General features: G+C 47.4%; 228 protein-coding genes, 2 pseudogenes and 2 riboswitches (2 of these 232 running past the window's edge). Of the genes and pseudogenes, 151 read left to right on the forward strand and 79 right to left on the reverse strand.

Features of this window, described 5'->3' with window-relative positions; genetic code table 11:
* Nucleotides 1-1,045, reverse strand: partial view of a M3 family metallopeptidase gene (locus D5E69_RS04480; RefSeq protein ID WP_159129278.1) — the 5' portion only. The gene continues 671 nt to the left of window position 1, outside the view; 1,045 of the gene's 1,716 nt are visible here — the first part of the coding sequence; its start codon is at nt 1,043-1,045; its stop codon lies off the left edge, out of view.
* Nucleotides 1,046-1,238: 193 nt separating this feature from the next.
* Between D5E69_RS04480 and D5E69_RS04485 the strand changes: the two genes are divergently transcribed.
* Nucleotides 1,239-2,216 carry a DNA/RNA non-specific endonuclease gene (locus tag D5E69_RS04485; RefSeq protein WP_063190957.1) on the forward strand — a complete coding sequence of 326 codons (978 nt, stop codon included), beginning with the start codon at nt 1,239-1,241 and terminating at the stop codon, nt 2,214-2,216.
* Nucleotides 2,217-2,296: 80 nt separating this feature from the next.
* Here D5E69_RS04485 and D5E69_RS04490 read toward each other — a convergent pair whose 3' ends face one another.
* A complete protein-coding gene (locus tag D5E69_RS04490) occupies nt 2,297-3,028 on the reverse strand; it encodes a carotenoid biosynthesis protein (protein WP_159129279.1) in 732 nt (243 codons plus the stop codon).
* Between the two features lie 260 nt (nt 3,029-3,288).
* On the opposite strand from D5E69_RS04490, the gene D5E69_RS04495 reads away from it, so the two are divergent.
* The 16 genes from D5E69_RS04495 to D5E69_RS04570 all read left to right on the forward strand — a co-directional run bounded on the left by D5E69_RS04495 (nt 3,289) and on the right by D5E69_RS04570 (nt 17,552).
* Nucleotides 3,289-3,870: a TetR/AcrR family transcriptional regulator gene (locus D5E69_RS04495; RefSeq protein ID WP_159129280.1), complete on the forward strand. Its 582-nt coding sequence runs from the start codon at nt 3,289-3,291 to the stop codon at nt 3,868-3,870.
* Nucleotides 3,867-4,211, forward strand: coding sequence for a DMT family transporter (locus tag D5E69_RS04500; protein WP_159129281.1), 345 nt, complete (start codon nt 3,867-3,869; stop codon nt 4,209-4,211). The genes D5E69_RS04495 and D5E69_RS04500 overlap by 4 nt, the downstream gene beginning before the upstream one ends.
* Nucleotides 4,211-4,525 (forward strand): DMT family transporter, encoded by a 315-nt coding sequence (locus tag D5E69_RS04505; RefSeq protein ID WP_048015360.1) that lies wholly within the window; start codon nt 4,211-4,213, stop codon nt 4,523-4,525. Before D5E69_RS04500 ends, D5E69_RS04505 begins: the two co-directional genes overlap by 1 nt.
* 16 nt (nt 4,526-4,541) lie before the next feature.
* Entirely contained in the window at nt 4,542-5,375 is an 834-nt protein-coding gene (speE, locus tag D5E69_RS04510) for a polyamine aminopropyltransferase (RefSeq protein ID WP_159129282.1), read from the forward strand.
* A gap of 705 nt (nt 5,376-6,080) precedes the next feature.
* On the forward strand, nt 6,081-7,838 hold the full coding sequence (locus tag D5E69_RS04515) for a sensor histidine kinase (protein ID WP_159129283.1): 1,758 nt from the start codon (nt 6,081-6,083) through the stop codon (nt 7,836-7,838).
* 73 nt (nt 7,839-7,911) lie between these two features.
* Nucleotides 7,912-8,598 (forward strand): response regulator transcription factor, encoded by a 687-nt coding sequence (locus D5E69_RS04520; protein ID WP_053428511.1) that lies wholly within the window; start codon nt 7,912-7,914, stop codon nt 8,596-8,598.
* The gene (locus D5E69_RS04525) at nt 8,591-8,737 is read left to right on the forward strand and encodes a teichoic acid D-Ala incorporation-associated protein DltX (protein ID WP_159129284.1); all 147 of its coding nucleotides are present in this window, start codon (nt 8,591-8,593) and stop codon (nt 8,735-8,737) included. Before D5E69_RS04520 ends, D5E69_RS04525 begins: the two co-directional genes overlap by 8 nt.
* Nucleotides 8,738-8,758: 21 nt before the next feature.
* Nucleotides 8,759-10,264, forward strand: a complete 1,506-nt coding sequence (gene dltA / locus D5E69_RS04530; protein WP_159129285.1) for a D-alanine--poly(phosphoribitol) ligase subunit DltA — start codon at nt 8,759-8,761, stop codon at nt 10,262-10,264.
* Nucleotides 10,261-11,418, forward strand: coding sequence for a D-alanyl-lipoteichoic acid biosynthesis protein DltB (gene dltB, locus D5E69_RS04535; protein ID WP_159129286.1), 1,158 nt, complete (start codon nt 10,261-10,263; stop codon nt 11,416-11,418). Before dltA ends, dltB begins: the two co-directional genes overlap by 4 nt.
* Nucleotides 11,419-11,432: 14 nt before the next feature.
* Nucleotides 11,433-11,669, forward strand: coding sequence for a D-alanine--poly(phosphoribitol) ligase subunit 2 (gene dltC, locus D5E69_RS04540; RefSeq protein ID WP_053428508.1), 237 nt, complete (start codon nt 11,433-11,435; stop codon nt 11,667-11,669).
* Nucleotides 11,666-12,853 carry a D-alanyl-lipoteichoic acid biosynthesis protein DltD gene (dltD, locus tag D5E69_RS04545; RefSeq protein ID WP_159129287.1) on the forward strand — a complete coding sequence of 396 codons (1,188 nt, stop codon included), beginning with the start codon at nt 11,666-11,668 and terminating at the stop codon, nt 12,851-12,853. The genes dltC and dltD overlap by 4 nt, the downstream gene beginning before the upstream one ends.
* 154 nt (nt 12,854-13,007) lie before the next feature.
* A complete protein-coding gene (locus D5E69_RS04550; protein WP_048005481.1) occupies nt 13,008-13,859 on the forward strand; it encodes a metallophosphoesterase family protein in 852 nt (283 codons plus the stop codon).
* 90 nt (nt 13,860-13,949) lie between these two features.
* Nucleotides 13,950-14,192 carry a DUF2798 domain-containing protein gene (locus tag D5E69_RS04555; RefSeq protein ID WP_048005480.1) on the forward strand — a complete coding sequence of 81 codons (243 nt, stop codon included), beginning with the start codon at nt 13,950-13,952 and terminating at the stop codon, nt 14,190-14,192.
* Between the two features lie 69 nt (nt 14,193-14,261).
* The gene (locus tag D5E69_RS04560) at nt 14,262-14,813 is read left to right on the forward strand and encodes an SF0329 family protein (RefSeq protein WP_159129288.1); all 552 of its coding nucleotides are present in this window, start codon (nt 14,262-14,264) and stop codon (nt 14,811-14,813) included.
* Between the two features lie 303 nt (nt 14,814-15,116).
* Nucleotides 15,117-16,490 (forward strand): hemolysin family protein, encoded by a 1,374-nt coding sequence (locus D5E69_RS04565; RefSeq protein ID WP_159129289.1) that lies wholly within the window; start codon nt 15,117-15,119, stop codon nt 16,488-16,490.
* Nucleotides 16,491-17,552 (forward strand): hemolysin family protein, encoded by a 1,062-nt coding sequence (locus tag D5E69_RS04570; RefSeq protein WP_159129290.1) that lies wholly within the window; start codon nt 16,491-16,493, stop codon nt 17,550-17,552.
* Nucleotides 17,553-17,610: 58 nt separating this feature from the next.
* On the opposite strand, the gene D5E69_RS04575 is transcribed toward D5E69_RS04570, so the two are convergent.
* Nucleotides 17,611-17,979 carry a hypothetical protein gene (locus D5E69_RS04575; protein WP_159129291.1) on the reverse strand — a complete coding sequence of 123 codons (369 nt, stop codon included), beginning with the start codon at nt 17,977-17,979 and terminating at the stop codon, nt 17,611-17,613.
* A gap of 96 nt (nt 17,980-18,075) precedes the next feature.
* Here D5E69_RS04575 and D5E69_RS04580 point away from each other — a divergent pair, with 96 nt between their 5' ends.
* Together D5E69_RS04580 and D5E69_RS04585 are read left to right on the forward strand one after the other, a co-directional pair.
* Complete coding sequence (locus D5E69_RS04580; protein WP_159129292.1) at nt 18,076-18,225, forward strand: hypothetical protein; 150 nt, start codon at nt 18,076-18,078, stop codon at nt 18,223-18,225.
* Between the two features lie 37 nt (nt 18,226-18,262).
* Entirely contained in the window at nt 18,263-18,415 is a 153-nt protein-coding gene (locus tag D5E69_RS04585) for a hypothetical protein (protein ID WP_159129293.1), read from the forward strand.
* A gap of 48 nt (nt 18,416-18,463) precedes the next feature.
* Here D5E69_RS04585 and D5E69_RS04590 read toward each other — a convergent pair whose 3' ends face one another.
* The 6 genes from D5E69_RS04590 to D5E69_RS04615 form a co-directional block, all read right to left on the reverse strand.
* Nucleotides 18,464-19,270 (reverse strand): hypothetical protein, encoded by an 807-nt coding sequence (locus tag D5E69_RS04590; RefSeq protein WP_159129294.1) that lies wholly within the window; start codon nt 19,268-19,270, stop codon nt 18,464-18,466.
* 12 nt (nt 19,271-19,282) lie between these two features.
* Nucleotides 19,283-19,702, reverse strand: coding sequence for a PH domain-containing protein (locus tag D5E69_RS04595; RefSeq protein WP_159129295.1), 420 nt, complete (start codon nt 19,700-19,702; stop codon nt 19,283-19,285).
* A gap of 69 nt (nt 19,703-19,771) precedes the next feature.
* Nucleotides 19,772-20,152, reverse strand: coding sequence for a hypothetical protein (locus D5E69_RS04600; RefSeq protein WP_048015372.1), 381 nt, complete (start codon nt 20,150-20,152; stop codon nt 19,772-19,774).
* 82 nt (nt 20,153-20,234) lie between these two features.
* Nucleotides 20,235-20,552, reverse strand: coding sequence for a DUF3784 domain-containing protein (locus D5E69_RS04605; protein ID WP_063190944.1), 318 nt, complete (start codon nt 20,550-20,552; stop codon nt 20,235-20,237).
* 157 nt (nt 20,553-20,709) lie between these two features.
* Nucleotides 20,710-21,732 carry a DUF4179 domain-containing protein gene (locus tag D5E69_RS04610; protein WP_159129296.1) on the reverse strand — a complete coding sequence of 341 codons (1,023 nt, stop codon included), beginning with the start codon at nt 21,730-21,732 and terminating at the stop codon, nt 20,710-20,712.
* Nucleotides 21,725-22,258 (reverse strand): sigma-70 family RNA polymerase sigma factor, encoded by a 534-nt coding sequence (locus tag D5E69_RS04615; RefSeq protein ID WP_159129297.1) that lies wholly within the window; start codon nt 22,256-22,258, stop codon nt 21,725-21,727. Before D5E69_RS04615 ends, D5E69_RS04610 begins: the two co-directional genes overlap by 8 nt.
* A 247-nt stretch (nt 22,259-22,505) precedes the next feature.
* Here D5E69_RS04615 and D5E69_RS04620 point away from each other — a divergent pair, with 247 nt between their 5' ends.
* Nucleotides 22,506-22,874: a hypothetical protein gene (locus tag D5E69_RS04620; protein ID WP_159129298.1), complete on the forward strand. Its 369-nt coding sequence runs from the start codon at nt 22,506-22,508 to the stop codon at nt 22,872-22,874.
* Between the two features lie 217 nt (nt 22,875-23,091).
* Nucleotides 23,092-23,226 carry a hypothetical protein gene (locus tag D5E69_RS23790; RefSeq protein ID WP_269430706.1) on the forward strand — a complete coding sequence of 45 codons (135 nt, stop codon included), beginning with the start codon at nt 23,092-23,094 and terminating at the stop codon, nt 23,224-23,226.
* Nucleotides 23,227-23,302: 76 nt separating this feature from the next.
* On the opposite strand, the gene D5E69_RS04625 is transcribed toward D5E69_RS23790, so the two are convergent.
* Entirely contained in the window at nt 23,303-23,749 is a 447-nt protein-coding gene (locus tag D5E69_RS04625; RefSeq protein ID WP_159129299.1) for a hypothetical protein, read from the reverse strand.
* Nucleotides 23,750-23,891: 142 nt separating this feature from the next.
* On the opposite strand from D5E69_RS04625, the gene D5E69_RS04630 reads away from it, so the two are divergent.
* The 16 genes from D5E69_RS04630 (at nt 23,892) to D5E69_RS04705 (ending at nt 39,806) form a co-directional block, all read left to right on the forward strand.
* The gene (locus D5E69_RS04630; protein WP_187427161.1) at nt 23,892-24,137 is read left to right on the forward strand and encodes a hypothetical protein; all 246 of its coding nucleotides are present in this window, start codon (nt 23,892-23,894) and stop codon (nt 24,135-24,137) included.
* Nucleotides 24,138-24,329: 192 nt separating this feature from the next.
* The gene (locus D5E69_RS04635; RefSeq protein ID WP_159129300.1) at nt 24,330-25,319 is read left to right on the forward strand and encodes an ABC transporter substrate-binding protein; all 990 of its coding nucleotides are present in this window, start codon (nt 24,330-24,332) and stop codon (nt 25,317-25,319) included.
* Between the two features lie 63 nt (nt 25,320-25,382).
* On the forward strand, nt 25,383-26,489 hold the full coding sequence (locus D5E69_RS04640) for an ABC transporter ATP-binding protein (RefSeq protein WP_159129301.1): 1,107 nt from the start codon (nt 25,383-25,385) through the stop codon (nt 26,487-26,489).
* Nucleotides 26,482-28,143 (forward strand): ABC transporter permease, encoded by a 1,662-nt coding sequence (locus tag D5E69_RS04645; RefSeq protein WP_159129302.1) that lies wholly within the window; start codon nt 26,482-26,484, stop codon nt 28,141-28,143. The genes D5E69_RS04640 and D5E69_RS04645 overlap by 8 nt, the downstream gene beginning before the upstream one ends.
* Nucleotides 28,144-28,157: 14 nt before the next feature.
* A complete protein-coding gene (locus D5E69_RS04650; RefSeq protein WP_159129303.1) occupies nt 28,158-28,985 on the forward strand; it encodes a hypothetical protein in 828 nt (275 codons plus the stop codon).
* 64 nt (nt 28,986-29,049) lie between these two features.
* Nucleotides 29,050-30,720 (forward strand): sensor histidine kinase, encoded by a 1,671-nt coding sequence (locus tag D5E69_RS04655; protein ID WP_159129304.1) that lies wholly within the window; start codon nt 29,050-29,052, stop codon nt 30,718-30,720.
* Between the two features lie 2 nt (nt 30,721-30,722).
* Entirely contained in the window at nt 30,723-31,496 is a 774-nt protein-coding gene (locus tag D5E69_RS04660; RefSeq protein ID WP_048013803.1) for a response regulator transcription factor, read from the forward strand.
* A gap of 133 nt (nt 31,497-31,629) precedes the next feature.
* A complete protein-coding gene (dhaK, locus tag D5E69_RS04665; protein WP_159129305.1) occupies nt 31,630-33,384 on the forward strand; it encodes a dihydroxyacetone kinase subunit DhaK in 1,755 nt (584 codons plus the stop codon).
* Between the two features lie 134 nt (nt 33,385-33,518).
* Nucleotides 33,519-34,004, forward strand: a complete 486-nt coding sequence (locus tag D5E69_RS04670) for an LURP-one-related/scramblase family protein (protein WP_048005466.1) — start codon at nt 33,519-33,521, stop codon at nt 34,002-34,004.
* A gap of 225 nt (nt 34,005-34,229) precedes the next feature.
* Nucleotides 34,230-34,511: a YwqI/YxiC family protein gene (locus D5E69_RS04675; RefSeq protein ID WP_159129306.1), complete on the forward strand. Its 282-nt coding sequence runs from the start codon at nt 34,230-34,232 to the stop codon at nt 34,509-34,511.
* 11 nt (nt 34,512-34,522) lie between these two features.
* Complete coding sequence (locus D5E69_RS04680; protein WP_159129307.1) at nt 34,523-36,460, forward strand: T7SS effector LXG polymorphic toxin; 1,938 nt, start codon at nt 34,523-34,525, stop codon at nt 36,458-36,460.
* 4 nt (nt 36,461-36,464) lie between these two features.
* Nucleotides 36,465-36,944 carry an immunity protein YezG family protein gene (locus D5E69_RS04685; protein ID WP_048016394.1) on the forward strand — a complete coding sequence of 160 codons (480 nt, stop codon included), beginning with the start codon at nt 36,465-36,467 and terminating at the stop codon, nt 36,942-36,944.
* A gap of 96 nt (nt 36,945-37,040) precedes the next feature.
* A complete protein-coding gene (locus D5E69_RS04690; RefSeq protein ID WP_159129308.1) occupies nt 37,041-37,211 on the forward strand; it encodes a hypothetical protein in 171 nt (56 codons plus the stop codon).
* Between the two features lie 20 nt (nt 37,212-37,231).
* Nucleotides 37,232-37,519 (forward strand): hypothetical protein, encoded by a 288-nt coding sequence (locus tag D5E69_RS04695; protein WP_159129309.1) that lies wholly within the window; start codon nt 37,232-37,234, stop codon nt 37,517-37,519.
* A gap of 233 nt (nt 37,520-37,752) precedes the next feature.
* Nucleotides 37,753-39,080, forward strand: a protein-coding gene (locus D5E69_RS04700) for an IS3 family transposase (RefSeq protein ID WP_430757492.1) whose coding sequence is annotated in 2 segments (ribosomal slippage) — nt 37,753-38,131 and nt 38,131-39,080 — 1,329 coding nt in all. Because the reading frame shifts where the segments join, the coding sequence is not laid out codon by codon here.
* Between the two features lie 366 nt (nt 39,081-39,446).
* Nucleotides 39,447-39,806, forward strand: coding sequence for a hypothetical protein (locus D5E69_RS04705; protein WP_048015948.1), 360 nt, complete (start codon nt 39,447-39,449; stop codon nt 39,804-39,806).
* Between the two features lie 417 nt (nt 39,807-40,223).
* Here the strand turns inward: D5E69_RS04705 and D5E69_RS04710 are convergent, their stop codons facing one another.
* Both D5E69_RS04710 and D5E69_RS04715 read right to left on the reverse strand, forming a co-directional pair.
* Entirely contained in the window at nt 40,224-41,105 is an 882-nt protein-coding gene (locus tag D5E69_RS04710) for an IS3 family transposase (RefSeq protein ID WP_159129310.1), read from the reverse strand.
* Nucleotides 41,102-41,395 (reverse strand): transposase, encoded by a 294-nt coding sequence (locus D5E69_RS04715; RefSeq protein WP_048014404.1) that lies wholly within the window; start codon nt 41,393-41,395, stop codon nt 41,102-41,104. The genes D5E69_RS04710 and D5E69_RS04715 overlap by 4 nt, the downstream gene beginning before the upstream one ends.
* Before the next feature lie 244 nt (nt 41,396-41,639).
* Between D5E69_RS04715 and D5E69_RS04720 the strand changes: the two genes are divergently transcribed.
* The 5 genes from D5E69_RS04720 to D5E69_RS04740 all read left to right on the forward strand — a co-directional run bounded on the left by D5E69_RS04720 (nt 41,640) and on the right by D5E69_RS04740 (nt 45,428).
* The gene (locus D5E69_RS04720; protein WP_159129311.1) at nt 41,640-42,026 is read left to right on the forward strand and encodes a hypothetical protein; all 387 of its coding nucleotides are present in this window, start codon (nt 41,640-41,642) and stop codon (nt 42,024-42,026) included.
* A 157-nt stretch (nt 42,027-42,183) separates the two neighbouring features.
* Nucleotides 42,184-42,966: an SDR family NAD(P)-dependent oxidoreductase gene (locus D5E69_RS04725; RefSeq protein WP_159129312.1), complete on the forward strand. Its 783-nt coding sequence runs from the start codon at nt 42,184-42,186 to the stop codon at nt 42,964-42,966.
* A gap of 75 nt (nt 42,967-43,041) precedes the next feature.
* Nucleotides 43,042-43,347 (forward strand): ArsR/SmtB family transcription factor, encoded by a 306-nt coding sequence (locus tag D5E69_RS04730; RefSeq protein WP_048005433.1) that lies wholly within the window; start codon nt 43,042-43,044, stop codon nt 43,345-43,347.
* 80 nt (nt 43,348-43,427) lie between these two features.
* Entirely contained in the window at nt 43,428-44,189 is a 762-nt protein-coding gene (locus D5E69_RS04735; protein WP_159129313.1) for an SDR family NAD(P)-dependent oxidoreductase, read from the forward strand.
* A gap of 138 nt (nt 44,190-44,327) precedes the next feature.
* Complete coding sequence (locus tag D5E69_RS04740; protein WP_159129314.1) at nt 44,328-45,428, forward strand: L-dopachrome tautomerase-related protein; 1,101 nt, start codon at nt 44,328-44,330, stop codon at nt 45,426-45,428.
* Here D5E69_RS04740 and D5E69_RS24040 read toward each other — a convergent pair.
* The 8 genes from D5E69_RS24040 to dndB all read right to left on the reverse strand — a co-directional run bounded on the left by D5E69_RS24040 (nt 45,423) and on the right by dndB (nt 53,031).
* A complete protein-coding gene (locus D5E69_RS24040) occupies nt 45,423-45,923 on the reverse strand; it encodes a CBO0543 family protein (RefSeq protein WP_430757493.1) in 501 nt (166 codons plus the stop codon). The genes D5E69_RS04740 and D5E69_RS24040 overlap by 6 nt on opposite strands.
* A gap of 136 nt (nt 45,924-46,059) precedes the next feature.
* Entirely contained in the window at nt 46,060-46,233 is a 174-nt protein-coding gene (locus D5E69_RS04745) for a hypothetical protein (RefSeq protein ID WP_159129315.1), read from the reverse strand.
* Nucleotides 46,234-46,296: 63 nt separating this feature from the next.
* A complete protein-coding gene (locus D5E69_RS04750) occupies nt 46,297-46,554 on the reverse strand; it encodes a helix-turn-helix domain-containing protein (RefSeq protein ID WP_159129316.1) in 258 nt (85 codons plus the stop codon).
* Nucleotides 46,555-46,835: 281 nt separating this feature from the next.
* On the reverse strand, nt 46,836-47,954 hold the full coding sequence (locus D5E69_RS04755) for a cysteine desulfurase family protein (RefSeq protein ID WP_159129317.1): 1,119 nt from the start codon (nt 47,952-47,954) through the stop codon (nt 46,836-46,838).
* 14 nt (nt 47,955-47,968) lie between these two features.
* The gene (gene dndE, locus D5E69_RS04760; protein WP_148796769.1) at nt 47,969-48,340 is read right to left on the reverse strand and encodes a DNA sulfur modification protein DndE; all 372 of its coding nucleotides are present in this window, start codon (nt 48,338-48,340) and stop codon (nt 47,969-47,971) included.
* The gene (dndD, locus tag D5E69_RS04765; RefSeq protein ID WP_159129318.1) at nt 48,337-50,325 is read right to left on the reverse strand and encodes a DNA sulfur modification protein DndD; all 1,989 of its coding nucleotides are present in this window, start codon (nt 50,323-50,325) and stop codon (nt 48,337-48,339) included. Before dndD (D5E69_RS04765) ends, dndE begins: the two co-directional genes overlap by 4 nt.
* 17 nt (nt 50,326-50,342) lie before the next feature.
* Nucleotides 50,343-51,932, reverse strand: coding sequence for a DNA phosphorothioation system sulfurtransferase DndC (gene dndC, locus D5E69_RS04770; RefSeq protein ID WP_159129319.1), 1,590 nt, complete (start codon nt 51,930-51,932; stop codon nt 50,343-50,345).
* 1 nt (nt 51,933) lies between these two features.
* Nucleotides 51,934-53,031: a DNA sulfur modification protein DndB gene (gene dndB, locus D5E69_RS04775; protein WP_159129320.1), complete on the reverse strand. Its 1,098-nt coding sequence runs from the start codon at nt 53,029-53,031 to the stop codon at nt 51,934-51,936.
* A gap of 192 nt (nt 53,032-53,223) precedes the next feature.
* Here dndB and dptF point away from each other — a divergent pair, with 192 nt between their 5' ends.
* The 3 genes from dptF to dptH are packed head-to-tail and all read left to right on the forward strand — an operon-like array spanning nt 53,224 to nt 62,133.
* Complete coding sequence (gene dptF, locus D5E69_RS04780; protein WP_249931556.1) at nt 53,224-55,509, forward strand: DNA phosphorothioation-dependent restriction protein DptF; 2,286 nt, start codon at nt 53,224-53,226, stop codon at nt 55,507-55,509.
* 17 nt (nt 55,510-55,526) lie between these two features.
* The gene (gene dptG / locus D5E69_RS04785; protein WP_249931557.1) at nt 55,527-56,918 is read left to right on the forward strand and encodes a DNA phosphorothioation-dependent restriction protein DptG; all 1,392 of its coding nucleotides are present in this window, start codon (nt 55,527-55,529) and stop codon (nt 56,916-56,918) included.
* The gene (gene dptH, locus D5E69_RS04790) at nt 56,899-62,133 is read left to right on the forward strand and encodes a DNA phosphorothioation-dependent restriction protein DptH (RefSeq protein ID WP_159129323.1); all 5,235 of its coding nucleotides are present in this window, start codon (nt 56,899-56,901) and stop codon (nt 62,131-62,133) included. Before dptG ends, dptH begins: the two co-directional genes overlap by 20 nt.
* Before the next feature lie 39 nt (nt 62,134-62,172).
* On the opposite strand, the gene D5E69_RS04795 is transcribed toward dptH, so the two are convergent.
* From D5E69_RS04795 to D5E69_RS04805, 3 genes are read right to left on the reverse strand one after another with little or no spacing between them, the layout of a single operon-like run.
* A complete protein-coding gene (locus tag D5E69_RS04795; protein ID WP_159129324.1) occupies nt 62,173-62,541 on the reverse strand; it encodes a hypothetical protein in 369 nt (122 codons plus the stop codon).
* Nucleotides 62,542-62,546: 5 nt separating this feature from the next.
* Entirely contained in the window at nt 62,547-64,562 is a 2,016-nt protein-coding gene (gene dndD, locus D5E69_RS04800; RefSeq protein ID WP_159129325.1) for a DNA sulfur modification protein DndD, read from the reverse strand.
* A 27-nt stretch (nt 64,563-64,589) separates the two neighbouring features.
* Nucleotides 64,590-64,778, reverse strand: a complete 189-nt coding sequence (locus tag D5E69_RS04805; RefSeq protein WP_159129326.1) for a DNA modification system-associated small protein — start codon at nt 64,776-64,778, stop codon at nt 64,590-64,592.
* Nucleotides 64,779-64,985: 207 nt separating this feature from the next.
* Between D5E69_RS04805 and D5E69_RS04810 the strand changes: the two genes are divergently transcribed.
* On the forward strand, nt 64,986-66,212 hold the full coding sequence (locus D5E69_RS04810; RefSeq protein WP_159129327.1) for a DUF819 family protein: 1,227 nt from the start codon (nt 64,986-64,988) through the stop codon (nt 66,210-66,212).
* A 77-nt stretch (nt 66,213-66,289) separates the two neighbouring features.
* Here the strand turns inward: D5E69_RS04810 and D5E69_RS04815 are convergent, their stop codons facing one another.
* From D5E69_RS04815 to D5E69_RS04835, 5 genes are all read right to left on the reverse strand, one after another.
* A complete protein-coding gene (locus D5E69_RS04815; RefSeq protein ID WP_159129328.1) occupies nt 66,290-66,475 on the reverse strand; it encodes a hypothetical protein in 186 nt (61 codons plus the stop codon).
* 256 nt (nt 66,476-66,731) lie between these two features.
* Complete coding sequence (locus tag D5E69_RS04820; RefSeq protein WP_159129329.1) at nt 66,732-66,929, reverse strand: hypothetical protein; 198 nt, start codon at nt 66,927-66,929, stop codon at nt 66,732-66,734.
* An 89-nt stretch (nt 66,930-67,018) separates the two neighbouring features.
* Nucleotides 67,019-67,561: a GNAT family N-acetyltransferase gene (locus D5E69_RS04825; protein ID WP_159129330.1), complete on the reverse strand. Its 543-nt coding sequence runs from the start codon at nt 67,559-67,561 to the stop codon at nt 67,019-67,021.
* Between the two features lie 21 nt (nt 67,562-67,582).
* A complete protein-coding gene (locus tag D5E69_RS04830; protein ID WP_048005414.1) occupies nt 67,583-68,140 on the reverse strand; it encodes a DUF2239 family protein in 558 nt (185 codons plus the stop codon).
* A gap of 121 nt (nt 68,141-68,261) precedes the next feature.
* On the reverse strand, nt 68,262-68,705 hold the full coding sequence (locus tag D5E69_RS04835) for a VOC family protein (protein ID WP_159129331.1): 444 nt from the start codon (nt 68,703-68,705) through the stop codon (nt 68,262-68,264).
* Nucleotides 68,706-68,786: 81 nt separating this feature from the next.
* Between D5E69_RS04835 and D5E69_RS04840 the strand changes: the two genes are divergently transcribed.
* Together D5E69_RS04840 and D5E69_RS04845 are read left to right on the forward strand one after the other, a co-directional pair.
* Nucleotides 68,787-69,692 (forward strand): helix-turn-helix transcriptional regulator, encoded by a 906-nt coding sequence (locus tag D5E69_RS04840; RefSeq protein WP_159129332.1) that lies wholly within the window; start codon nt 68,787-68,789, stop codon nt 69,690-69,692.
* 144 nt (nt 69,693-69,836) lie between these two features.
* Nucleotides 69,837-70,271: a DUF4275 family protein gene (locus tag D5E69_RS04845; RefSeq protein ID WP_159129333.1), complete on the forward strand. Its 435-nt coding sequence runs from the start codon at nt 69,837-69,839 to the stop codon at nt 70,269-70,271.
* A gap of 61 nt (nt 70,272-70,332) precedes the next feature.
* Here the strand turns inward: D5E69_RS04845 and D5E69_RS04850 are convergent, their stop codons facing one another.
* The 3 genes from D5E69_RS04850 to D5E69_RS04860 all read right to left on the reverse strand — a co-directional run bounded on the left by D5E69_RS04850 (nt 70,333) and on the right by D5E69_RS04860 (nt 71,841).
* On the reverse strand, nt 70,333-70,575 hold the full coding sequence (locus tag D5E69_RS04850) for a hypothetical protein (protein WP_159129334.1): 243 nt from the start codon (nt 70,573-70,575) through the stop codon (nt 70,333-70,335).
* A gap of 63 nt (nt 70,576-70,638) precedes the next feature.
* Complete coding sequence (locus tag D5E69_RS04855) at nt 70,639-71,262, reverse strand: HNH endonuclease family protein (RefSeq protein WP_159129335.1); 624 nt, start codon at nt 71,260-71,262, stop codon at nt 70,639-70,641.
* A gap of 228 nt (nt 71,263-71,490) precedes the next feature.
* Nucleotides 71,491-71,841: a hypothetical protein gene (locus tag D5E69_RS04860; protein ID WP_159129336.1), complete on the reverse strand. Its 351-nt coding sequence runs from the start codon at nt 71,839-71,841 to the stop codon at nt 71,491-71,493.
* Nucleotides 71,842-71,980: 139 nt separating this feature from the next.
* Here D5E69_RS04860 and D5E69_RS04865 point away from each other — a divergent pair, with 139 nt between their 5' ends.
* The 5 genes from D5E69_RS04865 (at nt 71,981) to D5E69_RS23580 (ending at nt 75,045) form a co-directional block, all read left to right on the forward strand.
* Nucleotides 71,981-72,754: a DUF7683 domain-containing protein gene (locus D5E69_RS04865; RefSeq protein ID WP_159129337.1), complete on the forward strand. Its 774-nt coding sequence runs from the start codon at nt 71,981-71,983 to the stop codon at nt 72,752-72,754.
* Nucleotides 72,755-72,783: 29 nt separating this feature from the next.
* Entirely contained in the window at nt 72,784-73,779 is a 996-nt protein-coding gene (locus tag D5E69_RS04870; protein ID WP_159129338.1) for a hypothetical protein, read from the forward strand.
* 154 nt (nt 73,780-73,933) lie between these two features.
* Nucleotides 73,934-74,443, forward strand: a complete 510-nt coding sequence (locus D5E69_RS04875) for a GNAT family N-acetyltransferase (RefSeq protein WP_213085580.1) — start codon at nt 73,934-73,936, stop codon at nt 74,441-74,443.
* A 61-nt stretch (nt 74,444-74,504) separates the two neighbouring features.
* Nucleotides 74,505-74,825, forward strand: a complete 321-nt coding sequence (locus D5E69_RS23575) for a GNAT family N-acetyltransferase (protein WP_249931558.1) — start codon at nt 74,505-74,507, stop codon at nt 74,823-74,825.
* A complete protein-coding gene (locus D5E69_RS23580; protein WP_249931559.1) occupies nt 74,815-75,045 on the forward strand; it encodes a hypothetical protein in 231 nt (76 codons plus the stop codon). Before D5E69_RS23575 ends, D5E69_RS23580 begins: the two co-directional genes overlap by 11 nt.
* Before the next feature lie 91 nt (nt 75,046-75,136).
* On the opposite strand, the gene D5E69_RS04885 is transcribed toward D5E69_RS23580, so the two are convergent.
* From D5E69_RS04885 to D5E69_RS04905, 5 genes are all read right to left on the reverse strand, one after another.
* Nucleotides 75,137-76,072, reverse strand: coding sequence for an LCP family protein (locus D5E69_RS04885; RefSeq protein WP_249931560.1), 936 nt, complete (start codon nt 76,070-76,072; stop codon nt 75,137-75,139).
* Between the two features lie 308 nt (nt 76,073-76,380).
* Entirely contained in the window at nt 76,381-76,896 is a 516-nt protein-coding gene (locus D5E69_RS04890; RefSeq protein WP_159129341.1) for a hypothetical protein, read from the reverse strand.
* Between the two features lie 131 nt (nt 76,897-77,027).
* Nucleotides 77,028-78,872, reverse strand: a complete 1,845-nt coding sequence (locus D5E69_RS04895; RefSeq protein WP_159129342.1) for a sensor histidine kinase — start codon at nt 78,870-78,872, stop codon at nt 77,028-77,030.
* On the reverse strand, nt 78,869-79,549 hold the full coding sequence (locus D5E69_RS04900; protein WP_159129343.1) for a response regulator transcription factor: 681 nt from the start codon (nt 79,547-79,549) through the stop codon (nt 78,869-78,871). Before D5E69_RS04900 ends, D5E69_RS04895 begins: the two co-directional genes overlap by 4 nt.
* A 184-nt stretch (nt 79,550-79,733) precedes the next feature.
* Nucleotides 79,734-80,165 (reverse strand): hypothetical protein, encoded by a 432-nt coding sequence (locus D5E69_RS04905; protein WP_159129344.1) that lies wholly within the window; start codon nt 80,163-80,165, stop codon nt 79,734-79,736.
* A 148-nt stretch (nt 80,166-80,313) separates the two neighbouring features.
* Here D5E69_RS04905 and D5E69_RS04910 point away from each other — a divergent pair, with 148 nt between their 5' ends.
* The 4 genes from D5E69_RS04910 to D5E69_RS04925 all read left to right on the forward strand — a co-directional run bounded on the left by D5E69_RS04910 (nt 80,314) and on the right by D5E69_RS04925 (nt 81,703).
* Entirely contained in the window at nt 80,314-80,490 is a 177-nt protein-coding gene (locus D5E69_RS04910; RefSeq protein ID WP_159129345.1) for a hypothetical protein, read from the forward strand.
* Nucleotides 80,491-80,550: 60 nt separating this feature from the next.
* Nucleotides 80,551-80,886: a hypothetical protein gene (locus D5E69_RS04915; protein WP_159129346.1), complete on the forward strand. Its 336-nt coding sequence runs from the start codon at nt 80,551-80,553 to the stop codon at nt 80,884-80,886.
* Nucleotides 80,887-81,007: 121 nt separating this feature from the next.
* Entirely contained in the window at nt 81,008-81,343 is a 336-nt protein-coding gene (locus D5E69_RS04920; protein WP_159129347.1) for a hypothetical protein, read from the forward strand.
* Between the two features lie 123 nt (nt 81,344-81,466).
* Nucleotides 81,467-81,703 carry a hypothetical protein gene (locus D5E69_RS04925; RefSeq protein WP_159129348.1) on the forward strand — a complete coding sequence of 79 codons (237 nt, stop codon included), beginning with the start codon at nt 81,467-81,469 and terminating at the stop codon, nt 81,701-81,703.
* A 126-nt stretch (nt 81,704-81,829) separates the two neighbouring features.
* Here the strand turns inward: D5E69_RS04925 and D5E69_RS04930 are convergent, their stop codons facing one another.
* Nucleotides 81,830-82,498 (reverse strand): haloacid dehalogenase type II, encoded by a 669-nt coding sequence (locus tag D5E69_RS04930; protein WP_159129349.1) that lies wholly within the window; start codon nt 82,496-82,498, stop codon nt 81,830-81,832.
* 139 nt (nt 82,499-82,637) lie between these two features.
* On the opposite strand from D5E69_RS04930, the gene D5E69_RS04935 reads away from it, so the two are divergent.
* The 4 genes from D5E69_RS04935 (at nt 82,638) to D5E69_RS04950 (ending at nt 85,504) form a co-directional block, all read left to right on the forward strand.
* Nucleotides 82,638-83,075 (forward strand): hypothetical protein, encoded by a 438-nt coding sequence (locus D5E69_RS04935; protein WP_159129350.1) that lies wholly within the window; start codon nt 82,638-82,640, stop codon nt 83,073-83,075.
* 135 nt (nt 83,076-83,210) lie between these two features.
* Complete coding sequence (locus D5E69_RS04940; protein WP_159129351.1) at nt 83,211-83,930, forward strand: hypothetical protein; 720 nt, start codon at nt 83,211-83,213, stop codon at nt 83,928-83,930.
* Nucleotides 83,902-84,222 (forward strand): replicative helicase loader/inhibitor, encoded by a 321-nt coding sequence (locus D5E69_RS04945; protein WP_159129352.1) that lies wholly within the window; start codon nt 83,902-83,904, stop codon nt 84,220-84,222. The genes D5E69_RS04940 and D5E69_RS04945 overlap by 29 nt, the downstream gene beginning before the upstream one ends.
* On the forward strand, nt 84,179-85,504 hold the full coding sequence (locus D5E69_RS04950; RefSeq protein WP_159129353.1) for a replicative DNA helicase: 1,326 nt from the start codon (nt 84,179-84,181) through the stop codon (nt 85,502-85,504). The genes D5E69_RS04945 and D5E69_RS04950 overlap by 44 nt, the downstream gene beginning before the upstream one ends.
* A gap of 37 nt (nt 85,505-85,541) precedes the next feature.
* Here D5E69_RS04950 and D5E69_RS04955 read toward each other — a convergent pair whose 3' ends face one another.
* Nucleotides 85,542-86,021, reverse strand: a complete 480-nt coding sequence (locus D5E69_RS04955) for a hypothetical protein (protein WP_159129354.1) — start codon at nt 86,019-86,021, stop codon at nt 85,542-85,544.
* A gap of 82 nt (nt 86,022-86,103) precedes the next feature.
* On the reverse strand, nt 86,104-86,526 hold the full coding sequence (locus D5E69_RS04960; protein ID WP_159129355.1) for a helix-turn-helix domain-containing protein: 423 nt from the start codon (nt 86,524-86,526) through the stop codon (nt 86,104-86,106).
* Between the two features lie 160 nt (nt 86,527-86,686).
* On the opposite strand from D5E69_RS04960, the gene D5E69_RS04965 reads away from it, so the two are divergent.
* Complete coding sequence (locus tag D5E69_RS04965; protein ID WP_048005394.1) at nt 86,687-86,929, forward strand: hypothetical protein; 243 nt, start codon at nt 86,687-86,689, stop codon at nt 86,927-86,929.
* Between the two features lie 376 nt (nt 86,930-87,305).
* Here the strand turns inward: D5E69_RS04965 and D5E69_RS04970 are convergent, their stop codons facing one another.
* The 5 genes from D5E69_RS04970 to D5E69_RS04990 form a co-directional block, all read right to left on the reverse strand.
* Entirely contained in the window at nt 87,306-87,653 is a 348-nt protein-coding gene (locus tag D5E69_RS04970; protein WP_159129356.1) for an SH3 domain-containing protein, read from the reverse strand.
* A 19-nt stretch (nt 87,654-87,672) separates the two neighbouring features.
* A complete protein-coding gene (locus D5E69_RS04975; protein ID WP_159129357.1) occupies nt 87,673-87,966 on the reverse strand; it encodes a hypothetical protein in 294 nt (97 codons plus the stop codon).
* A gap of 110 nt (nt 87,967-88,076) precedes the next feature.
* On the reverse strand, nt 88,077-88,295 hold the full coding sequence (locus D5E69_RS04980; RefSeq protein WP_048005391.1) for a helix-turn-helix domain-containing protein: 219 nt from the start codon (nt 88,293-88,295) through the stop codon (nt 88,077-88,079).
* A 10-nt stretch (nt 88,296-88,305) separates the two neighbouring features.
* Entirely contained in the window at nt 88,306-88,782 is a 477-nt protein-coding gene (locus D5E69_RS04985; RefSeq protein ID WP_048005390.1) for a DUF2975 domain-containing protein, read from the reverse strand.
* Between the two features lie 140 nt (nt 88,783-88,922).
* Nucleotides 88,923-89,333, reverse strand: a complete 411-nt coding sequence (locus tag D5E69_RS04990) for a hypothetical protein (protein WP_159129358.1) — start codon at nt 89,331-89,333, stop codon at nt 88,923-88,925.
* Between the two features lie 237 nt (nt 89,334-89,570).
* Here D5E69_RS04990 and D5E69_RS04995 point away from each other — a divergent pair, with 237 nt between their 5' ends.
* Nucleotides 89,571-90,269 carry a 4'-phosphopantetheinyl transferase family protein gene (locus D5E69_RS04995; RefSeq protein WP_159129359.1) on the forward strand — a complete coding sequence of 233 codons (699 nt, stop codon included), beginning with the start codon at nt 89,571-89,573 and terminating at the stop codon, nt 90,267-90,269.
* Between the two features lie 31 nt (nt 90,270-90,300).
* Here the strand turns inward: D5E69_RS04995 and D5E69_RS05000 are convergent, their stop codons facing one another.
* From D5E69_RS05000 to D5E69_RS23345, 3 genes are read right to left on the reverse strand one after another with little or no spacing between them, the layout of a single operon-like run.
* Nucleotides 90,301-90,957: a GAP family protein gene (locus D5E69_RS05000; protein ID WP_048005387.1), complete on the reverse strand. Its 657-nt coding sequence runs from the start codon at nt 90,955-90,957 to the stop codon at nt 90,301-90,303.
* Between the two features lie 21 nt (nt 90,958-90,978).
* Nucleotides 90,979-91,716, reverse strand: coding sequence for a MerR family transcriptional regulator (locus D5E69_RS05005; protein ID WP_048005386.1), 738 nt, complete (start codon nt 91,714-91,716; stop codon nt 90,979-90,981).
* 16 nt (nt 91,717-91,732) lie between these two features.
* Nucleotides 91,733-91,885: a hypothetical protein gene (locus tag D5E69_RS23345; protein ID WP_048005385.1), complete on the reverse strand. Its 153-nt coding sequence runs from the start codon at nt 91,883-91,885 to the stop codon at nt 91,733-91,735.
* A gap of 159 nt (nt 91,886-92,044) precedes the next feature.
* On the opposite strand from D5E69_RS23345, the gene D5E69_RS05010 reads away from it, so the two are divergent.
* From D5E69_RS05010 to D5E69_RS05070, 13 genes are all read left to right on the forward strand, one after another.
* Entirely contained in the window at nt 92,045-92,704 is a 660-nt protein-coding gene (locus D5E69_RS05010) for a DUF4097 family beta strand repeat-containing protein (RefSeq protein WP_048005384.1), read from the forward strand.
* A 31-nt stretch (nt 92,705-92,735) separates the two neighbouring features.
* Nucleotides 92,736-93,224, forward strand: a complete 489-nt coding sequence (locus D5E69_RS05015) for a PadR family transcriptional regulator (protein ID WP_048005383.1) — start codon at nt 92,736-92,738, stop codon at nt 93,222-93,224.
* A gap of 94 nt (nt 93,225-93,318) precedes the next feature.
* Nucleotides 93,319-94,038 (forward strand): ABC transporter ATP-binding protein, encoded by a 720-nt coding sequence (locus D5E69_RS05020; RefSeq protein ID WP_048015980.1) that lies wholly within the window; start codon nt 93,319-93,321, stop codon nt 94,036-94,038.
* Nucleotides 94,007-96,448: an ABC transporter permease gene (locus D5E69_RS05025; RefSeq protein ID WP_159129360.1), complete on the forward strand. Its 2,442-nt coding sequence runs from the start codon at nt 94,007-94,009 to the stop codon at nt 96,446-96,448. The genes D5E69_RS05020 and D5E69_RS05025 overlap by 32 nt, the downstream gene beginning before the upstream one ends.
* A gap of 137 nt (nt 96,449-96,585) precedes the next feature.
* Nucleotides 96,586-97,545 carry an ABC transporter ATP-binding protein gene (locus D5E69_RS05030; RefSeq protein ID WP_048005380.1) on the forward strand — a complete coding sequence of 320 codons (960 nt, stop codon included), beginning with the start codon at nt 96,586-96,588 and terminating at the stop codon, nt 97,543-97,545.
* On the forward strand, nt 97,529-98,299 hold the full coding sequence (locus D5E69_RS05035) for an ABC transporter permease (RefSeq protein ID WP_197082286.1): 771 nt from the start codon (nt 97,529-97,531) through the stop codon (nt 98,297-98,299). Before D5E69_RS05030 ends, D5E69_RS05035 begins: the two co-directional genes overlap by 17 nt.
* A gap of 1 nt (nt 98,300) precedes the next feature.
* The gene (locus D5E69_RS05040; RefSeq protein ID WP_048013754.1) at nt 98,301-99,077 is read left to right on the forward strand and encodes an SDR family NAD(P)-dependent oxidoreductase; all 777 of its coding nucleotides are present in this window, start codon (nt 98,301-98,303) and stop codon (nt 99,075-99,077) included.
* A 176-nt stretch (nt 99,078-99,253) separates the two neighbouring features.
* Nucleotides 99,254-103,231, forward strand: a complete 3,978-nt coding sequence (locus D5E69_RS05045; RefSeq protein WP_159129361.1) for a non-ribosomal peptide synthetase — start codon at nt 99,254-99,256, stop codon at nt 103,229-103,231.
* Nucleotides 103,224-104,282 (forward strand): GntG family PLP-dependent aldolase, encoded by a 1,059-nt coding sequence (locus D5E69_RS05050; protein ID WP_159129362.1) that lies wholly within the window; start codon nt 103,224-103,226, stop codon nt 104,280-104,282. Before D5E69_RS05045 ends, D5E69_RS05050 begins: the two co-directional genes overlap by 8 nt.
* The gene (locus D5E69_RS05055) at nt 104,279-105,718 is read left to right on the forward strand and encodes a lyase family protein (RefSeq protein ID WP_063190880.1); all 1,440 of its coding nucleotides are present in this window, start codon (nt 104,279-104,281) and stop codon (nt 105,716-105,718) included. The genes D5E69_RS05050 and D5E69_RS05055 overlap by 4 nt, the downstream gene beginning before the upstream one ends.
* A gap of 13 nt (nt 105,719-105,731) precedes the next feature.
* Nucleotides 105,732-106,649 carry a GHMP family kinase ATP-binding protein gene (locus D5E69_RS05060; protein WP_231578963.1) on the forward strand — a complete coding sequence of 306 codons (918 nt, stop codon included), beginning with the start codon at nt 105,732-105,734 and terminating at the stop codon, nt 106,647-106,649.
* Entirely contained in the window at nt 106,639-107,691 is a 1,053-nt protein-coding gene (locus tag D5E69_RS05065; RefSeq protein WP_159129364.1) for a cysteine synthase family protein, read from the forward strand. The genes D5E69_RS05060 and D5E69_RS05065 overlap by 11 nt, the downstream gene beginning before the upstream one ends.
* Entirely contained in the window at nt 107,657-108,880 is a 1,224-nt protein-coding gene (locus D5E69_RS05070; RefSeq protein WP_048005373.1) for an ATP-grasp domain-containing protein, read from the forward strand. The genes D5E69_RS05065 and D5E69_RS05070 overlap by 35 nt, the downstream gene beginning before the upstream one ends.
* A 54-nt stretch (nt 108,881-108,934) precedes the next feature.
* Here the strand turns inward: D5E69_RS05070 and D5E69_RS05075 are convergent, their stop codons facing one another.
* Nucleotides 108,935-110,380 carry a class I adenylate-forming enzyme family protein gene (locus D5E69_RS05075; RefSeq protein ID WP_159129365.1) on the reverse strand — a complete coding sequence of 482 codons (1,446 nt, stop codon included), beginning with the start codon at nt 110,378-110,380 and terminating at the stop codon, nt 108,935-108,937.
* A gap of 198 nt (nt 110,381-110,578) precedes the next feature.
* Between D5E69_RS05075 and D5E69_RS05080 the strand changes: the two genes are divergently transcribed.
* The 13 genes from D5E69_RS05080 to carB all read left to right on the forward strand — a co-directional run bounded on the left by D5E69_RS05080 (nt 110,579) and on the right by carB (nt 131,481).
* Complete coding sequence (locus D5E69_RS05080; protein ID WP_048005371.1) at nt 110,579-111,559, forward strand: ornithine carbamoyltransferase; 981 nt, start codon at nt 110,579-110,581, stop codon at nt 111,557-111,559.
* 166 nt (nt 111,560-111,725) lie between these two features.
* Entirely contained in the window at nt 111,726-112,415 is a 690-nt protein-coding gene (locus D5E69_RS05085) for a response regulator transcription factor (protein WP_053072190.1), read from the forward strand.
* Between the two features lie 16 nt (nt 112,416-112,431).
* The gene (locus D5E69_RS05090; protein ID WP_048005370.1) at nt 112,432-113,061 is read left to right on the forward strand and encodes a GNAT family N-acetyltransferase; all 630 of its coding nucleotides are present in this window, start codon (nt 112,432-112,434) and stop codon (nt 113,059-113,061) included.
* A complete protein-coding gene (locus tag D5E69_RS05095) occupies nt 113,058-113,813 on the forward strand; it encodes an SDR family NAD(P)-dependent oxidoreductase (RefSeq protein WP_231578962.1) in 756 nt (251 codons plus the stop codon). Before D5E69_RS05090 ends, D5E69_RS05095 begins: the two co-directional genes overlap by 4 nt.
* Nucleotides 113,814-113,828: 15 nt before the next feature.
* Nucleotides 113,829-114,755 (forward strand): ACP S-malonyltransferase, encoded by a 927-nt coding sequence (locus tag D5E69_RS05100; protein WP_156183398.1) that lies wholly within the window; start codon nt 113,829-113,831, stop codon nt 114,753-114,755.
* A gap of 12 nt (nt 114,756-114,767) precedes the next feature.
* Nucleotides 114,768-115,673: a hypothetical protein gene (locus tag D5E69_RS05105; protein WP_159129366.1), complete on the forward strand. Its 906-nt coding sequence runs from the start codon at nt 114,768-114,770 to the stop codon at nt 115,671-115,673.
* Nucleotides 115,674-115,687: 14 nt separating this feature from the next.
* A complete protein-coding gene (locus D5E69_RS05110; RefSeq protein ID WP_159129367.1) occupies nt 115,688-116,716 on the forward strand; it encodes a 3-oxoacyl-ACP synthase III family protein in 1,029 nt (342 codons plus the stop codon).
* Between the two features lie 60 nt (nt 116,717-116,776).
* Nucleotides 116,777-117,040 (forward strand): acyl carrier protein, encoded by a 264-nt coding sequence (locus tag D5E69_RS05115; RefSeq protein ID WP_048005366.1) that lies wholly within the window; start codon nt 116,777-116,779, stop codon nt 117,038-117,040.
* Nucleotides 117,041-117,113: 73 nt separating this feature from the next.
* Nucleotides 117,114-117,593, forward strand: a complete 480-nt coding sequence (glmS, locus tag D5E69_RS05120; protein WP_082139273.1) for a methylaspartate mutase subunit S — start codon at nt 117,114-117,116, stop codon at nt 117,591-117,593.
* The gene (locus tag D5E69_RS05125; RefSeq protein WP_048005365.1) at nt 117,565-119,016 is read left to right on the forward strand and encodes a methylaspartate mutase subunit E; all 1,452 of its coding nucleotides are present in this window, start codon (nt 117,565-117,567) and stop codon (nt 119,014-119,016) included. Before glmS ends, D5E69_RS05125 begins: the two co-directional genes overlap by 29 nt.
* Before the next feature lie 9 nt (nt 119,017-119,025).
* Nucleotides 119,026-127,107: a non-ribosomal peptide synthetase gene (locus tag D5E69_RS05130; RefSeq protein ID WP_159129368.1), complete on the forward strand. Its 8,082-nt coding sequence runs from the start codon at nt 119,026-119,028 to the stop codon at nt 127,105-127,107.
* Between the two features lie 11 nt (nt 127,108-127,118).
* Nucleotides 127,119-128,294 (forward strand): carbamoyl phosphate synthase small subunit, encoded by a 1,176-nt coding sequence (locus tag D5E69_RS05135; protein WP_249931562.1) that lies wholly within the window; start codon nt 127,119-127,121, stop codon nt 128,292-128,294.
* Nucleotides 128,284-131,481, forward strand: coding sequence for a carbamoyl-phosphate synthase (glutamine-hydrolyzing) large subunit (carB, locus tag D5E69_RS05140; protein WP_159129369.1), 3,198 nt, complete (start codon nt 128,284-128,286; stop codon nt 131,479-131,481). Before D5E69_RS05135 ends, carB begins: the two co-directional genes overlap by 11 nt.
* 78 nt (nt 131,482-131,559) lie before the next feature.
* Here the strand turns inward: carB and D5E69_RS05145 are convergent, their stop codons facing one another.
* The 3 genes from D5E69_RS05145 to D5E69_RS05155 all read right to left on the reverse strand — a co-directional run bounded on the left by D5E69_RS05145 (nt 131,560) and on the right by D5E69_RS05155 (nt 132,623).
* The gene (locus tag D5E69_RS05145; RefSeq protein ID WP_048005361.1) at nt 131,560-132,012 is read right to left on the reverse strand and encodes a VOC family protein; all 453 of its coding nucleotides are present in this window, start codon (nt 132,010-132,012) and stop codon (nt 131,560-131,562) included.
* 178 nt (nt 132,013-132,190) lie between these two features.
* Nucleotides 132,191-132,355 (reverse strand): nuclear transport factor 2 family protein, encoded by a 165-nt coding sequence (locus D5E69_RS24045; protein WP_488473444.1) that lies wholly within the window; start codon nt 132,353-132,355, stop codon nt 132,191-132,193.
* Nucleotides 132,356-132,407: 52 nt separating this feature from the next.
* Nucleotides 132,408-132,623 carry a Cif family virulence factor gene (locus tag D5E69_RS05155; protein WP_048005360.1) on the reverse strand — a complete coding sequence of 72 codons (216 nt, stop codon included), beginning with the start codon at nt 132,621-132,623 and terminating at the stop codon, nt 132,408-132,410.
* 204 nt (nt 132,624-132,827) lie between these two features.
* On the opposite strand from D5E69_RS05155, the gene D5E69_RS05160 reads away from it, so the two are divergent.
* The 12 genes from D5E69_RS05160 to D5E69_RS05215 all read left to right on the forward strand — a co-directional run bounded on the left by D5E69_RS05160 (nt 132,828) and on the right by D5E69_RS05215 (nt 141,717).
* A complete protein-coding gene (locus tag D5E69_RS05160; RefSeq protein WP_048005359.1) occupies nt 132,828-133,166 on the forward strand; it encodes a YolD-like family protein in 339 nt (112 codons plus the stop codon).
* 91 nt (nt 133,167-133,257) lie between these two features.
* Entirely contained in the window at nt 133,258-133,500 is a 243-nt protein-coding gene (locus D5E69_RS05165) for a hypothetical protein (RefSeq protein ID WP_159129370.1), read from the forward strand.
* Between the two features lies 1 nt (nt 133,501).
* Entirely contained in the window at nt 133,502-133,918 is a 417-nt protein-coding gene (locus tag D5E69_RS05170) for a GNAT family N-acetyltransferase (RefSeq protein ID WP_048005357.1), read from the forward strand.
* Between the two features lie 3 nt (nt 133,919-133,921).
* Nucleotides 133,922-134,503, forward strand: coding sequence for a histidine phosphatase family protein (locus D5E69_RS05175; RefSeq protein ID WP_048005356.1), 582 nt, complete (start codon nt 133,922-133,924; stop codon nt 134,501-134,503).
* Nucleotides 134,504-134,677: 174 nt separating this feature from the next.
* Nucleotides 134,678-135,358, forward strand: a complete 681-nt coding sequence (locus D5E69_RS05180) for a metal-dependent hydrolase (RefSeq protein WP_048005355.1) — start codon at nt 134,678-134,680, stop codon at nt 135,356-135,358.
* 155 nt (nt 135,359-135,513) lie between these two features.
* Nucleotides 135,514-136,380 (forward strand): GNAT family N-acetyltransferase, encoded by an 867-nt coding sequence (locus D5E69_RS05185; RefSeq protein WP_053072444.1) that lies wholly within the window; start codon nt 135,514-135,516, stop codon nt 136,378-136,380.
* Nucleotides 136,381-136,467: 87 nt separating this feature from the next.
* Nucleotides 136,468-136,674, forward strand: a complete 207-nt coding sequence (locus D5E69_RS05190) for a hypothetical protein (RefSeq protein ID WP_048005353.1) — start codon at nt 136,468-136,470, stop codon at nt 136,672-136,674.
* An 89-nt stretch (nt 136,675-136,763) separates the two neighbouring features.
* Nucleotides 136,764-137,012: a hypothetical protein gene (locus D5E69_RS05195; RefSeq protein ID WP_048005352.1), complete on the forward strand. Its 249-nt coding sequence runs from the start codon at nt 136,764-136,766 to the stop codon at nt 137,010-137,012.
* A gap of 313 nt (nt 137,013-137,325) precedes the next feature.
* On the forward strand, nt 137,326-138,735 hold the full coding sequence (locus tag D5E69_RS05200) for an MFS transporter (protein ID WP_048005351.1): 1,410 nt from the start codon (nt 137,326-137,328) through the stop codon (nt 138,733-138,735).
* A gap of 300 nt (nt 138,736-139,035) precedes the next feature.
* Nucleotides 139,036-139,602, forward strand: coding sequence for a class I SAM-dependent methyltransferase (locus D5E69_RS05205; protein ID WP_249931563.1), 567 nt, complete (start codon nt 139,036-139,038; stop codon nt 139,600-139,602).
* 25 nt (nt 139,603-139,627) lie between these two features.
* Complete coding sequence (locus tag D5E69_RS05210; RefSeq protein WP_048005665.1) at nt 139,628-140,311, forward strand: response regulator transcription factor; 684 nt, start codon at nt 139,628-139,630, stop codon at nt 140,309-140,311.
* The gene (locus tag D5E69_RS05215) at nt 140,308-141,717 is read left to right on the forward strand and encodes a HAMP domain-containing sensor histidine kinase (RefSeq protein WP_159129371.1); all 1,410 of its coding nucleotides are present in this window, start codon (nt 140,308-140,310) and stop codon (nt 141,715-141,717) included. The genes D5E69_RS05210 and D5E69_RS05215 overlap by 4 nt, the downstream gene beginning before the upstream one ends.
* 70 nt (nt 141,718-141,787) lie before the next feature.
* On the opposite strand, the gene D5E69_RS05220 is transcribed toward D5E69_RS05215, so the two are convergent.
* Together D5E69_RS05220 and D5E69_RS05225 are read right to left on the reverse strand one after the other, a co-directional pair.
* Nucleotides 141,788-142,294, reverse strand: coding sequence for a GNAT family N-acetyltransferase (locus D5E69_RS05220; protein ID WP_048015621.1), 507 nt, complete (start codon nt 142,292-142,294; stop codon nt 141,788-141,790).
* Nucleotides 142,295-142,325: 31 nt separating this feature from the next.
* Nucleotides 142,326-143,153: a TrmB family transcriptional regulator gene (locus D5E69_RS05225; protein ID WP_048005348.1), complete on the reverse strand. Its 828-nt coding sequence runs from the start codon at nt 143,151-143,153 to the stop codon at nt 142,326-142,328.
* A gap of 127 nt (nt 143,154-143,280) precedes the next feature.
* On the opposite strand from D5E69_RS05225, the gene D5E69_RS05230 reads away from it, so the two are divergent.
* Nucleotides 143,281-143,904 (forward strand): homoserine/threonine efflux transporter, encoded by a 624-nt coding sequence (locus D5E69_RS05230; RefSeq protein ID WP_159129372.1) that lies wholly within the window; start codon nt 143,281-143,283, stop codon nt 143,902-143,904.
* Between the two features lie 45 nt (nt 143,905-143,949).
* Here D5E69_RS05230 and D5E69_RS05235 read toward each other — a convergent pair whose 3' ends face one another.
* Complete coding sequence (locus D5E69_RS05235) at nt 143,950-144,363, reverse strand: VOC family protein (protein WP_148796656.1); 414 nt, start codon at nt 144,361-144,363, stop codon at nt 143,950-143,952.
* 128 nt (nt 144,364-144,491) lie between these two features.
* Here D5E69_RS05235 and D5E69_RS05240 point away from each other — a divergent pair, with 128 nt between their 5' ends.
* From D5E69_RS05240 to D5E69_RS05265, 6 genes are all read left to right on the forward strand, one after another.
* Complete coding sequence (locus tag D5E69_RS05240) at nt 144,492-145,298, forward strand: hypothetical protein (RefSeq protein ID WP_148796654.1); 807 nt, start codon at nt 144,492-144,494, stop codon at nt 145,296-145,298.
* A 41-nt stretch (nt 145,299-145,339) separates the two neighbouring features.
* Nucleotides 145,340-145,618 (forward strand): hypothetical protein, encoded by a 279-nt coding sequence (locus D5E69_RS05245; RefSeq protein ID WP_148796652.1) that lies wholly within the window; start codon nt 145,340-145,342, stop codon nt 145,616-145,618.
* Nucleotides 145,619-145,795: 177 nt separating this feature from the next.
* Nucleotides 145,796-146,530 carry an ABC transporter permease subunit gene (locus D5E69_RS05250; RefSeq protein ID WP_148796650.1) on the forward strand — a complete coding sequence of 245 codons (735 nt, stop codon included), beginning with the start codon at nt 145,796-145,798 and terminating at the stop codon, nt 146,528-146,530.
* The gene (locus D5E69_RS05255) at nt 146,527-147,489 is read left to right on the forward strand and encodes an ABC transporter permease subunit (protein WP_159129373.1); all 963 of its coding nucleotides are present in this window, start codon (nt 146,527-146,529) and stop codon (nt 147,487-147,489) included. Before D5E69_RS05250 ends, D5E69_RS05255 begins: the two co-directional genes overlap by 4 nt.
* A 58-nt stretch (nt 147,490-147,547) precedes the next feature.
* The gene (locus tag D5E69_RS05260; protein ID WP_148796646.1) at nt 147,548-147,892 is read left to right on the forward strand and encodes a hypothetical protein; all 345 of its coding nucleotides are present in this window, start codon (nt 147,548-147,550) and stop codon (nt 147,890-147,892) included.
* 59 nt (nt 147,893-147,951) lie between these two features.
* A complete protein-coding gene (locus tag D5E69_RS05265; protein ID WP_159130325.1) occupies nt 147,952-148,263 on the forward strand; it encodes a 2-acyl-glycerophospho-ethanolamine acyltransferase in 312 nt (103 codons plus the stop codon).
* Between the two features lie 121 nt (nt 148,264-148,384).
* On the opposite strand, the gene D5E69_RS05270 is transcribed toward D5E69_RS05265, so the two are convergent.
* The 6 genes from D5E69_RS05270 to D5E69_RS05295 all read right to left on the reverse strand — a co-directional run bounded on the left by D5E69_RS05270 (nt 148,385) and on the right by D5E69_RS05295 (nt 153,947).
* Nucleotides 148,385-149,251, reverse strand: coding sequence for a GNAT family N-acetyltransferase (locus D5E69_RS05270; RefSeq protein ID WP_048005664.1), 867 nt, complete (start codon nt 149,249-149,251; stop codon nt 148,385-148,387).
* A gap of 75 nt (nt 149,252-149,326) precedes the next feature.
* Complete coding sequence (locus D5E69_RS05275; RefSeq protein WP_159129374.1) at nt 149,327-149,776, reverse strand: hypothetical protein; 450 nt, start codon at nt 149,774-149,776, stop codon at nt 149,327-149,329.
* A gap of 435 nt (nt 149,777-150,211) precedes the next feature.
* Nucleotides 150,212-151,414 (reverse strand): M20 family metallopeptidase, encoded by a 1,203-nt coding sequence (locus tag D5E69_RS05280; protein ID WP_048005339.1) that lies wholly within the window; start codon nt 151,412-151,414, stop codon nt 150,212-150,214.
* 22 nt (nt 151,415-151,436) lie between these two features.
* The gene (locus tag D5E69_RS05285; RefSeq protein ID WP_048005338.1) at nt 151,437-152,261 is read right to left on the reverse strand and encodes a MetQ/NlpA family ABC transporter substrate-binding protein; all 825 of its coding nucleotides are present in this window, start codon (nt 152,259-152,261) and stop codon (nt 151,437-151,439) included.
* A 14-nt stretch (nt 152,262-152,275) separates the two neighbouring features.
* A complete protein-coding gene (locus D5E69_RS05290; RefSeq protein WP_048005662.1) occupies nt 152,276-152,926 on the reverse strand; it encodes a methionine ABC transporter permease in 651 nt (216 codons plus the stop codon).
* On the reverse strand, nt 152,916-153,947 hold the full coding sequence (locus D5E69_RS05295; RefSeq protein ID WP_159129375.1) for a methionine ABC transporter ATP-binding protein: 1,032 nt from the start codon (nt 153,945-153,947) through the stop codon (nt 152,916-152,918). Before D5E69_RS05295 ends, D5E69_RS05290 begins: the two co-directional genes overlap by 11 nt.
* 90 nt (nt 153,948-154,037) lie before the next feature.
* Nucleotides 154,038-154,143: riboswitch (SAM riboswitch) on the reverse strand.
* 83 nt (nt 154,144-154,226) lie between these two features.
* Nucleotides 154,227-154,330: riboswitch (SAM riboswitch) on the reverse strand.
* A gap of 483 nt (nt 154,331-154,813) precedes the next feature.
* Here D5E69_RS05295 and D5E69_RS05300 point away from each other — a divergent pair.
* Complete coding sequence (locus tag D5E69_RS05300) at nt 154,814-155,722, forward strand: ABC transporter substrate-binding protein (RefSeq protein WP_159129376.1); 909 nt, start codon at nt 154,814-154,816, stop codon at nt 155,720-155,722.
* Nucleotides 155,723-155,735: 13 nt separating this feature from the next.
* On the opposite strand, the gene D5E69_RS05305 is transcribed toward D5E69_RS05300, so the two are convergent.
* The 3 genes from D5E69_RS05305 to D5E69_RS05315 are packed head-to-tail and all read right to left on the reverse strand — an operon-like array spanning nt 155,736 to nt 156,854.
* Complete coding sequence (locus D5E69_RS05305) at nt 155,736-156,155, reverse strand: hypothetical protein (RefSeq protein ID WP_048005335.1); 420 nt, start codon at nt 156,153-156,155, stop codon at nt 155,736-155,738.
* A gap of 56 nt (nt 156,156-156,211) precedes the next feature.
* The gene (locus D5E69_RS05310; RefSeq protein WP_148796634.1) at nt 156,212-156,451 is read right to left on the reverse strand and encodes a hypothetical protein; all 240 of its coding nucleotides are present in this window, start codon (nt 156,449-156,451) and stop codon (nt 156,212-156,214) included.
* A 16-nt stretch (nt 156,452-156,467) separates the two neighbouring features.
* A complete protein-coding gene (locus D5E69_RS05315; protein WP_159129377.1) occupies nt 156,468-156,854 on the reverse strand; it encodes a hypothetical protein in 387 nt (128 codons plus the stop codon).
* Nucleotides 156,855-157,198: 344 nt separating this feature from the next.
* Here D5E69_RS05315 and D5E69_RS05320 point away from each other — a divergent pair, with 344 nt between their 5' ends.
* Together D5E69_RS05320 and D5E69_RS05325 are read left to right on the forward strand one after the other, a co-directional pair.
* On the forward strand, nt 157,199-157,741 hold the full coding sequence (locus tag D5E69_RS05320; RefSeq protein WP_148796631.1) for a nitroreductase family protein: 543 nt from the start codon (nt 157,199-157,201) through the stop codon (nt 157,739-157,741).
* Nucleotides 157,742-158,424: 683 nt separating this feature from the next.
* Complete coding sequence (locus tag D5E69_RS05325) at nt 158,425-158,766, forward strand: hypothetical protein (protein ID WP_048005330.1); 342 nt, start codon at nt 158,425-158,427, stop codon at nt 158,764-158,766.
* A gap of 367 nt (nt 158,767-159,133) precedes the next feature.
* Here D5E69_RS05325 and D5E69_RS05330 read toward each other — a convergent pair whose 3' ends face one another.
* Nucleotides 159,134-159,310 carry a hypothetical protein gene (locus D5E69_RS05330; protein WP_159129378.1) on the reverse strand — a complete coding sequence of 59 codons (177 nt, stop codon included), beginning with the start codon at nt 159,308-159,310 and terminating at the stop codon, nt 159,134-159,136.
* 183 nt (nt 159,311-159,493) lie between these two features.
* Nucleotides 159,494-159,802: a hypothetical protein gene (locus tag D5E69_RS05335; protein ID WP_048015637.1), complete on the reverse strand. Its 309-nt coding sequence runs from the start codon at nt 159,800-159,802 to the stop codon at nt 159,494-159,496.
* A gap of 148 nt (nt 159,803-159,950) precedes the next feature.
* Here D5E69_RS05335 and D5E69_RS05340 point away from each other — a divergent pair, with 148 nt between their 5' ends.
* Nucleotides 159,951-160,271, forward strand: a complete 321-nt coding sequence (locus tag D5E69_RS05340) for a hypothetical protein (protein WP_159129379.1) — start codon at nt 159,951-159,953, stop codon at nt 160,269-160,271.
* A gap of 289 nt (nt 160,272-160,560) precedes the next feature.
* Here D5E69_RS05340 and D5E69_RS05345 read toward each other — a convergent pair whose 3' ends face one another.
* Nucleotides 160,561-161,457, reverse strand: coding sequence for a LysR family transcriptional regulator (locus tag D5E69_RS05345; RefSeq protein ID WP_159129380.1), 897 nt, complete (start codon nt 161,455-161,457; stop codon nt 160,561-160,563).
* Between the two features lie 117 nt (nt 161,458-161,574).
* On the opposite strand from D5E69_RS05345, the gene D5E69_RS05350 reads away from it, so the two are divergent.
* Nucleotides 161,575-162,621 carry a 2,3-butanediol dehydrogenase gene (locus tag D5E69_RS05350; protein WP_048005661.1) on the forward strand — a complete coding sequence of 349 codons (1,047 nt, stop codon included), beginning with the start codon at nt 161,575-161,577 and terminating at the stop codon, nt 162,619-162,621.
* Between the two features lie 160 nt (nt 162,622-162,781).
* Here the strand turns inward: D5E69_RS05350 and D5E69_RS05355 are convergent, their stop codons facing one another.
* Both D5E69_RS05355 and D5E69_RS05360 read right to left on the reverse strand, forming a co-directional pair.
* Complete coding sequence (locus D5E69_RS05355; protein ID WP_063190843.1) at nt 162,782-163,546, reverse strand: VanZ family protein; 765 nt, start codon at nt 163,544-163,546, stop codon at nt 162,782-162,784.
* On the reverse strand, nt 163,507-163,869 hold the full coding sequence (locus D5E69_RS05360; protein ID WP_063190842.1) for a PadR family transcriptional regulator: 363 nt from the start codon (nt 163,867-163,869) through the stop codon (nt 163,507-163,509). The genes D5E69_RS05355 and D5E69_RS05360 overlap by 40 nt, the downstream gene beginning before the upstream one ends.
* Nucleotides 163,870-164,041: 172 nt before the next feature.
* Here D5E69_RS05360 and D5E69_RS05365 point away from each other — a divergent pair, with 172 nt between their 5' ends.
* The 4 genes from D5E69_RS05365 (at nt 164,042) to D5E69_RS05380 (ending at nt 169,425) form a co-directional block, all read left to right on the forward strand.
* A complete protein-coding gene (locus D5E69_RS05365) occupies nt 164,042-165,364 on the forward strand; it encodes a methyltransferase domain-containing protein (protein WP_148796613.1) in 1,323 nt (440 codons plus the stop codon).
* Nucleotides 165,361-167,955, forward strand: a complete 2,595-nt coding sequence (locus D5E69_RS05370; protein ID WP_347566733.1) for a polynucleotide kinase-phosphatase — start codon at nt 165,361-165,363, stop codon at nt 167,953-167,955. Before D5E69_RS05365 ends, D5E69_RS05370 begins: the two co-directional genes overlap by 4 nt.
* A 192-nt stretch (nt 167,956-168,147) precedes the next feature.
* Complete coding sequence (locus tag D5E69_RS05375; RefSeq protein ID WP_159129381.1) at nt 168,148-168,723, forward strand: dienelactone hydrolase family protein; 576 nt, start codon at nt 168,148-168,150, stop codon at nt 168,721-168,723.
* A gap of 330 nt (nt 168,724-169,053) precedes the next feature.
* Nucleotides 169,054-169,425 carry a DUF1304 domain-containing protein gene (locus D5E69_RS05380; RefSeq protein ID WP_063190838.1) on the forward strand — a complete coding sequence of 124 codons (372 nt, stop codon included), beginning with the start codon at nt 169,054-169,056 and terminating at the stop codon, nt 169,423-169,425.
* A 240-nt stretch (nt 169,426-169,665) separates the two neighbouring features.
* Here the strand turns inward: D5E69_RS05380 and D5E69_RS05385 are convergent, their stop codons facing one another.
* Entirely contained in the window at nt 169,666-169,848 is a 183-nt protein-coding gene (locus D5E69_RS05385) for a hypothetical protein (protein WP_048005320.1), read from the reverse strand.
* Nucleotides 169,849-170,056: 208 nt separating this feature from the next.
* Nucleotides 170,057-170,281, reverse strand: coding sequence for a helix-turn-helix domain-containing protein (locus tag D5E69_RS24050; protein ID WP_367037818.1), 225 nt, complete (start codon nt 170,279-170,281; stop codon nt 170,057-170,059).
* 463 nt (nt 170,282-170,744) lie between these two features.
* Here D5E69_RS24050 and D5E69_RS05395 point away from each other — a divergent pair, with 463 nt between their 5' ends.
* From D5E69_RS05395 to D5E69_RS05460, 14 genes and pseudogenes are all read left to right on the forward strand, one after another.
* Nucleotides 170,745-178,319 (forward strand): carboxypeptidase regulatory-like domain-containing protein, encoded by a 7,575-nt coding sequence (locus D5E69_RS05395; protein WP_159129383.1) that lies wholly within the window; start codon nt 170,745-170,747, stop codon nt 178,317-178,319.
* Between the two features lie 198 nt (nt 178,320-178,517).
* Nucleotides 178,518-186,110, forward strand: coding sequence for a carboxypeptidase regulatory-like domain-containing protein (locus D5E69_RS05400; protein WP_148796609.1), 7,593 nt, complete (start codon nt 178,518-178,520; stop codon nt 186,108-186,110).
* Nucleotides 186,111-186,287: 177 nt separating this feature from the next.
* Nucleotides 186,288-187,742, forward strand: a complete 1,455-nt coding sequence (yfmT, locus tag D5E69_RS05405; RefSeq protein WP_048005317.1) for a benzaldehyde dehydrogenase — start codon at nt 186,288-186,290, stop codon at nt 187,740-187,742.
* A gap of 20 nt (nt 187,743-187,762) precedes the next feature.
* On the forward strand, nt 187,763-188,602 hold the full coding sequence (locus D5E69_RS23795) for a methyl-accepting chemotaxis protein (protein ID WP_269430705.1): 840 nt from the start codon (nt 187,763-187,765) through the stop codon (nt 188,600-188,602).
* 142 nt (nt 188,603-188,744) lie between these two features.
* Nucleotides 188,745-189,704 carry an arsenic resistance protein gene (locus D5E69_RS05415; protein ID WP_048005315.1) on the forward strand — a complete coding sequence of 320 codons (960 nt, stop codon included), beginning with the start codon at nt 188,745-188,747 and terminating at the stop codon, nt 189,702-189,704.
* An 859-nt stretch (nt 189,705-190,563) separates the two neighbouring features.
* The gene (locus D5E69_RS05420; protein WP_286188170.1) at nt 190,564-191,634 is read left to right on the forward strand and encodes a sugar ABC transporter substrate-binding protein; all 1,071 of its coding nucleotides are present in this window, start codon (nt 190,564-190,566) and stop codon (nt 191,632-191,634) included.
* Nucleotides 191,635-191,706: 72 nt separating this feature from the next.
* A pseudogene (locus D5E69_RS05425) lies at nt 191,707-193,229 on the forward strand (ATP-binding cassette domain-containing protein).
* Nucleotides 193,230-193,243: 14 nt separating this feature from the next.
* The gene (locus tag D5E69_RS05430; RefSeq protein ID WP_048005313.1) at nt 193,244-194,416 is read left to right on the forward strand and encodes a sugar ABC transporter permease; all 1,173 of its coding nucleotides are present in this window, start codon (nt 193,244-193,246) and stop codon (nt 194,414-194,416) included.
* Between the two features lie 311 nt (nt 194,417-194,727).
* Complete coding sequence (locus D5E69_RS05435; protein WP_148796599.1) at nt 194,728-195,705, forward strand: sugar ABC transporter substrate-binding protein; 978 nt, start codon at nt 194,728-194,730, stop codon at nt 195,703-195,705.
* Entirely contained in the window at nt 195,702-197,162 is a 1,461-nt protein-coding gene (locus D5E69_RS05440) for a sensor histidine kinase (protein WP_148796597.1), read from the forward strand. Before D5E69_RS05435 ends, D5E69_RS05440 begins: the two co-directional genes overlap by 4 nt.
* Nucleotides 197,137-198,657 carry a response regulator gene (locus D5E69_RS05445; RefSeq protein ID WP_148796595.1) on the forward strand — a complete coding sequence of 507 codons (1,521 nt, stop codon included), beginning with the start codon at nt 197,137-197,139 and terminating at the stop codon, nt 198,655-198,657. The genes D5E69_RS05440 and D5E69_RS05445 overlap by 26 nt, the downstream gene beginning before the upstream one ends.
* Before the next feature lie 13 nt (nt 198,658-198,670).
* A complete protein-coding gene (locus D5E69_RS05450) occupies nt 198,671-199,714 on the forward strand; it encodes a sugar ABC transporter substrate-binding protein (RefSeq protein ID WP_048005309.1) in 1,044 nt (347 codons plus the stop codon).
* Between the two features lie 283 nt (nt 199,715-199,997).
* Entirely contained in the window at nt 199,998-200,495 is a 498-nt protein-coding gene (locus D5E69_RS05455; protein ID WP_148796593.1) for a hypothetical protein, read from the forward strand.
* Nucleotides 200,496-200,744: 249 nt separating this feature from the next.
* The gene (locus D5E69_RS05460; protein WP_249931565.1) at nt 200,745-201,341 is read left to right on the forward strand and encodes a class I SAM-dependent methyltransferase; all 597 of its coding nucleotides are present in this window, start codon (nt 200,745-200,747) and stop codon (nt 201,339-201,341) included.
* Nucleotides 201,342-201,400: 59 nt separating this feature from the next.
* Here D5E69_RS05460 and D5E69_RS05465 read toward each other — a convergent pair whose 3' ends face one another.
* The 5 genes from D5E69_RS05465 to D5E69_RS05485 all read right to left on the reverse strand — a co-directional run bounded on the left by D5E69_RS05465 (nt 201,401) and on the right by D5E69_RS05485 (nt 205,678).
* A complete protein-coding gene (locus tag D5E69_RS05465) occupies nt 201,401-202,231 on the reverse strand; it encodes an LLM class flavin-dependent oxidoreductase (protein ID WP_159129384.1) in 831 nt (276 codons plus the stop codon).
* A gap of 24 nt (nt 202,232-202,255) precedes the next feature.
* Nucleotides 202,256-202,495, reverse strand: coding sequence for a DUF896 domain-containing protein (locus D5E69_RS05470; RefSeq protein ID WP_048005306.1), 240 nt, complete (start codon nt 202,493-202,495; stop codon nt 202,256-202,258).
* Nucleotides 202,496-202,708: 213 nt separating this feature from the next.
* Complete coding sequence (locus D5E69_RS05475) at nt 202,709-204,652, reverse strand: ABC transporter permease (RefSeq protein WP_048005305.1); 1,944 nt, start codon at nt 204,650-204,652, stop codon at nt 202,709-202,711.
* A 149-nt stretch (nt 204,653-204,801) separates the two neighbouring features.
* Entirely contained in the window at nt 204,802-205,374 is a 573-nt protein-coding gene (locus tag D5E69_RS05480) for a DUF2812 domain-containing protein (RefSeq protein ID WP_048005304.1), read from the reverse strand.
* Nucleotides 205,361-205,678 (reverse strand): PadR family transcriptional regulator, encoded by a 318-nt coding sequence (locus D5E69_RS05485; RefSeq protein WP_048005303.1) that lies wholly within the window; start codon nt 205,676-205,678, stop codon nt 205,361-205,363. Before D5E69_RS05485 ends, D5E69_RS05480 begins: the two co-directional genes overlap by 14 nt.
* Nucleotides 205,679-206,216: 538 nt before the next feature.
* Between D5E69_RS05485 and D5E69_RS05490 the strand changes: the two genes are divergently transcribed.
* Both D5E69_RS05490 and D5E69_RS05495 read left to right on the forward strand, forming a co-directional pair.
* Nucleotides 206,217-207,923 (forward strand): methyl-accepting chemotaxis protein, encoded by a 1,707-nt coding sequence (locus D5E69_RS05490; protein ID WP_048005302.1) that lies wholly within the window; start codon nt 206,217-206,219, stop codon nt 207,921-207,923.
* A gap of 65 nt (nt 207,924-207,988) precedes the next feature.
* Nucleotides 207,989-208,726, forward strand: coding sequence for a class I SAM-dependent methyltransferase (locus D5E69_RS05495; RefSeq protein ID WP_048005301.1), 738 nt, complete (start codon nt 207,989-207,991; stop codon nt 208,724-208,726).
* Nucleotides 208,727-208,776: 50 nt separating this feature from the next.
* On the opposite strand, the gene D5E69_RS05500 is transcribed toward D5E69_RS05495, so the two are convergent.
* Nucleotides 208,777-209,187, reverse strand: coding sequence for an OsmC family protein (locus D5E69_RS05500; RefSeq protein ID WP_048005300.1), 411 nt, complete (start codon nt 209,185-209,187; stop codon nt 208,777-208,779).
* 242 nt (nt 209,188-209,429) lie between these two features.
* On the opposite strand from D5E69_RS05500, the gene D5E69_RS05505 reads away from it, so the two are divergent.
* The 5 genes from D5E69_RS05505 to D5E69_RS05525 all read left to right on the forward strand — a co-directional run bounded on the left by D5E69_RS05505 (nt 209,430) and on the right by D5E69_RS05525 (nt 212,982).
* Nucleotides 209,430-210,080: a hypothetical protein gene (locus D5E69_RS05505; RefSeq protein WP_148796581.1), complete on the forward strand. Its 651-nt coding sequence runs from the start codon at nt 209,430-209,432 to the stop codon at nt 210,078-210,080.
* An 85-nt stretch (nt 210,081-210,165) separates the two neighbouring features.
* Nucleotides 210,166-210,792, forward strand: coding sequence for a hypothetical protein (locus tag D5E69_RS05510; protein ID WP_156183327.1), 627 nt, complete (start codon nt 210,166-210,168; stop codon nt 210,790-210,792).
* A 186-nt stretch (nt 210,793-210,978) separates the two neighbouring features.
* Complete coding sequence (locus tag D5E69_RS05515) at nt 210,979-211,665, forward strand: hypothetical protein (protein ID WP_159129385.1); 687 nt, start codon at nt 210,979-210,981, stop codon at nt 211,663-211,665.
* 168 nt (nt 211,666-211,833) lie between these two features.
* Nucleotides 211,834-212,463, forward strand: coding sequence for a hypothetical protein (locus D5E69_RS05520; RefSeq protein WP_156184488.1), 630 nt, complete (start codon nt 211,834-211,836; stop codon nt 212,461-212,463).
* Between the two features lie 27 nt (nt 212,464-212,490).
* Nucleotides 212,491-212,982 (forward strand): hypothetical protein, encoded by a 492-nt coding sequence (locus tag D5E69_RS05525; RefSeq protein WP_048005295.1) that lies wholly within the window; start codon nt 212,491-212,493, stop codon nt 212,980-212,982.
* Between the two features lie 173 nt (nt 212,983-213,155).
* Here the strand turns inward: D5E69_RS05525 and D5E69_RS05530 are convergent, their stop codons facing one another.
* Together D5E69_RS05530 and D5E69_RS05535 are read right to left on the reverse strand one after the other, a co-directional pair.
* The gene (locus tag D5E69_RS05530) at nt 213,156-213,923 is read right to left on the reverse strand and encodes an SDR family NAD(P)-dependent oxidoreductase (protein WP_082139267.1); all 768 of its coding nucleotides are present in this window, start codon (nt 213,921-213,923) and stop codon (nt 213,156-213,158) included.
* Nucleotides 213,924-214,048: 125 nt separating this feature from the next.
* On the reverse strand, nt 214,049-215,212 hold the full coding sequence (locus tag D5E69_RS05535; protein WP_048005294.1) for an ROK family transcriptional regulator: 1,164 nt from the start codon (nt 215,210-215,212) through the stop codon (nt 214,049-214,051).
* A gap of 145 nt (nt 215,213-215,357) precedes the next feature.
* Between D5E69_RS05535 and xylA the strand changes: the two genes are divergently transcribed.
* From xylA to D5E69_RS05555, 4 genes are all read left to right on the forward strand, one after another.
* The gene (xylA, locus tag D5E69_RS05540; protein ID WP_048005293.1) at nt 215,358-216,674 is read left to right on the forward strand and encodes a xylose isomerase; all 1,317 of its coding nucleotides are present in this window, start codon (nt 215,358-215,360) and stop codon (nt 216,672-216,674) included.
* A gap of 4 nt (nt 216,675-216,678) precedes the next feature.
* The gene (gene xylB / locus D5E69_RS05545) at nt 216,679-218,181 is read left to right on the forward strand and encodes a xylulokinase (RefSeq protein ID WP_159129386.1); all 1,503 of its coding nucleotides are present in this window, start codon (nt 216,679-216,681) and stop codon (nt 218,179-218,181) included.
* Nucleotides 218,178-218,942 (forward strand): NAD-dependent epimerase/dehydratase family protein, encoded by a 765-nt coding sequence (locus D5E69_RS05550; protein WP_048005291.1) that lies wholly within the window; start codon nt 218,178-218,180, stop codon nt 218,940-218,942. The genes xylB and D5E69_RS05550 overlap by 4 nt, the downstream gene beginning before the upstream one ends.
* Nucleotides 218,943-219,102: 160 nt before the next feature.
* Nucleotides 219,103-221,319: a helix-turn-helix transcriptional regulator gene (locus D5E69_RS05555; protein ID WP_048005290.1), complete on the forward strand. Its 2,217-nt coding sequence runs from the start codon at nt 219,103-219,105 to the stop codon at nt 221,317-221,319.
* A gap of 61 nt (nt 221,320-221,380) precedes the next feature.
* Here the strand turns inward: D5E69_RS05555 and D5E69_RS05560 are convergent, their stop codons facing one another.
* Nucleotides 221,381-222,265, reverse strand: a complete 885-nt coding sequence (locus D5E69_RS05560; RefSeq protein ID WP_048005289.1) for a carbohydrate ABC transporter permease — start codon at nt 222,263-222,265, stop codon at nt 221,381-221,383.
* A 372-nt stretch (nt 222,266-222,637) separates the two neighbouring features.
* Here D5E69_RS05560 and D5E69_RS05565 point away from each other — a divergent pair, with 372 nt between their 5' ends.
* From D5E69_RS05565 to D5E69_RS05605, 9 genes and pseudogenes are all read left to right on the forward strand, one after another.
* On the forward strand, nt 222,638-223,495 hold the full coding sequence (locus D5E69_RS05565) for an ABC transporter permease (RefSeq protein ID WP_231578974.1): 858 nt from the start codon (nt 222,638-222,640) through the stop codon (nt 223,493-223,495).
* Nucleotides 223,496-223,513: 18 nt separating this feature from the next.
* Nucleotides 223,514-224,173, forward strand: coding sequence for a YesL family protein (locus tag D5E69_RS05570; protein ID WP_048005287.1), 660 nt, complete (start codon nt 223,514-223,516; stop codon nt 224,171-224,173).
* Entirely contained in the window at nt 224,142-225,638 is a 1,497-nt protein-coding gene (locus D5E69_RS05575) for an extracellular solute-binding protein (RefSeq protein ID WP_048005286.1), read from the forward strand. The genes D5E69_RS05570 and D5E69_RS05575 overlap by 32 nt, the downstream gene beginning before the upstream one ends.
* Before the next feature lie 66 nt (nt 225,639-225,704).
* Entirely contained in the window at nt 225,705-226,868 is a 1,164-nt protein-coding gene (locus tag D5E69_RS05580; RefSeq protein ID WP_048005285.1) for a glycoside hydrolase family 88/105 protein, read from the forward strand.
* On the forward strand, nt 226,832-228,160 hold the full coding sequence (locus D5E69_RS05585; protein WP_063190817.1) for a glycoside hydrolase family 28 protein: 1,329 nt from the start codon (nt 226,832-226,834) through the stop codon (nt 228,158-228,160). The genes D5E69_RS05580 and D5E69_RS05585 overlap by 37 nt, the downstream gene beginning before the upstream one ends.
* Nucleotides 228,157-229,056: a dienelactone hydrolase family protein gene (locus D5E69_RS05590; RefSeq protein ID WP_048005283.1), complete on the forward strand. Its 900-nt coding sequence runs from the start codon at nt 228,157-228,159 to the stop codon at nt 229,054-229,056. Before D5E69_RS05585 ends, D5E69_RS05590 begins: the two co-directional genes overlap by 4 nt.
* Nucleotides 229,026-229,970, forward strand: coding sequence for a pectinesterase family protein (locus D5E69_RS05595; protein WP_053072441.1), 945 nt, complete (start codon nt 229,026-229,028; stop codon nt 229,968-229,970). The genes D5E69_RS05590 and D5E69_RS05595 overlap by 31 nt, the downstream gene beginning before the upstream one ends.
* On the forward strand, nt 229,967-230,392 hold the full coding sequence (locus tag D5E69_RS05600; RefSeq protein WP_053072440.1) for a DUF4064 domain-containing protein: 426 nt from the start codon (nt 229,967-229,969) through the stop codon (nt 230,390-230,392). The genes D5E69_RS05595 and D5E69_RS05600 overlap by 4 nt, the downstream gene beginning before the upstream one ends.
* Nucleotides 230,385-230,686, forward strand: a pseudogene (locus tag D5E69_RS05605) (glycoside hydrolase family 43 protein); it runs 1,305 nt beyond the window's last position. Before D5E69_RS05600 ends, D5E69_RS05605 begins: the two are co-directional and overlap by 8 nt.

Genomic DNA, 230,686 nt, shown 5'->3' on the forward strand with positions numbered 1-230,686 from the left:
AGCTGAGGGAAATCCTGGATTCACCTTGAGTAAGAAATGGGGCACAAAATCCGCCGAATGGTTTTCCAGGACGTGTTTCTGCGTCCACCCAGTTGTTTGTGAGTGTCTCTTTTACAAATTCGGACATCTTGGGATCGATTGTTGCGAGGGAGTTCAAAGTCCTCTCGATTGCCTGTGGGTAAGGGACTTTCGGTAAAGCATTTTCAGATGCCGTCATGAGCTCGAGCCAGGACAGTTTTTCCTTCCCGGCCTCATTCGCTTTGAGGGTGAGGTAGTCCGAGAATTCATCCAGATGGGAATCGACTGCGTCCCACATGGCGTGAAGGGTCGCGCTGGAGATTCCATTCGCGCCGAGGGAGTCATCAAGATAGTTCACATGGTCCCGCTTTTGATCCTCGAGCCTCAACCCAACCATTTCATTATAAATGGATGCTGCTTCAGGAGCCTTTTCCTGCAGTGCACGGTTCAGTCCTTGGAATGCCAGCTCCCTCATGGCAGGGTCGGCATGGGTCATGGCGATTTTATTGGCTTCTGCAAAAGGAAGGTCCTTCTCGCCTTCTCCAAGATCGGCATGCACGGTCAGGTTCCTGACCAGCGCGAGATACTTTTCTTCAAGGGACTTTAGTGTTGCGAGGGAATCGTTCGACTTGGTTCCACCGGTAAGTTCAGCTATGAAACGACGGTGGGGAATGGTGTTGGACCAGTCCTCCCATTGAGCAGGGCTCATGGTTTCAAGCAATGCCTGCCACTTGGAGCGGATGGTACGGGCCTCTGACGTTAAGGATGTGATCGTGGAGTGGAATGAAGATAAGGTAGTGGGGGCGATCTCTTCTACGGTCAGGCAGTAATAAAAGGATTCGGCTGAATCAAGGTGTTGGATGATGTCGGAAAGGCGAAAGAGATCCTGTTCGCAGGGGATTTCTGTCGTGTGGAACGCTTTTAAGGATTCCCCGAGGACATTCAACTGTTGGTCCCAGCGGTCCATATCAAGTCCGTGTAAAAGGTTGTTCAGATTCCAGCGTGTTGGCGAATGAAACGTTTTCATTTTTTCGTCCTCCTTCAAAGGTCGTCCTGTTTCCACCATAGCATAACCATCATTTTAGTTGATTGAAGGAGAGGGAGAACAAGACTATAATTTGGAAAACGTCATGGTTTAGACACAAACAACGGGGCAGGAGAAGGCAAAAGAGTAGTATTCTAATAGGGTTTGAAATGATTATTCTTAAAGGGGAATGGATATGAAGAAAGCAACCTATTTACTGATATCACTTGTCATGATGACGCTTGCGGCGTGTGCTCCACAGCAAAATCAGGCGTCAGACAAAGACGATACCAAACAAGTAAGCGAACAGAAAGCAGATGAGAGCAAAAAAGACGGCGCTAAAAGTGAAGCGGCGGAAGCAGAGGAATCCAAGGATGAACCAGAAAAGCGTGAAAGCGAACCTGCGACCACGGCTTCTGCTACAAGCATCAATGGGGACATTGACTACAGCGACTATAAACTGATCGAAGTCGACGGCGGGGACAGGTCCGGTGATCGTGAGCCCAACGTCCGTGTGGATATCGGATTCGGTGACAGGGAGTACTGGGCGTTCACCAATGAATATGGACAGTTGATCCGCGTGGAGGCGAAGGAAATCATTCTTCAGGATGATCAAACGGAGCCGGTTAAGTCGTCAGGCAGGTATTATTACGATGAAGCCAATGTTCCGGGGACGGAGCGTTCCTACCTCGACCAGGGGCATGTGATCGCCGACTCACTGGGCGGAGTGTCCAATGCCTATAACATCACGCCTCAGGACAGCACCCTCAACCGTCACGGGGATCAAGCTTACATGGAAAAAGTGATCCGCGATGCCGGAGGAGTGACAAACTTCGTGGCAAAGATCAGCTATCCAGATACAGAAACACAGATTCCCGATCATTACACGTATACATACATCATGAAGGGAAGAACCGTGACGGATGACTTCGATAACGTGAACCCGGATGATGTGAATGCACGAGCAGAAGCAGAAGCCGAACCTGCAGCGGCTCCAGAGGCTGCCTCAACACAGGAAAGCACTCATGATATCAGTAAGGTTGATACGGATCATAACGGCAGGGTGACGATCGCTGAAGCGAAAGCGGCCGGATTCAAGATGCCGATCACGAGGGATTCATGGCTCTATGAATATATGGATGACCGCGATGGTGATGGGATGGTCGGAGAATGAGGTCTACATGGGAATGAGTGTCATCCCATTACGACAGATAAAAGCCTGGCTGCAGCCAGGCTTTTCCTCTTCCGGTCGAATCATGGTTCGGTGCGGATCTTTTTCAAGAACAAGTAACAGATGCTCGATGAGACGCCGACCGCCAAGACCCCATAAAGTCCAGAAATAAATGCAGTAAAACCGAACAGGATATGCAGCATTAAGAACAAGTACTGGTTATTCCTCTCTAACTCCATCATCGTCGTTTTTTGTTCAAATCTGGAGATCAGGATGGCAAATAAAAGGGCTGTGAGATACCATCCGAGAAAGTTTTGGGAAGGAATGTCGTAATACAATCCTCCATCGGCCCAGATCCAGTAGGATTTTACATTGGCCGCCACGGGATCGATGGCCAGGTCCAACCACACGGCAAAGAGGGGAACCAGTATCACGGTCCTGTGACGGAAGGAGAATAATTTAGAAAAGGCCAAACTGGCTCCCATGACCGATAGCCACGCAGGTCCCATTGTGATCGGTACACCGAGGAACATCAGTCCGAAATCTGCTTCATATGTATACTCACCGAATATCAGGCCGGTGTGGGTACCGATGGACTCAATTGCGATGGACCCGAAAAAGATGAATGGAATGATGAATCGTCCCTTTGGCAAGACATTCCACAGATAACACGATGCATATAACCCTGAAGCAAACAAAAACACCGTGTTTGCCCACTCAAGCCAAGGCGGCAAGAGCGAGAAACCGACTAGAATCAATCCAATCACAAACCATACACAGAAGAACTTCCACAAATATTTCTGAAATACAAACATCCTCTTGATCCCCACTTTTTGACTGGATTGAAGCTCATACAGGAAATCAATCCATCATGTATTTTCATTTACCGGACTTTCCCTTTTCAGCATGTCAAACCACCCGGCGTACTGTCAATTTTCTTACTGGCTGAATGCTCCATGATGGTTCACTCCCGTGTCTTTTTTGTGACAATCGAAAGGAGAGCCAATCGAACATTTGACATTCAGGCCCTACCTGGATAAAATAACTTACGAACGTTCGTAAGGGAGTGGAGAAAATGAAATCAAACGAATTAAAAGCGATTGCCCTTGAGCAATTCGCCCTTCATGGCTATCAAGGAGCTTCTCTATCTGCGATCGCAGATAAAGCGGGTATTAAAAAGCAATCCATTTATTCGCATTTTAAAAGTAAAGAAGATCTTTTTATCCGTGCTTTTGAAGATTCCGTTCAATATGAATTGGATTTCATTGAAATGGATCTGGTCGATAGTGATACATCCATACGCAATATGTTGAACCAATTTCCTGCTAATTATCTTGCTCGATACCGGGAAGACTCAAATATGAAATTCTTCTTAAGGACATCCTTTTTTCCGCCTGTTGAATTGGAAGAGCCCATAAAGGAAGGGACTGAGAAATATATATCAGGCTTAGAATCCTTATTTGTTCAACTGTTTGAAAAGTATGGACAATTACACGATGAAATGACACCTGAAAAAGCTTCTGTTGCGTATCTGACAATCCTTGATGGACTGTTGGTGGAATTAATGTATGGACGAACTGACCGACTGGAAAAACGTTTGGACCACTCATTGGAAGTGTTTTGGAAAGGCGTAAGTGAAAGGGAGTGTCATGAATGAATAAAGCGTGGACGTTCGTTGTACTCGGCTCCCTATTCGAAGTGGGCTGGGTCATCGGATTGAAACATTCTTCAGATTTCATCACGTGGGCAGCGACAATCGCAGCCATTGCCTTATCGTTTGGGTTCCTGATTAAGGCTACACAAATGTCCCTGCCGGTCGGGACCGCCTATGCCGTTTTTGCCGGTCTTGGAACGACGGGTACGGTCATTGCGGAAATGGTCTTTTTCAATGTCCCGTTCCAGGTGGCTAAAGTCGTATTGATCCTTGTGTTATTGGCAGGGGTCATCGGGCTTAAGCTGGTGACAGGGAAGAGTCAGGAACAGGGGGGCGAATCGTAATGGGATGGACATTCCTTATTCTTGCAGGGGTATTTGAAGTGGTCGGTGTAACGGGATTGAACCTGATCACCCGGAAAAAAAGCGTATCATCCTATCTCATCTTTGTGGTCGGGCTTGCATGCAGCTTCACATTTTTGAGTTTGTCGATGCAGTCTCTACCAATGGGTACGGCCTATGCGATCTGGACGGGAATCGGTACCGTGGGATCAGGACTGGTCGGGATTTTATTTTATGGGGAATCTAAGAGCATCTTACGAATTATCTTCATGGCCATGGTGTTGAGCGCGGCTATTGGATTAAAGTTAATTAGTTAATTGGGAGTTGGATAACATGTCAGTATGGTTTACGGAGAAACAAACGAAGTCTTTCGGAATCACCGGGAAAGTTCGTCGCACGCTTGAGAGCGAGCAGACGGATTTTCAACAGCTAGAAATGCTGGAGACAGAAGAGTTCGGCAATATGCTGCTACTCGACGGGATGGTCATGACATCGGAGAAAGACGAATTCGTCTATCATGAGATGATCGCGCATATCCCATTATTCACTCACCCTTCACCCAAAAAGGTGTTGGTCGTCGGTGGAGGAGATGGCGGGACGATCAGGGAAGTGCTGAAGCATCCAGGAGTCGAGAGTGTGATGCAGGTTGAGATTGATGGCAAAGTGGTGGAATACTCGAAGAAACATCTGCCGACGATTTCATCCAGCTACGGGGATGCCCGTGCTGAACTGCTGATCGGAGATGGGTTTGAGCACATCATCAAGAGCGAAGGCGTCTATGACGTCATCCTGGTCGATTCAACAGAACCCGTTGGTCCCGCTGCGGGCTTGTTCACGAAGGGATTTTATGCGGGCATTGCCAAAGCACTGAAAGAAGATGGGATATTTGTGGCCCAGACAGACAACCCGTGGTTCAAATCGGAGCTAATCAAACATGTCATGAGGGACGCAAGCGAGGTATTTCCGATCACTCGCCTATATACGTGTAATATCCCAACCTATCCAAGCGGGATGTGGACCTTTACGATGGGTTCGAAAGTGTATGATCCATTGGATGTGTCAATGGAGAATATTTCGGAACTTGATACAAAGTATTACACCCCTGAGCTTCATCATGCAAGTTTTGTACTGCCAAGATTCGTGAACCGGCTTTTAGATAAGGAATGAGGGTTTCAGTAGAGTGTTAGAAGATCATTTAAGGAAACTTATAAAGAAGGATGAAAGGTTAACCGGTAGGACGGTTGGCCTTTTTTCTTTTGGGAGAATCGCTCTCTTAAACGATCGCAATACGAGTTGGATGGAGAGGGCAATCATGATGGTGCGGTAAGGAATTCCGCCTCATTGAAATGGCGTTGTTTATCTATTTTAATAGTCTGACATACCATTTAATCGATTGGCAGTGAGAGTGTACATTTTTTTATATACATCATTCATACGTAGCCATCCTCTCACCACCGGGAACGATGGTGCACAATCAGCCGTCAACCGTGCTCATCTTCTGGAATGGTGGAAAGCTCTGACACTCTTCATGGGATCTTGATGTCTGGCTCCAAATCCAGCCCTTTTCCACAAGGAATAACAAAAAACCCCCTTTGTACAAACAAAGGGGTAAAAGGGGGTCAATGACAAATTGTCTCCTTCATCATACAATGGATGAAAATATTTTACAACTTTAAAGTGGAAAAGTTTTGAATATTTATTATAAATGATTTATATCTTTGCATATTGGGAGTATATGTCACCATCTGGATTCCTGCTCCCATTTGTAGTACCATTAAATGCATTTCTGTTTGCGGGCCATCCTGCCTACACACAAAGAACATATCAGACTCGTATACTTGTAAAAACATCATCAAGGACCCAGGAGGCTTTATGAAGCGTAAAGGAATTACATTGAAACTATTTCTACTGACGGTTGTCGTGTTCATGTGCTTTTACGGCATGATCATTTTGGCGCATATGCTCTTTTTTCAGGATTTTTATCAGAAGTACAAGATCAAGGGCGTGGAGTCCGCACTGGAGAGGTTCTCTGAGCATTATGTGAATGAGGATTGGAGCTCGCATAGGGCGTCACGGGAAGCCGTGAAGTTCATGTCGGAGAATAAGAGTCAGCTGACCATCGTGGACACGGATGGGGATCTGACGTTGAATGACCCGTATCATATCACGCTTAAACAAAAAGACGGGACTCTTGTGGTCGTGTCGCTGTCGTTCTTCATGAATACATATGGGCAGGAACTGAAGGCGGCCGCGATCGATAAAGGAAGTACGTTGACGGTGTGGGGAGCACTGGATCAGGAACAAAAGGATGCCCCTACGGTGATGTATCCCTTCCAGATTACCCAAAAGGGCTTCCCGTCGATCGGGGAGGACGTGGATGCGTCCTATGCGGATAAGGTGACGGGGGAAGTGGTCGAACGGGTCCTGCCCCGGTCGAAGGCATGGAACACCCAGCAGGGACTGCTATTCGATGCGTTGAATGAATTATTCCCTTTGAAGCCGTCGCAGGAAAAGAAGGTCAAGGACATGAAGCTGCAGAAGATCGATTGGACGGAGCCGTGGAGCGGGACGCATAACATGGTCATCATCGATCCGGTGAAAACGAAAGCCGGGAAGACCGAACTCCTCGTGTCCGTGACGTCCCTGCAGGAAGTCCAGGACACGAACAATGCCCTCCAGCTCTTCTACTTGTATCTGGGGATCGGCGGGCTCTTCCTCATTATCATTCTATCGTTCTTCTTCTCGCGGTTGGTCAGCAAACCCCTGATCAAGTTGGACAAGATGGCGAAGCGGATGGTCAAGCTGGATTTCACCGTCGATTCCCCCGTCCGTCAGAAAGATGAGATCGGGAATCTGTCCAACAGCATGCTGCTCATGGCGAGGAATCTCGATCAGGCGTTGAAGGAGCTCGAGGAGAAGAACGTCCAGCTCCTTGCCGATATGGAGCAGAAGAATGAGATGGAGAAGATCCAACAGGACTTCTTCGCCAATGCCTCCCATGAGTTGAAGACACCGCTCAGCATCATCAAGAGTTTTGCGGAGGGACTGAAGGATGGCATCGGGGCGAACAAGCAGGATCATTATTTCGAGGTCATCGTCGAAGAGGCGGAGAAGATGGAAGGGCTGCTGACGGACATGCTCGACCTGGCCAAATTGGAGGCAAGGACCATCAAGCTGCGGAAGACTTCCTTCCTATTGAGTGACCTGATGGATAAAGCTTCGAATAAATTGGTCTATTCCCTGAAGGAAAAAGATCTCGACGTCGTCATCGGCTCCACCAAGGAACTGCCGATCGTGGCCGATTACGGCTGGATGGATAAGGTGATGCTGAACTTCCTGGTGAATTCCATCCGCCATGCGGAGAAGGGAAGCACCATCTCCATCGATATCGAGAGCGATGACCACGACACGACCTTCATCCTCCGGAACAGGGGCGACAACATCCCTGAAGACAAACTCGATCATATCTGGAAACGATTCTACCGTGGGGAGCTGTCGCGCAGCCGCCAGACCGGCGGGACGGGACTCGGACTGTCGATCGCCCAACAGATCCTCGATATGCATCACTGTGAGTACAAGGTCGAGAACCTCGAAGATGGAGTCCAATTTACTATACTATTTACAAATTAAAGGCAAAAGGACACACAAAAGACATACGACCCTTTTACACTAATCGAAGAATCAGGCTGGAGGAACGAAGAAAATGGGTAAAACAGTTTTGCTTGTGGAAGATGAAGCGAGAATCAGGGAGATCATTTCGGACTATTTCATCCAGGATGGATGGGAGGTACACGAAGCAGAGGATGGCGATGTGGCGCTGGAGATGCTGGATTCCATCTCTCCGGACCTCCTCATCCTGGACGTGATGATGCCGAAGGTGAATGGATTCGAGGTGTGCCGCCGGGTGCGCCTCAAGTCGGGTGTCCCCATCATCCTGCTGACCGCGAAGGGGGCTGACAGCGATAAAATCCACGGATTTGAGCTCGGGGCCGATGAATATGTGACGAAGCCCTTCAGTCCGCGGGTGCTGGTGGCACGGGCGAATTCCCTCATGAAGCGGGTGAAGGAAAGCTATCTGCCGAACGGTCATATGATCGGGTTCGGTTCTGCACTCCTGAATACGCTGGCACGCCGTCTGGAAGTGGACGGGGCCGAAGTGGAACTCACGCCGAAAGAATATGATCTCCTGCTCTTGCTCATCGAGAACAAGAACATTGTGCTATCCAGGGATACGATCCTCGACCGGGTGTGGGGCATGGACTTCGACGGAGACAGCCGTGTCGTCGACACCCACATCCGGAAGCTGAGAAGCAAGCTCGGGACGGAATCCCACTATATCCGCACCGTCATCCGGACGGGGTACAAATTTGAAGGAGACAACCATGGATAAATTAAGCCGTTTCTATCAACGGATCGCCGTGAGATGGATCGTGCACACGACGTTCTACTTGGCGATCCTGCTGATTTTATTCTTTTTATACAGCTTTCACAGTGCCAATACCGGAAGCTATATTTACAACGATTTTTAACGTGGAGAAGGGAATCGAACTATGGACTTTTTGTTAGACATTCAAGAGCATGCAACACAATCACCGGAACAGACGGCTTTCAAAGCGACTGGGCAGGCACTATCGTACGGGGAGCTTTGGGGACGATCCGATCAACTCGCCTCTTATCTGCTGGACGCCTACATCCTTCCGCGCCAGACCCCAATTGTCGTCTACGGACATATGGAAGCGGGTATGCCCATCGCCTTCCTGGGGAGCGTCAAGGCAGGCTTCCCGTACATCCCCATCGACACCTCCATCCCGGATGAGCGGGTCCGGTCCATCATCGAGAACTCGGGCGCCGGACTGATCATCAACGTGTCGGGGCAACCCATCCCGTTTGCCTCCGTTCCCGTTCTGGCATTGGACGCGTTCGATTGGAACGAACCGATGAGCGTGACGCCCGGGACGTGGGTCAAAGACGATGAAGTGTATTACATCATCTACACGTCAGGGAGCACAGGGAATCCAAAAGGGGTCCAGATCACGGGCGGCAACCTGCAGAGCTTCGTGGACTGGATGAAAGAGGACTTCCCGATCGGGGAGCACAAAGTCTTCCTCAATCAGGCACCGTTCTCCTTCGACCTATCCGTCATGGACCTGTATCCGGCGCTCGTGACCGGGGGAACCCTATTTGCCCTCCCAAAATCTTGCGTCGACAAGCCGAAAGTAATGTTTGAAACCCTAGAAGCATCCGGCGTCCAGGTGTGGACATCGACCCCTTCGTTCATGCAGATGTGCCTCATGGACCCAGGATTTAATGAAGCGAAGATGCCAAACGTCGAGCTGTTCCAGTTCTGCGGGGAAACACTGCCGGTCTCGGTGGCGAAGGAGCTCCGCAAACGATTCCCGAAAGCCGTCATCTTCAATACATATGGGCCGACGGAAGCAACGGTCGCCGTCACCTCGGTCGAGATCACGGACCGTATCCTGGCCGATCACGGATCGCTGCCGGTCGGGTACAGTAAATCCGATACCCGGGTCCTCATCCTGAATGAACAAGGAGAGCCTGCAGCGGACGGGGAAGCAGGGGAGATCATCATCGCCGGTCCGAGCGTGAGTAAAGGCTACCTCGGTGCGCCCCATCTGACGGAGAAGTCGTTCTTTTCGTATAAAGGAACGTGGGCTTACCGCACAGGGGATGCCGGTTATGCCCGTGAAGGCTGCATCTTCTACCAGGGACGTCTCGATTTCCAGATCAAGCTTCACGGGTACCGCATGGAGCTTGAGGAAATCGAATTCCAAATCAATCAGTGCCCGTACGTACAATCGACGGTCGTCCTCCCTCACCAGAATGGAGAAAAGATCGATTATCTTGTGGCCACGATCATCCCAGGGGACCATCCATTCGAGAAGGAGCATCATCTCACGTCGTTCATCCGGAAAGAGCTGCAGAAGACGCTGCCTTCTTATATGGTCCCGCGCAAGTTCATCTACAAAGGAAGCCTGCCGATCACGACGAATGGGAAACTCGACCGCAAGCGCATCAAGGCTGAGGTTCTTGCATGACGGTATATGGCTCGTTTCTATTCTTTATCATCATCGGAATCCTGCTGTTGCCGACGATCATCCTCGGCCTCATGGGGAAGAGCTTCCGTGTCTATAACCTGATCATCTCGGTGGTCATCCTGTCCCTGATCTTCTCGGGGGAGGCGAGAGGGTTCGCGACTTTGATCGCCTTCACCGTGTTCCAGGTGCTGCTGATTAAATGGTATATGGCGTACCGCTCGAAGCGGAATGCAGGAGTCGTCTTCTATCTCATGGTGGCGCTATCCCTCCTGCCCCTGATTCTATCCAAGGTGCTTCCGTTTCTAGCCTTCGATAACTGGGCCACATTCCTCGGGATCTCCTATCTGACGTTCAAAGCCGTCCAGATGGTCATCGAAATACGGGACGGCCTGATCAAGGAGCAGCCGCCGGTCTACCGGATCGCCTATTTCATCCTGTTCTACCCATCGCTCTCCTCGGGACCGATCGACCGGTACCGGAGATTCGAGAAAGATGAGGGGACCGTATGGGATGCGAGGGACTACCAATCCCTCCTGTACTCGGGATTACATAAGATTTTCATCGGGTTCCTCTATAAGTTCATCATCGGATATGCGGTCAATACCTATTTCATCATGAATCTGCCGTATATGACGTCGAACAAGATCCTGTATAACCTGCTCTATATGTACGGCTACAGCATGTACCTGTTCTTCGATTTCGCCGGGTATACGGCGTTTGCCGTCGGGATCAGCTACATGATGGGCATCCGGACCCCGGAGAACTTCAACAAGCCGTTCCTGAGCCGTAACATCAAGGATTTCTGGAACCGGTGGCATATGACCCTGTCCTTCTGGTTCAGGGATTATGTGTTCATGCGCTTCATGTTCCTCATGAAGAAGAAGCGCTGGATCAAGAACAAGATGCTGCTGTCGAATCTCGGCTACATCCTGCTGTTCACCCTCATGGGGGTGTGGCATGGCCTTGCGATCCAGTACATCGTCTACGGACTCTATCATGCGGCCGTCATGGTCAGCTATAACTTTTTCGAGAAATGGAACAAGAAGCATAAGAAGTGGCCGGCGAACCGGTTCACGACCGTCGTATCCATTGTGATCACCTTCCATGTGATCTGCTTCGGATTCTATCTATTCTCAGGACAACCATTCCACTAGGAGGAAACACGAATATGAATTTTGAACAAGAAGTGTTAGACATACTTGCAGAGGTTTGCCAGGAGGAGTCGGTGAAAGAAACCCCGGATATGGACCTGTTTGAAGAGGGTCTCCTCGATTCATTCGGCACTGTGGAAATGCTCGTCGAATTCGAGGACAGGCTCGGGATCCTCGTCCCGATCACGGAGTTTGACCGTGACGTATGGAACACGCCAAATGCGATCATCAAGCAGCTGAAGAATCTGAAATGAAGAAAAAGCGACACGTATTCGGCCCGATGATCCTCGCATTCGTGCTGTTCATCGGCATGATATCGGTACCGAACAAGTGGCTCGTGAAATTGATGCCCGACGGCCGGCTCGATGAGGCAGCTAGTTCCCTGAACTCGAACATGTTTGCCGGGACCTTCATGCAGGATGAGATGCTTGAGGACAATACGTATCTACCGATCTATGGATCTTCCGAATTCTCGCGATGGGACCGGTACCACCCCTCGAACTATTTCAAGGTGAATGATGCCGGCTTCAAGCCGTTCCTCGTCGGAAAAGGGGGCACCACCTCCATCATCCACGCCATCAACCTGGCGAGTCACGCCGATCAGCTCCAACAGAAGCAGATGGTGATCATCGTCTCGCCTCAATGGTTCGTGAAGAATGGGACCGATGAAAATCACTTCGCCCCGAACTATTCAGCCCTGCAGGCCATGGACCTCCCGTCCAATTCCATCATCGATGAAGACACGAAAACGAAGCTGATGAAGCGGATGATGTCCTATAATACGGTGAAAAACGATACGCTCGTGTATGAACTGTACGATGCGTATCTTCATGATAAAACCGCTACCTATCAAGGGCTGTCAGCCGTGTCGAACCTGTACGGCAAGGTGCTGGAGAAAAAGGATCTGTACTATTCATTGTTCACGATCTCATCGGCCCAGCGCAATGCCTCGAACAAGGTCGAAGGTCAATCCTGGGACGCCCTCATGAAGATGGCCGACCGCACGGGGGAGCGCCACACGCAGCACAGCCGGTTCAACATCGACGACAAGGTATACAAGAATCAGGCCCGCGAGATCGCGGCCAAAAAAGGCAAGAACACGGATCACTCCTACGGGGTATCCAAAGAGTATGACGACTTCCAATTGCTCATGGACGTATTGAAGCAATCAAAAGCCGAGCCGCTCTTCGTCATCCTGCCCGTGAACGGCGAGTACTACGATTACACCGGCTTCCCGAAGAAGGGGAGAGACGACTACTACAAGCGGATCACCGCGCAGATCGCGGATAATGGCTTCGCGTATACAGACTACTCCGATCACGAATATGATCCGTATTTCCTGAAGGATACGATCCACATTGCGTGGAAGGGATGGGTGTACCTGGACCGGGATATCGATTCATTTGTGAAGACGGGGAAGAAGTTTAGGGAAGAGTAAGGAATGAGGGAAAGGCAGCCGGTTGATTGGCTGCCTTTTTCGTTGGATTCGTGGTACTTCTTTTTCTTTTTTCTCCAGTCCCTGCATGCAACGAAACATGCTAAACTGGTAGAATATGCAATCCATTATCGTTCCATTCCAAGGAGAGACATACATGAAGCATAAAATTGCCCTGCTGGCTGATGTCCATGGAAATGCAACAGCGTTAAAAGCAGTGATAGACGACTCGATTGTAGAAGGTGTCACGGATTATTGGTTTCTCGGGGACCTGATCATGCCGGGACCGGGAACGAATGACCTGTTTGTGATGTTGGAGGGCGCAGGTGCCTCTGTCTATGTGAGGGGGAACTGGGAAGATAGTTTCCTTGATGTCATGAAGAAGGAAGTGGACCTTCATCATCCTACCGATCTCTATGTTTCAAAGCTTGCGCACTATCAGTGTGAGAACCTAAAACCAGTGTATATAGAACGGATCAGGAACCTGCCGCTGCACCTGACGAAGCAAGTGAATCACTTGTCGATCAGCATCAGCCATCACCTTCCCACGAAAAGTCACGGAGGCGATCTGTGGCCGACGAATGATCAGAAGAACTTTGATGAATTGGTCAAAGGAGGGGGTGATGTTGCGGTGTATGCCCACACTCATCACCAGCTCCTCCGCTATAGCAGCGAAGATCAGCTGATTATCAACCCAGGAAGCATCGGTCAGCCATTCTATAAGTGGGAAGCGTTCGGGAAGGATCGGCGCGCTCAATATGCCATTCTTGAAATCGACGACACAGGTGTTGCCGATGTAAGGTTCAGAAAAGTGAGCTATGACGCAAGACAGGAACTGGAGAACGCCCGGCAGTCGAACCTGCCTTTCGTGGAACTATACGAAGAAATGCTCGAGACCGGCAAAACGTCTACCCACGACAGGGAACGATTGCAAGCATTAATCACAAAATACGGCTATGATGAGGACGTCTCGGCCTTCTTTGAAAGGTTGGGAACCCGTGGGGAATGACCCCACTTGGGCATCCCCTGCATCTTTGACGCCTGTTTTCATTTGTGATACCATCAGACAGTTATCACAATGTTAAAAAGGAAGAAGCCTATGAAAATCCATTCCAAATATAGAAGGGTCATTACGGCATTCGTAACGGCTCTGTGCATGTCGATCTTTATTTCATTCATGTTGGTGTCCATCAACTTCGGATATGACAGCCATTTTCTTCTGACGTGGCTGAGAATGTGGTCTGAAGCATTTGCGTGCGCGTTCTTCGGGGCGTATTTCTTTCCGAAATTCATTCAGTTCCTGATCAGTAAGATCCACTTTTTTGAGAATACCATCGATTGATAGCCGGTCCCGGTTTCTTTTTGGGATCGGTTTTTAAAAATTATCTACCTTTAGGGAAAGGAGGCTCCTATGCCTTCCTTGATTTGGAGCAAAACAAAGAAGCGCCTCATGAATCTGATCTGTGAACAGCTGCAATCCAGGATCGACTTCCACGTGATTTCATACCGGAAAGCGCATGACCAGATGGGGCGTGCGGTCATGACGGTGGATAAAGAGGAAGTGTTCAGCATGTGTTCGATTACGTCTATGCGAGAAGAGTACTACCGGGAAGAAGAAATCCGAGGGAAGTGGAACGAGGATAAAAGGGATGTGGGGACCAACCTGGAAATCCAGGCACTTGCCCATGAGCAGTTGCTTCATGAAGGGATCTACGCCCGATATGACTTTTTCTCGGTGGTGGATGACTATATCCAATCCCCGATCAGCGAGCTTTTGAAGTCGGATGATGTATTGGTTAAAGCACTTACTATGCTGGACCGCCGGGTGGGGAAAAGGACGCTCTGCAGATGGAAGGACTTCATCCAAGAAGAGCACCCACTGGTTCAACGGATATATATGTTACGCTGTGAAGTGGAAAACATCCAGATCAAACATTCCGGTGAGACAGAACTTCCTTACTAAAGGATGTTCTTTTTTTATGGGGAAAAAAGGTCGTAAGATTATCCTTGTGCCCCCATTCAAACCATCGTATAATAATTCTAACTATAACCGTCACGTGACAGTTTGGAGGGAGTTCCCTTGGGGTCGAGAAGCTGAAGTATACGTTGTGGGCCGTTGTTGCTCATGGATTAACTAGGATAGGCGTTCATCATGATCGGCTCCGGGGAAAAGCGGTACGTCCTGCTTCACACTCCATGGACCGGACATGATGATGCGCTAACAGACATCATTTTGTGGAGGTGAATCCCTCATCAGGGGGATGAATTGGACATATATATCATATCAAATATCGTGTTGTTACTTGTATTGCTTGGATTGACGGCGTTCTTCGTGGGAGCGGAGTTCGCGGTGGTGAAGATCCGTTCGTCGAGGATCGACCAGCTGATCGCCGAGGGGAATAAGAAGGCGGTCATCGCGAAGAAGGTCGTGCAGGATCTCGATTATTATCTCTCAGCGTGTCAGCTCGGGATCACGGTGACGGCACTCGGCCTCGGGGCATTCTCGAAGCCGTTCGTCAAAGAACTGATGGGGCCGGTATTCAACTGGCTCAGCGTATCGGACGGAGTCGCATCCGTCATCTCATACGGGATTTCCCTCGCCGTCGTCACGTATCTGCACGTGGTGATCGGGGAGATGGCACCGAAGACCCTTGCCATCGAGTTCTCGGAGAAGGCGACCATGCTTCTCGCTTCGCCGCTCTACTGGTTCGGAAAGGTGATGTATCCGTTCATCCAGGTGCTGAACGGCACGTCCCGGTTGTTCCTGAAGATGTTCGGGGTGCCGGCAGCGAATCATGAGCAGGTGTACTCGGAGGAAGAGCTGAAGATCATCATGGCCCAGAGCTTCCAGGGCGGTGAGATCGACCAGACCGAATTGAAGTATATGGAGAACGTGTTCTCCTTCGATGAACGGGTGGCCAAGGATATCATGGTGCCGAGGACCGATCTCATCACGATCGACCAGAACATGGAGCCGGCGGACATCATCGCCCTCATGGATGAGCATAACTACACGCGTTATCCCGTCGTGGAAAACGGCGATAAAGATAAGATCCTCGGAATCGTGAATGCGAAAAAACTGCTCAACCACATCGTGGCCGGGCGGGAGATCGTCCTTGAAGACTTCATCCGCGACGTGCCCCATGTGGTGGAAGTCACACGTATCCAGGAAATCTTCAAGCGGATGCAGAAGGATCGCATCCATATGACCGTCGTCATGGACGAATACGGCGGAACCGCCGGGATCCTCACGATGGAAGACGTCCTGGAAGAGCTTGTCGGGGAAATCCGCGATGAGTTCGATGCAGACGAGGTGGCGGACATCCGCAAGAGCGGGGAAGACGATTACCTCATCAACGGTCGCGTGCTCCTTGATGATCTCGAAGACCGCTTTGGACTCGAGTTCGAAGGCAGGGAGGACATCGACACCATCGCCGGCTGGATCCAGTCCCAGAGCTTTGACGGACTGGAGGAAGGGCAGCGCATCACCCAGGGCACTCACGCCTGGACGGTGGCAGAGCTCGATAATTACCAAATCAAGCAAATCCTGTTTCAACCGGATAAAGGGGAAAGAGAACATGATGATTCCCATCCCCTCATGAATTCACTGGAGGTGAACCCCTCAGGAAGGGGGAGCTAATTGGACGGTATGATCACACTTAACTTAATTTTGATCGTTGTATTCATCGGATTGACGGCCTTCTTCGTCGGCGCGGAATTCGCCATCCTGAAAGTGAGGATGTCGAGGATCGACCAGCTCATCGCCGAAGGCAACAAGAAAGCGAAGATCGCGAAGAAAGTCGTGGAAGGGCTGGATTATTATCTGTCCGCCTGTCAGCTCGGGATCACCATCACGGCCCTCGTACTCGGGGCCCTCGGTGAGCCGACGGTCCAGAAGATCCTCGAGCCGGTGTTCGTCGAACTGAACGTCCCGGCCGCCATGATCACCGTGCTCTCGTACGCCATCGCACTATCGGTCGTTTCGCTACTTCACGTCGTGATCGGCGAGCTCGCACCGAAGACCCTCGCCATCCAGTACGCGGAGAAGATGACACTTCTCCTGGCACCGCCCCTGTATTGGTTCGGCAAGGTCACGAGCCCGTTCATCAAGGTGTTGAACGGCTCGGCACGCGTTCTCCTGAGAACATTCGGCGTCCGGCCGTCGGGGCATGACACGGCCCACTCCGAGGAAGAGCTCAAGCTCATCGTCGCCCAGAGCTTTGAAGGCGGCGCGATCAACCGGACGGAGCTCGACTACCTGAAGAACATCTTCGCTTTTGACGAGCGCGAGCTGAAGGACATCATGATCCCGGCGAGCCGCATGATCACCCTCGAGAGGCATCAATCCCTCGACAGCATGATCACCGTCATCGACCGTCACGAATACACGCGCTACCCGGTCCACGACCGCACCAAAGGCGACGCCGGCCAGTTCATCGGCTTCATCAACACGAAGGAAATGATGACTGCCATCGCCGCCGGACGAAAAGGGGATATCAAGGACTACATCCACGACATCCCGCGCTTCAAACAGACCGCATCGATCAAGGAAGTATTCCTCAAGATGCAGCAATCCCGCACCCACATGGCCGTCGTCACTGACAGCACCGGCAAGCCGGTCGGCCTTGTGACCATGGAGGATATCCTGACAGAGATTGTTGGGGAGATCCGTGATGAAGTGGATGGGGTTGTGGGGACGTAATATGAATGTTTTAGAATAGAGGAAACCCCCATCTTCGCTTAGAGGATGGGGGTTCATGCTATTTGATGCCCAGATTTTCTATATAATCATCTTTTTCAAAGACCTTTTCATCTCGGTCGAAGATGTCATATCGCTCTTCTTCGGGAATATAGTCATAGCTCCCTTGTTCATTCCGTTGATATAACGCTTCTGCACTCACGTCCGGCTCCGGTTCAAAAAAGAGACTGATGTACTGCCCCTTCCCATATACAACGATTCCCGTGTCCTCCCTTTTCAAACGGAATTCTCCGGCAATCCGGTCCTTTTCGAGGGCCAGTACTTGCTTGATGGCTGGATCATACTGCGCTTTTTTCCTTTCTGCTGAACGTTGGCATCCAGATAGGAGGAGCACCATGATCACAATGAGAAACATCCATCTCCTTTTCATTCCCTCATCCCCTTTTACCCATTTTATAAGGTTCTTCCAATAAACACCATCACTATGTTACCCTGATGATACGTGTTGCTGGATAGGAGGGTATGGATGAAGAAGAATCAGATTGGTAAACTGGTCGCTTTCAGCGTTCTTTTCGGTTATTTTATCAGCGGAATCATCGGGTCGTATGCATGGCTCATCTCGATTGCGCCCCTGATGTTCTTTGTGTCTTATGGAGCCAATCGAGCGATGGACTGACGGAATGTTTCCCATACTGCCAGGGTCGTTTCGGTAAATGCCATCCTCCATCCTGATCATGGCAACCGTGGGATGTGTCGTGTGGGTGGATGATGTATTCGCAGGTATCGGGATGGCCCTTGGGACGGCTGTGGTATTGACAGCCAGTGTCATCGGCCTTGTTACGAGGGAAGCGGGGAACGTATCTTGAATTTCGTAATAAACGCATGTAGGGAGTGCCGCTACATGCGTTTTTGACTTATTCTTCTTTATACTGGCGGACCAATTCTTCAAACTTGTCGGCATATTTCTGAATCTTTGCTGCATCTTTCCCGGATGACAAGAAGGGCTTCCGTTTCCCGCAGATCAGCACGTCTTTCTCATCGCGGTTCTCTAATTGAATGTAGGGCTTCAACGCGTAGCCTTCGACGTGTGGGAGCTTGGCCACCAGCCACGCAAGCTGCTCCGTTGTGTAGTGGTTGGTCGGTGAGTTCATGACTTCCAGATTTGGCATCGTGGTAAACACTGATATGTCCTCATCTTTGATCTTCTTGCCTGAGAAGGTGAATTCCTTCAAGCGTGAGCCCTCCAGCGGCTTCAGGTCATCCAGCACACTCGCTGGCCAGACGGCATCACCGAAGTGGAGCCGTTCCAGGGCAGGGGCTTTCTGGATCCCATCAAGTGAATGAAGTCTGGTGAAGTCGCTGATGGAAAGACCTTTTAATGCGTGATTCCCCGTCATATCCCACATCTTCGTGATCCGCTGATTATGGAAATACCCGATGAATTCCACATCCTTCAGGGTGGAAAGACTGGACCAGTCCTCCACGAGCTTATTTTTCCAGAATAGAATGGCCTTGAATTTGTGGGCATGGTGTTGGACGAAGTAGTCGAATGTATCCTGCTTCAGGCCAGAGATCATCACCCGCTCCACTCCTTCCCATTCTTCTATGAGATTGATCTCGTCACGTGTGATGTAGCCTCCGGTGATGTCGCTATTTTTCTGCTCCACCCTTTTGTAGAGATCAGTGGAATGACAAAGCATATAAAACTCTTCCGTATTCATCTGTATCCCTCCTTAGCTAGTAAGCTGTTCACACCGTTCGGACAAGACCTGGATGAACCCATCCCGATCCTTGGGTGAAATCAGCACCATATCGTAGGTATTGTACGAAATCTCAAGCCTTTTGAGGGAAAGGGCAGGACTTGATAAAGGATTGCTCGTTTTCTTGACGGAGGTGATCCTGTCTAATGGAATTCTCTTTTTGAAAGGACCATATCGGATGATCAAATGGTTATCGCTGAACAGATAATACGTGGTAAGGCACCCCCATAATATAAACAGGGGAAGCAGCACGCAGGAGAGTAGTAGAAAAATCACTTCCCAAAAGGAAGAAGATTCATAGAACATAGCATAAAGGCCGATTCCGATGGTGCCGAGCATGCTTCCCCAGATGAGGATGGCGAGCCACAGGTCTACTTTTGATGGGTATTTCAATGGCAGTTCCTCCTTGTGATGGTCAGGGTAAGTAACGTTCAATTTGTGGTGAAGGGGGAGGTAGTCAATCTACTTTTTGAGTGGCAGTCTCGGCTCTTCGTCTTGGTAGATGGAATAACTTGTTCCTATCAATTCCATTTTTGTACATTTATCATCACTGCATGAGAATAGATGGGTTTCCTTATCTGTGCGCACACTAGTCATCATATTGTAGGGGAATCTGCCTCCTTTATTTTTGTCAATCCCCCTCTCGATAGCGATGACCTTTTCTGCTTTAGCTATATCCTTGTACTCTTCACTTTCGACTGTCTTTTGAACCATCTCCCCAAGAATGATTGCTTCTTCGGAGGTCGGCTCGTATGGGCGATCAAACAAAAGCCATTTTCCCCCTATGTACAGGTTTACTCCTACACTTACAATCAGTAAGGTTAGAACAATCTTAGTTTTCATCTGTATCCTCCAATTGACTTCTGTTTTTATGTCTCTATAAGTATTAAATGGATTACTTCGGAATGCAATATTTGCTAGTAAACTAGGAGCCACTACTTTTTTTATTCAATGACTGTGAACAAAACGTTAACACAACGACCCCCATTGTGAGCCTTATGCCGAATAGGGCTCCTGCATAAGAGCCGATGAATTCCAATGCAAAAGGGAGGATGACAGTCAGGATCCCGCTTGCCAAGCAGAAGATGCCGTAGGCCCTGGCGAGTCGGTCCTTGTCTCCCTTGAACTTCTTTTCATCGTATCCGGCGATGAAGGTGAGGTCTTTTTTGTACCAGATCAGATAGGCGGATCCGAATAGGAATAAGCTTGCAAACAAACAGCCAACAAGTGTGCCCCACAACATATCATCGCCTCCTTGCTTTATTTACGTCGGGAATGAATGAGAAGTTTCATTTATGGGTGATAAAGAGGGAGAAGATTCCAATCTGGGTCAGAGGTATTCAGCAAGAACGACAGAAAGCCGGGTTCCGTTGAAATTGGAATCCGGCTTTGTTCTTTTATTAGTTTTGGGGCTTAAGATTCTTTAAAGGAATAAGCAGTTCAAGTTCATCCAACTCCTTACCATACACACCCTGATTTTGTTCACTAGGCTTCAGTGTAAGAGACCTTGGCACTTCATCCATCGGAGGCAGCGTCAGCACCATATGATGGCCTTTCGTCCCTTCGGCCATGCCGGTTTGCAGCTTCATGCCATCGTAGACGCGGCCTTGGTCGTCGACGACGGTGTATTCGAACCATGGCCAGCGGTCGTTTTCGTCCAGTTCCTTCGGATAGTCGACGGAGAGGTCGATCCGGGTTGAGAGTGGAGAGAAGGTCACGTTGTCGGCAGTGATTGCATACATTCCGTTGTCGGTTTTCGCAGTGGCATCAGGGGAGAAGGCAGTGACGTCACGCTTTATTTTCTCAAGGGGGAAAGCCACATTCCACTGGCCCTCATAGCCAAATAGGTTGTCTCCTTGGACTTCGATATCAATCGCATCACCATACTCATCCAAGTTGGAGAGGGTATACTGGTGGTGCTCGATGATGGTGTTCGGCTTTATATCATCTTGCCCTGTTGAGCCGATTGCCGGTTTGATGGGCTGGCCGTTGATGGTGATTTCCTGTCGCCCGGCTTTTTCTTCTTTCAGCGTCACGCCTTTTGCGCCGGTGTACACGACCGTGACGATGAGGCGGTTGCCGTCATAAGCGGCTTCTTTTACTGTCATGGTGAGCCCGTTGTGGCTGTCCTGTTTGTCGATGGGGGTGGCAAGGTGATCCTGTTCGATTTTATCCGATGCAATGTCCCTGAAATCCTTATAGATCGGACTGAGGAGAGGGATGCTCGACAATGCTTCCGCCATGCCCGTCGATACAAACCCCGAGCCGAGTAGAGAGAGGCATACGCCGCACGCCACCATGAGGGAGCGCATCGTCGTCTTTTTCACGTTCCTTTTTCGCTTCGCTTGCAGCATTGCTTCCTTTTCCCTTGCCACAAGCTTCTCAACGGGTACAGATATGTTTTCGAATAGATCCTTATTCATACAGATAGCCCTCCTTTAATATCGGTCTCAGCTGTTTTTTCGCACGATTCAAATGTGACTTTACCGTTCCTTCCGGGGACTTCATGAGCGCCGCAATCTCCTTCGTGGTCAGGTCATGGTAGTACCTCAGTAGAACAATCGTTTTTGCCGTCGGATTCAGCGAGGTAAAGGCCTCCGTGAGATCCATGGAATGCAGGCTCGAATCGGCATTCTCGGATGAGAGGAGCCCGGCAAAGACATTTTCATCATCGGTCGTGAAATGGCGTGACTCCTTCCGGATGAAATCGATCGCCTTGAAAACGAGGATCTTCGTAATCCAGCTCGAAAACTGTTCGGGCTTCTTCAACGTGTGGATGGAGGTGAAAGCGGTATAGATCGCCTCCTGATAGATGTCCAGGGCGTCCTGTTCATTCCGGACGTATACATATGCCGTCCGGTACAGCTTTTCCCTGACAGAACCAATGAGCAGTTCAAACGATTCATCATCGCCTTTTTTGGCCTTTTTCACTAATGATGCGATATCCATGTGCGTTCTCCTTTCTGTTACGTTATATAGTCGTGTGTGGTGGTCTATTTGGTTGCAAGGGTGTGTGAGGTGCGATCATTTTTTACTAGATTCGGATGGTTCCTTCATTGTTTTATCGGAGCGTTTCCTGTGTTTTATAACTAACTAGCTATAAGGGGCTTGAGTTTATGAAATCAAACGCGTCCGTGCCCTCGTCACATTTTTGACGATCCCTATGTATGGTAAAGACAGAAGGGAGAGGTGTGACATGACGAATTGTATCGTATGTAAAAATGAGATCGGGCTGTACCTCCGCGTGAACAATGAGGGGATATCGTTTTGTTCGGATGAGTGCTCTGAGGGTGCTGCTAATTCTCCGGATGATAGGGATCACCCGTACATTGATGACTATGATGCGATAAGGTGGGAGTACATTGCCTGTACGAATCTATACGATTCCGAAGCCGGGGAGGAAGAAATCGAAGCACTGCAGGAGCGGATCGAATCGGCGCTGGATGAGTTCTGGGAATATACGGCTCTTGAAGGGGGAGACGGGATGTTTGCACGGGAGATATATCGTTATTGGCAAGAGCTTGAGGAACTGGGGGAGAAGATTCGGTTGGGTAGAGATTGCTAAAGCATCCTCCATTTTCTACTCTTTGGTAAAAATAGGAGCACAATCGATTGTGAATGTGTTACCATATAATTACATAATATGGAATGCACAGAGACTACTAGAATGGAGAAGGCGAATGGAATTTACGGAGTATCTCAGGAACAAGCACCAACTCAAAAAGGGATAACGCAAACTGCGGGAAATATCAGTCGGTCAGTATGAAAGCCGGCTGATCAATATGGAGAGGGAGGGCATCTACAGGGGAGAGCAAGTGATCGATGACGAACTGGAAACCCGGCTTTCAAAGCGATACAAGGACTGGAAGACGTATCGGCGTACGATCCGGTTCTTTATTGATTCCAAGGGGTATTGACGTTGGTTTGGGTAGATCACCACACAAAAAGTCTTGGAGGTACCAAGCTTCTTCGTGTGGTAAGGTTCTGCCCCCGTTACCCTTTCCGGACCCTGACCTCCACATACCCCGGCTCCGTCGTCACCGTCATATACTCATTCTGATACTCGTCTTCCTCACTCCACGGAACGATTACGGATGAAATCTCATTCTCGTTTTCGTCTATGTAATAGATGTGAGTGAGATCAGGATAAAGCAGAAGGCGGCCGAGTATGTTCGGGCGGTCTGCCACATGATTGCTGTCAGGATTTTGCGTGTAGCCGCCAAGGGGATGATCGGATTTGGCCGGAGAGTAGGACAGTTCCGATGCGTCCTCATAGGAGATGTGCATCAGCACTTCATCCGTAAAGAACTGATCGTATTGGGTATGGCGGTCATCGTTTTTTACCAGAGGACCGAACTCCAGCTTTAAAAATCGGTCAGGTTTCAGGATGATGGATTCGACGTTTTCGAATACGAGTTCTATGTATGCGGGGGTTGTCATGTAGAGACCTCCTTGAGTCGTTCATCTTTGTCGAGACAGAAAATATAAAAAGGAATTTTTTTCTTTTATTAGAATGATTGTATCATAACGCTGAAGAGAATGAGGGGAAGAATTGATAATCGAGATCTTTGCCAATCTCTGCATGTCGATGGTCAGCTTCATGAAGGGCGACCCGACGGAAGAGAAAATTGAGAGGAATATCATAGAGCTTCAGGCAAGGGAATGGTTCAGGGAACTGTACACACAAAACGAACGCTTTATCCAAACCGATGAAAACATCCGCCATATCATCGGGACTGTGAAAGTGGAGAAGGTCTTCCAAAGCGAGTGGAAAGAAGAGAGATTGAAAGGTGACATCATCGAAGCATTGGCTGGTCAGCCGGTTTAGTGGTGCATGGGGACGATTCCCATGCACCATTTTTTTGACGCAACGAAACCGTCCCTATGTGTTCATTTTTCCGGATATTCTGGGTTGGATTTCGGATTGTGGGTGGGTAGGGATAGGTTTAAAGTAGAGATAAGATCAGTTAAGGGAGTGAAGGAATTGAAAAAACGCACTAGTTTATTTTTATGCCTTATTATGTTAACGCTTACACTTGCCGCATGTTCGTCAGGGGACAAGAAGACCGGAGGCGACTCCAAGGAATTGACGGTGTATTCACCTCATCCGCTCGAATTCACAGAGCCTCTTGTTAAAGACTTTGAAAATGAAACCGGTATCAAAGTAGAGTTGATCTCGGCTGGATCTGGTGAACTATTGAAGCGTGTTGAGTCAGAAAGTAAGAACCCATTATCGGATGTCCTCTGGGGAGGTTCAATCTCTACGTTGAGCTCCAAGAAAGACTTGTTTGAGAAATATGAGTCTTCTAATGAAGAGGATGTCATTGATTCCTATAAGAATACGGATGGATATATTACACGTTTCTCTGTTGTTCCAAGTGTCATCATGGTGAATACGAACCTGATCGGTGATGTGAAGGTGGAAGGCTATCAAGACCTCTTGAACAAAGAACTAAAAGGGACGATTGCGAATGCGGATCCTTCCAAATCTTCATCTTCATTCGAGCACCTGATCAACCAGCTATATGCAATGGGTGAAGGTGTACCGGATGACGGCTGGGACTATGTGTCTGACTTTGTGAAAAATCTCGATGGGAAGCTATTAAGTGGTTCGTCCGCAGTGTACAAAGGGGTAGCAGATGGTGAGTATACGGTTGGACTGACGTTTGAAGAAGCAGCACTGAACTATGTGAAAAATGGGGCACCTGTGGAAGTCGTCTATCCTGAAGAAGGAACGATTGCGAAAGCTGATGGAATGGCCATCATCAAGGATGCCAACAACTTGGAGAATGCCAAGAAATTTGTGGACTATGTAACGGGAAAAGAAGTGCAACAGAAAATCACGTCTGAATTGAACCGTCGTTCGGTCTTGAAGGGGATCGAAATCGATCCCAACTCAGGAATGAAAGACTTAAACGATGTGAAAGTCATCAAGGACGATGAAGAATGGTCCAATGATAATAAAGAGGAATTGCTGAGCAAATACAAGGACATCTTTACAAGCAATTAAGATGCATAGGCCGCCTCCCTCACGAAGAGGAGGCGGTCCTTTTTAAACCAGGGGGAATGAGACATGCCGACTCAAATCACGTTTAATGATGTAACCAAGAAGTACGGAGATACAACGGTCATTGATGGGCTTTCATTGGATATCAAGGAAGGAGAACTGTTTACACTGCTGGGTCCTTCAGGTTGTGGGAAAACCACGCTACTCAGGATGATTGCAGGGTTCCACAGTGTAGATGGGGGAGAGATCTCGTTTAACGAACAGGTGATCAATGAGATCCCGGTCAATAAGCGGGACATTGGAATGGTGTTCCAAAGCTACGCCATCTTCCCGCATATGACGGTGAAGGATAATATAAAGTATGGGCTGAACGCACGGAAGCTTCCGAAAGATGAAAAATCCAGACGGCTGGAGGAAATCCTGGAGACGGTTCAGATCACCCAATATCAGGACCGGCTTCCGGCACGACTTTCCGGAGGGCAGCAGCAAAGGGTGGCACTCGCCCGTGCAATCGTCATTCATCCGAAGGTTCTGCTCATGGATGAGCCCCTGTCCAACTTGGATGCCAAATTGAGAATTGATATGCGCCGTGCTATCAACGAGATTCAGAAGAAGATTGGCATCACGACGGTATACGTTACCCATGACCAAGAGGAGGCACTCGCCATTTCCGATCGGATTGCCGTCATGAATCACGGTGAGATCCAGCAGGTCGGTTCTCCCACAGATATCTATCTTCGTCCGGCCAATCAGTTCGTGGCTACGTTCATCGGACACTCGAACTTATTCAGCGGGAAGGTGTCACACCAAGGTGGGAAAACCCTAATTACCTTGGCTGATGGATTCACGTTCGAGATGACGAATCTCAAGAGTGAGGCGAAGGACGGAGCGGCGGTGACGGTTGCCGTCCGTCCTGAGGAATTCATCATTTCAGAATCAGAGGAAGGGATTGATGGGATGGTTACATTCCGGAACTTCCTCGGAAAATATATTCACTATGAGATTCAGCTTCCAGATGGAAGCAAGGTGGAACTCAGTCAGGATACCAACACATCTAAGCACTTCTTTGAAGTGAACCAGACGGTCAAGCTCCAGCTGTTGGTGAACAAGATCAATGTCTTCACAGAGGACGGGGAGCACAGTCTGATTGAAGGGGTTGTGAAATATGAATAAGCGATTCCCTAGATTCAAACTCGACTTCTGGAACATTATGATCATTCTCTGTTTGGCGATCTTCGTCCTGTTCCTCGTCTATCCATTATCATCTTTGATCATCAATAGTTTCAAAAGTCCGGGCTCAGACAGCTTCACGTGGGCCAACTATCAAACATTCTTTGAAAAGAAGTACTACTATGAATCGCTCTTCAACAGTTTCTCCATTACCATTCTGGTCACGATCTTCGCCGTCCTGCTTGGAGTACCCCTTGCCTATCTGATGACGACGATGAAAATCAAGGGGAAAGGGATTCTTGAAATCCTCATCATCATCTCCGTCCTGTCCCCACCGTTTATCGGGGCGTATTCATGGATCCTCCTGTTGGGGAGAAGCGGGGTCGTGTCGACGTTCTTCAAGGAACATTTTAATATTCAAACCCCGAGTATTTATGGGTTTGCGGGCATTCTGATCGTCTTCACCTTCAAGCTGTTTCCATTCATCTATCTGTATGTATCAGGGGCATTGAAGAAAATGGATTCGTCCCTGATCGAGGCAGCTGAAAGTCTAGGGACGACCGGGATGAAAAAAGTCTATACGCTCATCCTACCGCTGATTTTGCCAACGATTCTTGCAGGGTCTCTCCTTGTATTCATGAATGCACTCGCTGATTTCGGTACACCGATGCTGATCGGCGAAGGCTTCTCCACGATGCCGGTCCTGATCTACTCTGAGTTTATCAGCGAAGTCGGAGGCAATGCGTCATTTGCCGCGGCGCTCAGTACCATCATGATCATCATTACCGCCATCATCTTCATCGGTCAAAAATACATTGTGAACAAGAAGTCGTTTGAAATGAGCTCGTTGCGCCCTATCAAACCTGTGAAAGTAAAAGGGTTCAGGAATGTAGTGGCACATCTCTTCATCTATGTAACGATTGCCATCGCCATCATTCCTCAAATCACGGTCATCTACACGTCATTCTTGAAGACGCAGGGATCGATCTTTGTCCCTGGATTTTCACTGGACAGCTATATCACCGTGATGGATCGTATGGGAGATTCCATCATGAATACGTTCGTGTACGGACTGATTGCCATCATCATCATCATTATCCTTGGGATGTTGATTGCCTATGTTTCCGTGCGACGGAAGAATTTCTTCACATCCCTTCTCGATACAATTGCGATGTTCCCATACATCATTCCGGGGTCGGTTCTTGGGATCACCTTATTGGTTGCGTTCAATGACGAACCATTGTTGCTGAGTGGTGGAGCAGCCATCATGATCATCTCGTATGTAATCAGGCGGTTGCCGTATACGATGCGTTCGAGTGCGGCCATCATCTATCAGCTGAGTCCAAGTCTCGAGGAAGCATCAATCAGTCTCGGCTATTCGCAACTTCGTACCTTCCTGAATGTAACGGCGAAATTGATGATGCCGGGGGTGCTTGCCGGTGCACTTCTCAGTTGGATCACCGTCATCAACGAACTGAGTTCCTCGATTATCCTCTTCACGGGAAGTACAAGGACGATGTCTGTGGCCATCTACTCCGAGGTCATCCGGGCAAGTTACGGGACGGCCGCCGCATTATCCACGATCTTGACGGTCACGACGATCATCACGTTGATCATCTTCTTTACATTCAATAAGACCAAGGAAATCAGTATTTAGAGAGGCGGAAGAGAATGACATACACTGTAGTGGAATCCTACACCCACGCCAAGACAGGGCGGGAAGAAGATAACGAAGACCGTATTGTGACTGTGCCCGGTTTTGCGGCGGTGATCGATGGCATGACACCCCAGGATAAGAGTCTTTATTCCGGAGTATCCCCTGCCCTGATCTGTACTGAGCGGCTATCCGAGTGCATCGGGCGCTTCGATCGGGATATATCTTGCCATGATGCCGTTACGGCTCTGACGGACTGTATCGCGGATTACTACCGGGAACATCACATTCTCGAAGATGTCAGCAGCCATCCCCATAAGCGCATGGGGGCCAATATCATCCTGTACAGCGACCATCGCAAGGAAGTGTGGTTCGTCGGGGACTGTCAGTGTTCCATCGACGGGGTGGTGACCACGAATGAAAAGCTCGTAGATCAATTGATGACAGATATGAGGATCACCATTCTCAGGAGCTATCTGGAAACGAGAAACGTCGGGGACTTGTATGAAAAAGATCTCAGCACCCTGCACATCCAGCCGTTTCTACGACAGCAGTACCATCACCAGAACAACCAAACGGATTCACCACTGGCCTACACCGTCATCGATGGCTTCCCGGTCATTCGGGATCAGGTGAAAGTGATCAATGTGAAAGAGGCAAAAGACGTGATCTTGGCAAGTGACGGGTATCCCGTCCTGAAGGAAGACCTTGCCCAAACCGAAGCGGCCCTCTCTCACTTACTCAAGAACGATCCCCTATGCTATTTTCTGAAGCCAAACACAAAAGGGCTAGAGAAAGGGAAAGATTCGTTTGACGATCGGGCTTTTTTAAGAATGAAAGTGTAGTCAGGTTGTAGAGGGACTCTTATAATAAGAGATACAATGCTTCCAATAAGTTGGTGTGATCATCATGATAGGAAACACAACGATTAACAAACTGTATCGTGAGAAACTAAGCCGGTCCCTGCTCCTGTTTGCGATTATCCCTACGATTCTCGTAACGGGAGTTTTCTTTCAACTATTCTTCATGATTATCAATGAAATCAGCGATCGGGAACTTACCAGTCAAAACAAGGAATTATCTTCGTTTTTGTCGAGTGAAATCACGTCGTACAAAAAAGAGATTCAAGCCCTTCAAGAAGATCCCAGGCTGTCCCGGGTGTTCCAGACGAATGACGTGCATAACGACATTTACAAGGAACTCTATCAAGTGGTCACCGATCACCAACTGAAGAGTAACTTTTATATTGTCGATGTAGAAGGGAATATTCTTTTAACGAATGCCTATAAGGATAACACGGCACAGATTTATTATGATAAGTATCTGACAAAGGTCAATAAGAATCAGAATAGAGACATTACCTTTTATAATGAAAAGGATAATCATGCGGCAGATTTCACCTTCTTAAAGATGACGGCACCAATCTACGATGGCAATAAGGTAAGCGGATTCATCATCTTTGATCTGCAGTCCAATCAGTTGAGGCGATTCTATGAGAATATGAATTATACAGATATCGTCATTACCGATCCCTTCGGCAACCAGCTATTCTCATCGAAACGATCCCTGATCCTGGATAATGGCAAGATCGGTGTGCTATCCAAGAAGGGGTATCATACCGTTTCCTCATCCATTGTGAAGGATGAATTCATTGTTCACTCTATCCGCTATGAAGGACTGTTACAAAAGGGGTTCTTTTTCGGATTCCTTGGCCTATTCGTCATTTGTGGTCTGATGGTGATCATCACGAGGCTCTTTGCCATTAGCATCGCCCGGAAGAAAACGAAGTCCATCGATACTCTCCTTTCGACGATTCAGGACGTCAATGAAGGAAGGTATAAAGGCTATCACCAACTGGAGGAAGAAGATGAATTTGAAACGATCAATTATTATCTTCATGACATGATCCTTTCCAAGAACCTTCTTCTTTCAGAGAATAAAGAAATCCACATTCGGAAGACGGAGGCCGAGATCAAGCAGCTTCAGATGCAATTCAATCCGCATTTCCTCTTCAACACGCTGGAAAACATCAAATTTATGATCCGCATGAATCCTTCATCTGCCGAGGAGCTTCTATTAAAGTTATCCTCGATCCTTCGCTACTCAATCGATAATACGGATCAGGACAGCCCGTTGAAGGATGATATCAAGTATATTTACGATTACCTCAATATCCAGAAGGCAAGATTTGAAGAACGATTGAATTTCTCCGTGGAGATACCGGAAGAACTGGGAACCACTCCGATACCGAAGTTGATTATGCAGCCCTTGGTGGAGAATGCAGTGAAATATGGCATTGATCATGTCGATCATCTGCTGATCAAGATCAAGGCATCCAGAATAGGGGATAAGCTCGTGATCATGATATCAGATACAGGAAGTGGATTCTCGCAGTCCCGGTTACAGGAAATCAGAGACTTGTTACACACTACTCAAAATCCCTCCAACCATATCGGGATCTACAATGTGCACAGACGAATCCAATTGAAATATGGACGATCGTATGGAGTGAGAGTATTTAGTGAAGAGAACAAAGGAAGCCTTCTATTGATCACCATTCCTTTTAGAGAGGAAGAGTAACGATGCTGACATTAGTCATTGTGGAAGATGAACGTATTATACGGCAGGGTTTGATCTACACCATTGACTGGACCAGTCTCGGTATCACCATCGTAGGGGAGGCGAGTAATGGGGCAGAAGGGCTAAAGAAAATCAAGGAAGTCAAGCCGGACATCGTGTTGACCGATATCAAGATGCCAGTCATGGATGGTATCCAGATGCTTGAAGAAGCGGCAGGTTTCCATGAATGTGAGAAATTGATCCTCACGAGCTACAGTGACTTCTCATACGCACAGAAGGGGATCCGTCTGGGGGTCTATGACTATATCTTGAAGCCTGTAGATGATCGAATCCTGCATGAGACTTTTCAAAAATTAACAAAGAAAATGATAGACCAGCAGAAGGATAAACAGAAAACCCAAACGATCTCCTATTACCAAGAATTGCTCGATAAGGATCTGAGCCATCATTCGAACCAATATGTAACCCAGTGTGTGTCATTCATCAAGGAACATTACCAAGAGAAACTGTCCAACGAAGATATCTCGGAATCATTGAGTGTCAGCACGAGTTACCTCAGCCGAGTCTTTAAGAAGGAAACGAACCTGACCATCATGGATTACCTAAACCGCTACCGGATCATGAAGGCCATCTCTCTCCTGCAAACCGAGAACTACCGCATCTATGAGATCGCAAATGATGTAGGATTCTCAGACTACAAACACTTCAGTACCGTATTCAAAAAGTATTTCTCCACCTCTCCAGGCGATTTCATGGCGAGAGGGAAAACCAGATGACGCATGGGGACGGTTCCCATGCGTCACTTTTTTGGTGAGCAGGAACCGCCCCTATCCGCCATGCGTTACGCTTTCATTTTAATCCACCCAGTGAGATAATTTACCCAACGACAATCTCAAGGAGGCGTTGGATGTGAAGAAGGTGTTGAATAAGCCTGAGGACTTGGTGGTGGAGATGTGCAAGGGGATGGCGCTTGCTCATCCGGAGCTTGAGTTCATGAAGAAGTACAAGGTGATGAAGAAGAAGGAACTGAATGAAGAGAAGGTCACGTTGATCAGCGGCGGTGGTAGCGGACATGAGCCGGCCCATGCGGGTCTTGTGGGGAAAGGGATGTTGGATGCGGCCGTGTGCGGTGACGTGTTTGCCTCGCCTTCGCAGATCCAGGTGTATCAGGCGATCAAGGCGACGGCCGGGAAGAAGGGTGCCCTGCTCATCATCAAGAACTACAGCGGGGATATCATGAACTTCAAGAACGCTGCCCACCTGGCCTCAGAGGACGGCATCGAGGTGGAATACGTCAAGGTCGACGATGATATCGCGGTGGAAGACAGCCTGTATACGGTGGGACGCCGGGGTGTTGCCGGAACCGTGTTCGTACATAAAATCGCCGGTGCGGCGGCTGAGGAAGGCAGGAGTCTCCAGGAAGTGAAGGCCGTGTCGGAGAAGGCGGCGAAGAGCGTCCGCAGCATCGGATTCGCCCTGACCTCCTGCACGGTGCCGGCGAGCGGATCGCCTACGTTCAAGCTCGCCGATGATGAAATCGAGTACGGCGTCGGCATCCATGGTGAACCCGGTACGCGTCGTGAAAAGGTCGCATCCGCCGATGAGCTGGCAGAGCGCATGGTGGATGATCTACTGAAAGACATGAAGCTTGATGGCGACTCAACCGAGCTTGCCGTCATGGTGAATGGCTTTGGAGCCACTCCCCTGCAGGAACTCTATCTATTCAATAACTCTGTCACCCGCATCCTTTCGGAGAAAAAGATCGCAATCAACCGTGCCTTCGTCGGCAACTATATGACGAGCATCGATATGGCGGGCGTGTCCCTGACCTTCATGAAACTCGATGATGAACTGCGCACGCTGCTGTCGAGTGAAAGCTTGGCTCCAGCGTTCAGGGTGGACGGACCGGTGCCAGGGGTCGAGTACATCGATTTCGGGGAAGAGGAAGAATCGACTCCTATATCCTTCGAGGTGGAAACAGCGGTTGAGCATGCGGAGATCAAGGATAAAAAGGTATCCCTCCAGAACATGATCTACCTCGTGGACAAGATGAGCGACGTCATCATTCGGAATGAAGTACCATTCTGTGAGCTCGATTCCCACGCTGGGGACGGGGATTTCGGCATGAGCGTCTCGAAGGGCTTCAAGCAGCTGAAACGGGAGTGGAAATCGATCTTGGACCAAGACCCACTCACCATCGGAAGCTTCCTCGACGCAAGCTCCATGGTCATCATGGAATACTGCGGCGGGGCGTCCGGTCCAATCTGGGGATCCGCCTTCCGCGCAGCAGGGAAATCAGCCGGTGACCGAACCGAACTGACCGTGTCAGAATTCGCCGATATGCTGCAGGCGGCGGTGAAGGGCATCCAGGATACAGGCGAGCGATCCTTCGGAAGGGGAGCGGATGTGGGCGACAAAACCCTCATCGACGCCCTCGTCCCCTGTGCGGACGCCTGGTCGGACAGCGCATCAAACGGAGACGACGTCAAAGCGGCGTTTGAAAAAGGAGCAGCGGCCGCAGTAGAGGGAGCCGAGAAAACCAAGGACATCGTCGCCCGGATGGGACGCGCCGGAACCGTCGGCGAACGCAGCCTGGGTCACCCTGATGCCGGTGCCTATGCCCTCGGAGTCATCTTCACGGAACTATCTGAGAGTCTGACGTAATAAGTAGTGGCGTATGGGGGCGGTCCCCATGCGCCACTCTTTTGACGCACCGGAACTGTCCCCATGCCACAAATGAAACCAACCTGGGCAATCATTCGTATAAACTAGTAGCACATAGGATGGAGGAAGATAGCATGAGTCAGCTGTATATGAAGCAGAAGGTTTTTAGTATAGGCGAGAAGTTCACGGTGAAGGACCAAGACGAGCGGGATCGGTATTATGTGGAGGGCAGCTTCATGCGGTTTCCGAAGACGTTCTCCATTATGGATGTTGGTAGGGAAGAAGTAGCCTTGATTACGAAGAAGATGCTGAGCTTTCTGCCAACGTTTTTTGTCGAGGTAGATGGTAAAGAGGTCTTAACGATCAAGAAAGAGCTTTCCTTCTTTAAACATCGCTACACAATTGATGCTGCAGGGATCGAAGTGAGGGGAAACTGGTGGGATATGAATTTCCAGGTCCTCGAACACGGCGAAGTCGTAGGAGATGTAGCCAAGGAGTGGTTTTCCTGGGGAGACAGCTACAGGGTGAACGTACACAAGGAAAACATGGAGAAAGTCATGATTGCCCTGGTGGTAGCGATTGATTGCGTGAAGGCTGATGAAAAATCATCAAATAACTAGAAGCGTGGAGACGGTCTCCATGCTTCTTTTTTTTTGCCTTCTGTGCCAGATTCCTAAGTAAATACCAAACACAAGACCAATGAACCGTAATAAAATACCCATTTTTGTTAAAAGTCTGGTTATTAGTGGTATATAACTGGTATTGATGGTACGATATTGAACAAATTGGAATTTAATTGGATGAATAGAGTGGGTAACTAGATTCAGATAGAAAGGACCGATCACATGGGTACGGAGATTAAGATTCACTATGAAGAGGCGGAAGCAGCACTGTCAAAGTTACGTCAGTCAGTCGATTCCTGGGACACATCATTTCCGAAAGAGATTGGCGGAGAGAATAAGCTTGAAGTCATCAACAAGCTGAACGAGCTCAATGCGCAATGCCAGAAAATGCTCGAGACCTACCAAGAACTCCTACTGGACAACCAGCAAACATCGAAACAATCAGTTGAAGACATGGAAGATACCGATCAAAGCCTCCATTCCATGATCTCCATGGGCCGATAAGGGGGGACTCTATGAAAATACTAGACGTAGACGGCTTTCAAAAGGGAATAACAGAAATAGAGGAAACCTTATCTTCTCAGAAAAAACAGGTGAAGCAGATCGAGAAGACCATACAGGGCGTGACAGATCTAGAGGAGGCAATCAAGGGAAAAGGTGGAAACGCCATCCGGGATTTTTACCGCAGTAAGCACCTTCCCCTAATTGAACAGTATCAGACATTTCTATCCGACTACCAATCCGTCATTAAGCAAATGAATGACGCACTTCAGAACCTGGAGCCAGCACCTGATGGGTTTATGAATGAAGGATTCTTGGAAAATGAATTGGAAGCAGGTCTTCGCCTCGCGAAGCAAACAACCGAACAACTCACAAGTGATGCCAACAATACGATACGAAGTGTATCCGACATCGTCACGCTTCCAAAGATTGAGGACGAAAACTGCGTGCAATATGTGGTCAAAGCTGAGAAGGAAATCGACCAAAGCATTGAAAAGCTGTATGAGTTCGACCATGCTCAAACCGCTTCACTCTCATCACTTCAAGGGCAGGTCGATGCCTTGGAGAAACATATCATGCAGCTAAGTCCGGTTTTCAAAAAAATGGATTTCAACCCAGTTTTATTACCTACAAAGGAGTTTAAGAGTAAAAAAGTAGAAGATATTGCATCAGAGCTCAGTGAATTTAAGATCAACCCTCATAATCCAGCGGATAGTGCTGCCATTCTGGAGGGTGGTCTATTGGCACTCACTGATATCGTTATTGACCTCGTTGATACTCTTTATTACATGGTCTCTGATCCGTTTGGGTTTGCCCAGGGTATGTTTAACGCAGTCATCCATCTGGACGAGACAATTAAATATCTGTGGAATGATGTGAAGCAATCCTTTGAGGAAGAATTCATCCATGGAGACCAGAGAAGCAGAGTGAGGTTTATTTCCTATTCTGGAGTCTATATTGCTGCCTCTATTTATGGAGTGAAAGGTACAGAGAAAGTCGGTACAGTAAGCAAGGCAGGAAGGATCAGTAATGCTAGTAAAAAAGGGACCAAGCAAAACATTCCCTACAATGTCATGAACACGACTGCAATAAAGGCTGCTGCCCACGACGGAATTAAAAACTTCTTTGATTTATCGAAGGACGCCAATCGTCAACTGCATTCTTCGGAAATCGGTAAAAAGGCAAAGGAAGTAAACACGTACTCAGGAAAAATTAATGATACGATTGGAAAGTCAAAAAATGTCTTGAATTCGGAAAAGTTTAGCACCAAAATGGAGAAAACGTATCAAAAAGTGGTATCAGGACCAGTTTCAAAAGCTGTTAATTTAGAGGCTTATTCTACGTTTGAGAAGCTAGTGATGAATGAGAATGGGAGCGTAAGGTTTACTGGGATTTCTGGGGATAGTAAGATAGGCACTAAGGGTACAGTTAAAGATAGTATTATAAAAGAAATTAAAGAAATTGATTTCGGAAAACATATAATAAAAGGTAAAAACGGAAAAAAACAGTTACTTCCAAATGCAAAGTATGTAACAAAAGATGATTATAAATATACTACCGATGAACTTGGGCGTATAGTCAATGTTGAGGCTCCTGAACTTATATTAAAAAAGGCTGATAGAAATAAATATGCACAAGCGAATGTAGGAGATAAAGATAGATTATCAGATGATGATGGTGGTCATTTAATAGGAGCTCAATTTAATGGCCCTGCTGATATAGATAATCTAGTACCACAAAATAGTCAGATTAATAGGAGAGGTGGAGTTTGGTATAATATGGAGACAGAATGGGCAAATGCATTAAAAGAGGTGCCTCCTAAGAAAGTCTCCGTTAATATTAAACCAATTTATTCAAGTAACTCAATGCGACCAGATTCATTTACTATAAAATATCAAATTGAAGGACAACGAAAAGTAAGGTTAGTGATACAAAATAAATCAGGAGGTTGAGAATATGAGTTTTGAAAATGAACTAAATGAATTATATAAACAGATAGCTCAGCAAGTTAACGATTTAATTCCAATTGAATGGAGCGACTTTTATTTCAATGGAGAAGTGAAGGATAAAGAAGGGGGGGTATTCTTCTTTTTTACCCCTATTGACAGTAATGAACCAGTTTATTCTCATGATATCCCAGATATATATCCTATAGATGAGAGTGTCCATGATGAAGAGATGCATAAATTGTTTGAACTAACAGTTAAACTGCAACAGGTTTTTATTGATAATGACCAAGAACCTTGGTTTTCAGTGACATTATTACTTAATGCATTGGGAAAACTAAATGTACATTTTGATTATACAAATTGGCATGAAAGTGAATTTGGTCCGGCAGCTAGAATTGAATATTTTGAATATAAATATGTAAGTCAAAATAAAGAACAGCTAAATTTAAAGTTAATAGAGAGAATGAAAAAATTTGAAGAAAAGTAAACAATTAAGCACTTGGTTACCTTTTAGGCAACAGGTGCTTTTGTTTTTGGTGAAGTAGGAACAACATGAATGAGACCAGTTTGAAATTTAGAAATCATGAAGGTAGTACCATCATGGAGTATTGATTTAATATTTGGATTAACTAAAATGGGAAAACAGAGTTATTCAGTAATAATTGACGCTGGAAAAACTATAGGAACATGGGGAGAAAACTTATTAAAGTTTTATTATCTGAAGATGAAGTTATGTTATCAGCTTATCCAATAAAATAGAAAGGTGAGATTATTATGGATGTTTTAGAAGGATTTTTGCAGGCAGAAATCAATACACAGGAGTTATATGAAGATATAATGTCGTTTATAACTTCATATCATATCAGATGTGGAGAATTTGAAGGAAATGAATATATTATAAAAAAAATGGATCAAACAAATTTTATTTTATTTCCGGAATATATAGATGCAGATGGTGAAAGAGAAATAAACGGAGCAATATCAGTTTATAGAAACAACTTAATCAAAGAGATTAATAACTGTGCTCAGGTTAAAGGAATACAAGTAATTGATGTAAATTAGTAGTATCTGAAAAATCCTACTTAACTAATTAAAAGTAAGAAAGTGGTTAAATAATTTAGTGGAGAATATGAAAGAAGGCGTGAAAACAAAGTAGAAGTAAAAAAGTTTAAAGATGACCTTGATTGAACTGAACCCTGAATGGTGGACACTTGATAAAAGACCCCATTTGGGGTTTTTTGTGTTTAGAGATAACGCTATACTATATCTATTCAATTCAGACGGGAGAACTATTTATGAACAGACGTACTTTCAATCCAGATCAAATCAGACAGCTGGAAACAAATCCTCACGTAACCTCGGTATCGGATTGTACCATCCAATACAACGGAGAGTTCAAGGTTCATGCGGTACGCGAGAACTTAGCCGGAAAACGACCAATTGAAATCTTTGAGGAGAGTGGCTTTGACTTATTGGTGATTGGTAAGCAAACGGCGAACGAAGCGTTGAAACGATGGCGCAGGACATATCGAATGTACGGGGAGGAAGGACTCCTGAATGATAGACGTGGAAAATCAAATCTTGGTGGTCGACCAAAACAAGACGAATCCGTTGAACGACGTCTTGCGAAAGCAGAAGCACGGATCAAGTATCTCACGGCGGAGAACGAACTACTAAAAAAGCTCGAAGCTCTCGAAAGAGAGGCGAAACACCGTCACTGACAGCAACTGAGCGATATCAGGCCATCAATATGGTCGTACAGAAATTATCATCCGGTCGGTTCGTCACAGAACTTTGTACGCTTGCCGAGGTGAGTCGCAGCGGCTATTACGCCTGGCTTGCGCGTAGAGACATTGATTCCCTTCGGGAAGAACGTGACTATGCGGATTATCTACTTCTAAAACGTGTTCACGATCGTCACAACGGGAGGCTCGGCTATCGCGGTCTTTACATGGAGATACTTGATCTTAGTGGTGTACCGATGAACCATAAACGTATCCTTCGCCTTATGCGGAAGTTCGGGATCGTGACGAAAATCCGTAGGCAGAACGCCTACCGTAAACTCGCCAAGGCGACGTATGAACATAGGACTGTGCCTAATCACCTGAACCGTCGGTTCAACCAAGAAGAGCCGGGCAAGGTTCTCGTCACAGACATCACCTATCTTCGAATCGGGTCTGGTCAAAATGTCTATCTCTCTTGTGTGAAAGACGTCGCTACACGTGAAATTCTGGCACATCATGTATCGACTAGCCTCCGTATGGAGCTCGTTCTTCATACGACGAAAAAGCTTGAAGAACGACTTCAAGGAAATATCCACCCAGAAGCCATGATACATTCCGACCAAGGATTCCATTATATACATCCTGCTTATCAGGCACGCATCCGTGAGATGGGAATGGTTCAATCTATGTCCCGTCGTGGAAACTGCCTCGACAATGCGCCGATGGAATCATTCTTTGGGCACTTGAAAGATTACGTTGATTATTCATTAGCATCTGACCTCGATGAGGTCTGCGCCATGGTCGACGCATATATTGATTATTACAATTGCGAACGCAGACAATGGAAACTCCAAAAAATGACTCCGGCACAATACCGGAGTCATCTCATAGCAGCTTAAACAATAAAGGTGCTTTTATTAAATTGTCCAAACTATAGGGCTCAGTTCAGATTGGCTAATGCCTTTCAAGGTTTCTTTTTTGTTGGGGGGGCTACCTAGTGCCGAATGAACCGCTAATTATTTATAAAATACAGATAAGCATTGTATGCTTAGAAGGGAGTACTTGAATACTCCAGTTTCAAGAGTTTTATACTCAGATATAAAGTTAGCAGATGGGACAATCGAGAAGCAGGCTAGATATGTAAGGGAAGTTACATTAGACTCAAACATAGGTATTGATAAGTTTAGTGGTTCTCCTACAAATTTTATGACGGTACTAACCGATAAGTATGGGAATCTAGTTACCACTATACCAGGGGTGATAAAATGAAACTAATCGGAAGCAAACAGGAACAGGATTTCAGAAAGGTGTTAGAAGGTTCGAACATTGTTTCGGCTCAAGATGGTAAAGCAGAAGCAATAATGAATGTGTTAAGAACTACTTTTGGAGAAGTAAAAAGTGCATATATTTTAAATTGGACACCTGACCAAAGCGAAGACATATTCACTATTTTAGTTAACCTTGATAGAATTGCTAAAATTGAAATTAGTAGAGTCAATCATTCGGAAGTTCCTATAATTGAAACTTTTAATCTGAAGGATTTTCAAAGAGGGTTAAGTAAAATTTTTCAAATTAAATTAGCCGTAGCGATTGATTTAGCGAAAAAGGAACATCAAAACGGTTAAATCAGTATTGTGAAACCTTGATTGGCTATATGCCTTTCAAGGTTTTTTACTTTAAGATCTTTATAGTTAAAAGTAAAATGACTTTTGAATCAAAAACTCATGATGGTTAGCAAACATACTAGTTTGGCACCTGAGCAACTAAAGAATACTTATTTAAATGTGAAATTAACTCAATAATCAAAGGAGGTATTTTAATTGGAAACTATATTTAGCGATTTTATTAAACTTGAAACAGTTGATGAAGAGGTTATTTTAAAATATAAGGATAAATGGACTTCTGTCAATAAAATAGACAGTGAAAAATGCAAATAACTTTATCTAAAAGCCCTACCGCACTACGTTTGGTGGGGCATGAAAAACCATCAATCCAACTGGAGGATTGATTCTTTTTCACGCCAAACGAGTATAAGTTGGAATTTAAAGCAGAAGTTCATGGTTATGGTTTCGCTCAAATTGGTTAGGGGATTGGTAGCCTAATGCAGAATGTTTTCGTCTCTCATTGTACTGGTTTGAAATATAGTATTGAACTGATTTTTCCGCCTCCGTGAGGGTCTTGAACTTGGTACGGTAGATCCATTCCTTTTTAAGTGTCGCATGAAAAGATTCAATACAGGCATTGTCATACGGATCTCCTTTTCGGCTCATACTGAGCTGAAAACCATGTTGCTTCAGTACCTGCACATAGTCATTTGAACAATATTGAGTGCCACGATCTGAGTGGTGAATAAGATTTCCATCCGGATTTCTGGTTGTGATTGCCATTTCGAGTGCACGTAAAATAAGGATTGTCTTCATGGACGTCCCGAAACTCCAGCCGACAATCTTTCGTGAAAATAGGTCCATAATGGAGGCAAGATAAAGCCACCCTTCGATCGTCCGAATATAGGTGATATCCGCCACCCATATCGTATCTGGTGTAGGGGCCGTGAAATTCCTCTTAAGTAAGTTAGGATAGACCTTCAGGTCATGGTCCGAATCAGTGGTCACGACATACTTTCTTAATGGGATGGCTCGAAGATCTATATCTTGCATATATCGGGCCACAGTCTTTTGTGAAATAGAGTATCCCCACTCAATCAAATCCTGATGAACCCTGGGACTCCCGTATGTCCCAAAACTTTCATGGAAGGATTGCGCTATCTTTTGTTTCACTTCGTTTTTTAGGCGTTGCCTTTCGGTGTTCGTTTCGTTTTGACGGTTTAGCCACTTATAATAACCACTGGTTGAGACATTGAGAACCTGGCACATCTTCACCACCTTGTGTTCATCCGAATGAGATTGAATGAACTGATATTTCACATGTGCCTTTTGGAGAAGATGTGCATGGCCTTTTTTAGGATTTCGTTCTCCTCTTGAAGCTCCTTCATTTGTTTTTCGTGCTGTTTTTTTAGAGCTTCCAATTCAGAGGACGTAATGTACTCCTTAGGTGCGTTGGCAGCATCGATTTTTTGCCTATATTGGTTAACCCATCGGTTAACAGAGGAATAATGAAGATCAAGTTCAAAAGCAAGATCTGTAGCTTTTCGGCCATCCTCCACAACCATCTTCGCTACATATTCTTTGTACTCACTTGAATAATGTTTAACCATGTGAACACGTCCTTTTTAGAAGGTAAGTAAATTGTATGGATTTTCAATTCCTTGTGTCCACTTTTAAGACTAACTTTATAAACTTCCTGAAGAGTTAATAGAAATATGGAAAAAATATGGTTTTGGTACTCTCGTAAATGACTTTTTAAAAGTTATTAACCCAGACGATTATTTATGACCCAATCGAAGATACTATGACTTACGGTAACACTATTATAAGAGTTCCAATTCAGAGGTGATGTCCATGAAAATCAAAATAATAAAAAATGTAGAGAAATATAATGACCAGATTGTAGTAAGCTTTACTTCTGAGTTTGGTGGTGGAAAAGCTAGGTGGAATGGAGAAAATCCAATAGAAGGTCGAGAATATTTTGTCGAGCTAGAAATACCAGATACAGTAGAGTGGAGAAAAGATGTTACTAAGTCGGTCAAAGAGCAATACTGTATTAAAAGTGATGGAAACTCCACAATTATAGTTTGTAAAGTTGAAACATTATTTGAGTATGGGTGTTGTGATTTTAGAATTGGATCAAGTATAGTTACTCTTGATATCGAGGGAGAACCTTATCCGAAAGGAACATTTGTTGAGATAAGTTCTCAGAATCTCATTTTGTATGATATAGACTTGTAATTTTTTAACCTTGACTGGCTTTGTCTATTTACATCTGGATTTGCAGATAACGTTTATTGACAACCTCAAAACAATTCACTACAATATGTTTAAATGTTTAAACGTTTAAGTTATTAAACATAAAAAACTAATCATAAGAAAAGGAAGGGATCCAACCATGACCAACCAAACCGCACTCATAACAGGCGCTTCATCGGGCATAGGACTGGAGCTCGCCAAGCTCTTTGCGAAGGACGGCTATGATCTTGTGCTTGTGGCAAGAAGTGAAGGGAAGCTCAATCAGCTGAAGGGGGAGCTGGAGGCGCAGTACGGGATCCGGGGTACTGTGATCGCCATGGATCTAGGGAAGCCGGAGGAAGCGTACCGCCTGAAGGAAGAACTGAAGGGTAAGCATATCGAGATCGATGTGCTGGTGAATAATGCCGGCTTCGGCTTGTATGGGGCTTTTGATGAGACCGATCTTGAGGATGAGCTGTCCATGATCGATATCAATATCAAGGCACTGACCGCGTTGACCAAGCTGTTCCTGCCGGGGATGAAGGAGAGAGGGCGCGGGAGGATCATGAACGTCGCGTCTTCTGCTGCCTTTCAGCCGGGACCGCTCATGGCGGTGTATTATGCGACGAAATCGTATGTGCTTTCACTGACGGAGGCGCTTGAGAACGAACTGAAGGGGAGCGGCGTCACGGTGACGGCTTTATGTCCGGGGCCGACGGAGACCGGGTTCAAGTCCCGTGCGAATCTGGGTGAGTCGAAGCTGTTCAAGAGCGGCGTGATGGATGTCCAGACGGTTGCGCGCATCGGGTATGATGGGTTGATGAGAGGGAAGACCATCGTCATCCCGGGATTCAAGAATAAGCTGCTTGCCAACAGCATCCGCTTCATCCCGAGGAAATGGGTGACGGCGACGGTGCGAAATGTCCAGGAGAGGGCCCGTTAGTCTTGAAGTTTGGCGCTCGTTTGACTATCATTGAGTTGATTAGCTTAAACAAATAGACATTAGAGGGGGATGGATATGGGGCAACAGGCCATCGACGTGTTTCGTTCCTGTATTCCGCTCTTGCAGGCATTGAGTGATCCGGCACGGCAGGACATCATTTTGCTGCTGGCAGAGCATGACCATTTGACCGTAAACGAAATCACCGAGCATTCCACGCTATCACGACCAGCCATTTCGCATCATCTGAAGATCCTCAGGGACAATCAGCTGGTCACCATCGAACAAAAAGGCACACAGCGTCTCTACTCATTGGCCCTCGAGCCATCGGTCGGACTGCTGAAGCAACTGATCCATACAGTGGAAAGTACATGCGATCTTTAGTCATCCGGCTTCAGATCCTTTCTTTCAACCTGAATGTTCAAATGATTAAACATATAAACTCAGAAAGGGAGTAGAAACAAATGAACCAAACCGCATTGATCACAGGAGCCTCATCCGGCATCGGGAAAGAGTTTGCCACGCAGCTCGCAGCGAAAGGAATGGACGTCATCCTCGTCGCCCGCTCGACGGGGAAATTGCAGGAGCTCGCAACGGAACTGCAAACACAATGGAACGTGAACGCTACGGTCATCACGGCCGACCTCAGCAAGGAGTACGGGGCGAAGGACGTCTATAAGCAAACGCAGGAGCTCGGGCTCACCGTCGATTACCTGGTGAACAATGCCGGCTTCGCCACAAGCGGTGAATTCCTCTCCAACCCCCATGAGACCGATCACAACCAGGTCATGGTGAACGTGGCTGCGGTGGTGGATATGACGCATCTGTACCTGAAGGACATGGTGGCAAAAGGCTCGGGCACCATCATTAACCTCGCCTCCGTCGTCTCATTCCAGCCCGTCCCCTACATGGCCGTGTACGGCGCAACCAAAGCCTTCGTCCTCTCCTTTACTGAATCCCTCTGGGAAGAATACCGGAAGAAGGGCATCAAGGTACTTGCTCTCTGCCCGGGGGCAACAGCAACCTCATTCTTTGAAACGGCCGGAGATGTCTCCTTCGGGAAAATGCGGACTGCAGAACAAGTCGTCCAATCCGCCTTCCACGCCCTGGCGAAAGGAAACAGCTTCGTCGTTGATGGGAAGTCGAACTATGCGACCACACAAATGGGGCGATTCTTGCCGCGGAAAGTGTTGACGCGTTTGGTGGCGGGGATTATGAAGAAATAGAGAGTTTTCCATTCAAGTGCCTTACTTTACTCGGGAGCATCATTCGAGTATGACCTCATAACTAAGTAAATTGAAACATGCACTAGAAGAAACTTATCACATATATAGGTGATATCCGTGTTGCTTAAGGAGGATATCATGAAGCCTTTCTTACCTAGTGAAAAATATTTCGGTGAATTAGAATTAGTTCATTCATTTTATGGAGCTATGCCCACAGGAGTTACTGTTTCTGAAACGGGTCGTATTTTCGTTTGTTTTCCGAAGTGGGGAGACGATGTCAAGTTTACTGTGGGGGAAATTGTTGAGAATACCTTACAGCCTTATCCTGATGTACAAACGAATGTGGAGAACTACGAGGATATCACCATGACGTTCATCAGTGTCCAAAGTGTAGTTGCCGATGGAAGGGGAACGCTATGGGTATTGGATACAGCGGCACCCAATTTTTCCGAACCGATTAAAGGTGGAGCGAAATTAGTCGCTGTTGATTTAGAAACCAATACAATCAGAAAGGTTTATACCTTTTCGAAAGATGTTGTCCTGGCCACAACGTATCTGAATGATGTGCGATTTGATTTCCGTGTAGGGAAAGCGGGTTATGCATATATCACGGATTCATCATCGAAAGGACCAGGAGCTATTATCGTTGTGGATTTATCAACTGGACACGCATTCAGGCGGTTAAATGGGGCAAACTCAACATCACCCGATCCCTATTTTTTACCGAAGGTTGAAGGTCGGATTTTAATGAATCGAAACAAAGATGGATCCACTTCCCAATTTACATTAGCTTCTGATAGTCTCGCGATTTCTCACGATGGGAAGACAGTATATTTTGCTCCACTAACCAGCCGTCACTTGTTCTCGATCTCAACAGAGGCCCTTAGAGACAAAACGATCCCGGACACGGATCTACCTTATCATGTGGAGTATTGGGGAGAAAAAGGTGCATCGGATGGCATGATTACAGATGCAAAAGGGGCGGTTTATGCTGGAGATTATGAAAACAATAGTATACGAAAGATATGGCCGAATGGCACAATGGAAACCATTGCACATGATCCGAGAATCTTATGGCCGGATACTTTTTCGATTGGTCCGGATCGATACCTATATGTCATTGTAAATCAATTACATCGGCAGGCAAGGTTTCATTATGGAAATGACCTGCGAGAGAAACCGTATAGTTTACTTCGTATGAAAATTGATGAGCTTCCTGCTTCCACATACACGCTATAAGGTGGGATGATTCGGTCTTTTTTGATTATCAAATAAACGTCTTATAACATACATTGAAAACCTGACTACTAAAAAGGAAAAAGAAAGTGAATAAAAAGTAGTGCTCCCATTCCATCCTTTTTTATATTTTACAAGCTGAGTGTTTTTTTCTAGCCATAGCTCAATAAGGGTCAAGGGTACACTTAAATACAGGACCTTTATCAGGCACTTAAGGATAGGAGAATCCTTAGTGATTTGATTATAAAAGACACATGTAATCGGAAAAAGGATGTAATCGAACAATACGCTCGTTTTAACACGTTTCGGAAACCGTGTGGGATATTCGACATACCCTTTATATACAACCAACTTATCGACCAACGATGCATAATAACTCTTTATAAAGAAAACAAGGAGCCAGTCCTTTGCAAGAGGTTTATTAACTAACAAAATAAAGGAACCAATACCAAAGAAATAAAGCCATTTAATCAGGTTTATTTCGAATTTCTTTCTCACTTATAGCACCTCCACCGAATAGGTTATCCCTGATTCAAATGGTTATACTAGTGAGCGTTAGATAGTACCCTTTTAAACATCAGCGTGCAACGTATGTAGTACTCCACCACATTACGCAAAGAAAGAAAGCTGCAGCTTAACGCATGCAGCTTCCTTTCTTCGCATCCCGCATGACTCTCTTCAATCCGGTTCCCCGGAAGATGGAGGTCTTCGAATCGTCATTGGTGACATAAATCTCTCCATACGCCTGTTCGTCTTTGAAGCCGATGAATTCATAGGTGAGGGTCTTCTTGTTCTGGATTACCATCATCTTGGTCCATTGTGATTTTCTGACGATGATCGATCACCTCCGTGGAAAATGGATTGCTTGAGATTATGTAGGTTCATTGGTCTCTTCATGAATGGATCGGGCAATGTCTTGATTCAACTGGTCAATGCTGATTCCCATTGCGCTGGTTATCAAATAGAGGGTGTAGGAACTGGGGAGTCGTTCGTTGTTCTCGATTTTGCTGATCATGGTTTCGCTCAAACCTGCTTTTTCCTCAAGTTCATCCTGAGTCAAGTCGAGCTCTATCCTCTTATTCCTAAGGTGAACACCTAGATATTTCTTATATACATCACGTTCTAGCAAAGGTTACGCCCCTTTTTACAACCATTATCAAGTTGCACAAAGAAGGTCGGAACAGACAGAACGTCAAGTTTTTACAATTATAGGTAATTGATTGAAGTTTTTTAATTATTGGAAGGGATTCTAGGGTCTGAAGGAATAAAACGCTATGAAAAACTGCTGGGCAATTGAATACGATTAAAATGAAGATTGAAGGAGAAAATAGGAGTTTAAGCTAAACATGAGCAATACGTATATAAAAAAAGAAGTAATAGCCTAAATATATTTTGGCTATTACTTCTTTTTTATAGAGACTTGATTATGTCTAAATCCTTAACACTAATTAAGTGTGACAAAGAAAACCTAATTGTATTTCTCACCTCATCTAAAGACAACCCAATTGCCGCTAATACATGACTTGGTTTACTAGAGCTACATGCAGATCCAGTTGATACCGCCATAACTGGTGATAATTTCTTCACTAGAATCTCATTGTTTAATCCTTTAAATTGAACACTCAAAATTCCAGGGATTTTATTATGGTCATCATTATTAAAAGTTATAACGGAACCAAACTTACTAAGTAATAAATCCTTTAACACGCTTTCGAGGTGTTCTAATTTAGCTATATGATCATTAAGCGAGGAAGAAGCAATTTCTGCAGCTTTTCCCATTCCGACAATGTTGTGTACAGCTAGAGTACCACTTCTCAGATCCTGTTCTTGTCCACCTCCATGAAAAAGAGGTGTTAAAGGAGTGGAGATGCCATACTCATCTTTACGAATGAATGCAACACCTGTCCCTTTTGGCCCGTGAAATTTGTGTGCAGAGCATGATAGGAATGTGATACCGGGATAATCATCCAAAGAAAATGATATTTTTCCAATTACTTGGGTAGCGTCTGTATGAAAGAAGATGCCTTTTTCAAGGCAGAGAGTTGATATTTCTTTAATTGGATTAAGTGAACCCAGCTCATTATTTCCCCACATAATGGTTACGAGAATTGTATCATCGCGCAGGGCGTTCTGTACGTCATCGTATGATACTCTTCCATATGAATCTACATCTAAATAAGTGATCTCAAAACCTTTTTCCTCTAAGTACTTACAAACATCTAGAATGGCGGGATGTTCGGTTTTAGAGGTGACAATATGTTTACCCTTCGACTGGTGCCGGTCGGCTACACCCTTAAGTACCATATTGTTTGTTTCAGTTGATCCACTTGTGAAGATGATCTCTTCGGGCTTGCTGCCTAACAACTCTGCCACGTTTTCTCGAGCTATTTCTACTGCTTGTTTTGCATTGATAGCGTAGGAGTAGTACTTACTCGAAGGGTTTCCGAATTCTTCGAGTAAGTATGGAAGCATTGCTTCTTTTACTTCAGGCAGGAGGGGAGTAGTTGCACTGTTATCCAGGTATAACATAAGTATTGGCCCCTTTATGCATCGATTTTAAGTAAATTATTTAACAACTTATCGTAATTACCAGCATGACGGTATTCATTTTCAAGTAGCTTTATTCCTCGTTCTAAATGAGCGTTAAAGTAATCAGGGAAATATTCCTCATCTGATAAATTACGTTTAGCATGCTGCCGAATTAGTGCTTTGAACACATAATCGTGTTCACCAGTCATGGCATTACGATGAATGTCTACTCCGCTTTTATCTTGAATCAAATCAGGTAGGTCAGGAATTCGGAGGGATAAACCAACTGCTATTCTTGATAATATGTTCCAGGTTAGACCAGTTGAAGACTGGAGAGCCTTCAGGGACTCACCTGTGCTTTTTGATGTTTTGATCCTAAAGTTCAATGGTTAACCTCCTGTCCCTTAAAAGAAAAGTAATTATCTAAGATGCTTGTTTCTTTCTTATTAACATCGAAACTAAGGGTGTATTCCTTAGCGGTGTACTCATGTAGAAGACTATAGGTACCTTCGTCAATCTCAGAATCTGTCGAAAGCACAATCGCTTGGCGACCACAGTTAGGAATATAGTGCGTTAAGATACTCTGTTTGTGGGTACGATCTAAACGTCCAAGTAGCGTATCAAATATAAATGGAACATTTCGTCCAGAGCATTTGAAGATCGCCCAGATAATTGAAAGTAGAAGGATTTCCTTTTCACCTGCAGATAGCGTGGATTTTTCCATTGCTTCGTTTTGTTGATCAAATAAATAGACCTCAAATGAAGATGGATCAATTTTAATAGAGGCAATATAGTTTCTTTTCCTCATAAGCTTATTAAGCATTCTTAGTGCTTCCATTTGGACTTCTTGTAATTTCTTTTGAAGTTGGATTCTACGAAATTTTTGACTCAATGAAATGATTTTCTGAGATTCTACAAACGAATTTCTGCTCTTTTCTTGATCTTTAAACTTATGTTCGATCGACTCAATTTGATTGTTAATTTTACTTAATTGAACTTGTTCTTCATGAAGTTTTACTTCGATAGCGTCTATTTGCTGAGATAACTGATTTAATTGACGATTATATTTTTCCATATCAGAGACCATTATGCTAAATTCAGAAGAGGAATCGTTCAACTTCAGCTTGCTTTTAAGATTTTGAATTTCTTTTAACTTTGTTTTATTTTCCTCAATGGTGGTAATGTGCAAATCTAGTCTTTGCGTACTAACTTCCTGATAAATATTTTCTACCTGATTTCCTTCGGAAAAGGATGCTCCGTGAATAAGTCCAGTTTCATCAGAAGGTTTAACGGTAGAAAGAATTTCATTTTTAAGGATTTCTTCCGCATCTTGATTATTTGATGAGATTGATAACTGTTGCAAAATGTTTCTAATCTTGTCTTGAGTTAATTTTTCATCCAAAGAAGAGTAGAGTTGAAACTTTTCTTCGTTAATCAGTTGCTCTCTGGTATCCGTTACAAGATCCCTTACTAGGAAGAAAGGAAGCATACTAGAGACAAAATGTTTAATGCGTTCTTGATTTTGTTTACGCTCATTTTCTAGCTCATTAATAGAAGAATGAATTTCTTCACGCTCGTCTCTGATTAGTCCACCGTGTATTTCAAAGTCATTTTTAATTCGAGAATATTCTTCCTCCACCTCATTTTTAGATTGTGACAGTCTTTCTATCTGTTCATTTAAGGATGAGATGGTTGAGACGTGATTGTTTTTCACTTCTCTTAATGATATAAGTTCTTTTTCTTGTGTGTTTAATGAGGATATATTTTCTTTTTGTTGGCTATAGATATCTAGATCTTTTTCCATTACTTCAAATAGATCGAGATTAAAAAGAACATTGGTTAGTTTCTCAATATAACTCGAAAGAAGGTTATTGTTGATAATTCTTGAAATCTCTTCTCCATCAAATAAGCATAGGTCTAATAGATGAGGAGGCATTATTTCTTTTAATTTTGATTGGAATACTTCTTTTTCGTAATCATTTAAGTATTTACCATCTTGTAGGACATCGAGTGTTTCTTTAACGGATTTATTTTGGTATTTCCATGCTCGATAAAGAGAGTATTCTTTCTTCGTCAAATCATCAATAAGATCAAAATCAAGGCGTAGGCGGAAGTTATTTTCTCCATTTACTTTTGCAGAGTAGTTAAGTATAGAATCAACCTTTTTAAGGTATTCTTTGTTTTCAGTTTTGTAACCAAAACCAAAGGAGCCAAAAAGCCCCATCTTTATGGAGTTGAGAAGTGTAGTCTTCCCAACTCCATTTTCTCCACCAATTAAAACCGTATTTTTTTCTGGAGATGTAGAGAGGTCAATAGTATGCATTCCGCGGTAGGGACCTATGTTTGTTAGGTGAATCTTCTTGAGGTACATAATTCGTCTCCTAAATCTTATAAGTGTAAATAATCTTGTTTAAGTACTTTGGACATTTCTTCCATAAGTCCTCTTCGTACTTTTAAACCTGAAAAGTCTTTTTCAACAAAAAGAAGTTTTTTGATGACTTTAATGTCCACTTTGTATTCTTCGCATAGCAATTCAAGATCAGAAATTTGGTCATTATTGAAAAGTGGGCGATCATCTAGCTCCCATTCCAGGTCGTGTCCAATCGCTTCCTTAAAGATGGAAGGAACGTGATCTTCCCATTCCCCAGCTTTATACCAAATTTTCCTAATTGCTTTTAGTTCTTCTTCTTTAATTAATTCATAGTTTGGATCATCTGGATGTTGAAGTTGTTTCTGGGTTTTAAGAAGTCGTTCGAGAATTTCTCTGCGAGCTTTCATTGTGAAAGGCCCTAGTCCAAGCTGCGCGTATTTTTCTTTATTTGTTTCTTCATCTACGTAAGTAACCAAAATATTGTGGCCTTGTTCAGTACTAAGGTCAATATTGTGTTCATCAAGATATGATCTTAGGTGTGCTTTAGGGACGATGAAGTAGTTTTCATCATTAATTTCAACTAATTCCTTTGGACGGCTACCTTTCTTAGGAATATGGTGGTATTCCTTCTCGTCGATCATTTCAACGAGAATATCTCTAAAGTAGATTTGACCGTGCTTACGATATTTCATTCTCATTGTTCGGTCATCCCTAATAGCAGAGAGCCAGTTTCTAAAGTTTAACAATGGCTTCATCCAATCGTGTCCAGTTTGAATGAATCCTGAAAGTGCCTTGTCTTCATTTACAACGGTACAAACCCAGCAACCAAATCGACTATTTCCACATGAACCTGCTGTATCTTTTACCGTTTTATCTACGACTAACGGACATTCCCCGCTGCTTGAATCTTGGTAAAGTCTATGTAGTTCGTAGTTGTCGTCTCCCCAAGGAGATGGATTGTTTAGTAAGTAATCCCATACGTCATCTAGATCAAATGATTTGATAGGGGCATATACATAGGCATTAGATAGCGTTGAGTGCCGCATTAAAACTTTACCTTCTACTGTATGAGATTTTATAACATTTGCTCTAGTGGCACTCTCATCTTCACGTACGCCCAATACCATAATGACTTCACCAAAAGAACTCACTTTATCAGTAATAAATTGATTAGCAGGATCAATTTTTAAACGATCAGTACACCAACGGAACTGTTGGTTAGGGGAGGGGTACCCTTTTCCAATAATGTTGTACCAAAAAGACTGCTCTACAACTGGTTTGACTTTGTGTGTTTCTATTGGCAACCCTAATTCTAATGCTTTCTCCTGAACCTTACGAAGTGTCTGGTTAATGGATTGAATAATGAGTGGAGTTTCCACGAGTGTATCAGATGAGATTACATATATTTTTTTATGCAATTTTTCAGGTGGTAGCTGTTTTAGTGCTTCGAATACAAGTTGTACAACGACGGTAGAGTCTTTACCCCCGCTATAACCTACAACCCATGGACGGTCATCTGAAAGATAGACATCTATAATTTGTTCTTTTGCTTTATCAAGAACTGATTTTTCATCAGTAAAGAGGCTAGATATAATTCCTTCGTTCATGTTAATTATCCCCTTGCTTAAATTTATTCTCTAATTGAACCTCATGTTCTAGAAGCGGAAGTTGTAGAAGAGATTTAATTTTATTTGTTGTTAACTGGATTGTTTGATTGTTTTTTTGGATCCTTCCATTCTGGTTAAATGCTCTTCCTAGCCAGTGGTCGGTGTTTGAACGGTTCCAATCGACTGTTGATAGGGCTTCAATATAAGTCTTCCAGTCTTCAGAGTGATATTCTCGTAGATATCTTCCCAGTAATCCTATTGCCTCGATAAAAACCCCATGTCCTACAATAAAGTTAGCTCTTAAATCTCTGGGAGATAATTTTTTGTTCAAGATATCCTGCCACTCTACGATACTATTGGTAAGAACTTTCCAAAATTCTAGCAAGAACTCTTTGTCTTCATCGGAAATTTGATCCCCCTTGGCCTTCCCAAGAAGTCTCAGATTTGTATTAAATACATGATTTAGCGCTAAAATCTTGGGTGAGTTCTTAGATAGTGAGACTCGTTCACGGTCTGTATATCGTTTCAGTAAAGGGATCTCACTGACTAACTCTTTCGTAACGAGAGCTAATTTATCACGATGATCGTAAAGAATACCAATGGAAGAGGTTGTATTTACTGCATGGCGATTGAGGTCGGAGAAAATCTGCTGAGATTTGGTCAATCCCTCATCATGATAAAAGACTACCGAAATGGTTTCGGAACCAATCTCCGGTGCAGTTTTAAGAGCTTCTTCGATGGCTGCCCGACGATGTTGACCATCATTTATGAGAAATCTAGCATCCAATGAAATTCGCAACTGTCCTAAGTCTTTGGAGGAGGGTTCTTGTCCAAACGGAATGAACTCCAAATCTCCGTCAATGGAAGCTGTTAAAGATGAAAAGACATAATCTCGATGATTTTCTACAATATAATTCGTTATTTCAGGTATGCGGCTCTTATTGAGAATACGTTGAGCACGGTGCTCAGGTGGTATCTCATCTTCATCAAATAGAAAAATCTTTGGAATGATTCTTAAAGGGCACATTGCCACATAGTACTCTTTGTCTGCTTGAATTCCTTTTATGGCAGGGAAAGTATAACTAAATGCTGCATCCATATATATAACCTCCACTTTACGTACGTATTCCAATGAGAATATTATATACTCTATTAGCTAGATCTTCAATAATAGACGAACCTTTATTCGCCTTTTCTAAAAAAACGATAGATATTTAGAGGGTTATCCAAATTTTTGGGTGACATATATGTTAAAATTATTACAAAAGAAATAGGCCGGAGATGATTAATTTTGACTACAAATGACCAGTATTTTCTGAGTTTCATAGAACCAGTTAATCAGGTAGCTGCACAAAACGCGAAGAAAATGGAAGAACTAATATATGAGGACGCAGGGAGTTCTATTGTTAAAGCGAGATTATTCCTAGAGGCCATATTAGATGAGGTTTATAAAATTGAAAAGCTTGAATCTTCATATGGACAATCTCTATACGATAGAATTTCGTATCTTACACGCAATGAGTACATAGACCGTAAGATTCAACAGTCTTTTGACACAATTCGTTTATCAGGGAATAAAGCCGCACATGACGGAAACTTCAATGACATAACGGCTGCTTTTAAACTGCATAAAGAAATGTACCATATTGCTGTTTGGTTTGTTGAGGTTTATACCATAGACCAAGTAAAGATTCCGATTTACGAAGTGCCAAAACCTCCTAAGCCCGATGTGGATATTGAAGATCTTGTTCACCAAAAAATCCTACAACTTTTTGGGACGAATTCTATTGGCAAGGAGAATAAAGATGTAGGACCAGCTCCTATGGAAGTCCCATCAGATAATTCCAATGAGATATTCGAAAATAACTTGCCAGACGGAGAGAGTTTTCTCATAAGGGAATTAAGGCGTCTACAAGATTCTTCTCAAGAAGCGATTGAAAATGCGAATCAATTTAGTCGATTCAAAAACTATATGCACGTCGACCGTCAAATTCAATTAGATTTTGAGAAGATTTTAAGAGGTCGAGCAAATACAAATAAAGGCAATTTAATTTTGCTGTGTGGTAGCGTTGGGGATGGGAAATCACATCTTCTTGCGTATTTGAAGGAAAACAAGAGCGAGTTACTAGAAGAGTACACAATTTATAATGATGCTACTGAAAGTTTTTCTCCAGGAAAAAATGCGATGGAAACTCTCGAGGAAGTGTTAAAAGGTTTTTCAGATGAACAAATCGACCAAAATCAGGATAAGATCATTCTTGCCATTAACATGGGGGTTCTTCACAATTTCATTAACGAAAAACATCAGACATATTCTTATACGAGGCTGAAGCAGTTTGTGGAAACTAGTGGTTTATTTTCTCCTGAAATTACAACGCACTTTTCAGAAGGGAATACAGATTTACTTAGTTTTGGTGACTATCATTCCTATGAATTGACTGAAAGTGGTCCAACCTCAAGTTTTTATCTTACTCTTTTTCAAAGGATTTTTTCTAAACATGAACTCAACCCATTTACCCTGGCTTTAGCTGAAGATGAGAAGAGAGACAGCAATACAATGGCTCACGAAAACTTTAGGATGCTTCAATCTGAGTTTGTCCAAAAGCAAATTGTGAATCTTCTAGTTGAAGCAATAGTCAAACATAAACTCGTTATATCAGCGCGGGCCTTTTTAAACTTTATTGCGGATATTATTCTTCCCGACGATGACGATCAAAGGCCAATTGAATTCATGTCTGAATTTGAAATCCTAAAAAACTCAGTGCCTACCTTGTTGTTTAATCGAAAGGAACGTTCGGGAATCTTACATGCCATGAGTAAATTAGACCCGATTCATAAGCGTTCTGTTCATATTGATCACATTGTCATTGAACTGAACACGCTTAACGACTGGGATGGTCTTATCTCGGAACATATACACTCAGCAGCGGGAAAAGCTTGGCTAAAACCATTGGCCAATGATGCACAACTGATTGGTGAATCATTTAACTTATTCTTTAGGACGTTTATCCGCCTGGCGTATTTGTCAAATCAATCATTCGCTACCAATTTGATAGACTCGAATTTTGCTTCATACCTTAGGTATCTCTATAATTTCAATGTGAAAAATAAGGATTCAATCATTACTTTCTATGGGGAAATCAAATCCGCCATTTTTAATTGGAAAGGAACGCCTAAGAAAGATTACATCTACGTTAACAAGGCAGATGAGAAATTCAGGCTTGCTCAACAATTGAATTTAAAGCCATATGCAAGTCATTTAAAGCATAGTTCAGAAGAGATCCTATCTTCATTCAAGTCAACGATTCTGATTGGCTATCATGATGGAGATTCATCAAATAGAGAATTTTTAGATATAGATTTTCCTCTATATGAATTACTGATGAAAGTACAAGAAGGCTATAGGCCAAACAAAAAAGATAAAGAGGATGCAATAAAGTTCGTTGAATATATTGAAAAGCTTATGACTTTTGGTGAACAAAGAAACGAAATGCTCATTCACTATCCAGATGATAAGAAATATTACAAGATCAAAAAAGACGACTTTGATCGCTTTGTATTTGAAAGGGAGAACTAAACATGGGGCATCTAAATGTGGATGATCTGAAAGATCATCTATTTACAAAAAATAAGCATGATGTGGGGAATGTATTTGACATTGTCCCTTTCCTAACTAAGAGAACAGCCGCAATAAAAGGGAACTTTAACAAAGTATTAGGTGAATTTGTTAGATATAATTCATCAGTTGAGTTAGATCCAAGTGCTTATTCAGAGATCGATACTTTTACCACTGAGCATAAGAATAAATATAGTGAACATATTGCAAGTCAAGTAGAGTTTCAAGGTGATGGGGATGCTGAATATGATTTCATTAGGTTTTTAGATCGTTATTTGGCCAGTGATGACAAGATTAAACCGATCCATCCGCATCTGTTCAACTACATTCCAGTTGAGAAGAAGTATGAAAACGAGTTTGGGAAATATGCACAATTCCTATCTGAAACCCTTGCATCAAATAATGAGTCCATTAAAGACATATTTAAGAGCAAGAAGTCTGATAATATTTTGACCGATTTAATCTTAAATCAGTTAAATGGATTGCGACCTACAAAAGAAAAAAAGCAACAGTATCAATCTCTTCTTCCACCGTTGGTGCAGCGTTATCAGGAAGATGTTCTATTCTTAAGCAAACACACAGATTATTTTCTAGCCTCATTTCCGCTTCTCACACATTTCTACACGCTTATGTATGCAATGCAGCTAGTGTTTAAGTTTGAACAGTTCACAAATGCGGATTTCAATCAAGTGACCCCACTCTATTTTGCATTGGATTGGGAGCCGATTAATAAAAGAAGACGCGCAGCGGATGAGGTGGATGGATACAAGTTCATTAAGGGGAACGCAAGAAAACTATTTCCCCATATTCATACTATCTCTCACTTAAGTCATAACGATATGCGAGTTGCTGAAGAGGGACCATATGCTTTTACGCCATATAGCTCGTTGTATCAGTCTATCCAAGAAAAAGGGGACGAATATGAACAAGAATTTTTAGCTGACGTGAAACTGTGGATCAAAGAATATAAAAATCTACCATTTACACAGGTGAATATTGAAGATCAGTCCACTACTCTTCCTGAAGCATTTAACATTCTATTCAAATGCTTAGAGGCCGGTACAAGTAGCAGCGTTGCTGACAAATTTGGTAAGAACATTGATGATTTGGCATCTGATCATTTTATTAAGAGCAGGGGAAGCATTGGGAATGTACTGAATATCAAACATGACCTCCTACATTTGATGACGGCAGTAGCAGTAAAGGACAAGCGTATCCCTCTTAACGATCTTTTCGACGAATTTGAGAAGCGCGGAATTGGTCTTGACCTGCATTCTAAAAAAGAAGTCATGAACGTTTTAGACAATCTAAATATTATAGACAAAAAAAGTGATAGTGGTGATGCTCAATATGTCAAACCAATTTTATAATTACATTGTATCTACTGTACTAGACTATTTTAAGAACACAAAAATAAAAGCAGGAAACAGATACTACCTCCAATTAGATAGTCAAGTTGAACTAGAACTGTTAATTGATGCCCTAAAAGAAATAAAAAACATTCAATCCTTTCACTATAAACATGAAGAAGGTGAAGAATATCAAACCTTCTCCATTCCATTTAACAATGTCAATCTGGTAGTAGCATATACTTCAAGCCATGTGACTCCAGATTTCCTAGTGACGCTAAGGAACTTAGTAGGTGAACAAAAAGATGCTTGGAAGAATACAGCGTTGTTAAGTATAGTTTCTGAGCAATTGGATTCAATCCAAGGAGGAAGCAGTGATCTCCAAAAAGAAGGGATGCCCCTCCACCTAAACTCCATCTTTTCAAATCTGAAGATCAAGATTGAGAATAGCGTTTTAGATAAGGTAGATCAAATTATCCTGCAAGATAATCTGGAAAATTTATTAAAAGAGCAAGCCTATCAACAGATTACACTGTTTGACTTTGAAGATCTCTTTAACACTTTGGAAAAAGGATCGATCGAAAATCAAGAGTATCATAAATTTGGACTGTTTAAAGATCCTGATTTGGGATCATTCAAAGGAAAAGATCAACAAAGCCGCTTGGATGATAACCGAGAACTTTTCGATTTTGTAAAAAGAGTTCACGATCTAGGATTGGGCGATGACGAATTAGAAAAGAAGTTCTTGCCTAATGGTGTAAAAGAGCTTAAATCTGAAGACTGGATGGAAGTGTCTTTCCCTGAAGTGCACAAGTTGCACAAAGAATTCACTGAGACTACAGGTAACAAGAAAGTGGATCTCCAAGACATGAAAGCTATACATAAGCTTCCATTGTGGAATAAACCTCATAAAGAAACCAAGGCAGGTCATCGAAAAAGGCATATTATTGTCTTTAATCCTGAGCAGTTAGATGAAGTAAATCTTCATGCTCACTTTGAGATGCAAGGTGTAAAGAGTCTTTCGAAAAACTTCCTTACAGTTCAAAACCAATTCAAATCGGTATGCGAAGTGGATGTGAAAAAATCAAATATAGAAATTTCAATCAAAGCTAAGAAAAACCAAGTAACCTTTGCTAGATTCACATACAAGCATGATAAGAAGGTCAGTCTTGGTGTTGATTGTTTGATAGCAGTCGTACCATTGGAACCAATCGACTTAGAGAACTTTAAGTCCAGCTATTCTGTGGATCCTGTTAAGCAAGTAGTCGGCCTGCAGTATGAAGGTGACCAGATTATCATGGGAAGAGGCTTGAAGAAAGAGGTTCAAGAAGTAGAAGCGAATGGACAAAATGTCCAGGTCTCTACTGAAAGTGTTGTGACAGTGAAGCCACTAGCAGAGGCATTTGATGATGATGATGAGCTTAAAATCAACTTAGTCTTTGATGAAGTGACCATACCGGTATTGCTGAGGAATGAGATCAAAGACTCCTTCCCAATCACAGGTCAGAGACTTTGGAAACTTATCCGAGAAAAAGGACAGGATGTCCAGTGGTTGAAAGAAACCAATCGATTAGTACTAGAAAACAGTGAATTTTACCTTAATCCAGACTATAAACAATATTTTCAATGGGAAGATCAATGGGTAGAAGATGGTATAAAGCATGCCAAATTCGAGTCTGATCAATTAATGGCTGAAGATCTTAAGCTTAGCGACGATTTGAGAGAAGCCTACAGTCGTTTTATTACTCACTTTAAAGTGAATAATACGATTCCAAGTTTGACTTATGTATCTGAGACTTACGCTCAACGAGCAAAAGAATATATTTCCGCCTATTTAAACGATATAGGATCGTTTAAAGATGGTAGTCCAGCTGGAAGAAAAGGAATGGACTTATTTAAGTTAGGAACCATTCAATCCAATGAAATGATGTATTTAACCCCATTTCACCCACTCATGATTGCGTTTAAACTCAAGATTTATGAGTTATTAGGGAATGAAGAGGTGGACAATAGTGTGCTCAATCGATTACATCCGGATGCTCTTCTTCCGTTTGTTTATGATGAGAGGCAACAATTATTCAAATCTGAACATCAGCAATCAGCGTTAGAATGGCTGACTTTTAAGGAAGTACAGCAAGTGTCAGTATCAGATGCGAATCAGTTCCTCGCAAAAGTAGTAAGTGACAAGCTAGTCCAATTTAAAGAACACTTTTCGTACCTATTTATTGATGAATCTTTGGCCCCCATACAAGTGAATATTATTCATATCATTAACGATCATGAAGCACTAAAAGGGATTCTTCAATGGATGCTTACTGTTATTAAAAACGATGGGATTGAAAAGCTAAAGCCAGTAGAAGTCACGCTATACCGCGATAGCGACACAGAGTCGGCATTTGATTTATTCGCTCGAACTGAATCGATAGCAATATTAAAAGAACACTTTGATCTTAAGTTAAAATTTAATGAGTACGATGAAGAAGATGTCATGAAGAAGATAAGGGAAAAGCTATTTTTCTACAAGAAGAGTGAGAGTGAAGAGTATAAGTATGCTCACATATCCTTCTATAAGATGAAGGCTCAAGAGAGTTTTGCTGTTCAACCTATGAGTGAAATGGAAAGCGGTATCTCCATTGAGGGCCTTTATTCTAGTGTGCCATCTATGAAAGATGAAGAGAACTATAAAAGTGGTTTTGGCGTCAAATCATACACTGTAGAAGAAGACAACGACGTATCCACAGTGTCTTTTTATGTGAACGAGCTAGCTGCCAATCTCCGAAACAGTGGGAATGACAGTTATCGTAAGGGGGAAGCAATCTTCTCTAGGACAACGACTACAGATGAAGAAGATTTAAAGAAAATCTTCTCTGCTTCTCATTGGGTTACCTTTGTAGATCCAACCATTGACCTTGAATACTTCAATAAGTACGATGATAACTTGGTTGTCATTCATTATAGTGATCAGTATTCTTCATCAAGCCGATATGATGCAATTACAGTAACAGATAAATCTGATCAATATTATTCAGTCATTAAAGAGTTTCTCAATAATAAGGAAGTAGAGGGTACAAATCAGAATGTATTAAGTACTATTAAAGCATTCAATACCTTCAACGGAGAGTGGCTGTTGCGAATCATCGGTAGTAAAGGGCATTTTGATCGAGAAAAGTTAAGTATCATTTCGGCGATCAAATACTCTGTTTCTTACTTGGATCACCCGAATATCCTGTGGGTACCCATCTCGCTTGAGGAAGTACTTAGAGTAGCCGGAGCAGTAAGTCTAAATAGATCAGATGGTGTCTTTACGGCTAAGAATTTAGGGGTGAAAGGTAGCCATAGCGATGACTTACTACTAATTGGTCTTGAGCAACTGGGTGAGAAACTCAGCTTGCATTTCTATCCTGTTGAAGTGAAGATTGGAATCAACAGTAGTGCAGTCATTGACAAGGCGAAAACACAAGTCAAAAAAACGAGAAAACTGTTATTTGAAACGCTCACAGGTGAAGTAGGGAATACATTCACTGGGAAGTTTTATCGTAACTTCTTCGCTCAATTACTAATTTCGAATGCGTTAAAGCTCGAGCAAAGTGAATTTTGGTCAGGTAAAGGATATTCATTACTTGGTGAGGTGAGGGAGAAGCTAGTTAAGGACCAATACAGTATATCTAGCAGCTTAGAACCATTTATTGGAGAAGGAGCTATACTTTCATTCAAAAAAGACCTTCATTACCGAAGCGCAGTGAATGATTCCAACATCCTTCAACTTAACTTTACTGAAAAAGACGGATATAGTGGACTTGTTCAACCAATTGTAGAAATGCGTAATTGGGTACAAGAAAAAGAGACAGACTTTGTCAAAGAAGACTTACTCTCAGTAACATATGTTCCCTCAAAAAGTTCGGATCATAATGAACACCTGACATCTATAGTGGACCCTCCAGAACCGTATGGAGTATATCCTTCTCCAAACGGTGAAGATAATTCAGGAATGAAAGACCCGAGTGATGATGATCAAGAACAACCAGAGATAGTAAAACCCACAGTGCATCCAGATCCAAACCCAGAACCAAAACCAGAACCAAACCCAGAACCAGAATTAGCTGGCGGTCATGACTTAGAGCAGTCGAGAATCTTAATTGGGAAACCAGAGAAAACAAACCATAAGATCTACTGGGAATATGGAAATAAAGGATTGGCCAACCGCCATTTACTAATCTCCGGTAAGTCTGGGCAAGGGAAAACGTATTTTATGCAATGCTTACTTCTAGAAAAGTCAAAGTTAGGTATTCCAAGCATCGTTATCGACTATACGGAAGGATTCCTTCCAAACCAATTAGAAGAGGAGTTCGTCACCTTCATGGGTGATAAACTCAAGCATAAGATTGTCTATAGCGAGAAGCTACCAATCAATCCGTTTGAGAAGAACATTCGAGACATCGGTGGGATTCAGCTACCCGAATCCAATACAGATGTAGCTGAACGGGTAAAAAGCGTATTCTCATCTGTCTATAAAAGTTTGGGGATTCAGCAACAGAATGCAATCTATGAAGCCATTCTCAATGGTCTTGACCGATATGACGAAGAGATGAGTTTAGTGAAATTGAAGGAGATGTTGGAGGAAGACGGAAGTAGCTATGCTAAAACGGCACTTTCTCAAATTCGTCCTCTGATCGACCGCAATCCTTTTAACAATGATCAGTCCCTCAAATGGAGCGATATTGTGAGAAGTGATGGGGAAGTTCACATCATCCAACTGACTGGATTCCCACGTGATGTTCAGTTAATGATAACTGAATTTATCCTATGGGATTTGTGGAATTACTCGGTAAGATACGGTAATAAAAATCAGCCAATGCCTGTCATTATGGATGAAGCGCAAAATTTGGATCACACCGAAAAGTCTCCTTCTGCTAGGATTCTGACAGAAGGTCGAAAGTTTGGATGGTCTGCATGGTATGCGACCCAATTCCTGAAGTCACAACTTGATGCGGGTGAGTTAGCTAGATTGCAAAATGCATCGCAAAAAGTATATTTCTCTCCGCCAGAACAAGAAGTATCAAACATTGCTGGCAGTCTGTCTAAAGACCCTGGTGAGAAGAAACAGTGGGAAGCCATTCTTTCAACGTTGAAGAAAGGTCAGTGTATTGTTCATGGACCTATTCAAAACGATAAAGGAGAGCTATCCAATCCAGCGCCACATATTGTAAACATATTACCTCTAAGTGACCGGATTTAAGAATAAACGACCCCCCAGTGAGTCCACTGGGGGGGTCGTTTATATAATCATCAATCGGATATCTTCCATGGAAGTCTTACTTTCATTGATTCTTTTGATCTCACGTAATCCTTGCTCTATATAGGCCAACATGTATTGGTGAAGTTCATCGTCATTCAACGAACGTTGAGCTTCATTGATGATCAGATGTTTAAACAAGGTGAACTCTTGATGCTTAATAACATTATCGGGAATTGTCCATTTATTCCCTCCATTAATAGGATCTAGATTGGGCTCAGATTGACTGATGGAAATACCTTTGGCTAGAGCTATTTTTACTGATTGAGGACGATCTATTTCGAGAAGTTCGGCGACTTCATCTAACATTTGTTTTCCTTCTTGAGATAAATTCATTCTTTTATTAGACAATCGAGTTACCTCCTTACAAAATCGAAGTAGCCATCTCGAATGACGGTATACTTCTTCTTCTCATCATAATCCAGCATGTATTGCTTATACGATGATTTTTCCATAAGGCGAATGTACTCACCTGTAATTTCTGTATCTGTCGATAGAATGATGACCTGCTCACTCAAATGTTTGTAATAATGGTTAATGAGGTGACTTCTGTGGTAGCTGTCAAGACGACCAAGAGGTGTATCAATCACCATTGGTAGGGAGAGGTCAGATACTTTGGTCAGTGCCCAGATAAGAGCAGATGAGATCATTTGCATTTCACCGGCTGAACGTTCCTGAATACTGATCTCTTGCTTTTGATCACTATACAATCGTACTGAGTAAGTATTGATATCAAATTCGATCTTCCCAAACTCATCCTGTTTTCTAAAGAGGGTTTTGAGCATGCTTGAAAACTCTTCTTTAATAATCTCTGCTTTCAGCTTGGTAACCTCAGTTACATATTCACTCATAGCCCCTATTGTACTTGTCACATTGTTTAGTTGCTCAATCAAGTCTTCAGAATTGGTATCTTGGATGTTTAATCTTGTAAACTTATTTTTGAGAGTCGTTCGCTCGTCTAGCAGTATTCTAAGCTTTTTTTTGACGGCTTTATTTTTGGAATCAATTTCCCCTAAACTTTTGGTGAGTATGTCGATCTTGTCGTTTTCAGAATCAAGATTGACGGATTCTGGGGCATTTCTTATTTCGATTTCCAAGTCATTATATTCTTGAGACAGTCGTTCGATGGTGTTAATAAAACTGGTGATCGCATCCCGGCTTTTCACCTGTAATGAGGTGAGATACGAATAATCCTTGTTTGAAATGTCATGGATTTCATCGACTTCATTGGAAGGGTCAGTTTTAATATTATTCTCTTGCATCCATATCTCTTTTCCTAATGCTTTTATCTGATTTAGCTGTTCAGATGAAAGAGGTGGATTTATAGGCTGATTAAGTAGTTGGTCCATAAAGCTTCTGTAAGGAGTGAGAGAAGCATTCTGTAGGATTTTCTTTTGGTTTTGCTCTTTTTCTATTTTCAGCGTTCTTTTAAGATTTGTGATTTTTTCATTTAAGATAATGTGAATAAGGTTCTCTGAGAAGAATTTCTTTAATTCAACTCTAGCCATATCTAACTGGGTTGCCACCTTAGTTTGATTCTTCACAATTACCTCTCTAGATTTAGAGTTTTTGGATAACTTTTCATTTCTATCTCTTTTAGCTGCATCAATTAATGATTGTTGATTTCTCATTTTAGATAGGATCTTATCCTGTTTTGCTTCATATGCTGAAATGGATTGATCAAGTGCTGCTAAATCTTGCTCTGCATTCTTTAAAGAGGAGTGACTAGCTGAACGCGCTAGCTGTTTCTCAATCGAATGCTTAAGAGTGGTGAGATCTGTAATTAGCTGTTTATAGGATTCCATACCAGTAATCTTGTGAATAGCTTCCTTCATTTCTTGACTGTTCTGACGGAGGATAATATCTTTTACTTCTTCACCATCGAAGATAAAGAATGGTGCTGCGTAATAGGGAATGATTTTATCAATAAATTTATTATAGGTATCAATGTTTTCAATTTGCGCAGAGCGTTTAAATTTCGAGCCAGCACTTCGAATGTCTAAGGAACGTTGTTCATGAGAAAGAGTTTTGTCCCGATTAAAAAACCATTTAACTTTTAACGTCCACTCTTCGCCTTTGTCAGTTTCTAAAGATAGTGAAACTTGACACTCTCGGCCACCCTCTGCAAAAAAGGTATTATTAATTACGTTAGAAAATAAGCGCTTATATTCTGGCGCTGACATACCACGTTTACCAAACAGTATGTAGAGAATTGCTTTAAGGATAGTGGTTTTTCCAGCTCCATTTAAACCGCCTAGTAGAATAATGTTTTTACCATTAGTTTGTCTTTCTTCTTCTGGAATATACAAGTCTACTTCTTGATGCCCGTAATATGTCTTATAGTTAACGAATTCCAGCTTTTTTAGTAACATCTTTTATCTCACCTTCAGTAATCATAATTATTCATTGTTTTTAAAATGTAAATTTATAAGTGATTGATATTCTTTGATTCTAAATGTTTGGCTATTGTTTTCATAAGCTTCCTTCTCAGCCAATTTTACAAGCATCCTTCCTAATTTAGGAGGTACGCCATTACGCGCACATACTCTAGACATCAACTCAATTTCTCTTCTTTTCAAATCTTTCATTAATAACCACCCAATACTATAATAGGATTAAATAGGAATTATTCTATACTCTTAAGTTTACTACAACTTTCTTCCTAGATATATAGTAGCTAAATTACAATTTGTACCTTTATACTACAGTTTGACCTTTTTGAATTTTAATAAGGGTGCCATAAAATTTATTTAGTATATATCTTTGAAGAAAATATTTCAAAAGGAGGCAACCCCATGAACCAAGCTCTCATTCAACCGGACGATTACATAACCCTGTGGGGGATCATCGTCGTATGGGCTTCCGTCAGCATCTTCCTCGAACAGCGCTATAGCTGGGCAGCGAAGATATCGGGAGCGATCATTGCCCTGGTGGGTGCTATTATTCTATCGAATACGGGGGTGATCCCGACGGAGTCACCGGTATATGATGCCGTGTGGACGTTCATCATTCCCCTTGCGATTCCCCTGCTCCTCTTCCATGTCAACTTTAAGAAGGTGTGGAAGGAGAGCGGGCGGCTGCTCATTCTGTTCTTGATCAGTTCCGTCGGGACAGTGGCGGGGACGATCATCAGTTTCTTCTTATTAAGGGATCACATTCTCTACCTTGATAAGCTCGGCGCGATGCTCAGTGCTTCGTATGTCGGGGGAGGGGTGAACTTTGCCGCCATGGCCGCGAAGTTCGCACCGCCGGGAGAAATGGTGTCGTCTGCGGTGGTGGCGGATAATCTGATGATGGCCATCTACTTCATCGTGCTGATGACGATCCCGACGATGGGCTTCTTCAGGAAACGATTCCGTGCGCCCCATGCGGAAAAGGTGGAAAACGGGAGCATGAAGGAAGACGGCAAGACGCTTGCCGAAGGATTCTGGTCGCGGAAGGAAATGTCTCTCAAGGATATAGCCCTGTCGGTCGGGACCGCCTTCCTGCTTGTGGTGGTGTCATTCAAGATCGCCGAACTATTTGCCGGAATCATCCCGTCTGGTGACGATGCGTCCTTCTTCCTGAATCTCATGAACGGGCTGTTCGGGGATAAGTACCTCATGCTCACGACGCTGACCTTCCTGGCACTGGCCCTGTTTCCGAAGTACTTCGACTCGATCAACGGCAGCCAGGAAATCGGGACATTCCTCATTTACCTATTCTTTGTCGTGATCGGCATACCGGCATCCATTCCGTTGATCATTCAGAATGCACCGCTGCTGCTAGTGTTTGTCCTGATCATCGTCATCCTCAACCTGGGCATTTCGCTCGGTGCAGGGAAGCTATTGAAATATGACCTTGAAGAAATCCTCCTCGCCAGCAACGCCAACGTCGGAGGCCCGACAACGGCTGCCGCCATGGCCATTGCGAAGGGATGGAAGGATTTGATTGGGCCGATCCTCGTAGTAGGTACGCTCGGGTATATCATCGGGAATTATGTTGGGACGACGCTTGGGTTGTGGTTTGCTGGGTTGATGTGATGAATGTTGCTTGATCTGCGGACGATCGACTTTAATAGAAAAATAAGAAGCAAGCTGCCCTGTAGGTAGCTTGCTTCTTAGTGTGCATAGGAATCCGCTTCTTTGGTTCTGAAGTTATCAGCGGTGCCATCAATAGAAAAGTGGATGGGAACGGTCAGGTCGTCGAAGGTTGAAGAGATGATCAGGACGGCGCCCAGCTGAAAGAGAAGGGTCATGATGAAGAGGACATGCAGGACGATTGAGGCTGTTTTGATTCGGATCACCTTCCTAATTAGAGAATGTAAGGCGTTGTTACCTAACTGCTACTCTTTCGATTTTTCCTACCCACTAGATACATAAGGAAGAATCCCAATGTAATACCGCCGCTCCACAGGAGTATGTATGTCATGTCATGCTTACCGATGATGGATAGGACCAGGAATACTAGGTGTTTGATGAATCTATACCCGACTGGTGGGGGAGTATTCCTGATTATAAGCAAAACAAGCCCAGAGGCGATACATCTGGGCTTGTTTTGGGTTACACGGTGCGCTGTTCCTTCTTGAATTGATTCCGGGTCAGCATGAGTCCGGTCAGCCCTGCAACCAGTGATGGCGCGATGCTCCAGGCGAGAAACATCCATTGCCCTGTGATCAGTGAGAGGACGAGAAAGAGTGCCGGAAAGCCGATCAATGCGATGAGGGAAGCAGCGAGTGCGAGTGATGTGTTGTTTTTCATAGGACCTCCAGTAAATGAATGAATACGTCCTTTTAATCATAACAAATATTCCCTTATTATGGTAGGTGCTTCTATGTGCCATACCCATATCACGTAGACAATACATAATGACCATGCGTCTCGCCATCAATTTCCACGATTCCGCAAAACTGAAAACCACTTTTCTCAATGACCCTTCTCGAAGCATGATTCCGGGGCAGGACCACTGCATTCAACTGCTTCACATCGGTCTGTTCAACCAGGAAGGCGATGAGTCCTTTTACGGCCGTGGTCGTGTAGCCTTTATTCCGGTAGTGCTTGGAGATGGCAAAGGCAATTTCCCTGTTGGGTTCGGGGAGTTCCTCCTTGATCCCTGTATTGCAGAAGCCGATGAAGGCACCCGTCTCTTTTTCAATGATTCCAAGCTTGAGCCACCCGTTACCGATGGTGGGGAGGGAGGAGAGGAATGCCTCGTTATCGGGGACTTCGTAATTCGTCAGCCAGTCCAGGCGCTGCTCTCTTGTGGAACGCCAGTCGGGCAGGAATTCATAGACCTCCGGCTGGGACGTCAAGTGGTAGATGGATTCTGCGTCCGATGGTTGAAATTCTCTTAACAGGATATCGCCGCAGTCCAGGGTGAAGGGTCTGTTCATATGAGTACCTCCTAGTGTGAATCACTCTTCAGTGAATGCTCTACTGGAGAGCTCCTTCATATACTTCTTCACATCAACGGTCCAGTCCTCTATATGCTGGTGAAACGCAGACTGATTTCCTGCATAGAGCTCGCGCAGCGCTTCTTCGTAATGAGGGAAGTTCCCGGCCATGGAGGTCATGAAATGGTAGGTGGCTTCCTGGGATGCTTTGGCCTGCTGGGCTCCTCCGCGTCGGGCGTCTTCGACGAGCTTCCGAAGGGTGACGGATGCGCCGCCGGGCTGACTCTTGAGCCATTCCCAGTGACGGGGGAGGAGGGTTACTTCGCCGGAAACGACGCCGAGCTTAGGACGGCCGACCCGTCGTGGTTGCGCTGCTTCCGCTTGTTCTCCTGTATCTGCCTTTGAATGGATCGGACCGTGATAATCAACATCGATTTGTCTGCCAGTGGCATCGTCAAAGATGAGGACCTGGGGCCAATCGTTGCTGTCCAGTTGGTCTTTGATTGTGGAGACGACTCGATCCAGTGGTCCACTAGCAACGTTTTTGACGCCTGAAAATGCGGTGTAGGTTTTTGTCATGATTTCCAACTCCTTTACTACAGTGTATTATACCCGGGTAAAATAGTGTCGTCAATATTACCCGGGTTAAAATAAAAAACCACCCCACTTGTGATACTAAAAGTGGAGTGGGGGATGATGATCAAACCAGCTGGTTTAAAAACGCACTTGCGTCACTGTTGAATTTCCATATCACGCCGAAGCGGTCTTTCACCATGCCGAAGCTTGATGACCACGGAACGGACGAGAGGGGCATGATGATGGTCCCTCCTTGAGAAAGATGGTCAAAATATATTTGGTTCAGATCGGGATCGCCGTCGATCAGGCTGATGATCACATTGGTTCCGGGAGAGATGGACCCCGTGACTGCTTGCATGGACGGAAGAACGTCGGAGATCATGAGGGTGTTTCCAGAGAAGTCGAGTCGCGACTCCATGATCATGGTTTGTTCTTCAGCCGGTAACGGGGGATCTTGAGGGATTGCGCCAAAGGTCACTTGTTCCACCGTTCCTTGTAGGGCCTTTTCGTAAAATGTGAGTGCTTCCTGTGCCTGGCCGTTGAATTGAAGATAAACGATTGATTTCATTGTGTGTTGCCTCCTTTATGGGTCTATCGGTAGTATAATGAGGGAAAGGTGACAACTGTATGTCGCCATTGGGAGGGCGTTATGCAAAAAATTGAGCGATTGATTTCGATTGTGATGTTGCTTCTGCAGAGGGAGCGGGTATCTGCCACTGAGCTGAGTCGGCTTTTCGGGGTCACGAAGCGAACGATCCAGCGCGATATGGACACCCTGACCTATGCGAATATACCGGTCTATGCCACGCACGGTCGGGAGGGCGGATACGGATTGATGGGGGAATATAAATTTGATAAGCGGTTGTTGACCCACAGGGACATTGAGCATATCGTCGTAGCCCTGGATGGATTCGGTCAGCTGTCATCGAATGAAGGGGTTCAACAAACGATCGGGAAGATCAAAGGGATGAGTCATCTCGATCTTACTCCCACCCTCTTCATGACCTTTTCTGATAGGGTGGGTCAGAGCGGATTGAACGAGGAATTATCCACTCTGATGGACGCCATTAAAAACCACTGGCTGATTGAATTTGATTACGTGGATCAGAAAGGGGCCATCAGCCGCCGAACCGTGGAGCCTTATCATCTGAAGCTCCATGAGATGAAATGGTATGTGGCCGGGTACAGTATGGAGCGTGAGGATCACCGGACGTTCAAGGTGACAAGGATGACGGATCTCAAGATAAAGGGCTCGTTTACACCACGGCCCCAATCTTCTGCAGGAAATGGCATGGAACAGCCACCGATGATGTCTATGATGGTGAAAGCCGAAATCGATATTAGTGTCAGAGATCAATTCATTGAGCGGTTTGGAAAACAGTCCGTCGTACACGCTGGTGGAAGAACGTACGAAGCCACGATGGAACTGCCTGAGAATCACTTTGCTTATCAGTTTTTGGCGGGGTTTGGGAATAAGGTGAGGATCGTGGAACCCCAAAGGTATGTAGAACAGTTTAAAGAATTCTTAGAAGAAGCGTTGAGGATGTATCAATGAGCATTTTCCCGGTGGAGAGCAATCTCTTAGTAGTTGGGATGAGGGTCATTTCGTTGATGCGACATTCTCATTCATTGAGAGAACGGAAGTGCAGAAGAGAAGCGTGATAGGTTCTAACGTGCTCGGGAGGTTTGGGAGGTACCAATGAATATGATCGATCGATTAATAGAAAAAAACATTAAGGTACGGGACATCCCGGGATGGGGAGCATACTTGAAGAAAGAATGGGAAACCCATTTTGCCGGTCACCTCAGCGAAAAGGAGAAACAGTCTATCTATTTGTCTGACCTAGATGGATTTGGTGGATATCTCTGGCATCTGTTCAGTTACAAGAAGAAAAAATGTCTTGAAGGAGAAAAGGCGGAAGGTGCTTTCAGGGATCAACAGAAACATTCGTGTTTCATCTTCTTCCAGGACACGGAGGATGCCCTGCTCCTTGAGAATGCATCGGGTTTTGATGTGAGGGACTTATCAAGTGAAGTGGGCCGCGACGTCTATGTCGTAGACAAACAGTTCCGTTGGACCTTCGCCCTCACGCATGAGACCGGTTGGCTTGGGCCTTATTTCAGTAGGAGATAGAAAAGCCAAAGACGCTTGGGATTCCAAGCGTCTTTGGCATTGATTATATTTTAGTAGAAACTCAGCTTCTTTCCAGGACTTTCACCAGCATCCCATGAACCACCTCATGATCCCGGGCATCAAACAGTCGATACTCCTCACCGGGCAGGGTGTACCACTCCTCGGCACCCACATAGGTGATCTTAAGGGAGAGGATGCCATCTTCATCGCAGGTGGTGACGAGCTCAAGCTCCCCGCTGATGACGCCGACTTCTTCGGTCATGACGCCGTGGCTTGCGTTGAACGTGGTTGATTTGATTTCCATGGTTTGGCCTCCTGTTTGAAACGGACGATCCCGATGAGGATCGTCCGTTTTTCTTTTATTCTATCAGTATACGCAGCTGTTCAGCATCCCTTGAAGGGCGGTCTTCTCGGACGATTGCAGGCTCAGGTTCCATTTGGACTTGGTGCTGATCCACCATTTGGCGTACCCGCATTTCGCACCGGCACGGGGCGGCTGCCAGGTGGATGGGTCCTGGTCACCCTTGGAGCGGTTGCTGCTCGCGGAGACGGCGATGAGCTGGGAGCCACTCAGGTCATTGGCGAATGCCTCGCGTTGGGCGGTGGTCCAGCTGCTGGCCCCGGAGCGCCATGCTTCGGCTAGTGGGACGATGTGGTCGATATCGAGGTCGGAAGGATCGGTGAACGTGACGCCGTCATAATAGCTGTACCAGCTTCCCGACGTCACCGGGCAGTTGCCGCTGTACGAATCGGCATCGCGCTTCAGGACGACCTGGCGGGTATCACATCCGCCGCCCTGGCTGATCCAGTGGGGGAACATGTCCCGAGAGTAGCCGGTCATCGCCCCCTCGGTCTTCACCGTGAGTCCGTTCAACTGGGACTGGGACGTCGCTTTCGACGGCGTGACAGGCGGAGTGGCAAACGCGGACGGCAGGAACAGCGAGAAGGAAAGGACAAGGGCAACGACAAACAACATGGTTTTCTTGAACATGGAGAGCCTCCTGTATGTAGTTTTTTATATGAACATCTGATGGATGCGCATACTGGGGTAAGGTGCCACTACTGCCATGATAGGGGAGGGAGTGATAGGTTTACAAGAGGTTTTTTGTAAAGATTCAGACTTCTTTAGGATTTTTAAAATTGGTAGTGAAAGAATGTCTTGAATGAAAAAGAACCAACCGCCTTATTATTAAGGGATTGGTTCATGCAGAATACACGACTACTCTTTACTGACGCCTATGGAAAGATAGCCTGTTTGCGCGATCACATCAATTTTATGTTCACCTTTTTCATACGTCGTCAGAGTCCCTTCTGTAAACGTTTTTTTCCATCCTCCCGCTTTGATTTGCGAACGGTAAAGGAAGGGAAGTCCATCCTCCTTCGCTTCAGAAGTACCAGCCCATGTGTACGATTCAAAGTCATCCCGACTCACTGTTTTTTTCGCCAATTGAGGGACTGGAAATCCACCGAATTTATCAGATTCTTTGTAAGAAAAAACAGCCCATAACGTTAGTAGAACGGTCCCTAGAGAGAGAACCGACACAATCCGAACCACCTTTTTCTTATTCATACATCCCCCCTGTTGATCTGCCTTACCGCAAATGGATCTTGTTTCCATTATACTACAATTGATTTGATAATATTGGAAAAATATATGGTATAGTGAAGGAAAGATACGCACATGACAGAAATAATGGAGGAGTCGGATCGTGAAACACATACAGTACCAGTGGCGTGTCACGAAGTACGATCCAAGGTTCAGGGATGAGCATGGCCACTACACCTTGATAGAGGAGTGGACTTCACCTTCTGATATAGGGGAGACCTTTGATGGGAACGAATTGACGCTCGATGACTATCTACGGGTAGAGGAGGCTTATATTGATTCTGCCATTGCATTTATGGAGGAGAACGGCATCCAATCCGTGCGTGTTCTGGGGTTGGAAGGGAGCATAACGGAAGAGGATCGGGCATCTTTCTTATATGAGAGTGAATTTGAAAGAGTTGTGCTGAAGGAAGATTCCTTGGTCGACCTGGGTGCCCTGCGCTTGATCATGAAGATGGTGTTACGGGATTTCATCTGGTGCCAGCTGTATGACGGGGATCGTTTCTTCATCCATTTGGGGACGGATTACTATATGTATATTGGCTCCCATGTGAACTGTCCATCGGCCATCGAATGGTCTGCCACCCATGGCCTGTTTGTGGAATCGGAGCCATCTCCGTATGGGATTTCCGAAGAAGACGCCATCTGGGAGATTGGATGGAATGATCTTGACAGTGAGTCCAAGATCCTCGTGGGGAAAGAGGACGTGACCGGAATCCCCCTGGATGAGTGTCGAAGGATCTTCCGTCTGTCAGCAGGGCATCCGGTGACGGGGGCCTTTGACATTCCAGTTGCAGAGAAGGATTTTTTTCAACGTTTTCTGGAGCATAAAATGGACTTTGATCTTTATGAGTATCGTTTTTGGGGTGGGCATTAATATATATGCAATAAAAGGGAGTGGTGTTAATGGCAATAACTGATTTATGTGAAGCTTGTAAAAGAAACGAGATTAATGTTGTAGAAGCATCTGATGACCCTAATCAACCTTATAAATTATGCAATCCATGTCACGAAAGGTTAGTGAAATATTCATTACGACCTATTGAATGGTACAACTTAGCGGTTGTTCATTCCCCCAATAAATTTTCATTGCATGATGATTTTTATGAAGAAAACGGAGAAGCTTGTCAACCAGAAGAAGATATACTTGTAACTAAAAAGGATAAAGCCCCCACATTACGAGATGTTCGAGATAATTTGGAGTCTTTATTAGACTTTTCGATCACCAGATGGTTTCTTGAGGATGATGTAATAAATGCCTTTAAAAAACACGATAACCAGAAGACTTTGAGTTCAGTGAAATCTAGATTTTATGTAACCGGAAATTACGAAGTGAAATCGAGAATGTTGGAAATTGTAGCTGATGTTTTAGCTGCTTCTGCTTCAGGGTGGGTAAGAGAACTTTGGGAGAATTATGACGAAGATTTACTTTACCCGATTTCTTGGGCGACAGCCAGTAGTTTGCCATCCGAAGAGGGATTGAGTAATATCTTTGGGAAATTGAAACTGGTAGGTGAAAAAGAATTGCCAATAGCGGCTTTTACCTGCTTACACCGCTTCCGTTCAAGTAATGTACTTGATTGGATTGAGTCAACTTCCGCGAGTTTTAACGATAATTGGGGAAGGCTGGCAGCCGTATGCTTCCCAACCTGGGAGAGAATGAAAACGTGGCTAATCAAAGGAAGACCTTTAAGTTTAATTGCACTGGATACAATGGCGAACTGTGTTAAAGGTTATGGCGACATGTATGTTGAGCAATTTTCTCCTAAGATCCTTTGTACAGACAAATATGAAGTAGAGCCTATATTAAATGATTATTATCAAAAAGATGGAGTTCCACGTGTCAAAATGAAAGTAGGCAGAATAGTGGAAAATAAACAAGAGATATTTGATAAAGGCTAATGGTTGCCTCTACCTGTATATGTATAAAAGCGTGTCCACGCTACAGACCCAGAAGAGATAAGTAGCACCAGAAAAACCGGGATCTCAACATTGAATCAGCATATAGACAATGTGACCTTTTATTTACACAATGCACGAAAGGCTGGAATCCATCATGACAAAAAAAGAAGCACCAATCATCCAAACAGAACGATTGGTTTTACGTCCTAGAGCGGAAAGAGACATTCCGAACATGCTTCAAATGTTTAACCACGAAGAGGTAAGAAAATACCTTGGAATCAATCCCCCTCGTGATGAACACGCCATGATAGAAATGATCAGGAATCGTACTGAAACGAAATGGACGGTGGCACTAAAAGATACGGATGAATTCATCGGGGATGTCATGATTCCAACTATAGCAGAAGGGTATCTTGGCGAAATAGGCTATCGCTTCATGAGGGAGCATTGGGGATGCGGATTTGCGTATGAAGCGGTGTCCGCGGTCATCGAGCATTGTAGAAGCACATTACATCTTAAACGCCTATCGGCTACGATCGATAATGAAAATGTGCAGTCAAAGAAGTTAATTGAAAAGCTTGGGTTTACGTTGGTAGCGGTGTTGCCCGAATCGAATTTGCTGGGCAGGGTTGCCGATGTCGCGTACTATTCCCGTATCGTATAGGTCTCATTGCGCTCAATGAAAAATAGGATTAAACGGATTAATGTAGGACAGGTGAAAAAAGTTGAAAATCAAAAGAGTACACGAGTATGAGCTAGATGATGTGGCAAGAAGAAGTATTCAAGAGCTACTGTCGGAGAGTTTTGGAGAGGATTATCCGAAGGAAAGAATATATTTTAAGCAATTGCCTCATTTTAGATACTTGGTTTTGAATGATGACCATATACTTGTTGCTCAAGTAGGGCTGGATTATCGAGTCATGAATCTAAATGGCCTTCCAGTAAACGTTCTTGGAGTCATTGATCTATGTGTCAAAAAGGAATACCGCTCAAATGGATTAGGCTCTTTGTTGCTTTCAGAAATTGAAAAATTTAGTGGAAAATAAATCAATTGATTTCTTACTTTTATTTGCAGATGATAAGGGTTTGTATTTGAAGAATGAATACCGATCCGTAATGAACGAATGTACATGGCTCAAAATAGATAATGAAAATCATAAATCTTTAGGTTTGGGAATGGAAGTCATGAATGAACTGATGATGAAGGAAATCGGAAATGTGAAGTGGGAAAATGGATGTTTAGATTTATTGGGCTACCTTTATTAATGGAAGCATATATAACCCAGAGTTATCAACTCTGGGTTTTGTGAGGTTGAATATTTTCAAATTGCCTATTCATTTTCTGAGGTTTTCCCCATCAAGATTCCTCCAAAAACGCCTGCACCTCAGCCGCATTCTCTTCTAACCCGCCTTCATCAAATTCCAAAACGGCGCCGACATCATAACGGGTGTTATGGTAGGTGTCATCCATCGGGAGGCGCATCGTTTCCACGTCCTTGGTCTTGCCGCGCACCACATCGGTTCCGACCGAGAGGAGGGTGCGGTAAGGGACGTTGGTGTCGACGGAGTTGTAGGCGATGCGAACGATCTTCGGCAGCTTGGTGATGGTGGAGAAGCTGCTTACTTCTTCCTTCAGCTTGCCGAAGACTTCCTGCTGGCGTTCCACGCGTCCGTAGTCTCCGTTCCCGTCGTGGCGGAAGCGGCTGTAGGCGAGGAGCTCCTTGCCGTGGAGCTTTTGCGTGCCTTCGGTCAGCTGAACGCCGAGGGATTTTTTGTCCTGGGTCATTTCATACGTCGGCGTTACTTCGATCCCGTCCGGTGCAACGGCGTCGACGATTTCTTCAAATGAGTTGAAGTTGACCTCGGCATACGAGTGGATGGGGATGCCGAAGTTTTCCTCGATCGTCTGCCTCATGAGTTCCGCCCCTCCGAAGGCATACGCGGCGTTGATCTTATTGTAGCCGTGCTCCGGGATATGGACGTAGGTGTCCCGCATGATCGAGACGATCTTCGGCTCCTTCGTGTTCGAGGAGTAGTTGGCGATCATGATCGTATCGGCCCGTGCCCGTTCGTCCCCGCGTGCATCGCTTCCGAGGATGAGGACATTGGTGTTGTCGACCTGCTCGTCCGACCCGTTGAATTCCGTTTCCTCTTCGGCGCTGGTTTTATGAAGGGACGGCTTCCCATTGGCGAAGATGTACCCTTTGATACCGAAGGCGAGGAGGAGGGCGACGATGAAGAGGAGTCCGATCCTTCTTTTTCTGATACGTTTTCGTCTGACTGTACGCTTCACTGTGTATCCACCTTTCATGTGCAAAGTCTAATTCTATATTTGGTCGTTCACGACTCTTGAAAAGCTCATATGCGCGTATCCGCATCACTCCATACTTTATCGCTGTGAGATAAAGATGAGGTGAAGATTGGTATAAAACCTTGGAGTGAAGAGTGGATACATATAAACATTGAATGGATAGAGAGCGAAAACTCGGAGATAGGAGGGAAAGGGGATGAATTGGATAAAACGAACGAGCGTAGTTATGGAACACCTGATTTACTGCAATAAAAAAGGAGGAGACTTTTTTAAGTCGTCCTCCTTCTATGTTAGAAGTCTATTTTTACATCGTGCTCTTCTTCAAAGTCCATGTTATCCCATGAAAAAGCATAAAGGATCATTTCGAGATTTTCTTTTAGCTCAGGGATCTCTTTTCCTTCGTCATAGCTTTGGATGGTAAGGATAGCATCGGCTTTCTTGCCACCTGAAATTTCTTGGCTCATGCTGAGCATTCCCTCATCGACCATCTTGCCGTCAGCGGAAACTTCCCTTGCTTGAATTTCGATGGTATCATCACGTTTATTTTCAACCTCGAACATGACCTCAATGGTATCACCAAACACATCGTCTTTTTTCTTTTCCACAGAAATCAAGGTTGCCTTGATGTTTTCTGTGTCAGCGATTTCCTGGTTGAGCTTCTTAGGCTCTTCCTTTTTGGCTTCTTCCTTATTGGTTTCGTTCTTGGATTTTTCACTGGAATCGACAGACTTTGGTTCCTTCGTTTCCGTTGCGCCACAAGCTCCCAAGAGCAGGGCAACAAGTACGACTACTAAGAATTTTTTCATACTTACGCACCTCCCAAAAGATTGTAACACATGATTCGACCTTTTGTATCAGTTTATTTACAAATAAATCATTTAGATTACAACCCCTTGGAGGAGAGCTATTTGTAGGCGACAGAGCAAAGGTTTGGCCGCTACATCTGTTTTAACGTAAACGAAAAACAAACGCCGCGGTCTGTGTTCTGAGCGTAATACTCTGCGTCATGGAGCTTCAGGATGTTCTTTGCAATGGCGAGTCCGAGGCCGGTGCCGTCTTTGGCACGTCCGGCTTTCTTCTCTTGATAGAACTGGTCCCAGATCCTCTTCAGTTGGGTTTCTTCGATGGGCTCACCTTCGTTGATGATGCTGATCCGCACGTGGCCGCCTTCGGGATGGGCTTCGATGGTCACTTGTCCTGCTGGCGGTGTGTGCTTGATGGCGTTTGACAGGATGTTGCTGAGCACCTGCTCGATGCGGTGCTGATCGGCGAGCACGGTGAGGTCTGCCACGTCCATGTGGATCTGGAGATCTTTCTCCTGGATCTTCATCATGAGCTGGTTGAACACGTTTTGGATCGCCTCTTTGACGGGGAACGCTTCCGGCTGGAGCTGGAAGGTGCCGGACTCGTACTTGGCGAGCTCGAGCATGTCGACGATGAGCCGGTCCATGCGGCTCACTTCCCGGTTGATGGCTTCAAAATAGTGATCGGTGCGGTCCCTGGCAAGGCCGTCCTGTAGGATCGCCGTGCAGCTCTGGATGATGCTGAGGGGTGTCTTCAGTTCATGGGACACGCCGGCGATGAAGTTCTTGCGCGTATGTTCGAGCTGCTTTTCCTTTTGGATCTCATGCTGCAGCTGGTTGATATGGCGATGGAGGTTGTCGGATAGATTGTTGATGCTCTCCGACAGCTCGCCGATCTCATCGGTGGTCTTGATCGGGATGCGCTGTTCGAACTGAAGATTGGCCATGTCCTTTGCCGTCTTGTTGATGTTCACCAAGGGCTGTGTGATTCTTTTTGAATAATAGAAGGAACCGAGTAGGGCCAGTATGACCGCTCCGATGATCACGTAGATGTAATAATCCTTCAGCATTTCCATCGCCTCATCAATCGGCTGGAGGGACGTCATCGAGATGAAATAAAGGGGTTTCCCGTCTTCATCCAGCTTCTTGTCCACGAGGATCTTATAGGAGACGCCATTCCGCTCATAGCTCTTCGGGGAGGACTCGACGGGATCATGACCCGGGCGGAGGAGCAGATCGGCTTGAAATGCTTTGACCTGCTCCAGGAACACGCGATTCGATAAAACCGGGTTCATCTGGAACGGGTATTGTTCAGGTGTCTGGGTGGCATCGACCTTCCCGTACAGGATCTTCTTCTTGAGGGATTGGTCCCGTGTGTGATCGATCCTGTCGTCGAGGACCCGGTTCCGCATATAGTCCATGTAGCTGTCGATCCCGCCGTCGAAGATCTCGAAGGGGCTCTCCCGGTTGTTCAGGTGATGTTCTTTATCCACGACCATTTCGTAAGGATACAGCTCGTCGCCTTTTGCTATCGCCTTGACCTCAAGGACGTGATCCCGATAGTTTTCCAGGGCTTCCAGGATCGATGTGTCAGATAGCGAGTTTTCGAGATAGGCCAAGGGGATCGTATACTCCTGGTCCATATTGGCCACGATGCCGCCTTCCTCGACAAAACCGCCCGTGATGGTGAGGGTGTAGTCCTCTAGGGTCTTCACATAGCCCTTCTCATCGAGGACGGTGATCCAGGCATTCGTCTCCTGATGGAAGCTGCGTTCCAGCTCATGGTTCGCCCGCTCCCCGTCGTCGAGCTTCAGATATTCCTTCTGGAACTCATCCATGGAGTCGGAGAGCTCGCCGATCTTGCTCGACTCATAATACTCATCGAAGAAAAGCGTCTGACCGACATAGATTCCTCCGACCATCAGCATGCACAGGGCAAGGGTCAGGAAAAAGAGCTTGAGGAAGAGGCGGCTCTTCATGGTTGTCCCTCGAACTTGTATCCGGCCCGTACGATCGTCTTGATCAACCCGGCGCATGTCCCGAGCTTCGAGCGCAGGTTCCGGATATGGGTGTTGAGGGAACGCTCATCCCCCTGGTATTCATAGCCCCAGATCTTGATGATCAGCTGCTCCCGCGATATGACCATGTTCTCATTGAGCATGAGGTACGACAGGATCTCGAACTCCGTATGGGTGAGGGAGACGTCTTTTCCTGCCACCTTCACCGTCCGGGCCCCGAGATTCAGCTGCAGACCGCCCGTTGTCAAGGCGCCATCGTCCTTGGGAGCGGGCTGGGTGCGCTGCTGGAGGAGACGCTTGGCACGCGCGAGCAGGATCTTCGGGCTATAGGGCTTCGTCACATAATCATCCGCCCCGAGCTCGAATCCCTGGATCGTATCCTCCTCATCGGACCGCGCCGTCAGCATGATGATCGGCACCGCCGACTGCTCACGGATCCTCCGGCACACGTCCCAACCGTCACGGCGGGGCATCATGATATCCAATATGATCAGATCGACGGGGTGGCGCCCGAAGAGCTCGAGCGCTTCCTCACCGTCGCCTGCCTCCAATACCTCATAGCCTTCATTCACAAAATAATTCTTACTGATTTCCCGGAGGATCTCTTCATCCTCTGCGATTAACACTGTCTGTTTCATCCTATCTAAACCTTTCCGGATCTTGTTCATTGTTCCAAATTCCACCTCATTATAAGCTTCTTGGTGAGTGGATTCAAATCTTCTTGCAATATGGTTTAGGGGCTGTGATTCGGCATGCATTAAAAAGTAATTGAAACAAAAAATCGCATGTCCTGATGAAGGATATGCGGTGTAATGATTATATTTATTTTTCTAATCTTAATGAATAAGCTTTGTCAATAAACGGTATGATTTGTGACAATTCATCAACCCATTCAAGCCTAATATAAGCTTCTCCTGGGGTTGGTTTAATGTTATCTGAATTTTGATAACGATGTTTTAATAAATTGTCAAGTTCATGTTGCATGTTAATAGAGGTAGCTGTATGAAGTTTCTTACCCAAATGCAACACAACACAATGTTTTCGACTTGTAGTAATGGAGAGAAACTTATAACTCCCTTTTTTACTTATATACCCAATGCAATCAGTTCTCGCGCCGTCTTTCCGACTATCGTGATAATCTTCCACATAGTTGGCATAGGGACTTTCATGGTATAAGTAGTTGTCAATTTCTCTTGCTAGTGATCTTGCTCTTTGTGTTTGGAACACATCAAAAATCATTTCTTTTGTATTCATATTTTATCCCCCTTCCTCTCTAATTTTAGTATACCCTTTGCCAAATTAAATGACGATGTCCTTATTACTGAAGTATTATCTCCCTTCAGAACCTTCCAAATATATGGTAATATTTATATATAAAGCGACGGAGGGGAGCGTGCATGATATGGTCTCATGGTTAGTTGCCATCATGATTCCACTTGGACTCATCACCCTGGTTATCATCCGTAAGAGAAAGGAACAGCCGTCGACCCGGTTTATGATCTGGTGGATTGCTGCCGTCACGGTGTGGGGCGTGATTAGCATCAATCTTGTGCCATGGTTGATTGGTAGAGTGCTATAGGTGGTGTGGGGCGTAGATGGATCTAACACTCTAGCAAGTGAAAGAGGGGAAGGTGATAGGGTGAGTAACGAACCATCAACTGAAAATATGAATATTCGTAACAAATTTCTGGCCTTCGTACTCGTGCCGACGATCATGTCAGCAGGGGCGGGCGTCCTTTATCTGGTCTACTCATTTGGAGATATCCACGGCCAGAGCGTTTTGGCCCTGATTGCGACACCTTTTCTTTACTGTGTATTGTATCAACCCATCTTTGAGAAGGATGAATGTATGAATGTATATGGGACCGATGGAGACTTACATTTAAAAGAGAAGCTCAAGAAACATAAAGGAACTTTGATGAAATATTGTATGGTCACGGCCATTACAGCTTTTTTTGCAATAAACATGCATTGAGGGAAGAACGTAAGGGTAGATGGTATGTAACCTGTCATACTTTTACAAAGTATCCTGTTAGTTAACGATTCCGAGACGATCATAAAGTCCAACATAGCTTTAGAGAATAGAAGGTGCTGACTTGAATTCGGAGGCAAAATTAGATGTACTGTCCAGGTGGAATAAAGTAACGGCATATGAAATCATCCCGATAATCATTTCGATTATGTCAGTCACGGTCTATAGTGGAATCGTCCTTTTTGAACCCAAGCTTGAAGTCGCCATTCTTATGGTGATGATTGTCTTTGGCATGTGTGATATCTACATGCCTGTAAAAGAAAAACATGTTATGTTGAAGGTCTTTTATGAAGATGGACATTTAAACATGTATAAAAAACTAGTTACAAATAAAAGGATATTGATATCGTACATCCACGCATTATTATTTCCCGTCTTGGTTGCGCTCCTCACACACTAATTGCATGAAAATAACCCTTAGGAAAAGCTGCGATCTTCATTATTTTTCTGCTGAATCCGGTAAATAGGCGGACTGTACGCATAAGTATAGGTTAAAAGAAAAATCCGAAAGAGGGGTCAACGCATGAACGAACCAGGTGGAAAGACATTCACGACGATTGTAGGCTGGGTGGCTGCGGTTGCGGCCATGTTGATGGCGTCCATGGTGCTTGCGCTGGTTGCACTGGTGGCTGGATTTATCCTCTGGCATCACTTCAGGGACCGCAAGATGGGGGGAGCCCTGATGATTGCTTCTGTTCTTAGTGTGGTGCTGGCATATGCGATCGGGTTTTTGTTGGTTTATGTGATGAGTGTGAGTTGATGCAGGGAGTAAGGGATGATTATGGAACTGGATCATAGCGAGGTTGTGAAGTAAGAAGGTAATGAATTGTATCTGTTTTCCTGTAACGCGTAAAAAGGATCCGATAGCAGCATCGGATCCTTTTGTTTATTTCCACTCAAGAATACCTGTTAAATCGTCATACTCCGCATCCGGCTCCAGTCCGAGCTGCTCGGTGGGGACGTGGCCGCGGTTGATCCAGGCGGTGTGGAAGCCGAAGTTCTTGGCGCCGGAGATGTCCCAGCCGTTGGAGGACATGAAGAGTACTTCCTCGCGCGTGACATTGAGCTCCTTGAGGGCATGGGTGTAGGCGGCGGGAGCGGGCTTGAACTGCTTGACGTCATCTACGCTCAGGACCGAGTCGAAATGGTGAGCGAGACCGGCGTTTTCGATCAGGCTGTCGAGCATATGCTGCGTGCCGTTCGACAGGATCACGAGCTCCTTGTCCTTCAGCTCTTGGAGGACGCCCTCGACTTCAGAGTAGTGGGTGAGGTGGGTGTAGTCGTCGATCAATTCGTCTTCTGCTTCCGTCGTCCATTCGGCTCCGTTTTCCATGAGGGCATAGCGGAGGGACTCACGGGTGACCGTGACAAAGTCTTCGTATGTGCCCATCACTTGTCTCAGGAAGAAATAATTGAGCTGTTTTTTCCTCCACGATTGGCTGATGGCTTCGCCTTTGTCAGGGAAGTGTTTGTTGCACGTGTCCTGCACGGAATGGACGTCAAAGAGTGTGCCATAGACGTCGAATATGAATGCTTTGATGGTTGGCTTGGTCATGGGGATCGGCTCCTTTGGTGTAATACTTCTATTTTTCCCTGTTTGGGTGGTGGTAAACAGGACGGAAAGCTGAAAAGGGTGTAGTGGAAGGACATGGTTATGCTTTATACTTTTATTACCAGTGTGTAAAGGGGAGGGTATGATGGTTTTTTCGTCAAAGAGATGGTTTCCGATTTTCCTGGTGGCGTTTGTTCTCACGATGGTGTCGATCTGGATGAATGCACCCGGGGTCATGGCGGGTTATCCGGCAACGGCGTTCGATCTGTTGGTGACGGTGTGCTTTTTCCTCGTATGGTTTTTGTTCGGCATCCCATCAGGAATCAAAGGGGAGGGGGCATTTCTTGTATTCATCGGGGTGTATTGGGGACTGGGGCTGGTGGCGGGTTTGTTTGCCCTTTTTGCTCCATACGAGGAACTGTTGCTGTTCGGCATCTGGTACAGTGTGCCGGCCCATGGACTGGGGCTGCTGCTTGGGAATATGACGCTCCTCAAACTTGTAGCGCCGTTCGTGGGGCTTGGTGTCTCGTTGATGGGCTATGGTACAGGACGCATGCTCAGGCAGAAAAAGCCTGCGTAAGAATGATAAATCAAATGAGGATTCTCACCCTTTTCTTCCGTGGAAAAGGGTTTTTTTTCGTCGACCGTACCCATTTCGGCAAGTTGACCCTATATACAGAGTAGATACATACGTTGAAATGGGAGTGGTGTGGATATGGAAGGCTGGAGTAAGTTTGAGAATGAGATTGTGGAGATGAATGTGTTCCATCATCAGGAGGATATGCGGATCTTTATCTGGATGCTGACTCATGCGACGTTCAAGACCGGGTTGCGCGTGGGGGAAGTGGAGCTGTCTTCGAGGCAGTATGTGACGTCGCTGAAGCAGCTCCAAAAGGATCTGTGGTTTTATGACGGCCGGAAGAAAGAGGTGTATTCCCTGTCCAGGATCCATCGATCTATCAAGCGGCTGGAGAAGGTGGGGGTTCTGACGACTGAAGCGTTTGCCTATGGATTGATCGTCACGCTCCGTGCCCCTGAGCATTGGAAGGCTTCTTTGCGAAATAAACGTGAAATGGATGTGAAAGGGCTGCGAAATGAAGGTGAAAACATAAAGAAGATCGTAAAGAAAGAGAAGATTGAGAAGAGATTGATGAGTACGCGCAAGCTGCAGGCGGTGACGGACTTTTTCATCCTGAAGCGGGGGAAGGGGCTCAGCGTTTCTCCTGCCGACTCCATGGCGCTGGAACGAATGTGTGAAAAGGAATCCGAAGAGGAACTGATGGCGTTCATGGAGGCGTTATTTGCCGAGAAGGGGACGATCAACAGCGCCATCTACATCGAGAAGGTGTGGGAGTCACGGAAGGAACAGGGGGATACCGTGATGGCGAAGTTCCACGAATTGTTCGATGATGTGGTTCCGCACCATGACGCGTGATGAACTGGGGAAGGTGTTGGAGAGGATGCAGGCGGCCTATCCGAATCAGCCCTTATCGCGGTCGATGCTGGAGGTATGGGCAGAAGAGCTGAAGAGATGCACGTATGAACGGGTGCAACAAAGGCTGACGGTGCACATTCGTGAAAGCCGATTTTTACCGAGCGTCAGTGAATTGTACGAAGAGCCTGTCGAGGAGACGCGCCTGAAGGACATGATCTTGAAATGGGAAAAGGAAGGGGCGGAACGCATTGAACAGTGTAAGGGATATCGGGCAGTACCACCCTGGGAATGAGGAAAAGCTGCTGCGTCAGATCCTTGAGGCGGAAAGCATGATCCTTGGGGCCGTGCTTCTGGAGCCGGGTGTAATCGGGGACATCACCTTGGAGGAGAAGCATTTCAGCCAATGGCATAACCGGAGGATCTTCGCCGCCATGCGGGCGGTGGAGGAAAAGGGGCTGGATGTCAACCCGGTCACCCTCGTGGACGAGCTGCGGGAAGACGTTGAGCAGGTCGGCGGGGTGCAGTTCCTCTTGGAGCTTGCGGCCCATTGCCCGACGGCGGCGAATGTCGCCCACTTCGAATCCCTCGTCCTGAAGCAGTATGAGCTTTCACTCATTCGAGACTCGGCTCATGAGTTCCTCCGGGACTACACGCCGGAATCGGCCCATGATCTGTACAAGGCGCTTGCGAGCATGAAGACCCATATGACGCATCAGGAAGAGTCGAAGAAGGAATTGATGGTGGAGCTCTATGAATCTCTCTATCATGAGCGGGAAGGATTGCCGGGTGTCGCGACGGGGTTCAATTCCCTCGATGCTCTTACCGGGGGCTGGAAGGAGGGTGAGCTCATCATCCTGGCGGCGCGCCCGTCCATGGGGAAGACCGCGTTCGCGATCCAGCTGGCGTGGGAGTGCATCAAACAAGACGGCGTCGCCCTCACCTTTTCCCTGGAAATGTCTTCGCGTCAAGTGATGCAGCGCCTGCTCTCAAGCCTTACGGGCATCAATATGATGAAGTGGAATAACCCTTATAAGTACTTGACCGTCGACGAAATGCCCAAGATGCATGCAGCCCTTAACGACGTGTACAAATCGGACTTCGAGCTGTCGCAAAATGGGATGATCACCCTCCAGGAGATGAGGCAGCAGATCCTCACCCTGAAACAGGAGCATCCCGACAAGCCGTTCCTCGTCCTCATCGACTACCTCCAGCTCATCACGGTGAAAGGCCGCTTCGACCGCCACGACCTCGCCATCGGCTACATCACGAAGGAGCTGAAGGGAATGGCCCGGGAATTCGGCATCCCGATCATTCTCCTCTCCCAGCTGTCACGGGGCGTCGAATCCAGGGAAGACAAGCGCCCGCGTCTCACCGACCTCCGCGACTCCGGCAACATCGAGCAGGATGCCGACGTCGTCCTGTTCCTCTACCGTGATGACTACTATCACACCGACACGAAGAGCGGGAGGGAAGTGGAGATCAAGATCGCCAAGAATCGTAACGGTCCGGTGGGGACGGTGAAGGTGGAGTTTATGAAGGAGTTTGGGCGGTTTGTGGGGAAGAAGGGAAGGTGATGGAACACAAAAAAAGACCCTGAAAACAGGGCCGTAGCTAGTTGAAGCTATTGGCGAATTCCACCATCTCGCGTTGATTCGTGACAACCGGTTCACTGGTGTAGATGTCGTACGTGAGCCCGCCACTGATAAATGACAGGGTGTGATGAGGCGGATCCTCCCTGTAAAAGGCTTTGACACCGTTCTTCAGAGTGACAGCAACCGCATGGCTCTTGTTGAGGGATAGCCGGCTGCCGATGGTGACCCGGATATGGGCATGGTTGACCGTGTTGAACCACTGGAGGGTCAGTGTGTCAGGGGAGGCTTTCCCCAGTGCGATCGTGGCGTGAAATGGGGGACGGGGGAGCTTGACCTCCATCTGTTGCTGATCTTCGAACGCAGCAACGGCATCCTCTATCCCTATATATCCGTCTTCCCGCATGTCTTCGAGCAGATCCTGTTCAGGTTTGGATTCTCCTGCAACAGTATGAGGATGGATGAAACCTAATAAAATGGAGAGAACATACCACATTTTCATTCGTCATACCTCGTCCCTTTTTTCGTATAGGATGTCTTTTCTCCATAAAAAAATACGCCCTGCTAATGGGGCGTATGGTTGATCAATCAAGTGAAAGGCCGGAAGCCTTCAACACGTTCTTCTTATACATCTCTTTGACGGCCAGGGGCATCTTGCGTTCGTTCACCCATTCGTCTTTGAGCATCAGATATTCTTTGCGCATCTCTTCGGGAAGGACCACCTCATAGAGATCGCTCAGGCGAGTGACCTTCAAGACTGCCATGATGGAAAAGAGCTGTGTTTTATTGATGGAGGTTCCCTTTCCGTTAACCATTTCGGAAATCGTTCCGACCCTCATCCCCGTCATCTCGGCCAGCTGCTTCTGGGTGACGCCCCGCTCTTTTAACAGCTCATCAAGCTTCACCACAAAGTGAGCCCCGCTCAGTTCCATCGCCGTATCCACCACGACACTGTTCATCATGCTGTGGCCGCCTTCGATCAATGTATCCACTTCAATCTTCTTCATTTCTTCTGTCTCTCCAATCGATGTTCAATTCCCTTTGCCGGAGTTTATCATACCAATAGGCTCCTGAATATGCCACTGATGGGATTGAAGAGAGGAGGGATACAATTTTTGTCAAAAGGTGTATAGTGGAGGGAAACGAAAAAGGAGAGGGGAACGAAACATGTTCTTCAGAAAAATGACGGAGGAAGAAAAGAGGAATTCAACAAAAGCGAGTGGGAAGGCCTTTTCCGTTTTATTGATCGTCTTGTTGGGGCATTCCGTTTATACGTATGTAAAGACGTCGGAGACAGGGGCTTCATTTACGATCATGCTGGTGGGGGTGGCGGTGTTTTTTGGGAGTGATTTTCTTTATAATATGCGATCTAAGTGGCGAAATAGAGACGGAATGAGCGCTAGAAAGTAATGATATAATCGAGAATTTGGATGGCCGTGGAAATGCGAGCAATCAGAGAATGGGTCGGAATGTTCTCATCTATACAAAAGAGCCTTCATGTAAAAACTGAGGGGGCTCTATTTCATTCAGCTTATTTCGTTCACTCGAAACCGGATATACTCCGCCAACACGAAAGCACCAATTAGGGCTCCTGAAATAGAAAACGTAAGAACCCTGCGGTGCCAGTTCAGGTTATGCCTCATAACGAGACCTGAAGCGAGTAAGGAAATAAAGAATGTTTTCACAGTCAATCTCCTTTCAGTTTATACATGAATGTCCTCTTAGTGTCAGTCAGTTTCTTGTTTCTATTCAGGCAACAGCAAAAGCCACCCGACAATAGGTGGCTTTACGTTATCTTCTTAAGGCAAATATCTGGGATCCAGCCTTCTTCACCGGTATCCCTGCGGCAGAAGGTCCATTCATTCAGTTGATGCATACAGGTCAACGTTTCTCCTGCCTCCACCGTGAGTTCATGGGCTGAATAGTCCTCGGATACCGTAGCGAAGTGGGGTCGTTTATCCTGCGAAAGGATTTGTTTCGGTACCCACCCCTTCTTTCCTGATGGGGAGGTACAGAAGATCCAGTTGGGGTACTCGGTGTCTTCCTTTCCATAGATGACCTTGTCCCCAGTTTTTAACGTAATGGGATCCGGATAGGTGGAGTGGTGAGGCTTGATGACGACGTATTGGTTCATGCTTAGACTCCTTTCATGGTTAGCCAAAAAGGCTCCCCGTCACCAAGATGCATCCAGTGATCAGCATAAGAATTGCTGATAACAGGATCGTTGTCATGCTTTTTGCGTAGGTCCTGCCATTGTCCACCCTGGATAGTTCAGCAAATCCGGCAAGGAAGGAGAGGAGGGTAAGAACAAGGACGATGGATAATGGGTGGATATGGAGCTTGTATTCTGTAAAGGTGACGATCATGGATGATGAAGTGGCAAGGAAGAACAGGGAGATGCAGATAAGGGTTGCGATAAAGGACGCGTTGTTAAGAGTTTGGTTCATTGAGCCTCCTAGTTTTGTTTTAGAATATATTACCACATTTGAGGATTCCGGTGGACAAAAAACGCCATCTCCCTGTCTCAGGAAGATGGCGTTTTTTATAGATGAAGGTGTCAAGGCGCTTCATCTTCTTTCACATACTCCAGTATATCCCCGGGCTGACAGTCCAGCGCTTTGCAGATCGCTTCAAGGGTGGAAAGACGGATGGCTTTGGCTTTCCCATTCTTCAGGATGGAGAGGTTGGCCATGGTGATGCCGACTTTCTCGGACAGCTCCGTGACACTCATCTTCCGTTTGGCCAGCATGACGTCGATATGAATGATGATTCCCATTGTATCCCCCTCACACCGTCAAATCATTTTCAGTTTTAATGAAAATGGCTTCACGTAATAGTTTTTGGAGGACGGCAGCGAATACCGCGATGACGAGGGAGGCGAAGATCGGGACGAGTCCAACGAGGATCAGCCCCGGTGCATCATCCTTATCAGCGATCATGAAGACGAACGGCAATGCGGCAACGTAGAGAACGCTGACCGAGAGCGCATACCGTTTGATCTTTTTCAGGATCGTCACGGAGCGATCAGAGAACGCCTCTTGGCGATCGATGAGACCAAGGAGCGAAAAGGACTGGACCAGTGCCATGATGAAAGGGATCACGGTGATATAAATCAGCACAACGGCTGGATAGAGTAATGGTGCGTACTCCGGATCGGCCGGATTCCTGACCAATTGGACGGCCCCTGCGACGCATATAGCGAGGACGGGGATGCCCATGCAGAACAGAACGACCTTGAGGAATAATGTTGAGCCTTGTTTCATGCAGGTCACCTCTTATGGTTTCTTATAGATGAATGTATCATTTTATTTATTGATTTACAATAAATAATTGTTAATACATGATAAAAAAGAGCAACCTCTGCTTTATCAGGCAACGGTTACTCCTGTTTCGTTGATGTGTTTTACTTTTCATGGGTGTAGATCAATTCTTTTGAACCTGGTTTGTAGCTGAAATCAATTTCTTCTGTCTCAAACGGCTCTTTATTTTCAGATACCAGAATGACCGAGTATCGTTCGTCCTTTTTTAGTTCGACTGGGAGTGATGAGATTTTCCTGGTGGTATATTCTTCAACGGTATTGAGGTCCCGATCATCTAGTACATACGCATCTTTGAGTTCTACGCTTCCCACTTGGATGGCTTCGAGTATCGTGTTTTTTTCAATATTTTCAGGAGTGAACTGTATCTTCATATAGTAAGTGGATGGGGGATTCTTGTATTCGGTTATCTCATGTGTATGGAATTCATCTTCCTTGCCGCAGCCTGCTATCAGAACCAGTCCAATGATCCAAAAGTGGATAAATGACTTTTTCAATGGAAAACCCCCTTAATAGTTATCATACATCCCTTATTTAATAAAAGTACGTTTAGTACAAATTAGCCGCTTAGGAACAATGGAACTAGAATGGTTTCAAATAGCTTATTAGTTTACTAAACAGAAAGTCATTAAGTGATTATCCTAAAACCCAGTAATTCACGCAATAGATTTATCTATATGTGGGCTTTATCATAGTAAGAAGATCATTAGACTGTGCGCGGGAGGGAAGATAGATTGAATTTGAAAGAAAATGAAGTGCATATTTGGTGGACAACGTTTGATACGTATCATAAAAATCTGAATCATTTAGATAAAGTAGAACAGGAAAAAGTAACCCGTTTAAAGTTTCCAAAGGATCAAGAGCACCAAGCCATAACCTATACTTTTTTAAGAGATGTCTTGGCAGAGTATACTGGGCAACGTCCCGAAGATATTGAGATAAGTAGGGACTGCTTGGGATGTGGGGCTCAACATGGGAAACCGGCGTTATTGAATGAAAGTCAAATCAAGTTCAACCTTTCTCATACTGCTCATTTTGTAGTGGTGGGAGTGAGTAACTGTGAGTTGGGGATAGATATTGAAGAAGCTGATGAAGCCAAAGATGTGGAGTTTCTTTACTCAGCCCTTTCACAATATGAGAAAGAACAAGTAGACCCCAAGGAAAAAACAAAAGGATTGCTCACATATTGGACGCGCAAGGAATCGATTGTTAAAGCACTGGGAGTCGGATTGACGATTGATTTGCAGGCACTGGTGCTGTCTGGGTGTAGTGAAGCTCCTCGTATTGTGGCTTTTCCAGATGGGAAACTACCTAATGCCACAATGGTGGATTTCGAGTTGGAGGATGTAATGGGTTGCGTGACGCTTCTTGAAGCCAAAGAACAACCCGTAAATTTGATTTTCCGTCGACACGCTGCTTTTTGTCAATCATGAAGAAACCCACCATATTGGTGGGTTTTCAAGTTTATAGATAATCAAGCGTGTTAAAAATCAAGATTAATCCAACGATGCACATGATCCAGGATAATGCAGAATCTGAACCGGTTGTTAAACGGGTGCGAAGCTTATTCAGGCTGCTGGTCACCCATGTTCCGAATACTTTGTAGCTGAAAAAGATCAAGATCGCAGGGAGAATCATGATGATGTTATAGATGATGAGAATTGGGAGCCATTGATAATAGGGAAGTTGATTGGTAGTCAACAATCCGACAGCGGCAAAGTATGGAAGAGCTGTTCCAGCCTCGATAAGAAAAGTGGTCACGCCGATTAGGACAACAGAGATAATGCTTTGAGTTTTAGGGATGGGGACACGATTCTTTTGATTCTTAGGCAGGAAAAAGCTTGCCACGAACAGAATGACGCCGATGCTGAAAATCCCCCAGCTGACGACCCTATTCTGGAACAGGTTCGAAAAGGCATCAATCACATACCCTAGGCCAAGCATCAAAATGACACCGAGGGAAAAATACAGGATGACAACGGTAGAGAGGTAGGCAAACAATCGTGAGGCCATATTCTTATTATCCTTCAAAATTAGTAGAAGGGTGACGCCAATAATGGTTGGACTTAACGTGTCCAACAGGGCTAAACCGCCTAGATAGAGTAATAGCTCAGTTCCCATGTGTTCCTCCAATGGTTGAGATTAAGAATTCTTCGCCATGTAATGGATATAGGCATTCTTCATGAAATCAAGGACTTCTTGATCAATGGGGTATAAGTTGTGCTTCCTGGATTCTTCTGGAGACATACGAATATCCCAAAGTTTGTCTAAGAAGGCATCCTCGTCTCCAAAGTTCTCAGCTCTTTTTTCGTCCATACGTTTGATGATATTTTGAATTCGGGGGTCACTATATTTAAGGTGGATGTACTTCTTCAATTGTCCTAATAAGGCAATCCATTCGAGGGAGTCTGGATCGCTACTGGTCATATTCGGCAAACGATCGAGAACTTCGTAATTCTTTATATCTAATTCATTCTGTTTATACGTGAGGACTTCTTTTGAATCCCTTGTATATAGGCTCATGATTTTTTGAATTCGGAACTCTTCTCCCTCGATGGCGATTCCGTTAATCAGCTCCCTGAGGTTATATTCGATCTTGGAAAGTCGATCTTTCTCTGCCATTACGTAGGATAGCTGCTTCATTAAGCTAATCGACCAGTCCCATTCTTCAGATTCCAACATGATTTTAATTTCACTAAGTTGGAAGCCGATTGTTTTCAGGAATTGAATCTGCTGAAGCTTCTGCAATTCCGTATTCGAATATAACCTATGACCCCCTTGGGTCTTCGATGCAGGTTTTAATAATTCAATCTTGTCATAATACCTTAAGGTCCTAACGGATACGCCACTCATTTTTTTAACTTCATTGATATGTAGCAAGGCAATTCCTACTTCCCTATTCCTTTTTTGCTGAGCCCGACATGGAGTATTTTAGAACATAGCCTATTCCCAACCCGATTAGTACACCAGGGATCGCATTATCAAATAGTAAGCCGATCCCAGCCCCTGCAATCACACAGCCGTAGATAATAACATCTTCTTTTTTCAAGTTAAATCTCCTCCTTTTATTTTTTAACACGATAATGAATATAGTGTAAGTATAAAAGATGACGTTACGTCACTTTCAACTATTTTGAATCTTCCTTTGCGTAAAGTTTGAAAGTGACCTTACGTCATCTTATATAATGGGTTCGAAGGAGGTTGGGTTATGATGAAAAAATTCATTTTTGGTGTACTGGTGGCTTTATTCAGCCTTGCTGGATGTTCTACCGGTGAAAAGGATGTACTGGTAAATAAGGAATCCGTCGACGATGTAAATGAGATTGTAGTGAACTTTGCAAGCACAGATGTTGATGTTCAGGTAAGTGATACGTCTGAATTAGAGGCGCATCTTACAGTTTATGATGATGGTCCAGGCGTGACCCTGGATAAGTCGTCAAACCGGTTGACCGTGGATCTGGATAGCAGTATTGCACGATTGGTTAAGAAGAAGCCAACTCTTGAATTGATGATTCCACAAGACTTTAATGGCAAGCTCATCCTTGATGGTTCTTCAGGGAATATATCTGGTAAAGATTTAAATCAAACCGACATTGAAGTTAAAGCGAGTAGTGGGAATGTGAAGTTACATTTTGCCGAGTTGAATGGGGATGTAGAGGTATCCACTTCAAGCGGTAAGGCTACGATTGAATTCGATGAAGAGACACCCGATCTGAATCTGGATGTCAGTACGAACAGTGGTAGTCAATCCATCAATATGTCATTGGATGAATCAACAAAAGACAAAAGAAAAGTGAAGGGAACATCAGGAAATGGCGGAAATGAAATGAAAATTAAAACCAAATCAGGGAGCATAAAGGTGAATTGATTAAATAGGGACTAGAAAAGTAGGGAAGAACATGACTGTTAAATTCACAATATTGGGATTTTTATATAGGAAGAATTTACACGGCTATGATATCATCGCGGAATTCAATGAACTCTCTCATCATCAATGGCCCCTAAATCCGGGTCAGGTTTATTCCACATTAGAGAGACTGGAAAGAGATGGGTTGGTTACGTCACTAGGGGAAAATGAGAAGGGAAGGATTCATTATCAAATTACCCAAGAGGGGAGAGAAGCTCTTTTTGACTGGATATCGTCTCCTGTTAAAAGGCCCCTATTAAGGGATGAACTGTACATGAAATATTTACTGGCCGAAAGTAAGGGGTTGGAGGGAATAGAGGAATTGCTACAGTCTCAGAAAGAATTGATTCTCCAACAGATCCTTTTACTTACGGACTTTAAGAAGACGATCGATCATAAGCATTTTAAGAAGATCATCTATGGGGGACTACTACATCTGGAGGCAGATTTAAAGTGGTTGGAGTACATCAAGGATGAATGATCATAAAGATGGTGAAGTTTTTTTTGTAGGGTAATAGATACTGAGTATCTATACCCAGTATCTATCAAGGAAAATGTGAAGGAGTGAGGAACATATGATCACTGTAGATAACGTGTTCAAGCATTTTGAACAGGGAGATATGAAAATCGAGGTTCTAAAGGGAGTAAACCTCTCGATTAAAGAAGGAGAGTTTGTTGCCATCATGGGTCCGAGTGGATCGGGTAAAAGTACCCTTCTTCAACTTCTTGGAGGGTTGGATACTCCATCATCTGGTCATGTGAGAATACAAGAGAAACCCTTTTCTGATTTGAATGAAAAAAAAAGGACCATTGTGCGTCGCAAGGATATCGGTTTCATCTTTCAGAATTATCAGCTGTTGCCTACTTTGACTGTGGAGGAAAACATCGCCTTCCCGCTACATGCAGACGGGAGAAAAGATAAGGATGGAGAGGAGAAAATCCGATCGATCATCAAAGAGGTGGGATTGGAAGGGCTTGAAAAGAAATCCCCCAATCTATTGAGTGGAGGGCAACAACAGCGTGTTTCCATCGCTAGAGGGTTGATCCATGAACCCAAAATCCTTTTGGCAGATGAACCTACAGGAAACTTGGATCGAAAGCGTGCTGAAGAAATACTGGAGCTACTCGCGAAGTTCAATAAAGAACGAAAGCAGTCCATTATCATGGTAACACATGATATCTTCGCAGCCGGATATGCGGATAAGATTATTTTATTCAAAGATGGAGTGATTGATAAGGAAGTTACTAGGGAGGATCAAGACTATGCTGAATATCTGGCTAGTTTCCTGGCGTAATCTAACGAAGAACAAGAGGAGGTTCTTCTTTACTCTGATTGCCGTCATACTCGGAATTCTGTTGACCACCAGCATGTTGGTGGCGAATAACACAGTGAAAGATACGTTTAGATACTATGAAGAAATCTACGCAGGTAATGCAGACTCATGGATCTTGAGTAAGGACTATTCCTTTTCTGAGGGTGAAGTGGAATCGATTAAGCAGCAGGATGCCGTGAAAGACAGCCTGAGTGTCTTGGATAAGCAGACACTGATTGATGTAGATGGTGACAAAGGTCCACCTGAAACCCCGGTAAGGGTGACGGGAGTAAGTGATATCCATAGTAATCTTCTCAAGCTTCCCTTGATCAAGGGAGACCTGGAAGGTGGAGGCTTGATCATCCCCGAAAATGCATCCAAGCTATGGGGGAAGGATATTGGGGATACAGTCACCTTTAAAGGGCTGGGGGAAATTAAAGTAACGGGGATTGTAGGCTTCACTTCTTGGTTAGCAAGCCCTAACAGTTGGGAAGAAGCAGAAGGGAGATCATTCAGGGTCATGATGGACCTTGACACCCTACAGGAGTGGACTGGACTGACCGATCAGATTAGTTATATAAGGCTGCAACATGAAGGAGGTAAAGATCATTTATCACAGTATCAAGATGAATTGAACGGGACACCTTTATACGTTCAACCCGTGGTAATCGATGATTTGAGGAATAACGATGTGGATGGGTTGTACTCTGTATTTTATCTCGTGTCTATCCTTGCACTCTTTATCAGTGGTTTTATCATCTTCAATATGATTTACTCGAGTGTCATCGAGCGTAAAAAGGAATTTTCCATCATGAAGAGTCTTGGATATACGAACTTTAATGTGTTTAAACTTGTATTCATGGAAGTATTTTTACTATCCCTTATCGGAACAGTGATTGCTCTTCCACTCGGAGTATGGTTCGCCGATCTATTTGTTGATATGCTTCTAGGTATCTTCCAAGACACAATGGTTTATACATTGAATTGGCAGAGTGCCACGATCTTATCAGGAATGATCGGACTCCTCTTCCCACTCATAATAGCAGGTATTCCGATGTATATCGCTTTTAAGACCCCTATAATATATGCCTTGAGGAATACGAATAAAGAGTCGAAAACCAGAGTGAAGGTCATCAGATATATACTCGGCTTGGCCTTCATCGGCTTGAGTTTTCTCGATAGTTATTGGGGTTACGTATTCCTGCTTTTCGGAGTCGTTCTCCTTTATCCGGTGGTAATAAGAATGCTTGCGAAGTTGTTAGGACCGTTGATTGAGCGTTTGTTGGGTTATCCCGGACGCTTATCGGTCAGTAATATCAAAGTAAATACCAATCGAAATGCAAATACCTCGGCCATGTTGGCAATCAGTATTGGAGTGGTCATCTTTCTTGGATCGGCATTGGAATCCATTCCTTCGGGATTTGAGAAGGAAATCCGCCAAACCTTCGGTGGAGATATCCAAATCCAATTTGAAGAACCAATTAATGAATCCCAGTTAAACACTGTGAAAAACCATCAGGCTGTGAAAGATATGGCCTGGTATAAGGAGACAATGGTTACTTGGAAAACAGTGGATGGCGAGGCAAAAGAATTTTATTTGATGAGCAACCCTTCCTCTCCGGATTTTCCATTGTTTAAGGGATATGGTCAGGATATTCCTGACGGTGCAGTTCTACTGGGAGAGAGAGCGTTTGATGAGTGGGGTGGGAAAGTTGGCGACTCTGTCAAGATGAACACCCCTGCCGGTGAACGAGAGTATAAGGTGGCCGGAAAAGTTAATACGTCTCAGGATGGGGGCTATGTCGGATTCGTCTCTCAGGAAGAATTTTCACAAGTGTTTAATTGGCAGGGAATTCAGACACTCATGATGGATGTCGATGATTCAAGCAACCCAAAAGACCTGCGCAGGGATTTGCGTCAAGACTTCCCTACAGGCATCTCGACACTTACGCTAGTGGAAGACCAGATTGAGTCATCACAAAGTTCTTTTGATGGTATGAATGAAGTGATGCAATTCCTTATGATTATCGTCATTGCACTTTCAAGCATAGGAATTAGCAATACTTTATTAATGAATACAATGGAGAGGATAGGAGAGATTGGAACCACGCGTGCCATCGGTTTTACAACGAGACAAGTGAGAACGATGGTGATTGGAGAAGGGTTAGTCGTAGGAGTGGCCGGAATCATCGTCGGAGTCGTGTTGGGGATATTTGTTATCTATTTGAACTCCATCTCTAATTCCTCTGCTACTTACATGCCATTCATTATTCCTTGGGGGAATATCGGGCTTGCCATCATGGCGGGTCTTCTACTCTCGGTCATTGCATCCCTATTTCCATCTTTTATTGCAGCGCGTGTAAACTTGATCAATGCACTAAAAGAAAACTAAACTTGTTTTTCTTAGGAGCCTACCAGATGTTTGTGGTAGGTTTTTTTCTTTGTGCTTCATATTGCGTAATATACAGATGTTTTGATGAAGTCTCCTCTATATCATTAAATGTATCACGATTACAGTAGGGAGCTCTTATGGGAATCATTTATGAGATAAACGATATAACAAAAGAATATCCTTCACGGAATATCACGGCCAATAAAGGGATTAACCTTCAAATTCATGAAGGAGAGATCATCGCATTATTAGGTCCGAATGGGGCTGGGAAGTCGACGTTGATTAAACAGATGATGGGGCTTATCAAGCCTACAAGCGGAAGTATTAGACTTTTCGGTGAAGACATACAGGAGAACAGTGCATTTATTACTGAGAATGTGGCTTACTATGCTCAGGATCCACATGCCATCACTTCTTTACGGGTGTGGGAATCCGTTTATTTCTCTTGTCGTTTGAAAGGATTGACAAAGTCCACTTCATTGGAAGAGACGGATCGACTGTTGAAATTAATTGGTTTAGAAGCATTTAGAAAAGACTATATCAAGAATTTATCGGGTGGACAAAAGCGATTGATCAGTGTTGCCCTGACCCTGACGGGGGACCCAAGCGTCATGATCTTTGATGAACCGACAAATGAGCTAGATCCTGTTAAGCGGAAGAAAGTATGGGATATTATCACAGAAAAGAATAGAGAGGGCGCAACCATCATCTTGGTTACCCATAATGTACTAGAAGCAGAGCAAGTAGTGGATCGGGTGGCCATTATTAATGAAGGAAGGCTGGTCGCATTGGATGGGATTAAACAATTGAAGCACAGGATTGATCAGCGAATGAGACTGGACTTATCAGCGAGTGATCAGGCAGTGGCAAATCAATTGTATACATTGATGCTTGAAAGGGACCCCGAACGAGTCACTGATCATAAAATAAGGTTTCTAATACAAAAAGAAGATGTGGTAAATGTGGTGAAAAAGCTAATGGGCTTAGGCGAACGGTTTGATTTTGATTTTTCTTTAGTGCCGCCTACCCTGGAAGATGTTTACCTTCGCTTGGAAGGAGGCGAACCACAGCGTGACTCAATTGGACTTAAAGCATAAACGCATGGGGATTTCGCAGTGGTTAATAGATTTATGGATACTCGTAAGAATTCAGTATGCCAATGTTAGAGAACAATGGCTATTAATCATCATCCTCGCCTCGCTCTTTCCATTGACTACGTTAATGTTACTTCATTTCTTCGTGGAGAACCCCACGAATGACATGGTGCTTCGGATTGTAACGGGCAATATGGTATTCGCGCTGATCATCACAGGAATTAATCTACTGGCTCAGGATCTGTCTTGGCAGAAACATCGAGGGCATTTTGTTTTTTATGCAACACTTCCGATTAGTAAAGTTTCGTTTATATGTGCCAACCTTATTAAAGGCATGATTACGAGCTTCCCATCTTTTATGATTTTAGCTGTTATAGGGGAGACGATCTATGATCTTGAATGGAACTTTCATTGGTTTGTCATACCCCTTATCTTTCTGAGCATTCTGAGTATCGTCGGATTTGGGGTGTTTATTGGCTTCTGGTCCCCTAGTCCCCAAGTAACGAACATCGTACTGCCTAGTTTAATGATGTTCTTGGGGTTTTTGACACCAGTATTAATTGATGGCGAACAGTTACCAAAGATTCTATATTGGATTTCCCTTGTATTCCCAACCACCTATGTGGCGGAGGGGCTAAGGGAAGTGTTGACAAATGGTTTGACCAAAGGGGTCCTAATAGACTCTTCCATTCTAGTCGGCTTTACAGTCGTTTCGTATTTCCTGATATTAAAAAACATAAAATGGAGAATTGAATAATATGAGAAACCATGAAGGCACACGTCAAGTCGTTTTGGTCATTGGGGGGAATTCAGGTATAGGGAAAGGAGTGGCCAAGAAGTTTCTGGAGAACACTGGAAATCAAGTCATCATCACCGGTACCAACCTTCAAAAGGGGATGGATGCACAGGGGGAATTAAGACAGATATCCGAACATGTGGAATTTCATCAAATGGACGTACGTCGTGCCAGTGATGTGAAAAAGGTGATAAAAGAGATTGTGAATCAATATGGAAGTATAGATGTTGCCTGTAACTGTGCAGGGGTAGAGCATCGCTTCGCATCCATGATTGAACTGGAAGAAGAAGAATTTGATCAGGTCATGAACGTGAATTTAAAGGGAGCATGGCTATGTATGAAATACGAAATTAAGCAGATGATGCGCCAGCGTTATGGAGGATCCATCATCAATATCTCATCAGTGAGCGGTCTGAAAACGACGCCCAATGGATCTATTTATTCTGCCAGTAAGCATGCGCTGGAAGGACTGACTAAAACGGCTGCTCATGAATATGCCAGGTTTGGGATTAGAATCAATAATGTGACACCGGGATTGGTTCAGACCCCCATGGCAAATCGTGTACTGGGGGTAAGTGAAGATAGCTCGGATGAGCTCTCTAATAAGTACATTCCTGCAGGTCGAATGGCCAACACAGATGAAATGGCTGAAGCCGTATTTTGGATGGCCTCGAAGCATGCAAGTTATATTATAGGGCATTCTCTTGTGGTGGATGGCGGTCTGGCTCTAGGAAGATAAAGAGGACTTGTAGGGAATGCCCATTCTCTACAGGTCTATTTTTATGGGAGGCAAATGGTCTTTAATGAATATTACCCAAACTTCCTATTTTGCGTTATTTACTAATGTTTCTTGAGAAGAAAAAACTTATACTTTGCTCAAGTTACACAACCATCTTTTGTAAGGAGTGGCAAAGTATGACGATTGATACAACGAAATATCACCCCCTCACATACTACAAGCTGAAGCCATCATTTTCCCAAGAACGGTTTTGGGTGCTACATAATCTTGATCCTGACAAGCCGACCTATACCATTTCTAAGGTTTTTCGATTCACTGGAGCATTTAATCTTAAAGCCTGGAAGAAAAGTCTGAGGGAATTAGTAGAACGCCACGAAATTCTTCGTACGACATTCACGTTCGAAGAAAGGCTTTATCAACTTATTGCAAGTGACCAGCAATGTGACTTCGACTACGTGGAACTCTCAGAAGACCTAGTAGAAGAAGCCATAAAGAGCTATATTCAACAGCCATTCGATCTTGAAAGCAGTAACCCGCTCTTTCATGTAAAGTTTATTAAGACCGGAATGGATACCCATTACTTCTTGATGAATATCCATCATATTCTCTGTGATGGTCCGTCTTTGGGAATCTTATTAGAAGATTTATTTCGCCTGTACTCATCCAATAGCCAGCAATTAAAAGCTGAATTGCCACCGTTGGAGATTCAATTCGCCGACTTTGCTGAATGGGAGAGGAATACTGTCGAGAGTGATCGATCGACTTCATTGGAGTTTTGGAAAGAGAACCTTAAGGGAGCCCCTTCCAAGGTCGACTTCAATAAACATGGGGAAAGCCAGAAGGTGGGCACGGGTGGGAAAACGACCAGGTTTAGGGTTCCAAGTGAACTGCAACAAGCCGTGAAATCTGTATCTAAAGCCAACCGAACCACCCTTTTCACCACCTTCATCACTGCATTTACCATCCTGATATACAAGTACACCTCACAGGAAGAGATCAGTATTGGAACACCCGTGAGTCTAAAAGAGAGCAAGGAGCTAGAGAACGTTACGGGATTATTCATCAATTCACTGGTTATTCGCTCTCATATATCGCCCCTCGATACGTTCAATGAACATCTAAAAAAAATGCAGGAACAAGTCTACGACTGTTTTAAACACAAGTATATTCCTTATGACACGATCGTGAAGGAAATCAGTCCTGACAGAGATGATATTCATAACGCTCTATTCAATATAATGTTCGCTCTCCATTACAAAGCTGGCAAACCAAATCTTACAGGTCTGGAGTACGAAGAAATCCTATATGACAACCGAACGACAAAGCTAGATTTGTCTTTGTCTGCAATCGTCAGCGAAGAGGAAATCGAACTTGAAGTCGAGTATGACACCAGCATCTTTAATCAAAGATATATCAACCAGTTGTTTGGACAGGACTTCATGGCTCTCTTAACAGAGCTCACAAAGGATCAAGACAAGCCTATAGGGACCCTTCCATTGGCAGAAGGAAGGTCGGTTATCACGAAAGTGAACCGCCCAGCCATTTCTCCAGTCAAATCGGAGAAATGTATCCACGAGCTGATTGAAGATCGGGTGGTCAATCATCCCCATGCCAATGCGCTTACATTTAGGAATCGAACGTTGACTTATCAAGAGTTAAATGAGAAGTCCAACGACTTAGCAGCTCGAATAGTTAATCAGATTGATCGAGGAGCTACGGTAGGGATATACATGGACCGCTCGATAGAGTTGATCCTCTCCGTTCTTGCCATAATAAAAGCAGGTGGCGTTTATGTACCTCTAAATACAGAGGATCCTCTTAAAAGAACGGAGAAAATGGTGGAAAAGGCAAACGTATCATTCCTCTTAACGAAACATGAAAGTGCTGAGCGGATAGCTACCATCAATCAGAAAACCTATAATGTTGAAGAATCTGAACTGGGGATTGGTTCTGATTTCCCTAATCTCAAGACATTGACTACTACTGAAGGAATGCTCTCTATTTACTTCACATCCGGATCAACGGGAGAACCAAAGGGGGTAATCAATCATCACAAAGGTTGGATTAACAGAATGAACGGGATGCAGCAAAGCCATCAGATGAAAATCGGCGATGCGGTCTTGCAGAAGACGTTGCACACATTTGATGCCTTTGGTCTGGAAGTGTTTTGGCCGTTGATGTATGGCGGACACATCCATTTACTTGAACCTGGAGAACATCGTAATCCACGAGCAATTATTGATGCTATGAAGGAGTATAGAGCAATCTTCCTTCAAGTGGTACCGAGCATGCTGAATGAAGTGGTCTTGGAGTTGACTGAAGAGGATGCCGAAGCGTTAAGTGAGCATCTTAGATTCATTGGGAGTGCTGGTGAACCTCTGACATCCACTTTGTACAATGAGTGGAGAAAAAAAATGAACTGTCCAGTCTATAACACATGGGGTCCCACTGAAGCATCCATAGATGTCACCCAATATGTTTGCACAGAACATGATCGGTATAACGGTGACATCCTTTCAATCGGTAAACCGTTAATGAATAACGAGGTATACATCTTAGATGAATACCTCCATCCGGTCTCACCTTATGTCACAGGAGACATTTTTGTATCGGGAATAGGTTTGAGCAGGGGCTATGTGAATGATCCTGAAAAAACTAAGCAAACATTCCTTGACAACCCTTTTCATGAAGGAACGATCATGTACCGGACAGGGGATAAAGGATACTTTTTAGAAAGCGGTGACATTCAGTTTGTAGGTCGTGAAGATAACCAGGTCAAATTGAGGGGCATAAGGGTCGAGCTGGATGAAATTGAACGGGTCATAATGGAGAGCGAAAGCGTCAATCAATGTGTGGTGAAGGTGTCTGAGAATGGTGGAGGGCAGAAGCTTATTGCCTATATCACCATGCTTGATGAGAGCGAGGTAGCTATACATAAGGTGAAGGATGAGCTGATGACGAAACTCCCTATGTATATGCTACCCACACATTTTGAACTGATGAAAGAATTGCCTCGCCTATCAAATGGGAAAATCGACAGAAAATCACTCTCTATTCCGGAAGGGAAGATCTTTCAAAGTGAGGAACTGATTCTCCCTAGGACCAGCAAGGAGCTCATTCTTTGCCAATTAATGAGTGATTTGCTAGAACATGAACAGATCGGAATCAATAGTAATTTCTTCGATGTAGGTGGGCATTCCCTTAACGCTTTCAAACTATTGAATCGAATTAATCAAGAATTCCATACCAAGCTACCTCTGAGCTTCATCTTTAAACATCCTACCATCGAAATGATGGGGAAGGTGCTGGACACTATTAATAATCAGGAATGGAAGACTTCCAATGTGATCTCTTTACAAAAGGGTGACCAAGAAAAACGACCGCTCTACTTAATCCATCCAGGTGGTGGGGGAATCATCTGTTATTACGAGTTTGTGAGGAAAATGAGTATACCGAATCCGATTTATGGTATTCAATCCATTGGCTATGAAGATCATGTATCCCCATTGTCGTCAATTAAGGAAATGGCGTGTGAGTATATAAAGGGGATAAAGAAGGTGCAACCAGCAGGACCCTATGCCCTGGCAGGATGGTCATTAGGCGGGACGATTGCATTTGAAATCGCTCATCAACTGGAAGAGATGGGTGACGAGGTCGATTTTATCGGGCTGATTGACACCTATCCCATTGATTGTCATCGAGATGACCAACAAGTGGCTCAGTCGCGTAAATCTCCTCTAGAGGCATGGGCGGCACGATTAAATCTAACGTATACGGAGAACCTTACCGATGAGAAAAAAATCCAACTCATTCACACAGAGGTTAAAAAGAGAAAGATGATTCCATTCGATGCGACGCTGAATGAGACGGCTAAAGTGTTAGAAATTATGTATTGCAACAATTTAGCGGCAGAGGAATTTTTCTGTGATTATCGTATTCATCAAACACTACACTTGTTCAATGTAAGTGAACGATCGGAAATCAATCCGATTCCCCTGGTGGATACAAATGTGTGGGCAGCCCGGACAACAAAGGAAGTATTCATCCATGAAATAGATGGCCATCATCATAATCTCATGGACAAAACGAACGTAGAAAGAGTTGCGGGAGCATTTAAAAATATATTGGAAGAACAGGTGGTTACACATGATTGAATTAAGAAGTGATACGTTCTCATTACCAAGTAAAGAAATGCTGGATTCGATTAGCAAGGCAATTTTAGGAGACGATGTCTATAGTCAGGACATGACCGTGAAGGAATTAGAGAGCAGAGCAGCTGAATTACTGGGTAAGGAAGACGCGATTCTTATGCCGTCTGGAACAATGGCGAATCTTGCCTCTATCCTTGCCCATTGCCCGAGGGGATCAAAAGTGATTGTTGGAGACAAATCAGATATATACATCTATGAGGCGGGAGGTGCTTCCGTTTGTGGGGGAGTCATGTATGAGCCCGTTCCAACAGAGTCAGATGGAATCTTGAAATTACACAATGTAGAGAAGGCATTTCCTCAGGATCAAGACGATCCACAGTTTGCACTTCCCTCGCTTATATGCATTGAGAACCCAAGTAATCGGACTGGGGGGAATATCCTGCCTCTCTCGTATTTGGAGGAACTATCTTTATTCGCAAAGGAGAAGAAGGTACCCCTTCATATGGATGGAGCGAGAATTTTCAATGCTTCGTTTGCAATGGACGTGCCCGCAGCTCATATCGCAAAGTATGCAGACTCAGTCCAATTCTGTTTGTCCAAAGGTCTCTCAGCTCCTGTGGGGTCGATGGTTGCAGGAACTCGCGCGTTCATTCAAAAGGTTAGAAGGATCAGAAAAATGTTGGGCGGCGGGATGAGACAAGCTGGAGTTATTGCGGCGCCTGGAATCGTCGCTCTAGAAAACATGGAAGCTACATTGGAGCAAGATCATCTGAAAGCTAAAATGCTTGCAGATCAATTAAGTATGGTGGAGGAAATAATCCTTCAACCAAATGTGGAAATTAATATGGTTTTTTTCAGATTGAGAGGAGAATATACAACCAATAAATTCATCAGCACCTGTTCCATGTTCGGCCTCAACATTGATGAGTTGGAACCAGGTGTGATCAGGGCTGTCATTCATCGAAATATTAGTGATGAAGATATTTTGGATACGGTTGAAATTATTAAGAGGGCTATTCCATTATCAATGGCAGAGAGGAGCGTATACGGTTGATTCATCTAACTGGGAGGATTACGAAGGAACCGAATGACTTTATAAATCAGCATATACTCGAGCCTCACTTTGCCTTCGAATTAGAGCACTTGACTAACCATTACATTGAAATTGAACTCGTCATGAACAGGGAGTACGAAAGGCTGGGATTGATCAATCATAAAGAACGTCTCGCCTTGGATGAGGCATTAAAAAAAGTCGACATCTCTGTCATCCAGGCAGATCCCTCTCAAAATATGTCTGATATGTCGTTTGCGATTGAAAAGTTTGTTGAAAGCCAGTTGGATTCTTGTGTGCCGGTGAGATGGCATAGTGATCGAAGCAGAAATGATGTTCAGAGTTGTGCCCAAGCCATGTTTCTTAAAGAACAGGTGGTTGAACTGGAACAGAAGGTAGCAGATTTGATTGGCATCTTGATTAATCGATCCCAAGAGTCTACCAAGTTGCCTCTACCGGGTAAGACGCATTATCAACCAGCCCAAGTCATTACGCCAGCTTTTTATTTCCTCTCGATCGTTGAAGAATTGACGCATATAAGAAAGGTCCTGCTAAATGTATTCGACTATATTGACCAGTGCCCATTGGGGTCCGGAGCCATGGCTGGATTAGAATATGCATGGGATCGTCAAAGAATGGCCGAGGAGCTGGGTTTTCGTAAGCCTAAAGATACAGCTTTGGCTTCCATTGCTTCGAAACAGGGGATTCTGGAAGTAGCAGCCGCCCAAGGGAACCTGGGCGTACTTATCAGTCGTTTAGCAACAGATCTAATGGACTGGCTTATCGATGGGTACATTGATCTTCCAGATGAGCTTTCCGGTATCTCCTCAGCGATGCCTCAAAAGAAAAATTACCCCATTATGGAGAGGATAAGAGGACAGAATGCCCATATGATCTCGTTCTATACGGGCATAGCACTCTCTCAGAAGAATACCCCTTTCACGAATCTCGTAGAGACGGCTAAAGAGGGAGGGAAATATGTAGGTGAACTTTTCCATACTTCCAAGGTTAATCTCAGCTTAATGAGAATCGTCCTGGAAAATATCTCATTTATAGAAGAAAAAATGCTGGACGACTGTGCTAAAGGATTCTTTGGCGGATTTGCATTTGCTAATCATCTTACGAGAGAATATGACGTTCCGAATCGAAAAGCCCAATCGATCGTAGGTGAAATCATTCGAACAGCTATCGAAAAGGGTGTCTCTCCATCCGGAGTAGAAAACGTATTGGTCCAGGAAGTTTGTCATAAGCATGGATATAGTATCCGAATGGATCAGGAGTCCATTCTAGCATTATTCTCTATTCCTCATAATGTAAACAAGCAGACATCTGGCTCGACTAACCCGGCCAGTGTGGAGGCACTGCTTCATGAATACTTGGCAGTCAATCATGAGATTGGACAAAGATGGGAAAAACGAAATCATTTAGCGAAATCTTAGGAGGCTGAGAGATGTGCGGACTGACATGTTAAAAACTCCCGACCGGCTGGAGCTCAGAGGAGTCGGTATCTCTAGCGGGACTTTTGGAGAGTTATTGCAAGGGGTATTGACCAATGGCAAGCCTTTCTTGGTAACACTCCCGATTAACCGCTACTCAAAAGCCACGTTCAAACCTGACCTTTTGAGTGACACGATTGAGGTCCACCCCTCGTTCAAACTCAAGGCTAAAAGGCTGTGCGAGAGAATTTTGGTCGAACATAACCTCCCGCTTGGAGGTACCCTTACGGTTGAAAGTACGATTCCAATCGGAAAAGGTCTGGCAAGTTCCTCAGCAGATTTAGTCGCGGTGTCCAGGGCGATTGAGTCAGCCTATGACTTCACAATGGACATTAATACCTTGCAACGCTACCTTGCTGATATTGAACCAACTGATGGTGTGATGTATTCATCCATTGTTTCCTACTACCATAGAGAAGCAAAGTTAAAAGACCACATAGGTCCACTGCCATCTCTGACCATTGTGTCGCATGATGAAGGTGGAGAAATCAATACGATTGAATTTAACAAGAGGCATCAACCATATGAATCCAGTCATAAAGAAGAATACGATCGGTTGCTTAAGGACTTGATTCATGCCATTCAAGAGAAGGATCTTAAAGGTATAGGTGAAGTAACCACGAGGAGTGCCATCCTTCACCAAACCATCGCACCAAAAAAAACGTTGTACCAAATGATGAAGATCAATGAAGAAGTGAATGGCCTAGGCGTTGTAATAGCTCATAGCGGCACCTACATAGGTGTCCTGCTCTCTCAAGAGGACGAGGGATACTACAGGAAGCTTAAAATGGCTAAAGAACGGGTTTGTCAACTTACCGGCCAGGTTCAGGTGATGCACACGATTACGAAGGAGGAGTGCCCAAGTGGCTACTAATTTGATCGATTCAATAGGTAAGACACCTCTCGTTTCATTATGTACACCTAATGTGCATGCAAAGCTGGAAATGTTGAATCATTTTGGGATGAAGGATAGGGTGGCAAAAAATATCCTTCTTCAAGCAAAAATGGATGGGACGCTGAACCCTGGAGATGTCATCATCGAGAGTTCATCAGGCACGATGGCACTAGGGGTTGCCATGGTGGGGACGGCTCTCGGGCATGAGGTAATTATCGTCACAGATCCAAGAATTGATCCCCTTACCATGATAAAATTAAAGGCTCTTGGAGCGGATGTCCATGTTGTCGAACGGATGAGTGAATGCGGAGGTTGGCAAGGTGCCAGATTAGATTATCTATGTGAATTATTCACTATATACCCTAATCATTTTTGGCCTAAGCAATATGAAAATCCCCACAACCCCGGCGCGTATCAATCCCTTGCAGATGAGCTAATGAACGAACTTCCTTCAATTGATTATCTTGTGGGGGCGGTTGGGAGCGGAGGATCACTTGGTGGTATTGCCTCACATCTTAAGGTGAAACACCCCTCGCTGAAAGTAATAGCTGTAGATAGTGTAGGCAGTATCTTATTTGATCAGCCTTTGAAAAGCAAGAGGCTACAAGGCGGTCTAGGAAATAGTATCAAACCTAAGAATGTGCAGTATGGACTAATTGATGAAGTTCATTGGTTAAATGACAATGAAGCATTTGAATCTTCAATTAGACTCGCGAATAGAGAGAAAATCTTTGCGGGGAACAGCTCGGGATCCGTCTATACCGTAGCTTCCTGGGTTGGTAAAAAGGCAGGCCCCGATAAGACAGTCGTAGCTATTTTCCCCGATCGTGGAGACCGCTACCAAGATTCCGTCTTTAATGAGGAATTTTGGAAAGATCATGGCTTGAACCATGGGAGTATTCCTTCTGAACCTACTATGGTTTTGGGACAGGAGGAAGTGAAGACCTGGTCTTATGTAAAATGGAACAGAAAGGAACGGAAAAATCATGAGACCCAATATCCTACTATTCATAGAGTCTAATACCACGGGAACGGGGAGAAAGGCGTTTGATATTGCCAAGGAAAATGGATATAACGGCATCCTGCTTACCAACAGTATTAATCAGTATCATGATTTTTCAGGAATTGAGTACAAAGTATGCGATACCAATGATTTGGATTGCTTATATCAAGAGGTTGAAAAATTGGGTATTCATACGGTAGCGGGGATTATGAGTACAAGTGAGTATTATATTGAAATCTCTGCTGCCCTTGCTAATCGAGTTGGGTTGAACGCCAATAATCCCGATATCATTCGTCACTATAGAGACAAATCTCTTCTTAGGACGACCTTATCGGCCAATCAAGAGATTAATCAGCCCCTTTTTATGATTGTTGATGAAGAAAACGGAATGGAGAAGCTACATGAGCTCATGGATTTTCCGTACATTGTAAAACCAGCAGAAGATAGCGGTTCAAATGATGTCAAGCTATGTTATAACCGAAGAGAGATAGAAGAACAGGTCCAAGCCATTCTGTCAAAAGAAGTGAACATGCGGAACCAGAGAATGCATCCCAAAGTGCTAATTGAAGAGTATATTGGGGGGGACGAATATAGTGTTGAGGTGTTTGGAACTGGAAAGGATCTTATAACCATTGGAATCACCGAAAAAACGACGAAGGGAAGCCCCTACTTTATAGAAGATAGGCATATTTTCCCTTCTCGTATTCCAGTAGAACTAACAGCTTTGATTGAAAGATCAGTTCAATTAGCCATAGGTGAGCTGGGTCATCTAAACGGGGCAGTCCACGCTGAAGTGAAAGTAGAGGCAGGAAGCTGCTATATTATAGAAATCAATCCCCGCTTGGCTGGAGGTATGATTCCTGAACTTATTAAGCAAGCAACAGGGATCGATCTCCTAGAGCTGCACGTTCGTTCCTTTATAGAATCAATCGATTCAATGATGTATGAGACAGCTTACTATAGTGGAATTCAGTTCGTCACGTCCTCCTCAACCGGTGTTTTAAAGGCGATAAATGGCATGGAGAATATTGAGCGATTTCCTGGCTTTCATATGGCTTCGTTAGACAGTAAGAAGGGGAAGAGAGTGAGAAAGCCTAGGAATTCTTCAGATCGCCTGGGATATGTCATCGTTACCTCAAGTAGCTACGAGGGATTAGAGAGAAAACTCAATAGTATAGAAGAAGTCCTCTCCATTGAACTGGAGTAAAGCGATGCATAAAAAAAGCTACTACCACCAGATAGTAGCTTTTTTCTATTTTTTTTAGATAGGCATGGTGACTTCTTTCAGCGCATATTCCTCTAGTTTCTTACCGTGAACCTTTCCGTTAGGAAGGAAGGGGAACTTATCAATGCAGATCAGTTTATCAGGATACATATAGGTAGGAAGAGCTGAAATGATCTGTTTCCTTATGATAGAAGACTGATCTGGTGGATATTGAACGAATAGAGTAAGGAAGGAGCTCTTCTTCTCTTCCTTAAAACTCACCACTTTGCTCAATATGCCAAGTTCTTCTACGATTCTCTCCATATGGCAGGGATAAAAGGTAGCTCCCATTCGATGGATGGCCCCGTCGTGTCTACCAATAACGAAAAGGTTTCCCTCTTCATCAAAGTAACCAAAATCTTTCATATCAAGCCACCCGTTAAGAAGAGGTAAAGAGGCATTGCCGACTTCATCAAGATATCCTTCCATAAGTCCATTGCCCTTGGCATAAATGTGACCGATTTCACCAGGGATGGTCTCAATAAAGTCTTCATTAAATATTATAACGGAGGAACCTGGCAATAAGGTCCCCGTTCCCTTCAGATGTCCAAGGTTCGTAGAGGTTAAGTTGCCAGCTTCAGACGAACCGTAATAATCTAAAAGTGGAATGCCGAATACGGAATAAAAGCGCTCTTTTAACACATTTGGAACAGGGGCGCCACTCGTGAACCACATACGGACGTTGCGTTTGATTTGCTGGACGTGCTTCACATTCCTTTCGGCCAATTGAACAATGAGGTACGTGGTGGCTATGGTTGCTTCCACTACAGACACATTTCGTTGATTGATGATAGAAGGTAAAGTCCGTGTACTCTGATAATCACACACGATGAGAGTTCCGCCCGTCACCCACCATTGGATGATCATGTTAAGCCCCCAAATATTGAAAAATGGAACAACTGGCAGAATCACTTCATCATGGTTATATCTCATACCGATAGCGGTTGAGTACATATTTGAGAATAGGGATGCACCTGACTTCATAATGCCTTTGGGCAATCCTGTAGACCCTGATGAGAAAAGGATGACGGCATCACGACGGTGGTACCATTGGGTAAGGTCTAAATCCATGTCATTTTGCTGAGAAATAGTACTGGCGGCTTTTATCGTTGAGTGCAAGTTAATAAACGTGGTATGTTCCACTCCCGCATCTTCAGTTGATAGAATCCAATGAGACCTTGTTTTCTTATGGATCCAATCAAAATCGGTGGAACTTATGTCTGGATCAAGGAGGACGATAGAGCAGTTAACGTGCATCAATGAAAACAGAGAAACTAGAAATGAATAGTTATTAGGACAGCATAGAGTCACCCTGTCCCCTTCCTGAACACCATGTTTCAAGAGGACCATAGAGTGACGTATCACATCACTCTTAAACTGAACAGCTGTATACTCCTTTTGATCATCTATAATAAAACTATTATTCTTCTGATCTAGCTTCATATTATTACCTCCTTTGGCTACAGATATCCTAAGGTATCCCAAAAGTAAATTCTATGGTAATTAACGCAATAATTTGGATTTTGTGAAATATATGTTAAATTACCAATTTTGCGGAATACACGTATACTAAAAATTAGCCGGTATATTATACTTTGAGTACAGAAAGATATAAATTATGACAAAAAGGAGTGTTGGAATTTGAAGAAATTTTTCGACTTTTCAGATATAAGGGGAGAAGATTTAGAGAAATTAATCGATTTGGCATTGGATTACAAGACTGGGAAGGTAAATGATCAGCCACTGTTAGATAAAAACATAGGATTGCTCTTCAACGTTCCATCAACTAGAACGAGAATATCCTTTCAAACAGCCATTAAACAGTTAGGCGGGGAAGCATTGACATACAGCGCCAATGAGCTACAATTGGCCAACAAGGAAAGCATGAAAGATACGGCCACGGTCATGGGTAAGTACTTGGACGGTCTGGTTGTCCGTTGGTATAACATGAACGATTATGGTTATGGTCGGAATACATTAGAAGAAATTGCATTGAACTCACAATTACCCGTAATCAATGCGTTGGATGACAAGGACCATCCATGCCAGATCATGGCGGATGTTCTAACTCTCAAAGAAAAGTACGGTCAACAATACAAAAAGAAAAAAGTACTCTTCACTTGGGGATATGCAGAGAGGAAAAAATCACCTGGGTGCACCCACAGTATGCTGACGGCGGCTTCCCTACTCGGTATGGATTTGAGAATTGCCCACCCTGAGGGCTACGAACTCGATGATCAGTATTTGTCCTTTGCCAAACAGGCAGCGCAAAAATCGGGTGCAAATATCGAATTTTCCAATAACCTAGATGAAGCCATCGAAGATGTTGATGTGGTCTACGCAAAAGCTTGGGGTAGCCTTTCCTTACCTGGTTATGAAGAGCAGCAGTATAAAAGTGAGATAAGAGATCAATGGCTAGTCAATCATGAACGTTTTGCAAGAGCCAACCAAGATGCATATTTTATTAACCCCCTCCCGATCATCAGAGGAGATGAAGCCATTAAGGAAATTATTGATGGTCCAAGATCCCTAATGTATGACACCGCAGAAAACAGACTCCATGTTCAAAAAGCTACACTAGCCTCAATGTACTCAAAAGATAAAAACCTTCAGCTCGTTTAATCCTTATTGAAATCTACCAGCCTGTATCAGTGAACCACTTATGGACCTAAGCCGGGGAAGACAAAAACTCCTGCCATAATAGAGAGAATCCTTCAAAGGCATATTCAAATCGCTAGAATGAACAGATCAAAGCTGTTTCAAACTAATAACGATTATTGGAGGAACTATGAAGCTGCCATTAAAAACTGCCATAGTAGATAGAAATTTGTCGTTAGTGAACCAAACTCATCTATTTCTTAAATCCAGTCCGATTGATATAGACGTACAATATAGCGTGTACATCGAAAATGAAATTTTTAGTCTTGATGATTTGGCTGCATGTGATCTTGATTTAATCATTATGAGTAATACCAATTTGTCTGCTTTGAAGATGCTACGAAAATATTTGCAGCAGCAACATTTACTCACTGGCCAAGAAAGTCCCATGGTGATGATTTTTGATGATACGGTAGTGAACATACAGCGAATTCATCTAATGTGGGAAATCTCGAATAGCATCATCCTTAATAGGAGGAAAGAAGATCTGTTGCTGGCCATTCAAACTTTAGCCAATGGCGGTTTCTACTATTCGAAAGAGTTCTCGGGTTACAACGAAAGCAAAGGATACTTCCGCAATAATGTGAATAAGTTGCCTTTGACCAAAACGGAGATATCGGTCGTCAAAGAGCTGATCCGTGATAAAACCAATCAAGAAATCGCCAATACACTCTACATGAGTCGACGGACAGTGGAGTATCACATCACTTCATGTATTCAAAAGTTTGAAGTGAACTCCAGAGTAGGTCTAGCAGTGAAAGCCCTTTCAATCATTGAGAGGGAGTCATATGATTCATTAATGAATGAACTGGTAAAGTGAAAGGAGGGACGTGACGATGAAAGGCCTAATGGTGACACTCGTCCCCTTTGAAGAGGAAGATGTGGAATTAATCTATCAGTGGAGACAATCCGACCTTACAAGCACGTTGATGAGCGGATCATTGAACTTTGTATCATTAAGTGAAATGAAGGAACAGATGAAGCAAGACAAATCCAGATACGTAGGAGTTAAGACCAATGCAGGGAGAAAAATCGGTTTTATCTCTTGGCATGAGGTGAAAACCCAGGGGAATTATCAAATTGGTGGGACCATTGGGGATCCATCAATCTGGGATGAAGGTTATGGTGTGGAAGCAACAAAGTTGGTCATGGATTATCTGTTCCATTTCAAGAATGCCCATCGCCTGCAGTTTGTGACGGGCTTATACAATACGAGGACCATCGGGATGCTCATGAAACATACTACCCAAATAGAAGGAATTCTGAGAGATTATTATTTTCTTGATGGGTCCTACCATGATGCAGTCATCTGTTCAGTCCTACGAGATGAATATTATGAATACTACGAAGAGAATCCTGAATTTTACTACAATATTTTTGATCCTGAGACATTAAAGGAAACAAAAGATAAATTCAAGAGGTACTACGAGAATCAACGAAGTCTCTTTTCAAATTTAGGAGTGTGAAGGAAATCGTGAAAGGAAAAGTCGCGATCGTCACGGGTGGGTCCCAAGGTATTGGAAGAGCAATTGCCAAACGCATGGCGGAACAGGGGGCAACCGTGATTGTCACCTACCTCCGCAATAAGGAAGAAGCGGTAAAGACGGTCGAGACAATTAATGACGAATTCCCCTCAGCCTGTACAGCCATTCACCTTGATGTAAGAGAGTATGATCACGTTGAAGAAGTATTCAATCAAGTGAGGAAAAAGCATGGATCGATTGATGTTTTGATCAATAATGCAGCAGTTAGTGCCGAAAGGGCCTTAGCAATCAATAGTCTCGATAATTGGGGAGAGATCTTATCAACCAATATCATGGGCACGATCAATTGTATCAAAGCGGTTTCCTTACCTATGCTCATGGCTCGAAAAGGGAGTATCGTCAGCATCTCTTCCATTGCAGGAATCAAAGGGATTCCGAAGTTAAGCAGCTATTCAGCCAGCAAAGCTGGAATTATCGGACTTACTCGATCACTAAGCAAGGAATTTGCCAATTTTAACGTAAGAATTAATGTCGTCGCACCCGGCTATATAGAGGGAACGCGAATGTTTAATGAAATTGAAGAGAAGGATTTGATTGAATACAAGGAACAAATTGACTTAAAGAGGTTTGGTCAACCGGAGGAAATCGCCAAGGCGGTCGGATTTATCTGTTCAGATGATGCCAGTTACATTACTGGACAGACTTTGGTTGTAGATGGTGGTCTATCAATCTAGTGAAATAGGTGAAAAATGATGAAAAAAGCACTAATCTTACCCCCACAAATGACGATCAGAACAGGGCATCTCCTGGAGTATTACAATCAATTCGAAGAAGTTCAATCCTATTTCGATGAAGCAAGCGAGGTATTGGGAATCTCTCTGTATGATTCCTTCTTCTCGGATAATGAAAAGTTGATCAATGAGAGTCACATTGGCAGATGCGGCATTGTCTCTATCACATGTGGATTATTGAAGAGACTGAACATGAACCTAGAGGAGTATTCCTTTATCTCTGGCCCAAGTCTTGGTAGCATCACATCAGGTTATATAAGTGGATCTTATTCTTTTGCAACCATGCTACAGATGATTGTGTCAATGGTAGAGAGTGAAAAGGCGATTTATTCCGATGATCGGTTTGGCAATTATATGTTCTATAACATTAGTCAGAAGAAGCTGTTGGAAATAATGGAAGAAACAAACAAGCAGGGTCATTATGTGGCGCCTTGTATGTTCACAGCAGATAATCAAATGATTATTACTGGGGAATTGACTGCGCTGGAAAAGATGGGCTGGGACGTATTGAAAAGCGGAGGTCTCGGTGTGCATATCCCTTACAGTCCTCCCGCACACTCGTCCATGATGGGTGAAGTTAGGGATCTTTTTAAGAAATCGTTTATGGAGAGCCATGAGTTTGAAAATCCATCTATTCCTAACATCTGCAACAATACAGCAAAACCGATGGTTCAAGGGAAGGAGATCAAGCGGTCTCTTACAGAACAGTATGTCCTGCCTGTCAGATGGACAGATATTCTTCACCTTCTAAAAGAAGAGGGGGTCGAGCAGCTTGATATTATCGGACCAGGGAAGTTTTTGGTGAAATCGATGGAGTTCACTGATGTATCGTTTACCCTTAAAAGTTACCTAGAGATTGAAGATTTCCAAATGACCAGAAGTTGACCATGGAGGGGTATGATGAGTAAATCAGTCTTTTTATTTCCTGGAATGGCCAAGTCGGAATATCGGGACTTTAAAACCTTTATAGAGAAATCATCTATAGCCCAATCTCTTTATAAAGAAGCAGAGAGGTGCATGGATTATCCTTTGCTTGAGAAATTCTCAAGCGGGGATACGTCTATTGTGACGGAGCGTTGTTCATACTTTGTCAACACACTTGCCTTGTTGTATGAATTTCAAGAGCGTCATCCTGAGGTAGACCCTGACTATATCATCGGATCCAGTTTCGGTATTACACCTGCAGGGATTTTCTTGGGAAGCATCGATTTTTCAGATGCCTTGAAGATGGTAAGAGATACAGCTCTTGTAGAAGATTCCTACTTGAGTAATCTTGATGCTGAGTACTGCACACATTTCATTTACAAATATTCTTTGGATGATTTGGAAGACATTGTAGAATCATTCAGATCTCAAGGTAAATGGATTGAGATATCAGTATTCATTTCGGATGACCTCATTGGAATCGGTTCGACGGTAGAGACCGTTAATGAACTCAAACAAATGATAAAAGTTCAGGGGAAAAGCACGTCCATACACACCGCTGAACTAAGCCATACAAGTAATCTGAAGGAACTGAGAGATCGATTGGATCGAGAGGTCTACTCTCATTATCATTTTTCTGAATGTTCAAAACCTTTTGTGTCAGACTTGGATGGGAGGTACATTGTAGCAGGAGAAGATTTAAAGGAAGAGATGTTGAAAAGTGTCGATCACCCAGTTAAGTTTACTCTAGTTCATAAGAAAATGCTTGAAGATGAAATTGAACAAGTGTACGTAATTGGTCCCAGTAACTTTTTTGGAGCCATCTTAAAACGGGATTTCACCGTAACGAACATTGATCCTTTGAAATTCAAATTATAACTGGGGGACTGGCGATGATTGAAACAACTGTCAAAGACAAACAGAATGTAATGACTTTGAGTAGACCGATTGGGATCCTTTCATCGGGAATGTTCGTTCCAGAAAATGAGGTGTCAAATGAGGACTTAAGCAGCCATCTTGACACTTCTGATGAATGGATCGTGGATAAGACCGGGATCAAGACAAGAAGGTTTGTCAGTGAGGACCAAGCAACCTCCGATCTCTGTATTGAGGCAGCAAAACAAGCCATCGAAAATGCCGGTTTGGATGCCCAAGAGATTGATGCGATCATCATTGCCTCATTTACTCCGGATCAGATTCTCCCCTCCACATCGGTCATTGTAAAGGATGCTCTTGGAATCAACAATGCGATAACCATTGATATGAATCAGGCAGCTTGTGCAGGTGGGATCTATGGATTGTTTTTGGGAACCCATTTGTTGCAGAATCCTTCAATTCAACATGTGCTGGTCATCGGGGCAGAGTCCTTATCTAAGTATACGAATCCACAAGACCGGACCACTCGTGTATTCTTTGGCGATGCAGCTGGGGCCGTCATTCTTCATCATGAAGCTGATGGGTATAATCTTTTATCTTGGGAACTTGACTCTGAGTTGTCTTATAAGGTCGAGATTCCTGCAGGTGGGTCCAGGAAACCAACGAATGAATGGACTGTGAAGCAAGATGAGCACTATATCAAAATGGATGGTAGGACAGTATGGAATATGGCCACTAAGCACCTTCCAAACTCGATCCAGGCGGTTATTGATCAAATGGAACTTACACCAGATGATATTGACCACTATATTGTTCATCAGGCCAATCTGAACATCATTCAGGAAGTATTGAAAAAGCTTGGTCAGCCTGATCATAAGACCACTATCAATATTGACAAATTTGGGAATACAGGAGCAGCCACTGTGTTGACAGTGTTGCATCAGGCTATGAATACGAAAGCAGTAGCATCGGGAGATACTCTTGTAATCGGTGGAATAGGTGCAGGTTTCATATGGGGAGCGCTGGGTTTATCAAGGGCCACGTAAAGGCCAAACCTACACATAAAAAGAAGAAGAGGTAGTTACTGATATGAGGAGGAATTGGGAATGGATGAGCTAATTAAACGAAAAGTAGTTGAATTATTTACAGAAGTATATGGGGTCAATCTACAAGAAGATGTGGATGGAGATACGATTCTTTTTGGACCGGATTCTCCTTATAAGCTGGACTCAATGGACGTGCTTCGAATCATCTCCATTTTAAAAGACGAGTATAAGCTTGAAATCAACGCGATGCAAATCACAAACTTTAACACATTGAATAAGATGGTCGAATTTATAAAAGAATCTATGCCCCAAGGAGCTAGATAAAATCGTATAGTCAATTGAAACCGGCCTCTTGTCTAGTCTTTGACAAGAGGCATTATAGTGGGAGGGTTATAACATGAAGAATGCACATACGATTGTGATGGGTGTCATAGGTGAAGATTGCCACTCTGTGGGCAATAAAGTTCTCCACTTTGCTTTCCAAGAGAAGGGATTTACCGTTCATAATCTTGGTGTCCAATGTTCTCAAGAAGAGTTTATTGAAGCTGCTAAGGAAGTTAACGCTGATGCAATCATCGTTTCGTCCCTTTATGGTCATGCTGAGCTAGACTGCCGGGGCTTTGCTACAAATTGTACTAAAAGTGGATTGGCTCAAGTGCTTCTTTACATTGGAGGAAACCTTGCAATTGGAAAAAATGAGTGGGCAATGGTGGAGAAAAAGTTTCTTAAGATGGGATTCCATCGTGCCTTTCACCCATCCGCCGATCTTGATCAAGCAATAGAATGGATTCGCGCGGATATTTCATTACAAAAGGGGACACACTCAATCCCTGGCACGGAGAAGGAAGATGCGACCAAAAAACGCAAAATTAACTGAAGATATATTCTACAGGATAAGGGAGCAGGTTCTAGGAAGTTGGCCAACCGGTCATTGGATTGACTTAGAAGAGTCGGTTGAATACTTGCGGTCCCTCCCGCCACACAAATCATTTCCTGAAGTCTTGACTGAAGCAAAGAAAGTAAATAGGGTATTGCTTCAGCCAAGGGGCGGAGTAGCAACCATTACTGGCCAGACTGCATTGCTGGAAGGCTTCATTAAAGCAGGAGCGGATGTCATGCCTGTTACCATTGATAGCTATACAAGACAGAATGCGTATCTGAAAAGTGAGCAAGGATTAAGTGAAAGTCTTACAAAGGATACCTCGGTCCTTAATGGGTTTCCCGCTGTGAATCATGGGTTAAGAGGGTGCCGGAAGTTGAGTGAGGCCATACCGCGCCCTCTTCAAGCCAGACATGGGTCACCTGACGGAAGGCTTCTAGCGGAAATTATACACGCTTCTGGATGGACTTCCAATGAGGGGGGCGGCATCTCTTATAACATTCCTTACTCCAAAAAAGCGAGTTTGGAAAGCAGCATCTTCAACTGGCAATATTGTGATCGGTTAGTCGGGGTTTATGAGGAAAAGGGAATTTCATTAAACCGGGAACCTTTTGGACCTTTGACGGGTACTTTGGTGCCGCCAAGCATCTCAAATGCTATTGCAATCATGGAGGGCTTACTAGCGGCCGAACAAGGGGTCAAGAATATAAGCTTGGGCTTTGGTAGTGTAGGTCACGTTCCACAGGATATAGCTGCCATGAAATCGTTGAGGATGATGGCATCGCGACTTTTTAAAGAGTTCGGATATGATGTTAACCTTTCAACCGTTTATCACCAGTGGATGGGTAATTTCCCACGTGAAGAATCTGAAGCCTATTCTGTCATTAATTTGGGGTCTCTCACATCGGTATTGGCAGGTGCGACAAAGATGATTATCAAAACACCCCATGAAGCGGAAGGTATTCCTACATTAGAGGCCAATATGAATGGAATCAGGACGTCCCATCACATGGTAAAGATGATCAGAAGCCAGTTAGGGAGCCTGACGATTGATGTGTCTGATGAAATGGAGATTATTCAAGAAGAAACCATGCTTATTATTGACGAAGTGTTTCGTTTAGGCAAAGGTGATCTGGCCGAAGGAATCATTGAATCGTTTGCAAAAGGAGTTTTGGATATACCGTTTGCGCCGAGCATCTATAACCATGGAGCAGTCATGCCGATCAGAGACTATCTAGGAGCAATTCGGATTGTAGAATTCGGCAATTTGCCCTTTAATGCTCATATTAAAGCGCTGCATCAGGAGAGGATTGCTAAGAGAGAACGTTTGGAAAACAAGAAGGTAAATCACGAAATGATTGTCAATGATATTTTTTCCGTTTCCAACGGGGATTTTTTTCAAAATGGAACCAAGGGGTGACAACGTGACATGAGAAACAATGGTGTATATGTCAGTGAGAAAGAAATTGATCAATCCAAGACCGTGATTGATTCGTTTGAAGAGCAAGCTAAGCATCATCCTGATTGGGTGGCCGTCCGCTATAAAAATGAGGAAATGACGTATGAAGAATTGAACCATCAGTCCAATCAGGTAGCGCATCTGTTGAAAGATCAGGGGCTAAACGTGGAAGAACCTGTAGCCGTATGCATGGATAAGTCCATTCACATGATTACAGCCATTCTAGGAATACTGAAAGCAGGTGGTTACTATGTCCCGTTAGATCCGGCTTTACCAAGTGATCGCTTGACCAAGATCATAAAAAGAATAAACTCTCCTATTCTTCTAACTGATTCTGCTAACGAATCGTTCTTTCATTTAGATCATGTAAGAAGCATGCATCATATTGAACGTTCAACTCTCGTAAAATATGCTACGACCAACCTCTCCGATAGAGCTTCCATTCATCATCTTATCTATACCATCTTTACATCAGGGACTACGGGAGAGCCAAAAGGAGTACAAGTTGAGCACAGGAATGTATTGAACCACCTTCAAGGAATACTGGGCTATATGAACGTAGTAAAACCCTTAAACTATACCCTTCTTACTACGATTGCAGCAGATTTATCCGTCACACCTATATTCGCCGCTCTCATAACAGGTGGGACACTACATATCATCCCCGAAGAGATGATCACTGATGCCGAAAAGCTTGGAATCTATTGCAGGGAGTATGGTGTCAACTGCATGAAATTAGTCCCCTCCCACATGGAGGCACTTTTGTATAGAGATACGCCATCTATCTATATCCCGGATTACATCATTCTTGGTGGAGAACAATTGAAATGGAGCTTGGTGGATAAAATTAAGGAACGCCATCCAACATGTAAGATCTTTAATCATTATGGACCCACAGAGGTAACGGTCGGGGTCATGGCCAACGATATTGATCAAGTGGAAAGGACAGGCAGTGTCATTCCGTTGGGAGAGCCATATGGGTGTTCGGTTATCATGGTTTTGGATGAGAACCTTGATCCAGTAGTACCTGGTGAGATCGGTGAAATCTACATAAGCGGATTAGGTATTACCCGAGGGTACTTTCAGAATGATTTCTTGACCAAAGAGAAGTATATGCCGAATCCTTGGCAGGAAGGCGAACATGATCATACCCTTTATAAGACTGGAGACCTGGCAAGGGTCAATCCTCAAGGTCAACTGGAATTCGTGAGCAGGATCGATCATCAGGTGAAGGTTCGCGGTTATCGGGTTGAACTAAATGAAATACAAGCCCATCTGGAAGCTAAGGATGAGATTCAAGATAGTGCAGTGGTGGCAAGAATCAATCAGAACGGGGAAACAATTATTCGGGCTGCTTTGGTATTTGATCCAGCATATAAGGGAACTGTCAAACAAATTAGAGAGGCATTAGTAAGTACTCTACCGGCCTATATGCTCCCACAAGAATATGTGGTACTGGATTCCCTGCCCCTCAATGCTAACGGAAAAGTCGATCGACAGCTCATCACCAATCAGGTTTTGGGGGAATTGGCTGGAGCACATGAAGAAGAGATGAGTGTGACAGAGAAGAAAATTCACACCATTTGGTCTTCGTTACTAGACTCTAGTCACATGAATAGAACGGATCGGTTTCTTGAAGTCGGGGGAAATTCATTGAATGCCATTAAATTGGCGAGTGAGTTGGAGGATGCTTTTCAGGTAAGGGTAACAATAGGTGACGTGTTTGAACAGGAAACCATTGAAGACCTTGCAAGTTTAGTAGAGGGTCGACAAGAACAAACGGAAGGTTCCCAGTTGGAAAGATCGCATTTTAGTACGTTGGAGGCATCCTCTCAACAAAGTAGGTTGTGGTTCTGGGATAAACTGGATGTAAATCGTCATTTGTATAATATTCCTTATAAAGTAAAGCTCACAGGAGGTATTGATCCGAGTAGGCTTCACAAGGCAATTCGAATGATGATGGTGAAGCATGAGATTCTGAGAACCAAGATCATAGAGAACGATGGCCGTCCCATGCAAAAAGTGGACGTAGAAGGAGGAGATGTTCCATTTGAAGTGGTGAATGCATCGATGAATCCTCATGATGTGGAGGAGTTCATTGAAGATAAAGCAAAGAGAGCATTTGATTTATCTAAAGGGACTTTATTCGAAGTGGTTCTTTATAAAGTAAGTCCAGAAGACCATACGTTATTCCTTAATTTTCATCATAGTATTTTTGATGACTGGTCCTTCACCATCTTTTTGGAGGATTTGCTGTCCTTTTATCATTCTCCTGAAAGGGGCCTGGATTCAAGCCAATTGCTTCAATACCAAGACTATTCTGAGTGGCATAAAAAGCATTTACTCATTCATAGAGAAAATCTGGTTGACTATTGGTCTCGAGTATTGGAAGGAAATGTAGAAAAGGTGAAATTCGCCGATTATCACGAAGAGGCTAATGAGTCTTTTGAAGGTGAATCTTTCCATTTCCATATTCCTGGGAAGTCAGTGGAGAAGGTAAACCGTCTTGCTAAGGAAACCGGTACCACTAAATTCATGGTTCTCATGAGTCTGTTTCAACTTATGCTCTACAAATATACGCATATACAAGACATCATCGTAGGGGCACCTGTTGCCGGAAGGCCGGGAGGTCACTTTGATCAGACACTGGGCTTTTTCGTCAACACTTTGCCATGGAGGACACAGTTTGATGAAACGTCGACCTTCATCAGTCTCTTGCGTCATGTTCAAAAGCAAAGTGTTGATCACCTGAAGCATGTGCATCTTCCTTTCGAAGATATAGTGAAGGAAGTGAGAAGTGGTGTAGAATATAGCCTCACGCCTATCATGAATATCATGATGGCCTTCCAAAATGCGCCTAAGCTGAATCGCGATAAGTATCCCCTGTTAACTGGTGCACCTGAAAAAGTGAACAATCATACATCCAAATATGATCTTACTTTGTTTTTGGAAGAGAATGAGGGAGAGATCTTAGGCCGGTGGGAGTACAAATCGTTCCTCTTTACAGAAGGAAGAATAAAGCAATTTACGAGGCATTTTTCAAAGCTGCTAGATGGCTTGTATGAAAAACCTCTGAATAGTCGGATAGAAGAGTTTAATTTGCTAACAAAGGAAGAAGAGAAGCAGCTAACAGAAACCATTGATGAAGTTGCCCCATCTGTGGGTTTGCACGCCTTATTCGAAGCGCAGGCAAAAAGAACCCCTGAAAATATAGCCGTTATTCAAGGAGACAATCAATTGACGTATAAGGAGTTAGATGAACGATCATCTTATCTCCGCGACCACTTAATTCAACGTGGTGTTTCTCGCAATGACATCGTCGCAATTAGTATGGACCGCTCGCCCGAAATGTTGGTGTCACTTCTCGGAATCTTGAAGGCTGGAGGAGCGTACTTGCCTATCGATGCCGGCATGCCTCCGGGTAGAGTGGAAGAGATTTTAACCGACTCACGTGCAAAAGTGATTGTAGTCTGTGGTGACCAATCCCATTCGACAGAGTTTTCATCAATCATGGATGTAAGCAGACTTGACTGGGATCAGGCAGATGGATGCGGGAAGTCAATAGTGGTGGAGGGAACAGACGTAGTATCTGTCTACTACACATCTGGATCCACGGGAAAACCGAAGGGAGTAGCCAATCACCATCAAGGATGGGTCAATCGAATGGAGTGGATGCAATCCTATCATCAATTAAGGGAAGAGGAGACTGTTTTACATAAAACCACTCTTTCGTTTGATGACGCAGCGGTCGAAATCTTCTGGCCGCTAATAATCGGGGCTCGAGTTGCCTTGATGAATCCTGAAGAACATAAGGATCCACGTGCCATCATAGAGGATACTGTGAAATATGATGCGTCTATCCTTCACTTCGTCCCTAGTATGTTGAAACTCTTCGTTGAAGAAATTAGTGAAGAAGAAGAAAAGGATATGCCTTCACTTCGTGCCATCATCTCAAGTGGGGAAGCCCTTGCAACCTCACTCGTCAAAGACCTTTTCTCGAAGTTGGATGTCAGATTGTTGAATTCATGGGGTGCGACAGAAGTTTCCATTGATTCCACCTGCTATGAATGTACGCTTTCAGACGTGGGCGGCGATCGATTTGTCCCAGTGGGTAAGCCGATCCAAGGAAATTATATCTATGTTCTTGATGAATCCATGAAACCCGTACCACCTGGCGTAATAGGCGATTTGTATATTGGTGGTGTAGGATTGGCCAAGGGCTACGTCAATGATCCTGAGAAAACAAGGAATAGCTTCATCCAAAATCCTTATCATCCAGATGAGAAGATTTATCGTACAGGAGATCAGGGGTATCTGCGATTGGATGGCAATCTCGTGTTTACAGGAAGGAAGGATTCACAAGTAAAGGTCAGGGGCATGAGGGTTGAACTGGGCGAAATCGAATCCTCAATTAAAGCTTTCTCAGCAATCAAAGATGCAATTGTTCACTTTGCTGATCCTTCCACCAAGCAGGGGTTAGTGGGGTATATGGTTGTGAAAGAACCATTCGAACAAAACCATTTACACCAGTTTATGAGTAGGAAGCTTCCCGATTATATGATGCCGAAGTACATGGTAGAGTTGGCTGCGTTTCCTATAAATAAGAATGGCAAGCTGGATTATCATGCTCTACCAAAACCAAGTAAGAATGACATATTCAATCAGGAGGAATATCTCCCGCCGGAAACCCCGATGGAAGTTCAGTTATCCCGTATTTGGGAAGAGTTATTGGAGACTGAGGAGATCAGTGTGGAAAGTAACTTCTTCACGGTAGGAGGTCATTCCCTGTTAGGGGTCAAATTGATTTCGAGAGTGAATCGTTCATGTAACACGGATTTAAGGCTAAGGGATTTATTTGACTCTCCCACCATCAGGGAAATGGCAGTGAAGGCTGAGCGGATATCAGGAGGTTTACAGGAAACGAATAATGGGGGAAATCCATTCCATCCCCTATCATATGCACAAGAGCGAATGTGGTTTTTACATCAACTAGATCCGGCGGATTATAGTTACCATATGCCCTATGGAGTGAAAATGAGTGGAGAACTTGATCTGGATATTTTTAGAGATAGCATTAAATATGTACTGAAACAAAACACAATCCTCCATTCGCGCTTTCGCCTAGAAAAGGGTAACCCATATGCTATTGCGGGAGATATAGATGTCCAGATTGAACTCGAGACAGCGGGGGGTACAGACCATCTCATCAATGAGTGGTTGAGACAGCCTTTCAATCTAGAGGAGGATGCTCCGTACAGAATGAAACTGGTAAAGGTAAAGCAATCTGAATTTCATTTCTATATCGTTTTTCACCACATTGTCATGGATGGAATCTCATTGGAATTCTTTGAACAACAGTTGTTTGAAACCTATAATCGTCTAAAAGAAAAAAAGCCATTAGCAATCAGGCATGTCCCTTCCTATTATGAGTATGCAAAGGGCCAAAAAGAGTATAGTACGTCGACTTTCTATAAAGATCAGCTAGAGTATTGGAAGGGAAAGCTAAGCGGTGAACTGGTTAAAACCCAATTCCCACTTGATCAACACAATCATGATTTGGAAGAGCAAACTCAACAGATGACGCAGACATTCTCCGAGAGATCCTTCAGAAATATAAAAAAAATAAGCAGGCGACATGGTTCGTCTAATTTCACTATCGTGGCTTCTGTTCTATCCATTCTGCTTCATCGGATCAATGGACAAGAAGACTTGATCATGGGGACGCCTATCATCGATCGTCCTTCAAAATGGGAAGAGTCAATGGGATTATTTTTGAATACCCTCCCCTTAAGGATCCGTGTACAAAGTGAACAAACAATTGATGAAGTCATCAGGGAAACAAGTCAATCTGTGAGAGAACTCTTCATGCACCAAGACGTCCCATTTGAAAAGATCGTTGAGGAAGTTCAGCCTAATCGGACACGGAACTCCAATCCCTTATTCGATATTCTTGTGAACTATATCAGTTATGAACAGAATCAAGAAAGGCTAAATGATCTGGAAGTCGAAAGAAAAAAATTCAATGATTCAAAGGCAAAATTCCTACTAACTTTCTATTTCATTGATGACCAAGACTCACTGAGTGTAAGGGTCGTTTTTCAAGGGCAAAAGATCCATGAGACAAGAATTCAAACCTTTCTTCACCAATTCAACACTGTATGTGAATCATTGTTAGCAAATCAGGATACTTCTGTCGGAAGACTTGACATCAATCATACGCATACAAATGCTGCGGTTGAGCCTAGCCTTCAAAAAGTGCCATTCGCTAAAACCCTTAAAAAAGCCATTGAGGACAATCTACGGGCTGACGCCTTGGAAGAACAACGTACTATATGGACATACAAAGATGTGATGGAGTATGCCAATGGGTATACACATGCATTTAGGAACCTGAACCTATCCAAAGGTGATCGTATCGCTCTATTTGGAAAAAGCTCATTCCGTTATATTACAAGCATCGTGAGTATGATGTTAAACGGATATGTGTTTGTGCCTATCCATGTAGATACCCCTAAGAACCGGATCAAGAGGATTCTTGAGGAAGCAGAGGTCTCTCTATTCGTTGATTTCGATCAGGTATTATCAGCTACGGAGAGAGATGATCTGAATGTCCTTTATTTTTCACCCACTATCTCTATTCCGGGGCCGGATCATCTGACAGAAGGTTTATTGGGGGATTCAACCGTAGATCACAATTCTGACGCCTATATCTACTTCACTTCCGGCTCGACAGGTACGCCAAAAGGAATCATGGGCAATCAAAAAGGCTTGAATCACTTTTTGTGCTGGCAAAGAAGAGAGTTTGACATTCAACCATCTGATCGCATAGCACAACTTACCAACCCAGGATTTGATGTGTATCTCCGTGATGTTTTCCTTCCGCTCATTAGCGGTGCAACGCTTTGTATACCGGACGGCAATGAGGAAGAGATTGATTGGATGAAGCGGAAGGAAATTACGGTTGTCCACGCCGTACCATCTTTAGTGAAACGATGGATGGAACATACCAGTACGAAGGGGCTTTTGATTAGGTTGACCTTTTTCGCTGGGGAACCGTTGCCTTATGACCTGGTCACAGAGTGGAAAGAAATCATTGGCGCTGGTGCAGAAGTGGTCAATCTCTATGGCCCTTCTGAGACCACTTTGGCAAAGAGCTTTCATAGGGTGGGCCCCAATGAGGAAAGACTGTCCATTGTTCCAATCGGACAGGCCATCCCTGAAACAGAGGTGCTGATTTTGAATACGCAGCAATCGCTCTCTGGAGTGAATGAACCAGGGGAAATCGTCATCAAGACTCCTTACCGGACGAGCGGGTATTTGAACCGGAATGATACATTTAGTCAAAATCCGTTGTCTACCGATAAGGAGGACCTGGTCTACTTCACAGGTGACATAGGGAGATATCATCCCAATGGATTTGTAGAGATCTTAGGAAGAAAGGACTTTCAAGTCAAGCTTAACGGGGTAAGAATCGATCTGAATGAAGTGGAATACTTCTTAAATCTAGTCCCAGTGATTAAGCAAGCGATCGTGACAAAAGTGGAAGAGGGAAAAAGAGAATACTTAGTGGCATACATGGTCCCTGAAGAAGGAGCGGAAATCAGCGAGTATGAAGTCAGGAAACATCTCTTGGAGAACCTCCCAATCTCCATGATTCCTCTCATGGTGAAGATGGAGAACCTCCCAATCAACCAAAATGGCAAGGTGGATCGAAAGAAACTTCCACATCCGAAATGGGCTGACGGAGACCATGATCAATTAGTAGGGCCAGAGGAGGAAAAATTGGCGGGGATATGGAAGCAAATACTTCACATAGAGACTAGTTTAAGGAAGAATGATGATTTCTTCGCCCTTGGGGGCCATTCCTTGTTAGCCATCCGACTACTAAACGAAATCCTTGATCAGTTCCACACGGAAGTCAAACTGATTGATTTATTCGAAAACCCTACAATAAAACGTATGAATCAACTGATTGGAAGCAGGATGGGAAATGCTGATGCGAATGCCAAGAATAAAATATCAAAGGCTGCAAGAGTTCCGATCAAGCATTGAGGTGAAAATGAGTGATGGTGCGTTTACTCGGCTATCACTCGTTGTTTCGAATTTGGTCGAGAGACGAACGTTGGGGAGTGAAGGCGGTGCAAGAGTTAAAGATCCTATTGGAAAATGGAATCGAGTTTCACGGTACAGGCATTTGCGGAGAAAGTCCATATATAGGGGAGATTGTATTCTGTACGGGAATGACTGGTTATCAAGAAGTCTTGACGGATCCTTCCTATCATGGTCAATTCGTTGTCATGACCTATCCGTTAATCGGAAATTATGGGATAAATGATGGAGATTCGGAATCAAACAAACCCAAAGTAAACGGACTGATCGTGAAGGAGTTGTGCGAAACTCCCTCTCATTATCAAAGCAAGATGTCCGTATCAGACTACCTATTGGAGGAAGAAATCCCGTTTGTCACTGAGGTAGATACAAGAGAACTTACCAAAGTGATCAGAGAGGAAGGAACGATGAGGGCAAGTATCGCCCCGTTGGATTATCCGAAGGAAGTATTGCTTAAAGAGTTGGGTCGTGGGGGCGGGAGAAATTCGGTCGAATGTGTCACGTCACAGGATGCCTACACGATACCAGGAGAAGGGGAGCATGTGCTGGTACTAGACTTAGGCCTAAAAAAGGGGATTATGAAGGAGCTCACTAGTCGAGGTGTCTGTCTTACGGTGGTCCCTGCATTCACGTCCATTGAAGAGATTCACCGCTTGTCTCCGGATAAAATTATTCTTTCAAATGGACCGGGTGACCCTAAGGACTCCTCATATGTCATTCAACTAGTGAAAAGGTTGATTCCAGACTATCCTATCTTCGGCATTTGTTTAGGTCATCAGATTATCGCCCTAGCGTGTGGTGCAGATACGGAAAAGATGAAGTTTGGCCACAGAGGACCCAATCACCCTGTTAAAGATCATCGAACCAACCTTGTGAAGATTACCTCTCAAAATCACAATTATACTGTTAGGAAAGAAAGTATAATAAAAACGGATTTGGAGATCATCCAGACAGCACTCCATGATGGAACTGTGGAGGGGATCATGCACAAAACGTATCCGGTCATGTCTGTTCAATATCATCCTGAAGGATCTCCTGGGCCGATGGATTCAAATGAGCTCTTTCACTCCTTCATCGAGCGTGATTTTAAAAAGGAACAAGAAGCAAGGGGGAAAGTCCATGTACGGTAACCCAAAAAAGATACTGGTGATTGGATCAGGTCCAATTGTAATAGGTCAGGCTGCAGAGTTTGATTACTCTGGAACTCAAGCATGCCAAGCATTGAAGGAAGAAGGGTATCACGTCCTTCTAGTTAACTCCAATCCTGCCACCATCATGACAGACAAGACTACCGCCGATGAGATCTATATGGAACCCTTAACAGTAGAGTATGTAAAGACTATTATTATAAAAGAAAAGCCTCAAGCACTATTGGCCACCCTAGGAGGACAAACGGCACTGAATATCGCTTATGAACTTGATCAGGAGAACTTTCTGCAAGATCACCAGGTCACTCTTTTAGGTGTAACAGCGGAGACAATTCGGAAAGGGGAAGACAGATTACTATTTAAAGAGTTGATGCTAGATATTCATGAGCCCGTTCCTGAAAGTCGAATCGTCACGTCCATCAAAGAAGCCAAGGAAGTGGCAAGTGAATTTGATTTTCCGCTCATCGTGAGACCGGCTTACACATTAGGGGGAACGGGTGGAGGGATATGTCATAACCTCGAAGAGCTGGAGTCGGTTACTGGCAACGGTCTTTCTTTATCTCCAATTGGTCAATGTTTAGTTGAAAGAAGCATTAAAGGGTTCAAAGAAGTTGAAATGGAAGTGATGCGGGATAGCTATGGGCAAGCGGTCATTGTATGCCACATGGAAAACCTGGATCCTGTCGGTGTTCATACCGGTGATTCCATCGTCGTATCACCCTGTCAGACATTGAGCGACAAGGACTATCAGATGCTCCGTACTTCCGCCCTTAAAATCATCAGCCATCTATCCATCGTTGGAGGATGTAATATTCAATTCGCACTCCATCCGAATACCAAACAATATTACATTATTGAAGTAAATCCAAGGGTTAGCCGTTCATCCGCATTGGCCTCTAAGGCAACAGGCTACCCGATTGCCAAGATTGCTGCCAAACTGGCAGTAGGAAAAGGTCTGCATGAAATCCAAAACCCCATTACTAAAACTACATATGCTTGCTATGAGCCTGTATTGGATTATGCCGTTGTGAAAATTCCGGTCTTTCCTTCAGAAAAATTCGGACTGGAGCCTGATCAGCTTGGAACACAAATGAAGGCAACTGGAGAAGTGATGGCCATCGGGCGAACGTTCGAAGAAGCCTTGATGAAAGGAATTCGGTCAGTCAGTCGGAAATATGAGCAATATTGGTTGGGACAAGTTGATTGGGAGGAAGGGAATCTCACTAGACTGAGCTCTCCTGATCATCATCGCATCTTTTTGATTGCAGAAGCGTTTAGAAGAGGCGTGTCGGTTGATACCATCTTTGAAGTATCAGAAGTGGATCGGTATTTTTTGTATAAGATCAAGAAAATCATAGATGTAGAGAGTAAGATTAAAAGTCAACGTGTAGACGCTAAACTTTTACTTAAGGCGAAGAAAATGGGATTATCCGATTATCAGATTGCTTTACTCAAAGGCAGTGCAGAGCAAGATATCTATAAAAAAAGAATAGCGTCACAAATGCTTCCAGTATATAAAATGGTCGACACGTGTGCAGGAGAATTCGAATCTTATACGCCATATTACTACAGTACCTATGAGCAGTTCAACGATGTCTCTCCATCTCATAAAGAAAAAATAGTCATCTTAGGATCTGGCCCCATTCAAGTAGGACAGGGAATAGAATTCGATTATGCGACTGTCCATGCGATCCAAGCGGTTAAGGATAACGGATTTGAATCAATTATTATCAACAATAATCCAGAAACGGTTTCCACCGATTTCAGTATTTCAGATAAACTTTATTTTGAACCCCTGACGGTAGAGGATGTCATGAATATCATTGATTTTGAACAACCTATGGGCGTTCTCGTACAATTCGGTGGTCAGTTGGCCATTAATCTTGCCAAGCAGTTGAAGGATAGGGGTGTAAACGTTCTTGGGACTTCGGTTGAATCCATCGAGATAGGTGAGAACCGTGGTGAACTTGTTTGTGCATTAGAGGAGTTGAGTATCCTTCATCCTAATGGTGAAACAGTGTTGACTATCCATCGTGCCCGTGAAGTAGTATCTGATCTAGGTTATCCGCTCATCGTGCGTCCTTCTTACGTGATTGGTGGCAGTGATATGGAGATCATCACACATCATGGAGAGTTAGAGTCGTACCTATCACGATATGACTTTGCGAAGGGGAACCCGCTCCATATCGATCAGTACATCGAAGGGATTGAACTGGAATTAGATGCGATTTGTGATGGTGAGAAAGCAGTCATACCAGCAGTTTTGGAGCATATTGAACGATCCGGGGTTCACTCCGGTGATTCGATGGCAATCTATCCACCTCGAAAGCTCGGAAAGAAAGTCCTTGATGAACTAACCGAGTTGACAAACAAGCTCACGCAATTTTTGAAGATCAAAGGATTAGTTAATATTCAAGCGGTGTATTCCAATCAACAAATCTACTTGATCGAGATAAATCTACGCTCAAGTAGAACATTGCCATTTATAAGTAAGATCTCAGATCTTAACATGGCTGCCCTCGCTACCAATTGTCAGTTGGGATACTCGCTTTCATCAGATGATAGGTCGAAGAATGAAAGACCAAGAGATGATGTATTCTATGTGAAGGCGCCGGTCTTCTCTTTCTCCAAAATGACCGCTATTGATCCCATTCTTACACCCGAAATGAAGTCTACTGGAGAAGTAATTGGATATGACAAACAATTTGACCTAGCGGTATTAAAGTCTTTTCAAGCAGCTGGGCTGAGCTTTGGAATTGGAGAAGAACAGGCTTTAATTCTAGTAGATTTCATCAATGGCCATCTTGAACAGGTTCTTGAAAGATTGTCTTGCCACACCTCAGAGTTCCTATTTGTGGAGGGTGAGAAAAAAGGTACGGGTCATTTAAATCAAAACATAAAAACAATCAGTTTATCTGAAGATACCTTATCTGAATTAATGAGGAAAATGAAACAAAAATCGATTGGGATCGTTATCGATTTGCGAAGAGGTAAGAGTAAGTGGGAGAAGGAGCTGAGAAAGAATGCTGTTCAACACAATATTCCACTATTTACAAATGTAGATACCCTTTCCTTATTTGTTGCGTCTTTAGGAACAAAAGAGAAAATGCAGGATCAAAAGCTTGTCGTACGCCCTTTTTATGAGAAGGAGAATGTACCATTGAGGTAGATGGCCATAGACTTTTTTTGAAACGACTTAGTTGGGGTATAGTCTAAGTCGTTTCTTTTCATTGAATCACATTGCGTTCTAGTTTTCTGCTATCCACTCACTCAAATACATCCGCCCCTCCACATTCCCCGGATTCTCCAGCGGACAAATCAGCTCCAGGCTGTTTCCGTCCGGATCATCGAAATGGATTTTCGCATGGGCCATCCCATGATGCGCCATCACGAAGGGCTCCACCGGCTCAAAGCCGAACGCCCGCCGTGGGCGACATCCCCGTTCGATGAGCCATGCGACCGATTTTTTTAGCTCGTCAAGGGTCACTTGAAATGCAAGGTGCCGGATGGACGGGTGATAATCATGCTCCACGCAATCCGTATCCCATAGCCCCAGCAAGCTTCTTTCTTTCTCAATCCACATGAACGCAAGCCCGTCCCCTGCGCGGTGGGACAGCTCCAACCCGAGCCCCTCGTAGAATGAGATGGAACGATCTACGCTCCTGACGGGAAGATGGGCTTCATATAATCCTTTGATCATGGTCATGACCTCCTTTTCTATAATGTACCTTGACGGATGGGTGGTATCGACGGGCAAAAGGCCGGGTGGATATAAGACTAATGGTGGAGGTCAAGGGCATAGATCGTTGCCTCCAATAGGAAAAAGCTTCGCCCCACCAGTAAATGTGTGAAGGGATGAAGCTTTTCCGGTTTCAATTCTATCTCAGGTGGAACATTCCTTTTCCCGTGTTCATGTCGATCGGTAACGAAGAATGTTGGTGTGCAATGACCCAGGACTCACCTATTTTTTTGAGCCCGAATGTAAACCGGTTGGCTATCTGTCGAAGTTTTTCTCCTGATTCTTTCGTATACGCGGCAAACACGACTTCACAATGAATAAAGGCAACAGTATTGCTTTCCTCGATCTTTACCTCATTACAGGACTTTGAGGACCTCGGCCTCCTCTTTCAAACCGGAAAACCATTCGGTCACATTCTTCCTCCATTCGGAGATCCCCCTGCATTCCCAGTCGCCCCAACAATCATAAATGTGAACGTCCTCCGTATGGACAGATAAGAATTTCTCCACATCCTGTTCAAATATGGCCGTTTTGTATAATTCAAGAACATCCATAGCGGCACCATTCTTCATCTTCATTACTCCTCTCTAAAAAGCATCTCGACTAGTCATTCGGTGCTCCTCGTTTAATTCCTTTTTTTACAGTACTTTTCCCGTTTTCATTCATCTAGGCAAATAGGTGGGGATAATTGGCAGTGGATAAGTCTTCTGTCTCAATACGTCTCATTTTATAAACGAACAAATGTTCGGTTATAATAACGGGCAGAGGTGATTGAAATGATTAGAGACAGAGGGAAAATCAAATGGACGTCGCTCATGCTCCCGGAGCACGTCAAGGAACTGAGGGATATATGGGAGGTATTCGAGCGCGATACGAAGCCTGAAGTCGACATCTTCGCCTTGAGCGAGATGGAGGAGCGGATCCGCTATGCCATGGAGTACCACCTTCCCCTGCGGATGAAAATATGGAATGAATTGAAAGGGAAATGTGAAATGAAGACGGGTACGATTCATTATCTGAATGAACGGGACCGGAATCTGATGCTTGAGTGCGGCGATGAGGGGTTCGTCCGGGTACGCGTGGAGGACCTGATTTCGGTGGATGTAGTGGAATAAGAACGGCAGGGACATTTGCGGAAACGTGAGTGTCTTTGTTTATGGGAAATAAAAGGAAATCACACGGAGGATATGATATGGTAATAGAGAAGTGCTTTTACGAGCGGTTATTGATCAAGAAGAGATAATGGGGGTGGAAATCATCTTGAAGAAATTCACCATGACGGGGAAAATCCTTTTTACGATGGGGTTCATCCTATTTGTACTAAGCTCTTTTCTGTATTCAGAATTCACTGAGGAAGGTTATTGGAAGATGGGGTTGATCATCGGTGCCCTAGTGGCCATCAGTTCCAACTTTTTCACAAACAAACGTTCATCCAAGAGGAGAGCCTGACATGATTAAACAAATCGAGCATCCGCAAGCCTGGGATCTCCGCCACACCGTCATGTGGCCGGACAGACCCTATGACTATATCAAGGTGGAAGGGGATGAATCGGCCCTGCACTACGGACTCTTTCATGAAGGTGACCTGAAGTCCGTCATCTCCCTCTTCATCGAGGATGGGGAGTGTCAGTTCAGGAAGTTTGCCACCCTTGAAGAAGAGCAGGGAAAGGGCTACGGGAGCCGACTGCTTGACTATGTACTCGAAGAACTAAAAGCCATGGGCATCCGCCGGATCTGGTGCAACGCACGCACCGAGAAAGCCGGCCTCTATACCCGGTTCGGCTTGCGTGAAACCGATCGCCACTTCACCAAAGGTGGCAAGGCGTATGTGATCATGGAAATGGCGCATCCGTCAAAGGAGGGGTAGCCAATGGAGGTCACATTCATCCGACATGGGCAGGGGGAGCATACGCTGAGCCTGCCGGAAAGCTTGCAGTTGGAGGATCCGTCATTGACGGAAGCGGGGAGAGAGCAGGCGAGAAGCCTTTCGTCCGTTTTCGATGTCACGAAGGATGATCTAGTGGTGGCGAGCCCTACGCGAAGGACCTTGCAAACGGCCTCCTTGATTGCCGGTGAATCGGGGTGCAGGCGGGTCGTGCATCCGTTGGTGTCCCCGAGGATGTTCCCGCAGAAGCAGGGGGCAATGACCCTTCCATGCGACCGGATGCTCGACCAGGAGACAATTGGAACCGAATTTCCTGGGTTTGAGTTGGGATCAGGGATGGACCGGAACATGTGGACGTCAGGTATCAATGTCTTGCCCCATGACGAGTTTGCAAAATGCGCAGATGTCTTTTTACGGTGGGCTGAGGAACAGGGGGCATGTCACGTGTACGTGGTGTCCCATGACGGAACGATCATGGCGTACCGGGAGCGGTTGAGGGGTGAAACACTGTCCAGGGCTCACTTTTTGAGTGATGCGGGCTGGATCAGGGAGCGGTTTGGACAGTGACCGCTACAAAAGGCTGCCTCACAGCAGCCGGTAGTCATGCGTTCTGTTCCCGTGTGATTTTCAAACGGATCAGCAGTCTGAAGAAGAGCTCATTGTAGAGGACCATCCTGTTTTACCGGTTGATCAAACGGGTAAACTACGTCTGTAAACATTTACGGAAGCGAGGAGATAATGATGAAGATCTCATATCATGGCCACTCAGTGGTGAAATTCGAAACAAACGGAAAAACGATCCTTGTTGATCCGTTCATCAACGGGAATGAATATACCGATCTAAATGCAGATGACGTCAAAGCTGATGTGATCATCCTGACCCACGGACATAACGATCACGTGGGTGATACTGTCGCCATCGCGAAAAGGAATGACGCCTTGGTGATCGCACCGAACGAGCTGGCGAACTATCTTGGCCTTCAGGGCCTCAACACTCATCCGATGTCAATCGGCGGAGCGCGAGAGTTCGACTTCGGTAAGGTGAAATTCACCCAGGCATTCCATAGCTCAAGCTATACTACAGAAGATAACGAGATCATCTATACCGGCATGCCGGCAGGCTTCCTCTTGATGGCTGAAGGAAAGACGATTTACCACGCAGGAGATACAGGTTTGTTCTCCGACATGAAGCTGATCGGTGAACGTCATCCGATCGACCTTGCCTTCCTTCCGATCGGGGATAATTTCACGATGGGACCAGAGGATGCAGCACTTGCCGCTACGTTCTTAAAAGCGAAGGAAGTCGTTCCTGTCCATTACGATACATTCCCGCCGATCAAGCAGGATCCGCATAAATTCGTCGAGATGCTTGAAGACAGCAAAGGGCGCGTCATGAAAGCAGGAGACACCATCGAGCTATAAGATGATCACCACAATCATTCGGAACCTTCACATGGAGGTTCCGGATGATTTTTTTTGTTGAGTGGAAGAAAATAGTGTTGTTATAATTTTCCTTTTTGCTATGATGGAAGAAGCGGCAGCGTTAGGTGAAAATGCTAAAGCAAAGGGGGATGTATGTGGAACTTAGAAAGAACGTTCGGGAGAATAAGGACTTACGTGACAGCTTCAACCAGCTTGCCGAGGACACATTCGGCATCCATTTCGGACAGTGGCATGCCAGAGGATACTGGACAGAGAAATACGTGCCATTTTCTTATATCGAAGGTGACAGGGTCATTGCCAACGTGTCGGTGAACCTGATCGACTTTACCATGGCAGGAGAGGAAAAGAAGGCCATTCAGATCGGAACCGTCATGACCCATCCCGACTACCGGAATCGCGGTTTATCGACGGATCTCCTGAAGAGCGTGCTGGCGGAATACCGGGATGAGGTTGACTTCGTCTATCTGTTTGCCAACCAAAACGTCTTGGAGTTCTATCCGAAGTTCGGCTTCCAGGCGCAGCAAGAAACGCTGTTCAGTTTGGTGCCAGGCACCGCCGGTAAAATGAACGCGAGGAAGCTTGATATGGAGGAGGAAGCAGATCGCGATCTTGCATACGAGATCGCCAGGGACAGGCTGCCGGTATCCAATCGCTTCGGGACGAAGAATACGGGTGAGCTGTTCATGTTCTATGCTCTCTATGCCTTCCCGGATAACCTCTATTATCTCGAGGAAGAAGACGTGGTGGTGATGTTCCAGCGTGACGGGGAGCGGATTGATTTGTTTGATGTGGTGTGCCGCGAAAACGTGAATGTCAGAAAGATTGCCGAAAAGCTTGCAGACGATGATACGCGGCAGATCGTCTTCCATTTCACACCGGAGGAGACGGAAGGGATGCGGGCAGACGTATTCCATGGGGATGAGGTGCTGTTTGTCCTTCCCATGCGAAGCGGGGCGGGAATTCCTGATGGGGTGAAGCATCCGTTGACGGCGCAGGCTTGACGTGAATCGTCCCATTTTAGTAAAAGGAATTATTTTCTTAATATGGAATTATATATGTAAGGTGATTCTGGAGCGGAGGTGAGTGATATGGACTTTCTATCCTGGTACGACTGGCTTACGCCGACGAATCCCATGGTGTCGATCTTTTTCGGGTTGATCTTCACGGTCATCGTCGGGGTGACGGTATGGTGGGATACGAGGAAGATGAAGTCGGCCTTCGTTGCGGCGTTGACGGGGATCCTGGTGACGGTGGTCGGGGTCGCGATCTTGAATGCCATTGGGTTTTATGCATGACGTGTGGGGACGGTTCCTGTGTGTCAAAAACGTGACGCATGGGAACCGTCCCCATGCGTCGTCCAAAATCAGACATCGGGGGAATACTCATGAAGAAACTTGCGACAGGGTTGGTGCTGATCTTATCCAGTGCCATTTTATACGGATCGACGTTGATTACTGCAGCGATTTATTCCACGGTTCTTAGTAATGAAGGCTTTGGTTGGGATTCGCGCTACGGTGTGTTCGGGACGGCGTTTCGGAGGATCGGAACCGTTCCGTTAGTCTTTTCGATACTCTTGGCTGTGGTGGGGATTGGATTCATAGGTTTTTCGTTTTACCAGAAAAAGAAATCATAAATGACGCATGCACCACCCGAACAAAGCAGTCTCCCAATGGAGGCTGCTTTGTTTTTTATATCGGGTTCGCGTTGCTAATAGCAATAGGGGTTGTGGCAAATACTAAAGTAGGATTGTAAAGGCTCAATATAGGTGTACTTACACATGACAAGAAACCTGTTTGTCGAGGAGGAATACATTTTTTGAATACAGGGTACTATCATACAGTAACAGGCCTTTTCAGTAAGTAGAAGTTGAAATCATATACGATTATTCAGGCAACCAGGTATTTCATGTAGACATCCATCCACATCAAAGGAGTTGACAGCAAATTATGAAATTCAATAAGAAGAAAATCAACGTTGTTAGTATTGAAAAGGCCAAGAAGAGTGTCTTTGCAACGGGTGTAGGGAATGCGATGGAATGGTTCGATTTTGGTTTGTATTCATATTTAGCCGTTATCATCAGTCAGAATTTTTTCAGTCCTGTTCAGAATGATGAACTCAAGTTGATCTTCACGTTCGGAACCTTCGCCATTGCGTTTTTGATGCGTCCGCTTGGCGGGGTTATTTTCGGTCGGATCGGTGACAAGTTAGGGAGGAAGGTCGTATTGACGACCACAATCATCTTGATGGCTTGTTCCACGTTGCTGATCGGGTTGCTTCCTACTTATGATCAAATCGGGGTATGGGCTCCGATATTGCTGCTTGTTGCAAGGATCATACAAGGATTCTCAACTGGTGGTGAATATGCCGGAGCCATGGTGTATATTGCAGAATCGTCACCGGATAATAAACGAAATATCCTCGCTAGTGGGTTGGAGATCGGAACCCTTACCGGCTATATCTTGGCCTCTCTCCTTGCGAGTATCCTTTTCATCACGCTATCGGACGATCAAATGAGTTCATGGGGATGGAGAATCCCATTCTTGCTTGGTTTGCCATTGGGGCTTGTTGGATTGTATTTGAGGAAGAGCTTGGAGGAATCACCGATCTTCGAAAATGAACTTGCCGGTGATGACGGGGATCAGAAGAAAGAAAGCTTTGTTTCGATCCTCAAGAATCATAAGAAGGACATTATTGTTTGTTTCGTTGCAGTAGCATTCTTTAACATCACCAATTATATGCTGTTATCGTATATGCCCTCTTATCTAGATGAAATCGTCGGATTGTCCAGCACGACGGGAACGGTCCTGATCACGGGTGTCATGGTCATCATGATCCCATTGGCCCTCATGTTCGGAAAACTGAGCGATAAGATCGGCAACAAAGCGACCATCTTGATTGGGTTGGGTGGTCTGTCCCTCCTGTCCGCTTTTGCCTTTTATCTCGTGAATCTGAATGGTCTGATCTTCGTATCACTGGGCATCTTCATCTTAGGTGTGCTACTCGCAACGTATGAAGGAACGATGCCGGGAACGCTACCTTCCATGTTCTTCAGTGATGTACGCTATCGCACCTTATCCGTCACGTTCAATGTCTCGGTCTCCATCTTTGGTGGGACGACGCCTTTGGTTGCCACATGGCTTGTACACCAAACAGGGAACAACTTGGCACCTGCATGGTATCTGACCATTGTCAGCGTCATCGGTTTCTTCATCATCTTGTTCATGTTCACGAGTACGTCCGGTAAGTCCCTCAAAGGTTCATACCCAACCGTTGCGACAAAGTCTGAATTCCAAGAAGCAGTAGAGAATCCTGAAGACTCCCTATGGTGGAAATCAGAGCAGGAAGATAAATCATAACCTTGTTTTCGAAAAAGATCCCCGTCTACAACAGGTAGATGGAGATCTTTTTCTATTTGCTCCGTTTGAAGAAGGCAACAGATACTGCGCCCAATACCGCTGCAATCATAAGAAAGGCAATTACGATAAATAAGAAATCACCACTCACTTTTCATCACCTCGTTATAAGTAGATGATACCATTGATTGATCTCTGTGTATCCAGCTGTCATTTCTTAACTTTCCTTAAGATTTCCCCGTCCTTTTTCTTAAGGTCCGTCCGGTAATCTGATGGAAACGATACGAGAAAGGCGAGGGACAGATGATGAGTGCGCTGCAGTTTGTGAAGGAATATGTGAAACAGCCGAGGACAGTGGGGGCGGTGCTGCCGAGTTCGAAGGTGCTTGCCCGTCAGATGGTGGAGGCGATTGAATTCGACAAGGTGGAGAGCATCGCAGAGTTCGGGCCGGGTACGGGTGTGTTTACGGAGGAAATCCTCAATCGTAAGCAGAATGGAACGATGCTGCTGCTGATCGAGGAGAACCGAGAATTTTTTGAGCTTCTCCATGACCGCTACAGCAAGCGGGACGATGTGGTGGTGATCCACGGTTCGGCCGAGGATGTTCGGGAACATATGCAGGCGTGCGGAATGGGGCAATTGGATGCGATTGTGTCGGGGCTTCCGTTCGCAAGCTTGCCAAATGACGTGTCACACGCTATTTTAAGAGTAACCAATCAGGTGCTCGCGCCTGGAGGCGTGTTCGTCACGTTCCAGTATTCCATGATGAAAAAGGGCCTATTCGAGCAATATTTTGCAGGGATGGAATGGCAGCGGGTGTGGTGGAACGTACCGCCTGCCTATGTGCTTGCCGCGAGACTGATGAAATGATGAAGAGAAAAGAGTGGACCATATGATCGGAACGACCATACTGATCGTCGATGATGAAGCAGACATCCGGAACATGATCGCGATTTATTTGAAAAATGAAGGGTATGGGGTGTTGGAAGCAGCCGATGCCCATGAAGCATTTGGCGTGCTCGAGGATAGCCCTGTCGACCTTATCATCCTGGACGTCATGATGCCGGGGATGAGCGGGGTGGAAGCATGCATGACGATCAGGCAGTCGTATGATATGCCGATCATCTTCCTATCGGCGAAGAGCGAGGACCTCGATAAAATTCATGGCCTCGCGAGCGGAGCGGAGGATTATGTGACCAAGCCGTTCAATCCCCTCGAGCTCATGGCCCGGGTGAAATCCCAGCTCCGCCGCTACAAGATGGCCCCGGGGAACAGTGAGCCTTCCCATCTTCTTGAAAAAGGGGATCTCACCGTCAACGAGCGGACGAATGAAGTGACCGTCGGCGGTCGCGAGGTGCGCCTCACCCCGAAGGAATTCCATATCCTATCCCTGTTGCTGCGGAATCAGGGACAAGTCTTCAGCATCGAGCAAATCTATGAAGCGGTGTGGAAGGAACCGTTCTTTAAATCCGACAGCACGGTGATGGTGCATATCACCAATATCCGCGACAAAATCGAAGAGAATCCGAAGAAGCCCTTCTATGTGAAGACCGTGTGGGGCGTGGGGTATAAGGCATGAGGTTCCTGCCCCTTAAACTGAACCTGAATGTGAGGCTCATCCTGATCTTCATCGCCTGCCTGGCCGCGGCGACGGTCACGTTTTTCCTCACGGTGTTCTATTTCACCCCCCTTGAAGACTACAGGAAGCAGGAAAAGGTCAACAATCAGGTGGAGAAGGTGCTGGCCGACTGGAAGGCGTCATTGGAAGCGGGAAACGTGAGCTTGTCTGATTCGAAGGGGATTGAAGAAGCGATCGGAACGGTGAAGGATCAGCGCGAAGAGTGGGGTTTCCTCGTCACCGATGCCGAGGGGGATGTGACGTACCGGACGGGGAAGCTTTACAGTGAAGATCTGCCGAAGCTCCTTGAGCAGAAGCTTCGTAATGACTATTCCAGCGGGCGTGACGAGAAGCAGGCACCCTTCATTTCCACGGTTATGTTCCAGGAAGGCTTGGGATACGTGGTCATTGAGGCCCCGTCAAGGCTCAAGGCAATCAATCCCACGACCTACAATCAACAGCTTTTACTCGCCTTTTCCCTGGCGGTCGTGGTGTTCCTTGTCCTGTTCGTGCTCTTCATGCGTCCGGTGACCCGTTACATCGAGCAGATCGAATCGGGCATCGGACGGATCGTGGATCATGACTGGACGTATGAGATACCGGTGAAGGGGAAGGACGAACTGTCCTCCTTGGCTGCGAACATCAACTGGATGACGGATCAGCTCCGGCTCCGGTTCGAGCGGGAACGGGAGCTCGAGCAGTCGAAAAGTGAGCTCATCACGAATCTATCCCATGATCTCCGGACGCCGCTTACGTCGATCATCGGCTATCTGCAGCTGGCGAAAGACCAGAAGTCACCGGGGGATAAGGGGTATGTGGACACCACCTACCGCCTGTCCCTCAAGTTGAAGGGGCTCATGGACGAGCTGTTCGAGTATACGAAGCTCACCCATCATCAGGTTGAACTCCAGACCGATCGGGTCGATTTTGCCGCCTTGTTGCACCAGCTCGTCGGGGAGTACACCCCGATCCTTGAAGGGAAGGGGCTTCACGTGGAGATGGACGTCCCGGAAGAACCCGTCCTCGTCACCGTCGACATCGAGAAGATGATCCGCGTGTTTGATAACCTCCTTTCCAACGTAGAGAAGTACAGCCTGGAAGGGACGATCAATCTCAGGATGAGAGTGGAAGGGGACCAGGTGCTCACCAGTCTCTCGAATCCATCCGACCCTGTGGACCCAGAAGAACTGCACCGGCTCTTCGACCAGTTCTACCGCCTCGACGAAGCGCGCTCCACCATGATCGCCGGATCCGGCCTCGGCCTTGCGATTGCGAAGCGCATCGTCGAGCTTCATGACGGGGAGATTTGGGCAGAGAGTGGGGAAGGTGAGCTGACTGTGTGGGTGGCGCTGCCGGTTGAAGGATAGAAAGAGTAAGGCGATGCTTCCGTGTGGGAGGCATCGCCTTTTTTGATTATTTAATTTGAGTCAAGCTTGCTCAGATCCCACGACAGTACCGGTTCGACACAAACGGTTCATCCTCCCCATTCGAGTAGCTCTCCTGCTCATGCTGAAAGACAAAGCCCCGCGCTTCATAGAACGGGATCCCTTTTTGATTCCCTCTCGCCACCGATACCCATTGTTCGGTGGCGCCTTTTTCGCGCTGGATTCGGGTAAGGGCTTCAAGGAGGAGCGTGCCGATTCCTTCTCCCCGCCGGTCCGGGTCAAGATAAAGGACGAACACTTCGCCCTGATATGCGCCGGTCATGCCGCCGCCGATTGCGCCGAGGACGGTGCCATCCTCGAGGGCCACATACCATCCGTCCCAGCCGTCACCTCCATCGGTGATTTCACTGCTGATCCGGTCGGGATGATAAAATTCTTCGATGATCCGTTCGATATACGATTCAGGATGGCTTTCCCCGTATGTCGCACGGTAGCCGCGGGAACATACATCGGAAATCCCCTCTACGTGTTGAAGGGTCGCTCTTTCTATTTGTATCATCTCTTACCCTCTATTCGTGTATGGAATGATCTCACTTTAAATAATGCTTCTTAAAATCAGGATGGATCGAAAATTTCCGTCTGAGATTCACGAGGTTCTTTCCAAACGTTTTCTCCAGCTCATTCCGATGTTCCTTCATGATTTCCATGAGATAGAGGTCGTGGATCATGACTTCCGTGATGGGCATGACCAATCCGACGTGTCTTGTCCAGGCTGCGCGGCTGTCGGTTCCTAGGGAGACGATGCCTGCCACCACTTCCACGTCGTCGGCGCTGATGACGATCCAGTTGCCGCCGTACTCCTCCTTGATGGCAGAGCCCATGTAGTGAAGGTGGACGTGGGCAAAGTCGGAGGAGATGTCACCATAGGCGATGATGGTCACATTGACCCCGCGAAGGGTTGCTTGTCTCAGCTCCTCTTCCACTTCCTCATATTCCTCTTCCATGACTTCAAGAAGAATCCTCGTTTGTGCGGTGGCGATGCAGTTCTTCACCTTGTCGATGATTTCATTCCGGCCTGTGATGTTCCAGATGTTTTCACGATCATGGGAAGACTGTTCAAACTCTGCGAGTGATTTCTCAGCCAGTTTGAAGTGGTCATTCGCTTCCCTGCGCCGATTCTTGATGAGCTCTTTGGCCGGGATCGGAGTGTACTGAGGGGTGGTGCCCGGACTGACGAGGATATCTCCCCTTCCAGCGAGGTGATCCAAGGTCTCATAGATCCTTGATCGAGGTACGCCGGATTTTTTCGCTACGGCATAGCCCGTGAGAGGGGATTCTTCCAGGAGGGCCAGGTAGGCTTTGGCTTCGTATTCGGTGAAATGCAGCTTGGTCAGTGTCTTTAAAAGGGTTTCGCTCATAGATCCTCCGTGTGCGTGGGTTTATTTCTGTTAGTGTATCAAAATAGATTGATTATTTCTAATCGATTCTGGTATTCTTTTTAGTAGTTACTGTAGTAACCACTATTGTCATGTTAGGAGAGGACACATGGACAACTTGCTTGCTTACATACCTGTCGCTACGCTTATGGTCGTCATTCCCGGCGCAGACACCATGCTTCTCATGAAGAATACCTTGAGTTACGGACCGAAAGCGGGACGCTTTACGGTTCTCGGCATGCTCTCTGGCCTTTCGTTCTGGACGGGCATTGCCATTTTAGGATTATCCGTCGTGATTGCCAAATCCGTGGTCTTGTTTACCACGATTAAATACCTCGGTGCCGCTTACTTGATCTATCTTGGGATCAAGAGCCTGATCACGAAACAGACCCTTGCCGTGGATCAAATGGAATCCTCCGCGGACGTACCCATTGACCGCGGCTATCATAAAAAGTCGTTCATGCAGGCTATGCTCAGCAATGTGCTGAATCCAAAGACCGTCATCGTGTATATCACCATCATGCCGCAGTTCATCAACCTGAACGGTCATGTCAACCAGCAGTTGATCATCCTGGCCTCGATCCTGACAGGACTGGCAGCCGCCTGGTTCCTGATCCTGGTGTATGTAGTGGACTATGCGAAGAAGTGGTTGAATGAAAAAAAACACCAACAAATGTTCCAACGAGTAGCGGGGATTCTCCTCGTCGGATTCGGAATCAAAACCGGTATATGAAAGAAGAGAGCTACCCAGCGTGTTGTGTGGGTAGCTCTTTTGCCGTTATTCCTTATGGGCAAGGTGCCGGAATGACGGACTAAGCTCGCTCCATACATCGAACGCATTGCCGTCCGGATCGTAGAAAACGAAGTTCCGCCCTGCATGGCCGCGGTCTTCGATGGCCCCGACCTCCATCCCGAGGGAGATGAAATCCCCGTGCAGGGCTTCGAGTTCCACCAATCCGTCCACCTCGAATGTGACGGAAAAGCGCTCATTTCCGCGGTGATCCGTGAAGTTCGCGCTCTCGCCTTCACCGGATTTCACGAGGAAGACGCTTTGGTTGGCGAGGTCCAGGATGGCTTTGTCCTCGTCCTGATAATTCAGTTTTGCGCTAAGATGGCGGACGTACCATTCCACAGAGAGTTTAATATCTGTAACAGGTAGATAGATGGTGCTGATGCGGATCAGTTTATTCATGGAACATCCCTCCCATGCTAGTATTCTTCTGTCTGGTGCATGTAAAATCCTTTATCATCCAAAAATGAGAATACTAGGTGGCGGAGAAATAGTATACTTGAAACTAGACAGGGATTGGGGGGGAAAGGATGAAACGGATCATCATAGGGCTTCTCGGGGGATTGGTCTTTTTGGCTTCATCCGTCACAATCGGCTTGATCGTAAGGGAATATATAAGCGATGAAAGAAGTAAGGCTCGCTACATAATCGAACCGCTGACGTTTGATGAGAGGGAAGGAAATACATCGATTGAACGATTGTACGAGGTGGTGGACTCGCCACCGTATCGCCAAATTCCCGGCGTGACCGTTACCCACGTCTTCTCTACAGGGGAAGGGGATGAAGTCCGCACGGCTACCTACTCCGATTATGTGTCGGCCATGAACGATGGAGGCACGACGGGTTATGAACGGATCTACGCAGTGGATGGCAATACAGTCTCTCTTAAGGAAGAATTCGACCGTGATCAGGTGATCCTGTCGGTGAATGGGGAGTTCGTCAGTTCGTTTCCAAAACTAATCAACCTAGAGGATTCAGTCGATATGCGCTACGGAAACGTGGGACTGGTCCGAAAGACGGACCGGGACAGTGGAACGAGTGAAACAATCATGGTGGGGCAGCGGGGACCCGAGGCATGGGAAGTATTCACCATTGATCTGGAAGGGACCGTCAAGCGGGAGAGCATCCCGTCCATAAAAGAATTGCGTCGTGATCCCGACATGGTCCGCACCATCAATCATTCCGGTGCCCACCGTGAATCAATCGGATACCACTCTCAGCTGACCCAGGGGCTTCAGGCATTCAGCTTTCCGGTGTTCTTCCCGTTAGTGACGTGTGTGTTGTCGGGCGGAATGGTGTATAGGTTGGTTAGGAAAAGGGCAGTGTGGACCAGTTAGTGCTTCGCTTTAAGTTCATTGCGATTGTGGGGGAAATATGATTGGAAAAGATACTTGCAGTAGTTGTCATAGTCCTATTACTTTATGTTGCCGGGAACGCATTTTATATCGTCTTCAAGACGTATCAAGAGGATGATGAATTTCATCACCCCACGTTGGAAATCCTTCCTGTTCATTGGATCATGGATTTTCTATTGTTCATCTCAAGAAAGCTCGCACCTGCTCCATACTTTGTCGCCCTTTTCAAAACGCTCTCGTTCCTATATGGTCTGCTTATGGTGGGGGTTATCATTCTTATTTTGCTTGTTTTCTTTTTTTAGTACAATCATTTATGGTATTTTATGTTAAAATAAGAAGAAAAAGGGGGTATCTGCATCCGATTCCTCACCAAAACAGCCATCATTCTTATTTCCATCATCCTTCTCGGCGCCTTCATCACGCTCTTCCAGGGAGGCATCGATCTCAGTCTCTCCACCTATTGGAGCAGCCTCAAAGGGTTGGTCGTTTCACTGGTTCAACCAGGTTCCATCACGTATTCCACGGGTGACTACAATACAGGCAGCCAATACCCGTTGTTTCCATACGTCTTTGAGTTCTACGGCTATTCGCTCTCCGTCCTTTTCTTGGGCTTCATCCTGGCCCTTATCATCGCGGTCACCCTCATCATGATCACCTTCCAACTATCGGTGAAAAAACGCACGGCACTCATGAAGCTGTCCACCATCCTGGAGGCGGTGCCAGACCTGTTCGTCATCGCCATGGCGCAGCTGTTCATCATTTTCCTATTCAAGCAGACGGGGATTCTGTTCTTTGATGTGGTCGGCGCCTATGAACGGCCGTTTGTACTGCCTCTCATCACCTATACCATCCTTCCGACCGTCTTCCTGTACCGGACGCTGACGCTCCTATTCGATGAAGAGCTGCGGAAGCCCTACGTGGAGCTTGCGAGGGGGAAGGGGCTGACGGATTTTCGTGTGCTATTCGTCCATGTGTTCCGCAATGGGCTGATGGGTCTCCTCCATCATTCCAAGATGATCTTGGCCTTCATGCTCTCAAACCTCATCATGCTGGAGATCATCTTCAATACGAGGGGCATCACCTGGTTCGTCTATCATCATCCGACCCCGGAAATCGCCACCGTGAGCATCCTGCTCCTCGCCGTTCCGATCCTTCTCTTTGAGCAGGGGATGAATAAGCTGAAATCAAGCATCGTCGGAGGTGAAGAGGGGTGAAGGCATTCAAGAATCTCTCGTTTGTGATCGGCTTTTCGTTCATTGCCCTCATACTTGGAGGGAGCCTCGTTTACGGGTGGGTGTGCGGTGATGCCATCCCTGTCGTTCCGTTGAAGTCCGGAGAGGAAGGGGCGATGAAACCACCCTATGGACCGATGGACCACCTCCCGTTCGGCACCAACGCCCTGGGGCAAAGCATGTTCCTCGTGATGGTGGTCGGGGCGAAATTCACCCTGGGGATCGCCTTCCTGGTGGCGTTTCTGCGCTTTGTCCTGTCTGCCTTCATCGGGACCGTGATGACCCTGTACGTTCCGAAGTTCACCGCGTGGATCCGTCCGTTCCTGCAAACCTTCTATTATTATCCGATCACACTCCTTGCCTTCATGATGCTGTATTGGGTGCTGTTTGAGGACGGACTCATGGGGGGAGAGTTCAGCTACTCCTTCAGCGCACGGGTGCTGATCGAACTCGCCGTCCTCACCCTGGCAGCCGTCCCGATTTCCACCCTCATCGTGTCCAATGAAGTGAAGGACATCATGAAGCAGGAGTTCATGGAAAGCGTCCAGGTTCTCGGCGGGAATCGGCGCCACATCCTCCGGAAGCATCTTCTTCCGTTCCTGAAGCCGCGGTTCATCGTCCTCTTTTTGAGGGAAGCGATCCAAGTGCTGATCCTCCTTTCCCACCTCGGTATCCTCGGCATCTTCTTTGGAGGAGGGGCATTGATGGAAGATCTATTCGGGAACTCTGCCATGGCCTCCCTCTCAAACGAATGGTCGGGCCTCATCGGAAGAGATTTTAGGTATCTATTTACTACCTATACGTGGATTCCTTTCGTACCGATCCTTTTTTTGACGCTCGCCATCATCGCCCTCAAGCTCATGGTGGAAGGATATCAGGAGGCGTATGGGGAGTGGGAGAGAAAAGGAAAGACGTGCCCGTTGCAGAAGATACCCGCTTGAACGGAAAAGAAGATTTTGAACGGATAGATCGAAAAATTGGTTAAAGGGGGAAATATGTATGAAAAAATGTTCATTCCTGATCGTCGGTGTCATCCTGTTCCTGATGGGGTGCGGAAACAATGGAGACGAGACCATCGACAGTACGGACGCTGAATTCATTGCCATCGTCCAACTGGAGCAGGACCTTCACATCTATAATGAAACCGCCAGTGAGCCGATCAACATCAACGACCTCCAACTCCTCTCGAACGACACCGTCTTCAGCAGCTCCTCGAAAGCATGGGAAGTGTCGTTCAACTACAAAGACGGCCTCACCAATAAGACCGTCGCCACCAACGCCGTGGCCCAGTACAGTGTGGACCCGTCCGGGAAGATTACGGCGACGACGCATTCGTTTGAGTAGGGAAAGGACAGCCGGAGATGTCACGCGGAGGCCATCGGTTAGCCTAGGGAGTGTTTAAATTGAAAAGGAATAATCTGAAGATGTTCACTCAAATCTCATCCTATATTGCACTAGCTATGGTGATTGTTTTGCCACTGTTCCTCATTCCGACCATTTCCGGCAATCATGTCGTTCCCATTATACGACCGTTATTACTCCTTACCTTCCTTCTTTCCGTGTTCGGCATACCATTGAGTATCGTCTCCATGTTCAGTAAAGAAAATCTAGCAAAAAGAATGATTGTTTTAATGATCAATGGATCGCCGCTCGGTATTCTTGTTTACGGTTTGATGATGGAATTCATCGATGAGTTTCTTCGAACGGCACCTTGATTTAAAGAATAGCTCCATTCATATGAATGGAGCTATTCTTTTTTTGATATGCTTTTACTCAACTGCAATTTCAAGTTTTGCAATAGGGAACGGAACCTTTTACGGGGATTGGCTGTCTTTTTTATAGTAGAGAATGGCGCTTATACACGTCGAGCAGTTCTTCTACCGAGATTCCGTCTATGGTCATTCCCGATATATCACTGCCTGTAATCTGTACGTTTTTTAGATTGCTGTTCTTGATGGTCGTACCTTGTAGTTCACAGCGTTCGAATGAGAGGGGGTCCTGCTTTTCTCCGAGACTCGTATCCATAAAACGGACGCCCCCCATCGTGACCAGCCTCAAGCTGCTGTAGGAAAGATTCAGGTCGGCGTAAGAGGCATGGGTGAAATTGATATTCTTGAAGGTAGAATCACGGAGGTTGCAATTGCTGAAGTGCGTATTCATCAAATTGCTGTTGCAGAAGGAACTTCCCTCTAGTGTAACTTGATAGTACTCCGTGTGTTCCATCTTGCAGTCCTCATATTGGGTAAGGGATAGATCTTGCTGCTCCACGACGTTCCCGGCGGGGGATTGGCGCTTGATTCTCTTAATATAGCTATACTCGTCTTCTGTCTGAAACACAGCTCGATATCCCATCTTTTCGTAAAAATGATGGTTGTTCACTTGCCTGCTGGACGTCTCGAGATCCCACGTCCTCACGTCAGGGAATGTCTCTTCGATGAGACGGATGACCGTTGACCCGATGTTTTGTCCCTGCACGTCGGGATCGACAAATATGCGGTCAATCCTGCCGAAGGAGCTCCCCGTCAGAGTAAGGATTATCCCGCCCACTACTACATCATGAGCAATGATCTTGAAATAGACCAATTCTTCAATCATATAGTTCGTCATCTCGACCGAAGAATATCCAGGGGGCTGAATATTGTAATCGACGATAGAGTCATCAGACAGCCATCTCCGTGCTTCTTCATCAAACGTTCTTTTCATGATATCGGTCAGCTTCTCGGCATCGGACCTTTCGGCTTTTTGAATGGTGATCACATGCCATCACTCCTTTTACTATTAATCCCAATAATGAAACACGACCTCCCCAACGGTCTTCGGTTTCCAATAGGAAATCTGCGCGCGTTCCGCCCGATTGAGGTGTTGAATCATCGGCGGTTCGATGGGTGTGTTCAGCTCACCCGTCTCCAACACGCTGTAGTAAGGGGAAAACGCTTCTCTTAACAATACTCTGTCGACGAAGGAGATCCCACCGAACCCGATGGCATCGGCCATTGCAAGATAGGGGTAATGCTCATTGAGCAGCACAAAGAGCTCATCCCCATTCCATTGGATCCGGGCATAGGCGAAATTCGTTGAAACATCGACGGATACGAATGCCAATACCCGGCCACCCGATTCAGCCGCGATGCTGTAGCAAAGCTTTTGAAATAGGGATAGATCCGTCAGGGGAGGTTCCCCAGACTGCGAATCGAAAAATCCGGTGACGCCGGTCGGAAGGATGATCATGGTTCTGGCTCCTTTCACTTCCCTCTTATTCTACCAGAAAATAGGGTGTGGGGAGTTGGTGATAAAGGGTGAAAGTTGGTAATAAAAGAATGGAGTTGAAAATAAACCGGCGGAGTTGACGATAAAAATTCCCTTCCAAAAAAAGTTGGTAATAAAATCTCGAAAGTTGGAAGTGAAAGTTTAAAAGTTGATAGAAAAAATTCAAAAGTCGGTAGAAAAACGGGAAGGAAGTTGTTTGGTGGAAAATAAAGGGTGTGATTTAAGCTCAAAACTCTCTATTTCAGACCAATGAAGCCTCATCTCCCCCCAATCCCACCAACTCAAAGTGATTTCACATACAAAAATGCCCCGATCCACTCCAATCCACTAACCCACCACCCCCAAACCAACAAAAAAGGAGCCCCCATGACCAACCAAGGGGACTCCCACAGAACTTCAGCTCTCTAATGCTTTTCTTCTAGTAAATTCTTCTTTGATCTCAGCTAGCACGTCACCGTCTGTGACCAGTCGCAATGCCGTGAGCGCCAACCCTTTTGCTCCGAGGATCAGTGCTTCATCCCCCTTGGGTGATTTCGCTGCTTCACGGAATTCATCCGTATGGGCGACGAGGCTTTCGGGTCCGATCTGGATATAAGGGTGGATCGTCGGGACGACCTGGCTGATGTTGCCGGCATCGGTGGAGCCGAGTCCGTTTCGCTCTTCGGTTGAAACGTACTCGCCCAATCGTTCAAGCTCTTCTTTAAAGACCGCGTCATACGTCCGGTTCAACACGAGATTATCCACTTCATTCTGGAAGGCGATGACGTTCAGCTTCGCCCCCGTTGCCAGGGCAGAGCCTTCTGCGATCGCCTTCACGCGGGCGGTCACTTCGCTGCAGGTCTTGCGGGTAGCCGCGCGGATGAAGAAGCGGGCTTTGGCGTATTCCGGTACGATGTTCGGCGCATCGCCTCCGTGGGTGATGATGCCGTGGATTCGGACGTCATCGGTCACGTGCTGGCGAAGGGCGTTGATCCCGTTGAACAGGCCGATGACCGCGTCCAGTGCGTTGATCCCGTGATGCGGGGAACCGGCGGCATGGGCGGGTTTGCCAATGTATTCAAAATCCAGGGGATCGACGGCAAGGGAGTTCGATGTGATCCGTGTGGAGTTCGCAGGGTGCACCATGAGGGCGGCGTCGATTCCTTCGAGGAGACCGTGCTTCACGAAGCTTCCCTTGGCACTGCCGTTGGGGCCACCCTCCTCGGCAGGTGTACCTAGCAAAACGACTTCTCCGCCGGTTTCGTCGATCACCTTACTGAGGGCGATGGCCGCCGATACGCTCGTCGTGCCGATGATGTTGTGTCCGCAGGCGTGACCGAGGCCGGGAAGGGCATCGTACTCGGCGAGGAACGCAATGGCCGGGCCGGGTTTATCCGATTTCCGGCGGGCAAGGAGGGCGGTCTCATGTCCCGCCACCCCGCGTTCCACCGTGAATCCTTCCGACTCCAGAAGCTCGGCGTGGGTCTTCGAGGCAAAGAACTCCTCGTTGCCTATCTCTGGCCGGTCGTGGATCGAATGGCTAATGGCAATGTACTTTTCTTTGTTTTCCTCAAGGTTCGCGATGATCTGATCTCTCAATGTGTCGACGACGGTACTCATGTCCATTCCTCCTCTTGGTTGTTTATTCTCCGATCTTGCTCAGTGGGACGAAGGTCGGGATCGTGCTTCCGTTGTATTCTTTTTCGATGAAGTCTGCTGTGTCTTCTTCCTGGTAGAGCTCGACGATTTTCTTGAGTGTTTTGTTGTCCTTGTCTTCTGTACGTGCGGCGATGATGTTGATGTAAGGCGTGGCCGTGTCATCTTCGTGGAAGATGGAATCCTTCACGGGGTTGAATCCGGCGTCGACGGCGATGCCATTGTTGATGATGGATGCAGCGACATCAGGCAGGACGCGCGGTGTTTGGCCGGCTACGACTGGAACGATCTCCATGTTCTTCGGATTCTTTTTGATTTTATCCAGTGATCCGTTTCCGTCGAAGTCTTCAGGCAGCTCGATGAGGCCCGCTTCTTGTAGGAGGAGGAAAGCTCTTCCCATGTTGGTTGCTTCGTTCGGCACGGCGATCTTGGCGCCATCCGGGATGTCGTCTACTGATTTATATTTCTCCGAGTACAGGCCGAGGGGAGCGATGACGGTTGTGCCGATCGGTGTGAGATCGAGGTCATGCTCTTTCTTGAATTCGTTGAAGTAGGAAATCGTCTGGAATGCGTTGGCATCAAGCTCGCCTTCTTCAAGGGCCAGGTTCGGCTGGACGTAGTCGGAGAAGCGGACGATTTCGATATCGATGCCTTCCTTCTTCGCTTTCTTGGCGACGAAGTCCCAGATGCGGTTATCGGAACCACTGACGCCGATCTTGACCTTCGTTTCATCTTTGCTGGCGCTTGAGCTGCAGCCTGCAGCGAACCCGCCGATTAGTAGGATGAGTGATAGAATGATCCATTTCTTCATGTTGTATCTCCTCGCTATCTTCTTCTGATTTTTTTCGATACGAAATTACCCGATGATTGCAGTCCCTGTACAAGGACGATGAGTATGGCGACGGTGATGACCATGACCCAGGTGTCAAAGCGCTGGTAGCCGTAGGTGATGGCGAGATCCCCGAGTCCGCCTCCGCCGATGGCGCCTGCCATGGCCGATGCCCCGACGAGTCCGACGGTGGCGATGGTGAGGCTGAGGACGAGGGAGCTGAGCGCTTCTGGGACGAGGAAGCGGAAGATGATCTGGGTGGATGTCGCCCCCATGGATTCCGCCGCCTCGATGACGCCTTTGTCGACTTCAAGGAGGGAGTTCTCAATCAATCGTGCAATATAAGGTCCTGCATAGAAGACCAGTGGCACGACGGCCGCGGCCGTTCCGATCGATGTTCCCACAATCAAACGCGTGAGGGGGACGATCGCAACCATCAGGATGATGAACGGGACGGAACGGAAGATGTTCACGACTCCGTTCAGGATGGTGAAAATAAAGGCATTCTCCCATAGATGACCTTTCCTCGTGATGACGAGGAGTACCCCGAGGGGCAGCCCGATCACGGTGGAGAAGAGGAGGGAGAAGCCGGTCATGACCAATGTTTCAATGAGTGCATCGATGATCTGCTGTGAATCAACTAGCATGTGGTGCGACCTCCTTCACGGTGACGTTTTCTCCATTCATGACAAGCAGTGCACGGTTGATCTCGCTCTCGGAGCCGATGAGCTCGACGATGAGATGACCGAATGGTGTGCCCTGCAGCTCCGTAATATTTCCGAACAGCACGTTTACATCGAGGTCGAAGCGCTTCGCCACCTGGGACAGGAGCGGCTGACCTGATGAGGTGCCGACGAAGCGGATCTTGTAGATCCGTCCCGGTGCGTTTTCCTTCTGCACAAGCTCGAGGACCGATTCCGGGATGGAGTCGTTCAGCACGGAGCTCACGAAGTTCGCCGCTGTCTCGGTCTGAGGGGAGGAGAAGACGTCGAATACGGATCCGGACTCGATGATCTTCCCGCCTTCGATGACCGCCACCCGGTCGCACACTTCCCGGATCACCGACATCTCATGGGTGATCATGAGGATCGTGATGTTGTACTCACGGTTGATCTTTTTCAGCAGCTTCAGGATCGAGCCTGTCGTCTGCGGATCGAGGGCCGATGTCGCCTCGTCGCACAGAAGGATCGACGGCTGCGTGGCAAGGGCACGGGCGATGCCGACGCGCTGCTTCTGACCGCCTGATAGTTGATCAGGGTACTGGTTCGCTTTATCTTCAAGGCCGACGAAGCTCAGCAGCTCCGTCACCCGCTTCTGGATCTCTGTCTTGGATTGCTTGGCGAGGATGAGGGGCATCGCCACATTGGCGAAGACCGTCTTGGAGTTCAGGAGGTTGAAGTGCTGGAACACCATCCCGATCTTCCGCTTCACCTCGCGCACGTCTTTCGGTGAAAGGGCCATGAGATCCTGGCCGTCCACGATCACCTTTCCCGAGCTCAATCGCTCCAATCGGTTCACGGTGCGGATCAGCGTGCTTTTCCCGGCGCCGCTGAATCCGATCACCCCGCATATTTCCCCCTGCTCAACCCGCAGGTCGATGCCATCGAGGGCCCGGACTTCCTTTCCGCCGCTGTCATACACTTTCGTGGCGCTTTTGAATTCAATCATGTTCGTCATGCCTCCTGGTGGTTAAAATAAAAACCCTCTTCCCGAGGTCTCGAGAAGAGGGCATGGATTCACACGGAATCAATGGTTCCCTTCTCATCTCCCAGGCGCGTTGCCTGCTGGAATTGGCACAGTACTTTGTGGAAAGTCTGCTGCCGAAGCGTCATCGGGCCAGTCCCTCAGCTTCTCTGGATAAGAAATTATTGAATTAAGGTAAACAAAAGGCCCCTTCCTGAGACAGGAAGAGGCCGGAGATCCATAAGGAAAGAAAGATCCGTACTCTTCTCATCTCTCAGGCATCCGCCTGTTGGAGTTGGCACAGTGCTCAAGTGAGCCCGCTGCCGAGGTATCAAAGGGCCAAATCCCTCCACCTCTCGTGATAAGAAGTTTAATTTGTTTAACGTGAGCCCTATTCTACGCCGGACTGTTTCCTGCGTCAACACCCTCTGGCAGAAATGAGACTGGCTGGAAGAAGTGGGAATGGGGTAAAAATAGGTCCTTAGATACATATGTTATGTCGTGAAAACCCTTTATTTCGATTGGGTTTATCGGAAAAATGATTCTAACTCCTTAAAAATATATTTTTTTCGAAAATGGCGTTAAAGATAATAGTGTCCGTTCCATTTCGCTGCGATGGCTCGCTTTCCGCGGGGCGTGCGGTGAGCCGCATCGGCTGCGCCTGCTGGGTCTCACCTGCCCGCCATTCCCGCAGGAGTCGAGCCATCTCCGCTTCATTTCACTCATCTTTTCGAAGGGAGACCATAGCGACTTTGTTAAATATGGGAAATAGTGATTGACATCTAGCCTCCTCCCCCGTAAAGTTATAATTGAAAATGATTCTCATTATCAAGAAACGAAAGGGGAACCACATGAAAAAAGCATCGTTCTTTACCATATTGATGGTCTGTCTGCTCTTGGCGGCGTGCAGCAGCGGAGAAACAAAAACGAATTCGTCAAAGGAGGATTCCTCGACATTTACATATGAATCAGAACAGGGACCGGTAGAGGTTCCGAAAGAGCCGAAGCGGATTGTCGCCCTCACCAATGGTCCGAATGTGATTTCCCTCGAAGGGAAGCTCGTCGGGATCGATGAGTGGACCGAGATGAACCCGCTCTTCACCGACAAGCTGAAAGATGTGGAAGTGGTGGGTGATGATCAGCTCGAGAAGATCATCGAGCTCGACCCGGACTTGATCATTGCCGGAAGTCAGACGAAGAACCTCGATAAGATGAAGGAGATTGCGCCGACCGTCGCTTTCACATGGGGGAAACTGAATTACATCGATCAACAGATCGAGATCGGCAAGCTGTTGAATAAGGAGAAAGAAGCGAAGGAATGGGCGGATGACTTCCAGGAGCGTGCCGCGACGATCGGGGATGAGATCCGCAAGAAAATCGGCGACGACGCCACGGTATCCGTCATTGAAACCGGACAAAAGGAACTCTATGTCTTCGGGAACAATTATGCCCGTGGTTCTGAGATCCTGTACCAGGCCATGAAGCTCAACATGCCGGAAGCCGTGAAGGATAACGCCTTGGAAACGGGGATTCACGTCATCTCGCCGGAAGCGGTAGGCGACTTCACCGGAGATTACCTCGTCCTGAGCAAGAATCCCGATGTGGACAATTCCTTCATGGACACCGACACATGGAAGAACATCCCGGCGGTGAAAAACGGTCATGTCATCGAGATCAACAGCAAGGAATCGACGTACAGTGATCCCGTGACCCTCGAGCATCTATTGAAGGCATTCGAGGATGGTTTTATAGAAAAATAAGGGGAGGCGGGGGTCACTCTGTGACCCCTGCCGATTCCGGACGAAGAAAATGAAGCATGAAAGCGCCAAGGCCCAGCAACACCTGGCCAATACTGGCGATCAAGAGCTGTACCGATGGTAAGTACCATTCTCCTACGGATAGGGTGGCACCGATCGTCGCAATGAAAAGCAGGGCGCCCATGAACAGGGTCGAGAAGAAAATCTGCCGGTCATACCGGATGAACCCTCTGATTGCTACGACGGCATTGCCCAGTCCGAAAACGATCATGCCCACAATCGCCATAGCCATCCAGCTGTCAAAAGGCAGATCTCCTGCCCACTCTGGTGGGAAGGCCGCAAAGATCCCTTTACCTGACATCATGGAACCACCGAGATAAAAAGCACCCACGCTCAGGGCCGCATTGTACACATTCATAATGGTTTTCTTCAACATAAAGCATTCTCCTTTGTGAGAGACTCGCCACCGAAGGGAGTCTCTTATTTTTTATATTAAGGCATGGATGAAACCGTCCATTCGATCAGTCCGGTCAAGAGGACCAGGAAGACCATGAAGGAACTGGAGACAATGACCACCATATGGTTTGTTTTCGAATAGAGGACGAATCCTCCCGCGATCAAGAGGAACCAGGCGATGATTCCAACAAGTGAAAACAGGGCAGGCGAGTTGGCAATCCATAGGATCGTAATGATCAGGTGGAGTGCCACGAGCACCCAGGCAAAAAGTTTCATGTGGGTCAACGCTCCTTTACATACTGGTAACAAAATTGATGAAGACCACGAACATCAAGGTGACACCCGACAATGCACCGACGGGGAAGGCGAAGCTCTTATTATGCCTCCATTCATAAAGGCTGGCAGCCAGTCCTGCTGCGCATAACACACCCCATATAGGATTGAAGATGGCCTCGGCCACTTCGTCGGAAAACCATTCATAGCCGCTTGAAAGCCAGAAAATCCAGTGAAGGATCAGGAGGCTCAAAACAATATAGGATAATTTCCTAGGAGGCCTGGTGTTTGTCTTCCTCACCATGAGCGCTGTCATGATGGAACCTAATACGATCAATCCAATCACCAACAAAAAAATAATTGTAAATCCGATGATGTCCACGTCCATTCCGCTGAATTTGTACATGTAGAATCTTGGTAAATGATTTCTATGACATGATTGTATCGGATTATTTATTGTAAAACAATAAAAAGTTTTTCTTTTTCAATAATAATTTGTTGTTTACCTCAGAATATGGTCACCATGAGCAGGCAGTATGTGATAAGAACCCACTATCTATGTTCTCAATGTCCGCTTATTGTGTGAGGAACACCATACGCGGACATAGAGAGAAACTTTCGGTACGATCCAAAGGAGATACGCAGCATTTTTTTACTCATAAGGGGACTCCTTTCCTATAGAAAGATTGCAATTGAGAGTGAGAATTGTTATCATTTAGATGAGAGATAAGCAGATAAGGAGATACAATCATGACAAACATTGCTAAAACGATACGCGAACGCCGCTCCATAAAAGCCGGCTACATTGATAAAGAAGTCACACAGGAAACGGTGCTGAACCTATTGGAGGATGCCGTCTGGGCACCGAATCACGGACTCCGTGAGCCGTGGCGATTCATCTTCGTACCGGCGGATGAGAAGGAAGGATTCGTAGAGGATCTCGTGAAAACCTTCCCGCCCGATATGAGGGAGAACCGCCGCAACTACTTCAGCCAGCCTGCGGCGATCCTTGTCGTCGTCATGACCGAAGACCCCCGTCAGAAGCAGTGGGAAGAGAACTTCGGAGCCATCGGCGCCATGATCCAAAACTTCCAGCTCCTCGCCTGGGAACAGCAGCTCGGAGTTGTGTGGAAAACAAATCCTCATATTTATGATCCGAAGGTCCATGAATTGCTCGGCGTCGAAAAGGGCGAGAAAATCGCCGGATTCCTGCACCTCGGCTACTTTGATGAGGTTCCGCCGGCGAAGAAGAGGACACCGATTGAAGACAAGTTTTCCGTTTACGGGAAATGATGTAGAAGAAGGGCTCGCAGGGGTCCTTCTTTTTTTCTGGGATGAATAAGACAATCCGCATCCGTCATATCCTTTGAAAAAAACAGGTGTGTGATCATGGGGATGAAAGCTCAGCATCAAGTGATCTTTTACGCCATCCACAGTTCGAGTATCAAGAGATTCCTTCTCTTAGACTGTCTGGCGGGGACGGGTTTTTATTACATGGGAAAAGTGATGTCATCAAGCGTATACGTTGGGATAGCAAGTAGCGTCATTTGTACCGAAGGCATCAAACGATTGCTTCGAAAAAGATAAAAAAGGCCAACAATTTGAGTGAGTCTCGAATTGTTGGCCTTTTGTTTATATGTTTTCTTGAAAAGGATAGATGGATGCAGCTCACCGGATGAAATGGGTCCGATAGCCAGGGAAATGAGAAACGTTGACGAAGTGTTGCTGCACGGTCATTCTTATATATGTGCTTCGATATAGGGATTAACGACAGAACACCTTCTTCCGGTTGATTGGGAGGAGGTTTTTTTGATTTTTTCTTTAATAAGCCCGCATTTTCGACTCGGATCGAATCCACGTCCCTGCAGTATTTGAACATCTAATTAATAAATCATCCCATTAGATTATAAATCGTTGACACTCCGATTCTTTCATTTGGTAGCATATAGGGGAGGGGCAGAGAGGAGGTATAGAACATGGAGATACCCGTAATAGAAGAATTGCTTAGGATTTTGATGATCGCAGTCATGTGTAACCAACTCGTCATGGCATTCGCCATTTTTGTTGTGAAAGAATACTGGGTCCCCCGTTTCGAAAGGTCTATGAATGAACCGCCTCAAACCACTTTTCAACGGATCGAAAATGGACTGCACTATTCCTTCTGGGCGACAGGTTACTGGATCCACAAAAGAGTGGCGGGTCGGAAGTGGATCGTCCAGAAAAGCCTATTCCTTCTCTATATGTTGTTGGAACTGATCGTATTCATTTTGGTTTATCAAGTGTTCTTCTTAGTGTGGGAGATTGTATTCTATCTTTAATATTTGGTTAACGTTTAAGTGATGTATTTTTTGGGTTCATGCCTTTTTCAGGCATCGCATCTAGTAGGCATCAAAGCCTTCCATTAGTTAGGTGATTCAATCATCGTTGCTTCTGATAGACCAACTTGAAAATCGCTTGTTCTTCTTACCATTCACAGAAGGGATTTGGCTTAAAGGAAACTCTAATACCAAAAAATCTGGCTGAGCAACGACTCGATTTCACCTTCACATAAACACTGTAAATAATCAGTATCACCATAACACAAGCCAAAAACCTTCAGTAAACATTCCAATCACCTCTAATAAACGTCGTTGGGATTCTTATAAATGCTTTCTATGATGATCTGATAGGCTGTCCCCTACAGGTTCACTCCCCAACCGATTCCACCGTCTCGAATACCCCGATCCAAGCTTTTGTCCGGTCCGCTTCCGTCGGATCATCGGGCAAGTAATAGCTCCACCCCTTTGATTCACGTTCAGCCGTTCCGTTTCTATACCCCAGAATAAATCGGGCGCTGTTTCTTTTGGCTCTATTTTGGGTCATTTCTTCATGGGTGAAGGCCCACAGGCCGATATCATCCGCCTATGAAAAGCATGGCCAATAGCATAAGAGTCAATGGTCGGCGAATGACGTTCATCGTTTACCCTTCCTCGAAGAATTAGCCGCGATGACCCCGACGATGAGGGGGATACAGATGATGAGCCACGTCCAATAACTCATTCACATTCACTCCTTATCAATTTTTTTAACATGCTTCTGCTTTTTTCTACCTATTAGCATAGGCGCCGTATTTAGTAGGATCGACACAATGACGAGAACCCACAAAGCTCTTTCCATTGTAGGAACGACGTCCTCCAGTGCTGACCAGTCTTCTGCTTTTACCCACTGCGAGACGAGACTGTACTCTGCACACATCGTCAATGCGGTGAATGATAGCCCCAGCGCCATGGCGAGTTTGTGATCCTTTCCAGAGAAATACAGGAAAAGATTTAATACTGTTGCTGCGATCGCGATAAGTCCTAATATAATCCACATAGTGAATCCTCCGTTGGTCTCATTTACAGATAATCTAAATATATCATATATTTCTTTATTTGGAATTAGTTGGTTTAAAGGTTGTGTTTTTGATAGAATGATAGTTAAGATGTTGAATTGATCGAATACTTAAAGTATGGAGGTCATTATGCTCATTACACTCATCGTCATTGCCTCGCTCTACGCACTTCTTCACCTTTTAACAGGATCCGTCCAGCTCTTCAAAGGAGATATTCCGGTTCAGAACGCCGTGCTGTTCGTGGCCGGAAGCTTATGCATGGCCGTTTATCTCGTTTTCTTCACAAATACCCTGGGAGCACTGGCGTTACTTGCGGCAGGGTTTCTTGTGATTCAGCTAGGAGCTATTCTGAATGGAAAATTCATGAATGGGAAGGTGACCTTCAGCCATCAACTTATCCGTTTCGTCCTCATGCTTGTAGTGGTAAGTGGATTCGGGTTGGTCATCTGAGAGGATTTAAAACAGGTTGGGGCAAAGTGTTTTCCTAATAGTAAAACCCGAACTCCTTTGCGTGAAATAAGGCAAAAATAGTTCGGGTTTATTATTTTGCTTGTTGACCATGTAAATGGTTTCTAGCGGTTGATTGGAGTGCAAGACGCAGACTCCAGCGGGAAGAGTAGCTGATGTGAGAACCCACAGGCTTGCCGAGGAGGCTCACGGGCTACCCGCGGAAAGCGAAGTCTTGCACGCAAATCATGAGCGATATAAAGAATCTACACTGATTGTTTTTCATTAAATCCTAATCCACAATCACCGACCGCACCCTCTTCAAAAACTCCCGGATGACCCGGGACAATCCATTATTCGCGTTATAAAAATACCCGAAGGAATACGTTTTATAATAAGGCGGTGCGAAGTTCACGAGTACGTATTCGGCGCTTCGGGATAATCCTGCGTCGGTGCGGAAGGCGTAGTCGAAGCCGATGTTGATGGCCGTGTTGGTCTCGAGGGCGAGGCGGATCGTGTCGACGTTGTTGGTGGTGAACAGGATGTCGAAGGGGAGGGAGCTGAAGCCCTTCATGAATTCTTGGATGTACTTGTCATTGTACAGGACGATGGGTTGGCCGATGAGCATGTCCTGGGTGATGAGCGTTTCCTTGGCAAGGGGGGAGTGCTTGTTGACGGCGGCAACCATATGCCCGTCGACGAGCTTCTTGAAAACGAGATTGCGGTATCGCTTTTCTTCTTTTTCCGTATAGGTGATGAAGCCGACGTCGACCTCGCCTTCGAGGACGCGGTCGATGATGAACTCGGTACTGTTTTCATAGACGGACGCCTTGACGTTCGGGTATTCCCGCTTCAGCTCCGTGATGACGCGCACGAGGATCTCCATGGGGCCGGGATACGTGGCGACCTTGATTTCGCCGTTCATGGTTTCCGTGTAGGTTTCGACTTCATCCATGAAATCCTGGAGCTTCAAGAGGACGACCTGGGCTTTTTCGATGAGCCGGCGTCCTTCCTCGGTCGGGATCGAGCCCCTTCTGGAACGATGGAAGATGGGGATGTTGAGTTCTTTTTCCAACTGTTTGATTGACTGGCTAAGGGCAGGGAGAGTGATGTGGAGTTGTTCTGCCGCTGCCTTCAGGGAGCCGGTTTTTCCGATTTCGACTATATACTTCAACTGTTCGATTGTCATAGTAAACCTCTTTTTAGTTACGTTCTGCTTAACAAACGTTAATATTAACTAAATTTAACATAAGTGTCGTTCGTTGTATACTGAGGGTGTAGACAAGATAGAAGGAGATGGCACATGATGAAAGCACTAAGATGGCATGACCAGAAAGACATCCGTTTGGAAGAAATCGAAGAACCGGTGACAGGTGCCGGTCAGGTGAAAATGAAAGTGAAATGGTGTGGAATCTGCGGTAGTGATCTTCATGAATACTTGGGCGGACCGATCTTCATCCCGGTCGATGAGCCCCATCCTCTTACCGGCGAAAAAGCGCCTGTCACCCTCGGGCATGAGTTCTCCGGTGAAGTCGTGGAAGTCGGAGAAGGCGTGAGCAATTATAAAGTAGGCGACCGCGTTGTCGTGGAACCGATCTTCGCCACACATGGCCACCAAGGCGCTTATAATCTCGATGAGCAAATGGGCTTCCTAGGACTTGCAGGCGGCGGTGGCGGCTTGAGTGAATACGTGGCTGTCGATGAAGAGCTCCTCTTCAAGCTTCCGGATGACCTTTCCTATGAACAGGGCGCACTTGTGGAACCGTCTGCTGTGGCCCTATACGCGGTACGTTCAAGTAAAGTAAAGGCAGGGGATAAAGTCGCGGTGTTCGGATGCGGGCCGATCGGGCTTCTTGTGATCGAAGCATTGAAAGCCGCTGGTGCGACCGATATCTATGCCGTCGAGCTTTCTCCTGAGAGACAAGCCAAGGCAGAAGAACTCGGTGCGATTGTCGTCAACCCTGCAGAAGTGGACGATACCGTGGCGGAAATCAGCCGCCTCACCGGTGGAGGTGTCGATGTATCCTTCGAAGTGACAGGGGTACCGGTCGTCCTTCGCCAGGCAATCCAGTCAACAGGGATCGGTGGCGAAACAATCATCGTCTCCATCTGGGAACAGGGAGCGGAAATCCTGCCGAATGACATCGTCATCAAGGAACGGACCGTCAAAGGCATCATCGGCTACCGCGACGTGTATCCGGCCGTCCTTTCCCTCATGCAAAAAGGCTACTTCTCTGCCGACAAACTCGTCACCAAACGGATCCCTCTCGATGACGTCATCGAAGAAGGCTTCCAGAGCCTGATCAAGGAGAAGAATCAGGTGAAGATTTTGGTGCAATCAGAACAGAAGTAAAAGGCCGACCATTATCACATTCAATAATAGAAAAAGGAGACCCAATTCGTTCAGGATGGGTCTCCTTTTCTATCTATATAGCGTGCTCAAACATAAGAATCCGTAGAAATGAATGATGCCATTGATTACTTGTGCTCTACTAGAGCCCTTTAAGTAAAATCTACGCCTTCACAACCCGCCGACTTGCCATCCCCTTCGACCATCGCATGAACGGTCGATAGATCAGATACCCGATCAACGCACCGACGGTACCAAGGATCACATCATCCACATCAAAGCGTCCCAAATGGAGCACATATTGTGCCAGATTCACAAGGAAGATGAGAATGGCTGACTGTTTGACTACCTTCAACATTCCCACACCCTTCATGATGAGGAGAGGCAGGAAGAATCCGAGTGGAATGTAGAGAAGGATGTTGCCGAATGTGTTGGATAGGATGATATCGACATTGTAATGGTCCCATCTCGATATGTATTCATACAGGCTGTGAAACGGCATGACGTTTGCATTCCGCACCCATGCGTCCATATTGAAATACCCTGCCCCCTCGGGAACCCAGAAGTATTGATTGAAGTAGAAAGGGGTCGAGAAGTAGGCCACCATGTTATTCACGATGCGTTGAAGCAGCAGTGTCCATAGCAGCACAAGGGCATAGGCACCTCCGGCCAGCTTCAGGAATAGAAGAACGCCATTATTGAAAGGGGAATACGACTCCTTCAGTCCGTCCTTCAGGGTTTCTTCATGGCCGAAGCTTTGCAGGGCCGCCTTGGTCGCTTCTTCCGGCTCAAGTCCCTGTGCGATGAAATCGCTTTTCAACAGGTCGATGTGCCCCCTCATTTCCTCTTTCAGCTCGAGTCGGTCGATTTCGTCGATGTCGAGTTTGTTTACAATGCGGTCGATGTAGTTCTCAATGGTTTGATCCATGCGATTCCCTCCGAACATCTGTTGATTAAGGTGTTGACGTTGTTCCACTCTTTTAGCTTCCGGCTCAGTTCGGCCTTCCCGTCTTCGGTGACGGCGTAGTATTTCCGTCGCGCTCCCGTATCGGGCTCCTGCCAGTAGGAGCGGATCCATCCCTTTTTCTCCAACCGCTTCAGAGCAGGGTAGAGGGTGCCTTCGCTCATGCTGTAGAGCTCGTCACTGTTTTCCTTCAGCGCCTTCACGATCTGATAGCCGTACATATCCTCCGAGCTGATCAGGGATAGGAGCAGGATGTCGATGCTGCCCTTCATAATTTCTTTGTCCAACCGTCATTCCTCCTTCTATATCGTGTTACTATGTACATCGTTTTACGAGGTATATTTGGATTGTACCTCCTTCTATGGAAATTGGCAAGAACATTTAACAATTATTGAAACTTATTCCATCCTGAACTGGTATACTAGTGAATTAATAACCCAGTAGAAAGGAAGGATCCCCATGCAATTGACGATCCATACGGCAGATAAGGATGCGAGAGTCATCTCCCATCTGCTTGCGAAGAACCCGGCGAACCTCTACGAGCGTAGTCAGAACGGGCATCTCGTTCGGATGTTTTTCAGCACGTTCAGTGAGGATGAGGTGGAAGTGACCTTCTTCGTGACGCCCGACCCGATCGAACTGTCGAGGGACGGTTCGGAGAAATATGACATCACTTCCTACATCAATGACCGCGAATTTTCCGTAAGCAGCATCTTCTGTACGTTCCTGCGCACGTCCCTCGGCACGGCCCTCAACGGCAAACCGAAGGAAGCCTACACGGAGTGGGTGGATCATGCCTTTCCGTTCACATTCGAGTTCGGCCCCCTCGCATCCTCTCTGTCGGACGGGGCGATCACCGAGCTGTTCGATCCCCTTGGATTTGCCGTGGGGATCGACCGGAGCGAAGGGGAACCGGCCGCCAGGTTCATCACACTGAAAGGGAGAACGACCCTCCAACTAGGACTGAGGCAGCTGTTCGTCCTCATCCCGGTCCTTGATCAGTACAAGCACTACTATATCGATGAAAAGGAAATCGACAAGATTGAGAGATACGGGGAAGGGTGGCTCGATGATCACCCGAAACGTGCATTCATCCTGCAGCGGGCCCTCCGCTTCAAGGATGTATACCGCCATGTTCTTCCCGAGGAAGGGAAAGGAAAGTCGGAGCCGGCCAAACCGAGACTCAATGATACCCGGTATGAGTCGATCATCCACGTGGTCAAAGGACTACGAACGAAATCGAGCGTGGTCGACATGGGCTCAGGGGAAGGAAAGCTGGCCGCACGCCTTGGGTTTGTTCCCGGAATAGAAGAGATCCTTGCTGTCGAACCGTCGGAGCAGGCCGCCCTGAAGGCATTGAAGCGTTTCGAGAAAGCGGAAAGTCAGCCGGGATTCCTGAAACCGACAAACGTGATGGGGTCGTTATTCTATTATGATGAGCGCCTCCGGAATAAGGATGTGATCATCCTGTGCGAAGTGATCGAGCATATCGATCAACACCGCCTGCCGAAGATCATGGAGACGATCCTTGGTGCCTACAGACCGCGCACCCTCCTGATCACGACGCCAAACGCCGAGTACAACCGGGTGTACGACATGGGGGAAGGATACCGCCACCCCGATCACCGGTTCGAATGGACACGTGAAGAGTTCCAGACCTGGTGCCGGAATATGGACGGGGATCAAGCGTATGATATCACCCATCAGGGAATCGGTGATGACCATGACACCCACGGGCAGCCGACGCAGTTTGCCATTTTCACACGAAAGGAGGAATCATGATGAAGATTGTAATCCCACATGCCGGCATTGTCCTTCTCATAGGGCCGTCCAATAGCGGCAAGACGACGCTCTTGCGCGAGCTGGTCGAGGAGGATATCCTGGCACCATCCGAAATCGTGAGCTCCGATGAGTTCAGGAAGCTCGTCGGAGACGTGGAATTCATCGACTGGAAGGACAGGCCGAAGGAAGAAGCCGATGCGCTGTATGATACGTACCAGCAGATCTCCAAGGAAGCGTTCGGGATGATGGATGCCGTGATCGGCGCACGCTGCCGCATGAACAAGCTGACCTTCGTCGATGCCACCCATCTGCATCCCGATGACCGGAAGCGCTACATCGCCATGGCGAAGGAGAACCATGTTCCCGTCGTGGCCCTCATCCTTGATACCGATCAGGATCAACTCCTTGAGCGCGATCTCCACAGGGACAACCCCCGAGGGAAACGCCGCATCAAGCAACAGTACCAGATTTTCAAAAGGGAAAAGCGCTTTGTGAAGAAAGAAGGCTACCGCGCTGTCTATACGGTCCGTCCTTCTGATTCCGTCGAGTGGATCCGGGGAGGCAATCCGCTGGAACTTGATGTAGGAAATGGAGTCGACATCATCGGGGACGTCCACGGATGCTTTGATGAACTGATCGAGCTCCTCGTGAAACTCGGCTATGAAGAAAATGAAGACGGATTCTACATCCATCCCTACGGGCGCACATTCCTTTCACTCGGCGACATCATGAGCCGTGGTCCCAAGTCTTTTGAGACCATGACTTTTTTCCACAGGCACGTCGAACGGGGGCTTGCCCATATTATCGACAGCAATCACGGATGGAAGATCGCGCGCTACCTTGGCGGCCGGAACGTCACCTTGAGCCACGGAGATGAGTGGATCGCGGAGATGCTTGAACGATACGAAGCGGAGCACGGGGAAGAGGCGGTCAATGAGCTGAAAGAAACATGGCGTAGCTTCCTATTAAGGGCCCCGTCCCATCTTGTGTTGAAGCAAAACGCAGTACCGGTCGCAGTCTGTGCCCATGCCGGCATCAAGGACGAATTCATCGGCAAGCAGTCCCATGCAGTCAGCGACTTCTGCCGATACGGGGATACAGATGGCTTCCATGAGGACGGGCGCCCGGTGAGAAAGGATTGGACCGTTCATCATCACAACAGCCTCTTGATCCTGTGGGGCCATGATCCGAAGCCTAAGCCCCTCATGATGAACAACACCCTGAATATCGATCAAGGCGTGGTGTTCGGAGGAGAGCTCACGGCCTACCGGTATCCGGAGCGGACGCTGCTGTCGGTGAAGGGGAAAACGGACTATTCAGGCAGTGATTCGAATCCGCTGGAAGAGCTTGCGGAAAAGCGACTTCATCCGCCGAATATCGCCCGATTCCTGAACGGCTACAGCGTGGAGACGGAAACGTACGGGGAAGTGGTCATCCCGAAGGCGCAGATCATTCCGACGATCGACGCTGTCTCCCATTTCACGGTCCCGGTCGAGGAACTCATCTACATCCCGCCGACCATGAGTCCGACTCCGAAAGCATCGACGGTCGACGGGTTCCTTGAACACCCGCAGGACGCCATCGATTACTACCGGAGTCTTGGCATCAACCGGATGGTGGCTGAGAAGAAGCATATGGGCAGCAGGGGGATCCTGCTCTTATTCAAGGACGCGGAAGCCGGGGAGCGTGTCATAGGAAGACGAACCTTAGGCGTTATGTACACGCGGACGGGTAGGCGTTTCTTCCAGGAAGAGGTGGAGGATCGTGTCCTTCATACCCTTCATGAAGATCTCGTGAAGGGTGGATATTTCTCGCGGTACGAGACCGACTATGTGCTCCTCGATGCCGAGATCATGCCGTGGAACCTGAAGGCGAAGGAACTGATCCATACCCAATACGCCCATGTGGCGGAGCAGGCACTCATGGACCGGAAGAAGCTGACGGGCAAGCTCGCGGAGGCCGTCGGGGAGCATGAAGGGATCAGCGCCTGGCTCACGGAGTATGAGGAAAAGCTTCATCATGCCGGTGTGTTCAAGGGTGTCTATGAAACCTACTGTTGGGACGTCGAGGATTTCGGCGACATCCAGATCGCCCCGTTCCACGTCCTTGCCCACAGCGGGGAAACGTTCTTCAATCAGCCTCATACGTGGCATATGGAGAAGAACCGGGAGTTTGCACGCTTCAGCGATTTATTTGTGGAGACTGAGTACAAGATCATCGATGGTGAGGCCTCGGAACAGGACGTGATCGAATGGTGGCTCGAGATGACAGAGGATGGGCATGAAGGCATCGTCATCAAGCCGGAAACCTTCCTGGCGCGGTCTAAAGGCAAGCTCGTCCAGCCTGCCATCAAGGTGAGGGGTCAGAAGTATCTCCACATCATCTACGGCATGGATTACACGCAGCCCGGGAACCTGGACCGCCTAAGAAAACGGAATGTGTCCAAGAAACAAAAGCTTGCCCTCCGGCAATTTGCCCTCGGCCTTGAAGGCATCAGGCGCTTTGTTGACGGGGAGAGCCTCGAACGCATACACGAGTGCGCCCTCGGAACGCTCGCAAGCAATGCCGACCCGGTCGATCCGAGGTTGTGAGTGAATCAAGAGATGACTTATCCTGTGGTCAAAATAAACTATATAAAGTGAGTGTATAGGCCACTGAGTGGTGTTTCAATGAATACCACTAAAGCAGAATGATCGCATGTATCTCATAATGTATTTGAAGGTATAAGAGTCTTACCGTTGAATCTAATAGATATGAAACTTAATTGGTAGGAGGAAAAGAAGATGGCAGAGGTTTTGATGTTCCATCATGTTTTGGGCCGAACAAAGGGAATTGAAGCAATAGCGGATCGATTGAGAGATGCAGGACATTTTGTTCATGTGCCAGATTTATTTGATGGCCGCATTTTTTCTACGCTGGAAGAGGGCTTGGAATTCGTGAAGGGGATTGGATTTGGAGAAGTGTCGGCGCGTGGCGTTCAGGCGGCTAACGAACTTTCAAATGATATTGTGTATGCAGGTTTTTCATTAGGTGTCCCGGCTGCACAGAAGCTCGCTCAAACACGTGAAGGCGCAAGAGGTGCACTATTCTTTCATGCCTGCCTTCCGCCCTCGGCATTCGATTCCGAGTGGCCAAAAGACGTACCGGTTCAAATTCACGCAATGACTGAAGATCCTTTTTTTGTTGAAGACGGTGACATTGATGCGGCCCGTGAGATTGTTAAATCAACCAATCTCGCTGAACTCTTTTTATATGAAGGAAGAGAACATCTCTTCACAGAGAGTTGTTTACCGTCTTACGATGATGACGCGACGAAGCTGCTCATCAAGCGAGTGATCAATTTTCTAGGTGAATCTTAACTAAATACAAAGTATTGAGATCGGGTCATTATACGGCTACAAGATTCAAGCTCACTATCTTATAAGGTCAAAACAGCGATTTTCAAAAGATTAATGGAGTATAGGAGCAAAAAAGGTAGGATAACATCTATCAGTTTGATTCAGTAATGGTAGAACATAGTATCTTCTGCATTCAATCTTTGTCCTTTTATTCTTCCGGGTTACCTGCTCAATGAATGTGGAAAAGTTGAAAATCATGTTCTGGTCTGCAACTTTTCTGTGTCTTCCCGCTTGTCAAGAACAACTGATGAACATACTATAAAGGGATGTACGAGTAGAGGAGAGATTATTGTGGAAATCATAGCAATTATATTAGTAGGGATCGTGGCGATCGAGCATCTGTTCATCATGATCCTCGAAATGTTCTTTATCCGATCAAAGATGGCCAAACGGGCTTTCAATCTGCCGGAGCATCTCCAGGGGGATCCCAATGTGGCCACGATGTTCGCCAATCAGGGCCTTTACAATGGATTTCTTGCTGCAGGGCTTCTCTGGGGCTTGATCCTCGGAAGCACATCGACAGGCTATATGATCCAGCTATTCTTTGTGATTTGCGTGGTGATCGCTGCGTTGTTTGGCGGGTTCACTTCCAATAAGGGAATCATCGTGAAACAGGGGGTGCCAGCGATACTGGCGCTGATTGCCCTGATCATCGTGATGTAAAGAAGAAAATGCCATTCCGGGAATGGCGTTTTTTTTTTTTTGCAACTGGATGGCTCTGTATACTGCATAAAAAAATCATGATTCATACGTTCCGTAATGAGACCGATTCTGTCATATGTACGATCTTCACCTGAAGAAAGGGGAGAAATAAAAATAGTAGGAGGTTTGAGGATTCAGAGTTGAGGGTATTGGTAGATTGTGTTCATGAAAAGAGCAGGGAGATGGCCTCTCCCTGCCGAATTAAGAGCAGCAATTGCATTCCTTATCCTGGATGAGGATCGATGGAATGCCTTCGCTGTTTGGATTAAGGTAGTGTTGTTTGATGATCACCGCTTCGCTAAACTGCTCAATGATCCCGACCAGTTCGGATAGGTCATCAAGTTCCACATACCATTTACCTTTGATTTCATAAGCACAATCCAAAGGTTTCTCTCGGTTTCTGCAACCAGTACGTTCGATGTGGAATATCACGTATGGAACACACCCTGTAGTTTGACTTGGAAACATTCGTTCCCATTCTACTTCAGTGTATCCCATACAAGCAATATTCATAAATTCCCAATTAAATTACGTTTAAAAGTAGTAAAAATAAGACTTATTAAGTGTAAAATTTCCAATTGGAAAATGGGAATTACTCTTCTTTGGATGGGAGTATATCCACCCAATAGATATTCAGGGCTTTGACAAGAATATCAACTTTGTTAATAGATGCATTTGTTTTACCTCTTTCCAGGGACGAAATAAAGTTGATGGATAGTCCGGTTGCCTTGCTCAGTTCTTGAATGGTGATATCTTGGGTCCTTCGGTGGTATCTGAGCCTTCGTCCAATATATTGTGTTATCTCCAAGAAGAACACCCACTTCCAAAAAATAAGAACTAGGTGCAACAGCCCTAATCCTCTTTAGTAGATTCTTGTCCGGGGTAATTGCCGTAGTAGGTATCGGGTAATTGATATCGAAGTAATCAAATCTGTGCAATTGTAGTTTTACCCTGCCATTTTAAACATAAACCTTTTTAAGGGATTCAATCTTAAAATTTTTTAATCTATTTTTAATATGGACGTAAAGGTCATCATCCTTTTGAGGGGTGATGACCTTTTTTGTGTGTAGTCCTTAATGTGGTTAAGCGTGTGAATCATTTCATGTTTTCAGTTGTCTGTACGTGCATCTCAATCGAGGATTGGGTGTTCACTTTGCAGAGAACCATCTTCAATGGCTTGTCAGCAGGGGATTTCTTTTTCCAGTTCTGGACATACGCACTATACCGATTTGTCCCACCCCAATAAGATATAGAGATTCTATATAAGGAGGGGTTTGGGTTTGGCGTTTCCGAGTAATGATCAATTTACACCGATTGAAGTTGGTGGTGTCCCGCTATTCGATGTAGTGGGGGATGAAAATCCGCCTTCAACGGATATCGTCGGGAATTCAACGTTTCCCGCAGGTTTTTTTGCCTATGATGGAACGAATGTTTATTTTAGGATTCGATTGGACGGTGACCCGCGTAATACGCAGCTGACGGGTTTTCGGAATTTTTCATGGGGTGTGCTCATTAACACGACTGGAGTAGCAGGTACGTATAACTGGCTTTTTAACGTGGATGGGTTGAATAATCGCGTAAGTTTGATTCAAAATACGATTGTACAAGTGAACTCATGGACGGATCAAGCTGAAGGGACAAATGGAAGTGGGGCACCGAATGTGTCTAGACCGATTACAAATTTCGATTTTGCCAGGGTTTCCCCAGCGGATTCTTCAATTGGCGGGACACAGGACTTTTTCCTGGATTGGTATCTTCCTGCCAACGTTTTTTTCTCTACTCTCGGCATCACGGAGACCTCACTGATCCGCATTGTTTCTTTTACATCGGCCAATGCGAATAATTACAATAAAGACTCCCTTCGTACCAGTGAAGGCTTTAGCTTTACCAATGCATTCAGTGATCCCGTCACTCCAGAGGATGCAGATGTGAGGGCAAGACTTCGGACGACCAAGCAACTGACGAGTGGGCCGACATTGCTCTTGTTGGGCCAGCAAGCGACGTGGACGGGAATAATCAGGGTTCAGAACAATGGGGAGTCACAGGCGACGACGATTTTTCTCCAGGATATCCTTGGACCCGATAACATCAGTTCCTTTGTCGTAAATAGTGTTTCACAGGGGTTGGTCAGCTATAATCCTGCAACGAAACAATTGACCTGGAGTGTCGGCAACTTAGGAGAAGAAGCGCAGGCGACGCTGACTTTCACCTTGGTCGGTAGCTATACGACAAGCGGGACACGGTTATTGGACCGTGTGGTGGCGACAGGGGTTGATAGCTATTCGGGAGGGACGGTAACATCTAATACGACGATCGTAAACGTGAATGTGTTGGCTGCAGCAACGATTAACGGGACGATAACCGATCAATCCACTGGGCTTGTGCTTCCGAATGCGACCGTGACCCTTCTTCAAGGAGTAACGGTGATTGCCACTACGACTAGCAATGCAGCAGGCTTTTATTCGTTCACCAATCTTGCCGCGGGAAATTACACGGTGCAAGCATCCAGAACGAATTATACGACCGCTTCGGTGAATACGTCCGTATCGAGCGGCAGTTCACAAACGGTTAATATTGCCCTCCAGCCCCTCAACAGTACCATTACGGGAAATGTGTCGAGCGGTGGCCCAATCGCCAACGCTACAATCGTGTTGACCAATCCAGCAGGAACGATTGTTGCCACGACGACAACGAATGGAGCCGGAAATTACACGTTTAAGGGCATCATTCCAGGCTCCTATAATTTATCGGTTACAGCAGCAGGTTTCCAGTCCCAGACGGCTGGTGTGACGACGGTTGCGAACCAGACGTCCATCGTGAACTTTGTGCTTTTGGCCAACCCGGGTGCCATTTCGGGAACGGTACGGGATAGCTTGACGAACGCGCCGATTCAAGGATCAACCGTGGAACTGCTCACGCAGACCGGTATTCTTCTTTCTTCAACTGTTACAGATGCAGCAGGGCTGTATACGTTCGGCAACTTGGCGCCGGGGAGCTATCAGGTAAGGGCCGTGGCTCTCGGATATTCGACCTCGACGGTTTCTGTCCAGGTCGTTTCAGGTGCCACCACGACGGTGAACCTCTTCCTTCAACAAAATCCGGGTGCCGTTGCCGGTCAGGTGAGGGATGCAGCGACACAGCTTCCAATTCAGGGAGCGACGGTTCAAGCTGTTGATAGCCAAGGATTCGTCATTGATGCCTTTACTACTGATGCCAATGGGCAATATGCGTTCAACAACCTCCTACCAGGTCCGTACACGTTCGTATTCACGGCGAGCGGCTATGGAAGTCAGACAAAGGGTGCGACGGTCACCTCCAATACGACGACGATCCTTGATGCCGAATTGACACGGATTGCAGGAACTCTTACTGGTACCGTCACCGATCCAGGAAGTGCTCCCATTCCAAACGCGACTGTGACAGTATTCTTTAATAACGTACAAATTGCGAGTGTCCTTACGGATGCATCGGGGAATTACACGATTCCAGGATTGGCGCCTGGTTCCTATACCGTGGTGATTGGAGCCACCAATTTCTCGACCGTCACACTCGGGACTTCCATCACTGGAGGGCAGACGACCATCTTGAATGCCACTTTGTCCCCGAATCCAGGAACGCTCACAGGGCTTGTTCAGGATACTGGGGCTAATCCACTAGCGGGCGTGAACATCACCGTCACGACGAGCTCCGGAACGGGTGTCATCGTGGCGACGACCGTGACAGGGACGGACGGAACCTATACGATCACAGGACTCGCTCCAGGGAATTATATCGTGGTGGCGAGTAATCTGAATTTTCAACAGGGATCTGAGGGGGCGACCATTACTTCAGGCGCCACAACGGTTGTCAACTTTATCCTCACAGCCAATCCGGGATCATTGGCTGGGACCATTACCAATGCACAGACGGGTGCACCGTTTGCCGGTGCCAATGTTCAGGTGAGGATCCTCGATGCGGGTGGGACCGTTATCGCCACTGTTTCTTCTGACATCAACGGCCAGTACTCGGTTGGTAATCTTGCACCAGGAATCTATACCGTGGTGGCTGCTGCACCTGATTTTCAGACGAACAGCGCAACGGTTCAGGTAGTATCGAACCAAACAGCGATTGGAGATGTGGCCCTTGTACCGAATCCTGGAAGTATATTCGGTACGGTCACCAGCAGCATCGGGTCGACCCCCATCGGTGGAGCGACCGTTTCCATCATCAACAGCGGCGGGATATTGGTTACGTCCGTCATAACGGATCCTGCAGGGAATTTCACTGTCGGAGGACTCGGACCGGATACGTATACGGTGTCGGTCATCGCACAGGATTTCCAAAGCGGTTCCGTTGGTGCCGTTGTCGTATCAGGACAGACGACTCCAGTCGCCGTTCAGCTCCAGCCTTTCCCTGGTCGGATCATCGGGACCGTCACACCTGAAGTAGCGAATACAATCGTGGAACTAAGGGATGTCAACAATGTGTTCATCGATTCCTTCGTAACGAATCCGGATGGTACGTATTCCTTCAATAATCTTGCACCGGGCGTGTATACCGTCACGGCAAGTGCCCCGAATTATACGTCAGCTCAAGGTGGGGCCACGGTGACGAGTGGCGGAACGGCTGTCGTCAATTTGACGATTATCCCGAATCCAGCGTCGGCATCGGGTCAGATTACAACGACAGGTGGCGTACCACTTCCGACTTCTTTCGTTCAGGTCTTGAATTCAAATGGGATACTCGTTGGCACGGGTTCATCGGATGCTAATGGATTCTATATCGTCGGAGGTCTTCCGGCAGGGTCCTATACGGTGGTTGCCAACGCACCGAACTATGGACAACAAGTGAGAGGAATCACTCTGACGATCGGGCAGGTGCTCACCAACGTTGATTTTGTATTGACGCCAGATACCGGAAATCTGACCGGTCAGGTAACGGACCGACAAACGGGTAACGTACTATCCGGTGCTTCTGTTGTCGTATTGGACGCCACGACACAGTTGCCGGTGGCCACGACTACCACGTCATTGTTCGGAAACTATGTTCTGAATGGTCTTGCGCCGGGTACCTACATCGTCACAGCCTCCCTGGCCAATTATTCCACTGAGCAGGTCGGAGCCATCATCATCAGCAATCAGAACAGCACGGCCAATATCTCCCTGCAGCCGAATCCAGGAACCATATCTGGGAATGTAGTCGATGTGAACGGGAATCCGATAACGGGTAATAACATTCAAATCTCTGTCCTGAATGAAAATAATGTGCTCATCGTGACACTTCTTGCGAATCCAGACGGCACGTACCAAGTACCGCAATTGCCACCTGGCACGTATTTCGTCACAGCGAGCGCGCCGGGATTTGCATCCTCCACCGTATCCGCCATTGTGACAGCAGGAGCGACGGTGCCGGTCACAAATGTCCTTACGGCGAATCCGGTGACACTGACGGCTACGGTCCTGATCCTTGGCACCTCGACACCGATTGCCGGATCACAGGTCCAAGTGAAGACATCCAGCAACATTGTCATCGCGACAGGTACGACCGATGCAGCAGGGAATGTCACGTTTACGGGTCTTCCCGCTGGGACACTCATCGTGGCAGCAGATGCACAAAACTTTGGGACAGATTCGAAGTCAGTGTTTGCCGCTCCGGGAGATGTGCTCACCGTCCAGCTCTTCTTACCAGATGATCCAGGTCAGGTTGTGGGGGTCGTCACAAACCTTGCAACAGGTGCCCCGATTCCGAATGCCACCATCACGTTGACAGATAACACAGGTGTCATTGTTTCCACTGCGGTAACCAACACAGCAGGTCAATATTCGTTCTCTGGAGTAACACCGGGCACGTATCGTCTAACAGCCAACGCACCGAACTTCGGACCGGAGATTTCAGGTGTGACGGTGGCGCCGAATGCGGTGAGCAACGTCAGTTTTGCATTGCAGCCGAACCCAGGTATCATTACAGGCATAGTGAGAGATTCCGTTACAAACTTGCCGATTCCGAATGCCACGATTGCCGTCAGGGAATTTTCAGGAGATGGACCGATCATCACCACGACGCTTACCGACGCCAATGGCTTTTTCCAGACGACCCATCTCTCACCACGGTCCTATGTCGTCTTAGCCAGTAAAGAAGGTTTTGGAACAGCGACGGTTTCTGCTGAAGTACTGAGTGGCCAGATCACTAACGTCGAGTTGTTCCTGACGCCGAATCCAGGCGCTGTTCAAGGGACGGTCCGCGATGCAGCGACAGGGCTTCCGATTGGCGATACGCTCGTTCGGGCAATCAACAATCAAGGCACGATCATTGTCTTCATCCACACCGACAGTAATGGATTCTATTATCTTGGGGGACTGCCACCGGGAGATTACACGATTACAGCGGTCAATCCACTGTATCAAGCAGGTTTTGCAGAAACCTTAATCCAATCGAATGTAACCAATACCGTAAACCTTTCACTACAGCCAAACCCTGCCTCATTGAGCGGGTTGGTGTTCGACGCTGTCGATGGATCGCCGCTACCCGGTACCGTGATCGAGGTCAGGCTAGCGGGGACCAACGTTCTCGTGCGTCGTGTCACATCGGATGAAAATGGACGCTACATCATTACAGGTCTTCCGACTGGAACGTTTGATGTCGTGGCAGAACTTCAAAACTATATGATCACGACGAATACAATTTTCCTGACAGCTGGTGAGTCGGAAGTACTGAACATCCCGATGCAACCTTTTCCTGCGACTATAAGGGGTACGGTGGTAAACGCCGTCACGCTTGCCCCTATTTCAGGTGCATTGGTGAAATTGGTCATTGCAAATACAGATATTGAAGTGACGAGCATCCTGACCTCGGCAGATGGAACCTACACCCTATCGAATATTGCCGTCGGACAATACGATGTGATCTTCTCGGCCAGTGGCTATGCGAATGTCGTTGTCCCTGTGATTTTGGAACCGAATGAAGTGGAAGTAGTAGATGCCTTCCTTGATCCGAATCCTGGTACGTTGACGGGAAGAGTATTCGACCAAGTGACGGGTGCAAGTATACAAGGGGCTCTGGTTCGGGTGTTCAACCAGGACGGTACCTTCATCACAAGCACTCTGACCGATGCCAATGGGATTTATGAACTTCCTGGCATAGCAGAAGGATTGTATACGGTCATCTATAGTGCGGAAGGCTACGGGGCAGAATCGAGGACCATCGCCATCCCGGCGGGAGCAACCGTGACAGTGGACGTCGGTCTACTGGCTGAGTCTTCGGCCATTCAGGGAACGGTGCGTGATGCCGCCATAGGACTACCGATTCCTTCAGCCCTTGTCCAAATCTTCACCATCGGCACGACCATTCCGATTGCTTCTGTTTTAACCGATCAGTCAGGTCAATACTTTATCTCGGGAATCCTGCCGGAAGAGTACCGCGTGGTGTACAGTGCACCGACGTATCAGTCCGAAACGTTCATCCTCTTCTTCAATCCTGGAGAAACGAAAACGGTCGATGCCGAGTTGACTAGACTGCCTTCCAGCATCGTAGGTGTCGTCACGGATGTCACCACGGGACTTCCTATCACGAACGCAACGGTGACGCTCTTCATCGAAGGGACGGAAATCGCAGTCGCCTCGTCGACAACGGACCAGGACGGGAATTACGTGCTGACAGGATTGTCGGCAGGTACGTACAGCCTCCGATTTGAGGCGTTTGGTTACCAAACGGCAGCGGTCCCGATTCAACTCGGGTTTGCTGAGACATTGACGGTGAACCAGGCATTGAGGTTGGAATTCGGAAGCGTAACCGGTACTATCAGGGAAGCCTTGACTGGTGAGCCGATTCGAAATTCCCTCGTTCTTGCCTTCTCTGTAACCGGTGTGCCACTTGGAACGGCCATTACGGATATTAACGGGAATTACCTGATTGATGGGTTACCGCAAGGACCGATAGTCCTCGTCGTCAGGGCCGTCGGCTTCCAGACGCAGACAAGGGAAGTTGCCATCATTGGAGGTCAAACCATCCAGGAAAATTTCAATCTCCTCGGAGACCCGGCCGTCATCACAGGTTTCATCACGGATATTCGCACAGGTGAACCGATCTCTCAAGCACTGGTCCAAATCTATCCGTTCGGTTCCGACGTCCCGATCCGGTCCACGTTGTCGGCACAAAATGGCTTCTATATCCTCTTCGGCCTCCCGCCTGGACGCTATGTGATCCGGGTCAGGGCGTTCGGCTATCCGGAGAAATTCGTAGAGGTCACACTTCTTGAAGGGCAGGTCCTGAGGCTCGATATCCAGCTTGGTAACGTGAACCCACCACCGCCGAACGATCTGCGTCCGGAATGCATCAAAGCCGACAAACTGTACGACTGGGTATTCGCTCCGTTCAGGGAGTCCCAGAAGGTCATGATCCCGCCTGACTGCAGGGGAATCGTGGTAGACGCCCTCGCCCTCGGCGAAGACGTGACGATTTCCTGCAGCACCGGAGCCGCAAGCTGCCGCGTAATCGGGTACGAGAACGGAAGGCCGGGAGTCGTGAATGTCAGGATCGAGATCCCGGTCACGCTTACCCTTGAGACGGAGGACGGGGGCTCGTGTGTCATCGAGTACCGCGCCTATCTCGACCGTTCCCTTGCCGTCTGCATTCCAGATGGCCTCAACGCCGGGAACATCGACTGCTCGCTCCTTGAAGTGAAATGCATGGCAGATGGTGGAGTCCTTACTGATCAGTTCTTCCAGATCAACCTCCTTGCCTGCCTGCAGATCGAAGTCCATGCCAACGTCACCCTGGAGGTCCTTGCTGAATTCTGCTTCCCTCGCGGAAATCCTGAATTCGTCAATCAGGATGCTATCTCCAGCTGTGATTTTCCGGAGTGGCCACCAGGTTGTTAAGATAATGAATGCGATCCCGTTTATGCGGGATCGTTTTTTTATGGGAGAGTTCCGAGACGAGGGAAATAAAAAAATTGTTTAATAGTAGATTTTGAATATGGCAACCTCTTGAAGGGAGGAAATAGACGAACACCCTATGACCGATTTGTCCCAATCTCAATAGACTATAAAGATGAAAGAAGAAGGAGGGGTTTAGGTTTGGCATTTCCGAGTAACAATCAATATACCGCAATCGAGGTGGGTGGCGTTCCGCTCTTTGACGTTTTGGGGGATGAGTCACCCGCTTCGACGGACCTTGTTGGGAATTCGACGTTTCCGGCTGGCTTTTTCGCCTATGATGGGACCAATGTTTATTTTCGACTACGATTGGATGCAGATCCGCGTAACACGCAGCTGACTGGTTTCAGAAACTTTTCTTGGGGTGTGCTGATCAACACGACAGGCGTAGCTGGAACATACAATTGGCTATTCAACGTGGATGGGCTGAATAATCGGGTCAGCTTGATCCAGAACACGGTCGTGCAATTCAATTCTTGGACCGATCAGGCAGAGGGAACCAATGGCAATGGGGCTCCAAATGTTTCAAGGACTATTACCAATTTTGATTTTGCAAGAGTGGTTCCTGCTGATTCATCGATTGGAGGGACACCAGATTTCTTTTTGGACTGGTACTTACCGGCCAATGTATTTTTTTCCACCCTGGGGATTACAGAGTCTTCCCTGTTACGCACCATTTATTTTTCATCGGCGAATGCGAATAATTACAACAAGGATTCCTTGCGTACGAGTGAAGGGTTTTCTTTCGTCAATGCCTTTAGTAATCCTGTATCTGCTCAGGATACTGATATTCGTGCCCGTCTCGAAACCAATAAGCAGCTGACCGGTGGCCCGGCAAGCTTGCTGCTCGGGCAGCAAGCCACGTGGACCGGTACCATCACCGTGAGGAACAATGGGCAGTCAGCGGCCAATGCCGTGTCTCTGGTCGATCTCATCGGGACTGATGTGGTTGGTTCATTTGTGGTAGACAGTGTCTCCCAAGGGCTGATCACGTATAATGCACTGACGAAGCAATTGACATGGAACGTGGGGAATCTTCCTGCCAACATCCAAGCTACTTTGACGTTCACTCTTACAGGTTCCTACACACTGAGCGGACAGCGGCTCCTTGATCGCGTTGTGGCTACGGGACTGGATAGTTTCTCGGGAGGGGGGGTGACTTCCAATACGACCATTGTGAACGTAAATGTAACAGCTTCTGCTACGATCAATGGCGTTGTCACCGATCAGGCTACGGGGCTTTTCCTGCCAAATACTACGGTCAATCTCCTACAGGGGGTCACGGTTGTGGCCTCGACGATTACGAATGCCATCGGCTTTTATTCCTTCACCAATCTGGTACCGGGGAACTATACAATCGAAGCAGCCAGGGCGACGTATAATACCGCCAGTGTTAACACATCTGTAGCCCCTGGTGCTTCTAATACGGTGAATATCCCGCTACAGCCTCAAACAAGTAGCATTTCGGGGAATGTTTCAAGCGGTGGTCCGATCCTCGGGGCGACGATCGTCCTCACGAATTCTTCAGGTGTCATCGTGGGTACCACGATCACGGATGCTTTAGGAAATTACTCTTTTGTGGGACTCATACCGGGGCCATACAATCTAGCGGTTTCCGCCCCGGCGTTTCAATCTCAGACGATTGGCGTCACGACGGTGGCCAATCAGGCATCGGTCGTGAATGTTACCTTAGTGCCGAACCCCGGTGCCCTTTCCGGTACGGTACAGGATAGCGTGACCAGTGCACCACTTCCCGGTACCACGGTGGAATTGCTTACATCTACGGGGATCCTCCTCAACTCGACGACGACGGATGCAGGGGGCGTCTATACATTCGATGCACTAGCTCCCGGGCTTTATCAGGTAAGGGCGTCGGTTTCAGGATATTCCACGGGTATCGTATCGGCATTGGTTGTCTCGGGGTTGACGGCGACAGGGAATCTTCTCCTTTTGCAAAACCCGGGAACGGTGACGGGGCAGGTAAGGGATGCGGCGACTCTGCTGCCGATACAGGGGGCCACGGTTCAAGTGATCGACGGACAGGGGGTCGTATCGGGGACACTGTCGACCGATGTGACGGGAGTGTATACCTTTGCCTCCTTGCGTCCAGGTTCGTATTCTCTTATATTTTCGGCACCTGGATATGGAAGTGTAACCAATGGAGCCGTGGTGACGTCCAATGCCATCACGGTTGTGGATGCTCCATTGACACGGATAGCAGGAACGTTATCGGGTACCGTGACTGGCCCGGGCAGCCTGCCAATCCCTGGTGCGGTCGTAACGGTGTACGCTAATAACGTCCAGATCGCGAGCGTGTTGACGGATCTGGCAGGGAATTACACCGTTCCGGGGCTTTCTCCAGGTTCCTATACCGTCGTGATCGGGGCCAATACGTTCACGTCGGCCTCTCTAGGGACATCCATATCAGGTGGACAGACTACAACGCTTGACGCACTCCTGACTCCAAATCCAGGTACGTTGACTGGAACCATAACCGATCAGGGTGCCAATCCCCTATCGGGCGTCTCGGTGACGGTGGCAGCAAGCTCGGGTACGGGAATCATCGTCGCAACGACGGTGACAGGAAATGACGGGACGTATACGGTCACGGGTCTTGCTCCCGGAAACTACATCGTGGTGGCAAGCAGTCTCAATTTCCAACAAGTTTCGGCTGGCGCCAGTATCGCAGCTGCCGGAACGACCGTATTGAACCTATCTCTTGCCAGTGATCCTGGGACCATCTCCGGGGTGATTCTCGACGCCCAGACTGGGAGTCCGATTGCAGGAGCGAATGTACAGATACGGGTTTTGGATGCAGGGGGCTCTCTTGTCGCCACGGTTCAATCTGCCCCGGACGGTCAATACGTTTTGGGGAATCTTGCACCGGGGGTGTATACCGTTGTCGCCTCTGCGGTGGACTTCCAGACCAATAGCGCTACGGTACAAGTGTTCCCGAATCTGACGACGGTCGGGAATGTGGCCCTTTTGCCAAATCCGGGAAGTATTTTCGGCACGGTCACAAGCAGTATCGGCTCAACGCCGATTGGAGGGGCGGTAGTATCGGTCCTGAATAGTAGCGGTCAATTGGTCACGTCCGTACTGACGGACATTGCCGGGAACTTCACCGTAACCGGACTTGCGCCGGATCAATATACCCTATCGGTCCTTTCTCCCGATTTTCAAAATCGCAGTGTGGGCGCGATCGTCGTTTCGGGCGTCACTACGCCGGTAGCCGTTCAACTGATCCCTGATCCTGGGAGCATTACCGGGACGGTCACCCCTACAGTACAGAACACGCTTTTACAGCTAAGGGATATCAATAACGTCTTCATCGATTCGTTTGCAGCGAACCCTGATGGAACCTTCTCTTTCAATAATCTGGCACCAGGTGTGTACACAGTCACGGCGAGTGCACCGAACTATTCATCCGCACAAGCAGGTGCAGTGGTGGTTAGTGGGGAGACAGATGTCATCGCACTGACCATCTTACCGAATCCCGCCACCATAACGGGCACCATCACGACAACCGGCGGGGTGCCGCTTCCGACCTCATTCGTTCAAGTGTTGAATCCGATAGGCATCTTGGTGGCTTCAGGTTTTTCTGACGCCAACGGAGTCTATACGGTGGGGAATCTTCCGGCGGGCTCTTATACGGTAGTGGGCAATGCGGTCAATTTTGGTCAGGCGTCACAAGGCGTAACGCTGACAGCAGGGCAAATCCTGCCGGATGTGAACTTCACGCTCCTGGGGGATACAGGGGGCTTGACTGGTCAGGTAACGGATGCGTTTACGGGTACCCTCTTGTCAGGAGCCACGGTTGTCATATCGGATGCCACAACACAGCTTCCCGTTATCACCACCACCACCTCTTTGTTCGGGAACTTCCTTGTGAGTGGTCTCGCTCCTGGAACCTATATTGTGACAGCTTCCCTGACCGGCTATGCCTCCCGACAAGTGGGAGCGATCGTTGTCAGCGATCAGAACGGCATCGTCCACTTATTCCTCACCCCGGATCCAGGGACCATTGCAGGTACCGTGGTGGATACGAATGGAAACCCTGTAACGGGTACAAACATTCAGATCACCGTTGTGAACGAAGACAATGTCATCATTGCAACGGTCCTGGCCAATTCGGATGGAACGTATCAGATTCCTCAGCTTCTGCAGGGGACATATTTTATCACGGCCAGCGCCCCAGGTTTTGCTTCCTCTACGGTTTCAGCGATTGTAGCAAGCGATCAGGTAACCCCCGTCTCGAATGTCCTCACTCCAAATCCTGTTGCCGTGACAGCGACCGTCCTTATCGTAGGTTCGTCTACGCCGATTGCAGGATCTCAAGTGCAGGTCAAATCGGCAAATAACATCGTCATTGCGGCAGGAACGACCGATTCTTCAGGTCAGGTAACGTTTCAAGGACTTCCCGCGGGCACCTTGTTCTTTACAGCGGATGCTGTGGATTTCGGAACCGATTCCAAGACTGTCTTTGCAGGTCCAGGAGATATCCTGACGGTTGAACTGCTCCTGAGGGATGACCCAGGTCAGGTTGTGGGACTTGTGACCGATTTGACTACAGGAGCCCCAGTACCGAATGCTTCCGTGACACTCAGGAATGTAGCGGGGGTCAATGTATCCACTGCATTGACAAATGATTCTGGCCAATACTCCTTTACAGGAGTGACTCCGGGCACTTACACCGTTATAGCCAATGCCGCGAATTTCGGACCTGAGTTGTCAGGTGTAACGGTTGCGCCCAATATCGTAAGCAATGTCAGCTTTGCCCTCCAGCCTAATCCGGGGGTGATTCAAGGAACGGTGCGTGATGCGGGAACCAATCTGCCGATCCCGAATGCCACCGTGACAATCCGGCAGTTCTCTGGAGATGGGCCGATCATAACAACGACTCTCACGGATGCGAATGGGTTCTTCCGATCCACTCAATTATCACCAAGGTCCTACGTGGTCGTATCCGGTATCGATGGATATGGGTCAGCCGCCGTGTCAGCCGATGTCGTCAGCAGTCAGGTGACGACGGTTGAGGTATTCCTCACGCCGAATCCGGGTGCCATCCAAGGAACCATCCTTGATGCTGAGACCCTGCAGCCGCTAGGCGGGACACTCGTGCGGGTCATCAACAACCAAGGAACCATTATTGCTTCAGTGAATACGGATGCGAATGGCTTCTATTATGCAGGCGGGTTGCCTCCGGGGGATTATACGGTAGGAGCGGTCAACCCTGTGTACCAGGCGGGCCTGAGTGAAACGTTGATTCAACCGAACGTGACCAATACGGTGAACTTGCTCTTGCAAGGGAACCCTGCTACGTTGAACGGCCTCGTTTATGATGCCGTGGACGGATCTCCATTGCCGGGTGCGGTGATTGAAATTAGAGTGAGCGGCACCAATATCCTCGTTCGGCGAGTGGTATCAGATGGAACTGGTAGATACATTGTTTCCGGATTACCACAAGGTACATTCGACGTAGGGGCACAACTTCAGAATTATAAGATCAGTACCAATACGGTGTTCCTTAGCCCTGGTGAAGTGGAGGGTCTTAATATTCCATTAAGTCCATTCCCTGCAACAATCATTGGAACGGTGGCCGATGCCCTCACGCTAACCCCGATTGCGGGTGCACTTGTCCGTTTGGTCATTCCGAACACGGATATTGAAGTAGGAAGCGTATTGACCGGTGCCGATGGAACCTATACGTTGAGCAATATACCTGAAGGACAGTATACCCTGACTTTCTCAGCTAATGCCTTTGCTAGTGACGTACAATCCATCACGCTTGAAGAAAATGAAGTTGCAACCATCAATGCATTCCTGGACGCTAATCCTTCTACTATTTCTGGCAGGGTGACGGCTCAGGGATCGGGGGCAGGGATTCAAGGGGCTCTTGTGAGGGTCTTTACTCAGAATGGTGCCTTTGTGACGAGTACGTTGACGGATGCAAATGGCTTTTATGAACTACCGGGTATCAGGGAAGGAACCTATTCCGTGATCTACAGCGCGACCGGATTTGGAACGACTCTCAGGACGATTCCCTTACCTGCCGGAACGAGTGTTACCGTGGATGTATCCCTTGTGCAGGATACTGCCTCCATCCAAGGCACCGTTCGGGATGCTGCGAACGGACTTCCACTTCCATCGGCACTCGTACAGATATTCGTGGTAGGGACCACAATCCCTGTTGCATCCGTCCTGACGAACCAACAAGGGGGCTACACCATTGATGGTCTCTTACCCCAAGAATATCGGGTCGTCTATAGTGCCACAAATTATCAATCCCAGACGAACCTCCTTTTATTCAATCCGGGAGAAGTAAAGACGAATGATGTGGCTTTGGATCGACTTCCATCAAGGATTGAGGGCACCGTCACAGAGGCCGCCAGTGGACTTCCGATTGCCAATGCATCGGTGACGCTCCTATACAGCGGCTCAGGTATCATTGCGGCAACAGGATTCACCGACCCGAACGGGAATTATGCATTGGATGGGTTGTCACCAGGTGAGTATACTCTCCGTTTCCAAGCCCCAGGATATGTCACGGGAACGGTCCCGATTGTCCTCGGGCTGAATGAGCGGGTCGTGGTCAATCAGGCATTGGGACTTGGTTCTGGTACTATTGCGGGATCAGTGAGACGGGCAAGCGACGGTACTCCGATTGTGAACGCACTCGTTCTTGCCTTCACGGTCGCCGGGCAGCCGATTGGAAGTACCTTGACAGATGTCAATGGGGCATATTTGCTGAGTGGTCTTCCTCAGGGACCGGTGGTCTTGGTTGTAAGGGCCACAGGTTTTCAATCTGAGAGAAGGGATGTTGCCATCAGGGCTGGTCAAACCGCTCAAGAGGATTTCGCCTTAGTAGCGAATCCTGCAAGCCTAACAGGTTTCATCACGGATATCGGGACAGGTGGACCGGTTCCGGGGGCTCTTGTGCAAATCCTTCCCGTTGGTTCAGAAGTTCCTTTCAAATCCACACTGTCCCTTCAAGATGGGGTCTATCTTCTAATCGGGTTGCCGGCTGGCCGATTTGTGGTACGGGTCAGGGCAGAAGGATATGAAGAGAGGCGGATTGAGGTCACTCTGACAGAGGGGCAGGTACTTGATCTTGATATTCAACTGGGAGAGATTCCACCAACTCCCCCTCCAACTACACCGCCTGTGATCGAACTGAATGCGGAATGCATCAACGTAAGCAAAGTCTATGACTGGGTGTTTGCTCCATTCCGGGAAAGTCAAAAGGTCATGATCCCGCCTGACTGCAGGGGAATCGTAGAAGACGCCCTCGCCCTCGGCGAAGACGTGACAATCTCCTGTAGCACCGGAGCCACAACCTGCCGCGTGATTGGGTACGAGAATGGAAGTCCGGGTGTCGTGAATGTCAGGATTGAGATCCCGGTCAGCCTGACCCTTGAAACGGAGGACGGGGGCTCGTGCACCATCGACTACCGGGCTTACCTCGACCGTTCCCTTGCCGTTTGCATTCCTGATGGCCTCAACGCCGGGAACATCGACTGCTCGCTCCTTGAAGTAAAATGCATGGCAGATGGCGGAGTCCTCACCGATCAGTTCTTCGAGATCAACCTCTTGGCCTGCCTGCAGATCGAGGTCCATGCCAACGTCACCCTGGAGGTTCTCGCTGAATTCTGCTTCCCTCGTGGAAACCCTGAATTCGTCGATCAGGATGCCAATTCCAGCTGTGACTTTCCGGAATGGCCTCCAAATTGCTAACACATGACCGATCCCGTTTTGGGGTCGGTTTTTTTATCTTGGAAAAAGGTTCTCACGGAGCTCTTAGTGGATATAGTGAGAATGAAGTGGGATGAAATATCCATTTCCCAGTAAAGATTTTCCTGAATCAGCCGATAAAAAGGTTGTTGGAGATAGATTATACCTGGAGGTTTTAGCATGAATAGAGAGTCATTGGGAAAACAATTCATCGGAGGCGAGTGGAGAGATGGGAACAGCACCAGTGAAATGGTGAACATCAACCCGTTCAACGGTGAATCCATCGTTACATATAAACTTGCAGATACAGAAGACATAGATGCAGCCTACCAAGCAGCCGCAGAGGCGAAGCTTCAGTGGGATAAAGTAAATCCGTTCAAGAAGCGCGACATCCTTGAAAATGCCGTGAGATATATTGAAGAGAATGAAGAAGAAATCATCTCGATCATCATTGATGAGCTCGGTGGAACAAGATTGAAGGCCGTATTCGAGATCGGTCTTGTGAAAAACATGATCAAAGAAGCCGCCACCTTCCCGATCCGCATGGAAGGCAAGATCCTGCCGTCTACGATCGATGACGTGGAAAACAGACTGTACCGCATCCCGGCTGGGGTCGTGGGCGTCATCAGTCCGTTCAACTTCCCGTTCTTCCTATCAGTCAAATCTGTGGCACCTGCACTCGGAGCCGGTAATGGCGTCGTCCTGAAGCCCCATGAAGATTCCCCGATCACAGGCGGGACCCTCATCGGGAAGATCTTTGAAGAAGCAGGGGTACCGAAAGGTCTTCTGAATGTTGTCGTTGCAGACATCAAGGAAATCGGGGACGCGTTCGTGGAGCATCCGATCCCGCGCATCATCTCGTTCACCGGTTCAACCGGCGTCGGAAGCTACATCGGTCAAGTGGCCGTGAAGAACTTCAAAAAGCCCCTTCTTGAGCTTGGTGGAAACAGTGCCTTCATCGTACTCGAAGACGCAGATCTTGAATACGCCGTCAATGCAGCGGCCTTCAGCCGTTTCACCCACCAGGGGCAGATCTGCATGTGTGCCAACCGCGTACTCGTCCAGCGCTCGGTCTATGATGAGTTCGTAACGAAATTCACGGCAAAGGTTTCGACATTGAAAACCGGTGACCCGAAAGATCCGGACACCATCATCGGGCCTGTGATCAACGATCGTCAGGCGAAAAACCTCGCCGCCCTCATTGAAAAAGGAATCGAAGAAGGAGCGAACCCTGTGCTTCGAGGAAACAACAGCGGCCGCCTGTTCGAACCGACCGTCCTCGCCGATGTGACGACGGATATGACCGTTGCCCAGGAAGAACTCTTCGGTCCGGTCGTATGCATCATTCCGTTCGACAGAGAAGAAGAAGCAATCGCCATCGCCAACGAGACCCGCTTCGGGCTTAGCGGCGCCGTGCATACATCGAATCTGGAGCGCGGAGTGGAGTTTGCGAAGAAGGTCCACACCGGGATGATCCACGTGAACGATATCACCATCAACGATGAGCCGATCGTGGCCTTCGGTGGGGAGAAACAATCCGGCATCGGCCGCATGAACGGGGAGTGGAGTCTGGATGAATTCACGACCCTCAAATGGATCTCTGTCAACTACGGTCAGCGTCAACTACCATATTAATAGAAAGAATGTGAATGAAGATGGCAAACAAAAGTGTACTAGAATCATTCGTCCAGGTCGCGCCCTTGTTGAACAGCCTGATCCAGGATGACATCACCGTCGGAATCTATGACACGGAAAAGCTCATCATCAACATCCCCGGGAAGACGTTCGCCTTGAACGTCAAGCCGGGTGATCCCCTCGTTGACGAGGATATCGTCACGAAAGCAATCCGCGCCAACGAAGAACTGACGGCGGTCCTTCCAAAGGATCTGTTCGGATTTCCCCTGATCGCACGTGCCATCCCCCTTCATGATGACGAAGGCAACGTCATCGGAGGCGTCGGGATCGGGACGAGCCTTGAGAAGGCGAGCGCCCTGTTCGAGATGGCCGAAAGCTTCTCCGTCATCGTCGAGCAAACCGCTGCGTCCATTGAAGACATCAGCACTTCCGTCACCCAACTGTCAGGCCGAGTGACCGATATGACTGACCAGATGAAAGACGTCAGCTCCAGCGCAGAGGAAATCGGCGAAATCTCCGGAGTCGTCAAAGGCATCTCGGATCAAAGTAACCTCCTTGGGCTGAACGCGGCCATCGAAGCGGCACGTGCAGGCGAAGTCGGTAAGGGCTTCTCCGTCGTGGCCAACGAGATCCGCAAGCTTGCCACGAACTCAAAAGAGAACGTGACCCAGATCAATGACATCACCAAGAACATCCAGGGACTCCTTCTGTCCCTAAACGAGTCGTTCCAGGAAGTCTACACCTTGACCGACACCCAATCAGGCTCCATCCAGGAGTTCTCAGCCACCATCCAGGAAATCAGCGCCAAAGCACAAGAACTCGCCGAGCTCGCAGAGAAAACCCTCTACGACGGGAATTGAACGAAAAGAAGCATGGGCAGCCCCGTGCTTCTTTTTTTGGTGGTGCATGGTGGCGCATAGGAACCGTCCCCATGCGCCATTATTGAGTTGCCCCATTCCTTCCTTTACACTTACTAGTATCGAATGATAGAAGGAGTAAGAAATGAAGATAACAAGAGACCAACTGGAAAACCAGCAAGTATGGATTTATGCCATTGCCCTCCTCATCGGCGGGGCAGTCGGGCTCTTCAGTCCGGAGGCAGGAGGGAGCCTGGATGCGGCGATTTCACCGTTGATTGCGATCCTGATGTACGGGATGTTCACGCAAATCCCGTTCCTGAAGCTGCGTGAAGCCCTGTCGAATCTGAGATTCATGATGGCATTATTGATTGCGAATTTTATCGCGGTGCCCGTCATTGTCTGGGGACTGATCACACTCTTTCCTTTGGCGCCGCCCGTCCTGCTGGGCGTATGCCTCGTGCTTCTCACGCCGTGCATCGATTACGTGATCGTGTTCACCCAGCTGGGGAAAGGGAATGAAAAGCTCATGCTTGCGTCCACACCGGTACTGTTCGTTATGCAGATGCTCCTGCTACCGGTATACCTATGGCTGTTCATAGGCGGAGACATGACCGGAATCGTGCGCGTCGGTCCCTTCTTGGAAGCCTTCCTCTTCCTGATCGTGGCGCCGCTCATCATGGCGCTCCTCACACAGATGTGGGCAGGCAGGAAGACGGCCGGAGCCCGGTTTCTCGACTGGACCGCGTGGCTTCCCGTCCCGTTCATGGCCTTTGTGCTCATCGTCGTTGTCGCCTCGCAGATTGGCAAGGTGTACAGCGACCTCGATGCGATTGTCCGGGTCATTCCGATCTACGTGCTCTTCCTGGTCATCAGCCCGATCATCTCCCGTTCCATTGCCGCCCTGTTCAAGCTCGACACAGGGGAAGGCCGTGCCCTCATCTTCAGCGCCGGCACGAGGAACTCCCTTGTCGTGCTGCCCCTCGCACTCGCTCTGCCGGGTGGCTGGGCACGACTCGCCGCAGCCGTCATCGTCACCCAGACGATCGTCGAGCTCTTGGGGGAGCTGGTGTATATCAAGGTCGTACCGAGGTTGATGAAATAATGGAGGGACCCCCGAAGCCGTAAGGTATTGGGGGTCTTTTTTAGGTAGGGGGGATAGATGGTGGTCATTTCTGAATGGACCGCATGCAGCTTATTTGCGACTTTTTCCCGATATCGTTAACAATCTAGTTTTATACGAGAATTGCCCTGATTTACCATGCGTTTACCAGTCGTGATTTCAACGGATCTGTTCAAAAAGGCCTTGAATCATCCAAACAAGCTGTGAATCTGGTCGAACCTTGTCGAACGGGAAGATTCGAAACTGTTAAAGATAAATTTACTTGCGAAAATCAAAAAAATACTCGCGACTTTTAAAAATTTATTTGCGAAAAACGAAAATCTATTTGCGAACTCCCGGGTCTACGATTTTTCTATTTGCGACATTCCAGTCAAATCAGCGATTGAATGCTGTTCCATATGAATCTGCTTGGTTATTTGCGAACTCCCAGCCTCACCGTTTTTCCACTTGCGACATTCCAATCAAATAAGCGATTGAATGCTGAATCGGCCACGTTATGTGCGAACGCCAACAACCACTAACGGGCACTCACCGACAGACCTCATCCATCATTCCAACCCCGAGCCACCACCGCCATCCCCCTGAACGACCGTCCACCATTCAAGCTCCGATCCATACCACACTCCCCACAAAAACTCGCAGCCATCACCCAACCTATTCTTCCCAAACCCCCAACACCAAAAAAATACAGGCGATACCAAAAGAGTGCTAGTGAAAGCGATTACATTCATGATAAAGGACCCATATAATCAAGATGTACCAACACGTTAAAGGGGATTCAAGTGTGAAGAAGATGTGGAGAATGGCTTCATTTTTTATGGTTCTGGCTTTATTCATGGGGATGCTGGCCGCTTGTGGCAGCAGCAGTAGTTCAGGTGGAGGAAAGAGCAAATCCGGCGTCGATATCGGGATCGTTCTTCCGACGAAGGATGAGCCGAGATGGGTTCAGGATGAAAAACGCTTTAAAGATGCGCTGAAGGATTCGGATTACAATGTTGAAATCCTGTTCAGTCAGGGTTCATCTGCCAAGGAAAAAGAAAATGTGGAAACATTGCTGAATAAAGGCATCGATGTCCTGATCATCACGCCTCAGGACGGGGACGCTGCAGCAGCGGCTGTCGAGTCTGCGAAGAAAGAAGGCGTAACGGTCATCTCGTACGACCGTTTGATCACGAATACGGATGCCGTTGATTACTACGTGACATTCGATAGCGTCGCGGTTGGGGAAGCTCAAGGTCAATACTTAATCGACCACGCAAAAGGCAAGGATGTACCACTTTACCTGTATGCTGGGGCAGCGTCAGATAACAACGCGTTCCTATTCTTCGAAGGAGCTTGGAAAGCCCTTCAACCGAAAATCGCCGATGGCACTTTCAAGATTGCCAACTCAAGTGAAGCAGAAGGCCTGAAGGATACGGCAGAACTCAGCCGTGACCAGATGAGTAAGATCCTCGGACAGGTCACAACGAACTGGGATCCAAACGAAGCCAAGAACAAGGCTCAAACGCATTTGACAGCAGTCGGAGCGGACATGAAGGGTGACGTAGCCGTACTTGCACCGAATGATGGTACGGCACGAAGCATCGCGGATGTATTCGGTTCCGATTCAGAAGTGAAGAGCTTTGTGGTCACAGGTCAGGATGCAGAGAAAGCATCGATCCAATATGTGATCGACGGCAAGCAGTCCATGACGGTCTTCAAGGATGTCCGCACACTTGTAACAGATGCCATGGGTATCGCAGTCGACGTGCTTGATGATAAGAAACCTGAAACAACCGGTTCTTACGATAATGGGAAGAAAGAAGTAGAAGCGAAGCAAACGGAAGTCATCGTGGTGGATAAAGAAAATGTGAAAGAAAAGCTGATTGATTCCAAATACTATGAAGCTAGCGAATTCACAGGTTTGGAGTAAGAAGGATGTGGTGGCGGGGCAATCCCGCCACTTTTCCACCTGTCATTGCTTTTGTTAAAGGGGGTTAACGAATTGAAGAAGTATTTGCTGGAGATGAATGATATCTCCAAGGAGTTTACAGGGGTCAAAGCACTGAGCGATGTGAATTTCAAAGTCGAGGAAGGCGAGATCCACTGTCTGATCGGGGAAAACGGGGCTGGGAAGTCCACGCTCATGAAGGTGCTGAGCGGCGTCTATCCATATGGGACCTACACGGGGGACATCGTGTTCGAAGGGGACGTTCAGCAATTTAACAAAATCAGTGACAGTGTGCAGGCAGGCATCGCCATCATCTATCAGGAACTCGCTCTCTTCCCGGATCTCACGGTCTATGAAAATATCTTTGCAGGGAATGAAGTGAAAGTCGGCGGGTTCATCGACTGGAACCGCACGATCGTGGAAGCCCAGAAGCTTCTGAAGAAAGTGAAGCTCGATGTGAATCCCGATACGCTCATCCGCGACCTCAGCGTCGGGAAGCGTCAGCTCGTGGAAATCGCGAAGGCACTCAGTAAGGACGTCAAGCTCCTCATCCTCGATGAGCCAACGGCGGCCCTGAATGAAGACGACAGCGAAAACCTGCTGGAGCTCTTGAAGGATCTGAAGGCACAGGGCATCACGTGCATCATGATCAGCCACAAGCTGAAAGAGGTCATCCATATCGCCGACAAGGCGACGGTCATCCGGGACGGGCAGACGATCTGCACCCTCGATGCCTCAACGGGCCAGATCACAGAACCCGTCATCATCAAGAACATGGTCGGGCGCGATATCCAGGATATTTATCCGAAGCGTCCGAACAAGAAGCACGGCGAGAACATCCTCGAGCTTCACAACTGGTCGGCGTATGATCCGCAGCTCGGCCGCCAGGTGATCAAGAACGTCAATCTGTCGGTGAAAAAAGGCGAGATCGTCGGGATCGCAGGACTCATGGGCTCCGGGCGCACCGAGCTTGCCATGAGCATTTTCGGCAACGCCAAGCACTACAAGCTAGAAGGGGATCTCATCTGGAACGACACCCTCACCGTCCTGAAGCATACGCGTGATGCCATCAAGGCGGGCATCGCCTACGTGACGGAGGATCGGAAGGATGATGGACTATTCCTTCTCCAGGATATCAAGAGCAATATTTCCGCTGCGAACCTCGGGGGCATTTCCTCCAAGGCCGGCGTCATCAATGAAAACGAAGAGATACGGGTAGGGGAGAAATATCATAAATCCCTTCATATCAAGGCATCATCCCTTGAACAGCTCGTCGGGAACCTGAGCGGGGGAACCAGCAGAAGGTGTCCATCGGGAAATGGCTGTTCGTCGGACCGAAGCTGCTCATCCTCGATGAGCCGACGCGGGGAATCGACGTTGGGGCGAAGTTCGAGATCTACACGGTGATGAATGAGCTCATCGAACAGGGCCTCAGCATCGTCATGATCTCATCGGAACTCGGGGAGGTCCTCGGCATGAGCGACCGGGTATACGTCATGGCCCAGGGCCAGATCAAAGGCGAACTTCAAGTCGAAGACGCCAATCAGGAAAAAATCATGGAGCTAGCAACGCAATAAGGGGGTAGACAGAGATGAATATTTTTCAAGAAACAAGGATGCTGATCCGGGACAACATCCGTGACTACGGGATGTACATTGCATTATTCGTTATCATTCTAACATTTACATTCATGACCGACGGGCTGTTCATGACGTCGAGGAACATTAGTAATCTATTGGATTCCGCTGGATACATCGCGGTCCTTGCCGTGGGGATGACCCTCGTCATCGTCATCCGCCACATCGATCTATCGGTCGGGTACGCTGCGGGATTCCTGGGCGCCATCGCGGCGATCCTATTGACCCAGGCGGGCTTGTCCCCGTGGTTGACCATTCCCATCATCCTCGTCCTCGGGGCGGTCGTGGGACTCTTCAACGGACTTCTTGTGGCACAAATCGGCATCCCGTCCTTCGTGGCGACCCTTGCCGGCATGCTGATCTTCCGCGGAGCGCTCCTCCAGGTGACGGAGAAGACCGGGACGATCATCATCCAGGATGACAAATTCAATGCCATCGGGAACGGGTTCATCCCGTCCCTGACACAGGTGAACGGTCTTCACCTCCTCTCCTTGTTGGTCGGAGTCGTGGGTATCCTCCTGTACATCTACAGCGAATTTTCCACACGCCGCAACAAGATCAAGTACGAGTTCGAAGTCATTTCAGCGCCGATCTTTGCCCTGAAGCTCGTGTTCGTCTCAGCCATCATCGGCTACGTAACATGGATCCTTGCCGGATACAACGGTTTCTCCTGGACGATGGTCATCATCCTCCTCGTTGTGGTGGTGTATCACTTCCTATCGACGAAAACCGTCCTCGGGCGTCACATCTACGCCGTCGGAAGCAATCCGGAAGCGGCTCACCTGAGCGGGATCAACGTCAAGAAAATCACGTATATCGTGTTTGGCTCCATGGGGATGCTGGCCGCCCTATCGGGAATCCTCTTCACCTCCAGGCTCCAATCGGCCACGACAACGGCCGGGACCTTGTTCGAGCTTGATGCCATCGCCGCGGCTTACGTCGGCGGTGTATCCAGTGCCGGAGGAGTAGGGAAAGTGACAGGCGCCATCATCGGTGCCATCGTCATGGCCTCCCTCACAAGCGGCATGAACCTTCTCGGAGTAGGGATCTCCTACCAATACATGATCCGCGGAGGCGTACTCGCAGGCGCCGTCATCTTCGACGTGCTTACCCGCAAAAAACGCTGACGCACCAGGACGGCCCCAAAAGGGTCGTCCTTTTGGGCGTTTGGTGAGTGAAGCATGGGGACGGTTCCGGTGAGGCATTCGAGAGGGAATGAAACAAGGGAACGGTTCCGAAGCGTCAGCCAGAATGCTTTAACCGAAGGGTGTGGCAGGGTGTGGCATGACGAACAAGAACCGTCCCCGTGCACCACCCGCGGATAAACGTGGCACATAGGAACCGTCCCCGTGCACCACCCAAAAAATAGGAAGCACACGGGGCATTGCCGTGCTATGATAGGCATAGGAGATTTGGCATGTACGGGAGGTGATGGGACGTGAGGAAGATCGGGTTGGTGGTGCTGTGTGTGGGGGTGCTGATGCTGTGTCATCTAACGTTCCTGTCAGCGAAGAAAGTATTTTTGGCCGATGAAGGGCCTTTGCGGGAAACGATGCCTGCTGCCAAGGAGCAGCGTCGGCTCGTCCTGATCACCCAGGATACGCAGACGCCGTTCTGGGATCAGGTGGCGACGGGGGCGAAGGAGCAGGCGAAGAAGGAAGGCGTGAGTCTCGAGGTGTGGGGGACATACGGGAAGAATGAAGAAGAATTCCTGAAGAATATCGAGATCGCGATCCAGTCGAAAGTCGACGGCATCCTCATCCAGGGCATGGACACGCCTGAGTTCAAGGAGCTGACGAAGGTGAAAGCCTCCTTCAACGGGATCCCCGTCATCACGGTTGCCAATGACGTGCCCATGAGTGAGAGCCTCCGCCGCACCTACATCGGCTCCGATCCATTCGAAGCGGGCAAGCTCATGGCCGATGCCCTAGTGAAGGAAATGGGCGATGCGGGCAAGGTCGTCCTCATGGTGGATGCCGAGCGTGAATACAATCAGAATGAGAGAATACGAGGCATCCGCTCCGTCCTTGATGACTACCCATCCATCACCATCGTGGAGGGGGAGACGGGCAGCGCCCGCGATCAGATCATCACGGCGACCCGTGAGGTCATGAACCGCGAGCCCGATGTCGATGCGTTCATCTCCGTGAATGCGGGGAATCTCGGGGCCATGATCGAGGAAATAAGTAAGCGCTCTCAAGAGGAGGCGTACCTCATCTACTCCTTCGATGACGGTCCTGAATCCATGACGCTCCTTGCCCAGGGCAAGATCAACGCCGTCGTCGAACAGGAACCCGAACGCATGGGGGAGTGGAGCGTGCAGCTCATGGAGGAATGGCTGAACGGGGAGACGGTACCCCTTGACCCCGCCGGCTATATAACCGACGTAAAGATCGTGAAAGGTGACGACCGATGACCTACATACAGAAGAAGATCCTCACCCTCATCACGGTCGTCATGATCATCATGTCGGCGATCTGGCTCGCCCTGACCTATTACAATTACCGCACACACGAACAATACAATGATATCCTCCAGCGCTACCTCGGCATGAATGAGGTATCGCGGAACAGCCAGCAGGTGGTCACGGATCTCAATAACTATATGGTCGAGACCACCGACGGGAATCTCGCCAAACTGCAGGCAAGCAAAGAAAAGATGAAGGACGGGAAAACCGTCGTGGACGGCCTGCGGAACCAGGATAATGATTTCACCCTATCAAACTATCTGAATCTCATCGACAGCCTCGTTGAGACCACGGACCGTTTCCTCCTTTTCCAGGAAGAGAACGATGCGGAAGCGGCGGCAAGGGAGTTTGCCGAGGCGAACCGGATCTCGGGATATATTTCCGAAATGACCCTCACCCTGATCGATAAGGAGCTCACGACGTACAATGTGCGCTACCGGGGGATCATGGAGCAGTCCGCCGAAGTGATCAAGCTCGGGATCTGGGTGCTCCTCCTCATCACCTGTCTCTTGCTGATTGCTTCGTACTGGTTCTCCCTCGGCATCACGCGCCCTGTCTTCAAGCTGACAAAGGCCGCCAACGAGCTGTCCCGGGGGAATTTCAGTCAGGAGGTGAAGGTGGAGGGGAATGACGAGATCGCCTTCCTCGCGAAAACCTTCGACCGGATGCGGATCAACATCAACAACCTCATCTCGGAGATGAAGCAGAAGGCCGCCTTAGAGAGGGAGCTGCAGGAAAGCAAGCTCCTCCTTCAGGAAAGTCAGTTCAGGAGCCTTCAGAGTCAGATCAATCCCCACTTCCTCTTCAATACGCTGAATACATTGTCGAAGAAGGCCTATATGGAAGGGTCCGAGGAGACGAGTGACCTCCTCGTGAGCGTGGCGGGCATCCTGCGCTACAACCTGAAGCGCCAGAACCGCTCCGTCACCTTGGGGGATGAGATCGCTGTGCTCCTTCAGTATATGGATATCCAGAAGGCACGGTTTGCCGATCGCCTTCAGTTCACCACCGACATCGATCCCTCTTGCCTGGACGCGAAGATCCCGGCCCTCACCCTGCAGCCCATTGTGGAGAATGCCGTCATTCATGCCGTCGAACCTCAGGAAGACGGTGGCAGCATCCGCTTCCGGGTGTATGAGGAGGAAGACGGGATCGCGGTGGAGATCAGCGATGACGGAGCGGGCATGCTCCGGGAAAAAATCCGTCAGATCGTCGAGGAAGAAGCACTGCCGGAAGGGCATTCGACCGGCATCGGATTCAGCAACGTCGTGAAGCGCCTGCGCCTCTTTTACGGCGTCGAGGATGTGATTGAAATCGAAAGCGAAGAAGGTAAGGGAACGACCATCACACTGCGAATCAAACGGGAAGGAGCGGAGAATCATGATCAAGTTGCTCATCGTGGATGATGAACCGATGGAAAGGGAAGGGATGCAGCTCATCCTGGAGAAGCATTTCCCCGATCTCGTCATCCAACAGGCGAAAAACGGAAGGGTGGCCGTTGACATGGCGGCCACATTCAGTCCCGATCTTGTCCTCATGGACATCAAGATGCCGGGGATGAACGGGCTTGAAGCCATCGAGGCCATCACGGCGGAACAGCCGCATATCAAGTTCATCATGGTGACGGCCTATGATACCTTTTCCTATATGAAAGCAGCCATCAAGCTCGGGGCGAAGGACTACATCCTGAAGCCGAGCAAGGCAGCGGAGATTGTGGCGACGATCGGGAAGGTCCTCGGTGAAATCGAGGCAGAGCGCAGTAAGCACGTGGCGAGTCTCGATCAGCAGGAGAAATGGGAGAGGGCACGGATGCTCGTCGAAACCGACGTCGTGACCCAGCTCCTTTTCGACCATGTCCACGATGTGCATGTGGATCTGCTCATGGAGATGCTGGACGTTCCGGCAGAAGGGGATCTGTTCGTCATGGTCCTCCTCCTTCCGGAAAGCGGCGATGGCCATTATTCCGAGATCCGTCAGGCGATCCGCCAGCGTGGCTGGACCGGTGCCTTATATGGCCGGCAGCTGCCCCTCATCGTCTTCAGGGAGCCCGGGACCACCTACCGCTCCCAGGCGACTGCCCTCGCCCGTGAACTCCTTTCCCTCGGGGCGGAACAGGACTGGTTCATCGGCATCGGGAACGTCTGCTCCTCACTGGATGACGTGAGGCGTTCCTATCAGGAAGCGATGCTCGCCACCGTCGATACACAGGGACGGAAACGGTACCGGTTCTTCGAGGAGATCCCCCTGAAGCCCGAAACACGGGAGCAGGCGATGACCGACCAGAAGGAGCTCATGGAAAACATCCGCTTAGGCCAGTGGGACCGGGTCCATACCCAGGTGATCAACGCCATCACCACCCTGGAGAAAGAAAGGACGCCGATCATCTATTCCCAGCAGCGGATCCTTCAGGTGCTGTGGATGACGTCCCGCGTCCTCAGTGAGAGCGGGATCGACACGCAGGAGCCCCTCTTCTCCGTACAGCCGACGGACTACCGCACGTTGCGGAAGGAAGCGGAGCGCCTCCTCGATGAGATGAAGGAAGCCTATCGGAAACATTTCAGCCATACGGAAGCCGACACGTTCCAGCAGATCAAGCAGTACATCCAGGACCACTCCCACGAGGATATGTCCCTTGATACCCTGGCCCAGACCGTCCATCTCAGTCCGATCTATATCAGCAAGATGTTCAAGGAGAAGCAGGGGATGAACTACATCGATTTTCTCACGGAATGCCGCATGGACAAGGCGAAGGGGCTCATGAAGGATCCAGAGAAAAGCATCAAGGAAATCAGCTACGAAGTCGGGTATCATGACCCGAACTATTTCAGCAAGGTATTCAAGAAAATGACGAAGCACTCCCCGAAAGAGTATCGGAGGAGCCTGCTCGGACAACATGTGTGAAGGGTGATGGGGCATGGGGAAAGCGATGCGTCACCTGGCGTGGCTCCTCTTCTTCGGGGTGATCCTCGCCGGATGCGAAGAAGATAAGCCGGTCGTGCCGGTCCATAAAGAAAAAGAAGAAGCGCCAGGTCCCGTGAAGGTCGGATTTTCCATGGACACGCTGGAGGAGGAGCGATGGGTGCGGGACCGGGATCTCTTCAAGCAGGCCGTGGAAGAGCAGGGAGCGGAAGTGTTGATCACGGAGGCACGTGGGGATGATGCCCTTCAGGTGCTGCAGGCGGAAACCCTCATCGCAGAAGGGGTCGACGTCCTCGTGATCGTCCCGTATAACGCCGAAGCCGCCGCGGCCATCGTCCAAAAAGCCCATAAGGCCGGCATACAGGTCGTCTCCTATGATCGTCTCGTCCGGAATGCCGACATCGACCTGTACGTATCCTTCGATAACGAACGGGTCGGGGAGCTACAGGCAGATGCCGTCACCGAACTTGTTCCCAAGGGGAAATATGTGTATATCGGCGGGGCGGAAACGGATTACAACGCCCACCTCTTGAAGAAAGGCGTCTTTGACGTACTGAAGGAGCCGATCGACCGGGGAGAGATCCAGGTGGTGTACGATGAGTGGACCGACAACTGGCTGCCCGAGAACGCCTATGAGAATATGAAAGAGGCCCTTGAAGCGAACGGGCAGGACATCGATGCCGTCATCGCCGCCAACGATGCCACCGCGGGCATGGCCGAGAAGGCGCTGGAGGAAGCGGGACTCGCCGGGAAGATCCCCGTCGCCGGGCAGGATGCCGAACTCAACGCCGTCCGCCGCATCGTCCAGGGCACCCAGGCCATGACCGTCTACAAGCCGATCAACATCCTGGCCGAAGAAGCGGCAGCCCTCGCCATCTCCATCGCACGCGGTGAATACATCGACACCGACAAAAAAATCAACAACGGCAAAATCGAAGTCCCATCCGTCCTCCTCCAACCCACCGCCGTCAACAAAGCCAACCTCGACACCACCATCATCGCCGACGACTTCCACACCCGGGAGGAAGTGTATGAGTGACGCACGGTGCCGGTTCCGGTGCGTCAAAACAGTCAGACGTGTAAATGCTAAGACCAGCGTGATTAAGAAAGGGACGGTTCCGATCGGCTGATGCCTGAACGGAACCGTCCCTTTTTTTTAGATGGTAGGCCCTTCATCCTGGTAAATCCGTTGCTTAAATGAATAAAAAGGTACTTTTATGGGTAAAGGTATCCATGATATAGTGGGAAATGTTGTAAAAAAGACGCTAGTCGGGATAATCAAACCCTGATCTGTACATAAGAGAGAGGAGAAGGAGATGCCTATGAAAAAACTATTTTTAGCCTGCTTGGCCACGATGGTCTTAGCCGGATGCAGCGTGGATTATACGTTCTTTACGTATAAAAGCCAAAAAGAACTGATTGCCTTCATCAATGAAGATCTAGTTGAGCTGGGATCCATGGAAGCGGACGCCAGAAAATCGATGATTGAAGCATCGAAGGGTCCTAACAAGGATCTTGATCAAGTGGTGGCTGCCATCGAAAATGATGCCATTCCTGGTTATGAAGACATTCTTGATCAGATAGATTCCTGGAACTATAAAAAATCTGAAATGAAAAAATTAGTAAAAGAGACACGTGAGGCAGAAGAACTCTACCTTGAATTCCTTCATAAACGAAAGGACGCCCTCGAAGCCACCGATGATGCCTTGATGGAAGAGTCCGATGACCTGCTTGCAGACTATAATAAAAAGGTCACAACGTTAAACAAACATATCGAAGAACTGGCGGAGGACTGGGAAGTGGAATTGAAAGATCAATAGAACTGACACCCATGCCGTTGAGGTTGAAGAGTGAATACTCGTAATTGAAGGGTCCTGAAGGGGTTCGATGTACACCAGCATAGAATAAAATGATGAAAGCATTCAGTGCCGCTTCGCACCGGGTGCTTTTTTCTTTCTCTTCAACCAAGCCCTGACCACTCTGTATGTATGCATGGTTCAATTGAAATCAGCACTTTTTTTAGGCGAATACATAAAATGAAAAATCAGATGCAGATGAAGGAGACTAGTATGATGAAAGATATTTTCACCAAAATCTATAAGGAAAACATATGGGGAAGTGAAGAGTCGGTATCGGGGACCGGATCCTCTATGCGCGAAGCCCAGGGGCTTTTAAATGAACTACCCTTGCTGTTTGATTCACTGAACATTCAATCCATACTGGATGCTCCCTGCGGTGATTTTAATTGGATGAAGCATGTCGATTTATCCAACTATCATTATGTTGGAGTAGATATCGTTTCTGACATCATCAAAAAGAATCAAACGGAACATGCTTCGCGAAATATTCAATTCATAGAAGGGGATATCATGAAGGATCCATTGCCAAAAGTGGACTTGATTATTTGTCGGGACGCCCTAGTTCACTTCCCATTTCACCAAGTGGAACAATCCATCGACAACTTCCTCAATAGTGGGAGTACCTATGTATTACTCACTCACTTCCCTTCAGTTCCACTAAACAAAGACATCCCCCTGGGACACTGGAGACCCCTTAATCTGTGCTTGCCGCCATTTTCCTTCCCTGAACCCACTGTGGTACTTGAAGAAACGCTCCGCACCAAAACAATGGCTTTATGGAAGCTGGAACAATTACGCAGGCGGTGAAACATGGGTCGGTTCCGATGTAGCAGAATCGGTGCGCGGGACCGTCCCTCTTTACCATATCATCCCGCCGTATATTTCTTAACCGACGGCATGATGTCGGTAGCGATGAGCTCGATATTCTTCTTGATCTGGTCAAGCGGTATTCCCCCAAGATCGATTTCCCCGAGGAAGCGCTGATGGCCGTAGAGTTCGTGCTGATAGAGGATCTTCTCGATGATCTGCTGAGGGGAGCCGATCATCAGGGCATCCCGGTGGTCAGTGGCTGCGGCGAACTGATCCTGCGGGTATCCGCCGCCCTTCAGCTGGATCATGGCGCTGTTGAGGTGGGGATAGAATTCCCTCAGTGCCGTTTGGCTGTCCTTGGCTGTATAAAGGAAGCTTGTCGTGGCAAGCGGAAGGATGGTGGCCTTGCGAAGAGGCGCACGGAATCTTCCTTCCCACGTCACGTTCTCCTCACGATTGAGCTGCATAAGAAGCTCGATTTTCTCTTCAAATAAGTCTTCATAATCCTCTACATCATACCCGAAGAGCTCATACGCACCGGCACGCGACCCGCGGCCGGCCACGATCTCCGCGCGGCCGTTCGAGATCAGGTCGATGGTGGCGAAGTCCTCGTACACGCGAACCGGATCGGATGTACTGAGAACCGTTGCGGAGCTTGCGATCTTGATGGTTTTCGTGGCTTGGGCGATCGCACCGAGGATGACCGTATGGGCCTGGGTCGTGAACAGGCGCTGATGGCTTTCCCCGACGGCAAAAACGTCCAGCCCGGCTTCATCTGCGTAGGCAGCCGTTTCAATTAATTCCCGGATCCGTTGCTGGGCAGAAATATAATCCCCGTTCATGGGATTCCTCAAATGTTCCCCGATTGAATACAATCCGATTTCCATGTCGATTCCTTCTTTCTTCTATGATTAAAACGGAAGTGAATTCCGATACTGAATGGCTTTTTCGATGACAAGGGCTGTAGGGGTGACGTCCTCGCCGTCTTCATTCACGATGGTCAAACTGCTCATGGTGGAGGAGACCTGACCGCGGATTTCCTGCAGGTAATCTGCCCTCAATGCCGCTCTTTCTTCGACTTCCCCTGGAGTCAACCCTTCCTTACGTGCTTTACGGGCCAGTTCATTGATTCGCTGCAAGCTGCTGATCATGTGTTCGTCCTCCTTTTTATCTTATATTCATTTATCTCGAATTCGAGATAAATGTAGTTTACCACCAGAATATGGGAATGTCAACTGGGCAAAAAAGGACGATTCCCGTAAAGAAGGGAATCGTCCATTATCATCGCTTTGATTAATTTTTCGTATAAGAACCGTCCCTACGCGTCACCCGTTGCTTCAAAAACCGTCCCCATTCATTCGTCATCAAAGGGATTCCCGGATGATGCGGCGGGAGTAGAGGGTGGAGAGGACGCCGAATGCCGAGTAGAGGACGGTGTAGAGTCCCATGACGATCAGGAGTGGCGTCCAGAGTTCGCTGCCGAACCAGAACCAGCCGGATTTGACGGCGAAGTAGCTGTGCAGGAGGCCGACGGCGAGCGGGATCCCGAAGTTGAACAGCTGCTTGAAGCGGATGCCTTTCTGCAGGTCATGTCGTGAATAGCCGAGCTTGCGGAGGATCGTGTAGTTCGGACGTTCCTCTTCGCTTTCATCCATCTGTTTGAAGTAAAGGATGCAGCCTGATGTGATGAGGAAGGTGAGTCCGAGGAATCCGACGATGAACACGGAGATCCCCATATTGGCTTTTTGGTACTCGATGTAGATCGGACGGGAATCAGACAGGTTTTCTTCTTTTCCGAACAGGCTCACGTACAGATCGTTCGCTTTCTCCAGTTGACGGTCATCCTTGATGTTGACGCCCAGATTGGCATTGGATGTACCCTGAAGCCCGGGATCCAGATGTTCCTTCATCGTTTGAAAGACGGTATCGTTCACGATCACCACCGGGAATCCGCCACCTGTGAATTTCCAGGAAATATAGTGATCATCCTTCGTTTTGATCAGATCAAGCGGCTGCTTCGTATCTTTGTTCTGGAGGACGATTTCCCCTTTCTCCTTCATCGGCATGAAGTTCTTCAGCATATCACTGTACCCCGTCAGGATCGCTTCATCCTCGTTAAGGTTCAACCCGGCATCATCTGCAGAGATGACGGCCATTTGCGCTTTGCTTAGATCCATGGCGATCCCGTCCACTTTACCGGACACGATGCCTTCCAGATCGACCGCCACCTGAAGCACGTCGATGCGGTTTTCGCTGTAATCGATGCGATGGTCACCAAGGGCTTTCTCGAATTGATTCAACCCGTCCTCCTGGAGGAAGGTGAAATCATCCGGGAGCTGCTTCTCGGCAGACGCCTCGGTTGAATAGTACGAAATGTATGTGAGGGACAGGAGTCCGATGGCCAGTGCCGAGACGGTCGTGATGATCGTCAGGAGCATGGAATTCGTCTTCATGCGGAACATGATGGAGGACAAGGACAGGACTTCCCGCACGTTCAGATACCCTTTTCGCTGCTTGCGGATCACGTTGAACACAAAGCTCACAGACCCTTTATAGAAGAAATACGTCCCGATGATGACCGAACCGAGGATGAACATCATGGCACCCATCAGTTCGATCGTCGACGTGAAATCCCCGCCGAACAGCTTCGTTGATACAAAGTACCCCGACGATACCAGGCCAAGGCCGAGGATACCCATCAGGATCTCCCACACGGATTGCTTCTTCACATTCATTTCAGAAGCAGATTTGACTTTGAACAGGCTCAAAATGCTCTGTTTCTTGATGAAGGCGGCATTGATGAGCAGGATCAACAGGAAGATCACAGAGAAGACGATGAGGGTCCGCTCCATGGCGGCCATGGAGAAATGAAGCTTTGCGACAGCCGTGATCCCGACTGCCTTGAAGAGGATCGACGTAATCAGCTTCGAAAAGGCAAATCCCACGCCGATTCCGAGCACGGTGGCCACGGCATACAGCAGGAAGTTCTCCGCGCTCAATAGGAACACGATCCGCTTCTTCGACATCCCGATCAACTGTAGTAACCCAATTTCCTTGCTGCGTTGTTTGATGAAGATCGCATTCGCATAGATAAGGAAGACGCCGATGATGGCGATCAGCATGAAGGACGCCACCTGGATGGCGGCCCCTCCCTTGATCGACCCGTTCGTCGCATCCATGGACGGATCATACTGCAGGGTGACAAAGGCAAAGAACAGCGACACCCCGAAGGTCAGGGCAAAAATATAAAGATAGTAGTTTTTGAGATTCTTCTTGAGATTCTTTCCGATAAGAGAGTACATGTTCACGATGATTCCTCCTGATTCGTTGTTGGTATTTCCCATTATAGGGAGGAGTCAGGCGGGAATCGTTTCATTCGGCGAACAAAATGGGGGATGGTGTGACATTGTTGTCACATGGGTAAGGAAAGAAAAAAGATGCGGGGACTCACCGCGCATCAAGCTTCCTTGAACAACTCATACTTTTTATACGCTCTGTAATAACTGCCGATGAACAAAATCACCATGATCCCAGGCAATGCTTTCAACAGGGCGAACGGTGTTTCAAAAATGAACGCTTTCCAAAATAGTGAGCCTTCCATGCGCCATAGACCGTCGTGGTAAAGGCTGTAGTCCTGATTGAAAAAATACATGGCCACGATGCAAAACATGGTGATCCCTAACCAAAAGGAGTAGCCCATCAACCGCTGATAGTATTTAGCCAGGGACTCGCGGTCGGAGAAAAGCTCATCGTGACCGTCCGCTTCTTTCTGCCAATACCGGATTCCGACTAACTTAGAACCATCGATGCTGCTCCAGCCGAAATCTTCATACATGTCCGTATACTCGAGGTGTTTTTCCTTTTTCATCCGGTCACGGTAATCCAATCGCATCACATGTTTTTTGTCCGTTTCCTCGAACGTATAGACACCCAGCGAACTGATTTTGGTGCAGCGGAATCCTTTCGCCAGCTGCTCATTCAGCCACTTTTCTTCTTTTTCGATATCAAAAAAGATCCTAAGCTTTTTCAACCGATCCACTTCCTTCATATAAGGATAAAATATGCTGCAATCGTTCTTTTTCTACATTTAAAACGGCATTTCCGTCATACGTGATCTGATAGACCTTCCTCCGGCCTTCTTCCCCGACCGGTTCGATCCAGCCGTGCTTATTCAGATTTTCAACGGCGCCGTACAGGGTACCCGCTGCGAGCACGACCGCGCCATCACTCATTTCTTCGATCTTCTGCATGACAGCATAGCCATGCAGGGGCTCGCGCAGTGCGAGCAGGATATAGTGCATCGTTTCTGACAGGGGTAATAATTTATGCTTCATCGTCTCATCCTTTATTCAGTTCGACTATATAGTTCAACTTACTAAAAAGATAATACAGTTCAACTGAATAGTCAATGCCTTATTTCCAAATTCATCAAAAAAGCCGGTTTCCCTTTTGGAGGGTACCGACCTTTACCGAATTGCGGACTCTAAACGATAAAACAAATGTGCGACTATTTCATTTAACATGAGCAACTACTATATGAGTGAAAAGTTGTGATCCAAGCACGCTAATGACAAACGTGTTCACCCGGCTTCCATCATATTAATGATCAGGACAATTCCGGCAATGCCTGACATAATCCCCAGAAAATTCGAAGGCTATTAGTATTTCCATATGTCAAAATGCATCTGTGTTTGCATCTTCCTCATGTTCTTTTCAATATCCATAAATGTCTATATAAACCTTATTCAACCTGGCCTTTCACTAAATTTTTGTAAACGTATTCACAAACCGGCATCTCACCCGATACAAAAATAACAGACTTTTTTACAACTATAGTTGGATTTTTATTCCAGAGAATGGGAGCGTGGCAGGATGCTGAAGAATGTGAGGGTGAGCAGGAAGATTGCGGTGTTGATTGTGTGTGCGCTGGTATTCATTTGTGTGGTGGGGGCAACGGGGTATATCTATATGAAAGGGATGGCGGCCAATACGGCTGAAATGTATGATAAGCGACTGAAATCGATTCAGCAGATGATGGAGGTTGAGATCCATAACCGCACGGTAGATGCCATGGCCATGGAGTTGATGGTATCTGAGGGTCCGGAACGAGTAGCCTTTTTAGAAAAGGAAATCGAGAAGACGCTGAGTGATAATGAGGCGATCATTTCGTCCTATCGTCAAAACCGCACCGAATACACGATGGGAAAGATCCGTGCGTATGAAGAACTTGTTACATCGTATAAAGAAGAACTGAAGGCTGCAACGGATCTGGCATCCCGTTCGGATAGCAATGCACAGGCGTACCGGATCCTCATTGACCGGGTCCAGCCGTACCGGACGGAAATCGGCCTGATCATCGATGAATTGACCTCCCACAATGAAAAAGAGGCTGCCAACCTTCAAAAGGCCAACGAATCCTATTTCAAACAAGCAACGGTCATCCAGACGACGGCAGTCGCATTGTCTGCTTTACTCTGCCTGCTTCTCGGCATCGCCATCGTCCGCCTGATCGTCGGTCCGATCAAAGAGATGCAGGGGCTGATGAGACGGGCGGCCGATGGAGATCTGACCGTGGAAAGCACCTACCGCTCGAAGGATGAAATCGGGTCTCTCGGGACCTCATTCAATCACATGGTCGCCGGCATCAAGTCGGTGATTGCCCACATCAAAGAAAGCTCGGAGCTGCTTGCCGCTTCATCTGAGGAGATGCTTGCCAGTACGGATCATACAACAGAAGCGACAGAACACATCGTCCGGAATATCCAGGATCTCGCCCAGGGGACCACACATCAGGGACGGATCATCGGAGCGATGTCCGAAAGCATTGGGGAGATGTCCGCCGGTGCCCAGCAGATCGCCGTAAGCTCACAGCAGGCAGCCGCCACTTCCTCTGAAGCATCACGCCAGGCAAAAGACGGGAATGAAGCCATCTCAAGCGTCGTCGCCCAGATGAAAAAGATCGAGGAGAGCATGACGCACCTGTCAACGAACACGGCCAAACTCGAGGAGCGCTCCTCCAAGATCGGTGAAATCACGACCATCATCACGGGCATCGCCTCCCAGACGAACCTCCTCTCCTTGAACGCCGCCATTGAAGCTGCCCGGGCCGGTGAACATGGACGCGGATTTGCCGTCGTCGCATCGGAAGTGGGCAAGCTTGCGGAGCAGTCGGCCCGTTCGGCAAAGGAAATTGAACAACTCATCACGACCATACAGGAAGAAACCACCTCCATGACGAATCTTATGGAAGAGGCAACATCCAACGTCACGACAGGAAAACAGGTGGTCTCGGCAGCCGGGGAAGCCTTCACCACCATCACCACCTCCGCACAGGAAGTGCTTGCACAAATCCAGGAAGTATCGGCCTCATCCGGCCAGATGTCCGCGAGTACCGAACAGCTCGTAGGCGGCATAACAGGAATCGATGACCACGCCAAACTCACCACCGAAGGCACCCAAAACGTCTCCGCCGCCACCGAAGAACAGCTCGCCACCATGGAGGAGATCTCAGCCACCACTGCATCACTCGCCACCATGGCCGACGACCTCCAAAAGCTCGTCAGCCGTTTCACAGTCTAGCGCACGGGTGGCGTACGGGGACCGTCCCCATGCGCCACTCACCATTTCAAAAAAGGAGAGGACATATGACCGAATACAGAGGTTCGACCGTTTATGATAATGAAGCGTTTTTTGATCAGTACACGAAGCGAAGGGGTAGGCGCGACAGTCCGAATAATGCCATCGAAGGACCGGTGATGGTGGAGCTGATGGGGGATTATGAGGATGCCCGGATCCTGGACCTCGGCTCCGGTGACGGGGCGTTCGGGACGGCACTCCTTGAAGGGGGAGCTGGCTCCTATACCGGGGTGGACGGATCGAGCCAGATGGTGGAGGCGGCAAGGGCATCCCTTGCCGGTCACCCCCAGGCGACAATCCTTCATGAAACCCTGGAGACCTATGCATTCCCTGAAGCAAGCTTCGACCTGGTCACTTCCCGTTTTGTGCTTCACTACATAGAAGACATCGAGAGCATCTTCAGGAGCATCCACTTGACGCTGACACCCGGCGGGCGCTTCATTTTCAGCCTTCAGCATCCCCTCACCACGTCCTCTTTCGCCAGCAAGGAGAACGGAGAACGTCGCGGAAGCTGGATCGTGGATGATTATTTCCGTACAGGTGAACGGAAGGAACCTTGGATCGATCAGACCGTGGTGAAATATCACCGCACGACTGAGCAGTATTTCACGGCGCTGACCGAAGCGGGATTCCGCGTGGATACCCTTCGGGAAGGTCATCCACAGCGGGAGCATTTCTCGAGCGATGAGGAATATGAGCGACGTTTGAGGATCCCCGTCGTGTTGCTTTTCTCGTGTGAAAAATAATCATGAAAAAAGATTGCCGTCCCTTCAGGCAATCTTTTTTTTCGTTCGGGCTATTTTTCTTGTGAAGGATGTTTCTCATCAATGAGGTGGATCTTGAACGTAATCTCCATAGAAGAAATGACCGATTGAATCATGCTGCAGTTAGTCAAAACGAGCTGTGAAATACGCTCTGCCTGCTTTTCCGTCAGGCTATGGTCAGTTTGAACGCATGCAGTGAAATGGATCTCTTCGATCCGGTTCGCTTCTTCCGGATTTCTCACGTAGTCCGCCAGAATTTCCATATGGGCAACATCCATCCGCTTTTTCGTTAAGATGGTGCGAAGCAATGTCCCGCTGCATCCTGCCAGGGAAGAGATGAATAATTGAAACGGGCGATATCCTTCCTCTTCATTGGTCGATACGGAAAGATCCCCGAAGGTGGTACCGGTTGTGACGGAGTCTTCATGAATGGTGAACTTCATGGATCGCACCCCTTTCGTAGAGATATAAGTGATATACCCTTGTGAGTATTATATCAAAACGTTTAGTAAGAAATACAGAAGTGTCATGAGGGATCGTCCTCATGATTTTTTTCTTTAAATGTAATAAAAAGGATTCGCTGCGTGGAAAATGGGTAAATCAAAATGAGCAATTGGAATCATTATGGAAAAACATGAGTGCTGTGATCGGACACATATGTGGAAAAGGAAAGGTGATGGATGGAATGAAAAGGATACTGATGATCGTGTTCGTTGCAATCATGCTGAGCGGATGCTCGCTGACGAAACTTGGAAAGGTGTTTCCGTCCAGTTCCCCGTCAGAGGAAACGGGCGGGGAGGAGACAGCCCAAGAAAAGTCTGATGAGCCATCGAATTTAGATAAAGCCAATGCACTTGTGGAAGAAGCGAATAAGAAGCTGGATGAGATCGAACGGGGAGATGAACCGGTCAAAGGGGAAGGCGAACTGCTGCTTTTCATTGAACAGGAAGTGTTTCCGATCGGCCAGCGGGAAGCGGCTGTAGAGGAAAGATTGTATGAGGCACTGTCCGCTTTCGAAATGGATGGGGACAAAGAGGCAGCGTATGAGACGGTGGACTGGGCCATGAAGGAATACGAATCCATCCTTGAGGATGCGAAAAATGTCCGGACCTACATGGATGAACAGGAACCGCTCAAGGAAGAATTGATCCATGGCGTGATGCTCTTCCAGGAATACCTCAGGATGATCAGGGATGCCATCGATGATCCTTCCGAGTGGACCGGAGCGAACATCATGGGCGCGGAATATGATGCATCCGTGAAAAAGTACCATAGCATGGTCACAGAGCTCAGCGAGAAGTATGGCATCAACTATCAGGTCGGACAGCCTGAATAAAGAGATAAGTAGGAGAAAGTCCAAGAGGAAAGGGCTTACTCCCCTTAAAGATCCAAAAGACGAAACAGGATGGGTGGTCACTGGAATGAAGAGATTACTAGTTTTCGTGCTGCTTCCCTTTTTACTGAGTGGATGCAGCCTGATGAAGTTGGAAAAGATCAATTCGTCAAACACAGAGGCGGAGGATGCAGAAGCGGTTGCAACCGATGAAGAATCAACGGAAGATAAAGGGAACGACCAGGATCAGAAGACGGAAGGCAATCAGGCAGCCAAGGATGAATCTTCCAAGAACGGAAGCATGACCCCGGCAGACGAATTCACCCGATTCATAGAAGAGGATATGAGTGACATTTCAGTCATGGAATATAACATACAAGTCAGTCTGTCCCAAGCCCAAAGGGAACCTGCCGAGGATAAGGATCAGGCGATGAAGGATGCGTTGGAAAGGGCCATCGCAGGATATGAGCAGCTCTCGATGAAGATGGAGGCCATCGAAGTGGAATCGGATGAGCTGGTCAAGCTGAAGCAAGAGGCGCTTGAGGGATTCAGCATCTATCAGGAGTATCTCATTCTCAACAGGGAATTGATCGATGACCCATCAAAAGACGAGGAGATGATGGCAAAGAACCTTGAATATCAACGGGCAAAAGGAACCTACCAGTCTCATCTTGAGGATCTTGCCGATGAGTATGGGTATTCGTTTGAACAATGATGTTTAATTGAAAAGCAGTGCGGTTGGCGATCCAGACGATCCCAAGCTTTCAGGTTCCCACATGTCGACACGACCGCAAGTCTTATTTTATTACCAGGAATCCAGACCAAAAGTCATCGGCAAAAAGTTACAAAAATAGGGTTATCCTCTCAAAATATGGGTAAATCAAAGTGAACAATTGCCAATATGATGGAAGAACCTGTCGAGGTGTGGAGTATGATCAATCACGCAATGAAGAAATTCCTGTTGCCCGTCCTGTTCCTCCTCCTATTGAGTGGATGCGGGGGCATGGAGGATGAGAAGGCGAAGTCTCAGCCAAAGGAACCGGATGCCGGTGCGTCGGATAAAGAGCCTGCGCCGAAAGAGCAAGAGGAAGTCAGGAAAGATCCAGCTGCCTCTACTGAGAGAAAGGACGGCACGACTAAGGGCGAAGGGGGGGAGGAGACGGAAGATAAAGCGCAGTTCATGCAGTTCATCGCCGTGAGCGTCCCTGCCATCGGTCAACAGGAAATGGTGATCCGCCAGAAGGTACAGGACGGGGTCGATCTCTATGAGATGAACGGGGACAAGGAAGCCGCCAGGAAGGCTCTGGATGAGGGCATCTCGGAATACGGATCCCTGGTCGAACAGGCAGAAAGCCTTCCGGCAGAATCAGATGAACTGAAGCCCGTGAAGGAGGAGCTCGTCAACGGGTTCAAGCTGTACAGGGATACACTCGATCTCATCAGGAAGACCATCGATGACCCATCCTTGAGCACAAAGGTGGAAGAAAAGACGCTTGAATACGGAGAGTCAGTCGAGCGATACCGCACGCTGGTGGATGACATCAGTAAGGAATACGGAATTGACTATGAGATGGCTCCCCCTTCCTGACCCATGCTATCCCTTCTTTAACGTTTCTGGGAAAAAAGACACAAGATAGAGCAGTCCCGACTGGACGGCCGAAACAAAATGAATCGATGGAATCATTATGGAAAACCCAGAGAAATGGTATTATGTGAAAGGTTTAGAAATTGGCAGGGAATGGGTGTGCAACAGGAAATGAAAAAGATACTGATCATCATGCTACTTGCACTGCTATTGAGCGGATGCGGGTTACAGAAGGCGGCAAAGGTCCTTACAGCTGATTCGGAGGCAGAGGATAAGACCGCTGAAGCAGAAGCGAAATTGGAAGAATCGAAGAAAGAGCTTGAGAGACTGAAAGAAGAAATGGACGGTTCACTGGGGGATGCCCTCAATGAGGATAGCGATGGTGCGACTTCTCCAAGTACTCCTGAGGAACAGTTCGAGCACTTTGTGGATGTGGATATGGCAGAAGTCGGTGAACTGGAAATGGACATCCAGGACTCCATCCTGCAAGCAAGCGAACAGCCGGAACAAGAACTGATCGAGGTCCTGGATCAGGCCATCATCGATTATGATGAAGTGATCGAGAGGGTCGAAGCCATCAAGGTGGACTTGGAAGAACTACAGAAAGCGAAAGAAGGAGCACTAGAGGGAGTGAACCTGTATAAAGAATCCCTCGTCCTCTACAGGGAAACCTTTAATGACCCTGGGAAGGAAGCAGAAATGAATGCCAAAGGGGATGAATTCGAGAAGTCGGCGGCAGCGTTCCATGACAATCTGAATGAACTCGCGGCGAAGTATGGGTACACGTATACACAACCATAAAGCAGAACTTTACAAAGGGGAATTAGAATGAAGAAACTTATGTTAGCGTCAGCACTACTTTTTCTTTTATCAGGTTGCAGCCTTGGTGTATTTGGGAGCGGCAAGGCAGATGAACTGGTCGAGTTCAATAATGAACAACTGAATAAGATCATTGAAATGGAAGAAAAAGCGAATGAGCCGATCTTAGAGGCAGTGACCAGTTATGATATCGAAGCACTCATTGCGGGAATCGAAGATGCCAAGCCGGAATACGATAAGATGCTGAAAGAAATCGATTCGTGGGAGTTCAAGACAGATGAGGTAGAAGCGAAAGCAAAGCAACTGCGTGAAGTCGTGAAAATGAGCAGGGAAAACCTCGACGTCCAACAAGAAGCCTTCGAGACGGAGGACGAGGAACTGATGACGAAAGCAGATGAGACTCAGATGAAAATCGAAGAGAAAGCGGTCAAGTTCGATAAAGATCTGAAGAAGCTTGCAGATGAGTGGGACGTAGAGATCACTGATCAGGAATTGGAATAAGAAGAATAGAAGAAACCGACATGGGGATGCATCTTCCCTTTGTCGGTTTTTTTGTTGTGTATCATCTAGTGAAGCGATCAACCGCCAGCAGATTGCTGTCGACGGTGAAAGGGTGTATAGGCTCCACCAAGCAGAGGGTCCCTTGTACAAACAAGGGCCTTCCTGAATTTTTCTTATACAGATGTCGCACCCTGCCCACCGTCAATGCGGTAGTAAGAACCTGTGATGAAGGAGGCGCGGTCGGAGGAGAGGAAGAGCATAAGATCGGCAATTTCCTCAGCTGTTGCATAGCGGTTCATCGGAACGCTTGCTTCGAATCCTTTACGTGCTTCTTCTTCGTGGCCTTTCGCTGCATTCGTTTCAATGGAGCGCATCATGGCTGTATCCACGCCTGAGGGTGCCACAGCGTTGACGCGGATTCCATAATCGGCGACTTCCAGAGCAGCAGACTTATTGATTCCGAGGAGAGCGTGTTTGGAGGCAACATACAAGCTCATGCCTGGAGCGCCTAACAGTCCTCCATTGGATGCTGTGTTCACAACCGAACCGCTTTTTTGATCAATCATGACTTTCAGCACATGCTTCAATCCGAGGAAAGCGCCTACAACATTGACAGAAAAGACTTTATCCAAATTCTCGACGGTTTGATCCACGATGTTCTTGAAGTCGCCATTGATGCCGGCATTATTGATGAACACGTCAATCCGCCCGAATCGTTCTTTTGTCTGGCGTACGTAGTTTTCCACTTCTTCTTCCTTCGTTACATCGGCCCCCAGCAGTAATTTCTCTGCATCGATTTCACCAGCCGCTTTTTCAAGGGCTTCCTGAGACAAATCAACCAGGGAAAGCTTGGCTCCTTGCTCTGCGTATTTTTTCGCAGCAGCCAACCCGATTCCTCCTGCGGCACCTGTGATCAATACAACCTTGTCTTTGAATTCCATGATGGACATCTCCTTCAGAAAATAGTTGTTATACTAATTACATAATTTATTGTAATGCAAACTAGTGTGTATTTTCTAATGATTTGCTTCGAAAGACTTAAGAAAATGTTCCCGTTTTCTCCTTTTTATTCTCTGACCTTTTCAAAACCCTTCCGTTCCTTCAGGAATTCATCCACCACCAACCCAGACACTCCAAGAGAAGCGGCCGGGGTGTCAAGGAAGACGAGATCAAGGTCATCCCGGTAATGGGGCAGTGCTTTTTTTCTGACGGTTTCACGAACCGCGTTTTTCATCCATTCACCGCCACGGCTGGCGATGAAGATGTGCTTCGCATCATATGCATGAATCGTGCTGACGATTCCGCTCCCGAGTGCCCGGCCGGCTTCCGTGAAGAGGGAAAGGACCGATTCATTGCCTTTCCGGGCCATGTGCAGTAAGGAGTCGAAATCCTCTCCACCTGACAGTCCGGACGCCATGGCCTTTTTCACGAGTGAAGGCTCCGATGCATACAGTTCCATGCAGCCATTATTTCCACATGTGCACAGTGGTCCCTGGAAGTCGAGCGTCATATGCCCGATTTCACCCGCATAGCCGCTCTGCCCCCGGTAGAGCGATCCGTTGAGCACAATACCAGCGCCTATACCGGTTCCGATGCTGATATAAACAAGGCTTTCAGCGGAGTCTGACCGTGTCTGATATTCCCGGTAGGCGCCTGCATTGGCTTCATTTTCAATCATTACGGGCAACTTCAGCTTATCCTCCAAATCGCACTTTAATGGGCGGTTACGCCACTGCAAGTTTGGGGCGTTCAACACGGTACCACAGTGGTCGATCATGCCGGGAACCGCGACACCGACGCCGATGATCCCATGGGGAGATGGAGGCACCACCCTGTGAGCCCATTCCACCGCTTCCTCTATAACAGTGATGGTTGGTTCATACTCTTTATCACGGGACGGGAAGTGTTCTTGCGCAATGGTCGTCCCCCTGAGATCGGTCAGGACAGCCTCCACCGTTCCCGTCCCCACATTCAGTCCCAGGGCATACCCGGCTTCTCGTGAAAAATAGAGCAGGACGGGCCGGCGACCTCCGCTGGATTCTCCGATGCCGGCTTCCTTTACAAGGGAGTCGTCCATGAGCTCCGCCACAAGGGAAGAGACGGTGGCTTTATTGAGACCGCATCGCTTGGCGAGATCCGCACGGGAGATCGGTTCTTCTGCGATGATCTGCTGCAGGACGAGTCGTTTGTTTTCATGTTTCATACTGCTTTGATTCCACGATTGCTTCATTGATGTCCTCCTGTTTATCCGTTTCGTGATTTCATTATATCATTTTTTCAGAAAACTTAGTTTGTTTATTGAATAAACGAAGTAGGTTGATTTATAATGAGGAAAGAAAGCGTATACAAGAACAACTTTAAGGAGGAAAAATGATATGCCCGAGTTCAAAGAAATTCCTGTCATCCGTTATGAAGGGGCTGATTCCGATAGCCCGTTTGCATTCAAGCAGTATAATCCCGATGAAATCATCGGTGGAAAGTCCATGAAGGATCATTTACGTTTCTCCGCTGCCTACTGGCATACGTTCAACGCGGATGGATCGGATCCGTTCGGCGCAGGGACGATGAGGCGCTCATGGGACGCCCTTGACGGATTGGATCGTGCCAAAGCCCGGGTGGAGTCTGCATTTGAATTCTATGATCGCCTCGGCCTTCCGTATTTCGCCTTCCATGATGTGGACATTGCCCCGGAAGGAGCAAGTCTATCGGAAACGAACCGGAATCTGGATGTGATCGTCGCCATGATCAAGGAGTACATGGAGTCGAGCGGGGTGAAGCTTCTGTGGAATACGGTCAATGCGTTTACCCATCCGCGCTACGTGCACGGGGCTGCCACAAGCTGTTCGGCCGATGTATTCGCGTTTGCGGCGGCAAGCGTGAAGAAAGGCCTTGAGGTCGGGAAGGAGCTTGGGGCGGAGAATTATGTGTTCTGGGGTGGCCGGGAAGGCTATGAAACGCTCCTTAATACGGACTTGAAGCTGGAGCAGGATCATTTGGCCGCGTTCCTGCAGATGGCGGTGGACTATGCAGGGGAGATCGGTTTCGATGCCCAGTTCCTCATCGAGCCGAAGCCGATGGAGCCGACGAAGCATCAGTATGATTACGACGTAGCTACCAGTCTATCATTCTTGCAGCAATACGGTCTGGCGGATCACTTTAAGTTCAATATCGAAGCCAATCACGCGACCCTGGCCGGTCATACATTCGAACATGAGCTCAGGGTGGCAAGGATTAGGGGGATGCTCGGTTCGGTCGATGCCAATCAGGGCGATCCCCTCATCGGCTGGGACACGGACGAATTCCCCACCGACCTGTATGCCACCACTCTTGCCATGTATGAAATCCTTCAGAACGGCGGTTTGGGGAGGGGTGGGTTGAACTTCGATGCGAAGGTGAGGCGTGCCTCGTTCGAGTCGGAAGATCTCATCCATGCCCATATCGCCGGAATGGACGCCTTTGCCGTCGGACTGAAAGCGGCGGCGAAGATCATGGAGGACGGCGTGCTGGAGAAGAACATCGGGGAGCGCTACGAGAGTTTCACCTCCGGCATCGGCCTTGAGATCCAGGAAGGACGGACCGATTTCAAGAAGCTGGAGGCATATGCCCTCGGCCTGAAGGAAATCAGGAATCGTTCAGGCAGGCAGGAGCGTCTGAAGGCCATCGTCAATCAGGCAATCCTGGGGGTGCGTTGATCCCATGGAGTATGTGATCGGAGTGGATCTCGGAACGAGCGCAGTGAAATGCCTCCTCCTCGACCGTGCCGGAAACGTGGTGAAGGAAGCCGGGCGGTCATTTTCCGTCATGCGCGGGGCCCCTGGCTACAGCGAGCAGGATCCCGATGACTGGGTCAGGGGGACTCTTCAGGCACTGAAGGAGCTCACTGCAGTAGAAGGAGACGTGAAAGGCATTTCATTCTCTGGACAGATGCACGGCCTCGTCCTTCTTGATGAAAAGGGGGACGTGGCCCGGCCGGCGATCCTGTGGAATGATACACGGACGACGGATCAGTGCCGTTTCATTGAAGAGAAGGCAGGTCTCCCTGAGCTCCTGCGTGTTGTGAAAAACCGTCCCCTTGAGGGATTCACCCTTCCGAAGCTTCTGTGGGTGAAGGAGAATGAACCGCAACTCTTTGAGCATGCGTCTGTTTTCATGCTGCCGAAGGACTACGTCCGCTACCGCCTGACCGGGGAGATTGCCACGGATCCGTCTGATGCAGCGGGCACGCTTCTCCTGGAGAGCAGAACGGGCGAGTGGAGCAAGGATCTCCTCGATCTTTTCGGTATTCCGGCAGCACTTTGCCCTACGATCCTTCCATCTGAAGGGAAGGCAGGGACCGTGAACGCGGAAATGGCTGCCGAGACAGGTCTGGTCGAAGGGACGCCGGTCTTCACGGGCGGCGCCGACAATGCATGCGGTGCGATCGGGGCAGGGATCCTATCTCCAGGGGACACCATGTGCAGCATCGGGACCTCCGGGGTCATCGTGAGCTATGAGCAGGATGCCGACATCGACTACGAAGGGGCGCTCCACCATTTTCACCATGCCGTCCCGGGTGGCTATTATGCCATGGGCGTCACCTTATCTGCAGGGCACAGCCTGAGCTGGTTCCGTGATACATTCGCTGCCGGTGAATCATTCGACCACCTTTTACAGGAGGCGGCCACTGTACCACCGGGAGCCAACGGGCTGCTGTTCACCCCGTATCTATCAGGCGAACGGACCCCCCATGCCGATGCCTTCATCAGGGGCAGCTTCATCGGGATGGATGCTTCTCAGACCAGGGGGGACTTTGTGAAGGCGGTGATGGAGGGGATCACGTTTTCCTTGAAGGAATCCGTCGAGATCCTGCGGTCGAAAGGGAAGACCATCGACACGATCGTCAGCATCGGCGGGGGAGCGAAGAGCGACGTTTGGCTCCAGCTGCAGGCCGATATCTTCGACGCTGAGGTGGTGAGCCTTGTCACCGAGCAGGGACCGGGTCTCGGAGCAGGGATCCTCGCGGCAACGGGGTGCGGATGGTTCTCTTCCATTCAAGAGGCGGCCGGCACGTTCATTCGCCATGGACAACGATACCAACCCGATACGGGCGCGACCACCCTTTATGAAAAGGTGTATACCATTTACAAACAAGTGTATCCTAACACCCGACTCATCAACGAACAGCTTTACCCATTCCGGAAAGGAGGAAAAGATGTATGAGAAAAGTCGTGATGGTGGGGGGAGCCGGTACGGTCGGAAAGGTCCTCCACGATGGATTGAGTGATCGGTATGAAATGGTCACCCTGGATCAGGAGGTTCCCGAGTGGGTAGAAAACGGTGTGAAGGTCGACGCCACGGACGAAGCGGAGCTGAAGAGGAGCATACCGGAAGACACGGATATCCTCATCAATCTTCTCACCGTGAGCGGGGAGAAGGACCTCAAGGACACGGATGAGTTCATGAAGATGACCCGCGTCCACTTCATCTCAAGCTTTTACCTGATGCGGGCCGCCGTGGAGCTCGGAATTCCGAAGGTGATTTTCGCGAGCAGCAATCATGCGACGGATGCGTATGAAGAAGACGGGGACTCTCTCCTTGGCCGCGAGATCACCATTGACGATAAGCCGCGCTCCAAAGGGCTTTATGGTGTCCTGAAGTACGCGTCGGAGCAGATCAGTGAGATCATTTCCCGGGAAGAGCCGGGAGGACCGGCGGTGTTCAATATCCGCATCGGAAGCGTCCATGCGGAAGAGGAGAAAGATGTGCAGGAGGATCCCCGTCTCATGAAGACGCTTCTTTCACACGCGGATCTTATCGGGCTCTTCGAGAAGGCGATGGAATCATCACGGGCCGGGGGCACCTACTACGGCGTGTCGGATAACCCTGGGAAACCCTGGTCCATCGACAATGCCAGGAGCGAGCTCGGCTATGAGCCGAAGCGGAATGCCGAACAGGTGGTACGGAGGGAAGGGGGGCAGTAGCCCTTCTTTTCTTTTTGAAAAAAAGGAAATTCCCCCAGGCGTATACCCGAGTGGAAATCATTGTGATACGATATAAATGTGCTATTATTCAGAATACTTTATAGAGAAAAAGGATCACGCAATGTGATGCCGCCATGGATCTTGATGGGGGAGAGGGAGCATGTTCAAGAAATCGAGAGTCTTTTATCGCCTATTCGTCCCGTTCTTCCTTTTAGGAGTGGGGCTTGTCTTGGGCTTCTGTATTTTCATTTATACAACCACCTACAATTCGGTGGAGGAATCATTCCTGAAGGACAAGCGTGATTATACGCTGCAGGTCCTGCATAATGTGGAGCAAAAGGTGAGAACCATCGAGTACGGTTTCACCGCCTACAGCTCGACGTCGAGCTTTGAGGAAACGTTCAAAACGCCCTTTTATGAATCGGAATTCGATCGCTATCAGGACATCCGGAAGGAAATGAGCTACATCGAAATGCTCGGAATCGAGGGGAGTGCGTACAATCTCATCAGCCTCGATCAGAAATGGGGCATCATCAACGGATCGTTGAAAACGCTTACGGAGCAAGAACTAGACGGCTTCAAGGAGAAGTATGTAGAAGGCAAGACCCAAAGCCTTTTCTGGCGTCCCGACGAGGAACAGATCGAGATGATCATGACGCTTCCCATTTACCGGAGTGAGAAGTTCGCCATGGGGACGGCGAGCATCCCGAAGCGGAGCATCGATCAGATTGTCGGTGATAAAGAGCAATACGTGGAAATCTACAATAAGCAGGATGAGCTCCTCTATTCCAATCAGGAAAAGGATAGCAGCCTCACGAGCGGAGAGTTCAAACGTCTCAAAGAAAAAGCCGCCAACGGCATGACCATGATGCGGGCAAAGGACGGGCGCACCTATGTGTATGCCCTGTCCGACTACAACCAGTGGCTCTACATGGTGGAAGTGAACCAGGGGGAAATCGGCACGATCATCCGCAATACGGCGATCGGGCTTGTGATCACTTCACTCCTCCTCATCCTCTTGGTCGGCTTCATCTCGTACCGCCTGGCAGAGTCCTACTCAAAGCCGATCAGGAAAATTCAGGAAAAACTCGCCCTTCCCCGGGTTCCATCGAAGGAAAACGAGCTTTCCCTCCTTGCCGCTTCCATTGAGCAGGTGGTGGATCAAAATGAGCTTCTCACTGAAGATCTCACCAGGCAACAGCCGCAGCTCGAGACCCTGTTCGTCCTTAGTCTGTTCCGGAACCGCCTGTCGGAGAAAGAAGTGCAGAACCGCCTGGAACAATTCGGCTATGATGTGAATCAGAAGGTCTTCTACACAGCGGTGATCCAGATGGACACAGATTTTGAAGAGCAGGGAGTGGAACGGGATCTCTTCCGCCTGGCCATCAATCAGGTGGTGGCAGAGTGCATCCCGGAATCGGAGCGCTTCATCCCCATCGTCCTGAATGATGAGATGCAGGCGACGATCCTCGTGTTCCCGGAATCGGAAGAAGAACCAGAGCGGAAGATCGCCCAGTACTACGAAAGCATCCAGCAGGCGGTGAAGGAAAACCTCCATGTCACCTTGAGCGCCGGAATCAGCGCCCCTTATGACGCTATCGTCAAGAGCAAGGAGGCCGTGGACCTTGCGAAAGAATCCCTGTATTATCGCGTGAACGTCGGGGCTGAATCCATCATCTTCTTCTCGGATATCTCGCAGATGGTCAATGATGCCACGCTTTCGAAGTTTCCACTGGATCTCCACAACCAGCTCCTCGGGGCGGTGCGATCGGGAGAGGAAGACGAAGCCGTGTCCCATATGGACAACCTGATCGCGGACATCTTCAAAACGAATAAAAATCCTGTCAGCATCGGTGTGACCCTGACCCGCATCATCAACGATCTCGTCCAGCTCGGGCAGCTCCTCGGGGCGGACTTCGCCATCTTCGACCGGATCAAGCCCCTTTACGAAGAGGCCATGAATGCCTACAGTCCGGACAGGATCAGGAAGCGGCTGACGGAGGATCTCCTGAAGCCGGTGATCCGTTCGACCCATGATAAAAAGGAGCAGTCCATCAAGTCCCTTTCCCAGAAGATCGTCTACATCGTGGAAACGGAGTTTGATCAGGATCTCTCCCTCGATCAGATCGCGGACCGGCTCCATTACAACCCGAATTACCTCAGCAATGTGTTTAAGAAGGAGTACGGCGAGAGCTTTGGTGATTACCTCATGAACTACCGTCTCCAGAAGGCCCAGAGGTGGCTCGTGGAAACGGAGTGGACGGTGAAGGAGATCGCCGAGAAACTTCAGTACCGCAATTCCCAGAACTTCATCCGCTTCTTCAAGAAGCGCCTCGATATGACCCCGGGCGATTACCGGAAGAAACATCGGCATTGATACAAAAAAATCCGAACCCACCCGCTGAGCGGATGACGTTCGGATTTCTTCTTTTTCCCCTTTATCCCTTCACGGAACCGACAAGGGCCCCTTTGACAAAGTACTTCTGGACGAATGGGTAGGCAACCAGCATCGGCACCGTGGCGATCACGATGACGGCCATCTTGATCGTCTGGGCAGGGGGCACAACGTCAACGGACGACCCTTCTGCCTGCATCCCACTTGAGACGATGACGATCTGGCGCAGGAGCACCTGGATCGGCCATTTCGATGAATCATTGATATAGAGGATGGCAGTCATATACGTATTCCAGTATGTGACGGCATAAAAGAGTGAAATCGTCGCGATCGACGGCATGGCAAGCGGCAGCATGATCCGCATGAACACACCGAAATCCGTGCATCCATCCATCTTCGCCGACTCCTCCAGACTGTCGGGAAGCGCTTGGAAGAAGTTCCTCATGATGATGAGGTTAAAGGCATTGATGGCGACAGGCAGAATGAGAGACCAGTAGGAATCAATGAGTCCGAAGCTTTTCACCACCAGGAACGTCGGGATCATCCCGCCGCTGAAAAGCATGGAGAATACGACGAGGAAGTTGATGAACCCCCTGCCGAACAAGTAGCGTCTCGACAGCCCATATGCCATGAGGGCTGTGAGGACCATGCTGACCAGGGTCCCGATCCCCGTCACCCCGATCGATACGACAAGTGATTTGAAGAGGGTGGGGGTGGACAGTATGTAATGGTAGGCATCGAGTGAAAAGGTTTTCGGGAATAAGATGAATTTCCTTTCGATCACTTCTTGTGTCGATGCGAATGAACTGGCGATGACGTTCACGAACGGAATGAAGCAAGCAAGTGCGACGAGAACAAGCAGCGTGTTGTTCACGATGGAGAAAGCAACCCCGCTTTTTGAACGCCGCTTCCATTTAGGCTCTTTCATAACAGATCCTCCTTTAGATACGTAGCGTACGTTCACTGTAGCATCGGCGGTTTCATTCCGTATATAATCACTTTCCCAGTAGGGGGTGGCGCCCCTGATAAGGAATGTGCCCCGGATAATCACCTGGGGGAGTCATGACACGTGAAAGGTTGATGCACCAAAGTTTGTAAGCGCCATCATCAAATGATTATATACGTAATCCTCCTGAAATCAGTATGCTTGGAACAAGAAAGTGGTCAAAGGGGGAGACGAATGGAAACTGTAGTGAAGACGGAGGATTCCTCGCTTCCGGTCCTGTCGGCGAAACAGGAGCGGATCATCAGGAGGAAGCAAATCTGGGCAGGCATCAAGACAAACAAAATCCTGTACCTGATGATCCTCCCGGGAATTCTTTATTTCGTCATATTCAAATATCTGCCCATGGCGGGCCTGGTCATTGCGTTCCAAGATTATCAGCCGTATCTCGGAGTCCTGGAGAGTCCGTGGGTCGGGATGAAGCACTTCGTCCGGCTGTTCACCGAGCCGACCTTCTACATGCTATTGAAGAATACGCTCATCCTGTTCGGACTCAATATCTTCATCTTCTTCCCGCTGCCGATCATCCTCTCACTCATGCTCAATGAGGTGAGGAACAGGTACTTCAAGGCGGGGATCCAGACGCTCATCTACATTCCGCACTTTATGTCCTGGGTAATCATCGTATCGATCTCCTATGTGTTCCTGAATGTGGACGGAGGCATCATCAATGAACTCCTGGCATCCCTCGGGTTCAACAAGATCAGCTTCCTGACTTCACCCGACTGGACGCGTACGATCTATATCGGACAGGTGATCTGGAAGGAGCTCGGCTGGTCGACGATCATTTATCTCGCTGCCATCACCGCCGTCGATACCCAACTCTATGAAGCGGCCGAGATGGACGGGGCAGGCAGATTGCGCAAGACGTGGCATGTGACGCTTCCGGCCATCCGCCCGGTCATCATCGTTCTATTAATCTTGAAGATCGGTTCCACCCTCGACCTTGGGTTCGAACACGTGTATCTTCTATTAAACTCCCTGAATCGTCAGGTGGCGGAAATCTTCGATACGTATATCTATACGGCCGGTCTCCGGAACGGTCAGCTCAGCTTCAGTACAGCCGTCGGCCTGTTCAAGGGATTGGTGGGACTCGTTCTCGTGATCCTGGCCAACAAGCTTGCCAAGAAATTCGGCGAAGACGGGGTGTATTAACATGGGGAGGCAGACGAGATGAAGTCCGTTGAGAAGCTCAATGCCATCTGTATCCTGTTACTGAAGCTTGTGTATGTGAATGCCCTTTGGCTCCTGTGCACCCTGTGCGGTGGCGTGATCTTCGGCATCGGTCCTGCAACATATGCAGCGGTGAGCGTCTGCCGTCAGTGGGTCCGGGGGAAGGACGTTCCTGTTGCTTCGACGTTCTGGCAGTACGTAAAGGAAGGGTTCCGGGAATCGACGGCTACGAGCCTGCTGTACATGCTCGCAGGCACGGTCCTGATCGTTGATCTTCTTTTCGTGACGCAGTGGTACGTGAAGGGACTCCTCTTCCTTCTGCTGTTCGCATATGGATTGTCCCTGCTGTTCATCTTCCCGGTCATGGCGAACTACGATGTGAAAGGGATGTTCTTCAAGATCAAAACGGCCTTCTGGATCGGCCTGTCATTCCTGCAGTACTCACTCGTGACGACCCTGATCATAGCCGTGTTTTATGGTCTATTCTGGTCGATCTTTCCTGGTATTCTCGTATTCTTGGGAGCAAGCCTTCCACTCTTCCTGCTTGCATGGATGGGCAATCAGGTGTTCACAAGAATGGAAGCGCTTCATCATAATGAAACCAAACAATTAAAAAGGGGGAAACACAATGAACAAACGCATGATCTCAAGATTGGGTAGCGTCGGACTTGCCGGGATGCTGCTTCTTGCCGGCTGCAGTGGGGAAAAAGGGTCCAGCTCTTCATCGGAAGGAGGGGACGGGAAGGTCACATGGATGAACATCCTGCACACCGCCTCGCCGCCTACAGACACCATCGTGGATGAAATCGAGAAGAAGACCGATACGAAACTCGAATTCTCTTGGGTGCCCGATGCGTCAAAGGAAGAGCGGATCAACACCGCCATCGCGTCTGATTCCCTGGCCGATATCGTGACGATCACCATGATGGATAATTCCTCGGTGCGAAACGCCATGAAGTCCGGCATGTTCTGGAATGTAGAGGACTATCTTGATGATTACCCGAATCTGAAGGACATTTCGGAGGATGTAAGGAAGTCGGCATCCATTGAAGGGAAGCTGTACGGGGTGCCGTTCCAGAAAGATTTGTCGCGGATCGGGATTGTCATCCGCAAAGACTGGCTCGACAATCTCGGACTCGACATGCCGAAAACAACAGAGGATCTCATGAAGGTGGCCCAGGCGTTCACCGAGGATGATCCCGACGGGAACGGCAAGGACGATACGGTAGGATTGCTCGACCGGAGCGACCTGGTGTATAGCTCGTTCAAGACGCTTGCCACCTACTTCGGAGCCCCGAATAAATGGGATGTCGACGAACAAGGCAACTTCACACCGGAATTCGAAACAGAAGGATATGTCAAAGCCATGGACTACCTGAAGAAGATGTATGACAACGGTTGGGTGAACAAGGACTTTGCCGTCATGGCGAAGACCGACCAGCAGCAAACGTTCGCCCAAGGGAAAGCCGGGATCTACTTCGGTGGATTATTCGACGGGCAGAACTTCCAGAACATGGCCAAAGGCATCCAGGATGATATGGAGCTTGATCTCATCAACGACATGACGTCAACAGACTACAACAAGCGCGTGATCTGGTCTGAAGGGAACGGTGTCGGCGGCGTTCTTGCCTTCCCTCGCTCTGAAGTAAAGGACGAAGCCGAGTTGAAGAAGATCCTTCAGTTCGTCAATGATCTCCATGATGAAGAGCTGTATAGCCTGATGACCTATGGAATCGAAGGAACGCATTATGAAGAAGATGCCGACGGCCTGTACAAAATCATCGACCAGAATCTTTGGCAGCAGGAAGTACAGCCACTTGCAGCTTCAAGGCCGCGGGAAACGGGATATGAATCAAAAGATCCAAACCCGATCAAGCAGAAATCCAATGAAATGATTGCCGAAAATGCTGACTATGCCGTCCTGAACCCGGCCGTCCCACTCGAGTCTGGAACCTACTCAAGCCAAGGAACCGAGCTTCAGAAGATCATCACCGATGCCACCTATCAGTACATCCTCGGAGAGATCGACATGAAAGGATTCAAGAAAGCCGTCCAATCATGGGAAGACCAGGGGGGGAAAACCATCAAGGAAGAGTACAAAGAAGCCTACAAGGCGAGTCAATGATCATCGAGGAGGGTGGGGCACGAGACCTCCCTCCTTTCCTACTTTGTTAAAGGAGAGTGTGAAGGCATGACCAACGAAACATGGGCAACGAAAACAGCGGACTCCATCATGGAACGGACGCCGAGGCTTTATGAAGAAAGGGGCTATAACGAAAAATGGTCCTATGATTACGGCGTCATCCTGAGAGGGTTTGAGTCCCTCTGGAAGCGGACGGGGGACGAACGGTATTTGGCGTACATCAGAGAGAATATGGATCACTTTATAAAGGAAGATGGAAGCATCCTCGGCTACCGGCTGGAAGAGTTCAATATCGATCACATCAACAACGGCAAGCTCCTGTTCCTGCTCCACAAGGAAACAGGCGACGAGAAATACAGGAAGGCGGCGGACCTTTTAAGGGAACAGCTGTCCCGGCATCCGCGGACGTCGGAAGGGGTGTTTTGGCATAAACAGATTTATCCTCATCAGATCTGGCTCGACGGACTGTATATGGGAACGCCGTTCTATGCACAGTACCTCATGACTTGGAACGGCGGGGAAGGGATCGAGGACATTATCCGTCAGTTCCGTGTAAGTTACGGGCGGTTGTTGAACCGGGAGACCGGCCTTCTGCATCACGCGTGGGATGAGAAAAAGCAGCAGCCATGGGCCCATGAAGGAACCGGTTTGTCAGCCAATATTTGGGGAAGATCCGTCGGCTGGTACGTCATGGCCCTTGCCGATACGCTGGAGATCCTGCCAGAGGACACGGCGGGAAGGGACGATCTCGCGACGATGCTCGAATCCATCCTCACAAAGGTGAAATCACTGCGGGACGAAACCGGCGTCTGGTATCAGGTGCTCGATCAGGGCGGACGGAAAGGGAATTACCTTGAAGCTTCCTGCAGCAGTATGTTCGTCTATGCCATGGCCAAAGGGATCCGTCTCGGAGTATTGGATCGTGAGGAGTGGGAAGCAGATGTCGCCGCATCCCGGAAAGGCCTTATATCAGAATTCGTCCTCCTGACGAATGAAGGGTTGGTGAACCTGAACAAAAACTGTCAGGTCGCCGGGCTCGGCGGCGCTGATCAAAGGGACGGTTCCTACGCGTACTACATCAGCGAGCCGATCATCTGCAACGATCAAAAAGGACTCGGAGCATTCCTCCAGGCCCTATGCGAATGCGAAGCGGTACTGGAAGGGGGAGACGCTTCATGTCTGTCTACGACATCACCGAGTTTGGAGCTGTAAGCAAAGGCAGGATCTGTACCGAAGCGATCCAGCGCGCCATCGATGAAGCGGAGCGCCATGGCGGTGGGAGGGTGGTCGTACCTGCAGGTGAATTCCTGACGGGCGCCCTATTCCTGAAGAGTCACATCGAGCTCCACCTGATGATGGGGGCGACCCTTCTGTTCTCCGATCGCCAGGAGGATTATCCCGTCGTGGCATCACGCTGGGAAGGCGTGAACCGCGATGTCTATGCCTCATGCCTGTACGCGGAGGATGCCGAACAGATCGCGGTCACGGGTTACGGGATGATCGACGGGAACGGGGAAGAATGGTGGCAGGTGTTCCGCAACGAACGGGACCGCCTCCTCTACCCGCGACCGAAGCTCATCAGCTTTGACCGCTGCAAGGGAATCACCCTTCGCGATGTGCATCTGAAGGACTCCCCGAGCTGGACCGTCAATCCCATCCGTTCCGAGAATATCACCATCGACAATGTGACGATCCTGAACCCTGCCGACTCCCCGAACACCGACGGCATCGATCCCGAGTCGTGCAAGAATGTGCGGATCAGCAACTGCCATATTGATGTCGGGGACGACTGCATCGCCATCAAATCCGGGACAGAGGATTCCACGGACCGCACTCCGTGTGAGAACATCACGATTACGAACTGCACGATGGTCCACGGTCACGGTGCCGTCGTCCTTGGGAGTGAGATGAGCGGTGATATCCGCAACGTCACCATTTCAAACTGCGTCTTCCAGGACACCGACCGCGGCATCCGCCTAAAGTCGAGACGGGGAAGGGGCGGCATCGTCGAAGATATCCGCGTGACGAATATCGTCATGGACAATGTGATCTGTCCTTTCATACTCAACCTCTACTACTTCTGCGGTCCGCGCGGGAAGGACCAATACGTATGGGACAAAAATCCGTATCCGGTCACGGACGAAACGCCGATGTTCCGGCGCATCCACTTCTCCCATATCACGGCGAGACGGGTCCATGCGGCAGCGGGATTCATCTACGGACTCGCCGAGCAGCACGTATCGGACGTCAGCTTCCAGCACATCGATATCTCCATGGCGGATGATGCCATCCCGGGTAAGCCGGCCATGATGACCGGTATCGAGGATATGGCAAAACGGGGCTTTTTCATCGGCTGCTCAAGCGACCTCCATTTCGACCGCGTCACGATCGAGAATCATGAAGGACCGCCGTTCCACGTGGAAAACAGCGGTACGATCACTGTCAGGGACTGCCTGTCGAAGACTGCAAGCGGCAGTGAAGCGGTGGAAGTGACGCTCTCATGACCGCCTCTCTGCGGGAAAAACTCCTCTTGCTCCTCGGAGATCCGCCTCCGGAAGCCACGCTTCAAGGGACCATGCTTTCAAAGGAGAAGGGGGATGCATATGAAACGGAGCATCTCATGATCGACCTGAACGGGATGGAGAGCGTCCCTGCCATCCTCCTCACACCGTTGAACCGCTCGGGCCCGCACCCTGTCGTCGTCTACCAGCATTCACACGGGGGCGACTTCGACACGGGCAAACACGAGCTGCCGGAGAGTGCCGGCTACCTGCAGGACCCTTCTTTTGCAAGGGAGCTTACGGCCATGGGATATGCCGTCCTGGCCATCGATCATTGGGGATTCGAAGAGAGGAAAGGAAAGCTCGAAAGCGAATTGGTTAAAGAGATGCTGTTATACGGCCGCACCCTTTGGGGCATGCGCCTCTTCGATAGCATGAGGCTCCTGGATTACATCGCAACGAGGAAAGACCTTGATGACACACGTATCGCGACCATCGGAATGAGCATGGGCGGCCTACTGAGCTGGTGGCTTGCGGCCCTCGATGAGCGCGTGAAGGTGACGATCGATATCGCAGCCCAGGTGGATACGGAAACCCTGCTCGAGAAAAGGGGGCTCGATCATCACGGCTTCTACTATTACGTCCCGGGTCTGCTGAAGGCATGTTCCACCTATGACATCCAGGAAATGATCGCTCCACGTCCCCGCCTCAGCCTCACGGGGGAAAGCGACCGGATGTGCCCGGTGGAAGGGGCGCGATATCTGGATAGAGAACTGACCAAGGCTTACGCCGGTGAGGGCTGCCCCGATCATTGGGAGGGCAGGATCCTGACCGGGGGCCACCAAGAGACGAAGGAGATGAGGGAAACATGGAAAACCTTTCTGAGAAAACATCTGTAAAAGAAACGCGCATGGTTGTCGGGAAATCCGGTGTTGGCACCGTATCGACGATTGGAGAAGCACTGGAGCGCTGCAAGGGGATCGAGGGGCCGGTCCGCATCACGATCCTGAGCGGAGTCTACCGGGAGCGCCTGGCCATTTATCAAAACAACCTGATCCTGAGCGGGATCGGCGACGTGGAAATCGTCGACGGCCGCTATGCGAGGGAGCCTGATGGAAACGGCGGGGAAATCGGCACATTCCGGACCGCCACCGTATTCATCAATGCCGAGAACGTGCTGATTGAAAACATCACCATCACCAATGACGCAGGACCGGGTGAAGTGGTCGGGCAGGCCGTCGCCATGTATTCAGAAGGGGATTGTGTGACATTCAAGAACTGCCGCTTCAAAGGCTATCAGGATACGATCTGTCTCGGACCCCTTCCGGAAGTCCAGAAAACCGGTCTTCCCTTTTGCACCCCCCAGTTGAAGGTCCGCTTCGAGAAAAGCAGGGCCGAATTCCACTCCTGCATGATCGAGGGGACGATTGATTTCATTTTTGGGGGAGGGGAAGGGCTTTTCCAACAGTGTGAAATCAAATCCCTCAAGCGACCCGATGACGGGGTTGGCTTCATTTCCGCAGCGTCGACACCAGAAGGGCAGGAACGCGGATTGATCTTCGAGGAATGCTACATCACGGCAGAAGAAGGAACGGGGAACGTCTACCTCGGACGGCCGTGGCGGGCGTATGGAAAGACCGTCTTCTCCCGCTGCTGGATGGGGGCGCATCTTCACCCGGAACGATGGGATGATTGGGACAAAGCATCGAACCGCCTCACCACCACCTACGTGGAAGACCGCAACCACTACGAAGGAGACGGTGCGTTCGTCATCCCGGATTGGATCACGTTCATCGAGGAGGAAGAGGGGTGACAAGGAAGCGGGAGCTCCTCGTCACCCTGTCCGGGGGCTTCCTCTGCCTCTTTTTCCTCGGAGGGTTTGCCCTTACGATCCTGCCCATGGACGAAGCGACCTATTCCGACAAGGTCTTCCCCCTTTTGCAGGGGAACCTTCCGGGGGATGAGCTCGGCCGGAATTTCGAGGCGGTCAAAACACTGTCAACATGGTTTGCCATCACCCTTCTCGTGGTCCTCTGCCTGATTGCTCTGGCCTCTTTCTTCCTGAAAGGAAACCGGAATCCGGGAAGGGCCGGAATCATCCTGATAGCCGCGGGAGGAGCCACGCTGATCGGCACCCAGCTTGTCGCCTTCCCTCTGGCGTTCCTCTTCTTCCTCGCTGCCGCCCTCTGTTTTTTCCGAAAACAACCGAACAGGAAAGGAGTCACACATGCCTAAAACGATCATCACCAATCCCGTATTGCCTGGATTTCATCCGGATCCGAGTCTTCTCCGGGTGGAGGACACCTACTACATCGCCGTCTCCACATTCGAGTGGCTACCAGGCGTCCGTATCTATGAATCACGCGATCTCGTCAACTGGGTACACAAATCCGATCCTCTCACCGATCAGGTGGACCTCCGGGGAATCCGAAGAACGGTAGCATCTGGGCTCCGCAGATCAACTACTCAGACGGACTCTATTATCTCGTTTATACCGATGTGAAAAGTACGAGGAGGCCGTTCAAGGAC

It is taken from the genome of Rossellomorea marisflavi (assembly GCF_009806575.1).
Taxonomy (GTDB): domain Bacteria; phylum Bacillota; class Bacilli; order Bacillales; family Bacillaceae_B; genus Rossellomorea; species Rossellomorea marisflavi_A.

Coding starts and splice junctions, on each gene's coding strand:
- D5E69_RS04485 (WP_063190957.1), top strand. CDS start 1,239: ATGAAGAAAGCAACCTATTTACTGATATCACTTGTCATGATGACGCTT.
- D5E69_RS04490 (WP_159129279.1), bottom strand. CDS start 3,028: ATGTTTGTATTTCAGAAATATTTGTGGAAGTTCTTCTGTGTATGGTTT.
- D5E69_RS04495 (WP_159129280.1), top strand. CDS start 3,289: ATGAAATCAAACGAATTAAAAGCGATTGCCCTTGAGCAATTCGCCCTT.
- D5E69_RS04500 (WP_159129281.1), top strand. CDS start 3,867: ATGAATAAAGCGTGGACGTTCGTTGTACTCGGCTCCCTATTCGAAGTG.
- D5E69_RS04505 (WP_048015360.1), top strand. CDS start 4,211: ATGGGATGGACATTCCTTATTCTTGCAGGGGTATTTGAAGTGGTCGGT.
- speE (WP_159129282.1), top strand. CDS start 4,542: ATGTCAGTATGGTTTACGGAGAAACAAACGAAGTCTTTCGGAATCACC.
- D5E69_RS04515 (WP_159129283.1), top strand. CDS start 6,081: ATGAAGCGTAAAGGAATTACATTGAAACTATTTCTACTGACGGTTGTC.
- D5E69_RS04520 (WP_053428511.1), top strand. CDS start 7,912: ATGGGTAAAACAGTTTTGCTTGTGGAAGATGAAGCGAGAATCAGGGAG.
- D5E69_RS04525 (WP_159129284.1), top strand. CDS start 8,591: ATGGATAAATTAAGCCGTTTCTATCAACGGATCGCCGTGAGATGGATC.
- dltA (WP_159129285.1), top strand. CDS start 8,759: ATGGACTTTTTGTTAGACATTCAAGAGCATGCAACACAATCACCGGAA.
- dltB (WP_159129286.1), top strand. CDS start 10,261: ATGACGGTATATGGCTCGTTTCTATTCTTTATCATCATCGGAATCCTG.
- dltC (WP_053428508.1), top strand. CDS start 11,433: ATGAATTTTGAACAAGAAGTGTTAGACATACTTGCAGAGGTTTGCCAG.
- dltD (WP_159129287.1), top strand. CDS start 11,666: ATGAAGAAAAAGCGACACGTATTCGGCCCGATGATCCTCGCATTCGTG.
- D5E69_RS04550 (WP_048005481.1), top strand. CDS start 13,008: ATGAAGCATAAAATTGCCCTGCTGGCTGATGTCCATGGAAATGCAACA.
- D5E69_RS04555 (WP_048005480.1), top strand. CDS start 13,950: ATGAAAATCCATTCCAAATATAGAAGGGTCATTACGGCATTCGTAACG.
- D5E69_RS04560 (WP_159129288.1), top strand. CDS start 14,262: ATGCCTTCCTTGATTTGGAGCAAAACAAAGAAGCGCCTCATGAATCTG.
- D5E69_RS04575 (WP_159129291.1), bottom strand. CDS start 17,979: ATGAAAAGGAGATGGATGTTTCTCATTGTGATCATGGTGCTCCTCCTA.
- D5E69_RS04580 (WP_159129292.1), top strand. CDS start 18,076: ATGAAGAAGAATCAGATTGGTAAACTGGTCGCTTTCAGCGTTCTTTTC.
- D5E69_RS04585 (WP_159129293.1), top strand. CDS start 18,263: ATGCCATCCTCCATCCTGATCATGGCAACCGTGGGATGTGTCGTGTGG.
- D5E69_RS04590 (WP_159129294.1), bottom strand. CDS start 19,270: ATGAATACGGAAGAGTTTTATATGCTTTGTCATTCCACTGATCTCTAC.
- D5E69_RS04600 (WP_048015372.1), bottom strand. CDS start 20,152: ATGAAAACTAAGATTGTTCTAACCTTACTGATTGTAAGTGTAGGAGTA.
- D5E69_RS04605 (WP_063190944.1), bottom strand. CDS start 20,552: ATGTTGTGGGGCACACTTGTTGGCTGTTTGTTTGCAAGCTTATTCCTA.
- D5E69_RS04610 (WP_159129296.1), bottom strand. CDS start 21,732: ATGAATAAGGATCTATTCGAAAACATATCTGTACCCGTTGAGAAGCTT.
- D5E69_RS04615 (WP_159129297.1), bottom strand. CDS start 22,258: ATGGATATCGCATCATTAGTGAAAAAGGCCAAAAAAGGCGATGATGAA.
- D5E69_RS04620 (WP_159129298.1), top strand. CDS start 22,506: ATGACGAATTGTATCGTATGTAAAAATGAGATCGGGCTGTACCTCCGC.
- D5E69_RS23790 (WP_269430706.1), top strand. CDS start 23,092: ATGGAGAGGGAGGGCATCTACAGGGGAGAGCAAGTGATCGATGACGAA.
- D5E69_RS04625 (WP_159129299.1), bottom strand. CDS start 23,749: ATGACAACCCCCGCATACATAGAACTCGTATTCGAAAACGTCGAATCC.
- D5E69_RS04630 (WP_187427161.1), top strand. CDS start 23,892: ATGTCGATGGTCAGCTTCATGAAGGGCGACCCGACGGAAGAGAAAATT.
- D5E69_RS04635 (WP_159129300.1), top strand. CDS start 24,330: ATGTTAACGCTTACACTTGCCGCATGTTCGTCAGGGGACAAGAAGACC.
- D5E69_RS04640 (WP_159129301.1), top strand. CDS start 25,383: ATGCCGACTCAAATCACGTTTAATGATGTAACCAAGAAGTACGGAGAT.
- D5E69_RS04645 (WP_159129302.1), top strand. CDS start 26,482: ATGAATAAGCGATTCCCTAGATTCAAACTCGACTTCTGGAACATTATG.
- D5E69_RS04650 (WP_159129303.1), top strand. CDS start 28,158: ATGACATACACTGTAGTGGAATCCTACACCCACGCCAAGACAGGGCGG.
- D5E69_RS04655 (WP_159129304.1), top strand. CDS start 29,050: ATGATAGGAAACACAACGATTAACAAACTGTATCGTGAGAAACTAAGC.
- D5E69_RS04660 (WP_048013803.1), top strand. CDS start 30,723: ATGCTGACATTAGTCATTGTGGAAGATGAACGTATTATACGGCAGGGT.
- D5E69_RS04670 (WP_048005466.1), top strand. CDS start 33,519: ATGAGTCAGCTGTATATGAAGCAGAAGGTTTTTAGTATAGGCGAGAAG.
- D5E69_RS04675 (WP_159129306.1), top strand. CDS start 34,230: ATGGGTACGGAGATTAAGATTCACTATGAAGAGGCGGAAGCAGCACTG.
- D5E69_RS04680 (WP_159129307.1), top strand. CDS start 34,523: ATGAAAATACTAGACGTAGACGGCTTTCAAAAGGGAATAACAGAAATA.
- D5E69_RS04685 (WP_048016394.1), top strand. CDS start 36,465: ATGAGTTTTGAAAATGAACTAAATGAATTATATAAACAGATAGCTCAG.
- D5E69_RS04690 (WP_159129308.1), top strand. CDS start 37,041: ATGAAGGTAGTACCATCATGGAGTATTGATTTAATATTTGGATTAACT.
- D5E69_RS04695 (WP_159129309.1), top strand. CDS start 37,232: ATGGATGTTTTAGAAGGATTTTTGCAGGCAGAAATCAATACACAGGAG.
- D5E69_RS04705 (WP_048015948.1), top strand. CDS start 39,447: ATGAAACTAATCGGAAGCAAACAGGAACAGGATTTCAGAAAGGTGTTA.
- D5E69_RS04715 (WP_048014404.1), bottom strand. CDS start 41,395: ATGGTTAAACATTATTCAAGTGAGTACAAAGAATATGTAGCGAAGATG.
- D5E69_RS04720 (WP_159129311.1), top strand. CDS start 41,640: ATGAAAATCAAAATAATAAAAAATGTAGAGAAATATAATGACCAGATT.
- D5E69_RS04725 (WP_159129312.1), top strand. CDS start 42,184: ATGACCAACCAAACCGCACTCATAACAGGCGCTTCATCGGGCATAGGA.
- D5E69_RS04730 (WP_048005433.1), top strand. CDS start 43,042: ATGGGGCAACAGGCCATCGACGTGTTTCGTTCCTGTATTCCGCTCTTG.
- D5E69_RS04735 (WP_159129313.1), top strand. CDS start 43,428: ATGAACCAAACCGCATTGATCACAGGAGCCTCATCCGGCATCGGGAAA.
- D5E69_RS04740 (WP_159129314.1), top strand. CDS start 44,328: ATGAAGCCTTTCTTACCTAGTGAAAAATATTTCGGTGAATTAGAATTA.
- D5E69_RS04745 (WP_159129315.1), bottom strand. CDS start 46,233: ATGATGGTAATCCAGAACAAGAAGACCCTCACCTATGAATTCATCGGC.
- D5E69_RS04755 (WP_159129317.1), bottom strand. CDS start 47,954: ATGTTATACCTGGATAACAGTGCAACTACTCCCCTCCTGCCTGAAGTA.
- dndD (WP_159129318.1), bottom strand. CDS start 50,325: ATGTACCTCAAGAAGATTCACCTAACAAACATAGGTCCCTACCGCGGA.
- dndC (WP_159129319.1), bottom strand. CDS start 51,932: ATGAACGAAGGAATTATATCTAGCCTCTTTACTGATGAAAAATCAGTT.
- dndB (WP_159129320.1), bottom strand. CDS start 53,031: ATGGATGCAGCATTTAGTTATACTTTCCCTGCCATAAAAGGAATTCAA.
- dptH (WP_159129323.1), top strand. CDS start 56,899: ATGTCAAACCAATTTTATAATTACATTGTATCTACTGTACTAGACTAT.
- dndD (WP_159129325.1), bottom strand. CDS start 64,562: ATGTTACTAAAAAAGCTGGAATTCGTTAACTATAAGACATATTACGGG.
- D5E69_RS04805 (WP_159129326.1), bottom strand. CDS start 64,778: ATGAAAGATTTGAAAAGAAGAGAAATTGAGTTGATGTCTAGAGTATGT.
- D5E69_RS04810 (WP_159129327.1), top strand. CDS start 64,986: ATGAACCAAGCTCTCATTCAACCGGACGATTACATAACCCTGTGGGGG.
- D5E69_RS04820 (WP_159129329.1), bottom strand. CDS start 66,929: ATGAAAAACAACACATCACTCGCACTCGCTGCTTCCCTCATCGCATTG.
- D5E69_RS04825 (WP_159129330.1), bottom strand. CDS start 67,561: ATGAACAGACCCTTCACCCTGGACTGCGGCGATATCCTGTTAAGAGAA.
- D5E69_RS04830 (WP_048005414.1), bottom strand. CDS start 68,140: ATGACAAAAACCTACACCGCATTTTCAGGCGTCAAAAACGTTGCTAGT.
- D5E69_RS04835 (WP_159129331.1), bottom strand. CDS start 68,705: ATGAAATCAATCGTTTATCTTCAATTCAACGGCCAGGCACAGGAAGCA.
- D5E69_RS04840 (WP_159129332.1), top strand. CDS start 68,787: ATGCAAAAAATTGAGCGATTGATTTCGATTGTGATGTTGCTTCTGCAG.
- D5E69_RS04845 (WP_159129333.1), top strand. CDS start 69,837: ATGAATATGATCGATCGATTAATAGAAAAAAACATTAAGGTACGGGAC.
- D5E69_RS04850 (WP_159129334.1), bottom strand. CDS start 70,575: ATGGAAATCAAATCAACCACGTTCAACGCAAGCCACGGCGTCATGACC.
- D5E69_RS04855 (WP_159129335.1), bottom strand. CDS start 71,262: ATGTTCAAGAAAACCATGTTGTTTGTCGTTGCCCTTGTCCTTTCCTTC.
- D5E69_RS04860 (WP_159129336.1), bottom strand. CDS start 71,841: ATGAATAAGAAAAAGGTGGTTCGGATTGTGTCGGTTCTCTCTCTAGGG.
- D5E69_RS04870 (WP_159129338.1), top strand. CDS start 72,784: ATGGCAATAACTGATTTATGTGAAGCTTGTAAAAGAAACGAGATTAAT.
- D5E69_RS04875 (WP_213085580.1), top strand. CDS start 73,934: ATGACAAAAAAAGAAGCACCAATCATCCAAACAGAACGATTGGTTTTA.
- D5E69_RS04890 (WP_159129341.1), bottom strand. CDS start 76,896: ATGAAAAAATTCTTAGTAGTCGTACTTGTTGCCCTGCTCTTGGGAGCT.
- D5E69_RS04895 (WP_159129342.1), bottom strand. CDS start 78,872: ATGAAGAGCCGCCTCTTCCTCAAGCTCTTTTTCCTGACCCTTGCCCTG.
- D5E69_RS04900 (WP_159129343.1), bottom strand. CDS start 79,549: ATGAAACAGACAGTGTTAATCGCAGAGGATGAAGAGATCCTCCGGGAA.
- D5E69_RS04905 (WP_159129344.1), bottom strand. CDS start 80,165: ATGAATACAAAAGAAATGATTTTTGATGTGTTCCAAACACAAAGAGCA.
- D5E69_RS04910 (WP_159129345.1), top strand. CDS start 80,314: ATGGTCTCATGGTTAGTTGCCATCATGATTCCACTTGGACTCATCACC.
- D5E69_RS04925 (WP_159129348.1), top strand. CDS start 81,467: ATGAACGAACCAGGTGGAAAGACATTCACGACGATTGTAGGCTGGGTG.
- D5E69_RS04930 (WP_159129349.1), bottom strand. CDS start 82,498: ATGACCAAGCCAACCATCAAAGCATTCATATTCGACGTCTATGGCACA.
- D5E69_RS04935 (WP_159129350.1), top strand. CDS start 82,638: ATGATGGTTTTTTCGTCAAAGAGATGGTTTCCGATTTTCCTGGTGGCG.
- D5E69_RS04940 (WP_159129351.1), top strand. CDS start 83,211: ATGGAAGGCTGGAGTAAGTTTGAGAATGAGATTGTGGAGATGAATGTG.
- D5E69_RS04945 (WP_159129352.1), top strand. CDS start 83,902: ATGATGTGGTTCCGCACCATGACGCGTGATGAACTGGGGAAGGTGTTG.
- D5E69_RS04955 (WP_159129354.1), bottom strand. CDS start 86,021: ATGAAAATGTGGTATGTTCTCTCCATTTTATTAGGTTTCATCCATCCT.
- D5E69_RS04960 (WP_159129355.1), bottom strand. CDS start 86,526: ATGAAGAAGATTGAAGTGGATACATTGATCGAAGGCGGCCACAGCATG.
- D5E69_RS04965 (WP_048005394.1), top strand. CDS start 86,687: ATGTTCTTCAGAAAAATGACGGAGGAAGAAAAGAGGAATTCAACAAAA.
- D5E69_RS04970 (WP_159129356.1), bottom strand. CDS start 87,653: ATGAACCAATACGTCGTCATCAAGCCTCACCACTCCACCTATCCGGAT.
- D5E69_RS04975 (WP_159129357.1), bottom strand. CDS start 87,966: ATGAACCAAACTCTTAACAACGCGTCCTTTATCGCAACCCTTATCTGC.
- D5E69_RS04980 (WP_048005391.1), bottom strand. CDS start 88,295: ATGGGAATCATCATTCATATCGACGTCATGCTGGCCAAACGGAAGATG.
- D5E69_RS04985 (WP_048005390.1), bottom strand. CDS start 88,782: ATGAAACAAGGCTCAACATTATTCCTCAAGGTCGTTCTGTTCTGCATG.
- D5E69_RS05000 (WP_048005387.1), bottom strand. CDS start 90,957: ATGGGAACTGAGCTATTACTCTATCTAGGCGGTTTAGCCCTGTTGGAC.
- D5E69_RS05010 (WP_048005384.1), top strand. CDS start 92,045: ATGATGAAAAAATTCATTTTTGGTGTACTGGTGGCTTTATTCAGCCTT.
- D5E69_RS05015 (WP_048005383.1), top strand. CDS start 92,736: ATGACTGTTAAATTCACAATATTGGGATTTTTATATAGGAAGAATTTA.
- D5E69_RS05020 (WP_048015980.1), top strand. CDS start 93,319: ATGATCACTGTAGATAACGTGTTCAAGCATTTTGAACAGGGAGATATG.
- D5E69_RS05025 (WP_159129360.1), top strand. CDS start 94,007: ATGCTGAATATCTGGCTAGTTTCCTGGCGTAATCTAACGAAGAACAAG.
- D5E69_RS05030 (WP_048005380.1), top strand. CDS start 96,586: ATGGGAATCATTTATGAGATAAACGATATAACAAAAGAATATCCTTCA.
- D5E69_RS05040 (WP_048013754.1), top strand. CDS start 98,301: ATGAGAAACCATGAAGGCACACGTCAAGTCGTTTTGGTCATTGGGGGG.
- D5E69_RS05045 (WP_159129361.1), top strand. CDS start 99,254: ATGACGATTGATACAACGAAATATCACCCCCTCACATACTACAAGCTG.
- D5E69_RS05050 (WP_159129362.1), top strand. CDS start 103,224: ATGATTGAATTAAGAAGTGATACGTTCTCATTACCAAGTAAAGAAATG.
- D5E69_RS05070 (WP_048005373.1), top strand. CDS start 107,657: ATGAGACCCAATATCCTACTATTCATAGAGTCTAATACCACGGGAACG.
- D5E69_RS05075 (WP_159129365.1), bottom strand. CDS start 110,380: ATGAAGCTAGATCAGAAGAATAATAGTTTTATTATAGATGATCAAAAG.
- D5E69_RS05085 (WP_053072190.1), top strand. CDS start 111,726: ATGAAGCTGCCATTAAAAACTGCCATAGTAGATAGAAATTTGTCGTTA.
- D5E69_RS05090 (WP_048005370.1), top strand. CDS start 112,432: ATGAAAGGCCTAATGGTGACACTCGTCCCCTTTGAAGAGGAAGATGTG.
- D5E69_RS05100 (WP_156183398.1), top strand. CDS start 113,829: ATGATGAAAAAAGCACTAATCTTACCCCCACAAATGACGATCAGAACA.
- D5E69_RS05105 (WP_159129366.1), top strand. CDS start 114,768: ATGATGAGTAAATCAGTCTTTTTATTTCCTGGAATGGCCAAGTCGGAA.
- D5E69_RS05110 (WP_159129367.1), top strand. CDS start 115,688: ATGATTGAAACAACTGTCAAAGACAAACAGAATGTAATGACTTTGAGT.
- D5E69_RS05115 (WP_048005366.1), top strand. CDS start 116,777: ATGGATGAGCTAATTAAACGAAAAGTAGTTGAATTATTTACAGAAGTA.
- glmS (WP_082139273.1), top strand. CDS start 117,114: ATGAAGAATGCACATACGATTGTGATGGGTGTCATAGGTGAAGATTGC.
- D5E69_RS05125 (WP_048005365.1), top strand. CDS start 117,565: ATGCGACCAAAAAACGCAAAATTAACTGAAGATATATTCTACAGGATA.
- D5E69_RS05130 (WP_159129368.1), top strand. CDS start 119,026: ATGAGAAACAATGGTGTATATGTCAGTGAGAAAGAAATTGATCAATCC.
- carB (WP_159129369.1), top strand. CDS start 128,284: ATGTACGGTAACCCAAAAAAGATACTGGTGATTGGATCAGGTCCAATT.
- D5E69_RS05145 (WP_048005361.1), bottom strand. CDS start 132,012: ATGATCAAAGGATTATATGAAGCCCATCTTCCCGTCAGGAGCGTAGAT.
- D5E69_RS05155 (WP_048005360.1), bottom strand. CDS start 132,623: ATGAAGAATGGTGCCGCTATGGATGTTCTTGAATTATACAAAACGGCC.
- D5E69_RS05160 (WP_048005359.1), top strand. CDS start 132,828: ATGATTAGAGACAGAGGGAAAATCAAATGGACGTCGCTCATGCTCCCG.
- D5E69_RS05170 (WP_048005357.1), top strand. CDS start 133,502: ATGATTAAACAAATCGAGCATCCGCAAGCCTGGGATCTCCGCCACACC.
- D5E69_RS05175 (WP_048005356.1), top strand. CDS start 133,922: ATGGAGGTCACATTCATCCGACATGGGCAGGGGGAGCATACGCTGAGC.
- D5E69_RS05180 (WP_048005355.1), top strand. CDS start 134,678: ATGAAGATCTCATATCATGGCCACTCAGTGGTGAAATTCGAAACAAAC.
- D5E69_RS05190 (WP_048005353.1), top strand. CDS start 136,468: ATGGACTTTCTATCCTGGTACGACTGGCTTACGCCGACGAATCCCATG.
- D5E69_RS05195 (WP_048005352.1), top strand. CDS start 136,764: ATGAAGAAACTTGCGACAGGGTTGGTGCTGATCTTATCCAGTGCCATT.
- D5E69_RS05200 (WP_048005351.1), top strand. CDS start 137,326: ATGAAATTCAATAAGAAGAAAATCAACGTTGTTAGTATTGAAAAGGCC.
- D5E69_RS05205 (WP_249931563.1), top strand. CDS start 139,036: ATGATGAGTGCGCTGCAGTTTGTGAAGGAATATGTGAAACAGCCGAGG.
- D5E69_RS05215 (WP_159129371.1), top strand. CDS start 140,308: ATGAGGTTCCTGCCCCTTAAACTGAACCTGAATGTGAGGCTCATCCTG.
- D5E69_RS05220 (WP_048015621.1), bottom strand. CDS start 142,294: ATGATACAAATAGAAAGAGCGACCCTTCAACACGTAGAGGGGATTTCC.
- D5E69_RS05225 (WP_048005348.1), bottom strand. CDS start 143,153: ATGAGCGAAACCCTTTTAAAGACACTGACCAAGCTGCATTTCACCGAA.
- D5E69_RS05230 (WP_159129372.1), top strand. CDS start 143,281: ATGGACAACTTGCTTGCTTACATACCTGTCGCTACGCTTATGGTCGTC.
- D5E69_RS05235 (WP_148796656.1), bottom strand. CDS start 144,363: ATGAATAAACTGATCCGCATCAGCACCATCTATCTACCTGTTACAGAT.
- D5E69_RS05240 (WP_148796654.1), top strand. CDS start 144,492: ATGAAACGGATCATCATAGGGCTTCTCGGGGGATTGGTCTTTTTGGCT.
- D5E69_RS05260 (WP_148796646.1), top strand. CDS start 147,548: ATGAAAAAATGTTCATTCCTGATCGTCGGTGTCATCCTGTTCCTGATG.
- D5E69_RS05270 (WP_048005664.1), bottom strand. CDS start 149,251: ATGAAAAGAACGTTTGATGAAGAAGCACGGAGATGGCTGTCTGATGAC.
- D5E69_RS05275 (WP_159129374.1), bottom strand. CDS start 149,776: ATGATCATCCTTCCGACCGGCGTCACCGGATTTTTCGATTCGCAGTCT.
- D5E69_RS05280 (WP_048005339.1), bottom strand. CDS start 151,414: ATGAGTACCGTCGTCGACACATTGAGAGATCAGATCATCGCGAACCTT.
- D5E69_RS05285 (WP_048005338.1), bottom strand. CDS start 152,261: ATGAAGAAATGGATCATTCTATCACTCATCCTACTAATCGGCGGGTTC.
- D5E69_RS05290 (WP_048005662.1), bottom strand. CDS start 152,926: ATGCTAGTTGATTCACAGCAGATCATCGATGCACTCATTGAAACATTG.
- D5E69_RS05295 (WP_159129375.1), bottom strand. CDS start 153,947: ATGATTGAATTCAAAAGCGCCACGAAAGTGTATGACAGCGGCGGAAAG.
- D5E69_RS05300 (WP_159129376.1), top strand. CDS start 154,814: ATGAAAAAAGCATCGTTCTTTACCATATTGATGGTCTGTCTGCTCTTG.
- D5E69_RS05305 (WP_048005335.1), bottom strand. CDS start 156,155: ATGTTGAAGAAAACCATTATGAATGTGTACAATGCGGCCCTGAGCGTG.
- D5E69_RS05310 (WP_148796634.1), bottom strand. CDS start 156,451: ATGAAACTTTTTGCCTGGGTGCTCGTGGCACTCCACCTGATCATTACG.
- D5E69_RS05315 (WP_159129377.1), bottom strand. CDS start 156,854: ATGTACAAATTCAGCGGAATGGACGTGGACATCATCGGATTTACAATT.
- D5E69_RS05320 (WP_148796631.1), top strand. CDS start 157,199: ATGACAAACATTGCTAAAACGATACGCGAACGCCGCTCCATAAAAGCC.
- D5E69_RS05325 (WP_048005330.1), top strand. CDS start 158,425: ATGGAGATACCCGTAATAGAAGAATTGCTTAGGATTTTGATGATCGCA.
- D5E69_RS05330 (WP_159129378.1), bottom strand. CDS start 159,310: ATGACCCAAAATAGAGCCAAAAGAAACAGCGCCCGATTTATTCTGGGG.
- D5E69_RS05335 (WP_048015637.1), bottom strand. CDS start 159,802: ATGTGGATTATATTAGGACTTATCGCGATCGCAGCAACAGTATTAAAT.
- D5E69_RS05340 (WP_159129379.1), top strand. CDS start 159,951: ATGCTCATTACACTCATCGTCATTGCCTCGCTCTACGCACTTCTTCAC.
- D5E69_RS05345 (WP_159129380.1), bottom strand. CDS start 161,457: ATGACAATCGAACAGTTGAAGTATATAGTCGAAATCGGAAAAACCGGC.
- D5E69_RS05350 (WP_048005661.1), top strand. CDS start 161,575: ATGAAAGCACTAAGATGGCATGACCAGAAAGACATCCGTTTGGAAGAA.
- D5E69_RS05355 (WP_063190843.1), bottom strand. CDS start 163,546: ATGGATCAAACCATTGAGAACTACATCGACCGCATTGTAAACAAACTC.
- D5E69_RS05365 (WP_148796613.1), top strand. CDS start 164,042: ATGCAATTGACGATCCATACGGCAGATAAGGATGCGAGAGTCATCTCC.
- D5E69_RS05370 (WP_347566733.1), top strand. CDS start 165,361: ATGATGAAGATTGTAATCCCACATGCCGGCATTGTCCTTCTCATAGGG.
- D5E69_RS05375 (WP_159129381.1), top strand. CDS start 168,148: ATGGCAGAGGTTTTGATGTTCCATCATGTTTTGGGCCGAACAAAGGGA.
- yfmT (WP_048005317.1), top strand. CDS start 186,288: ATGAATAGAGAGTCATTGGGAAAACAATTCATCGGAGGCGAGTGGAGA.
- D5E69_RS23795 (WP_269430705.1), top strand. CDS start 187,763: ATGGCAAACAAAAGTGTACTAGAATCATTCGTCCAGGTCGCGCCCTTG.
- D5E69_RS05415 (WP_048005315.1), top strand. CDS start 188,745: ATGAAGATAACAAGAGACCAACTGGAAAACCAGCAAGTATGGATTTAT.
- D5E69_RS05420 (WP_286188170.1), top strand. CDS start 190,564: ATGCTGGCCGCTTGTGGCAGCAGCAGTAGTTCAGGTGGAGGAAAGAGC.
- D5E69_RS05430 (WP_048005313.1), top strand. CDS start 193,244: ATGAATATTTTTCAAGAAACAAGGATGCTGATCCGGGACAACATCCGT.
- D5E69_RS05440 (WP_148796597.1), top strand. CDS start 195,702: ATGACCTACATACAGAAGAAGATCCTCACCCTCATCACGGTCGTCATG.
- D5E69_RS05445 (WP_148796595.1), top strand. CDS start 197,137: ATGATCAAGTTGCTCATCGTGGATGATGAACCGATGGAAAGGGAAGGG.
- D5E69_RS05450 (WP_048005309.1), top strand. CDS start 198,671: ATGGGGAAAGCGATGCGTCACCTGGCGTGGCTCCTCTTCTTCGGGGTG.
- D5E69_RS05455 (WP_148796593.1), top strand. CDS start 199,998: ATGAAAAAACTATTTTTAGCCTGCTTGGCCACGATGGTCTTAGCCGGA.
- D5E69_RS05460 (WP_249931565.1), top strand. CDS start 200,745: ATGATGAAAGATATTTTCACCAAAATCTATAAGGAAAACATATGGGGA.
- D5E69_RS05465 (WP_159129384.1), bottom strand. CDS start 202,231: ATGGAAATCGGATTGTATTCAATCGGGGAACATTTGAGGAATCCCATG.
- D5E69_RS05470 (WP_048005306.1), bottom strand. CDS start 202,495: ATGATCAGCAGCTTGCAGCGAATCAATGAACTGGCCCGTAAAGCACGT.
- D5E69_RS05485 (WP_048005303.1), bottom strand. CDS start 205,678: ATGAAGCATAAATTATTACCCCTGTCAGAAACGATGCACTATATCCTG.
- D5E69_RS05490 (WP_048005302.1), top strand. CDS start 206,217: ATGCTGAAGAATGTGAGGGTGAGCAGGAAGATTGCGGTGTTGATTGTG.
- D5E69_RS05495 (WP_048005301.1), top strand. CDS start 207,989: ATGACCGAATACAGAGGTTCGACCGTTTATGATAATGAAGCGTTTTTT.
- D5E69_RS05500 (WP_048005300.1), bottom strand. CDS start 209,187: ATGAAGTTCACCATTCATGAAGACTCCGTCACAACCGGTACCACCTTC.
- D5E69_RS05505 (WP_148796581.1), top strand. CDS start 209,430: ATGAAAAGGATACTGATGATCGTGTTCGTTGCAATCATGCTGAGCGGA.
- D5E69_RS05510 (WP_156183327.1), top strand. CDS start 210,166: ATGAAGAGATTACTAGTTTTCGTGCTGCTTCCCTTTTTACTGAGTGGA.
- D5E69_RS05515 (WP_159129385.1), top strand. CDS start 210,979: ATGATGGAAGAACCTGTCGAGGTGTGGAGTATGATCAATCACGCAATG.
- D5E69_RS05520 (WP_156184488.1), top strand. CDS start 211,834: ATGAAAAAGATACTGATCATCATGCTACTTGCACTGCTATTGAGCGGA.
- D5E69_RS05525 (WP_048005295.1), top strand. CDS start 212,491: ATGAAGAAACTTATGTTAGCGTCAGCACTACTTTTTCTTTTATCAGGT.
- D5E69_RS05530 (WP_082139267.1), bottom strand. CDS start 213,923: ATGGAATTCAAAGACAAGGTTGTATTGATCACAGGTGCCGCAGGAGGA.
- D5E69_RS05535 (WP_048005294.1), bottom strand. CDS start 215,212: ATGAAGCAATCGTGGAATCAAAGCAGTATGAAACATGAAAACAAACGA.
- xylA (WP_048005293.1), top strand. CDS start 215,358: ATGCCCGAGTTCAAAGAAATTCCTGTCATCCGTTATGAAGGGGCTGAT.
- xylB (WP_159129386.1), top strand. CDS start 216,679: ATGGAGTATGTGATCGGAGTGGATCTCGGAACGAGCGCAGTGAAATGC.
- D5E69_RS05550 (WP_048005291.1), top strand. CDS start 218,178: ATGAGAAAAGTCGTGATGGTGGGGGGAGCCGGTACGGTCGGAAAGGTC.
- D5E69_RS05555 (WP_048005290.1), top strand. CDS start 219,103: ATGTTCAAGAAATCGAGAGTCTTTTATCGCCTATTCGTCCCGTTCTTC.
- D5E69_RS05560 (WP_048005289.1), bottom strand. CDS start 222,265: ATGAAAGAGCCTAAATGGAAGCGGCGTTCAAAAAGCGGGGTTGCTTTC.
- D5E69_RS05565 (WP_231578974.1), top strand. CDS start 222,638: ATGATCCTCCCGGGAATTCTTTATTTCGTCATATTCAAATATCTGCCC.
- D5E69_RS05570 (WP_048005287.1), top strand. CDS start 223,514: ATGAAGTCCGTTGAGAAGCTCAATGCCATCTGTATCCTGTTACTGAAG.
- D5E69_RS05575 (WP_048005286.1), top strand. CDS start 224,142: ATGAACAAACGCATGATCTCAAGATTGGGTAGCGTCGGACTTGCCGGG.
- D5E69_RS05580 (WP_048005285.1), top strand. CDS start 225,705: ATGACCAACGAAACATGGGCAACGAAAACAGCGGACTCCATCATGGAA.
- D5E69_RS05585 (WP_063190817.1), top strand. CDS start 226,832: ATGTCTGTCTACGACATCACCGAGTTTGGAGCTGTAAGCAAAGGCAGG.
- D5E69_RS05590 (WP_048005283.1), top strand. CDS start 228,157: ATGACCGCCTCTCTGCGGGAAAAACTCCTCTTGCTCCTCGGAGATCCG.
- D5E69_RS05595 (WP_053072441.1), top strand. CDS start 229,026: ATGGAAAACCTTTCTGAGAAAACATCTGTAAAAGAAACGCGCATGGTT.